Source organism: Syntrophotalea carbinolica DSM 2380, from assembly GCF_000012885.1.
GTDB classification, from domain to species: domain Bacteria; phylum Desulfobacterota; class Desulfuromonadia; order Desulfuromonadales; family Syntrophotaleaceae; genus Syntrophotalea; species Syntrophotalea carbinolica.
Genome location: NC_007498.2, coordinates 634,388 through 865,073, shown reverse-complemented (window position 1 = coordinate 865,073; position 230,686 = coordinate 634,388). Strand labels below are relative to the sequence as shown.

Below are 230,686 nucleotides of genomic sequence, written 5' to 3'. Positions count from 1 at the left end.
CGAATCTGGCCGGCCTCCGCCTCAGTCAACTCGTCAGTGCGGGTGTTAGGATCAACACCAGCTTTCTGCAAAATGTCCTGGGACGAGGAACGGCCGATGCCGTAAATATATGTAAGCGCAACCTCGATCCGCTTGTTTCTTGGTAAATCGATACCAGCGATTCGTGCCAATGTCGTATCCTCCTGATCCCTTTATCCCTGTTTCTGCTTATGCTTGGGGTTTTCGCAGATGATCCTGACAATTCCCTTGCGTCTGACTACTTTACACTTGGAACAAATCGGCTTGACCGAAGCTCGAACTTTCATTGATCATCCCTTTTATGTACGATGCTTGATATTCCGAAAAGGCCACAGTTTTATTTCAAGACCGACCCTTTCTCTTTTTCTTGATCCTTTAAACGGCGGTCAATATCTGCGGCCCCTCTTCGGTAATCGCAACTGTATGCTCGAAGTGAGCAGACGGTTTACCATCCAACGTCACCGCTGTCCAGCCATCTTCGAGAACCTTAACGCCACCTTTACCGGCGTTGACCATAGGTTCGATAGCCAGCACCATGCCGCTACGCAACAACGGCCCCTGACCTGGCGGGCCGAAATTCGGCACCTGCGGATCCTCGTGCAGACCCCGTCCGATGCCATGTCCTACAAATTCCTTCACCACACTAAAACCATGTTTTTCAACATAGCTTTGTACTGCGTGGGAGATATCGAACAGCCTGTTGCCGACCTTTGCCTGCGCAATTCCCATTTCGAGAGACCGCCGGGTAACATCCAGCAACTTCTGTTTTTCGGCGCCAATGGCACCCACAGGCAGGGTCACAGCCGAATCACCATGAAATCCCTTCCAGACAACTCCGAAATCGATACTGAGGATTTCCCCCTCAACCAACGGCCGGTCGCTGGCAAACCCATGCACGACCCGGTCTTCGGGAGATGCGCAAATACTGAACGGGAACCCGCCATACCCTTTAAAAGCAGGCTTAGCCCCCCTCTTCCTGCATTCGCGCTCCGCCAAACGATCAAGTTCGAGGGTTGTCACTCCCGGGGCTATTTTCTCCGAGAGAAGCGCCAGGATTTCGGCGACGATACGCCCCGCATCACGCATGCGGCGCAGTTCATCACCGGTTTTTATCAGAATCACAGCCCACAACCCAGGGCAGACAGAATCTGTTGCTGAACACCCGAAATGTCTTTCATACCATCGATGTCCCGCAGCAGACCGTCAGCCCGGTAATATGCAATCAGCGGAGCTGTTTGCTGAGCATATACATCGAGCCGCTTCCGGATTGTTTCTTCTTTATCATCGTCACGCTGAAACAGCTGACCACCGCACTTGTCGCACTTATCGGCAACAGCCGGAGCATCGAATTCGACATGATACATCTTCCCGCAATCACGGCAGGTACGACGACCCGCTACACGCCCGACGACAGCATCGTTATCGACCTCGAGAGAGATAACCGCATCAAGATCTTTTTTCAGGTCGCCCAGGGTCTGCTTGAGCGCATCGGCCTGCGGAAGCGTCCGGGGGAATCCGTCCAGGATAAACCCTTTGTCGCAATCGTCCTTGACCAACCGCTCACGGACAATACCAACCACAACTTCATCGGGAACCAGGGCACCGGCATCCATCTTGGCTTTGGCCTTGACACCCATGGGCGTACCTTCTTTAACTGCAGCCCGCAGCATATCACCAGTGGAAATCTGAGGAATACCCAGACGCTCTGAAAGCATTTTTGCCTGAGTCCCCTTACCCGACCCCGGGGGTCCTAACAAAATCATCTTCATCTTAAATTCACACTCCTAACCGTGACGCCCTCGAAGCGTCACGCCTTTCATGAACCCTTCATAGGAACGCGAAATAAGATGAGCTTCAACCTGAGAGGCTGTATCAAGCCCAACACCCACCACGATCAACAGTGATGTCCCGCCAAAAAAGAAGGGAACATTCAACCCAGAAACCAAAAGAGTCGGCAACACACATACCAGGGAAACATAAGCAGCCCCGGCAAATGTCAACCGCCCGAGTACCGAGTCAATATAATCGGATGTCGCCTTACCCGGACGTATTCCCGGAATATAACCACCCTGCTTTTTCACATTATCCGCAACATCAACAGGGTTGAAGGTAACAGCCGTGTAGAAGTAGCAGAAGAAGATGATAAATGCAACATAAAAGATGTAGTATACGAGATTTCCCGGTGCCATCCAACCGGCAGCCTTCTGCACCCATGGAATATCTATCAGATTAGCCACCGTCGCCGGGAACATGATGATGGAACTGGCGAAGATCGGAGGAATGACACCGCTCATGTTGATTTTAAGAGGCAGGTGACTGTTTTGTCCTCCATAATTACGCATACCGACCACACGCTTGGCATAGTGTATGGGCAGCCGGCGCTGCGCAAGCTCCATAAACACAATAGCCCAGACAGTAGCTATCACCACTACAAGCACAAACAGCAGTTTAGCAGGGCTGAGGGCACCCGTATTGGCCAATCGCAGGGTATTGAATACGGCGGATGGCATATCCGCAATGATACCGGCAAAGATGATCAGGGAGATACCGTTGCCAATACCACGCTCAGTAATTTGCTCACCGACCCACATAATAAAAGCGGTACCGGAAGTAAGGGTCAAAACCGTCAGCAGGATAAAACCGATGCCAGGCGAAGACACGACAGGCGCTTGACCGATGGTCATCGACTGGAGGCCGACAGCGATACCCGTTCCCTGTACGATGGAAAGAACAATCGTACCGTAACGGGTCCACTTGGTAATGGTTTTACGACCCTGCTCGCCTTCTTTCGAGAGACGTTCCACAGGTTCGAAAACCACACCGAGCAATTGTAATATAATGGACGCACTGATATAGGGCATAATGCCCAGGGCGAAGACGGTCATGCGCGCCAACGCCCCACCAGTAAAGGCACTCACCATACCAAGGAGAGTACCTTCGGTTTTCTGAAAAAATTCTGCAAGCACATCGGCATTAATCCCGGGGATCGGCACATGACAGCCGACACGGTAAACCGCGAGCATCCCTAGGGTAAACAAAATTCGATGACGAAGCTCCGGGATGCTGAAAATATTCTGGATGCGCTTGAACAATTTAGATTACCTCAGCTTTCCCACCAGCAGCTTCGATTTTTGCAATGGCAGACTGACTGAATTTATGAGCTTTTACAGTCAAAGCTTTATCGAGATCGCCATCCCCAAGGATTTTGATCCCATCGTAGATACGGCTAACAAGGCCATTCTGGCCAAGAGCCTCAATGTCCACGACACTGCCAGCTTCAAAAATATCCTGCAGGTCACGAAGGTTAACCAGAGCGTAAACCTTTTTATTCAACGATTTGAAACCACGTTTCGGCAGTCGACGCTGCAAAGGCATCTGTCCACCTTCAAAACCGGGCTTCACACCACCACCACTACGAGCATTCTGACCCTTATGGCCCTTACCGGCGGTTTTACCGTTACCAGAACCGGGTCCACGTCCGATGCGCTTCCGATTCTTTGTAGAGCCGATAGCCGGCCGCAGATTACTCAGATCCATATCTAAATCCCTCGCTCTCTCAGTCCTCGACCACAACCATGTGGGACACCTTGCGGATCATACCTCTGATCTCAGGCGTATCGGTGAGTACCACCGTCTTATGGAGCTTGGTGAGACCAAGACCTTTAAGAACTTTCGTAAAATATTCTTTGCGACCGATGCCGCTCTTCTTCAGGGTCACTTTGATTTGTCCGGCCATGAAACCCTCCTCGTCGGCTCGAATTTATTCTTCGGTATCGGCGCCACGCAAAGCCCGCAGTTCCTCAGCACTTTTGAGGCGAGACAATGCGTCTATGGTAGCACGTACGACATTGTGCGGATTATTGGAACCAATGCACTTTGACAGGATGTCGCCAACCCCGGAGACCTCCAGCACAGCACGAACGGCACCACCGGCAATAACACCGGTACCTGCAGATGCAGGCTTGAGCAGAACCCGGCCTGCACCGAATTTTCCGATAACGTCAAAAGGAATGGAGCGATCTTTCAAAGGCACACGGATCAGGTTTTTCTTGGCCTGCTCCACGCCCTTACGAATCGCTTCGGGAACCTCTTTGGCTTTACCATGTCCATAGCCGACGATTCCCTGACCATCCCCGACAACAACCAGCGCCGAAAAACTGAAACGCCGTCCACCTTTGACGACCTTGGCACATCTGTTGATGTGAACAACCCGGTCCGTCAATTCCAACTCATTGGGATCGATGCGAAGCAAAGATATCCTCCTTAACTAAAAAGACAGACCGGCTTCCCGGGCGGCCTCTGCCAGGGTCTTGACACGCCCGTGGTAGAGAAAACCGTTCCGGTCGAAGACCACGTTTTTGATATCCATCCCCAAAGCTTTCTGGGCAATGGCTTTGCCAACAGCCTTGGCGGCTTCGACATTTCCTGTATTTTCGAGACCTTCGACGACATCGGAATTGACCGTTGAGGCCGAAACCAGGGTCTTCCCGGTCACGTCTTCGATAATCTGCGCATAAATATGCTTGGCGCTGCGGAATACGCACAATCTGGGCATTTCCGGCGTGCCACGAAGCTTCCGGCGCACCCGAACCTGCCTTTTCAATCGCGCCTGGCGTCTTTTCAATGCGGCGTTCACTGTCTATCTCCTTGCCCTGTGTTCCGTTATTTTTTCCCTGCCTTACCAGCCTTACGCACGATACGTTCCTCGGCATACTTGACGCCCTTGCCCTTATAGGGCTCAGGTTTCCGGAAAGAACGAATTTTAGCTGCGGTCGCTCCAACCAGTTCTTTGTCGATGCCGCGAACAATGATCTTAGTCTGCTTTTCGACCTCGGCAGAGATCCCTTTAGGCAGTGCATATTCAATCGGATGCGAATACCCGAGAGACAGATTAAGTGCACTTCCCTTGACTTCGGCACGGTAGCCGACGCCGTTGATTTCAAGAACACGTTCAAAGCCGTTGGTCACACCTTCAACCATATTGGCGACAAGGGCTCGCACCAGGCCCCGATAGGCGCCCTCCTGCTTACCTTCCTTCTCGCACTGAACCAGAATCTGGTCACCGGCGGTTTCCAAACGTATCCCTGCAACAATATTCCTAGTCAGTTCCCCTTTGGGCCCTTTTACAGTGACCGTGTCTCCGGCCAGAGACACCGTAACGCCCTTGGGAATGTCGATGGGCTTTTTCCCAATTCTAGACATTTTCTGGCTCCTTAGCCGTGTGCTTTCTACCAGACAGAGCACAACACTTCGCCGCCCAACTGTGCTTCGCGAGCGGCAGCATCGTGCATAACACCCTTCGAGGTCGAAAGGATGGCATTACCAAGACCGTTTTTAACGACGGGGATTTCGTCCTTGCCGACATAAACCCGGCACCCCGGAGTCGAAACTCGGTCGATGGCATGAATAATGTGTTTGTTTTCGTTATCAAATTTCAAGTAGATACGCAGGATACCCTGCTTATCATCGCTGATCTGCTTGAAATTCTTGATATAGCCGAGCTCCTTGAGCACGTTGACAATAGCCAGCTTGACATTTGAAGCAGGCATATCGCATTTCTGATGCTTGGCAAGCCCCGCATTGCGGATGCGAGTAAGCATGTCGGCTATAGGATCTGTCATTGCCATGGATGCAACTCCTTACTGAATTACCAGCTTGATTTAATCACGCCGGGGAGCTTGCCTTCCAGCGCAAGTTTCCGCAAGCAAATCCGGCACATATCGAACTTCCGATAATAAGCCCGAGGACGCCCGCACAAAGGACAACGGTTATATTTCCGCACCTTGAACTTGTTCGACCGGGCAGCCTTGATCATCATCGATTTCTTCGCCACGTCGTCCTCCCCTAGTCTTGGGCTTTTTTCGGGAACGGCATGCCTATGGCTTCCATAAGTGCATACCCTTCCTCATCATTCTTGGCCGTGGTAACGATGGTTACGTTGAGCCCCTTCACCTTATCCACTTTTTCGAGATCGATCTCGGGGAAGATGAGCTGCTCACGAATACCAAGAGTATAGTTTCCGCGACCATCAAAGCCCTTTTTGGAAACGCCTTTAAAATCGCGAACACGCGGCAGAGCAACATTGATCAAGCGATCAAGAAACTCATAGGCTTTGTCACGACGCAGCGTAACCATGCAGCCGATAGGCATCCCCTCGCGCAGTTTGAATTGCGCGATGGACTTCTTGGCCTTGGTTACAACAGGCTTTTGCCCGCAGATACGGGTAAGCTCCTCTACTGCCGACTCCAGAACTTTGATATTCTGGATAGCCTCCCCCAAGCCCATATTCAATACAACCTTTTCAACTCGGGGGACTTCCATAACATTTTTCAATTGCAGCCGCTTTACTAAGGCGGGAGCAATTTCTGTCGAATATACTTCCTTCAATCTTGCACCCATGGAAATCCTCCGTTACTTATCCAAGGTCTCGTTGCACTTTTTGCAGAACCGAGTCTTGGTCCCGTCTTCGAGGACCCTCACGCCGGTCCGCGTGGGCTTGTTGCAGGCGCTGCAAACGAGTGCAACATTGGAGGCATCGAGCGGGGCTTCCTTTTCGACAATACCACCCTGGGTATTGACGCGATTGGGTCGCGTATGCCGCTTGACAACGTTGAGGTTTTCCACAACAACGCGTCCCTTACCGGGCAAAACACGCATAATTTTGCCGGTTTTGCCTTTTTCCTTGCCCGCTATGACCATCACCATGTCATCTTTTTTGACATGCATTTTTTTCGCTGCCATTTCTCTTACTCCCAGTTCCGGATTAAAGTACCTCGGGGGCCAGCGACACAATCTTCATATAGCGTTGCGCGCGCAACTCCCGAGCAACCGGACCAAAAATTCGGGTTCCGATAGGTTCCCCGGCCTGGTTGACAACCACTGCGGAATTCTTGTCGAAACGAATCGCCGACCCGTCAGGGCGAGGTACTTCTTTAGCGGTCCGAACGATGACAGCTCTCACCACGTCTCCCTTCTTAACACGGGAGTTGGGAAGGGCCTCCTTTACGGAGCAGATGATGATATCCCCAAGGCCGGCATATTTCCGCTTGGAGCCACCAAGAACCTTGATGCAGCAGAGTTTACGCGCACCAGAGTTGTCCGCTACATCAAGCATCGTCTGCATCTGTATCATGACTGTTATCTCCTACAGGATTACGTTCTTTTCCAGGATTTCGCGCACCCGCCAACGTTTATCCCGGGACAGAGGACGGGTTTCAACCACAGAAACCTTATCCCCGACATTGCAGCGATTTTCTTCATCATGGGCCTTAAACGTGACCCTTCTCTTGATGTATTTTTTATAGATGGGATGCTTGACCATCTGGTCAACCTTGACCACAACGGTCTTATCCATCTTGTCGCTGATTACAACCCCGACGCGGGTTTTCCGATTGCCACGTATTTTACTCATTGAAATCTATCTCCCCGTGCCGATTAGCTTCGCTTTTGACGCAGGACAGTATGAACTCTTGCAATGTCCCTGCGCGTCTGGGGAAGCCGGGCGCTGTTTTCCAATTGCCCGGTAGCCAATTGGAACTTCAGGTTAAACAGCTCCTGATTCAGTTCCTCCACCTTTTTTTCCAATTCTTCGACCGTAAGGTCACGAAGCTCACTAGCTTTCATTGGCCACATCCTCCCTGACAACAATCTTGGTCTTCATGGGGAGCTTATGAGCAGCCAGCCGCAATGCTTCGCAGGCCACTTCCTTATCCACACCCTGCATCTCATACAACATCATGCCGGGCTTGATGACGGCGACCCAGCTGTCAGGCGACCCCTTGCCCTTACCCATACGAGTTTCAGCGGGCTTTTTAGTCAGAGACTTATCGGGGAAGATACGAATCCAAATTTTACCACCACGCTTGACGTGTCTGGTCATGGCACGACGTGCCGATTCGATCTGACGGGAGGAAAGCCACCCGCACTCAACCGCTTTAAGCCCGTAATCCCCGAAATTGAGATCACTACCGCGATAGGCAACGCCCTTCATGCGGCCCTTAAACTGTTTCCTATGTTTAACCTTCTTGGGCATTAACATGGCAGAATACTCCTATTCGGTTCTCTTGGTTAATCCTGCGACAGGACTTCGCCCTTGAAGATGAGAACCTTGACGCCGATGATCCCGTAAGTGGTCTTGGCTTCGGCGAATCCATAATCAATATCAGCTCTGAGGGTGTGAAGAGGCACTCGCCCTTCACGATACCACTCAGTCCGGCTCATTTCGGCACCACCCAGACGTCCGCTACAGGTGATCTTGATCCCTTGAGCGCCGAATTTAAGAGCCATGCTTACGCTTTTTTTCATGGCCCGACGAAAAGCCACCCGCCGCTCCAACTGAGTCGCCACGTTTTCAGCAACCAGCTGCGCGTCAATTTCGGGCTTACGGACTTCCTGGATGTTTATAAAGACTTCTTTATCGGTGAGCCGGGCCAGATCTTTTTTAAGGGCTTCAACCTCAGCCCCTTTTTTACCGATGATAATGCCCGGGCGAGCGGCGTAAACGTTAATTTTGGCTTTACTCGCTGCACGCTCCAGCTCAATCTTGGCGACACCGGCGTGATAAAGACGTTTTTTAAGATAGTTACGAAGCTTTATATCCTCGTGCAGAAGCTGAGAGTATTCCCCCTCAGCGTACCACCGGGAGCTCCAGGTCTTAACGACTCCCAGTCGAAATCCTATCGGATGTACTTTCTGGCCCAAACCATCACCTCCTTAAACTTATTTTTCGTTCAGAACCACAGTAATGTGGCTGGTCGGTTTACGGATCCGGGTGGCCCGGCCCTGTGCCCGCGGCATAAAGCGCTTAAGCACCGGTCCCTGGTCGACGGAAATACTCTCGATAAAGAGCCGGTCGACGTCAGCTACCCCCTTTTGCTCGGCGTTGGCCACAGCCGAACCTACCAGCTGATAAACAATGCTGGCCGCTTTCTGGGGCGAAAACCTCAGAATATTCAGCGCCTCTTGAACTTTTTTTCCGCGCACCATATCGACCACAAGTCGGGTCTTACGAGGCGACAGACGCACATACCTAAGCTTGGCCTTAGCTTCCATGAATAGAAACTCCTCTTGCGAAATCGCTTGTCACTTACCTTTTGCCCTTTTTGTCCGCACCATGTCCATAATAGGTGCGCGTAGGAGCGAATTCGCCGAGCTTATGCCCTACCATGTTTTCGGTGACGAAAACAGGGATAAACTTTTTCCCGTTATGCACGGCGAAGGTATATCCAACAAACTCAGGAATAATAGTCGATCGCCGAGACCAGGTCTTGATTACCTTTTTGGAACCGGCTCCCCCTTCAAAATCTGCTTTACGAAGGAGGCTCTCTTCGACATACGGCCCTTTTTTGATCGATCTAGCCACAGTGGTCTCCTCTAAGTTTCAACAACATCACTTCTTACGGCGTACAATAAAGCGATCGGTACGCTTATTGACGCGGGTCTTATAGCCCTTGGTGGGTACGCCCCAAGGTGTAACCGGATGACGGCCACCGGAGCTCTTACCCTCGCCACCACCATGCGGATGGTCGACGGGGTTCATAGCAACACCGCGGGACTGAGGACGCTTGCCCAACCAACGATTACGACCGGCCTTACCGATCTTCACATTTTCGTGCTGAACATTGCCTACCTGACCCACTGTAGCGCAGCAATCCTGCAAAACCAAACGCACTTCCCCGGAAGGCAGTCGCAACTGCGCGTACTTCCCTTCCTTGGCAGCGATCATGGCGTAGGTACCGGCACTGCGAGCAAGCTGCCCGCCTTTGCCGATTTTGAGCTCGATATTATGAACCCAGGTGCCCAAGGGAATGGATCGGATCGAGAGGGCATTGCCAGGTTTGATATCGGCCTGCTCGCTGGCAATCACAACATCTCCGACTTTCAGGCCAAGAGGCGCAAGAATGTACCGTTTTTCACCATCGGCATAGCAAGCCAAGGCGATGCGTGCGGAACGGTTCGGATCATATTCGATGCTGGCGATTTTAGCAGGGATTTCTTTCTTTTCCCGTCGAAAATCGATCACACGATACTTGCGTTTATGCCCACCACCAGTGTGCCGCTTGGTGATGCGACCGGCGTTGTTCCGCCCACCGGACTTATTAAGCTTTTCAACGAGCGATTTTTCCGGTTTGGCCGCAGTGATGTCGGCGAAATCGGCCGAGGTCATGTGCCGGCGGCCGGCCGAGGTCGGCTTATACTTTTTGATTGCCATTATCGTAACTCCGTTTTACCTGATTGCACCCCATTAAACACCGAACAGATCGATCGAGCTACCTTCGGCCAGGGTTACGTAAGCTTTTTTCCAATTGGAACGCTTGCCGTACGTGCGACCCAGGCGCTTTACCTTACCGGCGACGAGCACAGTGTTGACATTCTTGACCTTGACTTCAAAAGCTTGCTCAACGGCCTTTTTGATCTCGACCTTATTGGCTTCCCTTTTGACCTCAAAGGCAACAACCTGAGCCTCGCCTTCCTGCTGAACGGTTTTTTCGGTAACCAAGGGCCGTTTAAGTATCTCGTGCAGCGGTTTCATTACCCTAACGCTCCTTCCAACTGTTCGACAGCCCCTTCGGTGACAACCAGATTCCGATGGTTCATCAGATCGTAAACGTTCACACCTTCGGCTTTAAGAACTTTGACATGAGGCAGGTTGCGTGCAGAAAGCTCAAGGTTCCGATTGTCTTCACCAACGACGACCAGCACGTTGCTCAGCTCGAATCGGTTGAGAACCTCCACCACAGCTTTGGTTCCGATTTTTTCGAGCTGGAAGTCATTCAGCACCGCCACCCGCTCTTCTTTAAAACGAGCGGACAGTGCGCTACGCAACGCAGCCTTCTTTACTTTCCGGTTCAGCTTGAAGCTGAAATCACGCGGACTCGGCCCAAAGGCAGCTCCGCCACCCACGAAATGAGGTGCACGTATGGTACCCTGACGGGCGTTACCAGTCCCTTTTTGACGATAGGGCTTTTTACCACCACCGGCAACCGCACTGCGGTTTTTTGCGGCCGAAGTTCCCTGCCGACGAGCGGCCAACTGATAACGGACCATATCATGAATCAGATACTCTTTGACTTCGGCATTGAACACCTCGTCAGAGAGTTCCCGTTCCGACACCTGATTCCGGTTTATGTCATAAACTGCGATTTTTGCCATGGTATTTCTCCAGAATCTTTAAATGCAGCCCAGCTATCAAACCTTGCGGCTTTTCCGGATGAGCAGCAGGCCGTTAACAGGCCCCGGTACGGCCCCCTTAATAAGAACAAGGCTCTTTTCGGGACGAACATCGACCACTTCCAGTCCCTGGGTGGTCACACGCTTGTTGCCCATCTGCCCCGCCATCTTCTTACCCTTGAAAACACGGGAAGGCCAAGCACTTGCGCCGATACCACCGGGGCGGCGGTGAAACATGGAACCATGACTGGCACGGCCCCCTGCAAAATTCCACCGCTTGATGACGCCCTGAAAACCTTTACCTTTGCTGGTGCCGGTTACATCGATAACGTCACCGGTAGCAAAGAATCCGTCACAGGTAATTTCGTCGCCCACTGCGTGGTCATCAATATTTTCGCACTCAACTTCCCGCAGGAATTCGAATGCACCCTTGCCGGACTTTTTGAAGTGGCCCATAGCCGGCTTGTTAACAGACTGAGTCTTTTTGGCCCCAAACCCGAGTTGAAGGGCATTGTAGCCGTCTTTTTCCTCGGTCTTTTTCTGCAGAACTACACAAGGCCCTGCCTCAACAACTGTCACAGGGATACACTTCCCGTCGACAGCAAAGACCTGGGTCATGCCCAGCTTCTTACCCAAAATTCCCTTCGTCATGGTACTTTCCCTTACTTATAAGAAAAGTCTTACAACTTGATTTCAACGTCAACGCCCGCAGACAAATCGAGCTTCATCAAAGCATCAACAGTCTGCTGCGTGGGCTCGACAATATCGAGAAGGCGCTTATGAGTACGCATCTCGAACTGCTCGCGGCTCTTTTTATCAACATGGGGGCCACGAAGGACACAATACTTGTTGATAATCGTGGGCAGAGGAATAGGTCCTGCAACACGAGCACCGGTACGCTTTGCGGTATCGACGATTTCGTTAACCGAAAGGTCGAGCAGTTTATGATCGTAAGCCTTTAAACGGATCCTGATTTTCTGGCTCTGCATGGCAATTCCCTTTATTCAATGATGTCGCTGACGACACCAGCGCCAACGGTGCGACCGCCTTCGCGAATAGCGAAACGCAGCTCTTTATCCATGGCGATCGGAGTAATCAGGTTTACAGTCATACTGGCATTGTCGCCAGGCATAACCATTTCAGTCCCCTCGGCAAGCTCACAGATACCGGTTACGTCCGTGGTACGGAAGTAGAACTGGGGACGGTAGCCGTTGAAGAACGGAGTATGACGGCCACCCTCTTCCTTGGTCAAAATATAAGCTTCAGCCTTGAACTTGGTATGCGGCGTAATGCTGCCGGGCTTGGCAAGAACCTGACCGCGCTCGATATCTTCGCGCTTGACGCCGCGCAGCAGCACACCGATATTGTCGCCGGCCTGACCCTGATCGAGCAGCTTGCGGAACATCTCGACGCCGGTAACGACCGTCTTGGTGGTCTCTTTCATGCCGACAATCTCGATCTCATCCTGCACACAGACGATACCACGCTCAACACGACCGGTGGCAACCGTGCCACGACCGGAGATGGAGAAAACATCCTCAACAGGCATCAGGAAAGGCTTATCGATATCGCGCTCAGGCTCAGGTATGTAACCGTCAACCTGATTCATGAGCTCAATGATCGGCTTGCAAGCGTCGCAATCATCTTTGCCGCAACCACACTCGAGAGCCTTAAGAGCGGAGCCGGCAACAATCGGAATATCGTCGCCGGGGAAGTCGTAGGAGCTAAGCAACTCGCGCACTTCCAGCTCAACCAGCTCCATCAGCTCTTCATCGTCGACCATATCAGCCTTGTTCAAAAACACGACCATGGCGGGAACGCCAACCTGACGAGCCAGCAGGATGTGCTCGCGAGTCTGAGGCATAGGGCCGTCAGCAGCGGACACAACCAGAATAGCGCCGTCCATCTGCGCAGCACCGGTGATCATGTTCTTGACGTAGTCGGCATGTCCCGGGCAATCGACGTGAGCATAATGACGGGTATCGGTCTGATACTCGACATGAGCGGTGGCAATGGTAATACCGCGCTCACGCTCCTCGGGAGCATTGTCGATCTGATCAAAAGCCTTGAACTCGGCCAGGCCGCGAGCAGCCATGGTCTGCGTAATAGCTGCCGTCAGGGTCGTCTTCCCATGGTCAACGTGACCGATGGTCCCGATATTTACATGGGGTTTAGTTCTTTCAAATTTTGCTTTAGACATGGAGCACCCTCCTGTTCTTTAACGGCAACTAGCCCTTTACCCGAGCGACGATCTCTTCGCTTATAGCCTTGGGCACCTGCTCGTAGTGGTCAAAAACCATCGTGTATGTGGCACGCCCCTGCGTCATGCTGCGCAGCTCGGTAGCGTACCCGAACATGCTGGCAAGAGGAACGTTACTGTTGATAACCTGTGCACCACCGCGAGCATCCATCCCCAGGACGCGCCCACGCCGACTGCTCAAATCACCCATAACATCACCCATATACTCCTCGGGCACAACGACCTCAACAGCCATCACAGGCTCAAGAAGTACAGGCGAAGCCTTTGCAGCACCGGCCTTGAATCCCATGGAGCCAGCAATCTTAAAGGCCATCTCGGAGGAGTCGACATCATGGTACGAACCATCGTAACAGGTAACCTTAACATCGACGATCGGGAAACCGGCAACCACGCCGTTTTCAGCAGCTTCTTCGGCACCCTTTCCGACGGCAGGAATGTATTCCCTGGGAATAACTCCACCCTTGATAGCATCGACAAATTCGTATCCAGCGCCAGGCTCCTGAGGCTCAAGCTTCAGCCAACAGTCACCGTACTGGCCACGACCACCTGACTGACGCACGAACTTACCCTGCACCTCAACCGCTTTGGTAATCGTTTCACGATAGGCAACCTGAGGCGCCCCTACATTTGCATCGACCTTGAACTCACGCTGCAGTCGATCGATAATAATCTCAAGATGTAGCTCGCCCATGCCGGAAAGGATCGTCTGCCCCGTTTCCTCATCGGTACGGACCCTCAGAGTGGGGTCTTCCTGCACCAGCTTACCAAGGGCCTGACCCATTTTGTCCATATCTCCTTTAGTTTTAGGCTCTATGGCAATATGGATGACCGGCTCAGGGAACTCCATGGACTCGAGCAAGCAAGGATTAGCAGGATCGCAAAGTGTATCACCAGTAGTGGTCAACTTCAAGCCTACCGCTGCGGCAATATCACCAGAATAAACCTGTTTGATCTCCTCGCGCTTATTCGCATGCATCTTCAAAAGACGCCCAAACCGCTCCTTCTTATCCCGAGTCGCGTTCAGCACCGTAGCACCAGACTCTGCAACACCGGAATAAACCCGGAAGAAAGTCAACTGCCCGACAAACGGGTCAGTCATAACCTTGAACGCCAGCGCCGCAAAAGGCCCATCATCGCCCGCCGGACGAGTGATCTCTTCCTCCGTATCAGGCACGACACCGGTAATCGCAGGAACGTCAACCGGCGAAGGCATATAGTCAATCACCGCGTCAAGCAGATTCTGCACACCCTTATTTTTAAAGGCGCTACCGCAAAGCACGGGAATAATCTTGATATCGATACAGGCCTTACGAATACCGTTCTTCAGCTCTTCGAGAGTGATCTCTTCGCCGCCGAGATACTTATCCATCAGGGCCTCGTCGTGAGTACAGACCTCCTCGACAAGCAGCTCGCGACCAGAATCTACTCGCTCCTGCAGGTCGGCAGGAATGTCGACAACCTCAAAACGGGCACCAAGGCTCTCGTCGTCCCAAACAATGGCCTTCATTTCAACCAGATCGACCACTCCAGAGAAATTATCCTCCTTGCCGATAGGCAGCTGAAGAGGAATAGCGTTAGCCCCGAGACGCTCACGGATCATATTGACGCCACGATCAAAGTCGGCACCAATCCGGTCCATCTTATTAATAAAAGCTATACGCGGAACACGATACTTGTCAGCCTGCCGCCAAACCGTCTCGGACTGAGGCTCGACACCGCCAACAGAGCAAAAGACCGCAACCGAACCGTCAAGGACTCGCAACGAACGCTCAACCTCCACGGTGAAGTCCACGTGGCCGGGAGTATCGATAATATTTACGCGATGATCCCTCCAGAAACAGGTCGTAGCAGCCGAAGTGATCGTAATCCCTCGCTCCTGCTCCTGCTCCATCCAGTCCATGGTTGCCGCACCATCATGCACTTCACCGATCTTATGCGAAACACCGGTATAATAAAGCACACGTTCAGTGGTGGTGGTTTTCCCGGCATCGATGTGCGCCATGATGCCGATATTTCTAGTCTTCTCTAAGGATACTTGGCGTGCCACAACTATCTATTCCTTCCTAATATTCCGTAAAGCCGTCTACCAACGATAGTGGGCGAACGCCTTGTTGGCCTCAGCCATGCGATGCGTATCTTCCCGCTTCTTAACTGCAGCCCCACGATTGGCAGCCGCATCCAACAACTCACCAGCCAGACGCTCGACCATGGTTTTCTCACCACGACCACGCGCATACAGAATCAGCCAGCGAATAGCCAGCGCATTACGCCGGTCGGCGCGAACTTCAACAGGCACCTGATAGGTCGAACCACCCACGCGGCGAGACTTGACTTCGAGCATAGGACGAATATTCTCAACCGCTTTCTTGAAAACATCCAGAGCTTCCTCACCGGAACGCTCGGCGATCAAGTCAAAGGCACCATAAACAATGCCCTCGGCGGTGCTCTTCTTACCCATAAGCATGATGGCGTTGATAAACTTGGCCACCGTACGGTCATTATACTTAGGGTCAGGCAAAATAACCCGCTTGGCAACTTCTCTTCTTCTCGGCATGTTTACCCCTCACGCACCTGGTTACTTGGGACGCTTCGCACCATACTTGGAACGACCCTGCTTACGGTCTTTAACGCCAGCAAGATCAAGCGCGCCGCGAACAATGTGATAACGAACACCCGGCAAGTCCTTCACACGGCCGCCACGGATAAGCACGACGGAGTGTTCCTGAAGGTTATGTCCAACACCGGGGATATAGGAGGTCACCACAATACCGTTAGTCAAACGAACACGAGCGACTTTCCGCAAGGCCGAGTTCGGCTTTTTGGGTGTCGTGGTATAAACACGCGTACAAACCCCGCGCTTTTGCGGATTACACTTGAGCGCCGGCGCAGTGGACTTGCGTACCTTCTTCTCGCGGCCCTTGCGAATCAGCTGGTTAATGGTCGGCATCTATATACTCCCGAATTATCAATTTCCTGAAAAGTTAAAAAAGAACTACACGATTTTATCGGGCGAAAAACCCGCTCAAACTATCAATATAGGGGGCGGTTGTCAAGCACTTTTTAGCCGCCCCCTATATTTTCTCTCTATCAATCTTTGCCTTCCGCCACCGACTCTTCGGAAGCCGCTTGGGCACTGTCTGCACCAGCGGTTTCATCTTCCAGATCTTCAGGCACAGGCTCTTCAATTTCCTCGGGTTCTTCAATCAGCAAGTGGGCACTGCGATACTTGGAAATACCCGTACCGGCAGGGATAAGACGCCCCATGATGACGTTTTCCTTCAACCCGCGAAGGTAGTCGATCTTGCCTTCGATAGCAGCCTGAGTCAAGACCTTGGTTGTCTCCTGGAACGACGCCGCGGAAATAAAGGACTCGGTCGACAGCGACGCCTTGGTTATACCCAGCATGAGGGGCTCCCCGACTGCAGGAGCACCGCCCTCACCGACAACCTTGCGGTTTTCGCACTCGAACTCCCAGCGCTCAACCTGATCATCGGCGAGGAACCGGGTGTTGCCGGGCTCCTTGATCCGCACTCGACGCAACATCTGGCGAACAATGACCTCGATGTGCTTGTCATTGATCTTTACGCCCTGCAGGCGATAAACCTCCTGCACTTCATCCACCAGGTACTTGGCAAGTTCCTTTTCACCGAGGACGCGCAGAATATCGTGGGGGTTGCTCGAGCCGTCCATAAGTGCCTCGCCGGCCTTGATGTGATCCCCTTCGTGCACGCTGATATGCTTCCCTTTGGGAATGAGATATTCCTTAGGAGAGCCGACTTCAGGGGTAACGTGTACCTTGCGCTTCCCTTTGGAGTCCTTGCCAAACGAGACCACACCATCGATTTCGGAGATGATGGCGTACTCTTTAGGCTTGCGTGCCTCAAACAATTCGGCTACGCGCGGAAGACCCCCGGTGATATCCTTGGTTTTGGTGGTTTCACGCGGGATTTTTGCGAGAATGGCACCACCGCTGACCGTTTCGTCCTCAGAGGCAACAATAATCGCTCCGACCGGCAGCATGTACCGGGCGGGAGCTCCGTTGGGCAACTTAGCGGTCTTACCTTCGGAGTCCTTGAGAGTAATCCGCGGCCGTTTGTCTGCCCCCTTCGATTCGATGACGACTTTACGAGACAGGCCGGTTACTTCATCGACCTGTTCCTCCATGGACACCCCTTCGAGAATATCGCCGAAACGCACCGTACCGGCAATTTCCGTCAGGATAGGCATGGTATACGGATCCCATTCAGCGAGCAGGCTACCGGCCTGAACCGGCGCATCGGGATTGATGCGCAGACGCGCACCGTAAACCACGCCGTAGCGTTCGCGTTCACGCCCGGTCTCATCCACCACCGCAATTTCGGCGTTGCGATTCATGACCACGTGAAATCCTTCGGCATCAAGAACCGAATTGAGATTCAGGTATTTTACGAAACCATCGAACCGTGCCTCCAAGGAGGTCTGCTCGGCACGCCGGGAGGCCGTACCACCGATATGGAAGGTACGCATGGTAAGCTGAGTACCAGGCTCGCCGATAGACTGAGCGGCGATAACCCCGACCGCCTCACCGAGATTGACCAGATGCCCTCTGGCCAGATCGCGCCCATAACAGGTGGCGCAAATACCGCGCTGGCTCTGGCAGGTCAAGACCGAACGGATCTTCACCTTTTCGATACCGGCATTTTCGATTTTTTCCACCAGAGTTTCGTCGATTTGCTGGTTTGCCTCGACCAGCACCTCGCCGGTAACGGGATCCAGCACATCCTCAAGAGCGGTACGGCCGAGGATGCGATCCCCCAGACGTTCGATAACTTCCCCGCCTTCAGTAAGAGCCGTCATCACGATGCCATCCAGTGAATCACAATCCTGTTCCGTGATGATGGCGTCCTGAGCGACATCGACCAAACGACGGGTAAGATACCCGGAGTTAGCCGTTTTGAGCGCGGTATCCGCCAGACCCTTACGGGCACCGTGAGTCGAAATGAAGTACTGCAACACGGTCAGACCTTCACGGAAGTTGGCGGTAATCGGCGTTTCGATGATCTCACCGGAAGGTTTCGCCATCAAACCACGCATACCCGCCAACTGACGGATCTGCTGGGCGCTACCACGGGCACCGGAATCGGCCATCATATGGATCGAGTTGAAGGACGGCACCTTGACGGCTTCCCCCTCCGGAGAGACGATTTCATCTTTCGAAAGGGTGTCCAACATGGTCTGGGCGATATCTTCGGTACACTTGGCCCAGATATCGATGACCTTGTTATAGCGTTCACCGTCGGTGATGAGACCTTCGGTATATTGTTTCTGAATTTCGGTAACCTCCTCGACGGCGGCCTTCATCAGGACATCTTTCGATTCCGGAATGACCATGTCATCGAGGCAGATTGAAATACCGGCCATGGTGGAGAAACGATACCCGGTATCCTTGAGCTTATCGGCCAGCAAAACCGTTTCTTTGTTTCCGGCAAGACGGAAACATACATCGATAAGGTTGGCCACGTGCTTTTTGGCCATAACCACATTGATGTAATCAAACGGAATGACTTCCGGTACAACATCCCGCAGCAAAACACGCCCGGTGGTCGTTTCAACAAGGGTCTCCGGCTCACCGAGAGCAGGCGACATCCGAACCTTGATCTTGGCCTGAAGGTCAATCTCCCCGGCATCGTAGGCCATGCGCAGCTCATCGCGCGAAGAGAGAATCTTACCCTCACCGCGCGCAAAGGCACGCTCCCTGGTCATATAGTAGAGACCCAGAATCATATCCTGCGATGGAACGATAATAGGCTTACCATGCGCCGGCGAAAGGATGTTGTTGGTCGACATCATCAACACCCGGGTCTCGATCTGACTCTCTATGGACAGCGGCAAATGCACAGCCATCTGGTCACCGTCGAAGTCGGCGTTGAAAGCCGTACAAACGAGGGGGTGCAACTGAATAGCCTTGCCTTCTATAAGCACCGGTTCAAAGGCCTGAATGCCGAGACGGTGCAGAGTCGGTGCCCGGTTCAGCATAACCGGATGTTCTTTTATGACTTCCTCGAGAACGTCCCAGACTTCGGATTTTTCCTTCTCCACCATCTTCTTGGCGCTCTTGATGGTGGTGCAGAATCCGCGCTCTTCAAGTTTGTTGTAGATAAACGGCTTGAACAGCTCCAGAGCCATTTTTTTGGGCAAACCGCATTGATGCAGTTTGAGCTCCGGGCCAACAACGATAACCGATCGCCCGGAATAGTCAACACGCTTTCCGAGCAGATTCTGCCGGAACCGTCCGCCTTTGCCCTTGAGCATATCGGATAAAGACTTCAAAGGCCGCTTGTTCGGACCCGTAATGGCACGCCCGCGACGACCGTTATCGAACAGCGCATCGACCGCTTCCTGCAGCATGCGTTTTTCGTTGCGAATAATGACCTCGGGGGCCCTTAATTCCATCAAACGCTTAAGGCGGTTATTACGGTTAATCACGCGGCGGTACAGATCGTTGAGATCCGATGTGGCAAAACGGCCACCATCCAGAGGTACCAGGGGGCGTAATTCGGGAGGCAGAACCGGGATGGTTTCAAGGATCAACCACTCCGGACGGTTCCCGCTGAACTTGAAAGCCTCGACAACTTTGAGCCTTTTAGCGACCTTTTTGCGCTTGGCCTCACTGGCTGCCTCACTCATTTCTTTACGCAAGACAGTGGACAACTCTTCGATGTCTATACTCAGAAGGAAGTCGCGAATAGCCTCGGCACCCATGGTAGCCACAAACTGACCGGCGTATTCTTCCATGGTTTCGGCATATTTGTCTTCGGTCAGCAATTGCCCACGAAACAGCGGTGTATCGCCGGCATCGAGAACCAGATAGGCTTCGAAATACAGAACCCGCTCGACTTCTTTCAAGGTCATGTCGAGAAGCGTCGCAATACGCGACGGCAACGATTTCAGAAACCAGATGTGGGCCACGGGGCAGGCCAAGTCGATATGGCCAAGACGCTCGCGCCTCACTTTGCTAGGAATGACTTCAACGCCGCATTTTTCGCAGACGATGCCACGATGCTTCATGCGCTTGTACTTACCGCAGTTGCATTCGTAGTCTTTAGTCGGCCCGAAAATCTTGGCGCAGAAAAGACCGTCACGTTCCGGTTTAAAGGTTCTGTAGTTGATCGTCTCGGGCTTTTTGACCTCACCAAAGGATCTTTCACGGATCTTTTCGGGAGAGACAAGTGAGAGACGAATGGCATTAAAGCTAAGAGGATCCTTCGGCCGCTCGAAAAGGCTGAAAATATCTTCCAAAACACACCCTCCTTAGGGATGGATGTTGGTAAATAGCGCGTTTCCCATATGGAAACAGACCCAGCCCCTTCCGGTTTCCCGGAAGGGGATCCAGTCTTTTATTCCTGCTCCTCAAGGAGTTCGACATCCAGACAAAGGGACTGCAGTTCCTTGATGAGGACATTGAACGACTCGGGCAATCCGGCCTCAAGAGTATGTTTACCCTTGACGATAGCCTCGTACATGCGCGTACGCCCGGTGACATCGTCGGACTTGACGGTCAAAAACTCCTGCAGCGCATGAGCGGCACCGTAAGCTTCCATGGCCCAGACTTCCATCTCACCAAGACGCTGTCCACCGAATTGCGCCTTGCCGCCTAGAGGCTGCTGGGTCACAAGACTGTAAGGGCCGATACTACGTGCATGAATTTTATCGTCGACCAAGTGATGCAATTTAAGCATATACATGATACCGACGGTGACCTTCTCCTTGAAAGCTTCGCCGGTTTTACCGTTGTACAAGGTCATCTGCCCGCTGGATGCGAAGCCGGCCCGCTCCATCTGGTTTTTCATCTGCTCTTCGGTGACCCCTTCGAAGACGGGCGAAGCCATGGGCACCCCGCGCGATAATTGACGCGCAAGCTGCATAACCTCGTCGTCCGGAAGGGCATCGACGAACTCGGCGACCCGATCATCCTCATAACACTCGCCGATCTTGGTACGCATCGCCTCGGGGGTGTAATAACGATCCAGATGCTCCTGAATCTGAACCCCGAGACCTCTAGCGGCAAGTCCCAGATGTGTTTCGAGGATCTGCCCGACGTTCATACGCGAAGGAACGCCGAGCGGATTGAGGACAATTTCAACCGGAGTGCCATCGGCCATATAAGGCATATCCTCTTCAGGCAACACTCTGGACAGGACACCCTTATTACCGTGACGGCCAGCCATCTTGTCACCAACCGACAATTTGCGCTTGATGGCGATATAGACCTTGACCATTTTGATGACACCAGGCGGCAGGTCGTCTCCGCGTTTTATCTTTTCGATCTTATCGGCAAACACGGCCTTGATCAGCTCTTCGCGCTGAGCAAGACTGGTCATGATGGCACTCAACTTTTCTTCGTTTTCGGAGGCATCCAGCAGGCTGATTTCACGCCAGCGCGCAAAGGGCACCTCGGCCAACACTTCACTGGTAATCTTCTCCCCCTGCCCGAGCAGTTCTTTGCCTGCGGCATCGAACAACGCGGAGGCTGAGGTCTGGCCTACCAGAAGCGACTCAAGTTTGCCATGGGTCGATTCGCGTATAATGCGAATCTCATCGTGTTGATCCTTGAGCAGTTTTTCAATTTCGGTCTTTTCGATATATTCGGTACGGCTGTCCTTGTCCGAACCCTTACGGGAAAAGACCCGAGCGCCGATAACCACACCTTCCACGCCGGGCGGAAGCCTCAAGGACGTGTCGCGAACATCGCCGGCTTTCTCCCCGAAAATTGCACGCAGCAGTTTTTCTTCGGGAGACAGTTGGGTTTCGCCTTTAGGCGTGATTTTACCAACCAGGATGTCACCGGGCTTGACTTCGGCACCGATACGAACAATACCGCTTTCGTCAAGGTCCTTAAGGGCGTCCTCGCCAAGATTGGGGATATCGTTGGTGATCTCTTCCTTACCCAGCTTGGTATCCCTCGCTACACATTCCAATTCCTCGATGTGGATGGAAGTATAGCGATCTTCCTTGACCAGCTTTTCAGAAATCAGGATCGAATCTTCGAAGTTGTAACCTTCCCAGGGCATAAACGCGACCAGCACGTTTTGCCCCAAAGCCAGTTCACCCCATTCCGTGGAGGGACCATCTGCGATGATACCGCCGCTGGCAACCCGGTCACCGACCTTGACGATCGGTTTCTGATTCAAGCAGGTGTTCTGATTCGACCGGGCGAATTTGATCAGATTGTAAATATCAACGCCGGTTCCGTCTTCATCCACTTCGCCTTCGTCAATCTTCACAACAATTCGCGATGCATCAACCGACTCAACGACACCGTTATGGCGCGCAACTACGGCGGCCCCGGAGTCGTGAGCGACAATACGTTCCATACCGGTACCGACCAGCGGTGCATCGGCGCGCAGCAAGGGAACCGCCTGGCGCTGCATGTTCGACCCCATCAACGCACGGTTGGCATCATCGTTTTCCAAAAACGGGATCAGCGAGGCGGCAACCGAAACGAGCTGCTTGGGCGAAACGTCCATAAGGCCGATTTCTTCGCGCTGAATAAGCACGAATTCGCCGTTCTGTCTCGCGTTGACCAATTCGTTGAGGAAGCGTCCGTCGTCATCCAAAGGCGCGTTGGCCTGAGCGATGGCGTGGCCGCCCTCTTCCAAAGCCGAAAAATACCGGATTTCGTTGGTAACCTTCCCCTGCTCAACGATCCTGTAGGGAGTCTCAACGAATCCATGCTCGTTGATCCGCGCATAGGTTGACAGGGACGCGATCAAACCGATATTGGGACCTTCAGGCGTCTCAATCGGACAGACACGTCCATAATGGGTCGGATGAACGTCGCGCACCTCAAAACCGGCACGCTCACGGGTAAGACCACCGGGTCCCAGAGCCGAAAGACGTCGTTTATGGGTAATTTCAGACAAAGGATTGGTCTGATCCATAAACTGGGACAACTGAGATGACCCGAAGAACTCCTTGACCACTGCCGAAACAGGCTTGGAATTGATCAGATCGTGAGGCATCAGGCTGTCGACTTCCTGCAGACTCATGCGCTCCTTAATCGCCCGCTCCATCCGCACCAGGCCGACACGGTATTGATTTTCCAGCAGTTCGCCCACTGCGCGCACGCGACGATTCCCAAGATGATCGATATCATCAATGGTACCGCGCCCATCGCGCAGACCGATGAGATAGCGAACGACTTCGAGGATATCATCCTTGGTGAGCGTGGTCTGATCTTCAGGCGATTGAAGCCCCAACTTGTAGTTCAGTTTGATACGTCCGACCACCGAAAGATCATATCTCTCAGGGTTGAAGAACAAGCTTTCAAAAAGCGCATTAGCGCTCTTTATGGTCGGCGGATCTCCTGGACGCAGACGCCTGTAGATCTCGATGCGGGCATCCTCGGGAGTAGCCATGCGATCCAGCAACAGCGTCTCCCGCAGGTAGGGCCCTACATGGAGATGATCGATAAACAGGATGTTGAACTCAACAATGCCTCGCGTGCGCAACTCTTCGAGCTTGCTCTCGCTGATTTCCTCATTGCATTCAACAATGACCTCGCCGGTGCTGACATCAACAATATCAGTGGAAGCAACCTTGCCGACGATTTCCTCTTCAGAAACCGGGATATACTCTACATTGCTGTCGGCAAGCTTGCGAATAGCCGCTTTGGTGAACTTGCGGTTGGCCTTGACGATAATTTCCCCATCATTGCCGAGCACATCGGTCGAGGCACGCTGACCCGCAAGAAGGTCGAGATTGACCTTTTTTTTGAAGGAGTCCCCGTCTACCGTAACGGTCTCCACCTGATAATAGTAATTCAACAACTCTTCGGCACTGTAACCGAGAGCTTTAAGCAGAACCGTTGCGGGAAGTTTCCGCCTGCGGTCAATCCGGACATAAAGGAGATCTTTATGATCAAAATCAAAATCGAGCCAGGAACCACGATACGGGATCACTCGAGCATTATAAAGAATCTTGCCGCTCGAATGAGTCTTGCCTTTATCATGATCAAAAAACACACCGGGAGAACGATGCAACTGGCTCACGATAACGCGTTCGGTACCATTGATGATAAAGGTACCGTTTTCGGTCATTAAAGGGATCTCGCCAAAATAGACTTCCTGCTCTTTTATGTCGCGTATCGCCTGGACTCCGGATTCCTTGTCGACATCCCAAGACACAAGACGCACGCATACCTTAACGGGAGCGGCAAAGGTCATCCCTCGCTGGTGGCACTCACCCACATCGTACTTAGGCGTACCCAGAGAGTACGAAACGTAGTCCAATGAGCAGGTTTCGCTAAAATCGCGAATGGGGAAAACCGAGCGAAAAACCGCTTCAAGCCCGATATTTTTCCGAGCAGAAGGAGGGAGCCCTGCTTGCAGGAAACGCTTGTAGGAATTCTTCTGGATATCGATCAAGTTAGGAATCTCGATGATTCCCTTAATCGTGCTAAAATGTTTCCTAAGAAGCTGGTTATTCGCAACCGAATAAGCCATGGTTTCTCCTTTAGCTAGGGGAAGCTAACGAAAGCAGAATAGCCAAGGCCGCATACTGCAGCCTTGGCTAAGGTGTTAAATATGCAAAGGGTACTACTTGAGTTCGACAGCTGCGCCAGCTTCCTCGAGCTGCTTCTTGAGCTCTTCAGCTTCGGCCTTGGGCATAGCCTCTTTGATGGTCTGAGGAGCCCCGTCGACCATGTCCTTGGCTTCTTTGAGGCCGAGACCGGTAGCGGCACGAACAACTTTGATAACGTTGATCTTCTTGTCGCCGGCGGACTTCAACACGACGTCAAACTCGTCTTTTTCTTCAGCAGCGGCAGCGCCAGCAGCGGCACCAGGAGCAGCAGCTACGGCTACGGGTGCGGCGGCGGATACGCCGAATTTTTCTTCCAGTTCCTTAACCAGCTCAGCCAGTTCCAGAACGCTCATGTTTTCGATAAAGGAAACAACTTGCTCTTTGGTGATATCAGCCATGGTTGGATAACCTCCGTATAGCTATCAAACATTATTTTTGGTTGTGAGAAATTAAGACACAAAAAATCAGCCTTCTTTTTGCTGCTGAATAGCGGCGAGTACCTGTACGAAGGTACGCGGAACCGCAGCAAGAACGCCGACAAAATTGCTGACCGGTGCATTAATAGAACCGAGCATTTTGCCAAGCAGCTCTTCCTTGCTCGGCAGCTCTGCAAGAGCCTTGACTTCATCAATCGACAACAGTTTGCCGTTGAGTTCGGCGGCCCTGAGTTCGAAAGCCTTGTTACTCTTGGCAAATTGGGTCAATACCTTGGCGGGACCGACAGGATCCTCTTCTGCCAGAGCAATAGCGTTAGGCCCCTGCAGATACTCCGAAAGACACTCTGCATCGGTACCTTTGGAAGCCAGACGCAGCAGAGTATTCTTGACGACACGGTATTCGACGCCGACCTTCTTCAGCTCTCCACGCAGCTGATTGACCTGCTCGACGGTGAGACCGCGGTAGTCGGCCAAAAACGCAGCCTGGCACGAAGCCAGCTTTTGTGCCATTTCAGATACGACTTGTGATTTCGCTTCTTTTTTCACTGTCTCTCCTCCTTTCTGTAGTATTTACTGAGTCCGTGAGGACCGTTTTCCAGTCAATGGCCACAGAGGGAGACAATCGTATCCACTCGCTCCGGCCTCGGCAGGCGGTCATACCATTAAACACCGTAGGTACCTGCTGTCTTTGACCTGGATATCAGACACAACACGCCGACCCGCCAGAAGGCAGGACGGCATGCTGCGAATAATCCCAAAAACTATTTTACGAGAGCCTGCACAGTGGGGAGATCAACATTGATCCCGGGACCCATGGTGCTGCTAAGACTCATCTTTTTAAAATAGGTTCCTTTAGCAGTTGCCGGCTTGGCCTTTACCAGCGCATCAAACAGGGCAACCAGATTTTCCTGAAGCTTTTCGGCATCGAAGGAGACCTTACCCACCGGAGCATGAACAATACCGGCCTTTTCGACACGATATTCAACCTTACCCGATTTGGCCTCACTCGTAGCCTTGCCGACTTCAAAGGTCACGGTTCCTACTTTGGGGTTCGGCATCAGCCCGCGGGGGCCGAGAAGACGACCGATCTTACCAACCGTACCCATCATATCGGGAGTCGCAATGGCAGTATCGAAGTCGAACCAGCCTTCCTGAATCTTGGCGACGAGATCATCTCCGCCAACATAGTCGGCTCCAGCTTCTTTTGCTTCAATAGCCTTCTCGCCTTTGGCAAACACCAGAACTTTGACGTCTTTACCCAGGCCGTTAGGCAACACCACGGCGCCACGCACCATCTGATCGGCCTTACGGGGATCAACCCCAAGACGAACAGAGATCTCGACGGTTTCGTCGAATTTAGCGTGTGCAACCTCCTTTACCAAGGCAAGCGCTTCGCCGATGGGATACACCTGCGAACGATCGACTTTTTCCTTGGCTTGCTTGTGCAGCTTTCCTATGGACATTGGCGTACTCCAGATCCTGCCAGAAATTATACGATTTCGAGGCCCATACTGCGAGCCGTACCCTCAATAGTACGAATCGCAGCCTCAATGTCAAACGCATTGAGATCAGGCATTTTCAGTTCGGCGATTTCGCGCACCTGCGCCTTGGTCACCTTACCGACCTTATCCTTGTTCGGCACCGAAGACCCTTTGGGAATCTTGGCGGCCTTCATCAACAAAACAGCAGCAGGCGGCGTTTTGGTAATAAAGCTAAAAGAACGGTCGGCAAATACGGTAATGACTACCGGAATAATCATACCGTCCTGAGCTTGCGTCTTAGCATTGAACGCCTTGCAAAACTCCATAATGTTGACCCCGTGCTGACCCAGCGCGGGACCGACCGGCGGCGAAGGGTTGGCTTTGCCGGCAGGAATCTGCAATTTTATTAATCCAACAACCTTTTTGGCCATGAGCTTCTCCTTGAACTTTAACCTTCATAAAGCCAGCGTCAGCTGGTTTTTTCGACTTGGATAAACTCGAGCTCGACAGGAGTAACCCGGCCGAAAATGCTGACCATGACCTTCAGCTTTCCCTTATCGGGTTTCACATCCTCAACAACGCCGGTGAAATTCAGAAAGGGACCGTCAACCACACGCACCGTCTCGCCAACCTCGAAAGCCACCTTGGGCTTGGGCCGCTCGACATCCTCTTCCATGCGCGCGGTGATCTTGGCCACCTCTTCGTCCGAGATCGGCGGCGGCGCCGACCCCCCACCAACAAACCCTGTCACCTTCGGGGTATTCTTGACCACGTGCCAGGTTTCGTTGTTAAGCTCCATCTGCACGAGGATATACCCCGGGAAAAACTTCCGCGTGGAAGTCTTACGCTCGCCATTCTTCATCTCGACAACTGTCTCGGAGGGAATCAGCACCTCCCCGAACAGCTCCTCGAAACCGAGCTGACGAATCCGCTCTTCCAAAGTCATCTTGACCTTGTTTTCGAACCCGGAATATGTATGCACCCCGTACCACTTTTTAGACATACCGTATTATCTTTTCACCTATCCCCTGAGAATCACACCGATGGCGGAAGACAACAACTTGTCGACCCCCCACAGGAAGGCCGTAACGCCAAGCACCAGCACGATAACCGCCAGAGTGGACCCATAGCCATCTCTTTTGGAGGGCCAGGTCACCTTTTTTAACTCGACCTTGACGTTGCCAAGGAACTCCATCGCCTTCTTGACCACGATAACTCCCAGAGCTTGCTATAAAATATGGCAGGCCAGGAGGGACTCGAACCCCCAACACCCGGTTTTGGAGACCGGTGCTCTAGCCATTAGAGCTACTGGCCTGCATGCAAAAGACCGCAGACAGCTGCGGCCTATCTACTTCGCCCAGCGAAACTACTTGGTTTCGCGATGAGGGGTATGCTTACGACAAAAACGGCAGTACTTGTTGAACTCAAGCCGCTCGGGCTTGGTTTTCTTGTTTTTAGTCGTCGTATAGTTCCGCTGCTTGCACTCGGTGCAGGCAAGGGTAATTATGTCAGCCATATCCGTTTCCTCTACCCCTGCCCGCCGCATGGCGGGCAGAGGAATTCAGCCTTAAAAAGGATTACTCGATAACTTCACTGACGACACCGGCGCCAACGGTACGACCACCTTCGCGAATAGCGAAACGCAGCTCTTTATCCATGGCGATCGGAGTAATCAGGTTTACAGTCATGCTGGCATTGTCGCCAGGCATAACCATTTCAGTCCCCTCGGCAAGCTCACAGATACCGGTAACGTCCGTGGTACGGAAGTAGAACTGGGGACGGTAACCATTGAAGAACGGGGTATGACGGCCGCCCTCTTCCTTGGTCAGAATATAGGCCTCGGCCTTGAACTTGGTATGCGGCGTAATGCTGCCGGGCTTGGCAAGAACCTGACCGCGCTCGATGTCTTCGCGCTTGACGCCGCGCAGCAGCACACCGATGTTGTCGCCGGCCTGGCCCTGATCGAGCAGCTTGCGGAACATCTCGACGCCGGTAACGACCGTCTTGGTGGTCTCTTTCATGCCGACAATCTCGATCTCATCCTGCACGCAGACGATACCGCTCTCTACACGACCGGTAGCAACAGTACCACGACCGGAGATGGAGAAGACATCCTCAACAGGCATCAGGAAAGGCTTGTCGATATCGCGCTCAGGCTCAGGAATGTAAGTATCGACCTGATTCATGAGCTCGATGATCGGCTTGCAGGCATCGCAATCGTCCTTACCGCAACCACACTCGAGAGCCTTGAGAGCGGAACCGGCAACAATCGGAATATCGTCGCCGGGGAAGTCGTAGGAACTAAGCAGCTCGCGCACTTCCAGCTCAACCAGTTCCATCAGCTCTTCATCGTCGACCATATCGGCCTTGTTCAAAAACACGACCATGGCGGGAACGCCAACCTGACGAGCCAGCAGGATGTGCTCGCGAGTCTGAGGCATGGGGCCGTCAGCAGCGGACACAACCAGAATGGCACCGTCCATCTGCGCAGCACCGGTGATCATGTTCTTGACGTAGTCGGCATGACCAGGGCAGTCAACGTGGGCATAATGACGGGTATCGGTCTGATACTCGACATGAGCGGTGGCAATAGTAATACCACGCTCACGCTCCTCAGGAGCGTTATCGATCTGATCAAAAGCCTTGAACTCGGCCAGGCCACGTGCAGCCATAGTCTGTGTAATAGCTGCAGTCAGGGTTGTTTTACCATGGTCAACATGACCGATGGTGCCGATATTTACATGGGGCTTAGTTCTTTCAAATTTTGCTTTCGACATGGAGTAACCTCCCTCTTTAAACTCTTAGCGATATAGTCTGTGTCTTTAGGACAGCCAGGATATGGCATAACCGAAACAAAGTATACTTCAAAAACAAGCAACGCGAAAGGCCCGCAAAATGGAGCCCACAACCGGATTTGAACCGGTGACCTCATCCTTACCAAGGATGCGCTCTACCAACTGAGCTATGTGGGCCAAGCAATTTGCAACCGCGCGGAACGACATGAATCTGGAGCGGGAAACGGGACTCGAACCCGCGACCCTCAGCTTGGAAGGCTGATGCTCTAGCCAACTGAGCTACTCCCGCCCTTCAAAGCCATTCCTCATTCGAAGCTATTTGTTGAACTAACTAAGACCAAGACTCCAGTACGACCGGCCCGTCAGGGCCTCCTGGCAACCTTGCCACAGTCTCATTCGGCAAGTATTCAAATGGTGGAGGGGGGAGGATTCGAACCTCCGAAGTCTACGACGTCAGATTTACAGTCTGATCCCTTTGGCCACTCGGGAACCCCTCCAGGGGACACGCTTAGATTGTGTTGTGTCTGCTGCCCGTCCTTTTGATGGAGCTGGCGACAGGAATTGAACCCGCAACCTGCTGATTACAAGTCAGCTGCTCTACCAATTGAGCTACGCCAGCCAGGCACAGATGCGCTTTATAACCCTATTGGATATAAATTGCAAGCAGTTTTTTCGCCCATGCTCGTTGCGGCGAACGGAGCAAAGGTATAGTCCATCCACCCCCTGCCTGTCAACTCTTTTCTCCAAAAAAAACGATCTTTTCAAAAAACAACAATCTGACTGCCCGGCAGTCACCCCACGGACAGCGACTTACAGCCTCAAACCGTCTGCTGACGAAGAACCTCAAACAGCGCTACACCACCGGCAACGGAAGCATTGAGAGAAGAGACTTGACCGCGCATAGGAATCGCCAGCAGCGCATCACAGTGCTTTCTGACATTATCCCGCAAGCCCTTTCCCTCACCGCCGACAACCAGCACCACGTTGCCGCGCAGGTCGGTATCGTAAAGACTTTGCGATCCAGCGTCACCGGCGAGGCCATACACCCAGAATCCGGCTTGCTTGAAAACTTCTAAAGAACGCGCGACATTCGTCACGCGGCATACCGGAAGATACGCCAAAGCACCGGCCGATGCCTTTTCGGCAGCGGCTGTAATGGGACAGCTCCGATCCTTGGGAAGAACGATCCCCTGGCAGCCTACAGCTTCCGCCGACCTTGCCAATGCTCCGAGGTTATGTGGATCGGTAATGCCGTCGAGCACCAGAATCACCCCTTTGCCGCCGGCATTTCGCCAGAGATCCAAAAGATCTTCAAGCGCTATCACCGATTGGGATTCCAGTCGCAACGCCACCCCTTGATGGCGCGCGCCCTCGGCAAGAGCATCCAACTCGCGGCGATCCAGGGAGCGAATGGCTACGCGACGAGCACGGGCAGCCTCGCATACAGCAGAAAGCCGCGACGATTCCGCGCCGTGCAGCACCAGCAACTCCAAAGGCTTGCGCTGTCGACTCTTAAGCGCTTCCAGAACAGGATTTACGCCGTAAATGAGACTACCCACAGATTCAGCCCTCTTCCAACGCGGCTGCCATCTCTTCCACGATACGCTGAGCAGCGCCCACCGGATCTTCGGATGCAGCGATGGGCCGACCGACCACCAGGAAATCGGATCCGGCAGCAATCGCCTCACCCGGGGTCATAATGCGCTGCTGATCGTTTGTTTCCGCGAAAGAGGGCCGCACCCCCGGTGTCACGATAGCAAAATCGCGCCCGCAGGCCCGGCGTATCAAGCCGACTTCCCGCGGCGAGGCTACGACGCCATCGAGCCCTGCCCCCTTCGCCAGACATGCCAGGCGAGGTACCATTTCTTCGACAGGCCTGTCGACACCGACCTCCCGCAACGTTTCTTCGCTGGAAGAAGTCAAGATCGTAACCCCCAGGAGCAACGGCGGCACATCCTCACCGGCGGCAAAGTATTCTCTCACCGCCTCGGCTGCCCCCGCCATCATCGCACGCCCACCCAAGGCATGCACATTGAACATGCGCACCCCGAGACGACACGCCTCAATGGCGGCCTTGGCAACGGTATTGGGAATATCATGGAATTTCAGATCGAGAAAAACCTCGCCGCCATGGTCCCGGATCATGCGAACCACATCGGGCCCGCATCGGGTAAAGAGCTGTTTGCCGACTTTAAATACTCCGACTTTGCCACGCAGGCGCCGCACCCATTCTTCCGCCGATGCCCCCGACTCGACATCAAGGGCAAAGATCAATTTTTTACGCGCTTCGACAAGCATGACATCATCCTTCGGAAAACTGTTTTTTAACCAAGAGCTTATTGACGCGCCTTGGCACTTCCTGAACTTTCTGGATCAGGCGGGCGGATTCGGCCTGCCCGAGATCACGCTGAGCAGCCATACATTCCATATAAATCAATTCACTAAGGGCCTCGGCCAACAACCGCTTTTTATCCTGCTCTTCAAGTCCCGACAGATTGGTCAGCACTTTGCGGCCGTCAACCGTACCGTCCTCGCGCAGACTGACGTCCTTGAAAACATAAGAAAAAGGCGAGGGCATCTGCCGCAAAAAAGTGGTTATTTCGTTGAGAAACTCGCTGTTCTTGGCCGAAACCCTGCGATACAGGGCCGTTAAGGCGCCGTTGAAAACCAGTAAAATTTCACCAAGGTCACCAGCGACGGCAGTCGCGGGAGCATCCTGTATGGATACAGCACCCTTATTAATCAACTCGTAAAGCGCACGCAGGCCTTCAAATTCCGACATTTTGCCGCGTCGCAGAAGCTCCCGGACATCCAAGCCTCCACCAACGATCAGCTTGAGCAGTCGCTCTTCCTCAGCCGTGAGATTCTCAACGGACTTGCCCGAGGCCTTCGGCAGCGCATCCATGGAACGAATAACCCGCATAAAAAGGGCACGTTCATCGACACGACGCAACCCCTCCATAATCATGTTCTGGGTGGTCATGGCCAGGCGCACCATCTTTTCTTTTTCGGGCTCTTTCTCAAGGAAGAAGAAACTTCCCTGAGAGGCGCCGAAAATATTGAACACGATATTTTCGACCTGGCTTCGGGTCGCCAGCCAGAGATCCTTGGGAGCGATGACTCCCTTTTCCACCAGCACGCGGCCGCTGCCACCGGAACCGGCTATCAACTGGCGATACTTGGGCAGCGCCCCCTGATCGAGCTTCCCCATCTCAAGCAACACCGTACAGATATCTTCTTCGGGAAAGGAGCTTGCCGCGGCGACGATCTCGCCACGCAAAAAGCTGACTTCTTTCTCGCCACCGGCCAAGCTGACAACCAGCGCCCCCGTCTTGCGAAACATATTCAAAAAGGAGAGCACATCGACCATGGCGATTTCGCCCAGGACGCCCGCCAGCTGAAAGCCACAGTCTACATTGGAGAAAAGCAGGTGAGCATTTGAATGACACACCAACTCCAGAGATGCGGCTCCAATTTCCCTTACCACAGATACCGGTAACTCCAAGCGTCCACTGCCGTCGATATTTATCTTACTCATACCTCGTCCTGTGTTTCACGTATCCAACCAAGAAGAAAGATCAGCCAAGCTACCCGGTGCCGGATTCGTTATCGGCCGCAGGCCTCAACGACCATATCCCGCACCAGAGCCGCAGCTTCCGCAAGAGGAAGCATACGCCGCTCGCCACCGGCACGCTCCTGCAATTCTACAGCATTTTCCTTGAGACCGCGCGCACCGACCGTCAGGCGCAGCGGAATACCGATCAGATCGGCATCTTTAAATTTACTGCCGGGCCGTTCATCGCGATCGTCCAGCAACACTTCGACACCAAGAGCCTGTAGCTCGGCATAGAGATTCTCAGCAGCAGCGAGAACCTCCTCCTGGCGAGGATTGACAACGGTTACCAAGACATGAAAAGGCGCGATGGGCATGGGAAAAACGATTCCGTTTTCATCATGGTTCTGCTCAATGGCAGCAGCAACCGTGCGCCCCACACCGATCCCGTAACACCCCATGAACAATTCGCGATCCTGCCCCTGATCGTCCAATACGGTAGCACCCAGGGCAGCCGAATATTTCGTGCCCAGCTTAAAGACATGGCCGACTTCGATGCCACGCCAGATCTCCAACACGCCGCCACACCGCGGGCAGATATCGCCAGCTTCGGCCGCGCGCAGGTCGGCAAACTGCTCCACGGTGAAATCCCGCTCAAGGTTGACCCCCACATAGTGAGTATCAGCGGCATTGGCTCCCGTCACAAAATCGGCCATGCCCTGAACCGCAAAGTCCGCCAAAACCCTCAGGGACAAATCCACCGGCCCAGCAAAACCGGGAGCTGCGCCGGTAACCTTGCCGACCACATCGTCCGGCGCCAGGGTAATCTCGTTGCAGCCCAGAAGACGGCATAATTTTATATCGTTAAGTTCGTGATTCCCACGCAACAATACAGCCAGTGTCTCTCCGGCATCGGTCTGCACTATCAGCGTCTTGACCAGACGCTCCTTGTCGACCTTCAAAAACGCAGCGACTTCTTCAATGCTTTTACACCCGGGCGTGTCCACCCTGGCCAACTCAGCTGCGGCTACAGGCGTATCGCTCGCCGTTAACGCAACTTCGGCCTTCTCGATATTCGCGGCATATTCACACTGCCCACAGGACACGATAGCGTCTTCACCGGAGGCCGCCAAGACCATGAACTCATGGGAAGAACTCCCACCGATGTTTCCCGTATCGGCTTCCACAGCCCGGAACTTTAATCCGCACCGCTCGAAAATACGCCGGTATGCCTGATACATTTTTTCGTAAGCTACGTCCGCGCCGGCCTCGTCAATATCGAAAGAATAGGCATCCTTCATAATGAATTCGCGGCCGCGCATCAAGCCGAAGCGAGGTCTTATTTCGTCCCGGAACTTGCCTTGAATCTGGTAGAGGTTAAGGGGCAATTGGCGATAGGAACGAACGGTGTTGCGAACCAGGTCGGTGATGACTTCCTCATGGGTGGGGCCCAGACAAAAAGAAGCATCTTTACGATCGGTGAAACGCAGCAATTCCTTGCCGTAGTGCTCCCAGCGCCCCGACTCTTCCCATAGTTCGGAAGGCACAACCATGGGCATGAGAAGCTCCATGGCACCGGCCCGATCCATTTCTTCACGCACAATCTGCTCGACTTTGCGAATGGAACGCAGCCCAAAAGGCAGATAATTGTAAATACCGGCGGCAAGCTTACGAATCATGCCGGCTCTGAGCATGAGTTTATGACTGATGACTTCCGCGTCGGAAGGCGTTTCCTTCAATGTAGGAAGAAGATAATCCGTGTAGCGCATACAACAAAACCTCAATATAGGCAAGATGACCGCCCCGACAGGGCAATCCATCTGCCGGCAGATAGAATAATCCGAAACCGGCGTGGACGGGCAACCCCGTCGCCGGAAAATCGTTACACAATCACTACCATGCTTTACCGTTTTCCCCGGAAAAACATCCAAAGCGCGGCCCCCCCTGTCGACAGGGCAGAAAGCCGGAAACAAGGTGCGTGGCGTCCGATGCAGCCGGACCGAACAGCAGCCCCTGGAGACTAGGGTTTCCGCACGAAAACTAGCCTATTTCTGCACATAATGCAAGGAAACTCCGACCTGCAAGTACGAACTCCGACAGGTTCGCCACGCCATGGACATTTACCGATGTTTGGTTTAAGGTGCAAAAGCTGCATTTTGCCAAACCGCGGCCTCAGCAAAGGAGCCTATGTATGCAGGAACGCATAACCGCCAACCACCTTCTTCGCCTGATTGCGGCAGGCACCCCGCTCATCTATCTGGCTACCGACAACGAATCTCGCACCGAAAGCATGATTACCCGCACCGCGGAACGCGGGCTCAAGAATTTTTCCATACCGCAATCCTGGTCATGCACCAGCGGCTTTCCCAGCGTTGAAGGAACCGAAGAAGCGTTGTCAGGCCTGCGCTGGGCGCTGGGGCAAGACTGCCGCGGCATTTTTATTTTTAAGGATCTCCATTGGTTCTGGCATGACAACCCCTTCCTACAAAGGACTCTGCTGGATTTTGCCGCGCAGCGTCACGCCCATCAGAAAACCCTTATTTTCCTCGGCCCATCGACGGCCCTGCCGGAAGTGCTCCAACGCTCCATGCAGGTTTTCGAACATCCTCTGCCCGACCGTTCGGAGCTCCGCTCCTATTTGGAAAATCGCAGACAACGCGACCCTCTGCTGCAACAGATGATGGTCAGCGACGACGCGCTCAATCAGCTCGTAACAGCCTCTCAGGGACTTGATTATTGCAATATAGAAAGTGCCCTGCGCCTGAGTCGGACCACAAAAAAAACGTCTTTAAACGAACTGATCGACACGCTGTTCCTTGACAAAAAACAACTGCTGCGCAAAAGCGGCATTATGGAGTTTATTGACACACCACCGGCTTCAGCCCAGGTCGGCGGCATGGAGAACCTTAAACACTGGCTATCCAAACGGGAAAAAGTTTTCGGCTGCGACGATCTTGCAGAAGGACGCAATCTTCCCAAAGGCATTTTGATCATGGGTATCAGCGGCTGCGGAAAAAGTCTTTTTGTGAAAGCCATAGCGGCACGCTGGCATCTGCCGATGGTACGACTGGATATGGCCACCATTTATGAAGGCACCTTCGGCTCTCCGGAAAGCAGCCTGCGCCAGGCTTGCCGGGTCGCCGAATCCCTGGCCCCCTGCGTCTTATGGATCGATGAAATCGAGGCGGGGATTTCCAACCAGGGATTCAAGTCAGAAGGTGGTTCGGCCTCCAGGGTTCTCGGTTACTTTTTAACCTGGATGCAGGAAAAGCAGCATCCGGTTTTTGTCGCAGCCACAGCCAACGCCATAGAAATGTTACCGGCAGAAATGCTGCGCAAGGGGCGCTTCGATGAAATCTTCTATGTCGCCCTGCCATCCGTTGAAGAAAGACAGGATATTTTCCGCATCCACCTGGAAAGGCGCAATCACGCCCTGGAAGGTATCTCCCTGAGCATGCTGGCCCATTCAGCCAAAGGCTTTTCCGGTGCCGAAATCGAGCAAGCCGTTGCCAGTGCCTCTTTCGAAGCCATGGCCCTTGAGCGCCCCATGCAGCAACAAGATATCATGGAAGCTATTGCGCGCACCGTGCCCCTGTCGATCACCATGGCCGAGCAGATCAAAAAGATAGAGGCCTGGGCCTTCAAGCGCGCGGTGCCGGCCAGCAAACCCCCTAAGTGAGATAGAGACCATCAACCATGCATATTGAACTGTCGCCCCGCGCCCTGCATGTCAAGCCGTTCCTCGCCATGGAAATCATGGAGCGCGCCAAGGAACTGGAAGCCGGTGGACGGGATATCATTTACCTGTGCCTCGGCGAACCGGACCTGCCCACTCCCGAACCGGTTCGGAACGCGGCCATTCAGGCTATCGAAGCAGGCAGCACCACCTATACCCATTCCCTGGGCCTGCCGGAAATTCGCCAGGCCATCGCCGACCATTACCGGCAACGCTACGGTGTTGCTGTCGAAGCTTCGCGCATCCTTGTTTCCGCCGGCACCAGCCCCCTCATGCTACTGCTGTTTTCCGCGCTGTTAAACAAGGGGGACGAGCTGATCCTGAGCGATCCGAGCTATGCCTGTTATCCCAACTTTATCCGTTTTGCCGGCGGTGAACCGGTCTTTTTACGGACCCGCGCCGAAGACGGTTTTCAGCCACGCCCCGAGCACATCCGTGAAAATCTCAGTCCGCGCACCCGTGGGATTCTCATCAACTCCCCCTCCAACCCCACCGGGTCCGTGCTGCCTTCAGCGTGGCTGGCCGAAATGGCGACCATGCCCGTACCCTTGATTTCCGATGAAATCTACCATGGCTTGACCTACGAAGGCGAAGAACGCAGCGTCCTGGAGTTTACCCAGAATGCCTTTGTACTTGGCGGGTTTTCCAAAGCCTATGCCATGACCGGTTGGCGGCTTGGTTATCTGATCGTCCCTGCAAGCTGCATCCGCACACTGCAATGCCTGCATCAAAATTTCATGATCTGTGCCGGAAATTTCGTACAGGTCGCCGGCATAACCGCGCTGCGCGATTGCCAGCAAGACGTGGCACGCATGCGCGCCATCTACGACCAACGCCGCCGCTACCTCATCGAAGAACTCCCCAAGCTCGGCCTCCCCTTGCACAGCTGTCCCACCGGAGCATTTTATGCCCTTGCCGATGCCCGGCACCTCGGCCAGGATTCCCGCAAATTGGCTTTGACCATCCTGGAGGAAACCGGCGTGGCCCTGACCCCGGGAGTCGATTTCGGCGCAGGTGGCGAAGGTTATCTGCGTTTTTCCTACGCCAATTCCCTGGACAATATCAAGTTGGCCCTGGCCCGTCTTCGCCAATTCATCGCCACACGTGCTGCCGATAAAGCCTAATCGCCTTACCCAAAAAAACGTCCCTTGCCATAAACACAAGGGACGCGAACATACATCGAGTTATTGAACACCCGTTCACCGACAAAGGTAACGGGCGTTCAATCCCACTTGATGGCGTCAACCGGACAAACTTCATCGCACGCACCGCAATCCGTGCAGGTCGGCTGATCGACGATATGCAATTCCCCTTTTTCACTGATAGCATCGACCGGACAAACATCGGCACAGGCCCCGCAATTGATACAGTCTTCGGTGATATAATGCGTTCCCATAGTACGACCTCCGTTGTTGGATGGTTTGACGCACACTCCTGCCAACCATACCGCACCGAGCTGATTTGTCCAGTGGCGCATATATAATCCGGCGTTTTGGTGGTGTCCCGCTAAAAAACGCCTGACTCCCGGCACCCTGCTCAACCTGACCTGGACCAGCCCGCCCCACGACCATGCCCGGTTCCGGAACCATGGCCCATCTCTTATCTTTTTCGCCTCCGCAGGAACACCGCACAGCAGTGCTATACTTGGTACAGATAGGAATCCATCTTCTTCGAACGAGGCCACGATGTTCAAAATCCTGAGCAACGAACAGATCGCCCCCAAACTATACCGTCTGGCCGTCCTGGCGCCGCGCATCGCAGGCCATCGCCGCCCCGGACAATTTGTCATTGTGCACGCTGACCGGCAGGCCGAACGGATTCCCCTGACCATTGCCGACGCCGATGAGCGGCAGGGAACCATCATTCTATACGTCCAGGCAGTGGGATACAGTACAGGGCGGTTGGTGAAAATGGCGGCGGGTTCCAGCCTGCGGGATGTGGCAGGACCTTTGGGCAGACCTACCGACATCCAAAAATGGGGACGCGCAACCTGTGTCGGCGGCGGCGTGGGAACGGCCGTTCTCTACCCGGTGGCCAAAGCACTGGCCGCTGCCGGCAATCAGGTCACCGCCTTGATCGGCGGACGTACGGCATCACTGATCATTCTCCGGGATGAACTGGCTGCCTTCTGCCACCCGATCCATATCACAACCGAAGATGGCAGCCTGGGGCAAAAGGGATTCGTAACGCAGGTATTGGAGAAACAGTTACGCGACAGTTCCTTACAACCCCAGGTCGTTTTCGCTGCCGGACCTGTACCCATGATGCGCGCCGTAGCCGAGATGACCCGGCCCTACGGTGTCCGCACTATCGTCAGCCTTAACCCTATTATGATCGATGGAACGGGGATGTGCGGCGGGTGCCGCGTCATGGTCGATGGGGAGATGAAATTTGCCTGTGTGGATGGCCCCGAATTCGACGGCCACAAAGTAGACTTCGATCTGCTGACCGATCGTTTAACAACTTACAGGGAAGAAGAATGTCGCATGCTCAAACAACTGGATGACCGTCGAGATCGCCCGACTTGAGATTGCCGTTTTGCGCGACAACCCGGTGCTTGACTCAAGCGCCGCGAGCAACTTCCGGAAAAACCGACACCAGGTTCTCCGACAGATATTCAATGAAATTTTCAGCCGGCATCGGCCGACCGAAATAATACCCCTGCATAACCTGGCATCTGCGGGCACGCAGAAATTCAAGCTGGGCCTCGGTTTCCACACCCTCCGCCACGATATCCAGACCAAGCCCATGGGCCATGGCAATAACCGTTTCGACGATGGCCGCATCACCAGGGTCGCGAGTGATGTCCAGCACGAATTCCTGCGCGATTTTTATCCGGTCGATGGGGAAAGTCTTGAGATAACTCAGGGAAGAATAGCCGGTACCGAAATCGTCGATGGCAATCCCCACACCGAGATCTCGTAAGGCGCGAAGCGTTTCGACCGCGACATCCGCATCCGCCATAAGCAAACTTTCGGTCAGCTCCAGCTCCAGATATCGAGGATCCAGTTCCGTATCTTTCAGAACCTGGGCCACCTGATCAAAAAAATCAGGCTGCTGAAATTGACGCGCCGAGAGATTAACCGCAATACGCATGGGCGGATAACCTGCAAGCTGCCATGCTTTGTTCTGCGCACAGGCGGTCTGCAACACCCAATGCCCGATAGGCAGGATCAGACCGCTTTCCTCGGCCAAAGGAATAAACTGGCCCGGAGAGATCATACCTTTTTCGGCATGCCGCCACCTCAACAAGGCCTCGGAACCCAAAACTTTTCCCGTGGCCTGATCGACTTGCGGTTGATAAGCGAGAAAAAACTCTTCCCGTGCAAGCGCTAGTCTCAAGTTGTGTTCAAGCCCGCTGCGTTCCAATACCCGACGATTCATCTCCTCGGTAAAGGTGCAATAGGTATTGCGCCCCAACTCTTTGGACGCATACATGGCCATATCCGCATTTTTTAGCAGCTTGTCGCCATCGGCCCCGTGCTGGGGATAGACGGCGCCGCCGATGCTGGCTGTCACGAAAAAAGACTGATCATCGACCTCACACGGCTCGGCAATTGACTGGAGGATCTGCCTGGCTACGGTATCAGCCGTTTCCGCATCCGACAAGCCGGGCAGCAGGACAACAAATTTATCCCCCTCCCAGCGAACCACCGTGGCCCCATTTTGAGCAACAGCAACCAGCCGCTGCCCGATTACTTTGAGCAATTTATCGCCATAGGTGTGGCCGTGGGTATCATTGATGGAATTGAGATTGTCGACCCCGATAAACAGCAGTGCCGCCATTTTTCCCGCCCGGTCTGCAGTGGTCAGCACACGACGGAAACGATCCTCAAACAGAGCCCTGTTGGGCAGGCCTGTCAAACTGTCATAATAGGCCAACTGTTTGATTTCCCGTTCCACCTGGCGTTGACTGGAGATGTCGCGCAAAATGGCCAACACGAAGCGCTCGTGACCATATTTCCCAACCGACAGGCTCAACTCAATGGGAAACTCCTTACCGGAACGATGCACCGCCAACAGCTCGAGACTCCGCCCCACCGCCTCTGAAGGCTCGCCGGTACTGAAAAAGCTGGCAACATCATGTCGGTGCTGATCGCGATACCCTTCCGGCATAAGAATATCAAGATTGCAACCAAGCATCTCCGCGCTGCTCCAGCCGAACAGTTCTTCCGCGGCAGGATTGAAAAGAGTGACAAGGCCGCGCTCATTGATAACGACCACGGCATCATGCGTGGCACGGATCACGGTTTTGAACTGAGCTTCCTTCTCATGCAGATATTTCTGGGTTCCACGCCGGGTACCGCTCAATCGCCACAGGAACCAGCCCGCCAGCAGCTGCAGACCAGCCATCCCGCTTAACACCGTAATCAGCAGACGATGACGCATCCAGAAAGACGGGGGCCGCCCGACGATGGTGCTGCCAGGCGGCAGATCGACGGACGCCAGCCCAAATCGCTGCATCTGTCGATAATCGAACATATAAGACGTGGAAACCACTTCATACAGGGATTCATTATCGGCATTAGTTTCATTAAAAACCTGCTCACGGGCCAGATAACCGGCCTGCCCCCCCTGTTCCCGGCCTCGGTTAACCGCGCCGCCAAGCGCTCCGGAGGTCAGATAAATGTCTTTCATGGCCAAAATCTTGAATCTGCCGACATCATTCAGACGCTGCAGGGTGTCATGCAGGGCGACCCGGTTCCCCTGTGCGTCGTACACGCCCTCGAGAGAACTTACCACCAGCAATTTCGGCTGCATGTTGCCCAGAAAGGCTTCAATGGCCTCCACAGACGCGCTGTTATAAAAAACGACTTCGATGTCCGGTGAAACTTTTGCGGCCTCTTTTTCTACACGGCCTTTTATACCTTGGGCTGCAGCCGAATCATCGCCAATGAAAAACAAGGTTCTCAGGGTCGGTTCCAGATGCATCGCAAGAGCGATGCTGCCCGCAACATCTTTCAGCTCGAAAACCCCTTGAAAGGCCTGCTGGTCGAGGCGTTTGTCCAGAGCCAGATCGTCGAGACCGCTATATACGACCGGAGTGGAGGGAAACAACCTGCGGCGATAACGCTCAAGAAAAGCTACGGCTTCATCATCCGTCGCATAGATCAGGTCAGGGATGAAACGCGTATATTTGGTCTTCAGGTAGGTATAGAAAGACTCCTGCAGGTCCGCTTGATCTCCCCCGGGGCTGGCATCGAGATATTCAACGCGCAAAGCCACCTGCCCTACGACATCGCTGCCTTTGAGAGCCTCGAGAAATCCTTGCTGCTGATCATCGGTCCAGGCAAACCCCGCATGATAGGAATGGAGGATCAAAACCTTTGCATCCCGCGCCCAAGCTGCATACGGCATCAATAAACATATTGTAAAAACGACAACCAGGGCATTGCGCCAATTCATGCGATTACTCCCACAACCTTCTTCACCAGAGAAACCGGCCTTAAGGATCAAGTCCGACAAGGCGCCAGTATAATACATCGCCTTTAAAAAAAACAGCTGACCTATAGAGAAACTGAGCAAAATCCGCACCAGTTTATTCTGCAGCGGAATTCAAAGACGCTTTTCCCGGCTGCACCTGCCGGCTTTAAAGCCTCGCTGCCCACCCCGGCTCCTCCCCGTCCCTTTCCGCGCGGCTCGGACTGAATGAAAAAAACCGCATCGAACGCGATACGGCAGATTCCTGATATGAGTATTTTTGCGGCAACATTCCGGTTATATCTTCAACATCCTAACCGCCACGCATTCCAGTGGCACAAGCACCGCTACCCTACCGATCATGTGCTGCTGCGTTGAAAAGACAACCGGTAACCGACATGATGCAGCAGCATGCCGGCCAGAAATCCGTACGCCATATTGGTCCAGACAGCCACCAGCAGCGTCACAACCATGGGGGCCAAATGCCAATTCCAGGTCATATCCTTGGCGAATTTTGTCAACTCGATGCCCACCAGCAACATCATGGCGCCGACAATGGCCAGAGGAAAGGCCGCAAATAACCCGACAATGCTCCCGCCCAGGAACAGACCGAGTCCGATTTCCAACATCCCTTCGATAATATTAGCCCCGCCGGTGCGCGCCCCGAAATAGTATTGCCCGGCCAGACCGCCGGATCCATGGCACATCGGCATGCCGCCAAAAAATGGAACCACCAGATTCATAAGCCCCATATTGAAGGCCAGCTTCCTTTCACTGACCGGCTTGTCCGGCCAATACTGGCGAATCAATACCGCTGTGGCAATAACGGCATTGGTCGCCGTCAGAGGTATTTGGGAAAATCCGGCCTGCAGCATGGCCTGCCACACTTCGGACAGAGCGAAGGAATGCACTCCCGGCAAGGCAAACATGCTCCCCGACAGAACGTCCGGGGTACCGTTGAAATACATGACAGCCCCCCCCAGAAGTATCAATACAACAGCAGCGGGGGCATACCGATTTTGCCGCAATGTCAACACGATCACCAACGACACCAGCGCCAGAAGCCAGCCGGTGGCCATCATTTCCAAAGCTTTCAAAGCCAGCATGATACCGAGTGCGGCCTGAATGCCACGGATCACCGATTTGGGGGTTATGCGGGCGACAATACCCATCACCCCGGCAGCCGACATGAACAACCAGACCAGTCCCATGGCAAAAGCCGAAGCGAAAACCATCGAAGGCGACCACTGCTCGGCGATGGCCACCACCGCAAGCACCTTCATCGGTTCGATGGGCATGGGCAGTCGATAAAACAATCCGGTCGTCACATTGGCCAGCCCCATCATCACCAACATACCGGTGGGATCGACACCGCACACCACGATATAGCCGATGGCGAGGGGAAACAGGGTGCCGAAATCCCCCATGGCTCCGCCCAACTCACGCATATTGAATTCGAAGGAATGGATCCTCATCGTCGGTACATTCTTTCTCCGCGTTGCCTTCAATCAGAGTAACAACCTAACTACTTTGGCAAACAAAAGCCCTCCCCGTCAATCAAATCGACGGGGAGGGCCAGAGCATCTATCACCTCAAACCGAGATGATCGGTACTTATTTGTAGATGTAGAACAACTGCTTGCCATGCTTCTTGTAGTCGTTGATCATCTGCTGACCTTCGGGGCTGGTCAGCCAGGCGATGAAGGACATGGCCAATTCATATTTGACGTGAGGGTGTTTTTCGGGATTGACCGCAATCACACCGTAGGGGTTGAACAGGGACTCGTCGCCTTCGAACAGAATCGGCAGGTCAAACCCTTTTTCAGCCGTGTAGGCGATGTAGGTACCGCGGTCGGTCAGGGTGTAGGCCAGTTTTTCTTTGGCCATGTTGAGGACCGCACCCATGCCCTGGCCTACAGAGTCGTACCAGCCCTTCGAACCGGCCGGTTCCTGATAGCTGATCTCGCGGCTCTTGCCTTTCTTGGTGAGGGTCTTGGTCTGGGTTTCAAGTTTGACACCGCTCTTGCCCCACAGTGCCTGTTCCTTGGAGTGGGTACCGCTGTCGTCGCCACGGGAAATAAAGCTGGCCTTGGCGGCGGCAATTTTGGCCATCGCCTCGGCGGCGGTCTTGGCTGACTTGATGCCGGCCGGGTCTTTCGCCGGGCCGACCAGAACGAAATCGTTGTACATCAGATCGCGACGGTTGACACCGTAGCCGTCAGCAACAAACTTGTCTTCCTTGGAGCGGGCATGGACCATGGTGACATCCACGTCGCCGGCCTCAGCTACCTTGAGGGCCGCGCCGGTACCCATGGGAAGAACATGGACCTTGCAGTCGTACTTCGCCTCAAACTTGGGCAGCAGATAGTCGAGCAAACCCGAATTGGCGGTCGAGGTAGTGGTCGACAGCTTCAGAATCTCGGTCGCCATGGCGCCGGTACAGAGAACCGCCACCAGCAATAAACTTGTACTCAGAATACGAAAAATTGATTTCACGTTGTTCCTCCTCACCTTGAACATGGTTGTGTACTCCTGAAATTACAAAATGTTTCCCAACGCGCCCTCCTCCAAAAGGGCTGAACCAACGATGTAACATTACCGTGATAACGATTGAGAGTCAACGGGGTTTTTGAGTAAACTACTTCAATCGTTACACAAATCCCCCCACGGGGAGTATACTCCATTGGTCAAGTTCGAAGAGAGATCCACCATTGGCAGGTGACAAAACGGCAAAGGAAAAGGTGGGCAAAAGGGTCAGCCGCAATCAGCGGCTTTCACCGGGGAACAACATACGACCGGCGAGATTCAGCTCGTAACCGGGCATGCTGGCGGCGAGATCGTGAAACGCCGGCTCGTGCAACATGGCGAGAAATTGCTGGATCGATTTGTCGAAAAAGCAGTCCTTGGGAATCAACAGGTCGAAACGTTCCCAGCGCAAGGGCAGAAAATCGAGGCCCAGCATGGCGGCTGCGGGCCGGATACCGGGGCCGATATCGGCGCGCCCGGACAGGATCTCAAGCCCGATATCGAGATGACGGGACACCTCGTTGCCATACCCTTTAAGGCGGGCGGGCTTGATATCGGCCTCTTGCAGCTGCTGATCGAAAATAATCCGGGTACTGGCGCCGAGGGGACGATTGACCACCGTCAAATCCTTCTCGGCGATATCCCGGCAACTGCGGATACCGTGGGGATTGCCCTTGGCGACAATCAGCCCCTGTTCGCGGCGACAGAAATTAACCACCGCCGGGAGCGCCTCAAGCTCACTGGCCGCAAAGGAAAAATTGTAATCCTTTTCGTTTTCATCGGCCAGGTGGCTGGTCGCCATGTGACACATACCACGGCGCAACGCCTTGAGACCGCCGAGGCTGCCCACCGCCCCAAACAGAACGACATACCCGGCATTGAGCTTCATGAACAGCGACAACGCCCTGTCGAGCAGCATATCGTCGCTGCCGGCGATCATCAACAGCCCACTTTTGTGCGGCAACTCGGCCGCACCGGTAGGATAATTGATGGTCATGCTCTCGACCCACTGTTCCACCAAGTGGGACGGAAACAACCACTTGCCTGTAATTTTGGTTGCCGGCAGGCCTTTTTCGGTGATCAACGTATAGACCATCTTTTCGTTGACACTGAGGCGTTGCGCGACTTCTTTAGTGGACAGCAGTTTTTCCATGAATGGCGACTCCCGAGCAGTTTTCCGTCACAAGCATCCCGCCGGGGCGATGCGGGCTGGCCCAAGGTACCACAATTCGCCCCGCGACAAAAGCCTGCTTTCGAACCAACGACTCAGATACGCCCCAGCGTCAGGGACGCATCGCCAAGCTGAAGGTTGGCCTCCTGCAACATGTCCTCCCCTGCAACGACCGACACCGCGCTGTCCTGCCAGCCGTCCACCAGATAACGTCCGGCTGCGGCAGAAAGCGCTTCGGCATCAACAGCAAGGATCCGCTGACGAAAAACCTGACGCGCTTCGGGCGTCAATCCCTGCAGCACATAATGGAATTCCCGAAGCCCCTTGCCGCCCGGCGACAGGGGCCGGTCGAGCTGACTGAAGACCCCCAGGATCGCTTCTTTAATGTCGACTGCGGCAAAACCGCCGTCAGCAGCCCAGCGGGTTGCGTCCCTGAAAACATCCAGAGTGCGCAACAGGTGGGGATCGCGATAGGACAGCATGGCAAACAAGCCACCCTGAGCATCGTAATTGGCCATGCCACCGTAAGCACCGCCTTTTTCACGGATTTCCCGGTGCAGATAACCGCCGCGCAGCAACTTGGCCAAAACCATCAGGACGGCACCATCGGGATGCTCCAGCGGAACCGCACGGAAAACCCGCGCCACATAAGCCACAGGCACCGCCGCCACCCAACCGGAGGCCTTGTCATCAAAGGGTGAGGGTCGCTTCGGCGGCGGCACAGACGCGCCGGCAGCCGGTATTTCGGCAAAGAAGCCATCGAGAACCGGCTGCATACTCCGGAAGACCGGCTCTTCGGCGGTAATGGCACAACGCAACCGGTCGCGGCGGAAAATCGCTGCGGCCAGGCGTTGCAGACGCTGGGCAAATTCCGAGAGTTGTTCCGGTTGTCTGGCTGCCAGCTCTTTCACGGCATGAATCAGGTGCAAACCGCTCCACACCTCCCGAACCCGCCCTGCAGCCGTCAAGGAACCGGAAGCAGCCCTCGAGGCATAACTGTGGCCGGAACCGGGAACGGAATTTTCCAGCGAAGTTTTCAACTGCTGCAATACGGTGTGCAGGCGCTGAAGATCGGAAAAATCCGGTGCCGTACAAAAGTCTTTGAGAATATCGAACATGGGCTGTTGATTTCGCAACAGTGCCTTGCCGCGCAACTCCACGCCCAACTGGAAGGTATCCAGGCTGGCCGGCCCATCGAGGAGCGAAGCACTGGCCTGCACGCCACCGGTAGCCGCCGACACGCGTTCCGCCATCTCCAGATAGTTCTTGCCGGCAGCGCCGACTTTGGTCAACAGCGTGCAGAACAGGGGCACATCCTGAAACAACTCTTCCGGCAAATCATCGATCTGCAGATGAGCGGTAAAATATCCGATACCGTTGGTCGGCTGCTCGAACCAGCGGACCGGAACCCCTTGACACTCAAACGGATCGCTGTCTACCAACGGCTGACTGGCCGGAATATCGGAAAGCTCCAGAGTAGGCAGACAGGATAGATCCTCGGCCGCCTCCTGGGTCTGTTGCAACGCCACGCCTTGCGCTAGCAGATGTTCCCGATCCTCAGCGGAAAGTTGTTTTTCGATGTTTTCCAGTCGGGCCTTTAGCTGTTTTTCCTCACGGGATTTCTGCTCGACATCGGGTTTGAGCAGCAACGTCACCCTGTGGGGATTCTCCAGCAACTGGCGGCGAATCAGGTTTTCGAAAAACGGGCCGTTGGCCAATTCCTGCCGCAAGCGCACCAGGTCCTGTTCCAGACACAGCGGCGACACCGGATCGTCCGCATGCAGCCACGATCCGAACATCCGCATCAACAGCAACAAGCCATACGGATACTGATCCCCGTTGACCTCGCGGCAGGAGAATTCAAGCTGGTGGATGGCCGCTTCGATCTGCTCCGACGAGAATCCCGTATCGACAATCTCCTGCAAAGTGTTCAGGATCAGCGTTTCGACCGCTTCGACAGTTTCGGGATCGGTGCCCTGCAAACCGACGGCCAGGTAGGTTTCACGATAATCATCGTGGTATCCGGTGCCGGGTGCCAGATTCTGCCCCAACTTCGAATCGAGCAATGCCTTGTACAGCGGAGCCGCCGGATTACCCAGCAGCAGTTCGGACAACAACATCATGCCAAGCCGCTCGAACTGATCGGAAACCGGACAGGTCAGCCACCCCAACTGCACGATGGAGCGATGCTCCAAAGATTCCCCGGCATCGACCGGAAAGGTTTCCTCGACCCTGCGGGGCTCGGTGTAGCGGGCTTCGTCAGGGATGCCGCTGTCAACCTGCAACGCATCAAAATGACACAAAGCCTGCTCATCTATGGCTTGCAGATGCTCCGCCAGGGGCATATTCCCGTAGGTGAAGAACCAGGCGTTGGCCGGGTGATAATAGGTGCCATGAAACGCCTTCAATTGTTCATAGCTCAAATCGAGGATATCGGCCGGTTCTCCGCCGGAATTAAAGCCGTAAGTGACCGTCGGGTACAAAGCGCGGGTAAGTCGTCGGTGCAACAAGGATGATGGGTCGGCCATCGCGCCCTTCATCTCGTTGTAAACCACCCCCTTGAATTGCAACGGGGAAGAGCTATCGCCGGCTTCGGCGAATTCCAGACGATGCCCCTCCTGCCGAAAATCCTGTTCGCGCAGCAAAGGGAAAAACGCCGCATCGAGATAGATCCCCATCAAGTTGTAAAAATCGGTCTTGTTCTGCGAGGCAAACGGATAACAGGTCCAGTCGCTGGCGGTCAGAGCGTTCATGAAGGTGCTGAGACTGCGCTTCAGCATGGTAAAGAAAGGATCACGCACCGGGAACCTTTGCGAACCGCACAATACCGTATGTTCGAGAATATGCGCGACACCGGTGGAATCCTGCGGAGTGGTGCGGAATCCGACCGAAAACAGGTTATTGTCATCCTCCCGGTCAAGGTGAACCATGCGCGCGCCGGTGCGCTCATGCCGCAACTGCACCAGAGTGGCGTTGAGTTCCGGCAAAGTTGAAACCGAAGTGATGACAAATCCGTGCTGCCGGTCGCCGGCGCGATATTCGCGTTGTTTCATGAAGGTTTCTCCTGGACAAAACCCGGAAGGACAGCGATGCATGGGCTCGATTTTAGTCAAGCAAGACCATCGCCGAATTTCCCGACCTGTCGCGTAAGGCCATACAAAAGGCTTTTATGGTTGGATATCGGTCCGGTGATTAAACCGCAGGACGCTTAAAATCGATGGTTATGGCGGTGCAGTCATCCTGTGGCGGATCAGGGGCACCGAATGACACCAGTGACTGAAACAATGCTTCGAGAAATTCGCCATGACCACGGTGGTCATGGCGCAGCAATCGTTTCAACCCGGGCAGACCGAAAGCCTGCCCCTTGGGATTAAAGGCTTCAACCAGTCCGTCAGTGTACAGCAGAAATCGATCGCCATGCTGAAACTGAAAACGGGCCATGGCAATTTCAGGCTGATCGAAATACCCCAACGGCTGCCCTGTCGCCTCCAGAGACACAATCTTATGGCCGCGGCGCACCAGCGGATTGCCCTGCCCGTTGTTGATGTAGCGCATCTCCAAAGTGTCGGGGTCGATGACTCCGTAAAACAGGGTCGTGGAAAAAAAATGATCCAGCCGGCGGGAGCGACGAGCAAAGGAAAACAGAAATTCGTTGACCCGCGATGCCATCTCCCGGGGATTGCAATTTTCGGCGGTGCCGCGATGTATAAACCCGTAAAGCAGGGCCATGACCACCGAGGCCTGCAGACCATGACCGGTAACATCCCCAAGAAACACCACCAGACAACCGTCCGGCAAAGCGATGAAATCAAAATAATCGCCGCCCAGGCCCCGCGCCATGCGATTCTTGGTACCGATACAGCACCAGTTGCAATGCGGCGAGCCCTTGGGAAAGAGCAACTGCTGCACTTCACTGGCCAGATCGATATCAGCCTTGGTATGAAAACTGGAAGTCATAGGTTACGCCTTGCAGACCGGGAATCTATATAAAAACCATAAAAACGGCCGAACCGTTATTTACTTGTTCCTGAAGTCGAATGAAAAACAACAACGCATTGGCCCAGCCTCATATCCTGCCGCTACCATATTCTACCGCAATCTGCGGCAACCGTCAGTCGGCTGCGGCGGTACCGAAATCCTTGAGACTGGCATCGAGCAGATGTCGCGGCTGGACATTACCCAGCGCACCGATAAGGCTGCTGCGCAGATGGGGGATATCTTCGGCTAATTGACTGACCAGCCGTTTCATGCGCTGCCGGTTCTGATCGGAGCGGGTTTCCTCGGGACACCCGCAGGGGATGGCCGGTAGTCCGTTGGCTTCGGCAAAAGCCGCAACATCGCTTTCTTCCACATAAACCATGGGCCGAATCACGGTATGCTGGCCGTTGTCGGCCAACAGCTTGGGACTCATGGCGGCCAGAGTCCCCACGTAGAACTGATTGAGCAACAGCGTTTCCACAAAATCATCCAGATGGTGTCCCAGGGCCAGCTTATTGCACCCCAGTTCAGTGGCGACGGAGTACAGCACCCCCCGGCGAAGACGGGCGCAAAAGGCACAAAAAGAAGATCCGGGACGCAGTTTTTCTTTGATAATGGTCGCACAATCGGTACGTTCCATGCGGTTGGCAAAGCCGTACTCTCTAAGATGCGCCTCCATAATATCGGTGCGGTAACCGGGAAAGCCGGGATCGACATTGACCGCGATCAACTCGTAACGAATCGGCGCCCGCCGCCGTAAACTGTCGAGAATATGCAGCAAAGTCCAGGAATCCTTACCTCCCGAAACCGCCACGGCGATACGGTCCCCCTCTTCGATAAGATTGAAATCACCGATGGCTTTTCCCGTCAGTTTTTTAATTTTGCGAAACAGGCGATCTTCGACAATAGGCAAGGCAGCTTTCCTCCGGACATGATTGATAGGCTTTTTTACGGTATTTCGGCGCGTAATGCAAGCCGCACACCGATCGTTCTGATATCTGACGGGGGGATCGGCATGCTCAGGCACTTCTTCATGCGACATATCTGAAAGCGGGGGCCGGCCTATGCCAGCGTTTCAAACCCTGTCATGAACGCTGCCTTTTCCGGCTGCGGACACGGTACAGTCGCTCGGTAAAGCCGCCTTCCCGTTCAAAGGCCGCGGCCTGTGCGGCCACCTGCCGATCGAGCAGGGAGCAGGCCACGGCGATGAGAGTCAGAGCGGCATTGGCGGAGATCTCTTGATAGGTGGACTTAGTGGACGGCATGGACTCTGTGGACAGATTTTTTTGTCCTCCCCCTCCATGATGTCCATTCCTGAGCTCGCCAACCCAGGTCGCCACTTCCTCGGCGGAGGCGCACCTCCGCGTGATCAGGGACTTACGACGCGGATCCTCCCTCTCCCAGAGGGTGAGTCCCCGCTGCCGCAAAAAATCTTCGTAGTCGAGCCGCAACTCTTCGAGACTGGCCCGCGCTACCTGGGTCAGTTTCAATTCGAATTTTTTGGAGGTGGCCGAAGCTTGGCTCCCTTCGGCGATATTCTGTACGCCGCTGCGCGCCGCCTGGACCATCTGGTCATGAGTGCGGCTGCGCTTGTCGATATAGCGGTTACAAAACCGCACCGTCACATCATAGATCAGCTGCGCGATCTGAAAGCTTTTCAGGTTGCGATACCCGCCATGTCTGGGGATCAATCCCTCACCATCGGCCATAAAAACGCTCCCTTAGTTAACGCTTTTCACGGTGTCCATGCCGTCCACATCGTCCATACAGTCCATCTTCGCCCGCACCTGCCTCAGCGAGCGGCAATAGACACATCACGACAACCGGTGATTGGCATGATCCGGACGCAGGCCCAGCAGGCGCCGGATATCCTCCAGCACCAGGTACAAGGCCGGGATCAGCAGCAGCGTGATGCCGGTAGCGAACATGATGCCGAAACCGAGGCTGATGGCCATGGGGATGAGGAACTTGGCCTGCATGCTGGTTTCCAGAATCATCGGCATGAGACCGAAAAAGGTGGTCAGCGAGGTCAGCAGAATCGGCCGAAAACGTCGCCGACCGGCCTCGAGAAGAGCCGCCTGAAGGGTATCGCCTTTACGCCTGCGCACATTCACGTAGTCGATGAGCAGCAAGGAATCGTTGACCACCACCCCGGACAGAGCAACGATGCCGAAGACACTCATGATGCTCAGGTTGTAGCCCATCAACACATGGCCGAATACGGCGCCGACAATCCCGAAGGGGATGGCGACCATGATCAATAGCGGCTGGCTGTAAGAGCGAAACGGGATGGCCAGCAGGGCAAAGATGCCGAACAGCGCCAGTACATAGCCGCGCCCCATGCTGCCTTTGACCTCGTTAAGTTCGCGCGCCTCGCCCTCCATATCGTAACTCAGACCGGGGTATTGGGCCATGAGGGCCGGCAATGCGGTTTGCTGCAGGTGCCGACGGATTTCCTCGGCGTTGCCCCGTTGGCTGTCCACATTCGCCGAGACATTGATCACCCGCTTGCGATCTGTGCGATTGATACTGCTGAAACCATGCCCGCCGGCGACCTCGGCAGCGCGCATCAAAGGCACCTCACCGCCATCGGCGGTGCGCACCCGCAGATTCTCCAGATCCGCCAGGTGCTGCCGGTCGGCTTCCGGATAGCGCACCATGACCCGCACCTCATTGCGCCCGCGCTGCAGGCGCAAGGCCTCCGCACCGTAAAAAGCAGCCCGCAACTGATTGCCGAGATCGGTCTCGGTGATGCCCAGGGTACGCGCCTCCGGCTTGAGCCGTATTTTCAACTCGCGCTTGCCGCGTACGTAATTGCTGACGATATCCTCGACCCCCGGGTACTCGGCCAGCAACACCTTGACCTGTTCGGAAACCTGCTGCAACACGTCGAAACTTTCATGGGCCAGCTGAATGTCGATATTGGCGCCGAGCTGCACCAGGTCGGTGGTGAAAACCAGCGATTCCGCACCGGGCACTTCACCGACCCGTTCACGCCACGCGGTGGCCACCTGCGCCGCACCGATATCGCGCTGTTCGCTCGGCGTCAGAAACACGGCGATGGTCGACAAGTGCGATCCGCCGGTGGTCGATTCGCCTTCCGGCCCGCCGGTGTTGAGACTGCTGCCGACCAGGGAATACATGTTTCGCAGGATGGTCTCTCCCTCGGGCAGTTGCCGATCGAAAACCGCGATAGCCTCGCGCCCGTGGGCCAGGATCGTCTGCGCCACCTCCCGGGTGCGGGAGACCGGCGTGCCGGGAGCCATCTCCAGATTGACCAGGATGATGTCCCCTTCCACCTTCGGCATGAAGCGGAACTTGATGATGCCGCCGCCAACCAGCCCCAGGCATAGCATCAACACCGCCAGCGCACTGGCGACCGTGGCATAGCGATAATGCAGGGCCAGGCGCAATGTCCGACCGTAGGGACCATCGATAAACCGCTGCAGTCGATGTCCGAATTTTTTACGTACCCCCTCGATGGCGGTCAATATCCGCCCCTGCACGGCACGCGGCTGGCCGATGGCCAGGTGCGCCGGCAGCACGAACAGCGATTCCACCAGCGACACCAGGAACAGCAGAATGACCACCGAAGGGATGGCCCGGATAAATTTACCCATGGTGCCGGAAATGAACAGCAGAGGAGAAAAAGCCGCTACCGACGTCAATATGGCGAAAATGATCGGGACCGATACTTCCATCGCGCCGTCCATGGCGGCCTTCAGGTAGGGTTTGCCGCGCTGGCGATGCTCGAAGACATTTTCGCCGACGACTATGGCATCGTCCACCAGAATGCCCAGGGCCATAATAAAGGCGAACATGGAAATCATGTTGATTGAAGCCCCGACCGCCGGCATAAAAAAGAGCGATCCCAGAAACGAGATGGGCACCCCGAGCATCACCCACAGCGCCAGACGGACCTCCAGAAACAGACCGAGGACGATCAGCACCAGCAGTAGTCCGAAACAGGCGTTTTTCTTCAACAGATTCATGCGGCTCTGGAAGATTTCCGAATCATCGTTCCAGATCGCCAGACGCACCGCGGCCGGCAGCTCCTGCTGTTTGCGCTGCACGTAATGACGGACAGTTTCCGAAATATCCGTCGGTTTCTGATCTCCGACCCGAAACACCTGCACCATGGCTGCAGGCCATCCGTCAAACAGCAACTCCTCGTCCGTTTCACGAAAAGTATCGCGCACCGTGGCGATATCTCCCAGGCGGACTTCGGTGCCGTCTGCCGCCGTCAGGATGGTGATCGGCTCGTACTCCGGGCCGGTGTAGCGACGCTCCTTGGTGCGCACCAGGATCTCACCGCCGCGGGTTTTTATGGTACCGCCGGGAATATCGCGAGAGGCTTGACGGATGCGCTGCGCCACCTGGTCCAGGGTCAGGTTGTAGCGTCGGAGATTGGCCTCGGGGATCTCCACCGAAATTTCGTAGGGGCGCACGCCGGCAAGATCGACCTGGGTGATATCGGGCAACAACAGCAGGTCGTTCTGCACCTGCTCGGCCAGTTCGCGCAGGCTGCGTTCCGGCAGCTCCCCGTAGACCATCACCGACACCACCTGGCGGCGGTTCAGCAGCTTGGTAACGATGGGTTTTTCGGCTTGCTCCGGAAAAGAGATAATGCGATCGACCTCGGTCTTGATATCCTGCAATACGACATCGGCATCGCTGCCGGTGCGCAACTCCGCGGTCACCGTGCCAAACCCTTCCAGGGCCTGCGAACGTAGCCGCCGGATTCCGTCCACACCGGTGAGATTATCCTCGATTTTGAGCAGGATGCCGTCCTCGATTTCTTCGGGACCGGCGCCCGGGTAGGAAACCGAAACCTGCACCTTGTCCAGAGCCACCTCGGGAAACACTTCCTGCTGTACCGTCAGCCCGATGATCAGTCCGCCGACCACAAACACCAGCATCAGCAGATTGGCGGCCACATGGTTTTCCGTCATCCAGCGAATAGCCTGTTTCATGGCTCTACCCTGGATGGCGCGATGCGCAATTTGAGCCCTTCGGCGATACCGCTGAGTAACGTCAGAACCACCCTGTCGCCATCTTCAAGGCCCTCGGCAACCAACACCCGCTGTCGCTCGCGGCGCACCACTTCGACCTTACGCAAATGCAACAGATCATCGTCGCCGGCCAGCCACACCGTATCGCCTTCATGCAGCGCCTCGCGGGGCACCGCCACCACCCCCTCGAGCGAACGCCCTTCGAGACGCAGATCCACAAACAGGCCGGGGCTCAAAGGCGGCCTGTCATCCGCCCTTTGACGTTGCAGAGAATAGGGGTCGTCCACCGCCACCACCAGACGGGCCATGCGCCCCCGTGCATCGACCTCGCCGAGGGAACGCACCACCCGGCCCTGCCAGTTAAAGTGGCGGCCTCCTGCGGATAGGCCGACATGGGCCCTGGAGCCGGGCAATCCACCGGAACGCGGCACCTGCAACCAGCCCAACTCCTCCAGAGGCAGGGGAACCACAATCTCCGTCTGATCCGTGCCGAATACCTGCCCCACCGTCACACCGGCGCTCAGATACTGGCCGATATCGACCTGCTCGTTACGCACCAGGCAGTTAAACGGGGCGCGCACCACGGTGCGGGCCAGGTCGAGCCGGGCCTTGCGCACCCCGGCTGCGGATGCAGCCAGCGCGGCACGGGCATTCTTCATCTGCGGCTCATAGACCACCAGGGGGTTGGGTGGCTGATCCCGCTCCGACACCAGACGCTGCCATTCCTGACGGGCAATGCGGGCCTGGCTGGTAACGGTGGCCAAATCCAGTTCGGCGCGGGAATGATTCGCCTGGGCCTGTTCCAGGGCCAACTGATAGTCGATGGCCTCGATTCGAAACAGTTCCTCGCCTTCGGCAAAAAATCCGCCGGCAATAAAACGCGGATCCATCCAGACCACCTTGCCACCGACCTGAGGAGTGATACGAGCCTCGCGACGGGGTTGTACGGTACCGGTTGCCGCCACCTGAATCGTGACATTCTGCGACCTCACAACCATCACATCGACCAGTGTGCCCCGGTCTTGTCTGGGCTCACGCGGCGGCGCCTTGCGCAGATGTATCAACAGGGCCATGACGAGCGCGCCGGCCAGCAAAATGACAACAGGCGCAGCGATACGTATCCAGGATTTACTTGTCATGATCACTATCCTCAGTCGGGAAAATTACCGAATCGTTACGGGATTGCCGGCACTGTTGCAGCATCCAGTGACCGCCAAGGGCACGTGCAAGCGAAATGCGATCGGCGACCTGTTGACGGCGGGCCGAAAGCAGGCCGCTTTCCGTTTCCAGATGAAGAACCTGGGCCGTAAGCACCTGCAGATACTCAGAAACCCCCAACGTATAGCGGTCTGTCGCCAGACGCAGAGCGGCCGAGGTCGATGCTCTGCGTGCCTGCAGTTGGGCAACCTGTTCCCGGCTTGCGCGTTCTGCGGCCAGCGCATCCTCGACCTCGCGAAAGGCCTCGAGCACACGTGTCTGATAGCTGGCCAGCAATTCCTTGAACAGCGCCTGCCTGCGGTCGACTTCCGCACGACGACGACCGCCGTCCAGGATAGGTTGGGTGAGATTGACCAGCAGATTCCAGAAAATATTCGGCGAAGCGAATACCTGTCGCGGCGTATCGGCACCGCCACCGTAGCCACCCGCCAGGTTGAAAGCGGGAAAACGTTCGGCAATAGCCTCCGCTACCCGATTGTCGGCAGACTTGACCCGCAACAAGGCGGCTTTGACATCGGGTCTGCGGTTCAACAACTGCGAAGGCACCCCCAGGGGATAATTCTTTGCCGGAGCGGGCAAAACAGCCAGTTGCCCGGCAAGGCCACCTTGGGGGTAGCGCCCCAACAACACGGCCAAGCCATGTTCGGCAGCGGCCAGTCGGGCCTCCACCTGGGGCAGGCGCGCACGGGCTGCGGCCAGATTCTGGCGTGCCTGATAGACCTCCAGGGCCGGCGCGATACCGGCGCGATAACGCCGCTCCACGCGTTCAAGGATATCGAGGTAGGAAACAATGGTGTTTTCGAGCAAAGCGTGCTGGGCGCGCTGCTCGACTGCCGTGTAATAAAGATCCGCCAACCGCGCCGACAAAGACAGACAAATCGCTTCCACATCGGCTGCGGCCGCCGCTTGTTCGCGCCTGGCCGCTTCGGATCGGGATGCCAGCTTACGCCACACGTCGAGTTCAAAACCCGCCACCACCGACAAACTGTAATGATCTGCCGTAACGGGCCCCAAAAAGGTCATCTGTCGCTGACGCCCCGCCTGCCCATCCAAACCTAAACTCGGCCGGCGGGCCGACTCGACCGACCGCACCGCCGCCTCGGCCTGCTGCCAACGGGCAAGAACCTGATCCAGCTCAAGATTGGCGCCGAAAGCCTGCAGCATCAGGCGATCAAGGGCGGGATCCTCGAAAATATGCCACCAGGGTTGCGCAACCGGTTCGCCAGGTGCGGCCGTTGATTCGAGATAACGATCCGGAACCGGCACCGGAAGTTCCACAGGAACGGGACGATGTACGGAACACCCGACCAACACCAACAGAAAGGCAATACCCCAAAAACTTCTCATGGCGCCTCGATCCCGTGAACGATAAAATCGACCAGCCAATCACTCGGCGGCAATGCAGGGTTTTCAAGTTCCATGGCCTCGGCCACCGCGGGTAACTGTCCGGCCAGACACAGATAGCGCGCCAGGGATCCGAGAGCAAAATTCAATCGCCAGAACAGCTGATCACGCTCCAAACGCGGCAGCGCTTCGCACAGCATATCGAGCAACAACCGAAACAACGGAGCTACCAGACGGTAAAACATCTGCCTCAGGCCCTCATCCGGCTCGATCAGGGCCCTGCCAATCAGAGCCACGAAATTGCGACTGCCCTGATCCTGTTCTGAAAACCGCACGGTCGGCTCCACGAAAGCGCGCACCACCTGTTCCACACCGTAACCGGCACGGTTGCGCAATTCGTGCAGAGCCTTTATGCGTTCGGCATTCAGGGGCTCCATGCGACGTTTGAACACCGCCTCGATGAGACCATCTTTGGATCCGAAATGGTAATGCACCGCTGCCAGATTCACCCCGGCAGCAGAGGTTATGCGGCGCAACGAGGTGCCGCGAAAACCGTGTGGCGCAAAAAGCGCTTCGGCGCAGTCCAGAATTTTCTTTTTAGTATCGGCATGATCCATAGGGCAACACTCCGCGTTAATACGATCTCCTCATCACTCAGATCAAATTAAACAAACGTTTAAATGAGGGTCAAGTCTTTTTTGCACAAGGATACTTTTACGATGCAGAGACATCGCACACCGAAAAAAAAAAGCCGCTCGGACCGAAAGGTCCGAACGGCAATAAATCTCAACCATGAACAGGAGGCATTAAAGCAGTCAGGGCAAGAACACCCACCCGGAAGGGTGCCCTTGCCCCGGCCCGGCGAAAGAGCCCCCTTTCGCCTAATTAAAAATTCCAGAATTCGTCGATTTCCTCGTCGCTGAAATCCCAGATGGCATTATGCGGCGGAACCTCCTCAAGAGAGAAGAATTCAGGCAACCGGTCATCCGCATTGCTCATGCCGGCGGCCAGGTTGAACTCATGCTCAAGTTTGAGAATCTTCTTACCGAGTTCAGCCACGCCATCGTTGTCAAGCTCGATACCGTAACGGGCAGAGACCATATCGTTGAGAGCCTCGGCACATTCGGGAATGTCGAGCATGGGGAACGCTACGAATACGCACATGCCGGTGCTGTCGATATAAGCCGTGCCGATCTGCAGGTTACGCGACAATTCGACCTGACCTTCTTTGCTCAAAGGATCGACGAACCCGCCGCACTTGAGGATATTGGTAGCGATTGAATAACCGGAGGTATGGTCCGCGCCCATCGTCGAGGTCGCATAGGTAATGCCGATCCCTTTAACCGAGCGGGGGTCATAAGCGGGGATACCCTGGTTTTTGACCACCGGCACCCGGGTCAGGCCGTAAGCATTGCCGACCGATCCCGTACCGTTGCCGATGATATGGCCCAGAGCGGTGCCTTTACCGACTTCTTCGCGCAGCAGTCGGATGGCGCCCTTGCCGTCGCCCCAGGGAATGATGCCGGCTTCCATCACCACGCCCATGCAGACCACGCCTTCGATGGAATCGACGCCGATATCATCCATGATATTGTCGCAGGTCGCGATATCGTCCAGGTCTTCGATGAGACAGTCGGCACCCAGTCCCCAGATGGTTTCATATTCGAAGCCGGAGGTCAGATAGTTGCCATCTTTGTCGTTGTAGACCTGGGAGCACTGAATCAGGCAGCCGGCATGGCAACCGTGCTTGGGATGGCCGTTGCGCTCCACGATGGTGTCGTGCATGGTTTCACCGGAGATCTTGTCGTGGTGTTCCCACTGACCATAACGGAAGTTCTTGGTCGGCAGACCACCGGCTTCGTGCAGGATATTGACCAGGATGTTGGTACCGTAGGTGGGCAGGCCCTGCCCCGAAACGGGGTGATCCAACAGCGCTTTGGCAAACACCCGGGCGGCCTTCTTGAACTTGTCGGGGTCGGCTATCGCCACTTTGCCGGCGCCGGTGCCGTCAACCGTGATGCATTTGATCTTTTTGGAGCCCATGACCGCGCCCATGCCGCCGCGGCCGTGGGAACGGATCTTGTGATCCGGGTCCTTGACGGAAATGTTGGCCATGGCCATGCGTTTTTCGCCGGGGATGCCGATGGTCATGACGCCGACTTTGGGGCCGAAACGTTTTTCCATCTCGCCGATGACGGCAAAGTTCTGCATGCCGACGACTTCCGACTCTTCATTGATGGTCACGCCGTCCTTGTCCACATGCAAACGGTACCACTTATCCTCGGCGGGAATCCCTTCGATGATCATGGCCTGAATGCCGAGCTTGGCGAACTGCTGGGCGGTCGTCCCACCGGCATTGGACTCTTTGATGCCGTAGGTCAGAGGGCTTTTACCGCCGCAGGACATGCGACCGGAGTTTGCGGCCGGGGTGCCCGACAGCATTCCGGGGGCAAAAATGAGTTTATTATTGGGACCGAGCGGGTGACAGGTGGGGTTTACCTCGGCCGCCACAATCGTGGTGGTCAGGGCACGGCCACCGAGGGTTTTCCATTCGGCGGGTACCTCTTCGGTCTTGACGGTCAGATCAGACATGTTGACACGTACAATGTGCATAGCTTGTTTTCCTCCCAATGCGAAATTAATGGAACGGAACTCCGGGATTATCTCCTTTCCAAACGCGGGAGGCATCGCCGTTTCCAGCGAAACCCTTTGGCCAGACGCCCTGAAGACCATCCCCTTAGGCGGACCTGGCTCGGAGACTGCCGCGCATTGAAGCGGCCATAGCTGCACGGGTCAGCTAAAAACCGTTGCGGGCGCGAAAGAACCGCTTGATTGGGTTATAGCACAAGCCGAATTCGGCAGACAGGTCATGATTCGGGGTATTTAAGGGTATTATCGCATACCCGATCGAACATTTTACTGCCTAAAACAGTGTTCGATGCTGTATACATCATCGCGAAGATGTTCGCTATCAAACCTGTACATGGCAAACCATTGAGGAACGGGCGAGGATTGTGCAGGATGGTCAGGCGTCTTGATCCACGGTGAGAGAACGACGCCCGATCAGGTAGGAATGCAGATTGACATTTTTGCCCCGCAAGCCCAATTTACGGCGGATATTTTTGCGGTGGGTCTGTACGGTTTCGAAAGCCAGGTTCATGGCTTCGCAGATATCCTTGGTGGAACACCCGGCCTGAATAAACTGGCAGATGCGCATTTCCGTCTTACTCAATTTCAGCAGATTGGCATCGATTTCCGACGCCGAACCGCTGGTCAGGCCGATAAGCTGTTCCCGCACGAGATCCAGATAGCTGGCGCGGATATTCTCGGAAGATTCGCCTTCAATGCGATCGATGGCCGGCAGCAGATGGGAACGAATCCTGCGCGCGAGGGTATTTTCGAACTCCTTGCGGTCACCGTCGACGCTTTTCATAACGTTGCGCAAGGTCACATTCATCTCTTCCACCTGCTGTTTTTCCATACGCAGGCGTTCTTCCAGGGCCTTTTGCCGGGAAATATCCCGCACAATGATGGACCAGAAGTGACGGCCGTCAATGGCGACAGAGGTCACCATGAAACTGGTCGGCAGCATGCTGCCGTCGGTCCGTCGCACCTGGATTTCCGCGCTCATGCTGGTTTCGCCACCTAGAGCCGCGACGCAGGAGGTAAGTGTCCAGCGGCCATGATTATCGGTCAGATCGCGCAAATCCTTGCCGATCAGTTCATCCGCACTGCAGCCATGAATCTGCCCGGCTCGCTGATTGGCCTTTACAATACGATAGTCATCGCTTAGCAGCAAAATACCGTTACCGACCGACTGAAATATGAGCCGCAGCATCTTTTCCGAGTTCGTCAGAGCTCGGGTACGTTCGGCGACCAATCTTTCAAGATGCTGGCGACTATCCACCAGCCAGGTTATATCGTTGAGAATCAGGATATATCCGGACGGCACATCGGCATGGGGGGCAAAGGGCACCAAGCGAAGATTAAACCATTGCCCGGCCCAGGACAGATAGATTTCATGGTGGGAATCGGGCGTATAAGCGGCAAGGACCTCATCCAGTCCGCTGCCGGACAGGGCCAGCAATTGCCAAAACGGGACACTGCGCCAGGCACACTCGCTGAAAAACTGCTCGGCGGCCGGGTTGAGATGCGTCACCATGCCGCGGGAATCCGACACCATGACCAGATTGGTGGTCGCGGAGAATATGCACTGCAGTTGTTCACGCTCCAGTTCCTGAAAGCGGTCCGCAGCGTCGGCAAAACCGTTATTCATCCCCAGTTCGGCAGCTTCAGGCCGACCCACGGCACCGACAACGGCCAAACTGTCCACGAGCTGCTGCAACCCCTCGAGGTCCTGACATGTCGATGGAAGCAGCCGTGCCACAACCCCCAAGGCATCGCGCAGACTGTCGATACACAATTGCGCATCATCGCCGATGGCCTGCCGTGCCCCCGACGATATCCCCAGGCGCCCCAACCGCAGCCTGATCCGGTCCAGGATCTCAGTCACCTCTTGTTCACGTCCCTCAATCCGTTCCATGGCCTTCATACTCCTCTCACCAACTTTCAGACCAGCATAGTGGTTCATCTGCCATCAAAAGTAAAGAGGCCCGGGAACAACCGCCGCAGGTTGATAAAAGGCTACTCTGCGGATTTTACCCTTGACCCCCACCCCATAACCATAAATAATACTTTGTAAATGTTTGTCATTAGATAGGCGTCACATTCAGGCGAATTATCCCATGGCGCCCTATCGTATCAACCAAAATCTTTTCCAGGCGGCGGAACATCTCTGTTAAAAAATCCTCGCGTCGGACGATAGCCATGCGCAGCCCATGCTCAAGCGGCAATCCCCCCATAAAAACCCGCAGCGACCTGTTCTGCATTATGCTGCGCGATGGTCACATTGTCGGCAGCAGCTTCGCCTGGCAGGCGCTGCTGGGCTACCCGCCGGAAAGTTTCCGTGCTCTTAAGCTGCAAAATCTGCTGACACCGGGCCAGGACCATTGCTGGTCGCGCATCCTTGCCAAATTACAAACACACAACGCGACATCGCTCCTGCTGCGCTGTGAGGCCGCCAACGGACGCATTCTCTACCTGCTGGGGCATTTCACTCCGGCGACCCCCGCATTACAGGGTGCCATCCGCGCCACGTTTCAGGATATCAGCATCTCCTACCAGGCCAAACTCCTTACGCGTCAGAGTTTTCGCATGGTGCGGCAGATGGCGACACAGACCAACGGCGCAATGGTCATGTTTTGCGACTCCGGCCGGGTCTGTCATTGGAGTCCCGAGGCCGAAGCCCTGTTCGGCTATCGAAGCAAGGACATCCTGCGCCGGGACATACGGTCGGCCATCCCCCTCTGCCACGACCTGGCTGCTCCGCAGACTACCGAGATATCCGGACACCCGCCGCCCTGTCCCGACCTCGCCCTTGATCCTCGGGAGGTCACCTGCCGTTGCAAGGACGGCACGCAGGTCACTGTCGACCTCAGCCTCGCCTCCTTCGCCACACACAAACGCCGCTACACCATCGGCCTATGTTACGATCGCCAGCGACATACCGCGCAGGATCGCCACATCCAGCAGCTGGCCTATTACGATCCTCTAACCGAACTGCCCAACCGGGTTTTGCTGCAGGAGCGGCTGGATCAATCCCTTGCCGAAGCGCTGCGCTCTCATCACCCCCTGGCGGTATTATTCGTTGATTTGGACCGTTTCAAGCAGGTCAACGACTCTTTGGGACATGCCATCGGCGACCAACTGCTCAAAATGGTCGGCCAGCGTCTGCAACAGTGTCTGCGCAGCAACGACACCGTTGCCCGCCTTGGCGGCGACGAATTCATCATCGTGCTGTCCGGATTCCGTCACCCGTCCAGTCTGCCGAAAATTCTGGATAAAATTTTCGATGCGTTGTCGAAGCCTTATCGCATCGAAATGCACCGCATCGTTGTTACAGCCAGTATCGGGGTTGCGGTTTGTCCGGACGACGGCACCGCTGCCGATCTGCTGATGCGCAATGCGGACATCGCCATGTATGTCGCAAAGGAAGAACGAGGCAACAGCTACCAGCTCTTTTGCCAGGAGATGAATCAGGCGCTGAAGGATCAGTTGGCGCTGGAAACCAACCTGCGACAGGCCGTGGACAACGGGGAATTCTTCCTGCTGTTTCAACCGCGCTTTCACCTCGCTTCCGAGAAAGTCGTCAGCATCGAGTGCTTTCTGCGTTGGAAGCGGTCCGACGGCAACATCCTGTCTCCCAAGGCTTTTTTACCCCGACTTGAAGAAATGGGGCTGATGGCGTCCCTCGGCAACCGCATTCTGCGCAAGGCTTGCGCCTTCGGCGCCAGCTTGCAACAAGCCGGCATGCCCCATATCCCGGTGGCGATCAATCTGTCCTGCAGTCAATTCAGGCAAAGGAACCTGCATGAAAGCATCGCTACCATTCTGCAGGAAACGGGACTGCCGGCAAACTGCCTGGAACTTGAAATCAACGAATGCACACTGCAGAAAAACGAAGAGCGGGCCGAAGAAATACTGCGCAGCATCAAGCGACTCGGGGTAAGCTGGTCGCTGGATAATTTCGGTCTGGGGTATACCTCCCTGCAAAGGCTGAAAACCCTGCCCTTCGACAATCTTAAAATCGACCGGCATTTCATCAGAAATCTCCCCGAAACCCAAACCGACGCCGCTATGGTCGGAGCGATCCTCGCCATGGCCCGCAATCTGGGGCTGGTGACCATCGCCGAGGGGATTGAGACCTTTGCCCAGCATCACCTCCTGCTGGCCATGGGCTGTCACTACGGCCAGGGATTTTTATTCCGGGAACCCTGCCGGCCCGGGGAACTTCAAACCTTCCTCCAAGCAGAAATCAGCCCACTCCAGCCTGCCTTCCCCACCATTGCGCCCCCCTTCACCGACTCCGATTGCAAAGCGCCCGAAAACACCCGTGCGACATCCGCCGGTCCCGTCCATTAAAATAAAAATAGAGATTTGCATTTGCCTTATCGCTGCAAAGCCACTAAATTAGTAAAGAAGCATTCAATCCGCTTATGCAGTAAGGAGCTTTGCGTGAAAAACAAAAAGACAGCAGACCTCAGTCTTACAGGTTCACTCTGGTTTAAAAAATCGGGGCAGGATTTTCTCGGCAGCAGCCGCATTCAGCTGTTGGAAAAGGTCGGCGAATTGGGATCCATCACCAAAGCCGGCAAAGCCGTCGGTATCAGCTACAAGACCGCCTGGGAGCAAGTTGAAATGCTCAACAATCTTTCGGATCAGCCGCTGGTTATCAAACAGACCGGCGGACGGGGCGGTGGCGGCACCCGATTGACCGAAGCCGGTAAAGAAGTTATCCACCGCTATCGTCTGATCCAGAAAGAACACGAACGTTTTTTGCGCTCGATCGGCGAACATCTGGAAGACGGCGAAGGATTTTATCAATTCCTGAGGAAAGTCAACATGAAAGTCAGCGCCAGAAACATATGGTCCGGGGAAATCACACAGTTGGAAAAAGGGGCGATCAACACCCTGGTCACCCTCAAACTCAAAGGCGGCGATTGCATCTCATCGTTGATCACCAACGAAAGTGTCGAATCCCTCGATCTGGCTCTTGGGGAGAAGGTTGTGGCCATGGCCAAAGCGCCTGCCGTCATGATCGTCAAGGAACTCGGCGCCGCCCAGCTCAGTGCCTGCAATATCCTGCGCGGCACCATCCAGCGCATTGTCGAAGCCCAGGTCGATTGCGAGGTGACCCTGGAACTGCCCGGCGGCAATACGGTAAGCGCCACCCTCACCAAAGCCAGCGGCCAGTCCCTCGAATTGCGCGAGGGCGAGGAAGCCTGGGCGGTCGTTCAGGAATCGAGCGTGATTTTGGGCAGGGTCTGACCCCGGATTTTCCACATCAGGCAGAAAGTACCCTTGCATGAATGAGATTCGCGTTCACAGTTACGACGAACTTCAAAAAGAGCTGTTTGCCGATTCATGGAACGAGGAAATCGGCCGCTTTCGTTCTCGATTCGCCTTCCGCGGCTTATCGGATGCCAGTTACTCTCTGAAAACAACCCTGATGCGCCTGGGCGGTAATTACGCCGACCTGGAGCGCCATTTGATGCGCAATTTCAAAAAATACGCCCATCGCTCGGCCGTGGAGTCCGACGCTTTCTGGAACTGGATGGCCGTGGCCCAGCACTATGGCCTGCCGACGCGCATGCTCGACTGGACCTATTCGCCGCTGGTGGCCATGCACTTTGCAACGGCCAACATCTGCAAGTTCAACCTCGATGGCGCGATCTGGGCAGTCAATTACGTCAAGACCCATAAACTGTTGCCTCGCCCCCTGTGCAACAAGCTGGAGGAGGAAGGGGCCAACGTCTTTACCGTTGAAATGCTCAACGAAGCGATCCCCAGTTTGCAGCACCTGCAGGATCTCTCGCGGGATAATGCCGCGCTGTTTCTGGAGCCGCCATCCATGGAGGATCGCATCGTCAATCAATTTGCCTTTTTTTCGGTGATGTCCGATCCGCAGCGGACGCTATGCGATTTTCTGCACGAACATCCTGCCATCTGGCGCAAGATCATCATCCCCGCCGAGCTTAAGTGGGAAATCCGGGACAAACTCGATCAGTCCAACATCACCGAACGCGTTCTGTTCCCGGGTCTGGACGGTCTGGGCTTATGGCTCAAGCGGCATTACAGCCCGCGCTGCATCGAGGAATGCGAACTGGTGCAAGGCATCGGAGGCCAGTTGCCCAGGCGTTCCCCATGAGCGATCCGGCCATTCACCTGCCCATGCCCGCCTGGCTGTCCGAAGTACTGCCTCCCCCCGAACAGCTGTTCGAAACTCCGGAAAGCCGCATGCGCCTGGCCATCGAACTGGCCGAGCACAATATCCGGCACGGCAGCGGCGGCCCCTTTGGCGCCGCGGTCTTTGACCTGGACAGCGGGCGGCTGATCGCCCCCGGCGTCAACCTGGTCACTTCGACCTGTTGCTCCGTGGCCCATGCCGAGTTGGTGGCCCTGATGCTGGCCCAAAAATACGTGGGAAGCTTTTCTCTGGCGGATGCCGGCCGCAATGCGGAGCTGACCAGCTCCACCGAACCCTGCGCCATGTGCCTCGGCGCCCTGCCCTGGGCGGGTTTGAAGCAACTGGCCTGCGGTGCGCGCGAAACCGATGCCCGCGCGGTAGGCTTCGACGAAGGCGACAAGCCGCCACAATGGCCCGGGCTGCTCGAAAAGCGCGGCATCCGTGTGTTGCGCGACATCTGCCGCCCCCAGGCGGTGGCCGTCCTGCAACAGTACCGCCGAATGGGGGGAGAGATCTATAACGGCAGGGCGCACAAGTAAGCAGCAATAAGCAACGACTCCGTATGGGGAAACCAGACCCACTATTGAAAAAGCCCCGCCGGTCCGGCGGGGCTTTTTAGCTATCCATATGTGCATCCACCGCAACTTAATACTGGTGTCGCACGATCTTGCCCTCAATGAGATACAGAGTATCCTCGGCAATATTGGTGGTCTGGTCGGCGATGCGCTCCAGATAACGGGAGATGACCAGAAAACAGATCAACGACTGGATACGCTCGGGATGCAGTTCGATCTGATCGATGACCAGTCGATACGTCTCATGGTGCATGCTATCGACTTCGTCGTCGAGACTGATGACCTCCCTGGCAAGCTGCGGATCGAGGTTGACCAGGGAATCCAGGCTCATTTTGACCATGTCGTGCACTTTACTTGACATGCCCGTGAAATCAAAGGGGATGGGCGTCTTTTCCATCTTCAGCAGATCGAGCACTCGCTCGGCGATATTCACCGCCAGGTCCGCGATACGCTCCAGGTCGTTGTTGATCTTGAGAATGGAGACAATAAACCGCAGATCGTTGGCGACCGGCTGATGCAGCGCCAGCACCTTCAGACATTCCTCCTCGATATCGACCTCGGTCTGGTCGACCAGCTCATCCGCGTCGATCACCTGCCGGGCAAGAGCAGCGTCCATACGGTTAAGGGCCACAACCGAACGGTCGAAACTCTCTTCGACCATGGCACTGAGAGTCAGCACCCGTTTTTTAAGACTATCGATTTCCCGTGCAATATGCATTCTTACCTCTTTGATGTTTTAGGCCTCAGCCGAAGCGCCCCGTAATGTAGTCCTCGGTCTGCTTGTTCCGCGGTTTGACAAACAGATCTTCAGTGACACCGTATTCGACCAACACCCCTTCGAACAGAAAAGCCGTGTAATCGGAAACCCTTGCGGCCTGCTGCATATTGTGGGTGACGATAATGATGGTGTACTTCTCGCGCAACTCGCTGATCAACTCCTCGACCCGCGCCGTGGACTTGGGATCAAGGGCCGAGCAGGGTTCGTCCATCAGCACCACCTCGGGGTTGACGGCAATGGCACGCGCAATACACAGGCGCTGCATCTGTCCGCCGGACATCCCCAGGGCCGATTCATGCAGCCGGTCCTTGACTTCATCCCATAGCGCCGCACTGCGCAGACTCTGCTCCACCGCCTGATCCAACACCGCCTTGTCCCGAACGCCGGCAATGCGCAACCCGTAAATGACATTTTCGTAAATGGACTTGGGAAACGGGTTGGATTTCTGAAAAACCATGCCGACCCTGCGCCGAAGCTCGATGACATCCATGGCCGGGGTGTTGACCTCGGTACCATCCAACAAGATGCTGCCCTCCACACGCGCCCCGTCCACCAGATCGTTCATCCGGTTAAGGCAGCGCAGCAGGGTTGACTTGCCGCACCCCGAAGGTCCGATCAATGCCGTAACCTTGTTGCGCGGAAAGTCCTGACTGATATTGTGCAACGCCTTGGAAGCCCCATAATAAAAGGCCAGATTTTTGACCTGGACTATCGGATCCGTCACCGCGACGGAAAGTGTTTCGCTCATAACCTCACCTTACTTAAAATGTCCCATACGTATAGCGCTTCTTCATTTTATTGCGCAGATAGATAGCCACACTGCTCATGACCAGAACGATAAGCACCAACAGCAACGTGGTCACAAACACCATCGGCTTGGCGGCCTCGACATTGGGCGACTGAAAGCCGATATCGTAGATATGAAACCCGAGGTGCATGAATTTGCGATCCAGGTGCACAAAGGGAAACGTACCGTCCACCGGCAGCGCCGGTGCGATCTTGACGACGCCGGTAATCATCAGCGGCGCGACTTCGCCGGCGGCGCGCGCCATGGCCAGGATCAGCCCGGTCATGATCCCCGGAGAGGCCATGGGCAGTAATATTCTCGTCAGGGTCTGGAATTTGGTCGCCCCCAAAGCCAACGATCCCTCGCGCACACCGGCAGGAATTGCGCCGAGAGCTTCTTCCGTGGCCACGATGACCACCGGCACGGTCAGTAACGAAAGGGTCAGACTGGCCCACAAAATGCCGCCGGTGCCGAAGGTCGGGGTCGGCAACTGCTCCGGAAAAAACATCCTGTCGATACTGCCGCCGATGCCATAGACGAAAAAAGCCAGCCCGAAAATCCCGTACACGATGGAGGGGATACCGGCCAGATTGTTCACGGCAATACGCACCAAGCGTACAATCAGACCCTCCCTGGCATACTCACGCAGATAAACGGCTGCCAGCACTCCGAGAGGAAAGGAAAACAGACTCATGATAAAAATCAGCATGACCGTGCCGAAAATGGCCGGGAAAAGCCCACCTTCGGTATTCGACTCACGGGGCGAGTCGCAAAACAGTTCTACCAATTTTATCAGGTAATAATGCACCTTATTGAAAACGGACATGCTGTTGGGCTGATAAAAACGCACCAGATCCATCAGCGGCATGCTCCGTTCGCTGCCCGAAGCATCGGCAAAAGTGGCGCGGTAGGCATGCACCTTGGCCGCCATTTCCGACTGTCGCAAAAGCAGCCGGTGAAACTCCTGCTGCTCGCCGTCCTGCTGCTGCCGGAGCGCGACAATGTCGGCATCGGTTGCTTTACGCCCCTTGTAAAGCAGACTTTTCTCTTTACGCTGGAGACGCTCCATGCGGTAACTGACAGCCGCAACCTTTTCATCCAGTGCTTCGAGATGCTCCTTTTGCTGCAGGACATATTCATGGGCCTGCCGCAATTGCCGCATCGGTTCCTCGCCAGTGGTAACCGCCAGGGCCTCGGGACTCAAACCGACGATGCAGCCGTAAAAATTGCCGTACTCCATACGCTCCAGCACAACCGCATCGTCGAGATACTCGATGCTTGAAATATCGGATTCGTCGACCCAGCGAAAATCGAGGCCGTAGAGTTCGCGATTGCCGACCTTGAACTGCAAACGCTCGCCCTGTCCTTCATAAACCGGTTCGCGGCGCATGATTTCGCCCATGACGGAACCACCGTCGTGCAGTGTCGCTGTCGCCACCCGCGATGGCCAGAAAACCCCGAGACCGTTAACCAGCACCACTACGATCAGCACAGCCGCCATCAGCAGGGTGACGGATAATGCCGCACCGGTCAGCCAGATAAACGGCTCGCCTTTTTTCCAAAAACTTTTCATATGCAATCCTGTCAAAACCGGCCGTATTTTTTACGCAAATGCTGACGCACCAGCTCGGCAACGGTATTCAGAATAAAAGTCATGACAAACAGAATAACGGCGGAAAGGAACAACACCCGATAAAGGGTCCCGCCGACTGGCGCTTCGGGTATTTCGACCGCGATATTCGATGACAACGGCCGCATGCCGTTAAAAATACTCCAGTCCATGATGGCCGTGTTGCCGGTGGCCATCAGTACGATCATGGTTTCACCGATGGCACGGCCAAAACCGATCATGGTGCCGGCGAAAATACCGGGACTGCCCGACGGCAGAATCACCCGCCAGACCGTCTGCCAACGGCTGGCACCAAGGGCCAGGGACGCTGCCTTGAGGCTCCCCGGTACATTGGAAAGGGCGTCCTCGGCCATGGTGAAGATAATCGGAATCACAGCAAAACCGAGGGCGAAAGCGATAATGATGTTGTTCCGGGTATCGTAACGAATGCCGGTTTCGCTAAACAGCCAGAGCTTGAAATTACCGCCAAAAAGTGCCGTCTCCGCCACCGGCCCCAGCTTGACAGCACAAAACACTGCGGCGATAAGCACCGGTGCCAGAAGCAGAAACTCCAGACCGCGATCCAGATTTTTGAAGCGCGGACTTTTACAGACGAACTGCCACAGGATCATGGCCCCGAGCAGGAACAACGGCACAAAAGCCAGACTTAAAAACAGGGATGGAATCGATTTTTCCAGCAGGGGCGCGAGCCACAAAGCCGCCAGAAAACCGATGATGACCGACGGTATGGCCGCCATCACCTCGACCGCCGGCTTGATCATGCCACGCAACCGGGGATGCCCGAACTGGCTGGTGTAAATGGCCCCCAGGATCGCCAACGGCACAGCAAACAACATGGCATAGAGAGTGCCCTTTATGGTACCGAAAATCAGAGGCGTAAGACTCATTTTCGGTTCGAAATCGTCCGTGGCCGCCGACGACTGCCACACGTACCCCGGCTCGTCGTACCCCTCGTACCACACCTTGCCGAACAGGGTCTTCCATCCGACTTCCGGATGCGGATTATGCACCCTCCACAAATACGCCATGCCATCGGCATCGACTGCAAACAGACCGCGTCCGTCGGGGGACAGGGTACTGTTCAGCATCGGAGCCCGGGTCTGAAGACTGAGCAAGTGACGCTCACTGGTCATATGATCCAGATGCAGCACACCGGCCGCATCGACGCTTATCAGGGATTTATCCCGCAACGAGGGATAGATGGTCTTTACCGCCGCATTGTGGGAGGTCAGCGTGTGTATGCGCTGTAGATGCTTGCCCTGCGCCTGTTCCGATACGCGCACCGGGAACCAGGTGGAAAGCCCTCCTTTGGCATCGCCGACAGCCAGCGACACATCTCCGAAAACCAGGGCCAGCGCGGTAATGGCTCTGCGATCCGGAAAAGCGGGCAATCGATCGAGAAGCTCCGCCTCGCCCGGCTCGGAGAGATCCCAACGCAACAACGTGCCCTGGTCGGTACCTGCGTACAGTGCCCCGCCCGCGTGATCCATGGCAAGAGCGGCGACAGCCTCATCGGGCTGGCCGGTCAGGGTAAATGCGTGATCCGCCGTCTCCAGGTTGCCGAACAGGTCTTCGCTCTCGACATGCTGTCGCACCAGCAGGCTGCCGTCCGCCAGCAGCGCCACCTGCGTCTGACGGCCGTCTTCGGAAACCCGTGTCAGGGCCTGCTTGACAGCACCTTCGCGGGGTGCGGGAAAGGCTGCCAACCGCACCACCTGCTGATCCTGCAGACGCCGGCCCTGTTCATCGAAGCTTGTCGTAAAACGGACGTGCTCGAGGGTTTGCGATCCGTCATCCCACAGAACGCCGAAAGACAGCCCGGCAAAGCGCTCGACGGACTTTACCGTGGCGCCGGCCGCGGGAGGTTCCAGTCGTATCTCCCGCGCAACCCGTCCCGTGGGCGGCGCATAAAAGCGCACCACCCCTTGTGCGTCGAACACAAAGGGATACTCCAGATAATCATCCAGACCTGCTGCGACAAGTGACGTCGCCGGTGCGGATGAGGTCAACGGAAACTGGGTGACCTCATCCGTCCGTGCCCCCTGAAAAAGCGGAAAGGTAACACGGGCGATGAGGAAAAGAATCAGCAGCACGCTGAAAATGATCGCCATGCCGCCTACGGTGATGACATGGCGGGCAATGCGGTCCCTGCGCTTGACCCGTTTGAGGATTTTATGATTCATCGACACCTTACCAATGCAATCTGTTCAAAATGCAACTGTGCCTGCCGGCTCCAGGAACCGGCAGGCTTGCGTAATTTAATATGCCGTGGCCATTGCGGCCATATACGGCGGCATTTTTACTTCAAAGCTTCCAGCTGTTTGGCCACAACCTGCGCCGGGAGAGGCAGATAACCGTCTTTGACCACGATTTCCTGACCTTCCTTGGACAGCACGTATCTCAGGAATTGTTCGATGTTTTTGGCCAACGGCTTGTTGGGGGCTTTGGCCACGTAAAGGTAGAGCATGCGGCCCAGGGGATACTTGCCGGCCAGCACGTTTTCGTAGGTAGGCCCGTAGGCGGTGCCGCCTGCCTGCTTGGCCAGAGCGATCGCCTTGACACCGGAGGTTTTGTAGCCGATACCGGAGTAGCCGATACCGCCGCGATCTTCCGTAACGGACAGTACCACAGAAGCCGAACCGGGCTGTTCCTTAACGATATCCTTGTAATCGCCTTTGAACAGCGCATGTTTCTTGAAGTAACCGTAGGTACCCGAGGCGCTGTTACGGCCATAGACACTGATGGGCTGCTGTGCCCAGGAACCGGTGAGGCCGACCTGCCCCCAGGTCACGATATCCTGCGCATGACCGCCCTTGCGGGTTTTGGAGAAGATGGCATCGACCTGGGGCAGGGACAGACTGTCCACAGGATTATCCTTGTTCACATAAACCGCCAGGGAATCGAGGGCCACGCCGATCATGGTCGGCTTGAAACCGTGCTTTTTCTCGAAAGCTTCGATTTCCACACGCTTCATCTTGCGGGACATGGGGCCGATCTGGGAAGTCCCTTCAACCAACGCCGGAGGTGCGGTACTGGAACCTTTACCCTCGACCTGAATGTTGACATTAGGATACTGCTTGCGGAAGCCTTCAGACCACAAGGCCATGAGATTATTGAGCGTATCGGAACCGATCGAGTTCAGGTTTCCCGACACCCCCTGAACCTTGGTATAGCTTTTCAGCTTGGGATCAACCTTGATATTGGCGGCATGCCCGGTGGATGCCACCAAAGGCATTGCGACAACCGCCGCCAGCGCCAGGCCGACGGCTTTTTTCCAACCCTTCACTACCTTGATGCTCATTCTGCTCTCCTTTTTTGAGAAAATGCGGTTGCTCATCATTTGACAAGGGAAATAATCAATAACCTTTGAAACGTGAGCCATTCTGGTCATGAAGTGTTAGGTTCATATTAGATTGACATGAATAGTTTGCAAGCCCGGACGCCCTGCCGACAAACCTGAAAAGCCTTGAAGTTCTGTTATTCCAAGACGTTAACCATGAGGCAGAATAATCCGGAAGACACTGCCCTTACCCGCTTCGCTGTCAACCGTTACGCGCCCGCCATGGGCCTGAACGATATGCTTGACAATCGACAGTCCCAGACCGGTGCCGCCCGCACGACGACTGCGGGCCTTGTCGACACGATAAAATCGCTCAAACAAACGGGGCAGATGCTCGTTGTCGATACCGCATCCCTGGTCTCGGACTTCAATAACGGTTTGCCGGGCGTCACGCCGCGCCTCGATCCACACGGTTCCGCCGGCATCGCTGTATTTGATGGCGTTATCGACAAGATTAACGACAGCCTGCTCCAGCAAGTGCGGATTGATCTCCGCACTGATCTCGGCAGCGCACGACAGCACAAGCTCGATGGATTTATCCCTGGCCTTCATGTCGCAGGCATGTACAGCCGCCTGCAACACCGGCACGACAGGCGCCATGGACAGCTCGAGAGCCTGGTCGTTCTGACCTTGTTCGATGCGGGACAGGTCAAGCAGATCGTCAATAATGGCATTGAGCCGTTCGGCCTGTTTGGCAATGATCCTCAAAAATCTCACGGCATCTTCGGGGCGCTCCATGGCACCGTCGAGCAGGGTTTCAACCGACCCCTTGATGCCGGTGATCGGGGTCTTCAATTCATGCGAAACGTTGGCGACGAAATCCCGGCGGATATTTTCCAGCCGATGCAACCGCGTTACATCGTTGAGCACGATCAGCACCCCGATCCCCCGGCCTTCCTCTTCCTGGAGCACGGTTCCGTGGGCCTGCAAAAAGCGATCGCCGTCGGTGCCGGGCAGCACCACTTCCCCTTCCACGGGAACTCTGCTGGACAAGGCACGCTCCACAAATCGCTGCAGGCCGGCCTTGCGCAACACCTCCTGGATGCCACGTCCTTCCACGGCCTCCGGAGACACCTGAAACAGATCGGCCGCGGCGCGATTGAGGTGAATGATACGCTCGTCGTTGTCGAGGGCCAGAACCCCCTCCACCATGCTGGTCAATACCGCCTGCTGTTCGTTGCGCTGACGGATAATGGTCCGGATGCGGTCGTCTAGTTGCCCGGCCATGACATTCATAGCTCCGGCCAGAGCGCAGATTTCCCGCGACCCGGACGCCGAAAGCTGATGATCGAAACGCCCCTGGGCAAACTGTTCGGCACCCCGTTTCATCAATTCCAGCGGACGACTCAAGCGCCGGGAAAGATACAAACCGACCAGGCCGGCTGCCAAAGCGACGAGCAGTCCGCTGATAACCACGTCACGGTAGACAGCCTCCAGCTCCCAGCGGATATCATTCACCGCGCGCGCCGTGCGAACCACACCGATGACCTGGTCCTGGCTACGAACCGGCAGGGCCACGTACATCATATGTTTCTGCAAAGTGCGACTGTAATGTACCGCCTGCGCCACCTCCCCCCGCAAGGCCTGGGACACTTCCTGCCGCCCGGCATGATTTTCCATGCGCCGTGGATCCTCCCGGGTATCGCCGACCACCACTCCCGAGGGTAGAATCACCGTGAAGCGGGTTGCGGTAAGCTCTCCCAGCTCCTTGCAGAGCGCATCCAGGGCAGCGTGATCATCGGAAGACAGCATGCTGCCGACCCGATTCTCGAACAAATGACCCCTTGCCTCGAGATCCGCTTTGACCTGGCCCAGATAAAACACCCGCAACTGGTGCGAAAAAAGCCAGGTCGCGGCCACCATGGCAAGCAGGATAATAAGCACATAGGATGGATAGATCTGCCAAAAAAGCGGTTTTTTACGCATACTCAGCCCTTGAAGCGGTAGCCGACGCCCCGCACTGTCTCGATGTATTTACCGTACGCCCCCAACTTCTTGCGCAAACCCACAATCTGCACATCGACCGCCCGGTCGGTGACCGAATAATCATCGCCGCGCACCGCATTGACAATCTGGTAGCGGGTGAAGACCCACCCCGGCCGGCTGGCCAGAAAATGCAGAACCCGAAACTCGGTAAACGTCAGATCGACCGGCACACCTTTTACGGTCACCTGGTTGCGCCCCGGGTGGATCACCAAATCGTCGATGTGCACCACCACCTGATCGGCACCCGTCTCGTCGGCGCTTTCCCTGCGCCGCAGAACCGAGCGTATACGTGCAATGAGGATCTTGGGGCTGAAAGGCTTGGTGACATAGTCGTCGGCACCCAGTTCCAGACCAGCCACCACGTCCGCTTCCTCCCCCTTGGCGGTCACCATCACCACCGCTATATGCCGCGTATCGGCATTTTCCTTAAGCGCCCGGCAGACCTGCAAACCGTCCATACCGGGCAACATCAGATCCAGAACCACCAGATCGGGGGGATCTTCAGCCAACGTTTCGAGCCCTTCTTCGCCGGTCCCGGCGAGGGATACGCGAAATCCTTCCCGAACCAGGTTATAGTGCAGCAAAGCAAGGATATCCTCTTCGTCCTCTACCACCAGAATATGTTTTTTTGCCATAGGGCAATCCAACTCCTCTCCTTGAATGAGTCTGTCGCCTCAGCATGTATCGCACAAATGTTAGGCTCGTATTAGAATACCGCCAAGCGACCTTCTCGCCAAGAGAAGGTAATGAAGATAGTTGAACCTGGCAGTTTATTCTCCGGACGCGACTCCATTCAAAACCCCGGTTCGTCAAGTTATGGCTACAGGCCATCCGACGGCCACCGCAGCAGCCAAAGCAGCGTCGGTCAAGGCACTACGCACCATGCCTGGCGTACAATCAAAAAATGGCCGTCCGTAAAACGGACGGCCAACGGCGGGAAAACCGCCCGGTCCGAGAAGAAGAGAAGAGGACCGGGCTGGGGGCGGGATTTTTACTTAAGGCGATTAGAATTTGAAACGCAGGCGCGCATCGGTACGGAAGACATCGTCACTGTCGCCATCGGTTCCCAGGGCATCCCAGGCATCGCCACCGACCAGGTAACCGGCATTGATTTCGGCTTTGAGACCTTTCATGATGGTGTAGCTGACACCTGCCACAAACTCGTGCCCGATTTCATCATCGCCGAGCAACTCGTCTTCGGCGGTGTTATGCCAGAAATACTTGGCCCACACCTTGGTCTTTTTGTTCAGCTTGTGGGTCAAACCGGCATACAGCAGTTTATATCCCTGGTCGAAGATATAGGGTGCCTGGCTGAAGGAGTTGTCGTCGCAGTAGTTGTCGAAAATAACCACCGAACCGAGCATCGAGGTGGAGATGTCGATGACATCGAAGTTTTCCAGATCGTCATCATTCGGATCGTCATCGCCGGATGCGTACAGGCCGCCGAGGATGAAGGTATTGGCACCCACCGTATAATCGAGCTGCCCGTGGAACAAAAAGGCACTGCGGTCATAATCGCCTTCATCGGCGGACAGTTCCCCGACCAGGTAAATACCGGTGGCGGTACCGGAAAGCGCGCCCCATTTACCCTTGCCGGAAAGTCCCAGCCAGATTTCGGTATCCTGAGCGTTGGTCACAACATCGTCGACTTCGCTATCGACTTCTCCCGAATCCATGAAAACGACGAAGGTATTGAGGGAGTTACCGTTTTCGAACCGATAGGTCAGATCGGCGGCATAAGCGTCATCATAATCGCTCTTGTCGTCACCACCGGCGACCTTGTTGCTGGCCACATCGTCACGGAACCAGCCAAGAGAGTACGTCCAGGAACCGCTTTTGCGCTTCCATTTGACACCGGCGGCATTGTCGGACCAGAGCAGTGCATTGTAGCCGACCGGCTGCAGACCGACGGTCAGGCGGGAAGCCGGATCGAAAGGCACCTCGATGTCGGTATAAGCCCAGCGCAGTTCGAAAACGTTATCGTCGCCGCCGAAATCAGCGCCTTCACCGCCGAACTTGGAGGAACCGAACTCAAAAGCTACCACGCCCTTGACTTTGTTTTCGTCATCGGAAGCCTGCAACCACATGCGATACTTGAGCTCGCCGAAAAAATCGCTGTCATTTTCGCCTTTTTTGGTTGCTCCCGAGTTTTTGAGATTGGAATAACTGCTGGCCCCGCCGATGCTGACGTATTTGGCGCTGTCCTTGACGGTCCTCTTGGAAAGATCCGCCTGGGTGCTGTACGAAAAGCGATTGTTCAGATCCCCATGCCACTCCACATTGATAGCCATGGCCGGGGTTGCCAACGCTGCCCCCAACACGGCCGCTAACAGAACTTGCCACTTCTTCACGGTTGGTACTCCTTTCAGTCATGTAAACAAAAAAATAGATAAAGATGCCTTGCGGCACGACCTGCTCATCGAGCGAGTGGACTATGCAATCCGAATGTTAACCTGCAGTTAAAGTGCAGCTATATTTGCGTTACGGGGATGAGATACGGCATTCGGAGTGCCGACAGGTATCGGGAATGGAAAAAGGGGGTTGCAATTTGCGGCGAGGCGTGATAGTTATTTGCGTCCAGTCAGAACGGGATGTAGCGCAGTCTGGTAGCGCACCTGCTTCGGGAGCAGGGGGCCGCTGGTTCAAATCCAGTCATCCCGACCAAAGATTACCGTTTCCCCGAAAACGGTTAGCCCCACCCCTTCACAGGGAGTGGGGCTTTTTATTTTTATGGGACCGTTTCCTTCCCGCCAGCCGCTGCGCTCCGGCAAGGTTCTTGCCTTTTATCCGGCAGCATGATACAAAGCGGGTTCGTCTTATTGGTAAATTTCGCTCTTCAGCTGCGCAAAGAATAAGTCGTCGCGGGCAGCGAAATCCGGGGGGCCGCCGACTTTTTCCGTCTCCCGACTTTCTATCTTACGTCGAAGCGGCCATGGCCGCTTTTTTGGTATATGGAGTCTGTCATGACAAGTTTCTACATAATGTTACTTGCCGCCTACCTGATCGGAGCCATCCCCACCGGCGTAGTTCTTACGCGACTGGTCGGCGCCAGCGATATCCGCAATTCAGGCAGCGGCAACATCGGTGCCACCAACGTCTACCGGGTGGCCGGCAAAAAGCTCGGCGTTCTGACCTTGATCGGCGATGCGCTGAAAGGTGCCGTCCCGGTATTGATCGCCATCAAGCTGACTGATCTGGGAGATGCACAGGTGGGGGCCGTGGCCGCCGCAGCCTTTATCGGACACTGCTATCCGGTGTACCTGAAATTCAAGGGCGGTAAAGGCGTAGCCACCGCGCTGGGCATCTTCCTGGTCCTCTCGCCCCTGGCCGTGCTGGGAGCCTTCGCCGTCTTCGCCCTGTTGGTATGGAAATGGCGTTACGTATCCCTCGGCTCCATCTGCGCCGCCGCAGCTATTCCAATTCTGGTATACTTCACAGAGGGCAATCCAGCGCTGGTTGCGACCACCATGTTTATCAGCCTGATTGTCATATGCCGCCATCACCAGAACATCCAACGCCTGCTTAACGGCAGCGAAAACCGTTTTAAGGCCTGACGCTCGATGCCGCCGCTGCTCTTTTCCGCGAGCAGCAGCCGCTTCGGAATGGCCTCATGGAGTCATGAGAATACGTCCCCTACTTTTAAGTAGTGCCGCTGTAGTACTGACGGCAACGCTTGTCTTCGGCTTGCCCTTCGGCTTGTTTGTTCTGCGCCCCATCCTGCCACAAGCTCCGACCATCATTACCGTTGAGCCGGGCCAGTCGTTCAGCCGGATCGCCAGCAATCTGGAACGGCAGGGCATCGTCAGCAGTGCGTTCAACCTCAAGATACTGGCAACTCTGCGCGGCGCCGCCCGCCAGGTACAGGCCGGTGACTTCAATTTTGCCGCCGCGACCCGGCCTGGGCAGGTACTCGATCGGCTTATTGCGGGCGACACCCTGCGACTGCGCGTCACCTTGCCGGAGGGTTTGACCACGGTACAGATCGCCGAGCGTTTGGAGCAAGCCGGCTACACCGATCATAAGGAATTCCTGCGACTGGCCACGGATCCTGCGTTTGCGCACAAACTCGGCATCGATGCACCCACCCTGGAAGGCTACCTGTTCCCCGAAACCTACCGTTTCGGGGCCAACCTGCCCAGTCGGCATCTGCTGCGTTTCATGGTGGATCAATTTAAAAAGCACCTGCCTCAACAAGTAGTTGAGTCAGCCGAAGCTCTCGGCCTCGACCGCCATCAGCTGGTAACAATGGCATCCATCATTCAAAAAGAAACCGCCAGAAAATCGGAAATGCCGGTTATCTCGGCCGTTTTCCACAACCGCCTGAAACGCAACATGCCCCTGCAGGCCGATCCCACCGTTATTTACGGTATTGAAAATTTCAACGGCAACCTGACCCGCCGCGACCTGCGCACCCACACGCCATACAACACCTATACCCAGCGCGGTTTGCCCATCGGCCCCATTGCCAACCCCGGCGCCCGGGCCCTGCGCGCAGCGGCCAATCCGGCCAACGTGGCCTATCTCTATTTTGTTTCCAAGGGCAATGGCAGCCACCAGTTTTCGCGTACCTTGCGAGAGCACAATGCCGCTGTCAGACGCTTTCAACTGCGCCACGTAGCCAAAGTCGAAAGCAGCGAAGTCGAGGGTTCAGACGAAACGCCTGAATCCCAGGCCATCGAGGCGAATTGATCCCGATCCGGACCTAGCGGTCTCCACCCCCGTTCGGATCGTTTCGCGCACCCGAACCTGCACACCACCACCTCCGGAGATAAGCAGACAGCTCCCTGGCAAGGGGGGTCGACACAACCAGATCGCAAAAAAGGGGAGCGGCAAAGCCGCTCCCCTTTTTCGTATCAATGCTTTGGCGAATAACGCCTTATTTGCCCAACAGCCCCTTCACCGCCTGCAACACATCGGAAGGCAGCACCACCATCTTGGCGTTGCCCGATGCGGAGAGATCCCGCACCGCCTTGACATACTGCTCACCAAGCAGATAGGTGGCGGGTAATTGCTTATCGCCGATCGCGGCGGTCACCCGGGCAATGGCCTCGCGGGTAGCGTCGGCCAGAATCATCTTCGCCTCGGCATCCCGCCGGGACGCTTCCAGGTTACCTTCCGACTCGCGGATGGCAGCTTCCTTGGCGCCTTCGGCATTCAGCACTGCAGCGGCCTTCTTGCCTTCCGCCTCGGTGATCGCGGCACGGCGGGTACGCTCGGCCGCGGCCTGCTGCTCCATGGCCATCTGCATGGTCTGGGAGGGTTTGATATCCTGGATTTCCACCGTTTTGACCACGATACCCCATGCCGCCACATCATCGGAAATCGCTTCTTTCAGTCGCGTCTTGATCATATCCCGCGAACTCAAGGCATCGTCCAGGTTCATTTCACCAACAATGCTGCGCAAAGAGGTCTGCACCAGGTTGGTAATGGCGATACTGTAGTTATCGATACCATACACCGCCTTGGGAGGATCAATAATGCTGATGAAGGCGATAGCATTGGTCATGATAACGGCGTTATCCTTGGTAATAACTTCCTGGCTGGGAATATCCAGAGAGATATCTTTGGTCAGAACCCGATAGGCAATGGTATCCAGATAGGGAATAACGAAATTAAGACCGGGGTTGAGCGTCTTATGATACTTCCCCAAACGCTGCACCACAAACTTGTACCCCTGGGGAACGATGCGCACCCCCAAAAAAATGGTCAAGAAGACCAGCATCATCAGCACTGCGGCCAGAAAAAAGCCCATGTTCCTACCTCCCTGAGTAAATTGACTACAACAATAAAACTGCCCATATAAAACGGATAATGGTCGTTTTTTTTCGCCGATCAGGTGCCGGCGTCGGTTACTTCCTTGCCACGCGCAACACATGGCCCTCGATATCGAGTACTCGTGCTTCGTCACCGGCCTTGAGTGCCTCATCGCAAATGCAGGGCCACTCTTCATCTCCCAGCAAGGGTACGACAAAACGAATGCGCCCCTTGACATGGGGCGGTTGCACAGCCTGAATCACGATGCCGGTTTCGCCGATAATGGCATCCTTGGACATGCCGGCCTTGGTACGATCGGTCATATACGGCTTGAACCTGCGAAACCACAAAACGGTCCACAAGGTCGAAAAACCGCCCCAAAGAAGCAACTGCCCGGCCAACGGCAGCGTCGGGAAAGGCAACATCAGTAACCCCACGCAACAGGCTCCGAGCCCGAACCAGATAATGGTAAAGGAGGGGATTACCAACTCCAAAGCCACCAACACCAGACCGAACACCACCCAGTACCACCACAAAATTTCCGTCATCCCCCCCCCGATCAAACAGACAAGACCTTGAGCCTATGGATTTCCTCACAAACCGCTAGAGCTTATTGATAAACACTTCCCGCGGCCGGCTGGTACCGTCCGAAGGTCCGACAATACCCTCCTGTTCCATCTTTTCGATCATGCGCGCGGCCCGGTTGTAACCGACACGCAATCGTCGCTGAAGCATGGAAATGGAGGCCTGTTGCGTATCGGCCACCATGGCCAGAGCCTCGTCCCACTTCTCATCGACCTCTTCGTCCTCACTGCCGCCGCCATCGGTTCCGGCCGGGGTCTCGAGGATCGAGGAGTCGTATTCCGGCTGGCCATGCTCGGAGAGGAAATCGACCACATGCTTGACCTCTTTTTCGGACACGAAAGCACCGTGGACACGTTGCAATGCGCCCGTACCCGGCGGCAGGAACAGCATATCCCCCATGCCGAGGAGGTTTTCGGCGCCCATCTGATCAAGAATGGTACGGGAATCGATTCGTGAAAACACCTTGAAGGAAATCCGGGTCGGCAGGTTGGCCTTGATCAACCCGGTAATAACATCGACACTCGGGCGCTGGGTCGCCAGGATCAGATGGATACCGGCAGCACGGGCCATCTGTGCCAGACGTGCAATGGACTCCTCGATTTCTCGACCCGCCACCATCATCAAATCGGCCAGTTCGTCGACAATCACCACGATACGCGGCAAATGGCCGTGGTCGAGTACTTCGCCATCGGCCACAACTTCCGTATCGTCTACAACCTCGACGTCCTGCAAATCGCTTTCGGCCGGAGCCGCAGGAGCCTGCTTGGCTTCTTTTTCCAGACGCTTGTTGTAACCGTCAACATCGCGCACCCCTTTATCGGCCATCAGGCGGTAACGCCGCTCCATTTCACGCACCGCCCAGGCAAATGCCATAGCAGCCTTTTTGGGATTGGTCACCACCGGCAACAGCAGATGCGGAATCCCCTCGTAGATGGAGAGCTCCAGCATTTTAGGATCGATAAGAATAATGCGCACGTCTTCCGGCGCGGCGCAGTACAACAGCGACAGAATCATGGTATTGACGGACACCGATTTACCGCTGCCGGTGGCGCCCGCTACCAGCAGATGCGGCATCTTGGCCAGATCGGACACCACGGTATTACCGAAGATATCCTTGCCCAGCGCCATGGGCAACCGGCCGCCGAATTTCTGAAACTGCTCAGCGGTGAAGATTTCCTTGAGATACACCGTTTCACGCTGTTTGTTGGGAATTTCGATACCGACCACCGGACGGCCGGGAATCGGCGCCACGATGCGAATGGCGATGGCCGACAGGGCCATGGCCAGATCATCGGCCAGGCCGGCTATTTTGTTGACCTTGACACCAGGTGCCGGCGCAAACTCGTACATGGTCACGACGGGGCCGGGTTTGACCTCGGTGACCTCCCCGTCCACGCCGAAATCCTTGAGCTTTTTCTCTAAGATACGCGCGTTCATGGCCAGCGCTTCGCGATCGACAGGCAGCGGCCCCTCTTCTTCATGATCCAGCAGACTCAATGGGGGGCGCTGGTAACTGCCACTGCACTCGATAAAATCGAAAGCCTCCTGCACCGGTTTGTTCAAACGCTTTTGTTTGGGTTTAGAGGGTACAGGGGACGCTTTCTGGGTGGGGGCAATAACCGGTCCCTCGGCGATCTTGGCTCGTTTTTTCCGGGCGGCCTCCTTGCGTGCGATGCGCTGCTGCTGACGGCCCTCCAGGAAAGTCCCCCACTTAGCGAGCAACTGATCGAACACCAGCACCAGCGAAAAACGCACGGCCAGCATCAGGGACACGAGCAACATCACCACCAGCAGAATCGCCGATCCGGCCGTATTCAGCCCGGAGGCCAGCAGATTGGCCAGCAGTCGGCCGGCGAGGCCGCCGGCCTCGCCGATCGGTTCGCCGAACCATGATGCAGCACGGAATTCCAGGGCAATCAGGCCATCCAGCGACAGCAGCATGCAGAAAAAAGCCGCGGCCCTTAACGGCCTAAATTGGATTTGCCTGCAGGCGAAATAATGCCAGGCCAGGCCGAAGGCACCCACCGGCAACAGCAAAGCCGCCAGGCCAAATCCCTGAAACAGCAGATCCGCCAGATAGGCACCGACCACTCCCGCGAGGTTGTGGGGCGGGGAGGAATGGGAAGCATTGTTGATGGAGGGATCATTGCCGTTGAACGAGACCAGTGCAAGCACCAGAAGCACACCGGCTGCCAGCCAGAACACCCCCAGAAACTCGTACTTGAATCGCTCTTTGAATGTTGCAGCCGATGTGGCCGTCTGCTCCTTGCTCATAATACGCCTCTGGCCCGGGACAGAAGGAATGGGAAAAGAACCGGTCCGATCCGCCCCGATGTTTTCAACGAAGCGGCGGAATCACTATGAGGATATAGCAAAAAACATGCCTCCCATCAGCCAACAGTAGACAGCGAAGGCGTACAGGCGACGACGACGCACAACCCCCATCAGCAGATGAATGGAAGCCAGTCCGCTGAGAAAGGCCATCACGGCGCCGGCCGCATAAACCGGGATCTCCGCAGAGACTCCGGCAGGCCATTCAAGCAGCGAAACCAATGTGGCCCCGAATACCGCAGGAAGAGCCATCAAGAAGGAAAATCGCGCGGCGGTTTCCCCGGAAACCCCCTTGAACAACAGCACGGAGATGGTCGATCCCGACCGCGAAATACCCGGCATGATGGCACCGGCTTGGGCCACACCGGCGATCAACGCATCCCAATGCTGCAAATGCCCCTGGCTGCGGCCGTTTTTGCGAAGCCGCTCGGAAAAAAACAGCAGCCCTCCGGTCACCACCAGCATCAGCGAGATCAGGGGCAGGTTGTGAAACGCGCCCACAAAAAAATCCTTGAAACTCAAACCGATAATGGCCGTGGGCACCGTAGCGATAATCAGCAACCGTAACAGACGCCGGTATTGATGCGCCTCCTCGTGCGGCCTGAAATAAGCCAAGGCCAGGTGGCGGCAGTCGTAACGAAAATACACCAGCACCGCCGCCATGGTTCCGGCATGCAGCAGCACATCGAACAAAACGCCGGGCTGACTGAATCCGGGCAGAAAATGCTGGGCAATGGCCAGGTGGCCACTGGACGAAACGGGTAGAAACTCGGTAAGCCCCTGTAACAGGCCTAACAGAATAGCATGCAAAAAACTCATTGGCACTCTCTATTTTTAAAAGGGTAGCGACGCTATACGGCACTACTGTTCAAGGATAATCGGCAGAATAAGGGGACGACGTTCAACGCTGCGGTTGAAAAAGCGCCGCAGACACTTGCGCACCTCCACCTCCAGGGTTTCCCGTTCCCCGGAGGTTTCCGGCGCAATCTCCTCCAGGGTTTCCCAAAGCTGACTCCGGGCGGCTTCCAGAAGGTCGGTTTCTTCTTCGGCGACAAACCCCCGGGTCAGCAGCTCCGGTCCATACAGAATGCTGCCGTCCGAGGTACTGACGGTCAACATCACCACCACCAGGCCATGGTTGGCGACATGGCGCCGATCGCGCAACTCCATGTGCCCCACATCACCGACGCCACGTCCATCGACCAGCACGCGTCCCGTCTCCAGTCGCGGCTCGCGCACCAGCCCATCGGCGGAAACACAAAGCGGATAACCGTCTTCCAGCACCTCGATGCACTCCCCGGCCACCCCCATGCCGCGCGCCAGCTCGGCATGTTTGACCAAATGCCGGTATTCACCGTGAATAGGCACGAAATAATCGGGCCGCACCAGCGACAGAACCATTTTCAGTTCCCCCTGACTGGCGTGTCCCGACACGTGCACTTCGCTGGTGGTTTCATAGAACACTTCAGAGCCGCGGCGGTACAGATGATTGATCAGCCGGTTGATGGCCTTTTCGTTGCCGGGAATAAACTTGGAAGAAAGGATGACCGTGTCCCCCTTTTCCAGGGGCAGCTGCTTGAACTCATCTCTGGACATGCGCACCAGACAACTCTGCGGCTCACCCTGACTACCGGTCGTCAACATGGCGACGCGGTGACGCGGCAGATCCCGGGCCTGCCTGACATCGATCAACACATCGTCGGGAATCTTCAGATACCCCAACTCCCGGGCAATGCGGGTATTGGCTTCCATGCTGCGGCCGGTGATGACGACTTTGCGTCCACACGCGACGGCCGCCTGTACCACCTGCTGAATCCGATGGATGTTGGACGAAAAGGTGGCCACCACCACCAGGCCCCTGGCTTGCGGCATAATCTCGCCAAACGCCGTCGCCACTTCCCGCTCCGAGAGGGTAAATCCTTTTTTTTCCACATTGGTGGAATCGGACAGCAGCAGCAGTACCCCTTCTTCGCCGTAGGCAGCCAGCCGTACCAGATCGGTCGGCTGATTGTCGACAGGGGTCTGATCCAACTTGAAATCACCGGTGTGAACAATCCAGCCCATATGGGTACGAATAGCCAGACCGAGGCCATCGACGATGGAGTGGGTGACGCGAAACAGCTCGACATGAAAGGCGCCCAGCTCAAGGGCCTGCCGGGGTGCCACCTCGACAAGCTCGGCCAGCCCGAGAAGATCATGTTCCGCCAGCCTGTGGCGCAACAGACCAAGCGTCAAAGGCGAACCGTACACCGTCGGGAAGCCGAGCTTACGGAGCAAAAACGGCACCGCACCGATGTGATCTTCATGGCCGTGCGTGAGCACCAGGCCGCGAATGCGGTGGGTGTGATCCTCCAGGCAGCTGATATCCGGGATCACCAGATCGATACCGGGCATGTGCGGTTCGGGAAACATCAGGCCGCAGTCGATAATCAGCAACTCGTCCCGGTATTCCACCACCATCATGTTGAGACCGATTTCTCCCAGGCCTCCCAGCGGCAGAATCCGCACCGCCTCGGGCGGCAAAGGTTGCCATGTCGCGGCAAACGCCTCGGTCATGATTGCAGGGCCTTTTCCACCAGCGCCTCAATAGGGCCGCGAACTTCCTGCATCAGCTCGTTACGTTCCTTGACCGCCCGGTCTGCGGTCGATACAGGCGGCATGATGGTTACGGTTACGCGGCCGCCGCGAATCCAGCGACTGTGCTTCGGCATGACATCGCGACTGCCGGTGATGGCAATGGGAACGATAGGCACCTGCGCCTGAATGGCCAGGGTAAAGCTGCCGGCCTTGAATTCCTTTAAGTGCCCATCCGGCGAGCGCGTACCCTCGGGGAAAATCACTACCGAGGTTCCGTCGGAAATGCGCTCGATGGCGTGGCGCATACTCTCCACACTCTTTTTGCGATTGGAGCGGTCAACCGGAATATAGCCGGCGCGCCGCATGGTCAACCCGAACAGCGGAATGTGAAACAACTCTTCCTTGGCCAACCAGCGAAACTGCCTCGACAACGCCGCAAACAGAGCCAGAATGTCGAAGTTGCTCTGGTGATTGGGCATAAACACCACGGCGCCCTCCGCTGGCAGATTCTCCCGGCCTTCCACCACCAACCGCACACCGGCCAACCGCAGGCTTACCTTGGCCCAAAAGGTGGCATAGCTATGCAGGAAGTTCTTGTGAACGTAGGAAAACGGCAACCCTGTCAAGATAACGAGCAGAGTCCAGGGCACAAAGGTAACGGCATAAAACAAGGTACGCAGCATAAAATAAACTCCCTATATTTTATATATATCGCGCCAGTTTACGAAACCTGCCCGAGGAGAGTCAAACCTTTTCAGCCGTGTACGCGACCGGCAGGGATGGAATCATAGGCCATGGACGTTTTTACGGCGTCGCACCATGGATAAAACGGGGCAAAGAGTCCTTTACACCCCCACGTATTTCCGTTAGACTCGCGTGAACAGAACACAAAGATAAACAAATACTCATGGAGGCTATAGCTCATGTCGGTTAACAAAGTCATTCTGGTCGGCAATCTCGGCAAAGATCCCGAACTGCGCTACACGGCGTCCGGCACTGCCGTTGCCAACTTTTCGCTGGCGACAACAGAGCGTTACAAGGATCGCGACGGCAACAGCCAGGAAAAAACCGAGTGGCACAATATCGTTGCGTGGCGGCAACTGGCCGAAATCTGCGGCAAATATCTGAGCAAAGGCCGGCAGGTTTATATCGAGGGCAAAATCCAGACCCGCTCCTACGAGGATCGCGACGGCAACCGGCGCTACATCACCGAAATCGTCGCCGACCAGATGCAGATGCTCGGTCGTCCCGGCGACGACAACAGCGGTGGAGGTGGCGGCTATCAACGTCGCGAACCGCATCCGGAACGCCAGGAACGCCCGGCAAGCAACAACCAACCCCAGCAAAATCAGTACGAAGAGCCCCCGTTCAATCCGGACGACGATATTCCGTTTTAGGATAGGTGCCTACAAAAAATGTAAACAAAGGCTGCAAGACATTGATCTTGCAGCCTTTTTCTTTTGTCAAAATGGAAACCTAAGCTTCCCCAAATGACAGACATGGCAAAAGCAGAACTTTCTGGCACACTACGACCAGTAGGCTCTTATGAAAAAATCACGATTCACGGAAACGCAGATCGTTGCCATTCTCAAGGAGGCTGACACCGGTTACTCTTCTATCTTTTCACTCGCTCACTTACTTTCCTGTGAAAGTTTAAAAGGATGAGCCCTGATTAGACAACTTACTAGACAATGATAAAATTTGGCAGAAAGTTCAGATCATTGTTATTGATAAAGAAAAGATTTGTGAAACGCTCTGCAGTGTTTCTGATAGAGGGGAAAAATGAAAATCACCTTTCACGGCGCCGTTCAGACGGTCACCGGCTCCCAGCATTTACTGGAAGTCAATGGCAAAAAAATCTTGCTCGACTGCGGCTTGTTTCAGGGCAAGAGAAAGGAATCGTTCGAACGAAATCGCAGCGAATTTTGCCAAGGCAAAGAGATCGATTGCCTGGTTCTCTCCCACGCACACATCGATCATTCCGGACGCATCCCCTGTTTCGTTAAGAACGGCTTTGCTGGCGAAATCTTCTGCACCGCGGCAACACGAGACCTATGCGAAGTCATGCTTATGGACAGTGCATTTATCCAGGAGAAAGATGTAGAGTTTGTCAACCGCCGGCGCAAAAAAAAGGGCCAGCGTCTTTTCGAACCTCTCTACACCAGAGCAGACGTAACTAAGGCCATGAAACAGTTTGTAGGTATCGGCTACGAGCGGCGGCACCGTCTCTTTCCCGGTGTCTATGTCACTTTTGTTGATGCCGGACATATGCTGGGCAGCGCTCACGTAATCCTCGACATCGACGATCAAGAAACCGGCCGAAACCGACGGCTCGTGTTCAGCGGCGATATAGGAAGACCGGGGATCCCCATCATCCGCGATCCCGTGCCGATCGGCGACGGTGCCGATATTCTCATCATGGAGAGCACCTACGGCAACCGACTGCATCCTCCTTATCTTGAGTCTGAAGAGGAGCTGGAACGCATCGTCAATGAGACCGTCACTCGTGGTGGCTCGCTTTTGATCCCGGCCTTTGCCGTCGGTCGGACTCAACAACTCGTCTACGCTTTGCACAAACTCCACAACGCTGGGCGGATTCCCGACCTGCCGATCTTCGTCGACAGCCCATTAGCAACCCGGGTCACCGACATCTTCCGCCTTCATCTGGAGGATTTCGATGCCGAGATCCGGGAATTTCTGCTAACGGACGAAGATAAAAACCCCTTTGGTTTCGGGCGTCTCCAATACACCAAAACGGTGGAGGAGTCCAAAGCTCTCAACAGCCTCAAAATCCCAGCGATAATTATTAGCGCCAGTGGCATGCTGGAGGGGGGGCGCATCCTCCATCATCTTCGAAACCGTATCGGGAACTCCCGAAACACCATCCTCCTGACCGGTTGGCAGGCACCGAATACTCTAGGCCGATATATTGTAGAAAAGAAGCCGTCCGTTGGTATTTACGGTGAGGAATACCAGGTGAAAGCCAACGTGGAAATTTTTACCGGCTTCTCTGGCCACGCTGACCGGGACGGGCTCCTGGAATTTGTGCGGGTTATGGAAAAGAAGCCGGAGCACACGTTCATAGTTCATGGCGAAGAGGACGCTTCCAGTAGTCTGCGGCAGGCCCTCCAAACAGAGCTGGCCCTCGACAACGTGGTAATTCCGGAGCCCCTGCAATCATTCAACGTATGAACTGAAGCGGCAACCTAAAACAATTGATACAGATCTTGAGACACTTCCGGAGCTTTCGGTGTTCAGATACTACAACGGAAATACCAGGTTATTGCCTGTCAGCAAGGAGAAAATAGACAGATGCCGAACCATAGCAAACAACGGCCTTTCCCAAATGCCGCCGAAGATGCTGAAGCGGCCAAACTCTGCGTGCCTTCGCCGCAAACAGAATCGCCGTCCTACCTGCTGGCCTATCACGACGATGATTTCCTGCTGCGCGATGAGTTGCGCCCGGTTCGCCTTCAGCTTGAACTTTTAAAGCCAGAACTGATTCAACAGGATGTTGGCATCGACAGTACTGTGGTGGTGTTTGGCAGCGCCAGAACCATGGATCCGGAAAAAGCTGAAGAACGCCTGAAAAGGGTGCGCAAGGCATTAGCGGCTGCACCGGATGAAGAGGAGCTGTTAACCGAACTTGCTGCAGCTGAACGGGCCTGCGAGAATGCTCGATACTATGAGGAGGCTCGTCGCTTTACCGCACTTCTGTCCAAGGAGTGCCAAAGTCAAATCGGCTGCGAGCTGATCGTCATTACGGGCGGTGGCGCGGGAATCATGGAAGCGGCCAATCGCGGTGCCTACGATGTCGGTGCCGAGAATATCGGCCTCAACATCGTTCTGCCGATGGAGCAGGAACCCAATCCCTATATCACCCCTGAGCTCTGCTTTCAGTTCCACTATTTTGCCATTCGCAAAATGCATTTCCTCATGCGGGCAAAGGCCCTTGTCGCATTTCCCGGAGGTTACGGCACGCTCGATGAGTTATTTGAAACACTGACCCTGATTCAGACAAAAAAAATCAAACCGGTTCCCGTCTTGCTTTTTGGCAGGTCCTATTGGGAGCGTGTGATCAATTTTAATGCCCTTGCTGAAGAAGGCATGATCTCTGCCGAGGATCTGCAACTGTTTTCTTTTGTTGACAGCGCCGAACAGGCTTGCCGTCATATCTTCGATTTTTACAGCCCCCCCCAATCCTGAATTTGGTCGTTACTTCATACTTCAAGCCTTTATTCCCTCAGCCCAACTTGGTAATTTGCCAAATCATTGCCTCAATAAAGCGCAAACCTGAATTCACGCAGGGGGGCGGGCAACCTTTAGGTAGAAGTAACGCCGGAATGGAAAGTGAAAGGATATCGTGTGCCGAAACCGCCTGATAATTTTCCATTAGCAGCGGGCCGCTCGCGCCACTTCTATCACAGGTACTTTGGCCAGAGCGGCAAGCTCTTCCCGTAAGGCCTCTGCAAGTATGTCTATGCCTGGCGCTTTTCCCAGCCCCATGTCCTCAGTCGGCATTGCCAGCAACACCATGTCCGGAACAGTCTGCTTCAATACATGCTGCAACGTCATGGGCGTCAGGGCCTCATGAATATCAACTTTCTCGATGATGCCTTCGTCCACAGCATAGAGCTGTTGACGCGGATCGGCGATCAAAATCTCGATGCCCGGATTTTTTTTCAATTGCTGAATAACTTTTGCACCGGTACGGCCGGCACCGATGACCAGAATTCGCATCGTCGTTTCTCCTTCTAGATCCAGTTCAACAATGCCAAGGCATAGAAAAACAAGGTGAGTACCATGGAGCTGACCAGAGTGAGAATAAGGCCATATCGCATCATCTCGATGCGACTGATAATGCCGGTAGCAGCGATTAATGCCATGCGTCCCGATGCCGATGGGAGTGAATAGCCGAAGGTTGTGGCCATAGTGATGGGGAGGACTAATTGTACTGCATTCAAGGAGGGATTATTTAGCGCCAGGGTTATGAGGATAGGGACGAGCACGGCTGTGATGGTGGTATTATTTAGAAGATTAGTCAGCAGCGCCGAAACAAAAACCATCAATAACAGGCTTACCAACATGGGGGAATTTGAAAATACCGGGCTGAATAGAGAGGCAAACCAGTCAGTGACACCGTTGCGAACCAGGGTCTCCCCTAAGGAAAGACCGGCACCGATGATAAGAAAGATTCCCCAACTCACCCCCTTAAGGTCTTCCCAATTGATAATCTCGCGAATCGCCAGATAGGAGACAGCAATTACCGCGACCATGGCAGCGGAAAGCAAGGTTGATGGAAGACCTAATACCGCTTCGATAGAAGGCCCGCCGATCCATAGTATTGCCGCCGCAGCAAGCAAAAGAAGAATTTCCCGCTCTGTGCGACTCATCGGGCCCATGGCCAGCACCTGCTGACGAGCCGGCTCCACATCAAGACGCTGGACCGGAACCTTGACCAGTTTGAGCAGTATCCACCAGGTAAGTGGAAAGATCACCAGAAAAGCCGGCAGGCCATACTTCATCCAGTGGAGAAAGGTCCAACGACCAATCTGTGCCAGGAAACTGGAAGCCACTGCGTTTGGAGCAGCCCCTGTGATCGTTGCCATGCCGCCAAGGCTGGCACTGTAAGCCAGGCCCAACACCAGCAACACCAATAAACCACGGGCATCGTCCGGATCTTCGACCTGACTGGAGATAGTCATGGCCACCGGGATGAGCATTGCAGTCGTGGCGGTGTTCACTATCCACATGGAAAACAGGGCCGCCAGAGTCATGAGGCCCAGCAGCATCATCTTCACTCCACCGCCCGAACGGACAATTACCAGTAGGGCTAGCCGGCGAGTCAGGCCGTGTTTGCGCAAGGCTTCAGCCATGAAGAGGCTGCCAAGGATGAGAAACACCACGGGCCGGGAAAAGGTTTCAAAAACTTGGGGAGTGGTCGCTACCCCCAAGGCCACCTGGGCCAGGGGCACCATTAGCGCGGCGATGGGCAGAGATACCGGTTCGAGGGCGAGGATCGCAGCGGTAAAGGCAAAGGCTGCCAAGGCACGGTGTCCCTGCACTGAAAGGGTCGGCGGAACGGGGAGCAACAGCACTCCGAAGGTGATGAGCAGCACCAGCCCGAAACGACCGATCAGTGCCGTCACCTGGCCCAGGCCTGTCTTTGCGCGGGGGGTCAGTACCCGGACCGGGGCGAGTGCAGTATCCGCATTCTCTTTGTCAGGCTGGGGCGCGAAAGGCAGGCGACGCACTAGTGGTTCGAGGAGGGTCATCCCGCCCACCAGCATCCGGCCGGTGAAACGACGCAACGTTGAGGGAATACTTTGGCCTCGTTTAGCGCGTACCGCCGCTACTTGTTCACGACACCGGGCGCAGATGGCCAAATGGTCATCGGCCTCCTTCTGTTCGTCGGGTGCCAGCCGACCCTCGACATAATCGACTGCAGAGACGTGTTTCTCGATCACTCGACCGTCCTCTCCTCTGAGATGATGGTAACAGCCATCTCGATCAGTAGGGAATTGGGAAGAGAGACCAGGCCGGACTCGGTTTCCAGTACCGATTTACTTGGACCGATACTTTTCAGACGGCCCAGAAAGTCACCGACTTCAAGTTTCAGGCCGATGGTGAACTCCTCCCGGACGTACAAACCGGCCATTATGTTGCGCGCCAAATCACGGCTCCCCAAGCCAAAAGCCACAGTTAAGGCCAGGGCAGCCGAGGCAAGCAGGACGGTAGCCGTGACTATAAGCAGTGTCGTATCCAACCCAAGCTGCCCCAGGGCCAAAACTACGGCAAAAGTCAGAATAAGGTAACGACCCGCCAAGCCGAAGGCCAGTCCGCCCCTGATGCCGGATTGTCCCGCCAAGGAGTCCATGGCCTTGCCTGCCAACCGTGACGCCATCGCTCCTAACAGAAGAATCAGGCCGGCTGCTAGCAATCGGGGCAGGTAAGCGATGAGGCTCTCCAAGGCGCTCGTCAGGCCGCGTATGTTCAAGGTTTCGGCCGCCGTCAGAAGAAACACCAGCAGAACCAGCCAAAAAATCAGTCGGGCGACCAGAAGGGAGGCAGAGGGATCCATCCCCAGACTGCGCAGCACCGTAGCCGCCCCCGATCTCTCCCCAAGACGGTCAAAGCGCAGACGGCGCAGAACTCCGGTCAAAATGGCTTGTGCCAGGCGAGCCACCACCCAGCCTATGATGAGCAGGAGCAATACCGCCCCCAAGGCCGGAAGCCAGTTTATCAGATCGGCAAGCATTCGACTCAGGGTTTTTTCCCAGAATTCCGGCTGCCATGGCATGAGTTTCCTCCTTTAGGCACACTGCGCAACGGCCTCGATCGTTTTATGAAAAGGGCCACTTGGTAATGCGCTCGTTGTGGCAATCTCTGCGGAACAGAATTTTGGGTGATGTTTTTACAAGCGATTTCGCTTTAAAATTATGATCTTAATTTTACCATGCTGCCCCGATGCTTCCATTGCTATGGCTTAATATATCTTTTTGACTGTAGTGGAGACTGAGTTAGGCTTTAGGCAGGTCTTCCTGACATAAGTTACGCTCGATTTGGTGCCAACTCTTCGTGATAGGCTCAAAATTCCCGATGCCGTTCAATCAGATTCTTTCAAGAATGGAAGGAACTGCCTACGAAGGTTTAAAGTTGACCATCAAGGACGTTTTTTAAATCTACTGCCGTGTCTTTCCCTGCTTCATCTAACATAAGCCTACCGGCTTGTTTCTGGGTCCTTTAATGTTTCTTGTTTTTTACTGCATTCATCGAATTTGGGACATGGGCGATTATGACAAATGATCAAGTTGTAATTATTGTGGTGCTGGCGGCAACGATGGCCATATTCCTTTGGGGGCGATGGCGGCATGACATGGTAGGCGTGGCAGCGCTGCTGGCTTGCGTATTCACTGGGCTTGTGCCCGAAAACATGGCTTTTTCGGGCCTAGGGCATCCTGCGGTAATCACGGTCGCTTGCGTTTTGGTGCTCGGTTACGGTCTTCAGATCACCGGAGCTGTCGATATGCTAGCGCAGCGACTACTGCCAAAATCGACCGGTCCGACAGTAAGCATTCTGGTGTTGGTTGGCCTGGCCGCTTTATTGTCTTGTTTCATGAACAATGTCGGCGCCCTGGCGTTGCTGATGCCCATTGCCATTCAGATGGCGAACAAACAGAGCCTGAAGCCAGGGCAGATCCTTATGCCGTTGGCTTTTGGTTCCATTCTGGGCGGCATGACAACTCTAATCGGGACCCCTCCCAACCTGGTTGTCTCCGGGTTTCGTGCAACGACAGACATGGGACCCTTCGCCATATTCGATTTTACTCCAGTCGGTGTTGCCGTCGCGGTTTTAGGCGTTGTCTTTGTGGCCTTGGTGGGCTGGCGGATGGTGCCAGCGCGCGAACAAGTCGATACCACCGGCTTCGAATCGGGCAATTACCTGAGCGAGGTCAGAATCCTCGCAGACAGTAAATCTGTTGGCAAGACTCTGGGCGAAGTGGACCTAATGCTCGAAGAATCGGATGCCCAGATCATCGGAATGATACGCGGCGATGTTCGTATTTCTGCCCCGGATTCCAGGCGGGTGTTGCGGGAAAACGATATTCTTGTCATCGAGGTCGATCCGGAAACCCTGGCCTCAACGCTTTCAGCCATGGGCTTCAAGCTTGAAGAGGACGTTTCAGAAACCGACGAGGAACCCGAAGAGAAAAGAAATGGCAAAACGGAAAAACCGGGCAAACAAGAGTATTTGGAAAGCAAGCAACCGCAAGAGAAGAAAAAAACAAAACCCAAACGGGAAGAGATGGTTGTTCAGGAACTCGTCGTGATGCTGAACTCGCCGCTGGTTAACCGTTCCGCTACCGACATAAGGTTGCGCACCCGATACCACATCAACCTGTTGGCCATATCGCGCCAGGGGCGACGTTCAATCAAGCGATTGCGGTCCACAGTCATCAAACCTGGCGACGTCCTGTTGATGGATGGCGCTCCTGAGGCGCTGACAGGCTTCGCCACACAATTCGGCTGCCTGCCACTGGCCAAGCGCGACATCCGGGTGCCGAAAACAGGAAAGGCCCTTACCGCAGCACTTGTTATGGTCCTTTCCTTAGCTTGTGCTGCCTTCGGTTTGATGCCTACAGCAATTTCGTTCGCAGCCGGCGCACTGGTTTATATCGTCATCGGGCTAGTACCGGCGCGTTCGATTTATACGGCCATCGATTGGCCAGTTATCGTGCTGTTAGCTGCGATGCTGCCGGTTGCCGAGGCCATGGAAACCACCGGTACGGCCGATTTGATTGCACGTGTTTTGCTGGAGGATGTGGCCCGAGGAGATGCTGTCTTTGGGCTGGTAATGCTGTTGGTGGTGACCATGTTCATGTCTGACCTTATGAACAACGCTGCTACAGCGGCGGTTATGTGCCCGATCGCCATCAGCACCTCCAATCAACTCGGAGTCAATGCGGACACCTTTCTAATGGCTATCGCGGTAGGGGCATCCTGTGCCTTTCTGACTCCCATTGGCCATCAAAATAATACGCTGATACTGGGGCCCGGTGGTTTCAAGTTTGGTGATTATTGGCGGATGGGCTTGGTTTTGGAGATCATTGTAGTAGCGGTCAGCGTACCTATGCTGCTTTTAGTATGGCCGCTCTGAGTTTCCCATTATTCATCGAAAGGCATTTCCTGACTGGACACCCAGAGCATAATTAATTTTGCCCTAAAGGAGACTCGCCATGCAGCCCTCACCGGAAACCGCCCATCCCCTCGAACTTCTGCATCCCCGATCGCTCAAATTTCTGGCCGACTATCTGCAAACTCTGGTTCATGGGCGCCTGTGGCTCCAGGTGCTGATCGGAATGGTGCTGGGCATTGGTACGGGAATCCTTATCGGCCCATCAATCGGGTGGGTGAGACCGACGACTTCGGCCGTGGTTGGTGATTGGCTGGCTTTTCCTGGCAAGCTATTTTTGGCCCTGTTTTTCGCTTAAAGTTAACAAATATAACTAAAGGACAGTCCTAAATGGTTGTAAGTGGCAGCAACTCTAGAAAAAATTCTTAGTTTACATTTTATAGCCATATATAACCCTTCTGACCGACACCTTTTCAGGTTTTGTCGAACAACAAGCCCCAACCCCTTTATCTCCAGGTGGTTGGGGCTTTCTACAAGCAGCTCATACTCTCAGAGACCCCAGGTGCCCGGTTTTTCCGGCCCTGGGGTCTTTTGCTTTGGCGCTGCCCTTGCCCCCTTTATTCAAAACCTTGCGGGTTAAGGCTGGCCCGGCGTTATCGATAAACCGGAATTTGATTGCCCGAATTTACGGGAAAGCGATTTCTTCAGTCGTATTGGGTCTTTGCCTTGGATGTCCTTCCCAGCCAGCTTGCTGAAAAAAAGCGACGGAACCGTTGTTTCCACACCTGGGAAAAACAGATCCGCCGCTTTTGCATATCATCGTCAGAAAGAATAACTCAGTTCGGCACGAAGGAACAAGGCCGTATGGTCCTGTTGTTCGTCCGTATAGTAATTCCCGGGATCCAGAAGTTCAAACCAAAGATGTCCTGAAAGTTTGTCTTTTGCAGTAAACAGTTTTTCCTTGAGGGTAAAGCGGTTTTTCCAGGTAAAAAGCAAACCGCGATCATTCCCGCCACCCGCACCGTTGTCCTCAGGTGCCCACATGTATCCGAGCAGGAGTTCCATTTTCAGTTTTTCAATGGGTGAAATTGAAAAATCGATATAGGGCATATTCACGTTGGACCAGCGACCTGCACCGTCGGTATCAAAGGCATATACATATAATTCGCTGTATTGCGGATAACGCGCCCAGAGAGGATTCCAGCCCTCATCCTCGGACGTTTCGGGATCATCGCCGGAAAGATAGTACCAGCCCAGCCCCATACGTGCTTTCTGCGCGGCAAGGGATTCTATGGACAAGACAGCCTTGGCGTCGACCATAAACGCTGAGATGTCATTGCCTACCTGATAGGCTGCCTCAAGATTGCCTTTGAGATGATTGCTGAAGACCGGCATCAGGCGGGCACCAACGGTATGGCGGTCATTGTTGTTAAGAAAAGCGACATCCTGTTCATGGGTCTTAACGAGATAATACGCCTCAAACGGAAGCTTTTCGATGGATTTGTTCTTAACATAAACACCGCCGCCCGACTCCGTACCGTCATAATCATTTCCACCTGCGAAACCGACAATGTCGCGGTCTTCGGAGTGCATGACGATCGGATCCTTCGCGTGGGTGTTTATATAAAGAAAATCGACCGTTGTGTCTGCAAAACCGGAATAAGTCAATTTCACGGCATCGAAATAAAGCGTTCTGGAACCATCTTTCGGCGTTCCTTCAAGGATCAGTTTCCCTGTTCCGTAGAACAGATCCTGACGCCCGACGCGAAGAGTCCAATCATTCCATTTCCAGTCGAAAAACAGGTGGTCGAATAAAATCTCGTCTACGGAGTTCCAGACATGGTTATCCGCCTCCGGATAAGTACGGAATTCATTGACGAGGCGGGCTCTTAACATGAATTTTTCGTTCAGATGGTATTCCCCCCAAAGACGGGTCCGATAACGCTGAAAATGATTCACGCCACCTCGCGCTTCACCGCCGTTGGAGTAGGGAATATTGTCAAGATAGACTTCACGTAGCCGGATATCGCCCCCGAACAGAAATTCCGGATGAGCAGACGCGGTATTCGCCTTCAAACCGCCCACCGTACCTGGCGGGCTTCCCTCCGATGTTGCTTTCCCGTTTTGATCCGCGCCGACCGTCAAAGGCATCATGGCCACCAGAAGCGCCAGAAAGGCGATACTCAAGTTAACTCTCATGACAACACTCCTCCATTTTACATTTTTCCGGCGTTTCTCACGCCAAGCATAAAAATTGACAACAAGGGTAAATCACCTAAAAGATGTATGTAAAACCAACTCTTTCAGGACCACCGATAAATAGAATTTTCCGCTTCTGCCGCCCCCCCCCTTGAGGGCTTGATTATGCCGGAAAACTCTAAAAATTGCCGGTTCTATTTTAGGGAGGGTTACAAAACGATGCATCCTGAATGTTCTGAGCCCCGAACCTGACACCCAAAATAAATCAGTTCAACCTGTTTCACCTGCGAAGAAGAGTTCAGGCTGGCCGATGGTCTGATTATCGTGTTTCCTTGAATACCGGCAAACGACAGCCTGAAGCACCGGGAATTCTGGTTGCACTTCGCATCCTATGCTATAGTATTCCCATTTTATATTCCCTCATTATTTTTCTCATTCTTGAAATAATTTTGGCAATTACCTGTTTCCGAGCCAAGCTCACAGCCAAACCGGTGGAACACATAATTTTTGAACGCAGGAAAAGAATCTCTGTCAATTGCCCGTAAGAAAGCTCACAGGGCGGGCAGATCTCTTATCATTTTGTTGCACAGAGGAGCAGCGAGATTACCATGAAGAAAATCCTCATCATTGATCAACAGGATTTTTCCCGGATTGAATTAAAGAACTTCCTGGATTCTGAATATCTTGTCATAGAATCAAAAAATGAAAAAGAAGCGCTTGAACAAATCGACCACCATCATCCGGACCTGGTTATCCTGGATATGGATATCATAGGCGAAAACAGTCCCAATTTATGTTTAAAACTCAAAAGATCCAAAGGATTAAAAAACGTCCCATTGATACTGTTATTTTCGAGTGAACATAAGGAGGCTATTGTTAATGGTCTGCATTCCGGCGCAGACGACTACCTGACCAAGCCATTCAATCGAAATGATCTTTTATCAAGAATCGAAATCCATCTCCGCACTCAAAATTATTATTCGGATCTCCGGAAAAACGATTTACTCATGTTGCTGGAGTTAACGGAGACCATTTCCGTTACCAGAAACCCCAGAAGGATTCTCTCCATCATCGTTGAAAGACTGATCAAAACAATCGACGTCTCACGATGTTCTATTATCGGGATCAATGACTTCGGTGAATTGCTGGTATTGGCCAGCAGCGATCTGCCGGAAAATCAGGAAATCAAGCTCGATTTGAAGAAATATCCGGAAATCGAAAAAGCGCTGGAAACCCAGCGCCCCGTCGTTTTGCAAGATATCACCAATAGCGCCCTTATGAAACCGGTCAAAAAACACATCGAGGCTTTGTCGGACAATGCGGTTTTCGTCGTGCCGATTATCAAGAAGCAAAACGTGATCGGGACCTTTTTCCTGCGAACCGCATGCCTGCAAAAAGGGGGCATCACCGACAGAATTTTCAAGTTGTGTCAGGTCATCGCCAGCATATCGGGAAACGCCCTTGAGAATGCGATTATTTTTGAGTCCATGGAGACGAACAAGAAGCTGCTCGAGGATTTATCCGTACGGGACAGTCTGACGAAACTGTATAATCATCAGCATTATCATTCACGGCTGGAGGACGAGTTTTCCAGGGCGCAGCGCTACAATCTGGATTTGTCCTGTATCTTTTTGGATATCGACAATTTCAAAAATATCAATGACCGCTATGGGCACCTCGCCGGCGACATGGTGCTACGGCAAATTGCCCGACTCATCAGCCAGGTTATCCGTAAAAGTGACATCTCCGCACGTTATGGCGGTGAAGAGTTCGCCATATGCCTCCCCAACACCGGCGGTGTTGCCGCAAACGAACTGGCGGAAAGACTCCTGGTGATGATCCGGGAGCTTTCCATTCAACAACTCAAAGGGGAACATGTCACGGTCAGCATAGGTACCTCGACCTATAGCAACCATAACGTGGCGTCCTATAGCGAATTGCTCCACCTCGCCGACGACGCCATGTACGAGGCCAAGAAATCAGGAAAAAATCGGTTCTGTTGTTCCACCGCTATGTTTTAAAGCGTCTCGCGGCATGAAAATTCTGCCCTTATCGGCCGGACATAACCATTTAGCGGATGGGCTGTCGGATGCAGGGGCGCCATGCCCCACCGTTGCGCAGCTATTTTCCGATAAATTCACCTCTTCAGCTTCACAGTCTTTCCTACCCTGCTATCGTTTAAGGCAAAGTCCCGGTTGCCTGCTTTCTAAAAGCATATGGATTTCACAGTCCCCATTATCGCCCGGGATATTTCGAATCCGGGCGATCGCCGAGGAAGGAGCCTGCGTCCATGAAACCTGATTTCGCATTAAAAAAAACGAAACTTGAACAAAAGATTGCCGGCTTTGCAGGATACGATTCCCACCGCTGCGCGCAGGCCGACTGGCAGTTGCGCAAACACCTCGCCGACGCATTGGAAAAGGTGAGCGACCGCCTGGCCGATATCATGGTCAATCGGCCGGAGCACGATCCGTTGGCTGAAAACTTCGGCTATTCGCTGAAAACTCTGGCCTATGTCAAAACAGAATTGTCCCCGACGGACATTGAGGAGAAAAAAACGAAAGGCCTTTCCCGGCAGGACGAGGAAAGGATACTGGATGCCGACCTGATTTTACTCGACAAGGTCGCGGGTCTGCACACCCCGTTGGATTCACTGGAAGGAACCGACTCGCCGGAACGCGCGAAGGAGGCCCTCAATCTTTTCGATGAAGGCCTGGCGGAAGTGGATGACCTGTTCCAACTGCGCTGCCGCTTATACCGGGATAAGACCCGTTCCTGAAAATTCAGGCGCCCCATGGGCCGCAATCGGCGTTCCTTTTTTCATGGGCAAGGAAGACAGGGAACCGTGCACCCCATCCTGCTTTCTGACTTCGTTCCCTTTGGAACCGCCCTGTTACATCTCTTCCATAGACTTCAACTGCGTCTGCAACCTATGCTATGCGATATATCCGAAGGATACAGATATGATCAGTCGTCTCGCAGTATTTATCAGCGAAAAAAAACAGGACATTAGGCGTATCGCCCTCTGGACAGCCGGATTCATCGCCCTGTGGGCGGTGGTGGCGGGCCTGATCCTGCCGCCGATCATTCGCCACGTGGCCGAGAATCAGCTTTCTGAAAAACTCGGCAGTGCCTGCTCGCTGGGAAAAGTGCGTTTCAACCCCTTTACCCTGCGTTTGACGGCGGACAAGCTGCGGGTACCGCTCCCTGACGGGGAAGAATGTTTCAGCCTGGAACGTTTCGAAATACGCGTCAGCCCAGCCGGCATCTATAGATTTGCCCCCGTTCTGAGCGACCTGAAGTTAACCGATCCGCACCTGGAGATGAGATTGCGCCCGGATGGCAGTCTCTCCCTGGCCGACCTGGGCCAGGCCTTGCAGAAAGCATCGCCTGACGAAACGTCACAACCACAGACATCCGATACAACTCAAAAAGAGTGGAATCTGTTCGGCGTCATGCTCACCGATCTGGAGATTACCGGCGGTCTGATCCATTTTCGCGACGACATCCGCGTAACGGAACATACGGTGGCCGATCTGGGATTTTACGTACCCTTCACCTCCACCCTCAAACGCCATCGCGAGCGTGCCATCACCCCTTACCTGGAAGCGGTCATCAACGGACGGCCGCTGCGAGTGGATGGACGCCTGGCACCCTTTGCCGAACAACTGCATACCGAATTCGACATCCGCCTCGACAACCTGGATCTGGTCCGTTTCCAACCCTATGTGCAACCCTTCACCAGTGCCATCCTCAATGACGGCCAATTCAGCACGGACCTTATCTTCAGCATGCGCCAACAGCCTGAAACCGGCATCCGGCTGGGCCTGAGCGGTCAGCTGACACTGGCCGGCCTCGAGGTGCTGGCGCCAGACGGCGAAGAGGCGCTGCGCCTGCCCCGCCTGAACGTCGAACTGGATGGGGCGCTCAATACTTCCGAGGGAATGACCTTGAAGAAGGTGGATGTGCAGGGCCTGCAAGCCCACCTGACACTGCTGAAGGACGGCCGGCTCGACTGGCAGACCTGGCTGAAAAAAAACGCGGCCCAAGAGGTCCCGCCGCAGGACACCCCACAGCAACCCCACCTGCCGCTGCACCTGAAACGCTTTGAGCTTCGCGACGCCCGCCTGCTTTGGCAGGACCAAAAAGTCAAGGGCGGGTTCAAAGCCGAAGCGGAACACATCGCCGTAACACTCACCGACCTGGATCTGCCCGGCAGCGATCCCGCCGAGCTTCAGGCCGATCTGACCCTCAACCGAACGGCCCACCTGTCGCTGCAGGGCACGCTCCTGCCGGATCCTCTGCAGGGGGATCTGCTGTTGCAGCTCGACGGTCTGTCGACACCCGATTTTCAACCGTACATTGCGGCAAGCGGTATCCCGGTCACCCTTCAAAAGGGCATATTCTCTGCTGGCGGCCGCCTGGAAATAACCGCGAACCAGGAGGGCCCGGCTCTGTTATTCAAAGAGGGGGAGGCGCATTTGCAGGAGATATCTGTAAAGCGCAACGACACCGGCAAGGACTTCTTCCGGATGGGAGCCCTGGCTCTTACGGGGGTAACCGTGGATATGCCGCAGCATCGCCTGGTAGCGAAACAACTGCTGCTTGAAAAACCTGAGCTGGGTCTTCGCCGGGACCGTCAGGGGACCATCGACCTTTTGCAGTTGCGACCGCCCGCAGCGCCCCGAAATACCGGAACGGCGACGCCAGAGCCGGGCAAGCCCTGGCAGACGCAGCTGGCGGAACTGAAACTTGTGGACGGACAGATCAGCATCGGCCTTGAGGGACCGCGACAAACCTCGACGGCGGTTTTTCATAAACTCACCGGCAGCATAACCGGCTACGACTCGGCCACCAATCCTCCCCTGGACATCGCCCTCAGCGGGCGGGAAAAACAGGGGGGAACGTTACGCATCGACGGCAAGGGGACCCTTGCCCCCCTCGCCATGAACCTGCGCGTTCGCACCGCCAAACTCAATCTCAAACCGTTCTCGCCCCTGCTGGGGCAGGTCAACCCGGCCCTGCGGCTTGGCGCCGGCACCCTGACCCTGAGCTTGCGGACCGACCTGAAAGATACCGGTAAAAATCGACTGCGGATCCGGGGGCAGGCTGCTATGGAGTCCTTGTCGGTGCTCGACGGCAAACAGGAGTTCGCCGCCCTGCGCTCCCTGCGGATTCAGGATCTCGACATCCAACCCGGGCGGCAACGCTATACCACCGGCCCGATAACATTGGTCCGCCCGCATATCAATCTGATTGTGGGCGACGATGGCGTGAACAACCTGGCACGCCTGTTTGGCCAGACAGCCGACAACGCCGCCGGAACGACAACTTCCTCCCCGCCATCCCAAACTAAAAAAGAAGCGCAGACAGATGTGACCCTGGGGATCGGCGGATTGCAGATCAGCGATGCCAACCTGGTGATGCGGGACGAACGCTACCAGCCCGCCGTCATCAACCGGCTCGACAAGTTGGCGGTGACCGTCGAAGCAGTGGAAAACACCCCGGACAGCCTCGCCAAAATCAGCTTTGCCGGCGAACTGGACGACGCGCCGATCCAGGGAGAAGGATCTATAAACCCCCTTCGCGCAGACGCCGCCACCGAGCTCCAGGCACAACTTAAAACCCTTGATTTGACGGCGCTCTCTCCCATGTCGGAACGTTTCATCGCCTATCCGCTGCAAAAGGGGATGTTCACCCTCGACAGCAAGATTTCCATCGCACAGGGCAAGCTCGATTCCACCCACAGCATCCAGCTCGACGGACTGGAACTGGGCGACAAGGTTGAGGCTCCCGACGCCCCCAATCTGCCGGTCAAACTGGGAGTCAGCCTGCTTCAGGATCCTGCCGGCAACATCCATCTTACCCTGCCGGTGCGCGGCGACCTCGACGATCCGAGTTTCAGCGTCGGCGGCCTGGTGTTCAAGGTTATCGCCAACCTGCTTTTAAAAGCGGTGACCTCGCCGTTCGTATTCCTCGGCAATCTTATGGGAGCCGGCGAAGAGGGACTGGAATTTGTCGCTTTCGATCCGGGAGAAGGAAGGCTGCTCGCCAAAGACGCCAAAGCGGTACCGGCCGTCGCCGAGATGTTGCTGTCGCGGCCAAAAATCGATCTGCTACTCATCCCCCAGGCCGATGAGGAAGATCGTGCATTGCTGGCAGAGGCCTATGTGCGGCGGCGCATGCAGGAAATCAAGCACGCCGACCTGCCCAAGCAGGAACGTGACCGGATCAAACCGCAGGAACTGCCGGTCGGTCCCGAAGTGGATGCCGACGAATACGAGGACCTGCTGTTTGACGTGTATGCCGAACAGCCTTTTGACAAACCGAAAAATCTGATTGGTATGATTCGTAAATTGCCCCCGCAGGAAATGATGGAGGCCATCCGCGACCATTATCCCAGGGACGACAACACCCTTGAACAGCTGGCGCTGGAAAGGGCCCGCCACCTGCGCGCAGCATTCGTCGCCCTGCACCCGGAGCTGGAAAGCCGCATCAGCATTGAACCGCCCAAGGTTCCGGGGGAAGGGCATCGCGTCACCTTCGGCATCAAATAGCCGACGTTCAATCGGATGCGGTCGATCCCGGCACCGTTATATCCAGGTGCTTTGCAACCGCCCTGAAATAAACGTCGAGATCGCCATCGACAAAAAACCGGTGAGGTGCGGGAGGCAGCATCACCGCCCCCCGATTCACGACGACTGTTGTTGCTTGGGTATGATACGGGAGTAACGAGGCCGGAGTAACTTTAAGGGAGGAGCCCAGTACCAGCAACAGATCGCACTGGGCGATTAGCTGCTCGGCGGCTTCAAAAGCGTGTACCATCTCACCGAAAAAGACAATATCGGGCTTAAGCACACTGTTGCAGGCACTGCAATAAGCCAGAGGAGGCTTGGAACTGGTGGACATGGCCCGTTCCCACCAGGTATAGGAAAGCGCCTCATAGCTTTTGCCACAAAAGAGGCATTGCGCGGAACGGTACGAACCGTGAAGGTCGATGACCTTGCGGCTGCCGGCCAACTGGTGAAGCATGTCGATATTCTGAGTGATGAGCCCCGCCAACCCCCCGGCTTTTTCCAGGCCGGCCAGGAACCGGTGGGTAAAGGTCGGCCGGATAGCCTTGACCGTACTCACAAAATCCCGTGTGAATTCGTAGAAATACCGAGGCTCCCGATGAAACCAGTCGATATCGAAAACCTTCTCGGGATCGTATCGTCGGGTCACATAGAGCCCCTGCGGCCCTCGAAAGTCCGGGATGCCCGCCGCCGTGGAGATCCCCGCACCGGACAGGGTCACCACGCAGCGGGAACGTCGAATCATGTCGGCGCAACGAGCCGGTTCGAGTATGTGGGGTTCAGGTACGGACATGGCATCGGTTACGGCCACCGCTCCGGAGTTCATACCTCGGGGGGTACCGCATCGGGAATGGGGTTTACGCACAGACTGAAGTAGCGTAACCAGCCGACCTGTTATTTGCAAGTCAAAATCTCAGGTTTACCCCGGTTGTATGGCGGATCCATTCAAACACCCGCATCCTGTCAACCGTTGGGGAACTCCTTCTGCATCCTGCACACGGAGTCAGACTCATCGAAAACGGTACGATACCAGCTCCAATAGTAGGGCCGCTTGCCACCGTAAACATCCTGAGCAGGAAGCTTTCGAATATCCACCTCTCGCGAACCTTTTGTCCTGATTCCATTTTCAGTCATGCAGACACCTCCTTTATCCGGAAGGCAGATCGTGCCCGACCGGAAACTCCGGCCGGACAGTAGATAAACAGTATATCAGTTCGCTGGATTTTTATATCCCCGGCCAGCAACTATCACCGGCATCTAGCCTTATCGACAGGGCTTCCCCGCTCCTGCGGGGTGAGCTTGACTTTAATTCCAACAAGGATATGGTTTTTTATAAGAACGAGGTACCGGCCGTTAAAACAGCCTGTCCTGATGCCGACTTATTCATCCGCTTGACGAAGGATTCCGGGTATGCATGCTACTGCAGACAACAACCCCTTCGCCGTGGTTACCGGCCTTGAATACATGCAAGGCATTCAAGCGGCCCGAATACTTGCGAAGCGTCATCACCTACCGGTTATCGCGGTATCCACCAACAAAAATCATCCTTATAACTTAACCAACTGCTGTCACCAGGTCGTCTGTACCGACAACAACCTGATTGAAGATCTGATCGTTATAGGTCGGCAGCTGGCAGAAAAAGCCGTGTTGTTCCCCGGTACCGATGCGGACGTATTGCTCATCTCGCAAAATCGCCGCCAATTATCCCAGTGGTTCCACATGTGTTTACCGCCAGCGGAAGTGGTCGAAATGCTGATGGACAAATTGCAGTTTTACGCTTTTGCCCGGGAAGCAGGATTTCGCGTACCCGACACATGGTTCATTCATAACCGTCAAGAGCTGGATAGCGCCGCCCGAAAGGTTGTCTTCCCCTGCGTTCTCAAACCCCATTACAGGACCGCCAAATGGAACGAACTCTCGCCTTTTAAAGCGTTCAGAATCGTCACGGCGGAACAGCTGACAGCTACCTACGAGCAATACAAAGCCGCCACGGAATGCTTCATCCTGCAAAATTGGATCGAAGGTCCCGACGCCAACCTGTATTCATGCAATGCCTATTTCGATGCCAATACAAAACCTCTGGCATCCTTCGTGGCGAGAAAAATCCGGCAATGGCCGCCGGTCATGGGGCAGAGTTCGCTGGGCGAGGAATGCCGCGACGATGTTGTCCTTGCCGAGACGCTAAGGCTTTTCCAGACGGTCGGATTTCACGGACTGGCCTATCTGGAGATCAAGCGCGACCAGCGGACAGGAGAGTATTTCATCGTTGAACCGAACATCGGCCGTCCCACCGGCAGATCGGCCATTGCCGAGGCCGGTGGGGTCGAGTTGCTCTACACCATGTACTGCGACGCCCTCGGCCGGCCCCTGCCGTCCAACCGGGTTCAGCATTACGGTGGCGTCAAATGGATCAACCTCAGACAGGATCTCAGGTCGGCATTCTATTACTGGCGCAAAGGAGAATTGACTTTCAACCAATGGCGTAAATCGGTACGCGGACCCAAGACTTTCGCCATTTTTTCCTGGACCGATCCGTATCCCTTCCTGGGGGATCTGTGGCGCGCAGCGCGCCTGTTTTTCAACAAGGAAGAACGCGGCAAACGAAATCCGGATCGAACCATCGGGGAGGAAAAATGAAGATCCTGCTGGCCAGCAAAATCGATACCGGAGCCCTGGAGATTTTGAGTCAGCGCCATGATGTGGTGTCGGGCGTCGGTGAAACGGAAGCAGCCCTGAAAAATCTGATACGCGATCGCGAAGCCTTGATTTTCCGAAGCGGCGTGAACATCACCGCCGGGATCATGGCCTGCGCTCCCGACCTGCAACTACTTATCCGGGCCGGATCCGGCCTCGACAACGTCGATCTGGATTATCTGCGCAACCACGATCTGAAACTGGTGCGAATCCCGCAGCCGGGAGCCCGGGCGGTGGCAGAACTGGCCTTCGGCATGATGCTGGCGCTATCCCGTCAGATTCTCGTTGCAGATCAGTTGCTTCGCAAAGGAACGTGGGCCAAACACCAATTGAGGGGACACCTGCTGGTCAACAAGCAGCTGGGTATCGTCGGCCTGGGCAACATCGGCACCCTGCTCGGACAGATGGGCCTGGCCTGGGGAATGCAGGTGCTGGGTTGCGTGGAACACCCCTCTCCAGAACGCGCCGCTCAATTTGAAGCCAAGGGCCTCCACCTGACCGACCTCAACACCGTCCTGTCGACGGCCGATTATCTCTGCGTATGCGTACCCCTCAAAACCACCACCAGCGGCCTTATCGGCCACGACGAACTGGCCATGGTAAAACCCGGAAGTTTTGTTCTGAATATGGCCAGAGGCGGCATCATCGACGAGGCCGCCCTGAGCGAAGCACTTCGCCAGGGCCGGTTGGCCGGTGCCGCCCTCGACGTGCACCAAACCGAAGGGGAAAACCAGATTTCGCCCCTGGCCGATCTACCGAATGTTGTTCTGACGCCCCATATCGGCGCCATGACCATCGATTCCCAGCGTGAAATCGGCCGCAGAATCATCGACATCATGGACGATTTCGACCCGGCAGAACAAACACCCGGAGGCAGCGCACCGGGAACCGGTCACCCCCTGTGAACCGTCCCCCAAGGAGGGTTGTCATGCAGAAAAAAACGTCCCAGTTCAAATCTCTGTTGCATTCGCCGGATGTTCAATTCCTCATGGAAGCCCATAACGGCTTAAGCGCCAAGATCGTCGAAGAGGCTGGTTTCAAAGGCATCTGGGGCAGCGGACTGGCCATATCGGCTGCCCTAGGGGTGCGGGACAACAACGAAGCCAGCTGGACCCAGGTACTGGACGTTGTCGAGTTCATGAGCGATGCATCCAGCATCCCGATCATGCTGGATGCCGACACCGGCTATGGCAATTTCAACAATGTGCGCAGGTTGGTGCGTAAACTGGAACAGCGAGGGGTCGGCGCCGTCTGCATCGAGGACAAGCTGTTTCCGAAAAACAACTCGTTGCTGGACGACGCCCGTCAGCCATTGGAAGCTATCGATGTTTTCGCCGGAAAAATCAAGGCAGCCAAAGACACCCAGCAGGATGAGGATTTTTGCGTCATCGCAAGAATCGAAGCCTTCATTGCCAAATGGGGGCTGGGCGAAGCGCTCAAACGCGCCGAAGCCTACCATAAAGCGGGGGCGGATGCCTTGTTGATCCACAGCAAACTGTCGACGGCGGAAGAGATCCTGGCCTTCATGAACGAATGGCAGGATACCTGTCCCATCGTTGTGGTCCCGACCAAGTATTACACGACACCGACCTCGGTATTTCAAGAGGCCGGTATCAGTCTGGTGATCTGGGCCAACCAGCTGCTGCGCTCGAGCGTAGCCGCCATGCAGAAAACCGCGGCCATAATTCATGAACAACAGTCGCTGCTCGGGGTCGAAAAAGAGATCACCCCGGTAAAGGAAGTCTTCCGTTTACAAAACACCGACGAACTGAAAAAGGCCGAGGAACGTTATCTGCCACCGACCCGCACCCCCGATCCCTCCGGCGGATAAAAAGCGCTACCCCGGCACCAACCGGTTGGCCATCGGCCACCGAAACCCTCTAGCAAAGCGACGACTGTCATGACCTTCTTCTCGCTTAACCGCTGCATATCCTATAAATTATTGCTCTGTCTGTATCTACCGGCGGGCGTACTACTGCTGACTGTTCTGCTGGCAAGCGTACATATGGATATTCCTCTGGCCATGTTTACCAGGGATCCGGCCGACATTACCCATACATCGCCGTTTTTAGGGGTCGTGTCGAACATCTGCATCCTGCTGTGGTGTGCATCGGCCGCCATTTGCTTCTTTTCCTTTTTTGTCTTGCGGAAAACCGGGGCAAACAGCGCCGCCATCTTTTTCCTGTTCTCCGGCCTGCTCACCAGCATGCTCATGTTGGACGATCTATTCCTGCTGCATGAAAGGATTTTCCCGGAATATCTGCACTGGCGACAGCGCTATATCTACCTGAGTTACGTGTCCATCGTCCTTGTGTACCTGACAGCATTCCGGCACATCATCTTCAAAAACAATTTCCTGCTGCTGGCGTTGGCCCTCGGGTTTTTCTTTCTGTCGGTCGCGGTGGACTGTATGGCCACGAAAATGGAGACTCTCGTACTCGACTATCACCTGTTTGAGGATGGCTTTAAACTTTTCGGACTTGCCAGCTGGCTGGGCTATTTCGGCGAGAAATCTCTATACATGATGTTTCGGCCCGATGGCTGAGGCAGCAAAAAAACCACAAGGCATTCGTTGTTTTTGTACCTTGTGCACCGCATTCGAAAAAACGTGGCCTTACCTGTCTCGCTCGAAGCCGGAAGGATTGAGGATACCGCCCCTATGAGTGTTATCGCCACCCAAAATACACGGGATGTATCAGAAACCTCTCTGCCGATTCTGACAGAAGAGGAACTCGCCGCCTGGCTGATGCAAAGAGGAACAAAAGTCATCCGCCACCATGGGCGTTATTGGATGGCGACGCACCCCGGATTTTATTCCGCAACCCACCCCATGGCCAGAATGAAGCTGGCGGAAGCCAGCCGTCCAAGCCCTCTTTGCTGGGGATTTCGCACCTCTTTGGGCGAAACCGACGCCCACGGGGCCAATGGCAGCATGCCGCTGCATTTGTTGGCGGATATCAAGAACTATACATTGCAAACCCGAAGCGCACGCTGTCGCAACAAACTGCGTAATCTCCGCAAGCAGGTTAGCATTGTCGAATTGCACAAGCCGGACCTGCTGCTGGAGCAGGGCTACGACATACTTTCCTCGGCCCACGCCCGCAACGGTTATGGCAGGATTCCCGGCCGATCCGCCTACCGCAAAGAGATCGAACGCTATTATGATGCCGGGCGTGGCTTGGTGATTGGAGGGTTGATAGAGGGAAAACTCGGGGGATATATAACAAGTTACGCGGTCGGCGCAACCGCCTACGTGGACGACCTGTTTCTGCACTCCGCCTATCTGCGCACCAACATCAGCCTCGGCCTGTTTTTCGAATGGGTGCAGATCTGCCGCCGGGCCGGATCGATTCGCGAAATCGTTCACGGCCTGCACGCCAGGGAGGCGCCGGGATTATGCCGCTACAAGGAAGAGTTGGGGCTGTCGGTCGTACACGTACCGGCACGCATATGGTTCGCCCCGTTGACCGGCAGAATCGTTAAAAAGCTGCGCCCTCACGCCTACTATCGCCTGACCGGACACGATTAGCAAAGACATCGCCAGAAGCTTACCCCTCCGGCACGGTCCGGGCCATATGCAAAAGCCCTTTTTCTGCCTTGAGGTCGGTAAACTGGAAATCGGGCCACTCTTGCCGCCAGCGCCGGGCGACCGCCGACTCGCCGGAGCGGGCATAGTCATCCATGAAAACCGTCCCGTCCCGGTTTAACCTGGGCAGCAATATCGGTCCCGCCGGATAACGTGCAAGGTCACCCGTTGTGTCCGGCGGCCCATCGACGACCAACATATCGATGCCGATGTCCTGCGGCAAAACTCCACTTGCGTACCAGAGCCAGGAATCGCCGCTGAGGTCATACGCCTGCAACGGCGCATCAAGAACCGTTGCCCACCCTTCCAGACCCTGAGCGATGATTTCCCGGCGGGTCTTTTCGGCAAAAACGGGGTCATGATCCATACTGTAGACGTGCCCCTCGCCGTTCAGCTGCATGCACCTGGCCAAAACCACCGTACTGACCCCGCTGCCGCATTCCACAACAACCCGCGGGCTGCAGCGGCGCGCATGACGGGCAAGGTGCCACAAAAAATCGGGGGAACCTGCCCAACCGCGCATCAGGGGAAGGCTATTATGCATGTCCAGTTCCCGATAGAGCCCTATCAGGCACTCCAGTTGTTCATAGAGACCCCGGTTTTGGGATGCGACTTCAGCCGACAGGCTTTTCTTCAGGCGTTTAATCTGGCCGTGCATCTTGTGCAGGCGCACATAGATGAAGATCCCGCCAAGGATACACACCAAATATAGCAAGACGATGCCGATATGGTTCATGTCCTACCCATACGTTGTAAAAAGAGTAAAAAAATACAGGTTCGCGTGCACGACCTTTGACTGTGATATTCTTTTCCCAAACTCTCTTACGCCGGAGCGTTGCCCTTATGTCCCGTATCCTGCTAGCCATAATGGGATTTGCCGCCCTGTTTGCCGGTTGCCTGCTGGCCCGTGCTCTTTATCTCATACCGGACCTTCCCCTGTGGTACTGCCTGCTGCCGCTGATTCTAACCATTTTGGCATTCGGCGCCATGGTCAATCTTGTCCACCTCCGATGGGCTATGATTCAACTCACGACAGCTTTTTTCGCCACACTGGCTTTGACCTTCGTTGTTCCGCGAATAGGCACGCTTCCGGCCAAAACCGGCAACGACGGTCTGGTTACCGTGCCCCTGCATATCCCGCCCGCTTGGTCCGGAACCATAAAACCCGAATCGCCAATATTGCAGACCGTCCCGGGGTTCGAAATATCGGTTTTTGCCTCCGGCCTGACGGGTCCACGAATGTTGGCTTTCAGTCCGGCTGGCGATCTTTACGTATCGCTGCCCAGAGCCGGCCGGATCATGGTCCTGCCCGATGAAAACCATGACGGCGTCGCAGACCGTCATATGACTTTTGCCGACGATCTCGACCTGCCTCACGGTTTGGCTTTTGCCGGGCAGGATCTGATCGCCGCCGAAAATGGACGGTTGATACGCCTGCCGGATGGCAACACGGATCTCCGTGCCGACCGTATCGAAGTGCTTTCCAACGATCTTCCCGTCGGCGGCGGTCACTGGACCCGTAGCGTGGCCATCGGACCGACGGGCGACTATTTCGTGGCGGCCGGCTCCAGCTGCAACGCCTGCATGGAAAAAGATCCGCGCCGCGCAGCCATCCTGCGCATCCCGGCCGGTGGCGGACAGGCGAAAATTCATGCCCGGGGGCTTCGCAACAGTGTCGGTCTGGCCTTCCATCCCGCAACCGGCGAGCTGTGGGCCAGCAACAACGGACGTGACCGACTCGGGGACGATCTGCCTCCTGAGGAAATCAATCGTATCGTCCCGGGCGGTGATTACGGTTGGCCGTTCTGCTATGGCCGGCGGATCCCCGATCCCGATTACGGCAGCGTCTCCCGTTGCCGTCAGACCCTGCCGCCGGAGGTCGAAATGCAGGCCCACTCCGCACCCCTGGGCATCACTTTCGGCCACAAGCTGGCGTTTCCCAAAGCCTATCGCGACATGCTCTATGTAGCTTTCCACGGTTCCTGGAACCGCAGCATCCCCACCGGCTACAAATTGGTCGGCATCCCCGTCGAGAACGGCCGCCCCACGGGACCGCCGCAGGATATTGTCCGTGGCTGGCTGCAGGGCCGCAGGGCCTGGGGACGCCCTGTAAGCCCGGCCGTCGGTCCCGACGGCGCCTTGTACCTGTCCGACGATCGCGCCGGCCTCATCTATCGAATTACCGCCATGGAAGAGGCTACCAAGATCACCGAAAAAAGCAACTAAACGCGCTAGGGTTGCAGCTGTTTCGCACAACCGTCAGCAAAGCGCGGCTGTCCGTACCAAGCAAAAATACCAAGCAAAACTCATTTTTTTTTGCGCCCCCGGGGATGGGTACGGTCATAAACTTCCATCAGCCGATCGAGGCTGACCTGGGTATATTTCTGCGTGGTGGACAAGGAGGCATGGCCAAGCAATTCCTGGATGGCACGCAGATCCGCACCGCCGTCCAACAGGTGGGTGGCAAAGGTATGACGCAAGGCATGGGGGGAGGCATCCTTGAGGATACCGGCACACAACAGCCATTTTTTAAGGTTGCGTTCGATGCTCCTGGATGAAAGCCGCCCACCCCGGTAATTGAGAAACAGCGGTTGTTCCCGATCCGGAACGCCACGCTCGGCCAGATAACGTCCCAGGGCCTGTCGGGCCGGACGGCCCATGGGTACGATGCGCTCCTTATCCCCTTTCCCCCTGACCCGTACCAGGCCGTCGCGAAGATCGACATGGCCGACGTCGAGGCCCTCCAGCTCCCCCACGCGCAGACCGCTGGAATAGAATAACTCCAGGATCGCGCGGTCGCGCACCGTCAGCGGCTCGTCACCATCGGCGGCCTTGATCAGGGCAAACACCTCGTCCACGGTCAGAACCTTGGGCAGATACTGCTCCCGTTTGGGAGTCGCCACAGTCTCAGCAGGACTGACGGCCAGCTCGCCCTGGCGGACGAGATAGCGGAAAAAACTACGAACGGCCGAAAGCTTGCGACCGATGGTGGTCTTGCGATTGCGTTTGTGCAAGCGGGCGAGATAACGCCGCAAAACAAGGGCATCGACCTGCTCTATGGCAGAAGCCGTATTTGACGAACCTTCCTCCCCGGCCTCCTGTTTGAGAAATCGGGAAAACTCCGTCAGATCCTGCCGGTAAGCCCGCAAGGTATGGGGCGACAGGTTGCGTTCCACTTCAAGGTGCCGGCAGAATCGAGCGATCAGACGATCCATGTCAAAGCCTTTCAAGGCAGCATCAAATGGTTGTCGAACTGTATTATGAGCGCGTTGACGCCTACCTATGGGCGTGCCATAATGAGCCACAAAACAGGAGGAACCTTGCAGACTTTCTTCAAGATATTGACATGTTTTTTCGGGGCCGTAGGCGGCTTGACGACACTGAGTTACGCCTTGTACTGGTATGAAACCGCCAACCGGCGTCCCGAGCTGGTCAATCAGCGTTTCCGGCCCGGCAGGCTGGTCCTGGCAGGCGGCTTGATCCTGGGCGAAACGCTTTTCCTGATGCTGACCATCCTACTGCACCCCTTTGGATGGTTCAACCGCAAAGCACCGCCCGTCAACAGCGATCGCACCCCGATCATCCTGTTGCACGGCCTGTTTCACAGCCGCGCCTGCTGGTGGTGGTTAAGACTGCACCTGCGGCGCCAGGGCTGGAAAACGGTCTACGCTGTCGCACTGCCTCCCTGGAAGAACGTGGAAGTCCTCACCGAACGGGTGGCTCATATCGTAGATACCCTGCGTCACCGCCATGGCGTGCGCCAGGTTCACCTGATAGGTCATTCCATGGGCGCTCTGATTGCCCGCAACTATCTGCAGATTCGCGGCGGCGCGGGCAAAATTGACCGTTGCGTGCTACTCGGCGCACCCCACCGGGGATCGAAACTGGCCCCTTTTGCCCTGTCGCCGCTGGGCATGCTGCTGTTACCGGGCTCCGAGTTCCTGAAACGTCTGGCGGCAGCCGCCTGGCCCGCAGATACCGGAGTCGTCAATATCTATTCCCGCCACGACAACATGATTCTGCCGTTTGACAATGCCGTGCTGCCGGAAGTTGCCAACCGGGAAATGATCGGCATGGGTCACACCTCCCTGCTGTTTCGGCCATCGGCCATCCGCTGTATCATCGACCATCTCAAAAAGGAGCAGCCATGATTACCCTGGAAGTCAACAGCCGGCAGCGTGAGGAATTCATCGATATCAGCGCCCAGGTCCGGCAGGCAATTCGCAACGCGGGTGTCAACCGGGGCATCGCCTGCCTGCATGTGCCGCATACCACCGCCGCCGTTACCATCAACGAAAACGCCGATCCCGATGTGCTGCACGACCTGCTTCTCGGTCTGGAACGACTCGCGCCGCGCGATGCCGGCTATCGCCATGCGGAAGGCAACAGCGACGCCCACATCAAAAGCTCCCTGCTGGGCGTGGATCAGACCCTGTTGGTCGAAAACGGCGAACCGGTGCTGGGCACCTGGCAGGGGATTTATTTCTGCGAATTCGACGGTCCGCGACGCCGCAGGCTGCATATCCGGATACTCGAGAAATGACCTTGCCTGTGGCGCTGGCAGCGGCCGGCGATTATCAGCGAGATACCGTGGAGCAGGCCCTCGCACGTGTGATGGCGGAACTGGGGGGGATGAACGCCTTCGTGCGGCCTGGTCAAAAGGTACTGATCAAGCCGAACATGCTGGCCGGCAAGTCGCACGACAAAGCGGTAACCACCCATCCGGAGGTGGTGCGCGCAGTGATCCGCATGGTTCAGGAGGCGGGCGGCAGTGTTTCCGTAGGCGACTCGCCAGGAGTCGGCACCCCCGCCGAGGTCGCCCGCCGTTGCGGCATCATGCAAGTCATCGAAGAGACCGGGGCGCGTTTTGCGCCTTTTGTCGAATCGGTTCGTGTGGGACCGGTGGGGCGGACCTTCCGGCAACTGGAGCTGGCACGCGATATTCTGGATGCCGACGTCATAATCAACATCCCCAAGCTCAAAACCCACGGCATGATGGGATTGACCTGCGGCGTCAAAAATCTTTTCGGAGCGGTAGTCGGCATGCGAAAACCGGCGCTGCACCTGCAAGCCGGGGCCGACAAAGGTCTGTTTGCCCTGATGCTGCTGGAACTGGCGGAACATATTCGACCGACCCTGACCATCGTTGATGCCATCGTCGGCATGGAAGGCAACGGCCCCGGCAGCGGGGATCCGATCACTATGGGGGCCCTGCTGGCCGGCACCAACGCCTTGGCTGTCGACAGCGTCGCCATCAATCTGGTCGGCATGACGGCAGCGGACGTCTGGACCCAGCGTCTGGCGCAACAGACCCAGCGATACGGCAGCCGCCTGGAGGACATCGCGTTGCGCGGCGACGCCCTCCAGGATCTGGCGCTGCCCCGCATTTGCGCGGCCCACAGCGCCGACATGGTCTGGGGGATCCCGACCTGGCTGCAAGCTCCCCTCCAGCGCGCCTTGAGCTCACGTCCTTATGCAGATCCGCAGTTATGTCGCCACTGTGGCCTGTGCGTAAAGCACTGTCCCCCGCAGGCCATGGTTTTGAAACATGGTCGCCTGCATATCGACTACCGACGTTGCATTCATTGTTTTTGCTGTCAGGAATTGTGCCCTTACGGTGCCCTGCTGACCCGCCAGGGTTGGCTGTTGCGCCTGACCCGCCGACTGGGCGAGCGCAAACGGCGCCATTTGTCCGAACAATCTCCAAATGATTCCGGCAAAGACCGAGGAGACTGACATGAACCTTCGCACCTTGCTTTTGCAGCGCCTGCTTCCCGCGGTGATTCTTCTGCCTTTGCTCTGGGGCTGCGCCGCGCTGCGCGCGGAACCGCCGGAAGTCGCACTGGCCGGACTGCAGGTGGAAAACCTGACCCTGAGTCACGCCATACTCTCTGCGGACCTGAGTCTGTTCAACCCCAACAACTTCGGCATCAACGTACGTGAAGTGCGCTACGCCCTGTCCATCGGCGACATCCGCGTGGCCCAGGGCACATCTCTGGAAAGCGTCCGACTCGCAGCCCACCAATACGGCCACCTGCCCCTGCGACTCTCCACCGCCTATTTCAACCTGTTGCGCCTGGGGCCCCTGCTCGAGCAACACAAGCCTCTGCCTTACAAAATCACCGGGACAGTCATCCTCGGCAAATCCCTGATCGGCAGCCACGGCTTCCCCTTTGACAAAGAAGGTATTCTCGATCTCTCCGAACTCACCGGCGAGTCCGAGTCCGACTCCGGCGGCACCAACCCATAAACGAACAGCGGCGCCCCCTGGTTCGGGCGCCGCTGCCAGCACATAGCCGATCGTATGTTTAAAAAGGCCGCACGGCTGGGGCGATACCGGCAGACCCTTGCCTCGCTCCTGTCGAGCCAACCAGCCAATGCAAAACGCTGCTTACGGCAAATCCGGATGGGTGGTTCACTCATGCCGTTGAGATCTTAACGCCTAAAATGCAGTTCGTTCTGCAGCTCGAGGATTTTTTTACGCAAGGCCAGCACCTCACCATGGGAGGCCATCCCCTTGAGGTAATAGCGCAATTCCTGATACTCGCCGTGAAGCTCCTCCAGACGCTTCATCAACTCCTTGTTCATCGTCTTCAACTCTTCATTTTCCCGCTTCAGACTGCGAATTTCCTCGAGATGCTTGCTGTGCATGTCGACACTTACAACCTTGGATGCCATGGTCCACCGTCCCTTTCTGATCCCTATCGAATCCTTGTGACCTGGCTGGTTATAATTTTACCTTTAAAACGGCCGAAGGTAAATGGGCATTCGCCAAACATTTGGCAGCAAAGGAGGCGGAGGCGTGGCGGTCAACCGAGGAAGGCGTGTTAAAGCAGTTTATTGCGTACTTCATCGAGAGTAACACCCTCGATAAGGAGACGTTTATGACGCGATTTATCACCGGACACGAGGGTCACCCGACTTTTGGCCACCCCCAGCAATTTGGCGAGAAATTCCCGGCACAATTTATTGGCGGCACCTTCAACCGGCGGTGAGGTGAGGCGGATTTTGAGACTTTCCCCCTGCAAACCGGCCAATTCATTCCGACTGGCCCGCGGTTGCACATGGACACTGAGCACAACGCCCTTATCGGTTTGCGACAGACATTCCGCCATCAATCCGCATCCTCCCGGGCAGGAGGGGCAATCTGCGCAGACGCGTCATCCTCGAGGATCTCCATCAGCACGGGCTGGAAGCGCCCTGCATCCTGAATGGACAGGGTGTTCATATCCAACAGCCGCATATGACTTTCAACCACGGCCCGCAGTCCCGATTCGAAGGAAACTTTCTGGCGACGCAATTCCTGGATTTCAGACAGCAGATCCATATGCCGGTTGCGCGCCTCCTGCACGATCTTTTCACCCTTCAGTTCCGCTTCGGCGACAATAATTTCCGCCTCCTTGGATGCATTGGCCTTCAATTCATCGGTCATACGCTGAGCGGTCAGCAGGGTTTCCTTGAGCGTCACCTCGCGCTGCTTCATTTCGTCGAGGCTGTCACGGGTACGCGACAGCTCTTCCTTGAGCTTCTGAACTTCCAGGTGAAAGCGTTCCAGTTCGTCGGCCACCTGTTCGAGGAAGCTGTCGACTCCGGACTTATCGTAACCCAAAGGGCGTGTTTTAAAACGGTGCTGCTGAATATCGATGGGGGTGATGGACATGAAAAAGATCCCGATGCAGTTTTTGTTGTCTGAGCAATAACTTCGCTCAGGCTGAAAAATCGATGGCTTGGATTGCGGCACCTGAACGCAAATGTCCAGGCAAATCCGCAGACAAACGCGGCAGGAAGACAAACCCCTCGCCGAACCGAGCCGGATCAGCGGAGCAGCAAAGTCCGCAGGAAATTACTCACAAAAAACAGGCCGAAAATCAATACCATCGGGGTGAAATCCAGACCTCCGAACTGCAGGGGCACGATACGGCGCATGCGTTGCAATACCGGTTCGGTGGCACTGTAAAGAAACCGCACGATGGGATTATAGGGATCTGGGTTGACCCAGGAGAGAATCGCCCGCGCCACCACAATATAGGCATAAATCTCGAAGATGGAAGCAAACATTTTTATCAACGTATACTGAAGCCCTTGAACAATACCCACGGTTCAACCTCGCTTGACGTAAATTTTATCGGTTTTTTAGATAATTAACCCCATTTTATACCCAATCCGCGACCGAGGTGTCAACGGTTTCGACACAACAGTCCCCTCAACAGTCGTCAACCTTTGACAAACACCCAAAAAACCGCTACATTTTGCCTTCACTTGGGGATACCTTCACGGCAACATAACGACCATGCACGAATCCGTTGTTCATGTCCGTTCGGCACATCGCATCAGAGGATTCGACGCTGCCGGTTACGCTCAAGGCTCCCCGATACGTGCCGCCCTGGGGCACAAAGCCACCGCCCGGGCCAGAACAGCAGACCCAAAGCGACAATTCAGCAGACAGGATTCACTGCACTGGAAACCAGATAAGGAACTGCCATGATCCGGACCACTAATCTCAATATCCGTTCCCTGACCCCCATTATCGCACCCGCCGATCTGAAGCAGGTTTTTCCCCTCAGCGAGGAGATGGCCGAGTTCGTTTTGAACTGCCGGCAGACCATTCGCGACATCCTCAATCAAAAGGATCGTCGCATCATGGTGGTCGTCGGACCATGTTCCATCCACGATACCAAGGCCGCCCTGGAATACGCCGAGCGGCTGGCCGCGCTGAATGAGGAGTTAAAGGACCAACTGTTCCTGGTGATGCGCGTCTATTTCGAGAAACCACGCACCACCATCGGCTGGAAAGGTCTTATCAACGACCCGGACCTCAACGGTACCCACAAGATTTCCAAGGGGCTCGGCGTTGCCCGCGGCCTGCTGTCCGCCATCACCGAAATGGGGCTGCCCATCGCCACTGAAATGCTCGATCCCATTACGATTCAGTATCTGTCCGACATGATCAGCTGGGGGGCTATCGGCGCGCGAACCTCGGAATCCCAGCCTCATCGGGAGATGGCCAGCGGCCTGTCGTTCCCGGTCGGTTTCAAAAACGGTACCGACGGCAGTCTGCAAATCGCCATCGATGCCATGGGTGCAGCCTGCCATTCCCACAGTTTCCTCGGCCTCAGCCGCGACGGCCGTCCTTCGATTGTGGAGACAACCGGCAATCCCGACACCCATATCGTTCTGCGCGGTGGCGGCGGTAAGCCCAATTACGCTCCGGAAGACATCGCCCAGGCAGAAACCCTGCTGCAAAAAGCCGGTCTGCCCCAGGCCATCATGGTGGACTGCAGCCATGCCAACTCCTTCAAGGACCACGAGCGCCAGGAAGAGGTTCTGATCAGTGCCATCGAACAGGTGGTGGCGGGCAACCGCTCCATCGGCTCATTAATGGTCGAAAGCAACCTGCAAGCCGGCAACCAGAGCCTGAACGCCGATATCAAACAGCTGAAATACGGGGTCTCCATTACGGACAAATGCGTCGACTGGGCCAATACCGAACGTATGCTGCGCTACGCCCATCAACAATTGAAGAAATGCGGTGGCCGGGCCATTTCCTGACCCCATGAAAGAATCCAAAGAGTCGGCAGCCCCGAGGGCCTGCTGACTTCGCCATAAAAAGCCCTCTCCGGCATTAAACCGGGGAGGGCTTTTTGCGTTTTGCCGCGTCAAATTACGGCTATCCGACAGCCTCTGGGGCGTGCCGCGCATCAATTCAGGGGCACCGCATGTTTAATCGCGATGCACCAGTGCATCCACCTGCAATTTGACGTCGTCGATATTGACCCGCGCAACCTTGCCATGTTCACGCTCGCTGCGCACCAGACCCTCATCCACCCATGTAAGCAGGAGGGCTTTGCTGATACCGAACATGCCGGCTGCATCCTCCGGCGTAAACCAGGTTTTGACCAGGGACATGAGCTGCTCTCCTTTCCGCTGACGGCAGACAACATCCCTCCGGGAAGATCCCGAAGCCCCGCGCACGCCGCAGCCTTACTTTAACTTTAAAAGAAGTAAGGCAACATGCAACCGGTCGGCATATCGACAGAGAAGAGCTTTCTACAGAGAGTTGAGCAATCGATAGATTTTTTGCTCAGCTTCCCAAACAGCACCGACACGATCCTCCTCGCCAAGTTCATCGAACAACAAGCGGGCGCGATCCAGCAGATTGTGCGCCTTGAGAAGAATCGGCGTCAATTGGGCTTCCAACCGCATCTGGGGAATTTCACCGACCCCCTCTTCATGGTGGGCAAGTTCTTCGACAGCCTGCACTAAAAGGCGCTCGGCTTTGGGATCGCCGGCACCGGACTGTAAATTACGTATTTCGTCCACCAGGACGCGGTAACGATCTGAGATGTTCATGAAAACTCCTTGAAATGGTTGACACTGCAATGCAGTGCCTATTGTAACCACATCCGCCCCGATGGGACAACATCTACCGACAGTCAAGGCTATCAAAATCCTGCCGGCAGGCAGGCGTCGCTGAAGAATGGCGCTTCCGCAAATCAAGTTAAACATTGACGTCCACCATGCCCTGCTGCTAACGTATTCCGTAAACATAAGAATAAAGGCAGTTGTTTCTCATCCGCTCCTGGCGGATGAAAAATAGATAGGCCCTGGGGGAGTTTGCAAAACTGAGAGTCCTGCGCATGCGGGACAACCCTTTGAACCTGATCCGGGTCATTCCGGCGTAGGGAAGCGGCGCAAATGCAGAACCTGACGTGTTCTGCCGAGGTCGCATATTGCGGCCTTTTCTTTTTTGGGTAAGGGAATGCACATCTGGATTAACGAACAACCCCATAACATATCCGAGGACGCCCGCCTGTTTGAAATGCGGGATCGCTTTAAGCCGCAGGCCGATGTCGTCATTCTCAACGGCTTTCCGGTAACCTCCGACCGTCCGCTGAGCAACGGCGACCGTATCGTATTGATCCGTCGCGGGGAAATCCCGACATCCGAGGAACTGGAGGCCCTGCTGGTCGCACGCCACACCCCCGGCGTGCATGCCCGCCTCAAGCAGGCTACCGTCGGCATTGCAGGCGTCGGGGGACTCGGATCGCCCATTGCCATCGCCCTGACACGCAGTGGCGTGGGGCGACTGCTGTTGGTTGACTACGATGTGGTGGAGCCTTCCAACCTCAATCGCCAGATGTATTTCGTCGACCAGATCGGCCAACCCAAGGTCGAAGCCCTGGCCGCGACGCTGGCCCGCATCAATCCTGGGGTAAAAGTGAGCACCCGTATGGTGCGCCTTACCCGCGACAATGTAGCCGAAATTTTCGACGGCGTCGATGTCATGGTGGAAGCCTTTGACGACCCGCAAGCCAAAGCCATGCTGACGGAAACCTTTTTATCCCGCTTCCCGGACACACCGCTGGTGGCGGCCTCCGGGGTGGCGGGCGCAGGGCCGGCCAACGCCATCGTCACCCGAAGGGCCATCGGCAACCTGTACCTGGTCGGCGATGGCGAAACCGCGGCGGCGCCGGGTACCGGTCTGATGGCACCCCGCGTCGGAGTGGCGGCGCATCATCAGGCCAATGCCGTACTGCAACTATTACTTGGCGAATCGCCCGCTTGACAACAGGACCAAAACGCATGCTTACCTTGACTGTTAATGGCAAAACACGCACCTACCATAATCTGGCAAGCTTGTCGGACCTGCTGCAACAGCTCCAATTCGATCCGGAGCGAGTGGCCATCGAATATAACGGCACCATCGTCACCCGGGACCGTTTCGCCACCACCGCGCTGCATACCGGCGACCGGGTGGAAATCGTTCAATTCGTCGGCGGGGGCTGAACCCTGTCGCTTTGACCAAAGGTTATATCATGGATGAACTCGTCATTGCCGGTCGGTCTTTTTCCTCCCGCCTGATGGTCGGGACCGGAAAATTCGCCTCTAACTCTCTGATGGCAGACGCTTTGGCCGCTTCGGGATCGCAGATCGTCACCGTCGCTTTGCGTCGAGTCGACATCGACCGACCCGAAGACGATCTGCTGGCCCATATCGATCGGGACAAGTATCTGCTGCTGCCCAATACAAGCGGTGCCCGCGACGCCGAGGAGGCTGTGCGCCTGGCGCGTCTGGCGCGCGCCGCCGGCTGCGAGCCCTGGGTCAAGCTGGAGGTCACTCCCGACCCCTATTATCTGTTGCCCGATCCCATCGAAACCCTCAAGGCCGCCGAAATTCTGGTCAAGGAAGGCTTTGTGGTTTTGCCCTACATCAATGCCGACCCGGTACTGGCCAAGCATCTGCAGGAAGCCGGCACCGCCACGGTGATGCCGCTGGGAGCGCCCATCGGCACCAACAAGGGGGTGCGCACCCGCGATAACATCGCCATTATCATCGAGCAGGCTATCGTACCTGTGGTGGTCGATGCGGGTCTTGGCGCACCGTCGCATGTGGCCGAGGCCATGGAAATGGGTGCCGATGCGGTGCTGGTCAATACCGCCCTGGCCGTAACCCCGGATCCCGCGGGTATGGCACACGCCTTTCGCCTCGGGGTGGAGGCCGGGCGCCGCGCGTTTCTGGCGGGTCTGCCGGCCCAGCAACAGAAGGCCGAGGCGTCCAGCCCCCTGACCGGATTTCTGAGGGACGAACAGTGAATTTTCTCGACGAATTCAACAGCTACGATCGCAGCGAGCTTGCGGAACGGATCATGTCATGCCAGGCCGCCGATGTGGAACGGGCGCTGACGGCGGAACATCTGCGAAGTGCCGATTTCATGGCGCTGCTGTCGCCGATGGCGCACGGTTACCTGGAGTCGATGGCACAAAAAGCCCACCGTCTGACCCAGCAGCGTTTCGGCAAGATCATCCAGCTCTATGCGCCGCTGTACATCTCCAACGAATGCAGCAACGGTTGTCTGTACTGCGGCTTCAACGCCGCCAACAAGGTCGCGCGGCGCACCTTGAGCCTGGACGAAGTCGAAGCCGAGGCCCGCATCCTGCGCCAGCGCGGTTTCCGCCATGTGCAGTTACTGACCGGCGAGGCACCGCAGGCGGTCGATGTCGATTTTCTGGAAAATGTTGTCAAACGCGTACGACCGTTTTTTTCTTCCATCAGCATCGAAGTCTTCCCCATGGACGAGGCCGGTTATCGCCAACTGGTGGCGGCCGGCGTCGACAACCTGACCGTCTATCAGGAGACGTACGACCGTGACCTGTACGACAAACTGCATCCCTTCGGTCGCAAGAAAGATTTCAATTGGCGACTGACCACTCCCGATCGTGGCGGCGCGGCGGGACTGCGCTCGATTGGCATCGGTAGCCTGCTGGGGCTGAGTGACTGGCGCATCGAGGGCTACCTGGTCGGCATGCATGCCCGCCACCTGGTACGCACCTGGTGGCGCAGCCGGGTGAATGTATCCTTCCCGCGCATGCGACCTGCCGACGGCGGTTTTCAGCCACCGAAACCGGTATCCGACAGTGCCCTGGTGCAACTGATCTGCGCGCTGCGGCTGTTGATACCCGACGCCGGACTGGTACTGTCGACGCGCGAAAGCGCCAGTTTGCGCGATCATCTGCTGCCTTTGGGTATCACCCAGCTGAGTGCCGGGTCCAGCACCGCGCCAGGCGGATACGGACATCAGCAGGATGGCAGCGAACAGTTTGCTATCGACGATGATCGTAACGCCGAACAGATTTGCGCCATGCTGCGCGCCCAGGGATACGAGCCGGTATGGAAGGACTGGGACGGCGCCTTTGTGAAATAGGGAATAAACGGGGCAGACCATGAATACCGACGACTTTCGCCTCTACCTGATTACTGACCGCAACAACCTGCCTGCCGGGCGCGACTTGTTGACAGCCGTGGAACAGGCCCTGGACGGGGGGGTGCGTGCCGTGCAGTTGCGCGAGAAAGACCTGCCTGCCGACGAACTCTATCGCTGTGCCATGGAGCTGAAATCCCTCATGGATCGATACGGTGCCCGGTTACTGATCAACGATCGCATCGATGTAGCCCTCGCAGCCGGAGCCGACGGGGTGCACCTGGGCGAACACTCCCTGCCTACCCATGCAGCACGCAAGATACTCGGTAAGCAGGCCATCATCGGCCGCTCCACTCATCATGCCGGGGACATTGAACGGGAATACCGCCAGGGCGCCGACTTCGTGACTTTCAGCCCGGTTTATTTCACCCCCTCCAAAGCGCCCTATGGCGCGCCTCAGGGCCTTGAGGCCTTGCGCCGGGCCTGTGCTTCGGCCTCGTTGCCGGTATTGGCGCTCGGCGGTATCCGCCGTGACCGCATTCCCGAAGTCCGCGCCGCCGGGGCCGCGGGAGTCGCCCTTATTTCCGCGATTCTGGCCGCCTCCGATCCCGAGGCTGCAACGCGGGCGTTGCTGGCGGAAATACAATGAAGCTTCTTCACTGACGAACTCCCACCAGCTACCAGCTACCAGCTACCAGCTACCAGCTACCAGCTACCAGTCACCAGCTACCAGTCACCAGCTACCAGTCACCAGCTACCAGTCACCAGCTACCAGTCACCAGCTACCAGTCACCAGCTACCAGTCACCAGTCACCAGTCACCAGTCACCAGTCACCAGTCACCAGTCACCAGTCACCAGTCACCAGTCACCAGTCACCAGTCACCAGTCACCAGTCACCAGTCACCAGTCACCAGTCACCAGTCACCAGTCACCAGTCACCAGTCACCAGTCACCAGTCACCAGTCACCAGCTACCAGTCACCAGTCACTGCTTTTCCCCGACAAAAATCCCGCCCCGAACACCGCCACCGGATGACTTCATGAAGAATCCGGTTAAACTTTCCCTATAATACCCGGCTCTCCCTTTTCCAAACCGCAAGAGGTCGCATGGCTATCACCTTGACCCTATGCATACTGCTGGCGGCTGTGCTGCTGTTCGCCACCGAATGGCTGCCCATGGATGTGGTCGCCATGTTGATCCTTCTGGCGCTGGCCATCACCGGGCTGGTTTCCGTCCCTGAAGCATTGAGCGGATTTTCAAACCCGGCAGTGATTACGGTGGCCGCCATGTTTGTCATCAGTGCCGGCATTACCCACACCGGGGCACTGGGCAAAGCCGGCGAACACCTTATTCGCCTGGCGGGGGGAAGCGAAATGCGCCTTACCGTCATCATCATGGCCAGCGTGGCCGTGTTTTCCGCCTTTATCAACAATATCGGCGCGACGGCCGTGCTGATGCCGGTGATTGTCGATATCTGCCGGCGAATGCACGTCAGCCCCTCGAAAATGCTCATCCCCCTGGCTTACGGTTCTTTGCTCGGCGGTGTCTGTACGTTGGTCGGAACGCCGCCGAATATCCTGATGAATGCCCTGCTTTACGAGTATACCGGTGAACGATTCGGGCTCTTTTCCTTCAGTCCCCTCGGGATCGTGCTGGTGATCGTCGGCATCAGCTATATGGCGCTTGTCGGCCGGCGCATGCTGCCCACGCGCAAATCGGAAAAACTGACCGAAGCTTACCAGGTCAAGGAGTACATTACCCAGGTCAAGATCCTGAAAGACTCTCCCGTGGCCGGGCAAACGATCGCCGGAAGTGCTCTGGAAAGGGATTTTCAGCTGCGGGTAAGGGCCATACTGCGCGGCCGGGAAAAGTTTCCCCAGCCCCGTCGCAACCGCAAACTGCGTGTTGACGACATCCTGTTTCTGGAAGGCAACCCCCATGGCATCCTCAAGGTCATGGCCGCCAAAGGATTGCAACTGATCCCCGAACGTGCCGAACAGTCACCGCGTCGCGGCAAGGAACTTCTTGTCGTGGAAGCCTCTCTGACCCCCAACAGCGACATGGTCGGCAAAACCCTGCGCCAGGTGCGCTTCAGGGAAACTCACGGCCTCAATGTACTGGCTTTATGGCGGCAAGGCGCCCCGGTGGTAAAAAAAGTCGATCATGTCGTACTGCGATTCGGCGACGTACTGCTCTTGCAGGGCGACGATGCCGGAATCAAGCACCTTGGAAGACAGCACGGATTTCTATTGCTCGGCGGCGTGGAACCGGTCCCCTATCGCCCCCGCCAGGCCCCCATGGCCCTGATGGTATTGGCCGGCGTCATACTGCTCACCTCTACGGAGGTCCTCCCCATCGCCCTGGCGGCGCCACTCGGTGCATTGGGCATGGTCCTGAGCCGCTGCCTCACGGCACAGGAAGCCTACGAAAGCATCGACTGGCGCATCATCCTGTTGATCGCAGGAACCCTGCCCCTCGGACTGGCCCTCGAGAACAGCGGAGCTGCCAGTCTGCTGGCCGAGCGCCTGCTGCACATGCTCGGCAACTGGGGCCCGTATGTTGTTATGGCGGCCTTCTTTTTACTGACCTCGGTATTGACCGAAATCATGAGCCACGCCGCCACGGCGGTTCTCATCGCGCCCATCGCTTTGCACGCAGCCATGACCCTGCAAGTCTCTCCCCGCCCCTTTTTCATGGCGGTAGCAGTCGCAGCCTCCTCCTGCTTCATGACCCCGATCAGTCACCAGTCAAACGCCCTGGTCATGGGGCCGGGCGGATATCGCTTTTCGGATTTCATGCGCACCGGCGTACTTTTGAACCTGTTGGTATGGGTCTGCGCCTGCCTGCTGATTCCCTGGCTGTTCCCTTTCTGAAACCGTCGGGCACAATCACAGGCGTCGTTGACCCGGGCAGGGCTTCACCATCCGAACCGCCGTAGCCATGAGCAGCGGTCGATGCCGTAAGCCAACCCCAGTCCACCCAGGAAGCCACCGATATGCGCGCCATGGGCGACGCCCGCACCACCGCCTCCATTCAGCATAAACGGCAACAGGTTATCCAGAATCAGATAAAATCCGAGCACCAAACGAGCCGGCAGCATGACCGTGGTCATCAAGAACGGAAACAAAAAAATGAAGGTTTTGACACGGTTGCGGGGGAACCATAAAAAGTAACACCCCAACACCCCGGAAATAGCCCCCGAAGCCCCGACCAGGGGAATCTGCGAACCCGGCACAAAAACCGCGAAGAAAAGAGTCGCGGCGACACCGCTGACCAGGTAGATCAGCAGGTACCCCAGACTGCCGAGGCGAACCTCGACATTGTTGCCAAAGATATACAGAAACAGCATATTGCCCGCGAGGTGCATCCAGCCGCCATGCAGGAACATACACGAAAAAAGGCTGACTACAGAGGGCGCGGCGGGACGAAAACCGTAGCGAAAAACGAACAGGTCGTAGGCGCTGACCTGCTGCAGAACGTCCTGCGGCGACACCAGCCCCCGCACACCGTATGAGCGCAGATAATCGAGCAATAGCGGATCGCTCAGATCGACCCGGGCAAACATCAAGGGCATCGTCACGCCAACGAAAACGGCGATATTAAGACCGATGAGCAACCAGTTGATATAGGCTGTCGAGCGCGGATTCGGAGTGTCGCCATAGGGCAGAAACATAGGAACTCCTCAGACCGGGAGGCTGTCGGACTATCCGTGATCCGGCTGCACGGCATCATGAGAAGCCACGAATCCGCCCCCGACTCAAAAAAGAAATAATTTAACGAAAAGCATGCCATCGGTTATCATACAGCATTATCCTAACATAAACATCAGGCCATCCCCCATGGTTGTATTCGCCATGGTAAAGGGTATCCTTAAACAGGCTATGGAGGCTTAACACCTTGTCAGTCCTTTATACATTGGACCTGGTCGGCACCGGGGCATTTGCGGCATCGGGCGCCGTGGCGGGAATTCGTCGAAAAATGGATTTGTTCGGGGTCATGGTCCTGGGCCTGGTAACCGCCATCGGCGGAGGCACCCTGCGTGATCTGCTGCTCGGCGACAACCCGCCCTTCTGTTTCAAAAATGAGGTCTATCTGTATCTGGCCCTTGGGGTATCGTTGCTGACGTTCGCCCTATATCGCCATATGACCGCCATGCATCAACCGCTGCTTTATTTCGATGCCATCGGGCTCGGGACCTTTGTCGTGATCGGCACGGAAAAAGCCCTGCATTTCGATCTGGGTTTGCTCGGTGCGGTAATCATGGGGGTTATCACGGCAACCGCCGGCGGTGTGATCCGCGACGTGCTGGCCAACCAGATCCCCCTCATATTGCGCAAGGAAATCTATGCCTCCGCCTGTCTGGCCGGCGGCACGCTGCTGGTGCTGCTGATTCAAAACGGCCTGCCCCGCCCGATGGCACTGCTGATCGCCGCCGCAACGGTGATTGCCTTGCGTTTGCTCGCCATTCGTTTTAACTGGGCCTTGCCACGCGCCCTGGATTGAGTTTTGTCAAAAGGAGGAATGTCATGTACACGGTACGCTTGCTCGATGATACTATTTTTCAGGTCGGGAAAATTCTGTGCGTAGCGCGCAACTATCGCTCCCACGCCACAGAACTGGGCAATGAGCCGCCCTCTGAACCGGTTTTTTTCCTCAAACCCGCCAGCAGCATTATCGGCCCCAGGGAAAAGGCGATTATCCCCCCCTACAGCCAGCTTTGTCATCATGAAGTGGAACTTGCCGTGCTTATCGGCAAATGGGGGAAAAACATCCCGAAACAAGAGGCCATGAACCATGTCGCCGGTTACGGTGTCGGCATCGATCTGACCCTGCGCGATGTCCAGCAACGGCTCAAGGAACAGGGCCTGCCATGGGACCAGGCCAAAGGTTTCGACACTTCCTGCCCGCTTTCCGATTTCGTGCCGGCAAGCCGGGTTTCCGATCCCCACAACCTGCACCTGACTTTATCTGTCAACGGCGACCTGCGCCAGGATGGCAACACGTCAGAGATGATCCACACGATCCCGGATCTTATCAGTACCGCCTCGAGTATCTTTACACTGGAAAAAGGGGATATTCTGTTGACCGGTACGCCATCCGGCGTCGGACCTGTCGTCCCGGGGGATCAGGTCAGTGCGGAAATCGAAGGAGTGAACTGGCTGAACATCGGTATACAATAGACAGTCACACCGTCACGGCTGCAATGGTGCGGAGATTCCGTGGCGACGTGCTTCATTGGCCAGATGATGTGCAAGACGGGTGGGTTCGGGCAAACGGTAACGCCCCAGACAACGTAAAACCAGGTCAACGGAAGTATCGACATCCAGCAGATGACCGGGAGATATATACAGGGGCTTGATGCCATTTCGGGTCGTCAGCACCGCACCCACCGTTTCGTTTTCCAGCCGTAGCGCAACCCGGTCCCCCCGGCGACTTCCGGGGGGACCGTGCTCGCCACATAAACGGCTTTTGGCACACCCGACGGTGGCCAGGTCAAGCCATAGTCCCAAATGACTCGCCAACCCCAAATGTCGAGGATGGGCGATGCCCTGGCCATCCACCATCACAACATCGGGTGTTAGGGCCAGCTTTTTAAAAGCCTGCAACACCACCGGCAACTCCCGGAATGAGAGTAAACCGGGGATATAGGGGAAGGTTACCGTGCCGCGGGCGGTGACCTTTTCCACCACTGCCAGGTCGGGCATTTGCAGAACCACCACGGCCGCGTAAAAATCGCGGCCGCCGCGCCGGTAGGAAACATCCACACCGGCAACATGGCGGACCTCGCGGGGCAACCGATTATCGAGACATACCCGTTTGGCCAGCATCTTCTGCAAGGCAATAGCCGACTTGGGCGTCAAATCCCAGGGGTGCAGTTCCGGAAAATCCATAAGGTGCAAACCTCCGGATGGATAACGTTGCCTGCATCGCCGGCATGGCGAATCCATTCGCCATTGCGTTTTCACAAAACACGGCGTTGCGCCTTTATTATGACAGTTTACAACGCAGCAGTTTGCGACCCGCCTCAAACAGGATCTCCACCTTATTCGGCGGAATCACTTCCACAACCACCCCTACTCCGAAAACCGGGTGATCGACGGCGTCGCCGGTTTTAAACGCCTTGTCCATGCCATAAGGTACGGTCTGCCCGGCCTGCAGCTGTGCGGCAGCTTCCTGCCACTGCTGCTCATCCTGCTGAATCGCCTTGGGTTTGCGGGTGGCACCGGGCTGACGAGCCTTAGTCGTCTCCTTGGGAGCACTTTTGACCTTGGGAGCCCGGTAGTTATGATCGCCGTCACAGGTGTTGCAACGCACCCGAACCGGTGCAGTGCCTACCATGGCGATAATCGTATGGTTTGTCACGGCTCGACAACGGGTGCAACGAGCCTCGATAAAATCTCCTGCCGCTAACTGCTTGCTCATACATCTCCTCAAAACAACGAAAAAGCCACAGGGACGCGTCCCTGTGGCACAGCGTATTGCGTTACTCCGAATCTATCATCCAGAGCAAGAACCTGTCAAGAAATGGGACCTTTCGGCATCGGCTGAAAACCCCGTGTTCCATTCCAGGCTAAAACATAAAAAGCGGCCCCCGAAGATCCTCCGGGGGCCGCCTGGTGTAACTGGCGCTTAGGATCCCGACAGGTTATCCACGCTCCTCGAGCAAGGCAGCATGGGCCGCAGCCAGCCGGGCGATGGGCACCCGATAAGGCGAACAGGATACATAATTCAACCCTGCATTGTGACAGAAGATCACGCTGGAAGGATCGCCGCCGTGCTCACCGCAGATCCCGAGCTTGATATCGGGGCGGCTCTTGCGCCCTTTTTCACAACCGATCCGCACCAATTGGCCAACCCCATCCTGATCGAGGGTGACGAAGGGATCGTTGGGCAGGATTTCCCGCTGTACATACGAGGGCAGGAACTTGCCGGCATCGTCGCGGGACAGGCCGAAGGTGGTCTGGGTCAGGTCATTGGTACCAAAGGAGAAGAACTCGGCTTCGCAGGCGATTTCATCGGCGGTAAGAGCTGCGCGCGGCAACTCGATCATGGTGCCGATAAGATATTTAACTTCGGCGGCGTAGCGCGAAATCACTTCGTCGGCAGTGCGGATGGCCCGAGCACGCAGCAGCTTGAGCTCGGCGACGTGGCCAACCAGCGGGATCATGATTTCCGGAACGATTTCGTAACCTTCCTCGGCAATCAGTTCGCAAGCCGCTTCCATGATGGCCTGAACCTGCATGTCGTAAATTTCAGGGTAGGTTACCCCCAGGCGGCAGCCGCGATGACCCAGCATCGGGTTGAATTCGTGCAGATACTCGACCTTGTGCTTGAGAGTCTTGGCCGGCACCTTCATGACATCGGCCAGTTCCTCCAGCTCCTTGTCGGTATGCGGCAGAAATTCATGCAAGGGCGGATCAAGCAGACGAATCGTGACCGGCAGGCCCTTCATTTCACGGAACAAGCCGAGGAAGTCCCCTTTTTGCATGGGCAGGATCTTGGCCAGAGCCTGCTTGCGGCCTTCCACATCCTCGGAAAGAATCATCTCCCGGACCGCCATGATGCGGTCGCCCTCGAAGAACATATGCTCGGTGCGGCACAGGCCGATACCTTCGGCACCGAAATCACGAGCGACGGCAGCATCGTTAGGCGTATCGGCGTTGGTGCGTACACGCAAACGACGGTATTGATCGACCCACTCCATGAGTTTACCGAAATCACCGGTCAAGGAAGGCTGGACCGTATCGACGGAACCCTTCATGACTTCGCCGGTGGAACCGTCGAGGGTGATGACATCGCCTTTTTTGAACACATCGCCACTGGCGGTGGTGAACTGCTGGGCTTTATAGTCGACCTTGATGGAACCGCAACCGGCCACGCAGCATTTACCCATACCACGTGCAACGACGGCAGCGTGGGAAGTCATGCCGCCGCGGGCGGTCAGGATACCTTGCGCAGCGTTCATGCCGTGAATATCCTCGGGGCTGGTTTCGATACGCACCAGGATAACCTTGAGCCCAAGCTTGGCGGCATTTTCGGCGTCTTCAGCTGAGAACACGATCTCGCCGCTGGCGGCGCCGGGCGAAGCCGGCAGGCCGGTGGCGATGATTTCCTTGCAGGCATTGGGATCGAGGGAGGGGTGCAACAGCTGATCGAGCTGCTCGGGGGCCACACGCAACACCGCCTCTTTTTTGTCGATCAGACCTTCTTTCTCCATATCCACGGCGATCTTCACCGCAGCCGAGGCCGTGCGCTTGCCGCCACGGGTCTGCAACATATAGAGCTTGTGGTTTTCGATGGTGAATTCGATATCCTGCATATCGCGATAATGCTTTTCGAGCAGATCGCGAATATCCAGCAGCTGCTGGTAACATTCGGGCATCACTTCCTCAAGAGACGGCAACTGGCCGTCGCTGCTACCCTTGTCGATAGGCTGCGGCGTCCGAATACCGGCCACCACGTCTTCGCCCTGGGCATTGAGGAGAAATTCACCGAAAAAGTAATTCTCCCCGGTGGAGGGATTACGGGTGAAGGCAACACCGGTGGCGCAATCGTTACCCATGTTGCCGAACACCATCGCCTGAACGTTAACGGCAGTACCCCAGTCGGCCGGGATGCTGTTGAGCTTGCGATAGGTTACGGCACGCGGGTTCATCCAGGAACCGAATACGGCGTTGATGGCACCCCACAGTTGTTCCTCGGGGTCATCGGGAAAGTCATGGCCCAGAGTGTCCTTGACTTTGGTTTTGAACAGAGTCACCAACTGTTTCAGGTCGTCGGCAGTCAACTCGGTGTCGAGATCGACGCCGCGGGTTTCTTTCATATTTTCCAGGATATGCTCGAGAACCTCGCCATCCATACCGAGTACAACATTGGCATACATCTGAATGAAGCGCCGGTAGGAGTCGTAGGCAAAACGGGCATCGTTGCTCTGGTCGATCAAACCCTGCACAGTGGTATCGTTAAGACCAAGGTTGAGGACAGTATCCATCATACCCGGCATGGACACCCGGCTTCCCGAACGTACGGAAAGCAACAGGGGATTGGCCGGATCGCCGAAACGCTTGTCCATGGCCATTTCCAGGCTGCGAAGATTTTCGGCCACTTCCTCGCGCACGCCGTCGGGATAACGACGGTCATTGCGATAAAATTCGGTGCAGAGTTCGGTGGTAAGAGTGAAGCCGGCAGGTACCGGCAGGCCGATAGCCGTCATCTCGGCGAGATTGGCACCCTTTCCGCCGAGCAGGTTACGCAACTGGCCTCCGCCCTCGGTTTTATCGGCACCGAAGAAATATACGTACTTTACAGCCATTAAAGAGTCCCTCCTGAAAGATTTAGTATGCGGCGGCGCGATGCAAGCAGGCATAGGCCGCCGTATCCTCTATTGCTCAGGCAGCGATTTTCGAGAAGTCAGCGATTCCCTGAAAAAGTCGCGCCACTGCTGTCAGTAAAGCAAGTCGATTGGTTTTCACGGCCTCGTCCGGAGACATGACCATAACCCCTTCAAACAAAGCATCTACGGGAGAACGCAAGCCCCCCACCGTACGCAGGGCATCCAAATAGGCACCTTCTGCGACAAATTGCTCAAACCGCCCCGTTACATTCTGCAAGGCGTCGAAAAGTCCCGCCTCGCAATCCGCTTCGAACAAAGCGGAATCCACGGAGGTGTCGACACCACCCTTGACGATGTTGACCACCCGCTTGAAGGTAACGGCCAGAGCTTCAAACTCTCCTTCTTCACGGAAGGATGCCAATCCCTTGACACGCTGCAGCGCATCGACCGGATCCTCGAACGCGGCACTGAGAACGGCATCGACCACATCGTTCGGCAACCCCTGCGCGGTCAACATGTTGAAAAACCGCAAGCGGAGGAACTCCAGCACATCGGCGGCAACTTCGGTTGCCGGCCGCGTCAGTTTGTCTGCCAACAGCCCAAGGCTGCGTTCGACCAGAGCGGGCAGAGACAGCCGATAGCCGCGGTCCAGGATAATATTCAGGATACCGATAGCGCTGCGCCGCAGAGCGAAGGGGTCTGCCGTACCGGTAGGGATCAACCCGACACCGAAACATCCGCAGATCGAGTCGATCTTATCGGCGATGGAAACAAACGCCCCGACGTCGTCGCCGGGCAGTTCGCCACCGGCCTGCACGGGCAGGTAGTGTTCGAAAATAGCGCGTGCGACACGAGGATCTTCACCATCGAGCAGCGCATACTCACGCCCCATAACACCCTGGAGCTCGGTGAATTCAAATACCATGCCAGTCTCAAGGTCGCACTTGGCAAGCGACGCCGCCCGTTCGGTCAGTTCGACGACCTCCGGCACCTGCTGCTGTGCCAGTTCCACAGCCAGGGTCTTGAAGCGCATGACTTTTTCGTAGCTGGTGCCAAGCTTGGCCTGGTAAACCACATTCTTGAGTGCGTCGAGCCGGCTTTCGAGCTTGACCTTGCGGTCCTCATTCCAGAAGAACATGGCGTCGGACAGGCGCGCGCGCAGCACCCTCTCGTTGCCCTGCTGGACTACCGTCAGGTCTTCGGCGCGGGTATTGGAGATGGTGATAAAACGGGGCAGCAATTTACCGCTATCGTCGACCACGGTAAAGTAGCGTTGATGTTCCCGCATCACGGTGATGAGCAACTCGGGCGGCAATTGCAGATAGCTGTCCTCAAAGCCCCCCATCACGGCCGCCGGGTATTCGACAAGAAAAGCCACTTCATCGAGCAGGTCGTCGTCGGGATTCAGCTTCCCTCCGCAGCGACCGACCACCTCGGCCAGCTGGTCCGATATGATCTGCCGGCGCTTGACGGGATCGACAATGACAAAATGCTTTTCGGCTTCTACCAGATACTGCTCGAGGCTGCTGACCTCAAAAGCATCGGGAGCCATGAAACGGTGGCCGTAAGAAAGGTTGCCGCTGGTCAGATTACCATAGGAAAAGGGCACGACCTGGCCGTCGAAAAGGGCCACGATCCAGTGCATGGGACGGGCAAAGCGGATATCGAGGTCTTTCCAGCGCATCGATTTCTTGAACGGAATGGCAGCGATGATACGCGGTAACATTTCGGGCAACAATTCACCCGTCGGGCGTCCCTCAACCACCTTGGAGACAAACAGGTATTCGCCTTTATCCGTCTCACGGCGCTCAAGATCGGAGACTTCCACGCCGTTACTGCGGGCAAAACCGAGAGCCGCCTTGGTCGGATTGCCGTCGGCATCGAAAGCCACCGAAACGGACGGACCGGAGGCCGTGACTTCCTGACGTGCCTGTCCGCTTGCGACCCCCGTTACCGCCAATACCAGACGACGCGGGGTCGCAAAGGTTCGTACCGTTTCGAAACCGATACGCCCGGTTTCCAGTTCTTTGCGAATCAGTCGTTCGAGATCAGCCATGGCCGTCGGCAAAAAACCGGCGGGTATTTCCTCGGTACCAATTTCCAGGAACAGTTCAGCAGACATGCGCGCTCCATCATTTCAAAAAAATCAAGCCACGGAAAACAAACGTTTCCGTGGCGGGGTTACCTTTTGTCAGGAATTTACCGGCCCTTGATCAAGGGGAAGCCTAGTTTCTCCCGCTGAGCGACATAGCCTTCGGCACACAACCTGGCCAGGTTACGGACACGGCCGATATAGTGAGCCCTTTCCGTCACGGATATGGCCCCTCGCGCATCGAGCAGATTGAAGGCATGCGAAGCTTTGAGCACGTAATCGTAGGCGGGCAGCACCAACTGGCTCTTGGCCAGACGGGAGCACTCCTTCTCATACATGTCGAACAGATTGAACAGCATGCCGGCGTCGGCTTCTTCGAAGTTGTAGGTCGAATACTCCACCTCGGACTGGTGATGCACATCGCCGTATTTGATGCCGTCGATCCATTCCAGATCGTAGACATTGTCCACGCCCTGCAGGTACATGGCGATCCGTTCACAACCATAAGTAATTTCAGCCGAGACCGGTTTCAGGTCGATACCACCGACCTGCTGAAAATAAGTAAACTGCGTTATTTCCATACCATCCAGCCACACTTCCCAGCCGAGTCCCCAGGCACCCAGAGTCGGCGATTCCCAGTCATCCTCGACAAAACGGATATCGTGTCGGGACGGACTGATCCCGAAACTTTTAAGGGAATCGAGATACAGTTCCTGGATATTCGTAGGCGATGGTTTCATCACAACCTGGAACTGATAGTAGTGCTGCAGGCGGTTGGGGTTCTCACCGTAACGTCCATCCGTCGGACGCCGGGAAGGCTCCACATAGGCCACATTCCAGGGCTCAGGGCCGAGCACGCGCAGAAAAGTCGCGGGGTTGAAGGTTCCCGCACCTTTTTCCATATCGTACGGTTGCTGGATAATACAACCTTGCTTTGCCCAGTAATTCTGCAAAGCAAGGATCAATTCTTGAAAATTCACAATGCCTCCAGGCCCGGTAAGCGTCCGCACCGTTTCGGGGGACGCTCTTTCCGGCTTCGGGATACGCTACCATTTGAGCAGCCAACCTTAGCCTGTTTGCGTTAAATCTGTCAACCCGTTTGACGCCAAAACCGGGCAAACGTCGGCGGCTATTATCTATCATGAAAAACGTTACAGCAGCCTCTGCCGTGTGTTCCCGCAGATCGTCAACCCCATCAAGAACGGAACCGGGCGCAGACAAGCAGGGGGCAAACCGGACCACACGTCTAACGTATGGCAGCGACGCGGGCGCTGCCTTCAGTCAGTTGACTGAGAAAGGACAAGGATTTGACGGGCCGGGTCAACTGCTGCCGAAGCATAGAGGAAACCACCTGCCCCCCCTGCTGCAACGTCTGCGACCCGAAGCGAAAACCTTCAAACAGTGCCAACGGGGCCTTGAGGGCGCGGGCCAGACTCCCCAAAGACAGAAGCGAGAGATACTGCACATCGACTCCGGTAACGCAATCCAGGCAAAGACTGCCCCCCAGCGAGGCGGCGAAGGCAACGGTTTCGGACGTAAACGAAGCGCCGCATTTGCAACAATGCACAAGATGGGGAGCATATCCGGAAAGACATAGCAGGCGCAGTTCCAACAGCAGGCGGGCCTCCTCGGAGCCGCCATGGTGGTTGACATGGGTGAGAAAGGCTGTCAACAAATCGTACACCGGCGGCTGAGCCCCGGTTTCACCCACCAGGTTCTCGACCAACTCGCACCCATAGGCTGCCAGGGCCATCGCCAGCAGATTGTGCCGCAAACCGCTGCGCAAATCGATGAGTTCGGCATCCTGAAGCGTGACCAGGTCGCGGCCCGACCGCGACTGCCAGCGCATATGCACCGTGGAAAACGGCTCCAAAGCCGCGCCGAAACGCTTGCGGCTTTTACGCGCCTGACGCGCAATGCCCTTGATCAAACCCTTTTCCAGACTGAACAAGGTCACAATACGATCCGCTTCACCATAATCGAAGTGATGCAGAACCACGGCATCCGAAGAACAGTTTTCCATAAGCCAGCGTACCTCCTGACTACCCACCGGCAAATTTTGCGCGAGAACACACCCGGCTCCATCGGAGCAGCCTGCCTGCGCAAGGCGTCACGATATCGTCAATGCAGATAGGCCAAAAACAGGGTGGCCGTACCGAAATAGATGAGAATCCCCGTAATATCGTTCGCCGTCTGAACAAAAGGACTCGATGCGATAGCGGGGTCGATCCCCATCCGCTTGAAAAAGCTCGGCGCCAGCACCCCCATGGTTGCAGCCACGGTCATGGCCGAGACCATGGCCAAACCGACCACCAGCCCCAGGTAAATATTGTGATGCCATAAATATGCCACCAGTCCCACGGTCATGCCGCACACGGTCCCCATGATCATACCGACCCGCAACTCCTTGAAGAAGACCTTGCGCAAGGTGGAGAAATCGATATTACCGGTAGCGAAACCGCGCACCACGATGGTCGCCGACTGACCGCCGACATTACCGCCCATACCTGTAATGACCGGGATAAAGGTTATCAGGGCGATAACGGCTTCCAGGGTCATCCTGAAACGCCACATGAGATAACCGGTAATGATGCCACCGAACAGGTTGGTAATCAGCCAGGGCAGACGCAGCCGGGCGACTTTGAAGGATTTGTGCCCATAGAGCAATTCCTCTTCGCTGGCACCGGCCATCTTGTAGATATCTTCGGTGGCCTCCTCGCGCAACACGTCAATGACATCGTCGACGGTGATAAGTCCGACCAGCTTGTTCCACTCGTCCACGACCGGCAACGCCAGAATGTTATAGCGTTCGACCAGTTGCGCGACCTCTTCCTGGTCCTTGTTGGTACGCACACTGATCACGTCGGTGACCATGATCTCCTTGAGACGCCTGGACGGCGGAACCATCAGCAACTGCCGCAGGGACAACACCCCGACCAGATGATTATGGCGATCCACGACATACACGTAAAACACCATCTCCACATCGCTGGCCTGCTGCAAAGCGTCAATGGCCTGCTGTACCGTCGTCTCTTCGGGCAGACAGAAAAACTCCGTCGACATAATGCCGCCGGCGGTATCTTCGTCGTATTTCAGCAGCTGTTCGATTTCCTCGGAATGCTCATCCTTCATGGTGCTGAGGATTTCTTCGGCAATCTCCTCAGGCATGTTGCGGATGATTTCGACGGCATCGTCGTAGGGCATCTCCTGGAGGACCTCGCTAATGGCCTCCTGGCCGATTTTTTCCAGCAGTTGCGCGCCACTGACATAATCGAGTTCCGACAGCACGCTGGCAGCGGTTTCGGTATCCTCGATGAGGTTAAACAGGGTTTGCTGTTCTTTAGGCGTCAGATGGGGAAAAAGATGGGCGATATCGGCGGGGTGTGTTTTACCGATAACCTTGGAAAGGTTGGAGTAGGCTCCGCGGCGGATCAATTTTTTAACGGTATCCAGAAGAAGTTGCTGTTTCTGATCCATGGCGTCCCTCCGCGTAAAATCGTTTATACAAAACGATAGAACATAACACCATGGTTCGCACCATGTCAACGACCCACCAAAGAGTCGGCTCCCCCCTTACTGAAAAGGACCGGAAGCGGACACAGCCGTGTCGTCGCCCTCGTCGTTCCGCCCAGGCTCAAACACGAATTTCCAATCCCGATAACTGCCGGCCTTGCCGAAGGTTTCGTATTCAGGGGGAAACCCCTGGCGCCGGAAAGGCCGAGCGTTATCCGCACTGAAAACCCCATGTATGCGCCCGGCGCCGTCCCTGACAAGCTCGAAAGGAGCGCCTGTCATGGGATCAGAATACAGCCGCCGTAAATGACGACGCACATGCAACGCGCGACGATCCATGAGCAATTCGTCCAGCTGTTTGGGATAGACGCCCCAGGCATTGTGAAAACTGACAATGGCCCGGCGATACTGATCTCCGCGAAAAAACAGCTCTTCTTCGCGATCCCGTTGAACGATATTCTTCCATGAGTTACCGGCGATCCCCAGCGTCAGCCCCAGAATCACCATGGCCGCCAGCACCATCAGCAGAGTACTGCCACGTTCACTGCAAACCGCACGATGCGTCATACCAGGCTCTCCCCGAAAAATCGCCTCCGGTGTCGAATTTGGCGGTCCTTGCATAACCCGGGAGGCGTACATCGGTGATGGCTGGACATCCGCACCATCACCGATGTTGACATGCCGACTACCTGCGCCGCCAGGTTCCGTCACCGGCCTCCACATACCAGCCGGCCGCCGCCTGGCTCCGCCAGGAATCGGCAAATATGTCCTGCACTTGAGCAGGCGTTGCGGTACGTTCGGGATTCTTGGCGATTTCACTGGCAATCTCGCGATACAAACGCAGACGATCCTGGTTCTCGGCGTTCACCAGGCGTTGAGCCTGTCCGCGCCCCCGCAGGTCAAGCCCCTCAAGCGTCCTGACCTTGAGCAGACCATCCTGCCCGATGCCGATCTGTCCGGCATCGAGATAGGGGCGCAAATCGCCTGTACGCTGTTTCATGGCCGCCTTGATGGCGCGGATCTGCGGGGTGCTTATATTGATGTCCGCCCCATTGACGCCCCGTGCAGCCCAGGCCGTAGACGGGCCCACAAGCATCTTCAAAAAACCGGTCGGACCGGGCTCGACCGACGGTGCCGACTCCGTTGGCGAGGATGGCGTCTGGCCGTTGCCCTCACCCCAGACTTCGTTGACGATGCGATCGGCTGCACTGCGCACCTCTTCGGCGGGAAAATAGATATTGATGGTTACGCAAGCCGCCACCAGACAAACAACCGCCAAAGAACATACCAAAGATCGTTTTTTCATGATTTCACCCCCAAATTGCAAGCGCTGTTTATATGTAATTTTTTTCATACAATCTCACTATATCGTCGGCGGCGGGCAAAATCAATCCGCCCCCCTTGCGGTCCGATCGATGCGCTTGAGACGCCGCAGCATTTCTCTGAATGAAATGGGGCGTTCCGGCGCAACGATGTCGATTTTGGGCGGCAGCAATCCGCCATCGACCAGGTAGCGCCGGCTGTCCGGACGGGCGGTACCGCGCAGGGTAAAAACATCTTCCCTCAAGTGACAGTCCAAGCCGATGCGGCGATAGCGGTAAAAATCGATGAACCGGTAGACACCTCGTGAAAGGGCCGCGGAAAGGCCGCCCTGGCTGAGAATGGACAGGTTATTCAACGCCTTGACACTGATATTGCGGCGTCCCTCGAGACGGGTTTGCAGCTGTGCGGAAAAATGTGACGGCGTCGCACCATACAACTGCAATCCGCGCACCTTGCCGTCAACCACGCCATGCATGGCGCCGAAAGCAAAGGTCTGGGTCAACAGATACAGATCGATGCCGGTCAGGTCGAGATCCGCCTGGAATTGGGGGAGACCCAGCGAAATCGGATCCAGTTGCAGATTGCGCAGCCGCAAAGCGCCACCGAATGCTTCGACAAGCACCTCGCCGTCGGAACGCAAGACACCGTCGACATAACGAATATGCCCCAAATCGGCGTTGATGGCACCTTGCATGGGCACCATACCCAGCTCGGAGGTGAGAAGATGCAGATCGATCCCGGCCAGCCGGATGCGCGTCTCCAGTTGCAGGCCACTGGCAGCATAGCCCGCCTGCAGCTGTTCGATGGTCACCTGACCGCCCCCCACCGACAGGCGCAGGCTATTCTCCAGGGAACAACGGTTGGGACCGACAGCCAGTTGCAGGGGACCTGCAGCCAGGCGCACCGGCCCGCAGACAAAATGCTCAAAAGACAGCTGTCCCCGCCGTATCCCTCCCTCCTGTCCGGCATCGGCAGGTAGCACCAGGTCCAGAGGAATGGTGCCATGCCCACCCCGCAGCGTCAGTCGGATCCGTGGCCAGGCCGCCGCCAGTTCCTGCAACCCCATCTCGCCCTGCAGATGCCACCGGTCGGCCGCACCACTTAAAGTGAGCCTGGCCTCCAGCCTTCCGGCCAGGCCGAGATCCCCCAGCGCAGGGCGCAATTCACGTACCAGAGCGCGACCGCGACCGTCCCAGGCCTTGGCCAGATCGGCGATCTTCAAGCTGCCGCTGAGGGAAGTGGCATCCGGCAGGCACTCCCCTTGAGCACGCACCAGGGCCAGCCCCCCGGCATCGATTTTCAGGTCAAGCAATTCCAAACGGGAACGGTGCGGGTGCCAATTGGCAAACACCGCAAAATCGACCGGCAAGGTGTCCAGTTGGCCGTACCAACTCCCCCACAAAGCTTCGCTGGCGGACATCCGACCGTCCACACGCAGTTCCAGAGGAGCCGTCACCGCTGCCCGGCACATGCGCCCCTGCAGATGCAGCCGGCCTCCGGCCAGGCCCGCCAGACCATCGGCACTCATGAGTTCCAGGGAGCTTAGATCGAGGGTTGAAAAACGCACTTCCCAGCCCCCGCCCTGCGCCTGACTGGCATCGAAGCGCGCCTGCAAAAGGCCTTGTCCCAACCGGTCATGGCTGACCCGACCGCGCAGGTTGCCTCTGGACAACAAAACACGCGGCCCCGCAGTCGCAATATGCCCTGTGACAACCAGATCCCGCAGCGTGCCGTGCCGTGCCGCGACCCTCTCGGCACGCCCGGTCGCATCGGCCTGCCAGCCCTGCTTGCCGCGTACCAGCACCGCTTCGGCGGACAGGCCTTGCGCGACCTGCAGCCACTGCGGTCGGCTTTTCACCGGCAACAGTCTTTGCAGACGCGACCAGGGGGTTGTGAGCAACTTCGCCCGCAGTCTTTGCATATCCCCGGCGAGGGTTGCCAAAGACTTGCCGGCCAGACGCGCTCCGGCCTCAACCTGCCAGCGTCCCTGGCGGTTGTTCAGGCCACCGGAGAGCGTCAGCGCCGAGATATCGAGCGGCGCCCCGGTCGGCGCGCCGCGGCCGGGTTTGCCCTGCAGAACAAAAGATAACCATGCGCCCTGCTCCGGCAAACCGCCTTCGACCGCCAGATCAGCCGCACCTGCCACCGGCAGAGCGATGCGCCCCAGCACCAGCTTCTGCAGTGCCGTCGGATCCGGCACGGTCAAGGTCAGAGAGCCCTGCGGTCTCGAAGCACCGACTTGAAATCCCAGCGTACCCGTCGCGCCACCGTCCAGAGCAAACCGGCCCTCGCCGAGCCAGCGGCCGTTTTGCCGACGTGCCGTCAGCGCCAGCGACGCCAGCGGCAACCGAATATCGGAGGATTTCAGCAGACCTTGCCCCATGGACAGTTCGGCATCCACCATGCCTGCTTGCCAATCCACCGCGAAGCGCAGATCGTTCACGGAAAAATCCCACCCTGGCGGCATCGGAGCCGCGATGGGAAAAGCCGCCAGCCACTGCTCCACATCGGAGCGTTCCACATCGCCTAAAGTAAAAGCCAGGCGCAAATGGCCACCTTGATCCGCGGGTAAGGACAACATAAGCGGTTCGCGCAGCAGCGAGCGATCATGCCATTGCAACGAAGCCAACTGCAGTTGCAGCCCCTGACGCCAGCGTCCCGTCCCGTTGGCCGCAATAGCGATAGGTGCCTGTCTAGAAACCTGAGCGGCAAATGTGAATTCGAAGGCGTTACCGCCCTGCACAGTGACATTGATATGGTGCAAGGTTATGGGATGGATGGGATGGGCATAAGCGAAACGCCCGCCCCGCAACAGCAGGCGGCCGATGGTAAAAGGCGGTTCTGCAGGTAGCGCAAATCCGCCCCCGGAAGCTGGGAAGGGGGTTATTTCGACATGGGGATCCGTCAACTCGACTGCGCTTAGACGGCGCCGCAAAAGATCGCGTAGCGACGGGATAATCCGCATGCGCGCCAGAGAGATGCGGTAAAGATCGGGACGTTCGACCGTCAGATCGGTGAGCGTCAGTCCGCCATCCTCCCAAACCAGGTGTTCGACGCCCACCTCGGCCTGCAATCGGCCGGCAGCCATACGCACCAGACGCGGACGCACCACGCCATCGAGCACCCGGTCGGAAAACAGCAGGCCGGTACCCGACACCAGACCGCAGAGGACGCCCAGAAGAACGAGCCCCGCCAAAAGACTTTTACGATGCGTCAACTTCATGCGGCGCCCTCGATGGCGGCAACAGGGTTAAAATATAGCGATCAGTGCGCCTCGCGCCAGTTACGCCCGACGCCCATATCGACCAACAGCGGCACATCGAGCTCAAAGGCGTGTTCCATCTGCTCCCGCACCAGGTTTTCCACGGCGGCCTGTTCTGCGGCAGGCATATCGAACACCAGTTCGTCATGCACCTGAAGCACCATCTTGGTCTCCAGTTTTTCGGCCTTCAGGCGTTCGTGAATGCGCAGCATGGCCACCTTGATGATGTCGGCCGCCGAGCCCTGAATCGGATAGTTGATGGCATTGCGTTCGGCATAACCGCGGACCGCGCCGTTTTTACTGGCGATCTCCGGTACGGCGCAACGCCTTCCGAGAAGGGTCGTGACATATTGCTTTTCCCGCGCTTCGGCCTTTTTGGCCTCCATGAATTCCAGCACCTTGGGGTAACGGGCAAAATAATTGTCGATATAGGTCTGGGCTTCCTTGCGCGCGATGCCGAGGGATTTGGCCAGGCCGAAGGCGCTCATGCCGTAAAGCACACCGAAATTGATGGTTTTGGCCTGGCGGCGCATTTCCGGCGTGACAAGCTCCAGAAACACACCGAAGATCTCGCTTGCGGTGCGCGCATGAATGTCTTCGCCATGCGCGAAACTCTCCTTGAGAGCCGGCTCGTCAGCCATGTGTGCCAGAATCCGTAATTCCACCTGGGAATAGTCCGCCGCCAGCAGCAGATTTCCCTCGGCCGGCACAAAGGCTTCGCGAATACGGCGCCCCTCCTCTGTACGGATGGGTATATTCTGCAGATTCGGATCGCTCGAAGAAAGGCGTCCGGTTGCCGTTACCGCCTGATTGAAAGAGGTATGGATCCGCCCGGTATCGGGATGAATCAGCTTGGGTAGCGCATCGCAATAAGTGCTTTTGAGCTTGGCCACCGAGCGATAATCGAGCACCCTGGCGGCGATCGGATGTTCTTCAGCAAGGTTGGTCAGGACTTCGACATCGGTAGACCAGCCGGTCTTGGTCTTTTTACCGCGCGGCAACTTCAGGTGCTCGAACAACACCTCGCCGAGCTGCTTGGGGGACGCCACGTTGAACGACCGACCGGAAAGTTCGTGAATTTCCCCCTCCAGCGTCGCCAGTCGCGTCTTCATATCCGCCGACAATCCCTTGAGAAAGTCGGCATCGATGCGCACGCCTTGCCACTCCATATCGCTCAGTACCGTCACCAGCGGCAGTTCCACTGTTCGAAACAATTCGCCCTGACCCGTTTCCGCCAGCTGCGGTTCCAGCTTATCGGCCAGCCGCAGGGTGATGTCGGCATCTTCGGTGGCATAAACCGTGGCCTTTTCGATCTCGACTTCTTCGAAGCCGATCTGTTTTTTGCCCTTGCCCGTCACCTCGGTGTAACCGATGGTGCGATAGCCGAGCAGCTCCGAAGCCAGGGTGTCGAGACCGTGGGATTTGGCCGCCGGGTTGGCCAGATAGGAAGCCAGCATGGTATCGCAGCTCAACCCCGCCACTTCCAGCCCGGCACGGCGCAACACCAGCAGGTCGTACTTGGCGTTCTGCGCGATTTTGGCCAACTGCGTATCCGCCATCAGCGGTCGCAATTTATCGATCACCAACGCCCGATCCAGTTGCTCCGGTACCCCCAGATAGCGGTGCCCCACCGGCAGATACCAGCCTTCACCGGGCTTGATCGCAAAGGATATCCCGACCAGGTCGGCACGCGTGGCGACAAGACTGGTGGTCTCCGTGTCGAACGCGAAGCGGCCGGCCTTTTTCAAGGCATGAATCAGATCATCGAGCTGGTCTTCCGTAACCACCGTCTGGTAATGCTCGCCGCTGGCCCTCTCGTCGCTGGAGAATTCCTGCAGCAACTTGTGAAACTCCAGTTCCTTGAACAGATGGGTAAGAGCCTCGTGGTTCGGTTCGCTAAGGTCAAAGTTGTCGTAATCGACGTCAAGCGAAAGATCGTCCACCAGGCTAACCAGCTTTTTGGACAAACGGGCCTGTTCACCGAACTGGCGCAGGTTTTCCTGGCGCTTTTTACCCGACACCTGATCGATATTGGCCAGCAGATTTTCCAGCGTGCCGAATTGCGCGATCAGGGTACGCGCGGTTTTTTCACCGATTCCCGGCACTCCCGGCACATTGTCCGAACTGTCGCCGGCCAGGGCCTGCACCTCCACCACCTTATCGGGAGTACCGCCAAAACGCTCGGCCACTTCAGCCAGACCGACGACCTGATCTTTCATGGTATCGAGCAGCCGCACCCGCTCGCTGACAACCTGCATCAAATCCTTGTCGCCGGTTACCACGGTAACCGCCATGCCCCGCTCGGCGAAGCGCCGTGCCAGGGTGGCGATGATATCGTCCGCCTCGTAACCTTCAAGTTCCAGAGCCGGCATGTTAAAAGCCTTCACCAGTTCCTTGATAACCGGGATCTGCGGGCGCAGATCTTCAGGCATGGCAGAACGGTTGGCCTTGTATTCGGGATAAATTTCCTTACGAAAGGTCGGCCCCTTGGCATCGAAAATCACCGCCAGGTGATCGGGCTGCTCGTCGCGCACCACCTTGAGCAACATGTTGGTAAACCCGTACACGGCATTGGTCGCAAGCCCTTTGGAATTGGACAGCTGGCGGATGGCGTAATATGCCCGATAGATGTAGGAAGAACCATCGATAAGATAAATGCGCTGGGCCTGGTCGGTCATAAGATCTAATCCTTCAAAACGAATGGCATGAATTTCAATACGATACAGTGTCCAACATTATCCCACGCGCACTCAAAAAGCAATCACGGCATAGGCAGATACGACAGCAGAAAAAATCCGATTCTTTGCCTCTAGCCTTTTGCCCAAGCCCAAATATTCTCTCATCAATTACAGCTGCTTATTTTAAAACCTTTCAAAAAGATCTTACCTGCGGCATTCCCGACAAAACAGACCTGTCACCAGCGTCGGAGATGCCAGGCTCTGCGACGGTTGACAACCGCTGATTAAATGATTAGGTTGCCTTGTATATCCCGCACCCACAAGGAGACCTCACCATGACTGACGACCGGGACAAAACAAACGAAGACCCTGAGAAAATCATAGAGGCCGATTTCAACCCGGAGGATCCGGACGACGCCGACATCGCGGAAGACGCCAAAGAAGGGCTGGTGGTGGCTACGGATGTGCTGCCAAGCACCCTGCCGATCATTCCCTTGCGCCCCCGTCCGGCTTTTCCCGGCATCCTGACCCCGATGGTCTTTACCGGGGAAAAGCATGTCGCCCTGGCCAAGCGTGCCGTGGATACACCCTCCAAAATGATGGGACTGGTACTGGCCAAAGAGGTCGATGAGCCTGACAGTCTGGAGAACCTGCACCGCTTCGGTGTGGTTGGCCGCGTCATGAAAGTGCTGCACACCGATGATGACAGCATCCACCTGCTGGTCAATTGTCTGGAACGTTTCTCCATTCGCGAACTGACCGAGTCCGAGGAGGGCCTGTTCGCCCGGGTCGACTACCATTACGCCACCGAGCTTTCCGTCAATCCGGAACTGAAGGCCTACTCCATGGCCATCATCACCACCCTGAAAGAACTGGTTCAGATCAATCCGCTATACAGCGAAGAGATCAAAATGTTCCTCAATCGCCAGAGCATGGACGATCCCGGGCGCCTGACCGATTTCGCCGCCAACCTGACCTCGGGCGACGGACAGTTGCTGCAGGAGATCCTCGAAACCATCGATGTGCGCAATCGCATCGACAAAGTGTTGGTGCTGCTGAAAAAGGAACTGGAAGTATCGCGACTTCAGACCAAAATCTCCAAGCAGATCGAGCAGAAGGTCAGTGCCCAGCAACGGGAATTTTTCCTGCGCGAACAGCTCAAGGCCATCAAAAAGGAACTCGGCCTGGAAAAAGAGGGCAAGGTCAGCGAAATCGAAAAGTACCAGAAGCGCCTCAAAAACCTGACCCTCAGCGAAGAAGCCCAAAAAACCATCGACGAGGAGATCGAAAAACTCCGTCTCATCGAGCCTTCCTCGCCGGAATACAACGTATCGCGCAACTACCTCGACTGGCTGACCATCCTGCCCTGGGGTAAGTTCAGTAAAGATAACTACAATATCGAACGCGCCCGGCGGGTTCTCGACCGCGACCATTACGGTCTCAAGGATGTCAAGGATCGGATTCTCGAGTTCATCGCCGTCGGCATGCTCAAAGGCGATATTTCCGGTTCGATTCTGTGCCTGGTCGGCCCTCCGGGGGTCGGCAAGACATCCATCGGCAAAAGCATCGCCGCGGCCCTGAACCGTACCTTCTACCGTTTCTCCCTCGGCGGCATGCGTGACGAGGCCGAGATCAAGGGGCATCGCCGCACCTACATCGGCGCCATGCCGGGCCGTTTCATTCAGGCCATGAAGAGCGCCGGCACCGCCAACCCGGTGCTGATGCTCGACGAGATCGACAAGGTCGGTGCCTCCTTCCAGGGCGATCCGGCCTCGGCTCTGCTCGAGGTGCTCGACCCGGAACAGAACAGCAGCTTCCGCGACCATTATCTGGACGTGCCCTTCGATCTGTCCAACGTGCTGTTCGTGGCCACGGCCAACCAGCTCGACACCATTCCGGCGCCGTTGTTGGACCGTATGGAAATCATCCGCCTGGCCGGCTACATCCTTGAGGAAAAGCTGGAAATCGCCCGGCGCTACCTGATCCCCAAGGCGCTTGAAAACCATGGCCTGAAAAAAGGCCAGGTGACCATCCGCAAGGATGCCCTGCGCGCCATTATCGACGGTTACGCCCGCGAAGCCGGGGTGCGCAACCTGGAAAACCGCATCAAAAAGATCATGCGCCATGCCGCCATGGAATTTTCCCAGGGCCGCACCGACAAGATCACCGTCTCCAAGAAGGATGTGGCGGCTATTCTGGGCAAACCTATTTTTACCGAAGAAGAGGTTTTCGAGGATGTACCGGGCGTGGTCACGGGCCTGGCCTGGACCAGTATGGGCGGTGCCACGCTGCAGATCGAAGCGACCGCCATGCCCAGCAGAAACAAGGGCTTCAAACAGACCGGTCAGCTCGGCAAAGTCATGGTCGAAAGTTCCGACATCGCCTATTCTTATGTGATGGCCCATCTCGAGGAGTACGGCGCCGATCCCGAATTTTTCGACAAGCATTTCGTGCATTTGCACGTACCGGCCGGCGCCACCCCCAAGGACGGCCCGTCTGCCGGCGTCACCATGGCCACCGCCCTGCTGTCGATGATCACCGGCAAACCGGTGATTAAAAAGCTCGGCATGACCGGCGAGCTGACCCTGACCGGCAAGGTATTGCCCATCGGCGGCGTAAAGGAAAAAATCATTGCCGTTAAACGTATCGGGCTGACCACCGTGATCCTTCCGGAAGCCAACCGCAAGGATTTCGAGGAACTCCCCGACCATCTGCGGGAAAACCTGAGCGTACATTTCGCCGGGGACTACCGGGATGTTTACCAAGTCGCCTTCGGATAAGATGCAAGATCTCCGGAGAAACGTTAGCCACTTTCCATCAGTAGTAAGGAGTCGTACCGGACATGACCGTCGACCAAATCAAACAGGCCGTTAACGGCCTGAGCCCGGAAGAAAAAAAGACCTTTATCCTCGAGACCCTGCCGGGACTGGCCAAAGACGCCATGCAGGACAGCAGCTTTTTGCTGCAACTGTTTCCCGTTTTCATGAACATCCTGAAGGACAGCGGCATCGAACTGTCCCAGCTGCTGCAACTCGCCGGTGCCATGGGGGCTCAGCAGACCAACAGGTGATTTTCACCGTTGACGATGAAGCGACAACCTGTTAGTTTTGGCTGGCTATGCATACCTTAACCGTACAGCAAAATCTGACGAACCGCCTTTGGTGGCGCTGGACCGATTCTTCTTTCGGTTCGCGCGCCTGCCTTCGGTAACGAGCGTCGCGGACCAGCCGGTCCGCGGGGAATAAACAAGCAAAAGCCGCGGCCATACGACCGCGGCTTTTTTTATTGACCAGAACCAGCAGGGCTTCACAGCGAAAACCGGAAGCCGGCACCAGTCGTGCCCCGCCCCAATTTCGCCAAAGCACCTGCCTTCTTCCCAACCAATGAGGTACCCCCCATGCGCGTTCTTTCCGGCATTCAGCCTTCCGGCTCTTTGCACCTGGGCAACTATTTCGGCATGATGAAAAAGATGGTCGACTACCAGGAGCATCATGAACTGTTCTGCTTCATCGCCAACTATCACGCCATGACCAGTGTCACCGACGGTAAGGCGCTGGCCAAAGGCACTTTGGAAGCCGCCGCCAATTTCCTGGCCCTGGGGCTCGATCCCGAGAAGAGCGTCTTCTGGGTGCAATCCGACGTCCCGGAAGTACAGGAATTGACCTGGGCGCTGTCCAACTTCACCCCCATGGGACTGCTGGAACGCTGTCACAGCTACAAAGACAAGGTCGCCAAGGGCATCGCCCCCAATCACGGGCTATTTGCCTACCCGGTGCTGATGGCGGCCGATATCCTGCTGTTCGGCGGGGAACTGGTGCCGGTCGGCAAGGATCAGAAACAACATCTGGAAGTTGCCCGCGACATCGCCATCAAGTTCAACAATCAATACGGTGACGTGATGGTCATCCCCGAGCCGGACATCGACGACGAACTCGCCACCATCCCCGGTCTCGACGGACAGAAGATGAGCAAAAGCTACAAAAACACCATCGACCTGTTCCTCGACGACAAAGCCCTGCGCAAGCAGGTGATGCGCATCGTCACCGATCCCACCCCCGTCGAGGACCCCAAAAATCCGGACACATGCAACGTTTTCCAGATCTATCGGCTGTTTCTGGACAAACAGCAGGAACAAGCCCTGCGCCAGCGCTACCTGGCCGGCGGGCTGGGCTATGGCGAGGTCAAGCAGGAATTGTTCGAAACGGTACGCGACTTCTTCGCACCCTATACACGCCGCCGCGAGGAACTGCTCGCCGACAAGGAGCAGCTGCGCAAGATTCTCGCCGAGGGTGCGCAGAAAGCCCGCTATGCCGCTTCCAAAATCTTGCGCAAGGTGCGCAAAAAGACCGGGTTGGTATATTAACACTACGTTCAGAGAGCCGGGAAGAAGGCTGTTTTCCGGCTCTCTGCCTTAGAATCACAACACCGCGGGGTTGCGCCCACCGTCTCCGTTGCTCCGGCATCGTCACAAGGGGAGAAAACCCTCCCTACACAAAAACAGGCGGTAATCTAATGACCAATCACGAATCACCAATCACCCGCTTTTCGATTTTCGCGTCCCGCGAAGTTTTACCTTTCTGCTATAGTTAATTGTACGATAGAGATGTACGGGGAATCGAAACGCCTGGCGATAAGGAGGCACCATGACCGTCTATCGCAAATGGTACTGCACCTGCACCGGCCAACCGATCGAGCTGACCTGCGAAGAAATACTTGACGATGAGCCGGTGGAACCGGCATGTGAATTCTGCGGAGCGACGCCGTCTTCGGATCCGAAAAAAACCATCATCTATCGTGACGAGGAAGACTGGGACGACTGACGTCTCAGGAGTCTTTCGCCAACGCCCGGGTAAAAAGCACAAACGCCATAGCCGGCCGCTTGCTGGCTTCGGTCATGGCGAACTGCATGCCGTCGTAATGCCAGCCTTTCGCGGTCCACGCATTGAGGATTTCCTCAAGGGTTTCATCCGTTACCACACTGGTTTCCACCACCTTGTACTCCACCATTGTCTTTTTCCTTCCAACGGTAAAATCGTTTAACCGCAGAGGTTCGTTGCAACCGGTCCCTGCGGGATTGTGCCATGATCAAAAACGAGCATGTCCCGGTGTCCGCGGAAACGGAATCACATCGCGAATATTTTCCATACCGGTGACATACATCAACAGACGCTCGAAACCAAGTCCGAAACCGGCATGGGGGCAACTGCCCCAGCGGCGGGTGTCGAGATACCAGTCGAGATGCTGCGCCTCGATGCCGACGGAGTTCATTTTGCCCATCAACACGTCGAGACGCTCTTCGCGCTGGCTGCCGCCGATAATCTCTCCGACCCGCGGCACCAGCAGATCCATGGCCGCCACGGTACGACCGTCATCGTTCAGACGCATGTAAAACGCCTTGATATCGGCCGGATAGTCGGTCACGAACAAAGGTCCTCCGACCACCTGCTCGGTCAGGTAGCGTTCGTGCTCGGACTGCAGATCCGCGCCCCAGGCCACCGGATACTCGAAATCGACGGGCGCCTGCTGCAGGCGCCTGATCGCCTCGCTGTAGGTCATGACGGAAAAATCGGCGCGGGCCAGTGTTTCGAGTTTGTCGATCAGACCGGGCTCGATCCGTTGATTGAAAAAGGCCAGATCTTCGCCGCATTCGTCCAGGGCAAAGCGCACCAGATAACGCAGAAACTCCTCAGCCAGGGCGCAATCGTCGGCCAGATCCGCAAAAGCGATCTCCGGTTCGATCATCCAGAATTCGGCGGCATGGCGACTGGTATGGGAATTCTCGGCACGAAAAGTAGGCCCAAACGTGTAGATATCGGAAAAGGCCGTCGCGAACAATTCCCCCTGCAGCTGACCGCTGACGGTTAAACCGGTCTTTTCGCCGAAAAAGTCCTGCCGCCAATCGATTTTCCCCTCCGTCAGGGGCGGCCGATCCGCCGGCAGGGTACTGACGCGAAACATTTCCCCCGCCCCCTCGCAGTCGTTGGCGGTAATGATGGGGGTATGCACATAGAGGAAACCGCGTTCACGGAAAAAGCGGTGGATGGCGAACGACAAGGCGCTGCGCATGCGGAAAACCGCACCAAAGGTGTTGGCGCGCGGACGCAGATGCGCGATGGAACGCAGGAACTCGAAACTATGGCGCTTTTTCTGAAGGGGATAGTCACTGTCGGTATCCCCGAGGATTTTCACCTGTCGGGCGTGCAGTTCCCACTCCTGCCCGGCGGCGGGCGAAGCTATCAGTTCGCCCTCCACCTGCATGGCGGCTCCGGTTCCGCAACGTGATACCGTTGCGAAACCGTCCACCTCGGGGGTCAGCACCACCTGCAAATTGGCCATACACGAACCGTCGTTCAGAGCGATGAAGGTGACCTCCTTACCGCGTCGTACGCTACGCACCCAGCCACATACACACAACGCTGACATCGGCTGCGATGAGGGCAGTATCTCTTTAATACGAATCCTGCGCGAACGCAGGCCATGATTTGTCGCCATCTTGAATTTCTCCTGAATTTACGGGTCGGATAGGCACAGGTAGGCCTTATCCGGCATCACAACGATCGTGGACTCATCGCTAAACATCCAGCAATGCTGATACGCGCCTCAAAACATAACAAAAACGAGGCTTCCGATCCTACATTTTTTTCTGCAAACAACTCCGCAAAAAAGGCCATCTCGCTTGAGATGGCCTTTGAGGTTCAGAGACGCGCCCCCGCATCTGGTTTCCAAGGATACGGAATCGAAGATGCGACACACGCCGTGGAAAGGAACTATGCGGCACCTCCAGGCAAAGCCGGGGTTTCGGTAGGCCTTGCCATATCCAGATGGCCACCGGCCCCTTCCTCTTTAAGCTTGAACTGTTCCAGCATGCGATTCAGCTCAACCACCTGGCTGGAAAGTTCCTCCGTCGATGCCGCCGTTTCTTCGGCATATGCCGTGTTCTGCTGCGTTACCTGCTCGATCTGCCCCAACCCGTTATTGATCTCCTGCAGACCACGCGACTGTTCTTGGGACGATGCTGAAATTTCAGCCACCAGATCGGACACCTTGGTCGTAGCGGCGACAATTTCGGCAAGAGCATCGGCGGTTTTACGCGCGATTTCGGCACCATTATGGGTTTTAACAACCGAATTTTCGATTAAATCCGATGTTTCGTGGGCCGCTCTGGCGCTACGCGCCGCCAGGCTTCGCACCTCCTCGGCGACAACCGCAAAGCCCTTACCGTGCTGTCCGGCCCGGGCCGCTTCAACAGCGGCATTCAAGGCAAGAAGGTTGGTCTGAAAAGCGATATCGTCGATGACCTTGATGATTTTGGAAATGCCCTTGCCGGAATGCTCGATTTCGGCCATGGCATGCACCATATCCGCCATCAGGGCATCTCCCTGCACCGCTCCCTGTTTGCTTCTCAGGGACAGTTTTTTGGCTTGCTCGGCATTGTCGGCATTGTTGGTTGTCTGGGTGGTGAGCTGGGTCATGGAGGCCGCAATCTCTTCCATGGAGGCGGCCGATTCCGTAGCGCCTTGCGAAAGAGACGCACTGGCCTCGGAAATCTGGGTTGTCCCCACCATGACCTGCTCCCCGGTCATCTGTACCTGAGCCAGCAAAGCATTGAGGTTGCCGGTCATCCGCTGCAGCGCTTTGCCAAGCTGATCTTTCTCCGACGCCAGCGGCACGTCGATATTCAGGTTGCCCTGGGAAATCGTCTCGGCCATTTCCGCCTTTTGTTGCAGGGATACGGCCATATCGTTCAGGGCCGCTGCGAGTACCCCGACTTCATCCCGCTGCTTGAGCACCAGGCGCTGCGAAAGGTCACCCCGGGCGATTTCCCGTGCCATGTCCGCACCCTTGCGGATCGGCCCGGCGAGACCGCGGGCAATCCCCCAGAGCAACAACAAGGCCACCACAATGCATATCGACCCCATGCCGATCTCATGCCACATGACAGAGGTTACGTTCGCCAGCGCCACGTCGCGAGGGACCATGACATGCACCCACCAGGGTGTCCCAGTCTTGCCCAGGTTCAGGGGTATAAACACCTCCAGGCCCCGCTTACTCCAATCGAGAACCGTCTCTCCCTTAATCAACCGGTCGTAATAGGAGGCCCCCATGGCATCCCTCTCGGCCCAGGCTTTGCCCCCGGCTTCGGGATGGCCGGTCATGCCCGCCACCGTGCCTCCATGGGTGATAATGGCGATCTTGCCGGCACCATTGAAAATCGCGTTGTCATCCGCCAGCTGCTGTAGGAATCCAAGGGTGAAATCGACGGTTGTCACCCCGTAAAATTGACCGTCCACCATAATGGGAGAAGCCACCGTCGACATAAGAACTTCGGTGCCGGCGACAGGATAAGAATACGGCTCGGTGAGGATTTCATGGTGCAATTTCCTGGGCAAAAAATACCAAGTCCCCGCCTCTTCATTATCGTAGTCCACCAGAATGTCATAAGTGACGCCGTTGGTACCGTCCTGATACCAATAGGAGATCATACGCCCCGACGCATCATAGATCCCATTGCCGGCGAACTCTGCATCCCTGCCGTCAAAGGCATTCGGCTCCCATGCCATCCCGCCGGCAAAAAACTGCGGGTTTTGCAGGAAGGCTTGCCGCAACAGAGCCTGCACTTCGACGCGTTCCAGTTGAATTGGTGCCGTTTTGCTCTTTGTCGCGCCCAAAATGGCGGCCATGTCGTGGGTCAGCGCATGGGCCTCTTCAAACCTGGAAAGAATATCGCCCGCATATTTTTCAGCGGCGGCCTGAGCGTGGCCTTCCGCGACACGCATGGCCTGCTGGCGAACCGTCATGGCGGAATTCAGAATAATGATTCCAGCGGTAAGAACCAGGCAAAACCCGGCAAACAGGGTGATTTTCAGTTGAATGGATCGAATCTTCACGAAAAACCTCCTCCATGGATAAAAATGCGTTCAAACAGTACGCAACCAATGAACGGCAAACAACGACCCATTAACCTACACAAATAATAAGATTTAAACCATCCCCCAAATGGGGGAATTTTAACCTGAAAATCCCTTCAACGGATACGGACGCAAAACACGCCGTCATGTTCCGCAAGCACACCTGCGGATCCGAACCGAAACCGAGATCGGCGAAACCTTGCCAGGCCCGTCCCAAGCTTGCAATTGCCTGCCATTTCGGCTAATCTTTGACCTTCTTGCCCTATTCATTCATCAGAAAGGAACGTGCATGCCCCGCGGAAAAGGACCCTGTCGCCACGGCTGGGGACAACCCCAAGGCGGTTTCGGCAATCTGCCCCGCTTCATTGAACCGGTGCTGCTTTATCTGCTGAAAAAATCCGGTCAGGCCCATGGCTACCAATTGGCCGGGGAACTGCCGGAACACGCCATCGGCGAGACCGTCATCGATCGCGGCGCCCTGTACCGCGCACTGCGGCAACTTGAAGCCGCGGCGTATGTCACCAGCGACTGGGATGTTTCCGGAGCCGGACCGGCCCGCCGTCTCTATCGCCTGACACCCGCCGGTGCCGAATACCTTCACCATTGGACAAAGCTCATCGAGCGCATGGCGGTATCCATGACCGACTTTATCGCCAAGGTGGGCGAACTGGAAAAACAGGCGCCGGAAGACAAGGAGTGACAACAGGGCCTGCGGCGAGATGAAAAAACAGCAAAAAAAGGGGGAGCGATAACGCTCCCCCTTTTTAAGTTTTGCTTGAACTCCCGGAATCCGGGATTCTGCCAACCTTGGACCGGATCCCTAATTATGCTCCCGGGTCTTATGGAAAACCACCTGAGGCCATTGTTCCATGGTATGCCCAAGGCGCCATTCGCTCGAAGCCAGGTAGGTCAGATTGCCCTCGGCATCGTAGGCCAGGTTAACCTGGCATTTTTTCTCGAATTCTTCCAGCACCTTGCGATCGTCGCACTCCACCCAGCGTGCGGTGGCATATTCCACACCCTCGTAGATGGCATCGACGCTGTATTCGTTCTTCAACCGCGACATGATGACATCAAACTGCAAGACCCCCACCGCCCCGAGAATGTAGTCGGTGTTGAACAGCGGCCTGAACAGCTGGACGGCCCCCTCCTCGGCCAACTGGATCAAGCCTTTTTCCAGCTGCTTGCTCTTGAGGGGATTTTTCAGGCGCACACGGCGAAAGTGCTCCGGTGCGAAGCTTGGGATGCCGGTAAATTTGAGGGGTTCCTTGTCGGTAAAGGTATCGCCGATCTTGATGGTGCCGTGGTTGTGGATACCGATAATGTCGCCGGGAAAAGCCTCCTCGACATTGGCACGGTCCTGCGCCATAAAAATCGTGGCGTTGGCGATATTGACATCCTTGCCGATGCGATGATGGCGAACTTTCATGCCACGGTGGAAGGTCCCCGAACAGATGCGGAAAAATGCGATGCGGTCCCGGTGCGCCGGATCCATATTCGCCTGGATCTTGAAGACAAATCCGGAGAAGTCTTCTTCGTAGGGGGAGATTTCGCGGGTGGTGGTCGGTGCCGGGCGCGGCACGGGGGCCTGCTCGACAAACGCATCGAGCATTTCCTGCACGCCGAAGTTGTTGATGGCACTGCCGAAAAAGACCGGCGTCTGGTTCCCCTTGAGGTACTCTTCGGGCTCGAAGGGATTCGCGGCGCCCTCGAGCAATTCGATATCCTCGCGCAATTGATCGGCCTGACTGCCGAGCAATTCATCCAGCCGCGGATCGTCGAGATCCTCGATCACCAGCATATCCTGCGGACGGGTCTCCTGACCGGCCATGAACAGGCACAGTTGCTTGCGATAAAGGTTGTAGGTACCCTTGAACCGTTTGCCCATGCCGATAGGCCATGACAGGGGCGCGCATTCGATCTGCAGGGTCTCTTCTATATCCGCCAGCAGGTCGAGGGGCTCAAGACCTTCGCGGTCAAGTTTGTTGATGAAAGTCATGATGGGCGTATTGCGCATGCGACATACTTCCATCAACTTCCGGGTCTGGGTTTCGACCCCTTTGGCGCTGTCAATCACCATCAGAGCACTGTCCACCGCCGTCAACACCCGGTAGGTGTCTTCGGAGAAGTCCTGATGCCCCGGCGTATCGAGCAGGTTGATCTCGTAGTCGCGATAGTTGAACTTCATGACCGACGACGTGACCGAGATGCCGCGCTCCTGCTCCATGGCCATCCAGTCGCTGGTGGCATGACGCGCCGCTTTACGGGCCTTGACCGCACCCGCCATCTGGATCGCGCCGCCAAACAACAGCAATTTTTCGGTCAGGGTGGTTTTTCCTGCGTCCGGATGGCTGATGATACCGAACGTGCGGCGGCGATCGACTTCCTTACGGTGGTTCTTACTCACTGTGCAACCTCGTACTTTGGATGAAAAAAAACCGGGCCGAGCAGGCCCGATGGAAGTGCGATCATAGCGTAAAACAAGGGGAAAGGTCAATGCCGGCAAACCATCGACGTCAACCCTTCCCCACTCCGCATGCCATGTATGCGGCATCGATGGTATCGAAGTGATCAGCGTCGGCAGACAGACCGGTTATTTTCCCGAGCTGAACACTTTTTTAAGCAGATCGGTAGTCCGCGCGGCAGGATTCCGGCGGATTTTGCGTTCTTCTTCCCCAACCACATAAAACAAACCGTCAAGGGCGCCGTCGGTGACATAACTGTCCAGGTCAAACCCCATACTCTCGCCGAAGGGCAGGGTTTTCAGCTTCCCGTTCAGGTCCTGGAAATAACGGGTCGCTCCGACTTCGGCCAGGGAGTCATGAACGATGGGCGTGAAAATTTCCTGCAATTTGCCGCTGGTCTTACTTTTGAAATAGTCGGTGGCCGCCGTTTCACCGCCGCCGAGGATCTGCCGTGCGTCGTCGATGCTCATTTCGCGAATCGCCTGCCAGAAAAGTTCTTTGGCATGCGGAGCGGCAGCTTCGGCAGCACGATTCATACTCTGGGAAAAGGCATCGACCTGTGAGCCATAGCCGGCCAGGCGCAACAGTTTTTCCGCTTTTTCCACGCCCCCGGGCAAAGGGATCCGGATCTGCAGGTTATCCAGGTAACCACCGACCCTGCCGACCTCTGCCACGGCATTTCCGGTGCCGACCGACAACGCCTCTTTAAGACCTGCGGTTATATCGCTGTCGCTGAGATCCCCGCTTTGCGTAAAGACGTCCTTGACTCCCTTGAAAAAATCTTCGAAACCGGCTTGGGCAACGCCCAAAAACATGAACGCAACCATGCCCATGCCACACATTCCGAATGCCAGCATTTTTTTGACGCGCAACATAAAGGTGCCTCCTTTTTTCAGTATTCGATAGGGTGCCCGTAACGAAGTGTTTGTTTCGGTTAAGATTACTCTTCCGCCGGGCAATCCGCAAGGAGGATGTACCATGAGAAAAGGGGACGGCCCGCCTGCGTGTCCCGAACCGACACAGGCATGCCATCCCCTTGAAGACGATCGCGCGACACTGAAGTCGCGTTAAAAATCAGGATATGACCCGATCCCGGCCTTCCTTTTTGGCCTGATACAGATACGCATCGGCGCGGCTGAGCATGTCGAGAAGGTTTCGGCCCGGCTCGGAGCAGACCCCGATACTGACCGTAATATGCACCGTCTCGTTATCGGGAGCCAGCGAAACCGGCAATTCGGCTATGGCGCAGCGGATACGCTCGAACAACCGCACCACGTCCTCTTTGCTGCCCGGAACCAGAGCACAAAACTCTTCCCCCCCGATGCGCGCCAGGACACTCGATTCCGGCAGTTTATCCTGCAGCAGATTGGCGACCCGCTTCAAAGTCATATCCCCGGCATGATGACCGAAAGTATCGTTCACTTTCTTGAAATGATCGATATCGAGCATGGCGCAACAGAGGTTTTTATCCGAACCGCCCAGCTGGTTGTAGATACGTTCGCCATGATCGAACAGAAACCGCCGGTTGGATACGCCGGTGAGAAAATCGGTGATAGCCGCCTTGCGAATCGCCTCGATATTTTCCAGATTTTCGATGCTCTGAGAAACGCGACAGTAAAACTCCTCGGTCAGGAAATTCTGCTTGATGATAAAATCGTTGGCGCCGCACTTGAGAAAACGGGCCGCCATGACATTGTCGCCCAAAGCGGAAATCCCGATAATGGCCAACTCTTCACGAGAATGGGTTTTGCGAAGATTCTGGGTCAGTTCGAACCCGTCCATTTGCGGCATGTGGAAATCGCTGACAACCAGTTTGACATCCGGATGCCTGGCCATCAACTCCAGAGCTTCGTTGCCATCCCCCGCTTCCAGCACCTGGTAGCGGTGCACCCGCAGCAGGTCGGCCATAACCTCGCGCTGCATGGCGGAATCGTCCACGACCATGACCGTAATTTTACGGTTGCGCTCCAGTCGATGGAGCAGCGAAACGAGGTAATCGAGACTCTGGGCGCCTTCCTTATACACGTAATCCACGACCTTCTTTTCCCAGATGCGATCGCGGATCTGCTTATTGACGACGCTGGTAAAAACGATCACCGGAATATTGCGCTCACCCAGTTTGGTGACAATCTCTCCGGCCGGTGCGTCCGGAAGGTTGAAATTCACGATACCGGCGGCAAAGCCGTCAGGATTTTGTTCAATAAATTGACAAGCTTCCTGCATCGTTTGGGCCCAGCAAACCTGCGCACCCGTTTCCGCCTCCAGCTTTTTTTTCAGCATACGTCCAAAAAAGCCGGAATCCTCAGCAACCAAAATTTTTTTCACCACTCCCCCTGCTTCACCCGAAAGGCCGTGAACCTGCCACCAACGTCAAAAAAATCAACCGAAAGCAATCACAGTTCATTAAAAGCAAGAAAAGTGCCCAGATCCGCAACAGCCGGTAAACGGAATAGCATACGCCATGCAACGACAAAGGGGCCAGGCGTCAAGCCTGGCCCCTTTGTCTATCAATACAGAAATTTTATCGACTTCAGTGCAGTTTAAGCGTATTGCAAACCAGTTCCGGCTTTTCCGCCGTGCGGCCGCAGGTAACACAGGTGTAGCCTGCTTTTTCCCTGATACTGTCGCACATGTGCGCATCATCCCCTGACCTACCGCAATAACTGTCCATACTGTCCACAGCTTTGGGGACACACAGATGCCCACGGTCATCGGTCACCACACCGCATTTTTCGCATTCATATATTTTTTTCATGGTATATCCTTTCCAGACACAAATGCTTACCTTTATGCTCATAATTAGATATTAGCACATCTGGAAGTTCGATGAGGTAATTTCTCACAGGATCGTATACTGTTTAATTCGTCGCGCAAGGGCTTGAATGTACCATCGGCGTCAAAACGCAACGCCGACAACAACGAAGCCCTCCGGCATTTGAATAACAGGAGACCATACGACATGAAACCATCAGATCAGGAGATTCTTCGCATCGCCTTTTTACACCTTGCTCCTGTTGCCGGCGATGTCGGCGGCAATCGAAACCTGCTGATAAAAGGCATGGAGGCGGCCGCAAAACTCGGGGCGCAATGGGTGCTTACCCCGGAACTCTGCATTTGCGGCTACTCCTTTGCCGACGCTATCGGCACAGGGTGGATCGAACCGCAGCCGGACCCATGGATGGCTCAACTCTGTCAAAAGGCGGCGGCGTTGCACATGACGCTTTTCCTGGGGCAGCCGGAACGGGAGCCCCAATCGGGAGTCCTTTTCAATTCGGTATTCGCCGTCAGCGAAGGCAGGGTCGTTGGCCGGCACCGCAAAATCAATGCGCTGCGCAAGGGAGCTGAAGCCTGGTCAACTCCCGGAACCCGAGCCACGCCTTTTCCGGTGCCGCCCGTCGGCAAAGTGGGTCTCATGATCTGCGGCGATGCCTTTTCCCCGGACATCGCCTTGGGGCTCAAAGATCAGGGCGCCCGTATGCTTATATCCAGTGCCGCCTGGGCGCCCGGCTTTCATGGTCCCGCCGGGGAGTGGGAACGCTGTACGCGGGATACCGGTCTGCCGCTGTTGGTATGCAATCGCTCGGGGGCCGATCGCAATCTGGACTTCCGCAAAGCCCAAAGCATCGTGGCGAAGGATGGCCGGCGCATATGGAGCTTCAGTGCACCGAGCTCCACGGTGATCGTCATGGACTGGAACCTGGCTACTGCAAACCTGGCATCGAGGACGTGCCAAAGGGTCGCCTTGTAATATCAGCCAAATACTTCGGCAATCCAGTCGACCTGCGCCTGCATTCCGGCATCCGAGATTTCCTTGCGAAAAGCTCCACCGGCAGCGACAAAGGCGGCAAGCTTACATAGAGCCGACTTATAATCATCCAGCATTTCGACAGGCCCCGACAATTGGGTCAGCAGTTCTTTGATCGAAAGTATTTCCTCGCGCAGAGATTCGCTGAAGGTATCGTTGTATTCGTGAGGGAATTCTGCATAAAATTCATGCAGATGAGAACGCAACAGCTCAAAAATACCTTCGCTGAAGGGGGTCCGCCATGACAGGCCGTATTCCATGGCACGCACAACATGCCGTTCGTTGATTTTTTCCGGGGCGACATATGCCGATGCCACCAGATACAGTACATAAAGGGGCGCCATGCCCAGTTTTGTGACCTTTTCCTCGGTAAGATTTTCCACGTTGCACCCTTCCTTTGGCAAACTGACAGGGTATGAACCCCCTGTAATCCAACTATGCAGCAATCCTTTAGGGATAGAAGAGCAAGGAACGGGCCAGAAAAAAGGGCCGCGCATCCCATCGACCGCGGCCCCTTGAAAAGGTGTTCTTATACGCAATGAAAAAAAGGGGGGGCTAACCGCCGCGCTTGCGGCCCCGCCAATCGTTGATACTCCACTGAAGCTGGCTCCACATACCCCGCAGCAGGGAAATATCGTCTTTGTCCATGACCGTCTGATTGATCATACGACGCAGGCGGTTCATAACGGATGCCGGCCGACTGGGATTGAGAAAAGCGATGCGGGTCAACACCTGTTCCATCTGGGCGAAAAGTCCTTCCAGCTCGGCATGCGTCGGACGTTCGCCTGCCGCCGGTTCCGAATTCTCCAGCGGGCCTGTTTGGCAGGTGAATGCATAGAGGAACAACAGCACCGCCTGAGCCAGGTTCAAAGAGCCCACGTCTTCGCTGGTGGCGATGGTGGCGCTGTGACTGCACAAAGCTTGCTATATTGCAGAAAGCGGTAAGCCCTGTGGATATTGAAATAAAAAGGCTATACCCTTTCTTGGACAACCTCCCGGCAAGTTGGTTAATCCAAGAGACAAAGGGGTATAGCCATGAAGAAGATTCAAACAAAAAAGCTTAAATCCGTCAACAGTAACACCCTTTTGGCTACGGTCGACATTGGAAAGAACGTTCTTTCCGGATACGCCCGCTGTCCTGATCGAAGCGAAGTGAAACCGTTTGATTTTTCCAACAATCTTAAAGGTTTTTCCCGCTTCTGGAACATCCTGATTCGAACGCAGAGGGCTTACGGTCTGGAGCAAATTATTCTCGGCTTCGAATCCACCGGAGCATATGCCGAACCACTGATGCATTTTCTCAAAAACAAGCCGGTGCACCTGGTGCAGGTCAATCCGATGCATACCAAGAGGGTGAAGGAACTTTGCGGCAATTCGCCGAACAAGACGGACCAGAAGGATCCGAAGGTGATCGCCGACATTATTGAGCTGGGCCATGGACTGACCGTGATAATTCCACAGGGAGCGGCAGCGGAACTACGACGGCTCACCCAGGCTCGGGAGAGAGCGGTCAAGCGGCGTACCGCACTGTTCAATCAGCTTCACGACCTGGTGTTTATCAGTTTCCCCGAATTCCTCCAGGTCATGAAGGACATCAAGAGCAAAAGCGCCCAATACCTTCTGCGGCATCACCCGGGACCTGAAGACGTTATGGCCCTGGGCCTAGAGTCCTTGGCCCAAGTTCTGAAACGTATCAGCTGCGGCAAGCTGAAACTGGCGAAAGCCCAGGCGCTTTTCGAGGCCGCCAGAAGTTCTGTCGGCATTCGCGAGGGACGCCTCGGCCTTGGTCTGGAGATTCAGGCAATGCTCGAAGCGATCGAGGTCTGTGAGCGCTTCGTGAAGCAACTGGAAGCCGAGATGGCTCGGCATCTTGAAGAGATTCCTTATAGCCGCCTGCTTCTGTCCATGAAAGGCATCGGCCCGATCACCGTGGCAGGACTGATTGGCGAAGTTGCTGACTTTACGCATTTCGAAACTCAGAAAGAGTTACTCAAGTATGCCGGATTGGACCTTTTCGAAATCAGCTCCGGCAAGCACCGAGGACAGCGGCGCATCTCTAAGCGAGGCCGGCCGCTACTGCGTAAACTGCTCTTTTTCGCGGCCCTCAACACAGTTCGCAAGGGCGGCATCATGCATGAGCCTTACCAGGGGCATCTTCAAAAGGGCATGCCCCGTATCAAGGCCCTGATTGCCATCGCCCGCAAGCTGCTTGGTATCATGCTGGCCCTGGTGCGTACTCAGAGGGAATATAGCCATCAGCAGACGCAACTAGCGCAGGCGGCATAAAAACTCCAGCGTGTAAGCGGGGTGACTACCATTTCGTGTTATTAAGGCGACTTCGTCGACCTTCACGCAAAGCAATCTAGCACCCCGCTTGCACCTTAGCCCAGATAAAGCAAGGTTTGGGCTCTGTCGAGACCCTCGAATCACCAGTGTCGGGCAAGGTGCGATAAAAACTTGACTGGAATAAACCAGACACTTCATCGCTGGTCAAACCCGCATCTTCACGTCCGAAGACCAGGCCGACACCCTCAACAGCAGGCAACCCGGCTGCCAGCCTGGCAGCATCGGCCACATCAAGCAGCTCTCCACGTAGTTTTCCAGCGCGGCGGGTAGCGGCCACCGACATGGGCAAATCCGCCAGTGCCGAAGCCAGGTCGGGAAACACGCGTGCCTTACCGAGCAGCGGTGCGGCACGCACGGCGAACTTGCGCGCTTCGGGATGCAAATAGGTACAGGGATTGACCAGGCGCAGTTCGCTGACACCGAAATTGCCCATGGCCCGAGCCACCATACCGATATTTCCGGGACTCTGCGGCTCAACAAGGATGACACGGATCCGTTTTGACATGGCTGAATTCATAAGCGGCAGGATACCCTAACACCCGGCTTACGAGAAAGTCTTTTTCGGCAAGTGCGGAAACCGTTGCCGCCAGGCTCTGCAAGAGGCTGAATATACAGATCTTATCGAACCAACAAGCAGGAGAGAATAAGCTTGTATGCGGCGAACTTTGCTATATGATGGAAAAGCGGTCAGCACTCCTGCCCTTCGCGCGTAAAAAGCATAAAAGCCCGCCGTTATCGGGTTCACAGGATGATCGCTCCGAACATTTTGCACTCTATCGTTACCCCCATGGAGGCCCCATGACACCGACAATAACTGTTCTGGAAGGCGATCAGACCGGCCAGGAACTGCTTGAAGAAGCTTTACGCATTCTGGATCCAGCGGTCACCGGAGTGACCGTTACGTTCAAGCACTTCGATCTCAGTCTGGACAACCGTCGCGCAACAAAAAACAAAGTCGTATACGAAGCTGCCGAGTCCATGAAATCCACCGGGCTGGGGCTTAAAGCCGCCACCATTACGCCCGCCATCAAAGGCGATGTCGGCAGCCCGAATGCCATTCTTCGCGATCAGGTCGATGGCACGGTCATCGTCCGCACCGGTCGGCGCATTCCCGGAATCCGCCCCTCCGGCGGTGCTTACGCGCCGATTTCGGTGGTCCGCATGGCCGTCGGAGGCTCTTACGGCGCCCAGGAATCCCGCCAAGGAACCGGTTTGGATGAAGTCGCTTCCCGCACCGAATCGATCACCCGTCGCAACTGCCATGCCGTCGCCGAATTTGCCTTCCGCCATGCTCAGAAACTTGGCGTCAAGGTTTTCGGCGGGCCTAAATTCACGGTCAGTCCGGTTTACGAGGGCATGCTCAAAGAGGAGATGGATGCTGCCGCCGAACGTTTTCCCGACGTGGTCTACGAGCCGCAGCTTATCGACGCCACCTATGCCTTGCTGTTGACCAACGGTGGCGACGGCATGGTGATACCGTCCCTGAACCGGGACGGCGACTGCCTGAGCGATTTCGTACTGCAGATGTTCGGTTCCATCGCCGGCGCCGAGTCCCTGCTGCTATCGTTCGATGAGTCCTGGACCCCCGCGGTAGTGATGGCGGAAGCCCCTCACGGTACGGCCCCATCACTGCAGGGGAAAAATATCGCCAACCCGATGGCCATGATTCTGGCCGGCGGGGCGCTGTTGCGATACATCAACCATCCTGACGCTCGCCGCGCTGCCAGAGCCATTTCCGAGAGCGTTTTTGAAGCCGTGCAGCAGGGCTTCAGTACTCCCGACCTGGGAGGAAGTTGTACGACCACCGAATTCACCGACGAGGTCATTCGGCGAGTCGCGTCCAAACTGGAAGTGTGGCAAACTCTGGGTAGTTAAAACAAGGCGCCGGAAAAGCTCCGACGTTGTCGTATCCGCACCTTTCACCAAGTCATCTTAACTGTCCATGGCCTAAATGGCGCGCAAAATACGCGCCATTTTGGCTGCATGATCGTTGCAATTTTCCAAAGCGGATGCTGGTAAATGCAAACGGCCCGTCTGCCGTCAGAGCCGAAAACAATCCTCGCGCCAGCAACAATCCTCATGCGGGCAGTTTTCCCGCTGTGCTGAACCGAAACAGGGCGTATGGTTTTCGGCCTGCTGGATTTGAATGATGATATCCGCCCGGCGCATTTTACCGACACCACTGAGACCCAGGGCTTTGGCCCGCGCGCGCACTTCATTGATATGCATGTCACACCTCACCGAATATGTTTGAAAATCAGCTACACACAACGACCTCAATTGAACCACGATCGCCGGGCTTGTCAAACGCCTTCACCGGCACAGGCTTTTCCCCTGTCGAACCTGTGAATCCCCGCCTCGACGTTCCCGATGCCACATATCGTTGAAATGCGCCGACCGACATGGTAATAAGGATCGCACCTGTGGCCCTTTTTCTGCAATTCGGCACATTGCTTTATCTCCAAACCCGGTCCAAGCCATGGCAACCCACATGTCCAGACATCGCCTCGCGCGGGAACAACGCACCCTGGCATACATGCTGCGCATCTATTGCCGGTCCCACCACGGCACCGAACAACAACTATGCCCTGCTTGTCGGGAAGTGCTGGAGTACGCCAGCGGCAGATTGCAACAATGCCCTTTCGGCGCGAACAAACCGTCGTGCAGCGCCTGTCCGAACAACTGCCATGCACCGTCACAGCGGGACTCTCTCCGCATGGTCATGCGATTTGCCGGGCCACGTATGTTATGGCATCATCCCGTGCTGGCCTTACGGCATCTTTGGGACAGCAAAGTCCTCCCGCTCTTGCGCCGGCCCTAAACCAACTACACCCATGATTTCTTGTCCCCTTAACTCCCGAGGTATTACACCATGAGCGTCTCAAACCCCTTGATTCAGATGGAAACGAATTTCGGCGAAATCATCCTGGAGCTGGATGTGGCCAAAGCCCCGGTCAGCGTCGAAAACTTCCTCAGCTACGCCCGGTCCGGTCATTACGACGGAACCATTTTCCACCGGGTCATCAAAGGTTTCATGATTCAGGGTGGCGGACTGACCCCCGAGATGGAGGAAAAACCGACGGGACCGCCGATTGCGAATGAAGCGCGCAACAAACTGAAAAACACCACGGGCAGCATCGCCATGGCCCGCACCGAAGAAATTGACAGTGCCCGCGCCCAGTTTTTCATCAATACCGAGAACAACCGCGACCTGAACCATGGCGGACTCAACCCGCAGGTCTATGGCTACGCCGTGTTCGGGCAGGTCGTGGATGGCATGGATGTGGTTTATGAAATCGAAAGGGTCGCTACCGGTGCCTCAGCGGGGTTTGAAAACGTCCCCCTGGAACCGGTCGTGATCAGCAAGGTCACCGTCATCGATTGACGCCTGCAGGCCATGGCCGGCTCCCGGGCCGGCCCCAGCTTTATGCAAGCCCGCCAAGCTTCCGAATAAACAGCAGTTGAAGGAAAAACGGCACACTATAGGTCGCGGCAAAAGTCGCTTCAACCGGGCCGAAAAATTGACAGCTGAAAGCAAGTATCAGGATATAGTTCGGAAACAGCAGACATACCAACGAGGTGGAACGAAGCCCGAGCGGCAGACGGCGACCATACCAAACCGCCAGCACCATCAGACAAGCGACCATGACACCGCCGGCAGCCATGGCCTCCAACGCCCGTTGGGGGTTTTCCAGGAAAAACCCCGAGTAGCGCGAGAAAACACCCAGATTGGTTATCCCCACCGCCAGCAAAGACAAGGGATAACTGTTACCCAACAGCCATTGCGTTGTTCGCGGCATCCATTTGGCACACCCTCTGCCCAGAATCGCCGGCACGAAAATCATCAGCGCCAACATTCGCACCATAGGCGCGATGCCGACATCCATGCTCTTGCCGGCCAGAATCCCCACCAGGGGAGGCAGGGAAAAAGGCAGCAGCAGCGAAGACAGAATCACCACGGCTGCTGTCAAGACGATATCTGCACCGAACAGATTGGCGAAAAACGGGGCCAACACGGCGGTCGAAGCGCCGGCCACAAGCATCCCCGCCAGTTCATAGGTGGGCCAGACCAGATGAAACAGCAAATACACCAGCAGCGGCAGCAAAACGGCCTTGACCGCCAGCAGACCCGCCGTAGCCAGCGGCGCTTTCAGGGCGTGCGTCAACAACCCCCGCATATCGATGGCGAGAAACGATAGCAGCAGCAAAACCATGACAAAGGTGACCGGCGCATGACGCAGCGGTTGCGCCAGTTGCGGAAGAAATATCCCCAGCGCCATGGTGCCGTAACTGGTCAATAATAAAATCGCATCTTTTTTACGAAACATACTCAACCCACTCATGCATACAAGAGAACAACATGACCGCAACAGTATCCGGTCGAAGAAAAAAGACACCCTAACGCCACATCCGATCCAAAGCAAGGGAACTGCACAATTTTTCCCGCGGTCTGCACCAGGAAAAACCTACTCCCACTTTTTCAGCTTAACCGCATCTTTGGCGGCGTGATGATCGCCCTTGGGTTGCGTATCGCCCTGATACGCGACTGACGATTGCATCACTGCCGACTCCGTTGCATATAAAAAAGGACCGGCTGTCTCCAACCGGTCCTTTTTATGTTTCTATCCAAACGCTTGTTGCGCCTGCCTTACCTTTCCGTAGTCCGCCCTTTTGCAGAGGAACTCCGAGCATTGGCTGCACCGGCAGGCTGGCGACGCCTTTGACCGCCGCCACGGCCGGCCGCAGGTTTCGACGAACGGGTGGTGCGCGGTGAACGCCTGGAAGCATTCCCCCGGCCAGCTCTGTCGGTTCGCGGGGGAGCGGGGGTGTTGTAATCAAAGCCTTCGATGGTGCGTCGCTCCAGAGAAGCATCGAGCACCTTTTCGATAGCCCTGACCATGGCGTTATCCTCTCCGGTGACCAAGGTGAACGCTTCCCCCTTGCGCGAAGCCCTGCCGGTACGACCGATGCGATGCACATAGGCCTCGGCCGTATCCGGTATGTCGTAGTTGATCACATGGGAAACCTGGGACACATCGATACCGCGGGCCGCAATATCCGTCGCCACCAATATTTCGTACTTGCCATCCCTGAATCCCGTCAAGGCTTCCTGACGGCGGGCCTGGGACAGATTCCCCTGCAACGACGTGGCCTGGTAACCGGCCTTCCCGAGTTGCAGTCCCAGCCGTTTGGCCCGATGCTTGGTACGGGTAAAAACCAGCACCGAGCGGCTATCGACCGCCGAAAGCAACTCCAGCAACATGGCCGTCTTTTGATGTTGAGCTACCGGATACAGCGCATGGCTTACGGTTTCAGCCGGCGTCGTGTTCCCGACCTGAACCGTCATCGGGCTGGTCAGAACTTCGCCGGATAAACGGCGGATTGCAGCGGGCATGGTGGCGGAAAACAGCAGCGTCTGACGCTGCGCGGGTACATGTCGCAGAATCTGCCGCACCGCCGGGAAGAATCCCATATCAAACATTTGATCGGCTTCGTCCAGTACCAGAACCTCGATGTTTGAGAGATCGATGGTTTTCTGGCCGATATGGTCGATCAAACGGCCCGGGCAGGCCACGACAATATCAACGCCCCGCTTCAGGCCGGCAATTTGCGGCCGGATATTCACGCCGCCATAAACCGTCATGCTGCGTAATCCGGTATGCCGTCCCAGTTCGCCGATAGCCTGGTGAATCTGTTCGGCCAGTTCGCGCGTCGGCGCCACCACCAAGGCCCGCAAGCGCCCCCTGGGGCCGTCGATCAGACGTTGCAGAATCGGCAAAGCAAAAGCTGCCGTCTTGCCGGTGCCGGTCTGGGCCAGGCCCATGACGTCGCGCCCGTCAATAACCGAGGGGATGGCCTGTGCCTGTATCGGTGTAGGTGTAACATAACCCGCGGCGACAATACCTTTGGCGACCTGCGGGTGAAAATTGAAACTGTTGAATTCCATAGTGTCCTTTTAATACCGTATAAAATAAAAAGCCCCGGATGCATTCCGGGGCCTACGATGGGTTTCGTTGTGTTGCATGGAAAGCGACTTTGAGTCGCTCAATATAACAGCCTGCAGACCTTGCAGTCAATGATATTTTCAGAATGGACCGCATCGGGAACCGCTCGGCACCGCCCCGGGACAAAAAAGGGATGATTCCCGCCGATGCCGTATGCTATGCTCCACAGGATGTTATCGACAAGGTTATCGGGTACTGCCGCCTTGTACGTGGAAATACCGGTTTCATAATATTTCCGTCTTTCAGAGGTCATGCATGAACAAAAGGAATGCCTTTTCCGTGCGTTGGTATCACAGTCTGCTGTTTCGAACGCCCCTTCTGTTCCTTTTGCTCCTTGCGGTACTGGTGCTCAGCCTTACCATCATCATGGACACCGTTGGCCGCCCTCGCCTGGAAGAACAATCCTTTCGCATGGCGAACCAGGTGGGCAATACCATGGTGGCGCAACTGGGCGAGCGACTGGCCGTCGCCGAAACCCTGGCCCGCGCGCTGGCAACCACCGGTGCAACCCTGCCCCTCAAAACGGAAGACCACCTGCAAATCATCCCTCGCCTGATCGATGAACTCGGACCGTCTTCCTACATTATCGGCGGTGGGGTATGGTACGACCCCTTTGCTTTCGATCCCCATCGCGAGCGGGCCAGTTTTTTCTGGGGTCGCAATGCCTCGGGAGTTCTCGAATTCGTAGCGGACTACAACGATCCGAAAGGCCCCGGATACCACCACGAGGAATGGTATGTACCCGGACGTTTCTTGAAACCCGGATCGATATTCTGGTCCAAGTCCTATGTGGACCCGCACACCTTCGTCCCCATGGTTACCTGCACCGCCCCCATCTACAGGCACGACCGGTTCGTCGGCGTGGTCACCGTCGACCTCAAACTCGCCGGTCTGGAAGCTTTTTTCGATGCTCAGGCAAAAAAAATGGGGGGATACGCCTTTGCTGTGGACCGCAACGGAAAATTTCTGTCGTTTCCGGATGTCGCCCTCACCCGCATCAGCAACCAGAACAGATTCGGCCGCAAAGATATCGAGTATATTCTGGCCCGCGACCTGGCCGACAAACGGCCTCTCTTTGCGCCCCTGGCCGACGCCCTGGACAGCATCAGCAACGATCTTCTGCAAAAAGCCAAACAGTCCGCTCGCTATGACCGGCAGGTCGCCGAAGTCATCGCCCGGGACACGTCCGAGATATCTGCCGCGGAGGCGGACCTCATTGCGGCGGTACTGCAGAACACAACCCTCCATAGCAACGAGGGGCAGATACTGCTCAAGCATTTCACAACGCCCGGGGACCTGCTGCTCCAGGAACCCTGCAGCGTTGCCATTTTCCATGTCCCCAACACCTACTGGAACATCGTCACCGTGACACCGGTCAGCCATGCCATGTCCGCCGCCACGGCTATTTATCATGCCGTGCTGGCAGCCCTGATTGTCTGTGTCTCGGCAGCGGTTATCGGTGCTTTTCTGACACTGAACAACATGATGATGCGCCCTTTGGCCCGCATCACCCATCAATTGAAAAATGCCGTCGATATCAATGCCGAGGAAATGCTCTGCCTGGATGACAGCTTTCGCAACGAATTCGGCACCTTCGCTTACTGGTTCAATGTTCGAACCCGCAAACTGGCCGATGCCCTGGAGCAGCTGCGCATCATTCGTGGGGAATTGGAACAACGGGTGGCTGAACGCACGGAAACATTGGCGCACACCAACACCAAGCTGGAACTGGAAGTACAGCAACGCCGACGGGCCCAGCAATTCCTGCGAAGACTGGCCATGCTTGATCCCTTGACCGACATGGCCAATCGCCGCAGCTTCGATGCCTCGCTGCCGTCTTTCTGGCAGCGTGCCAAACAGAAAAAAAAGCCATTGGCAATGCTCCTGGTCGACATGGACAAGTTCAAACAGTTCAACAACGCTTACGGCTACCAGGCCGGCGATCAGTGCCTCAAAAAAATCGCCAATACGATGGCGGAGTGTACCCAGGGCGACGAGGTGCGTATCGCCCGTTTCGGCGGCGAACAGTTTGCCGTCATATTGCCCGACAGCGACGCCGAAGTGGCGCAGGCCGTTGCGGAAAAGATCCGCAGGCAGGTCGAAGCGCTGCAGATCCCTCACAGCGGCGAAGGTATCAGCGGTGTCGTTACCGTCAGTGTCGGCGTAGCCAGCTTGCTTCCCACCAAAGACACCCACTACGAGCACCTGATTGCCAAAACCAACCAGGCTCTGTATCAAGCCAAAAGCAATGGTCGCAACCAGGTAGCCGTCGACAGCCACATGCCCGGTTGAAAACTCAGGCCCGGCCATGACCCCGGGCTTCTGCCGGGCTGGCGTGCGCCGCTGGTATAATGCGTTTCAGACTGTCCCATTTTTAAATCCCTGCCTCGGAATAGTGCAAACCTCAAGACAAAAGATCCTGCCCGACCAGCCCTTATGCCGGCCCTCAAAAAAACTATCCGGACTCTACGCCTCTTCATAAGCCATTGTATTCATAAGCCTTTGCCATAATCACCGCCTTTCTGCCGCAGCTCTCCCCGATGTTTGGCAACAAACTGGCCCCAGTTTTGCGATAGTGACGATCAACCGTAACAATGTCTCGAACACCCAAACCAATCACCGAGTAACATCATGGCTCATACCGGATGGCAAATATCTACCCTGCAGGATCCCGAGATCATTCAACTGCAGATATACGGCCCTTTCTCTGAACAGAATACGATAAGCGCACTGTTGGAAACGCTGTCTTTCGCGCAGGCTCACAATATCGACAAAGTCCTCATCGATAAGCGAAAAACAACGGCGCTTCCGATGCACGATTCAGAAGACCCATTGGGCACCCTGGCCTATCAGTTTTTTTCCGGACACTCGAAAAGGACGGCCCTGTTGTTTTCCGAGCAACACCGAAGTAGTGCCTCCGTTATGTCCATGATGCAAAGCCAGACGATACAAACCGGCCGGCTGCACTGTTTTTTTGACCGGGATCACGCCCTCCATTGGCTGGCGGAATAACAATCACGCCGTCTTCTCTCCGTGCTCAGCCCTCCTTCCAGTGGCACCACCTGTGACCCACAGGCATTGCCTATCCCCGGTCACCCGGGCAGGCCGCGTTACAGCGCACCATTGGCCGCAGCGGGCATGCCCTACGTATCTGAAAGTGTGCGGTTTGCCCCAACAATGCTGACATGTAGGGGCGTTTGCCACACCTGTGGCGTGCAGGCAAAGCGCTACGTATCCGCCCGCAATACAAATCTTTAACCGGAACGGCCCATCACCTCCCGGCAATTCCCGCCATAATTCGTCTTTAAGAAAATTCCCATCAAACCTCTTCCACTTGGCACAATGGTTGCGAAAACATAGAGACAGCAGTCGACATCCGATATTTGCCCGATAGGCATTCGCACCAAGGCTGGCATGAAGCCCAACGTAAATCCGTGCCGCCGGCACCCCGGTTATCAAATAAACTCTTTTTCATTGCAGGCAACGATCTGCTTTGCAGCGGGCGAAATATCATTTCCTGCCCCACACCATGCAAAAGGTTCCGACATTGTCCACACTGAGCCAGGCCAAACATTTATGCCCTCTGGTCAAGGAAGAGCACACGGAGTGCTATTTCATGAAAATGACCAGCAGCGACATTCAAAAAACCGTGCTCTATTGCATCGATAATTTCGAATCCTGTGAAATTTTCAAACGCTTCGCCGCCATCCGGCAGGAAGCTTGACCCAAACATGCTAAAACAAAACCCCGCATTCGAAAATGCGGGGTTTTATTGCAAGGTCTTCGTCTTTGCATAAGCGATTGCTGCAAAACGGTATTGCCACCACACTCCTGCCGGTGCGACGACCCTGTTTCAAACATAAGAAAAGCCTCAACGACCGAACAAGCTGCCGGAGTCTTTGACCTGTACCTCAACGATAAAGCGCCCTGCGGCCAATTCAAACACCACACCGGCACGTTCAAAACGTCCTGTGGCCTCGCAACTGTATCCCTTCCCGCGCACCACCGACGGTATCGCCAAAGCGATATCCCGGGTATTTTCCGGCATCAGATATTTTATTCCGCCGGCGACCATATTCGCCAGTTCACCCACAGCATCTTTAACATCATCGTCCACCGCGGACAATTCCATTCCCAGAAAGGCATTGGTGATAGCAATTGCGGCCTGGTCGGGCAAATGAATCAACAACGTTCCCTGGAGATCGCCGGCCAGCCCTATCATTCCCGATAGCATGGAGCCTTGCATGGGCTCCGGATCGACTCCGTCGAGGCTTTTAATATCGAGGAACACCATACTCGAAAAGATCTCAGCAACAACCTGCTCAATAATTTTCTTAAATTCCATCTTTGACAATACTCCTCGGATGGGTCATCGAATTTTTTTTTGACAACATTGCAGGTCGATCCGGCATCCAGACAAAACCTTTACAGGCCGAAACCCGGCAGACTGCTGTCTCATACCAAAACAGGCCATTAAAGCTTCTTTGCGCCCCAAAAACCTTGGGCCATGCCTTCCTATGCTATTCGGCTAAAAAAAATACAACCTGCGGCTTGTAGATTTAGGTTATTTCCCGCGGCAAGTCAACAGAGGATTTAGATGCGCCACGCCAGCGTTTTGCAGCTCACTTTGCGAAAAATCGATTCAGGGAAAGCTTATGAGCGGCAAATCAATCGTTGCTTTTCCTGCCATATTCCGTTAATTTTGTAGCGTTTTTTCATTCACACGAACTCAATACATAGAGTCTTTCCAAGGAAAGGGCAGTCATCATGCTAGGTTATTGTGGACGCGACTGCGAGGACTGCGAATCGTTTCATGCCGCCGCAAGCGAAAGCGACCGCTGTACCGGTTGCCGATCGGAGGGCAGCACCGCCAATATTCTTGCTGGGGATTGCGAGATTCGCTTGTGCGCTCAGCGCAACCGACAACCTATCTGTGCCATCTGCTCCGACTTTCCCTGCAACAAGCTGGATAAAATCTTCATGCAAAACCCTGCAGCCAAGGAGCGCCTGTACAAACTGCTGGCCGAATAAGCCTTCAAATCCCGGAAGGATGAGCATATGGAAAGCCTGGATCAGCGCCTGGCAAGACTGGAAGCCCGTCTTGAAAAGCTTGAGCAGCACCTCAATTTGAAGCCAACGCCGCCCGAGCCCCCCCAGGAAACGTTTTCCTTCCATCCCCCGACCAGCGGAAAAGCCGGCCAATCTGCTCCACCCTCCGGTCCTGCCACACCCCCGACGGCCCCTCCCGCCCCTGCACAAAAACCCGCACCATCACCTCAGAGTGGCATCATCACCCGACTCCTCGGACTGGGAGGCTCCCTGGCCCTGGTGCTGGCAGCGGCTTATCTGATCAAACTGGCCTACGACAGCGGCTGGCTGTCGCTCTCTCCGCAGATGCGGATCGGGCTTGCCATGCTGGGCGGACTGGCCCTTATTACGACGGGACTCTATCTGCGTAAGAAAGATCGCAGCTATGCATCGCTGCTGCCTGCCGCAGGTATCGTCATCCTGTTTCTCGCGATCTATGCGGCCCACCTTTACTACGATCTTATCGGCAGCGGCGTTGCCGGTCTCGGAGTGGTCCTAACCTGTCTTTTTTCCCTCTGGCTGTGCCACCTGTTCGATAGCAACCTGTATGCGTTGTTTGCCATCGGCGGCTCGTATGCGGCGCCCTTTTTGATCCGCAACACAACGCATCAGATTTGGCCTTTGATGCTCTATTTTTCCGCCTGGAGCGTCGTTTTCTGTATCTTCTCGCTGTTTACCGGCCGCCGTCGCCACTACCTGCTGGCCCTCTATCTCGCCATCGCGGGCTTCGATATTATCTGGCGCCGAACCGCCGGCGACCCATGGCAGGCAGCGCTTTTCTACCAGACAGCCCAGCTGGCCATCTTCGGGATTTGCGCTGCCCTGTTCACCCTTCGGCACAAACGGCCGTTGACCCGACGCAGCGCCGCACTGCACCTGCCGGCCCTGTTGATCTTCTACATCCTGCAGTACACCCTGCTGCACCGCCACTTGCCGCAACTTGCACCCTGGATAGCCCTTGCCAGCGTCATAGTGGTCGGAATCTGCTACCTGGTGCCGCGCCTGCTGCTCAAACGGGAATTACCAGGCGGACGCCTGATTCTGTTCTGCTACGGCAGTCTGGCCCTGGTTCATGCCGGCTATCTGGAATTGATGCCGCAAAACTGGCGTCCGTGGCTGGCGCTGCTGGCACTGCCTGCACTTGCCGTATGGTTCGTCACAAGCAAGCGCAACCTCTTTACCGATTGGGCCTTGCTTGCCGCCATAGGGCTCATGTGGCTGGTCAATTTTTCCCGCACCATCGGCAACGACCTGCCGGCACATGTCAGCGGCCTGCAAATCCTGCCTTTGCTGCATGCCGCGGAACTGTATGCCGGATACGCGCTGCTGCGCAAACAACACCGCATGGAGCGCGTTTTGGGTGGCGTACTGGTTTATCTTGGCCACTTCGCCGCCATGGCCGCGGCCTGGCAGATTCTGCAAAGCAGTCTTGGCGTCTCTCTGGCCTGGGGGCTGCTGGCCCTGGTCTGCCTGGGCCTGGCGTTACCCTTGCGCGACCGGATTCTGGGGCATTCCTCTTTGCTGCTGTTTGCGTTTTCCGCTCTCAAAGTTTTGTTCAACGATCTTGCCGGTGCCGCTCCGCCGGTACGCATCGGATGCCTACTGGTGGTAGGTGTCACCCTTTATGCGGGGGGATGGCTGTATCGCTACATTGAACAACTCTCCCCCCCGAAAACCTGAGAGCGGCATATCCCTGCCTGTCCGGGTTTTTTCGTCCAAACCTCCGCACCGGCCTGCCGCCCTGCCAGCCCTTCAGAGCCCCGGCCCGGCGCTACACGGCCGGGCCAGACGCCCCCCGGCACCATCCGCCGTGCCGGTTTCTCCTTGACAGGCCTTTCATAATCGCGCAAGCTTTCACTCCGATGGCGAGTGACCTTTGAGAAACATTCACCGTCACCGATATATTTCAAAAATCGGAGAAAGCTTATGCACACTGCACCTTTGGAAACACCCGCTCTAGACGAAGAACAACAACGCTGCCTGGACAGCTACAACGAATCCGATCTGCATCTGATGGCGCTTGCCGACGCCGCCAAAGGCAAAGGCTTGAACCGGATCGAGGAAATCGTGCGTTTCGCCCGCGCCGCCGGTTATTCCCGACTGGGGATCGCCCATTGTGTCGCCGTCAAGGATGCCGGGATGCGCCTCGAGGAAATGCTGGTACAGGCAGGTTTCGAGATTACACGGATCGACTGCAAAGTCTGCAAATTGCCGGCGGCGGCGGTCACTGCCAACGGCCGCGGAATCGCCTGCAATCCCATCGGCCAGGCACAGCGACTGGCAGAAGCGGACACCCAACTGAATATTTCCATGGGATTGTGCCTGGGACACGACCTGCTGTTCCACAAACATTCGCAAGCGCCCGTCACCAACCTGATCGTCAAGGATCGAACCAACGGACACCACCCCCTGCTGGCCTTGATCCCCTGAAAAACTCCGAATCGGAAAACTGCCCGATTCGGAGCCTCACGTTACAAATTTGCTGTACACGCCGGTGATAAGTTGTTGTAGGGTCCAGGGTACCGCCCGAAATAACCGGCGATGCCTTACCTCTTCGGGTGGACAATTTTTTCACCGGATACAGGAGTTACCATGCCATACATCAAAATCATCCTCTGCGCACTGCTGATGACCGGGGTCTTCGCCTTTACCGCCACGGCCGGTGAAACCTCCGGGCACAAAATATTCGGCTGTTTTGATCTGGAGTGGGAAATGACCCAGGGACAGCAGGTCAATGTTCGTTTTACCATCAACGACGAAATCCTCACCCAGTTCACCCTCGGTCGGAACGAACCCTTCCATCAGTTCTACCTGTCCTCGGAAACCAATACCGCCGAGGGACGCATGCGCATCCGATACAAACCGGCTAAAGGCAAGGCCTATCTGAAAATGGACAGTTTCAACTACCGCTGTTCCGCTCCCATGGATCGCAGTTTTTCCGGAATCCTGGCCGAATTCGACCTGCCCGCCGAGAACGTCCCCAAAAACAAATAAGAAACGGGCCTGCACCAACAGGCCCGTTTCTTATAGTACTCCATGGGGGAAAGCCTTACTTGCCCAGCAAATCCTTAAAGGATTTTTTGGCGTCTTCGATCCCCTGCGTCGTCTGTTTCTTTGCCGCATCCAACTCCCCGGCGACATCGGGGACATCGACACTCAGATCCGACAGGCTGCTTTTCAGGGCAGCCGTCATATCCGTGGAGGTCATCTGACCGTAGAGCGCGGCAAAGATTTCCTTGGCGGCCTGCGCCGGCGTCACCCCGCCCTGCTGTTGACCGATATTCTGCAGGCGAATCTCCGGTAAGGTGGCACTGATTTCTTTGCCCTTCAGCCCCTGGATGGCCAGATTCACCTTCCCCTCCCGCAGGATAAACTCTTTGACCACAAGTTTTTTACCGCTTTGCGACGAAGACTGCCCCTGCGATTCGGTGCCGCTGCCGACAGACCGCTGCACATTGCGCAATAAGGATTTGAAATTATCCCCCTTGCGACTCTTTTCAAAAATAATATGCGGAGCAACCACTTCAATCCGATCCACGATCACCGTATCCCGGGTCAGGGATTTTTCATTCAGATCAACCTTGATGGCTTTGACCGATACGGCATAAGGCGAATCAAAACCCTTCGGGTTCCCCAAAAAGAAATCCTTCAGGCTGGCACGACCGGTCAACAATGCGATATCGACATCCCCTACGCGCAAATCCGTACCCGTAATTTCGGGGCCCTTGCTATTGACCGCCTGCTTGATAATCGGGCCGATATTGGACACCCCGACAACGACAAGCACCACCAGCGCTGCCAACCCTACGCCTACTGCCACATACCACTTTTTCACGTAAGTTCTCCTTTGATAGATATTCTTGCAAAGAATTTATGAGAGATTATATAAGCAAGTTTCTTTTCAGGTCAAAAGCTTCTTATCCCGTACAACCGATAACCCGATAATAATCTGTCCGGAAAAAGGAGCCGTTCAGGGCCTTCCGTCAAAAGCTAAGTTTTGCAAAGAGCTTATTCATTTCAGGATGTTTTGACTCGGGCCCGGTGGTGGGATATTATCGGAAAGTAAAAAAACCGTTCCTGCGACAGCCGCCAGCCAATACCGTTCACAGCCTGACGGACATGAACAAAGACGCTCTTAACCAACCGAAGCCATACAAGGATCCTTTCAAACGTCTGGAACGATCCGATGCACTGCCGCATTTTCGGACTGCCGGATCGCCCGGAGACAGCGGTTACGGGGGAAACTAGCGATGAAAGTCAGCAATGTTGTTCAGATGCGCGCCATGGATCGCGCCGCCATCGACCGGTACCGGATTCCCGAAGAAATTTTGATGGAAAACGCCGGTCAGGCAGCCTTTTCCGTCCTGGGAAGAATGGGGCCCCTGGCAAATCGCACCTTCGTCATCCTCTGCGGTCTCGGCAACAACGGCGGAGACGGCTTTGTCGTGGCCCGTAAAATCCACTCGGCCGGCGGGGTGGCCAAAGTTCGGATACTCGGCGATCCGGCCCGTTTTAGCGGCGCCGCACACCTTAACCTGGAAATCCTTCGCCAGCTGCCGATGGACATCCGGCAACTCGATAATTCAGAGGGGATCTGCACGGAACTCGCCCACTGCTCCACCGTCATCGACGCCATCTTCGGCACCGGTCTTAGCCGCGGAGTCAGCGGCCTGCATCGCGAAGTAATCGAGGCTGTCAACCAGTGCGGTAAACCCGTTCTGAGTCTCGATATCCCTTCCGGCGTGCAGGGCGACACGGGGCAGATACTCGGCTGCGCCATTCGTGCAGAGCATACGGTGACTTTCGGACTGCCCAAAATCGGCAATCTGCTCTACCCGGGCTTTGCCCTGGGGGGCCAGTTGCACGTCAGCCACATCAGTTTTCCGCCGGAACTGTATCGCAGTGATGATTTGAAAATCGCCATCAATACGCCATCCCCCTTGCCGCCCCGCGACCAGACCGGGCATAAGGGCAGCTTCGGCCAGGCGCTGTTCGTTGCCGGAGCCGCCGGTTATCTTGGCGCACCCTGCTTTGCGGCCCTCGCCTACCTCAAGGCCGGTGGCGGTTACAGCCGCCTTGCGGCGCCGGCGGCCATCACCCCTTTCATCGCCATGAAGGGAAGCGAACTGGTATTTTTGCCGCAGCAGGCTACGGATTCGGGCAGCATCGCGCTGTGCAACCGCGATGCGCTGTTGCAACAGGCCAATGCCCTCGACATGACCATACTCGGTCCCGGTTTATCCCTCGATCCGCAAACTCAGCAACTGGTACGGGAGCTGACAGCAGGCATCGACCGCCCCCTGCTGCTCGACGGCGACGGCATTACCGCGATCTGTGCGAATCTGGATCTGGTACGCCAACGACAGGCTCCCACCGTACTGACCCCCCACCCGGGAGAGATGTCCCGACTGACGGGGAAAAGTGTCGCCGAGCTGGAACAAAACCGTATCGAAGCCGTCCAGCAGGCCGCTATCGATCTCAATGCCACCATCGTCTTGAAAGGTGCGCACTCCCTGATCGGCTGCCCGGACGGACGCGTCTTCATCAACCTCAGCGGCAACAGCGGCATGGCTTCGGCCGGTTCCGGGGATGTGCTCACCGGCACCATCGCCGCCATGCACGGACTCGGCCTGAATACCGAGGAAGCGGTCTGCAAAGGCGTCTTCCTGCACGGCGCCGCAGGTGATCTTGCGGCAACCGCACAGGGCGAAGACGGCATGACCGCCCAGGATATTCTTGAGCATCTCCCGCTTGCCCTTAAACATGAACGCCAGGAATGGCCGGCGGAATTTTTGCGGCGTTACGCCGGACCTTGTCCGGCATAAGGTGGCGTTGCAAATGGCCCCCGCTATACTGTGAAATGAGTTTTGCCATGGACACGACTTTGATTATAGGCATTATCCTGCTAGGCGCTTTGGTCGGCGGAGAACTCGCGCATGTCGTCAAACTGCCTAAAATCACCGGATACATTATTGCGGGCATCGCCCTTAACCCGCGCCTTGTGCCGATCATTCCCCGGGATTTTACCGATCACACCGAATTCATTACGAACCTGGCTTTGGCATTCATCACTTTTTCCGTCGGCGGTTCCTTACTTTTTCCGCATCTGAAACGTCTGGGTCGCAGCATCGTCTGGATTGCCGTAGGGGAAGCGCAAACCGCCATGCTGGCCGTCGGCATCGGCATCTTTACCGCCGGATATCTGATGGGTTGGCCGAACCCGCTGCTTATGGCGATGCTTCTGGCCCCCCTGGCTACGCCCACCGATCCGTCGGCAACGCTGGCGGTGGCCCACGAATACCAGGCCCGCGGAGACGTCACCACCACCATCATGGGCGTAGCGGCCCTGGACGACGTGCTGGCGATCCTCAACTTTTCCCTGGCGACAGGCCTTGCCGGACTTTTGTCCGCCGCGCCGGGCACCAATCTCGGCACGTTGCTCTGGCATCCGTCCAGCATGATTCTCACCGGTGTCGGCATCGGCATTGCCGGAGGGTGGGCATTCAACATCCTGACGGAACTTTTCCGCCGGGAGACGGAAGGGGCCTTGATCGTTCTGATCTTTGCGGCGCTGACGCTGGTTTTTGGTACCGTCCGACTCTTCGGCGGCGATGAGTTGCTCGGCACATTGTGCATGGGTGCCATGGTTGCCAACTTCAACCCGCGGCGACAATTGATTTTCAAAATGCTCGAGCGCTATACGGAAGAATTGATCTTTGCCCTGTTTTTCACCCTCAGTGGCATGCTGCTCGATCTCGGGATGCTTGGCACCAGCATAGGCCTGATTTGCGGTTTCGTGGTGTTGCGCGGTCTCGGCAAGTGGCTGGGCAGCCGAACCGGCGCGCTCCTTTCCCGCGCTCCCAAACCGGTTAAACGCCATCTTTTCTGGGCTCTTTTACCCCAGGGCGGCATCGTCATAGGCCTGGCTCTGTTGCTAAAAAACAACCCCGACTTTGCCGGGGTTGCCGATATCGTTATGAGCGTGACCCTTGGAGCCACGGTTATCCATGAAATCATCGGTCCCCTGCTGGCCAGACGGGCGCTACAAAAGGCGGGGGAAATCAAACTCTAGTGCTGCAGCAGGAGGCTTGCCATGAAAAATCTGAAGCTTTACACGTTTATTGTTCTGGCCGTACTGGCCCTGCTCATTATCCTGCAGAACACCGTCGAAGTTCAGGTCAGGATCCTGTATCTGACCATGAATGCACCGCTGGCGGCACTGCTGCTTATGACTCTGCTGGTAGGGTTGGTTCTCGGCATGCTGATCGCCTATCTTGTCGACCGCCGGGCCAGAAAACGCCATTCATGACCGCTACCTCGACAGTTCAGTAAGTCGCAAGGATATGTTCAGCCACCTGGCCGGCCTCTTTGTCCGACAACACCTCCGGCCCGAAGGTCGTCATCCCCGGCCCCGGATTGCGCAAGATGGCTACAATATCCTGCACCGATGTGATGCCGTTTTTCTCCAGAGTCTGGCGATCAAGGGTTTTCTCCGGTGTAATAATGTTGCTGCCGCCAGGGTGGCACACGGCACAGTGTTGCTGAAACAAAACGGCACCGTTGTCCGTGGCGGCTGCCATACTCTTATGATCCATCATGCCCATGTCGTGCCCCATACCATCCGTGCCGGAATCCATCGCATGTTCCATCGGCATGGGCTTGGTGTCCGCCAACGGAGGGGCGTTCGTTTCCTGCGGTTTTTCGCGGTCGCAACCGCCCGCCACCATCAAACCTGCCGCCAGGCATGCCATCACCGTCAAGCCAAGTTTTTTCCGCATGTTGTCCTCCCGGTATTCTTTTTCGCAAATAAGGCCGTCCGATACAGCGAAGTATAGCGCGTCACCATGTTTTCGCATCAAACCGATCGTTGCCGACAAGCGCCTACCATTGCATTTCTCCGAATTGTTGCTAATCATTTAATGACACGTGCAAAACAGCGGGGTGACACCATGTTGATTCTGGCACTGAACTGCGGCAGTTCGTCGGTCAAATACAATCTTTTCGACTGGGCTGGCAAACAGACCCTCGCCAAAGGGGTGGTCGAGAGGGTCATGATCGGCGAATCGTTCATCACCCAGAGTGTACCCGGACGGGAAGATTATCGTCTGGAAAAAGATTGTCCCGACCACACCACCGCCATCCAACTCATCATCCGAACCCTGACCGAAGCCCCCAGCGCGGTTCTGGACAACATCGATGCCATTTCGGCCGTCGGCCACCGCGTGGTGCACGGGGGAGAAAAGTTCACCCGTTCGGTACGTATCGACGAGGAAGTCCTGGCGGCGATTCGCTCGGTGCAGCACCTGGCGCCCCTGCATAACCCACCGAACATTGCCGGCATCGAGGCGGTGCAGAACATTTTGCCCCAGGTAGTCAACATCGCCATTTTCGATACGGCTTTCCACCAGACCATGCCCAGGCACGCTTATATCTATGCCCTGCCGTACGCATGGTACGAACAGTACGGGGTGCGCCGTTACGGATTTCACGGCACCTCCCACCTCTATGTGTCGAAGCGGGCCGCGGCCCTGCTCGGCAAACATGCCCGCGACTGCAACCTGATCACCATGCATATCGGCAACGGCGTCTCCCACTGCGCCATCCGCAACGGTATTTCCATCGATACCAGCATGGGCCTTACGCCGCTGGAAGGCGCCGTGATGGGCACGCGCTGCGGCGACATCGATCCGGCCATCCCGCACTTCATGATGAAAATGGCAGATCTTTCGCCGGATGAGATGGACAGGCTTCTCAACAAAAAAAGCGGCGTACTTGGCATCACAGGCCGCTATACCGACCGGCGCGATATTATCCAGGCAGCAGAATCCGGCGATGAACGCTGCCAACTGAGCCTGGAAATCGAATGTTATCGGCTGCGGAAATACATTGGGGCCTACCTGGCAGCGGTCGGTCCGCTGGATGCCATCGTCTTTACCGCCGGGGTCGGTGAGCATTCGTGGCTCATCCGGCAAATGGCCCTGCAGCACCTTGAGCACCTGGGCATCCATTTCGACAAGCAACGCAACCGCGATCTGGCAAGCGGCCTGGAAGCGGCCATTTCCAGTCCGGACTCCCCGATCAAGGTGTTTGTCATTCCCACCAATGAAGAATTGGTGTTCATCGAAGATGTCGCCGCCATTCTAGACGGAAGCTATGCCGACCACATGGACTTTGCCTACTCTTTCGCCCACCCCGACTACAAGCCGCGTTGATCAACAAGCTCGCAGCCTTCACCTTGGGTAGCAACACGACAGAGCCATCAGATATCCCCCGATTCATAGCCGCTGAAAGGAATCCAGGGACTTTTTTCCAAGCCGACCATGGTCGAGTAGGAGTGCAGCATGCCGTAATTAGCCGACCTGACGGCATACCATTCGATATCCCGGCGGCGCGCCAGTTCCTGTTTGATGGCATCGACCACCACCACACTGTTTCTATCCTCGGCATGAATGCGCTCGATGATATGCTGCTGATCGTCTTCGGTCAGGTAGGAATACAAAGGTGCCAGCCCGTGGCGATCGACCATCTCCACGAGATCCTCGGGATAGATGTCCCGCCGTGCCATAACTTCCAGACTGATGCGACTGAGCTGCCCGAACAGCCCACCGGGCTTTTCCCTGCTCGATCCGGGGTAGGTGGTGACAACCGGCACTTCGATGCGAAAAATAACCGTCGGTTCGCGACTCAGAGCATGCACCCGCAGTTCATAAGCACAACGGTAGCGCACTAGGCACTTCTCCTGCGAAACGGGAGTCGTTTTTTCGATAAAGTAAGGAAAGTCATACGCCACACATACCGAGCGGGCATCGAGTTCATGCAGATAGTCAAGGGCCTGGTCCTGCAGGGCGCCGGCACCGACGACCCCCTGGTGCCGGTGCAGAACCTGAATGAACCGATCGATCCAGCGCGCCTCGAAGGCCTGGACGATCCGGGCATTGACGGTTATATGGGCCACGGTCGCCTGTCCCTGGAGATCCCGCCCGGACAATACCCTGATGGGAAATTGCAGATTGGACATGCCGACATCTTCCATCACACGCTGCTGAGTCATCTTCAGCCTCCTGAAAATGAGTTTCACACTCTCTCCCCGGTGCATTTGTGTTGTATCCGATATATTGAAGGGGCACGTGTCCCCGGGGAGGTGGGAAACCTCGATCTATGGGTTATAATGGTGTCGTGTTGCCGTTGTCGCCGCCAGCCCTTCTCACACCAAAGGATAACACCATGGAACTACCTGTCTATATCACCGAAGAAGAAGTACGAAAAGTCTGCAAAGCGCTGGATATCAGGGACTGGACGCAGCTGGACAAGCCGGTCGTAACGGAAGACGAAGCCGGCATGATTCTGGCCAACACCGATACCGCAGGCATGACGATTCCCCTGGAGGACTTTCGCACCGGACTGGAGGTTGAACTGGAGCACGGCACCATGTACCCGGCAGCCAATGTGACCAACAATCATCCCCTGCTTACCGCACGCATCGTTGTCGCTCACCTGATCGAAACCCTTGACTATTATAAACGTCTGGAAGTGGCGGAACTGGAAGGGGACCTGCACAAGGCGCTGACATCAGGCAAACACCAGAAGGCCGCCGATTATTACCGACGTCTGGTAGCCGCACGCCAGTCTCTGATCGCAGCGGAAAAAACAACCCTGGACTGACGGACCGACCATGACCTTCAAACAACGCGCCAGCGGTATCCTGCTGCATCCCACATCCCTTCCGGGACCTCACGGTATCGGCGATCTGGGCAACGAGGCCTGGCGATTCGTCGACTTTCTTGCCGGTGCAGGACAAAACATCTGGCAGATTCTACCTTTAGGGCCGGCCGGCTACGGGCATTCGCCCTACAGTGCCTTGTCGGCTTTTGCCGGCAATCCCCTGCTTATATCTCTGGAACGGCTGATCGAGGAAGGAGATCTCGAGCCCGAAGATCTGACGGGCGTCGGTCTGGATGAGGGAACGGTGCATTTTGGCTTCGTCGCTCCCTTTAAAAAGCGATTGCTGCACAAAGGCGCCAAACGTTTTCGCGAAGGGGCGACGGAACGGCGCAAAACCGACTTTGATGATTTTTGCCGTGTGCAGGCGGCATGGCTGGAAGATTTTGTCCTGTTTTGCGCCTTGCGCAGCAAATTCAATGACATGCCATGGCAACAATGGCCGCCTCCCTTGCGTTCGAGGCAGCCGGATGCGCTGCAGCAGGTCCGGCAGGAACTGGCCGATGCCCTGCATGTCCACCGCTACGAACAGTTCGTGTTTTTCGAGCAGTGGCTGGCCCTACGTAACTATGCCAACCGGCGCGGCGTGCGGATCCTGGGCGATCTGCCAATTTTTGTAGCCCTCGATTCCGCCGACGTCTGGGCCCACCCCGGGCTTTTTCATCTTGATGCCCAGTTGCAGCCGACGGTGATTGCCGGGGTACCGCCCGACTATTTCAGCGCCACCGGCCAACGCTGGGGCAACCCCCTGTATCGCTGGGAGACCCATCAGAACGATGATTTCACCTGGTGGCAGAGCCGTCTGAACTGGAACTTGCAACAGTGCGATCTGCTTCGCATCGATCATTTCCGCGGCTTTGTCTCCTGCTGGGCCATCCCGGCCGGCGACAAAACCGCCGTCAACGGGCAATGGTGGGAGACTCCCGGCGAGGCCCTTTTCAGCGCGCTGCGTCACAGCCATCCCCACCTGCCTCTGGTAGCCGAGGATCTGGGCGTCATCACCCCCGAAGTCGAACATCTGCGCGACCGACTCGACCTGCCCGGCATGAAAATTCTGCAGTTCGCCTTCGACTCCGGCCCCGACAACCCGTACCTGCCCCACAACCTGCCGAAGCATTGCGTGATCTATACCGGCACCCACGACAACGATACCAGCCTCGGCTGGTGGCAGACGGCAAACACGGAGATCCGTAACGAAACCGCCGCCTATCTCGGCCACCCCATTACCGACATGCCATGGGATCTGATCCACCTGGCCTGGGCCAGCGTTGCGCAGCTTGCCATCTGTCCGTTGCAGGATGTGCTGTCCCTGGGGGGCGAGGCACGCATGAACTATCCCGGCCGCGCCGATGCCAACTGGAGCTGGCGTTACCTGCCGGGGGCGCTCACCTCGGAATTACAGCAACGCCTGGCCGACCTGACCCGCCGCTTCGGTCGAGCCCCCAAAAGATCAGGGTAAAAACCGGGCACCGAGTTCGACGGAGACAATCACGAGGTTTTCCTCTCCTGAAAAGCCGCATGAATCCGTTCCGCCAAAGCGGCCGGCAGGCCGGGCATGGCCCGTAATTCATCGAGACTGGCGGCTTGAACGGCCTTAAGGCTGCCGAAATGCTTCAGCAATGCCTTCCTGCGTTTTTCACCGACCCCCGGAATCTCCTCGAGCACCGAGCCGAGGGTGCTGCGACGGCGTAATTTGCGATGGTGGGTAATGGCAAACCGGTGGGCCTCATCACGCAAACGTTCGAGCATGAACAATGCCGGCGAGCCCTGACGCAAATTAACGGAATTTTTGCGACCGGGCAAAAAGAACCGCTCCTCGCTGCGCTCCACCGCCTTGCCGCGCACATTAGCCATCACCCGGCTTTTGGCGATGCCTGCCACATCGATGCGCCCGGTAAGATTCAGCTCGTCCAGCACGGTACAAACGATGTTCAGCTGCCCCTTGCCGCCATCCATGAGAATGAAATCCGGCAACGATTCTTCGCGCAGACCGCGCTCCAGGCGACGCCGCAACACTTCGTAAAGAGATGCGTAATCGTCGCTGCCCTCGACACTGCGGATGCGAAAATGCCGATAAGCGCCTTTGTCCGGCTCGCCATCGCTAAGCACTGCCATACTGCCGACACTGAAGCGCCCCTGTACGTTGGAGATATCGAAGCATTCGATACGATGGGGGAACCGCGTCAGATGCAGGCGCCTGGCAATTTCCTCCAGCACACCCTGACGCGCCTCGCGCCTGGAGCCCCTTTCCCTGAAGCTTTCCTCGGCATTGCGCGCGGCCAGGGCCACCAGTTTGCGACGGGTGCCACGCAAAGGCGCCAGCACTTGTACTTTTTTACCCCGTTGCTCGCTCAGCCATTCGGCCAGCACTTCGCTCCCTTCCGGCAGAAAAGGCAACAACACCCGGTCCGGGATGCAGACATCGCGGCCGTAAAATCGCTGCAGAAACGTCGACAGCAATTCTTCCTCGTCCAGACGCCATTCGAGATTGTAGCTGCGACGATCGATCACCTTGCCCTCGCGCACGAACAGGATGGCAAGCTCCACCTCTCCCCCTTCGCGATGCAGACCGACAACGTCCTGGTCCCCGCCGCCCGCTTCGACCACCTTCTGCCGCTCGACCGTCTGCTCGATCGCCCGCAACTGGTCGCGCAACCGGGCCGCTTCCTCAAACGCCATGCGCTCGGCCGCGGCGGCCATCTGATGTTGAAGGGACTCCACCACTTCCGATTCCCGCCCCGCCAACAGAGCCAGTGCGCCATCGACCAGGCGCTGGTAATCCTCCGCGCTGATCTTGCCGTGGCAGGGTGCGCTGCACTGCCCGATCTGATAATAGAGACAGGGACGGGAGCGGCTGCGACAGGATTCCCAGGGATGCCTGCGCAACGGAAATATCCGATAAATCTCCTGCAATGTGGCGCGCACCGCCGTCGACGACGCGTAAGGTCCGAAATAGAGAGCACCGTCGCGCCGCACCCGCCGCACCAGCTGCAACATGGGAAATTCCTGCCGCGGGTCGAGACGCAGCGAGAGATACGTCTTATCGTCCCGCAGGTTGATGTTATAGCGGGGCCGGTACTTTTTTATGAGAGTATTTTCGAGGATCAGTGCCTCTTTTTCCGTATCCGTCACGATGGTTTCGATGTCATGTACCCGTTTGAGCAAAAAACGGATCTGCGGACGATTGTCCCCATGTTCGGAAAAATAACTGCGCAAACGACTGCGAAGGTTCTTGGCCTTACCGACATAAAAGACCGTCCCCGCTTCGCCTTTCATCAGATAAACACCGCTGGCGGTGGGATATTTGGCGGCTTCAAAGGTAAACATCGCTGTTCCGTCATCTTAAGAGGTTGAAACTGCAGGCAAACCATACCGTACCGACAATCGCCGGCCCGGCGCCACCTGTAACAAAGGAGAGTAGCAAGCCCGTCCGCCGACGGTCAACCTTTGCCGGGGACATCCGTGGAGCGAACCGTACCGAAACAATTTTCAACCGTACATCAGGTCGTTACAGATTCCTTGAAACAAAAACGTATACCATATTGTAAGCCATTTTAAGACACTGGGGACTTGACTTCGCGCCTCATTCTAAATAATAATTCCGCGATTCGACAAACACGGTTCTACACATAAGACGGAGACCATCATTCGTGCCGGCCCCCGTCGCCGGCAAAACCTATATTTTTCTGGGAGGAAACAAAACAATGGCAGATCAGCTCTCGATCGTCGACAAAACCGCGAATCCCGCACCTCTGGGCCTTATGGGCTTCGGCATGACCACCGTGCTGCTCAACCTGCACAACGCCAACATCATCGGCCTCAGCGCCATGATCCTGACCATGGGCATCTTCTATGGCGGCGCCGCTCAGGTAATCGCCGGCATCATGGAGTGGAAAAAAGGCAACACTTTCGCAACCACCGCATTCACTTCCTACGGCATGTTCTGGTTGACCCTGGTAGGTCTCTGGATTCTGCCCGACATGGGCTTCGGCAAAGCCGTGGCTGTTGACGATGCCGGCCTTACCGCCTATCTGTTCATGTGGGGTTTGTTCACCCTGGTTCTGTTCATCGGCACCTTCAAACTGACCCGCGCCCTGCAGGTGGTCTTCGGCACGCTGACCATCCTGTTCTTCCTGCTCGCTTACGAGCACACCCTCACCGGCGAACTGCGTCACACCATCGGCCACATTGCCGGCTACGAAGGTATCTTCTGCGGCCTCAGCGCCATCTACACCGGCCTGGCTCAGGTCATCAACGAAGTGTACGGCAAAAAACTGTTGCCTCTGTAAGCAGCAGGCTACAAACAGTGTGCAAAAAGGCCGCTCCCCCGGGAGCGGCCTTTTTTATATTGCCTGTAAAAACGATAGTTCCGGGGTAGAGAATATCCCCCCGAAAACCCATGCGCCCATCGGTCAGGGCTGGGTATGGGGCGCCTTTTTGTAGCCGTACACGAATAAGCCCGTCTTTTCGTCCAGCTCGTCGTTGCTATCCATACCGTAATCGTCGACCAGCTTGGCTTTGGCCTCCTGCGCCTCCTGCGGGGTGTACGCTTCGCGACAGAACCAACGATCCTGACCGAACTTGACCAGGTGATCGTCGGCAAGGCGATCACTGGGATCAACAGCTATACCGATATACCAATTTTCCCAGTCCTCACCCTGGCTGATAACGTATTCGCGAAATTCCCGGACTACGCGAAACACGGAAACAGGCATAACATCCTCCTCTTGTCATGGTTGCATGTAAAACCCGATCGACCGCAAAGCAAACGAATAACAAGCATGCGTCTCATGCCTTTACCCTGCAGCCTCTACGGCGAATTTCGACTATTTCGAAAGGCCATCAAGCCCTGGAGATAAAACGGCACTCGCGGGTATCGACCTTGATGCGTTCGCCGGATTCCAGATACGGGGGCACCTGCAGACGCAGACCGGTCTCCAGAACCGCTTCTTTGGTCTGGGCGGTGGCCGTGGCGTTTTTCAGGGCCGGCGCGGTTTCGACCACGGTCAATTCCACCGTCTGGGGCAGATCGATACTGACCACCTGTCCCTGGAACACGCCCATCTGCAGCTCCATGCCGTCGACCAGGTAACCGCGGATATCTTCGTACATATCCCCGCCGAGCTCATACTGATCGTAACTTTCAAGGTCCATAAATACGCCCTGCTCGTCGATGGCATACAAAAACTGGCCCTTGCGCCGCTCAAAATCGGCATCTTCGATGCGCTCGCCCCCCTTGAAGGCCTTCTCGAGCACCTGACCGGTCAGCAGATTCCGGTACTTGGTTTTGATCAAGGTACTGCCGCCCCGGGCCGAGGGAGTCTGGGTGTTCACATCGAGCACCAGACAGGGGGCATTGTCGATCTGGATCACCAGATTACGTTTTAAATCCGCGGTTGTAGCCATAAATTGTTCTCCTGGGATGTAGTAAAATTCGCGCTGCAAGACTAGCACAAACCGGGCCACCAAGACAATTCCTCCGACCCCGTATGAAACGGTTTGACGCAAAGTCCTTGATCCCCCACAAGAGCTCACGGTATAAAAGGTGCTCGCCGAATCACAACCGCAGCGAAAGATTTTTTTATGTCTCAGTCCGACCCCACATACCAGCTCATCGCCCGCAGCGTCGCCGCCGACCACCAGGGGCTTGCGGAACTCCGCCCGCTGCTGGCGCGCAAGTTTGATCTCGATGGTTATATCCTGCGGCAACGCCTTATCGGACGCGGATGCAACTGCATTGCCGAAGGCAAACGGGAGCGATTGACGAACATCGCAGACTTGTTGGCGGAGCAGAATATCCGTAGCTGGATTATCGAAGCCAAAACACCGCGCTTTGCACCGCAGAGATTGCGGAGCGTACGCCTGGGCGACGAACAACTTGCCCTGGTAACCGGCGAAGGGACGGTAAACCTCACCGCCGAGCATCGGGTGCTGGCGGTGCTCGCCGACCTTTCCGGTCAGGCTGCCGCCAAAAACCTTAAATTTCACATGGCCCAACGCGTCTATAACGGTGTGCGCGAAACCCGCCCGTTAGGCGATGCGGAACTGGCCAAGGCGACTTTGCGCGGCAAACCGGTACTCGATGTGTACCGTTTCAATGACCAGGGCGAAGTCGACGCTGCGGTCCGCATCCTACCGGGGCGGTTCGACCCGCGTGGACTGGGCGACCTTGCCACCCTCAGCTCTGTCGGCAACCTGAAGGTCCTTTTGCAGCAGATTCGCCGGCAGGTCGCTTCTTGCCGACTGCAACTCGATTTTGGTCTTGCCAACCTGCCCGGGTGTCGCCTCAAAACCGACGAAGACGGCCCGAACTGGCAACGCGACAACCTGGCCGCCCTGACCCGTTTTGGCTGGCTGATGACCGAACTGGACGAATCCGGTTCTGTCTCCCCAGCCTCTGCAATGTCCGCCGGTACGGTAGCCCATCCTTTGCTGGAGATGCTGCGAAAAGAGCTTGGGGAGGAAGCACCTGCTGCTACCGCCCCCTCGCAACCCGCCCCCAGCGTCAGCCTGCCGCCGCCTCCGCCACAAACGGGAGCGCAACGCACGGCCAGCCCGCAACTGACCCTGGGCATTGCCGTGGCGGTGGGCTTCGGCCTGTTGACCGCTACCGGCACTAACGCGGTGGTTTCCACCTTACGCGCCGGCATAAGAACCGCTATTCTGCCGGCACTGCTGACCGGCCTCTGCTTCTGGGGCGCCCTCCACTTCTGGCGTCTGAAGCGACATGTGGAAAACACCCCGACAAGCAAGGCCCGTTCTCTGTCCATGGGACTGGTGGAATTGCAAGGCCGGGCCACCAGAAAATTCGCACTGGTATCGCCGTTAAGTCAGTTGCCCTGCATTTTTTACCGGCTCCGCAAATACCGACGCGACAGCAAGAACAACTGGCGGCTTACGAGTACCACGGACAGTGGCCACGTGCCTTTTTATCTGGAGGACGACACCGGCAGAGTCACCATCGATCCGTGCGGCGCATCCGTCACCGCCCGTCACCGCCAGGAATCCTACGGCGGCCGTTCCAACACCATGTTCGGCAGCGTTGGCGGCAGCAGCAGTGAAAAATGGATCGAAGAGATGGTCACCGAAGGTACGCAGCTGTATATTCTCGGCCAGGCCCGTGAAAACAAACGCAGGGACGCCTCTCTGCGAGCGCGGGTCACCCGTGCGCTGCAGGAACTCAAACGCAATCCGGACGCGTTGCAGCAGTACGACCGCGATGGCGACGGCCGCATTTGCGAAACGGAATGGGAACATGCACGCAACAACATCGAACAGCAGGTACTGCAGGACAGCCTCGCCGGCGATCACACCCGGGTAACACAAAGCGATCGGGTGATTGTCGGCCGGCCCCGTCAAAGATCGATTCCTTTCGTCATCGCCGAGGCCGAATCGGAACGACACCTGGTTCGCAATTATATCTTGCTGACCCTGCCTTTGTTTGCCGGATCGCTTGGCGGTCTGGTCTGGACCTTAATGACGCTGATAAATTTTTTGCAGCCGCAGTGATATGATCTGCTGGCAAGGAGGACACAATGCTTTTTCTTGTTTTTCTGGGAGTTCTGGCGCTGGTGCTGCTGATTGTGGCCGGATACATCATCACCATCTACAACGCCCTGGTAAGCCTTAGAAACAATATCGACCGCGCCTGGAGCAACATCGACATATTGCTCAAGCAACGTTTCGACGAACTGCCGAAGCTCATCAAGGTCTGTGAAGGATACATGCAGCACGAGCAAAAGACCCTTGAGGCGGTCATCAAAGCCCGGTCCATGGTGCAGAATGCCCGAGGCACCAAGGAAAAGCTTGACGCGCAGAACATGCTGAGCGACACCCTGCGCTCGCTGTTCATGGTGGTGGAACGCTATCCGGACCTCAAAGCCGACACGATGTTCCGCAACCTCGGCAACCGTATTACGGAAATCGAAGACCAGATCGCCGATCGCCGCGAATTTTTCAACGACTCGGTGAATCTGTACAACATCCGCATCGAACAATTTCCCGATGTCCTTATCGCAAGCACATTCAGCTTCCGCCGACGTTCTCTGTGGAAGATCAACCCCGCACACCGCCAGGATGTGGAAGTATCCTTCCAGCATATGTAATTTTCTCCTGCAGATACTTTCCGAAACCCGGCACCCCTTGCCGGGTTTTTTTATGCCTGATCATCTCTGGACGAACCCTTTAAAAGTGATAGCATAAAAAAATATACATAAAATCAACGGTCCTGGATATCCACCCATGCCGGCGTATATCACTGGCACACCACCCAAGGCGTCAAACTTTTGAATGTTAAAATAGCAATATTATAACTCTTGAAGAATATCACCTGAAGTGCTATCATCGCCAAAACATTACTAATACGGTACGCATTTATTCCACCCATGAAATTTACCACGGAGGTACCCCATGAAACTCGCACGATTTCTTGCAGCTGCGCTCGTCCTGACGTGCAGTGCCATCCCCGTCATGTCTCACGCCGAAATCAAAACCGGCGTCCTTACCCTGTCTCCCATGATCGGCGGCATCACCATGGAAGGTGACCAGCCCGTCGACAGCGAAGGACTCGCCTACAGCCTCGGCCTCGGCTACAACTTCACCCAACAATTGGGATTGGAAGCGGTTGTGGGTGGCGCCAATCTGGAAGAAGAAGGCAGCGGCGACGATGTCGATTTCTGGAATTATCGCCTCGACGGTCTGTATCGTTTCATGCCCGAGAACAAACTGGTTCCTTATCTGGCCGCCGGTGTCGGGGGATACAGTCTCGATGGAGACGATGAGTTTATGACCAACTACGGAGCCGGACTGCTCTATTTCTTGGGCGAAAACGTCGCTCTGCGCGCCGATGTGCGCCACATGATCGGCTTCAACGAAAGCAACCTGGAAAACAATATTATCTATACGGCCGGCTTCCAGTTTCAATTTGCCGGAACCGAACAGCCCGTTAAAAAAGAGCCCGTGGACAGCGACGGCGATGGCGTCACCGATGACCTCGACCAGTGCCCCGATACTCCCAAAGGCGCTCCCGTCGATGCCAAGGGCTGCCCCCTGGATACCGACGGCGACGGTGTTTTCGACTATCTCGACCAGTGCCCCGATACTCCCAAAGGCGCTCCCGTCGATGCCAAGGGCTGCCCCCTGGATACTGACGGCGACGGTGTCTTCGACTACCTCGACCAGTGCCCCGATACTCCCAAAGGCGCTCCCGTCGATGCCAAGGGCTGCCCCCTGGATACCGACGGTGACGGCGTCTTCGACTACCTCGACCAGTGCCCCGACACCCCCAAAGGCATGAATGTCGATGAAAAAGGTTGCGATCTCAAACTCACGCTGCGGATCAATTTCGACTTTGATCAGGCTGTTATCAAACCCGAATTCAAAGGGGAACTCGACAAGGCCGCAGCTTTTGTCCGGGCCAACGCCAACGTCCCATTCATCCTGCTGGCCGGACATACCGACAGCAAGGGCCGCGACACCTACAACCAGCGGCTCTCCGAAAAACGGGCCGAGGCGGTTCGCCAGGCTCTCATCGACAATTACGGCCTGGATGCCGCCAAGCTTAAGTCGCGAGGTTACGGCGAGGCCCAACCTGTCGCCACCAACGATACCGAAGAAGGGCGCTACCTGAACCGCCGGGTAGAACTCATCTGCTGCGTCGTACTGCCTGAATAAGCAGATCCGCGATTCAAAAAAACAGGGCCGATGCTGTCGGCCCTGTTTTTTTATTTTGTTTTATTGACCTTGCCGGCCGATATATGGCACAAAGGAGAAGATCTTATACGGATCACATAAAGTTTTCCGAAAATAGCAAACTCGGGGTAACTCGGGGACGCAAAGCCATGGACCCGTTGCAGGCGGGCCGCCAGGCTACCGAAGAAATCGATGCCTTTCAGACACGACACCGCCTTGCGGCCGGTTTCATGTCTCCATCCGCCTTCGGTTTGCAAGGTGGATTTTTTTATTTCAATCGACATATGCATTCTGAGGATTCGAGCCCCAAAGATATTGCTACACCATCGCATTTATCCTGGAGGAGAAAACAGTGGAAGCCATGCCTAACAGCCAAAGCACAGCCAAACAGATGTCGCAAGCTTCGATCAACAGTGGCCTTGAAACCGCCGTCGAGTCAGAAGATACCATGAAGGATAAATTCCTCACTTTCTGGATTGCCGATGAGGAATACGGTATGGGTATCGAGCATGTCATCGAAATCATAGGCGTGCAGAAGATTACCAAAGTACCCGACATGCCACACTTCATCAAAGGCGTGATCAATCTGCGCGGTCGGGTTATTCCGGTCGTCGACGTACGCATCCGCTTCGGACTATCCGAACGTGAATACGACGAACGTACCTGCATCGTCGTCATTCAAGTCAACGATCAGACCACCGGCATGATTGTCGACCGTGTCAACGAAGTATCCAACATTCCGCAGGACAAGATCGAAAAATCCCATTCCGGGGATATGGCCGCCACCGACAGTTATATTCTGGGTATCGGCAAAACCGGCGATTCGGTGAAAATCCTCCTGGATATGGACAAATTCATGCGCCATTAATAACAATCGTCGAAAAATGGGGAGGGCTGACACTCCGGCCCGCCCCTTGTACAAAAACGCCGTCCACCTCTGCCAGGCAGAAGGGACGGCGTTTTTTATGGTGCAACCTGTTCTATGCCGAACATCGACAAACGTCAGGCAGGCGGCAGCGCCAGCTTTTGCTGAGCCTCGATTGAAATGTCCTTTTGTCCGGCCGCAGAACGCCGGGAGGCTTGCGCGCTCGCCAGGGTAAAACGTGCCAGCACATGCTGCAAACGCTCGGCCTGTCCGGTAAGCTCCTGGGCGGCAGCCGCACTCTCCTCGGCATTGGCCGTATTCTGCTGGGTCACGCCGTCAATCTGCCCCAAGCCCATGTTGACCTGGTTAAAACCCTGAGCCTGCTCGTTGGACGCCATGGAAATCTCGGCGACCAGATCCGATACCTTGGTGGCACCATCGACAATGGTCTGCAAAGACGCGGAGGTCTTATCGGCCAGCTCTGTGCCATTTCGCGTCTTGGCCACCGAATTTTCAATAAGTTCTGCCGTCTCCTTGGCTGCCTTGGCACTGCGCGCCGCCAGAGTCCGAACCTCCTCGGCTACGACAGCGAAGCCTTTGCCGTGCTGGCCGGCGCGCGCCGCTTCGACGGCCGCATTGAGGGCCAGCAGGTTGGTCTGAAAGGCTATTTCGTCGATCACCTTGATAATTTTCGAAATATCTTCGCTCGATGCGTTAATATCCCAGATGGCTGCAAGCATCTTTTCCATCAGTTCGGCGCCCTGCGTGGCACCGCCATGTGCCTCTTTGGAAAGTTCATTGGCTTGCTCGGCATTTTCGGCATTGAGGCGGGTCTGAGAGGCCATCTCGGTCATGGAAGCGGTGATTTCCTCCATGGAAGCGGCGGCTTCGGTAGCACTCTGCGACAGGGATTGGCTCGAGTCCGATACCTGAGCTGCGCAACTGGCGATATATTCCCCGGCAACGTTGACCTCCCCGAGCACCTCATTAAGATTGGCGGTCATACCCTGCAAGGCCTTGCCGAGCTGATCCTTGTCCGAAGCCAACGAAACTTCCACCGCCAGATTCCCCTGCGCGATCTGATCGGCAAGTCGTGCCTTTTCCTGCAGACTGTCGGCCATGGTATCGAGAGCCTGCCCCAACTGCCCGATTTCATCCTGTCGGGCAAGATGCAGCCGCTCCGACAGATCTCCCAGACTGATGGTTTCGGCGAAATGAGCCCCCAGACGCACGGCGTTAACAATCGGCCGCACGATTAAAAAGACCACCCCGATCAGTACCCCCAGCAGAATGAGAGCGACAAGAATACTCTGATTGCGAATACCGTCGATGGCGGAAAAAACATCATGGTTTTCTGCGCAAGCCGCCACAATCCAGCCGGTTGAAGGAACCTGGTCGTAAGCAAGCAGCTTGTCGATACCTTCCCACTGGTAGAAGGTGAAGCCTCTCTTTTTGCCTAATACCTCCTGTCCCCAATCGTAACCGGCAACATTGACGTTGAGAATATTGCTACCGTTGGGATGGGCAATGAAACGCCCCTGGCCATCAAGCACGTAAACATAACCGCGCTGCCCGATTTTGACCGGCTTGATGTATTGATCGGTAAACTGTAAAAGATCCAGCACACCGATAATCACCCCCGCAACCCGGGTGCCGTCATGCACCGGTACTGCGATAACAAAAATCGGGTTGTTGGTCACCTTGCTGCGCAATACCTCGGAAACAATTGTCTTGCCCGCAAGACTTTGCTTAAAATAGTCTCGCTGGCTGATATCGAGTTTGCCGACAGCGGCCGGATCGGAGGATGCCACCACCCGGCCATCTATACCGGCCACATGAAATCCTTCGTAACCACCGTACTCCTTGAGCATTGTCTCGAGATCTTTACCCGCGTCCAGGGTTGCCAATTGCTGATCCTCACCCTCGGCCTGCAATGCTCTGCGCATAACATCGCGTTGAGAACAGATCTCGATATCATGAATCAAGCCGTCGATCCAGCCTTCAAACTGGCCGGCCAAGCCCCGTGTCAACTCGGTTAACTGGCCGTTAATCGTCGTCTCCAGGGCCGCTTTTGACGATCGGTAATTCAAGAACCCGGACAATGCCAGCCCGACCACAACGACAATAATGGTCGGCAATAAAATTTTCCCTCGCAAATTTAATGTCATACTTTCCTCCAAAGCCAAAACGTATTAGTTTCATCAACAACGATTATGCTAAACGGATATGGTTCTTCTGAAATCGAACACAGCTTTGCTCGTTACAAAGGCAAGGCACCAGCGTTTTTCGGTATACGGTAAAATTAAACAAATAGAATATGTATACAATAATTAGTAAAGAATTATTTGTCGGGGAATATACTGATCACGATAAGGAATGTAAATAAAAAAATCTTTTTATTGCTCGGATAGTTAAGGCTTTTACTAGTCATAACTTGACAAGTCTCTACGGTTTATTTGTTCGCCTTCATTCTATATAGACACTTGCGATACCCCTGTTAACGAAACGGTACGCATGATATATTTGGGTGCCATTATGAAAAACACTTGATCCTGAGGGATTTAGCCGGAGGTATGCGGAAAGGAAACGCTTCGCAACATCTCTGCACACCAACACCGTGTTCGCCAAAGGATGAGAAGATGAAGAGACTGCTCCGCGCCGTCAGATTGGGGATAAATAAACTTGCCGGATCGTTTTCCTGGACGCCGCCGCCCTGGGCCGCAGCGTTGCAACGCACACGCAAGCAAAGCCCTAAACGATTCTGGAGCGGCCTGGGATTGCTGGCGTTGCTGGCTTTCGCCGTCGTGGCTGGCTACGGCTACTATCGGCACCTGCCCAGGCCTCTGCTGTTGACGGCCGACATCGAGGCTCCGGGCATCACCCCCAACGACGAAACCCTGCAGCCTGATGCCCTGCGCGTCAGCTTTCGTTACAATACCCAGCGGCTGCAGCCGGAACAACAGATACCCGAGATCATGCCATCGGTGGCGCGCCTCGACCTGGTGGATCAACGCATCGAAACCGGCATCCGCCTGAAGCCTGCCATAAGTGGTACGTGGAGTTGGGAGGGGGACCGCACCCTGATATTTGTCCCCGACCGGGAATGGCAGGCCGGTACCCGCTACCGTTTGCGCTTCGACAAACAGCTGTTTTCCCCGGAATCCCGTTTCAGCAGCCTGGACTATACCTTTGACACTCCGGCTTTTGATGTCGACCTCGACAATCTGGAGTTTTACCAGGATCCGCGAAATCGTAAAATCCGCCAGGCCGTTGCGACCCTGCGTTTTTCCCATCCGGTCGATGCCCAAAGCCTGGAAAAACACCTGGCCCTGAGCATGCATCCCTCCGACAAGGACAGCAAGGCCAGCCCTCAAAAAGTCGGGTTCACTCTCAGCTACGACAAGAACCAGCGCGAAGCCTATGTCCACAGTATGCCGCTGCAACTGCCGGAGCATAGCAACTACCTGCGGCTGTCTCTACAGGCCGGTATCGCCCCGGCCATCGGCGGGGAGCCATCCACGCGGCAACTCGCCAAGGAGTTACTGATACCCGACCGACTGAGTTTTCTGAAAGTGGAAGAGGCCGAGGCAATTATCGTCCGTACCTCGACCAATGAACCGCAGCAGGTTCTCAGACTCCGCTTCACCGACGATATCACCGAGGCCGAGCTTAAGGACAAGCTGCAGGCCTGGCTGCTGCCGCCGCGCAACCCGCAGCGAAACAGTTCCCGCTGGCGCAGCCCCCGGGAGGTCACTTCCGCGATTCTGGCCCAGGCCACCCCTGTGCCCCTGGTGCCCCTCGAGACGGAGCACGGCTTTTCCAGGGAATTTCACCTGCCCCTGGATGCACCGCCGGGAGGTACTCTTTATCTTCGCCTCAAACCGGGGCTGACCTCTTTGGGCGGCTTCGTGCATGCCTCGTTCTACGACACCCTGTTGAGGGCGCCGACATACCCGAAGGAGCTCCAGATCGCCGCCGACGGAGCGCTGCTCTCCCTGGCCGGATCCCACCGATTGGGGCTCATGACCCGCGGCCTGGACGCCTTCCAGGTCCGCATCGGCAAACTGCTGCCGGGCCAGTTGCAGCATCTGATCAGTCAGACGTACGGCGATTTAAGCGACCCGGACTTTGCCAGCTACCGGTTTGACGAAGACAATATCGTCGAATATGCGCAGCAGATCATCGATCTGAAACAGCTCCCGCCCCAACAGGCCAACTACGCCTCCGTCGACCTCAGCGCCTACCTGCCATCCGACAGGGATCGCTGCGGACTGTTCTTTGTGGAACTCTGCGGCTGGGACAAAACCCGTAAGCGCAAAATGAGCTGGGTCAGCGACAAACGCCTGATCCTGGTGACCGACTTCGGCCTGCTGGTCAAGGACAATGCCGACCGGAGTCACGACGTCTTCGTCCGATCTTTCGGCAACGGGCAACCGGTGGCCGGCGCCAGGGTCACTCTGCAGGGGCGCAACGGCCTGCCGCTACTGACCCGCACCACCGACGCCGAGGGACATGTAAAGTTTCCGAGCACCAAGGGGTTCAGGAACGAGCAGCAGCCGACCGCCTATGTGGTCACAACTGCCGACGACATGGCCTTTATCCCCTTTGAACGCCGGACCCGGCAACTGAATTTCTCCCGTTTCGAAGTCGGCGGCGTTCGCGACCGGCAACGCAACGGGCAGAGCCTGGGGGCTTTCCTGTTCAGTGACCGCGGCCTGTACCGTCCGGGAGAGCAGGTCGCCATCGGCTGTATCGTCAAAGCGCAGCCGCTGAACAATATTGAAGGGATCCCCCTGGAAATCGCCATCCGCAACCCACGCGGCACCGAGGTTGCCAGCAAGCGCCTCAAGCTGCCGGCCAAGGGCTTCTTCGACTATCCCTATGCCACGCAAGCTGCCTCGGAAACCGGCACCTATCAAGTGGCCCTCTATCTGGTGCGCGACAACAACCACCGGGGCCGCATGATCGGCCTGGACCAATTCCGCGTCGAGGAATTCCAACCCGACACCCTGAAAATCCGGAGTACGCTGCTCGGCATCGAGGAGCGTGGATGGAGTACCGCAACCCGGCTCACGGCCCGCGTGGGCCTGCGCAACCTGTTCGGCACGCCGGCCCAGGGGCGCAAAGTAACGGCTTTCATGAACGTGCGCAGTGCGCGTTTCAGCTTCAAGGAATATCCCGAGTTCAGCTTTGCCGATCCCTGGTACGATCCGGACAAGCAACCGCTTCAGATCAGCGAAGAACTGAACGTTCAAACCACCGATGAACAAGGCCAAGCCGAATTCACCTTGCCGCTGGAGCGTTTCAACGCCGGAACCTACCTGCTGACCCTGACCACCGAAGGATTCGAACCCGGTGGCGGGCGTAGCGTCACGGCGCGCAACAGCGTGCTGCTATCCCCTCTCAAGACCCTCATCGGCACCAAAAGCGACGGCAAGCTGGACTACATCCACAAGGATGCCGAACGCGTTATCGACCTCCTTGCCATCGGCACCGATCTACAACCCCGCGCCGTGGAAGGACTGCGGGCGCGACTCGCGGAAATCCGCAGCATCTCGACCCTGGTGCAACAGCCCGACGGCACCTACGCCTACCAGTCGATGGAAAAGGAGCAGGAGCTGCACATACAGGACTTTGCCATAGACGCCAGCGGTAGCCGTTACCGACTGCCCACCGACCGCCCCGGCACCTACGTGTGGGAGATTCTCGATGCGCAGGGCCTGAAACTGGCACGGGTGCGCTTTACCGTAGTCGGTCACGGCAACCTGCTGGGACAACGGGAAAAGAACGCCGAACTCGATCTCAAACTCGACCGCAACGACTATAAGGCCGGCGACACCATCGAAATGAACATCACCGCCCCTTATACCGGCAGCGGTCTGATCACCATCGAAAGCCACCGGGTGCACACCTGGAAATGGTTCAGCGCCGACACAACCAGCAGCATGCAGACCATCACCATCCCCAAAGACCTGGAGGGCAACGCCTATGTCAACGTCGCCTTCGTGCGCGCCGCCGACTCCCGGGAGATTTTCACCAGTCCCTTGAGCTACGCCGTGGCGCCTTTCACCATCGATCGCGGCAAGCGCACCCTTGATGTGCAGCTGGATGTGGCGTCCAAAGCGCGGCCCGGGGATCGCATGGAAATCAACTACAGCACATCCCGCCCTTCGCGTATCGCCGTGTTTGCGGTCAACGAGGGCATTCTGCAGGTGGCAAAATATAAAACGCCGCAACCCCTCGATCACTTTCTGCGCAAACGTGCCCTGCAGGTCGATACCCTGCAGATGCTCGATCTACTGCTGCCGGAATTCGATCTGATCCGCCGGCTTTCCGCCAGCGGCGGCGGCATGGCCGACGAAAGCATGCGCAAAGCGCTGGCCGCCAACCTCAACCCCTTCGCTCGAGCCCTGGACAAACCGGCGGTTTTCTGGTCAGGCATTCTCGATGCCGATAGCCAGAAACGCAGCGTAAGCTTCACGGTGCCCGATACCTTTGCCGGCACCCTGCGTATCATGGCCGTGGCGGTGGCCGAAGAGGCCATCGGCGTGGCGGAAGAATCCAGCCTGGTACGAGGCCCCTTCGTCATCACGCCCAGTCTGCCGACCCAGGCGGCTCCCGGAGACAGTTTCCGCACCTCGGCCAGCATCAGCAACATCCTCGAAGGCTCGGGCAAGAACGCCCCGGTCAGCGTACGCCTGGAAGCTTCCGAACAACTGGACATCATCGGCGATAAAGAACAACGGCTGACCATCAGCGAAGGCAGCGAAAAGACTCTTCACTTCCAGCTGCGCGCCAAGGACAAACTAGGCGCGGCCCAAGTGCGCTTCATCGTCACCTCGGGCAAGGAGCAGGCCACGCGCCGCGCAACCCTCAGCATCCGTCCGGCACTGCCCTACACCACCACCCTGAGCAGCGGCTACAGCAAAAATGGCAAGGCCCAGCTGAAGGTGCCGCGCAGCTTATACGCCGATCTGGCCGAACAGCGGGTAGCGGCATCAAGCAGCCCACTGGTTCTCATCGACGGCCTGTCGTCCTACCTGGAACACTTTCCCCACGGCTGCACCGAACAGGTTGTCAGCCAGGTTTTCCCGCTGGTCGGACTGATGAGCCATCCGGCCTTTGCGCCACACAGCAAAGACAACCGACAGCGCTTCGCCACGCTCATCGCCAGGCTGCGCGAGCGGCAACTGGCCAACGGCGGTTTCTGTTTCTGGCCCGGCGGCAGCGAGGTGGCGGAATTCCCCAGCGTCTACGTCATGCATTTTCTCCTCGAGGTCCGCGCTCTCGGCTACGCCGTACCCGAGGACCTCATGACCCGCGGCCGCGACTACCTGCGCGACTATGTCGGCAACCAGCCGGCCGATCTGGAACAGGCACGGGTGCGTGCCTACGCCATCTATCTGCTGACCCGCATGGGCGAGGTGACCACCAACCACCTGATCAACCTGCAGACCTGGCTGGACAAACACCAGCCGAAAATCTGGCGGCAGGATCTGGCGGCAGCTTATATGGCATCCGCCTACGGGCTGCTTCACATGCAGGATGATGCCAGGGCGCTGATCAGCCACTACCCCCTCGGCGCCAAGGACAGCGGTAAAGACGGTATCTTCCATTCGGCATTGACCCGCGACGCCCAGTTCGTTTACCTGCTGGCGAAGCATTTCCCGAACCGGGCGGCAAAGCTCGACGGCGAGGCATTGCTGCGATTTGTCGAACCGGTATTCCGCGGCCGCTACAACACCATTTCCGCCGCCTATACCATCCTGGCGCTGGGCGCTTACGGCCAACTGCAAACCTCGCCGCTGCGGGAGGAGGCCATCCGCATTACCGCCGTAGATCGCAATAAAGGCGAACATCCGTTGGCGATCGAGCAGCAACCCTTACCCCAAGCGGCCTTCGGCACGGATACCGCCAAGCTGCTGGTAGCCGCCGACAAGGCGCTGTTCCACCTGCTGTCCCAGGCCGGGTTCGACCGCGAGATGCCGACGACCCCGGTGCGCGACAAGCTGGAAATCACCCGCGAGTACCTGAATGGCAACGGCAAGCCGGTTACCGAGCTGCAACAGGGCCAGGAAGTCACCGTGCGCCTGCGGGTGCGGGCGCTGAACGAACCGGTTTCCAACGTGGCGGTCATTGACCTGCTGCCGGGCGGCTTCGAGGTGCTGCGCGATTCGGTGCCGCGCACCGCCGTCGGCTGGCGGGCCGACTATGTCGATGTACGCGAAGACCGGGTGGTCTTTTACGGCCGCTTCGATACCACGGCACGGGAACTCAGCTACCGGGCCAAGGTCACCAGCGCCGGCCAGTTCGTCATCCCGCCGCCCTTTGCCGAAGCCATGTACGATCGGGCGGTACGCGCCTCCGGTGTGTCAGGGACATTCAACGTCACGCCGTCGGACTCCGGCGGTTCTTGATGTGTCAAAGCCGGGCTCTCGTAACGGCGCAATGGGAAGCAAAACCTGAAATTCAACGGCTTACCTCACGCCCGTTCGCTGCGCTCACTCAAGACGCAAAGGCGCAAAGGATTTTCTCTTTACTACCAAAGGATTTATGATTCTGAAGTGCTTTACTTGGCGACTTTGCGGCTTTGCGTGAGACAGATTTTTTTGGTTTTTGACGATGAATAAAACATTGCGCGCAGCCGTGATTCTGCTGCTGGTGACCACGGCTGCGATTCTAGCCATTCCCCGACCAAACCTGCTGAGCTACCAGAGCAGTTCGCGGGCCTTCTTCGATCGTCAGGGAAAGCTGTTGCGCCTGACCCTGGCCGACGATGACCGCTACCGTTTGCAGGTGCCGCTGCAGGAAATCGCCCCGGCCCTGCGCGAAGCCACCCTGCTCTACGAAGACCATGATTTCTACCGGCATCCCGGTGTCGATCCGTTGGCCCTGCTGCGCGCCTTCTGGACCAGTTACGTCGTGCGCGAGCGCCCGGTGGGCGCCTCAACCATCACCATGCAGGTTGCCCGCCTGCGCTGGCATCTGCAAACCCGCAACCTGAGCGGCAAGCTGGTGCAGATCCTGCGCGCGCTGCAGTTATCCCGGCATTACAGCAAAGACGAGATTTTCGAGGCGTATCTGAATCTCGCCCCCTATGGCCGCAACATCGAGGGCATCGAAGCGGCCAGCCTGATCTATTTCAATAAGACGGCCAAGGATTTAAGCCTGCCCGAGGCGCTGAGCCTGTGCGTGGTCCCGCAGAATCCGGTCAGGCGGAACCCCACCACCGAGCAGGGCTTTCAAGCACTGAAAGTCGCCCGGGATCCGTTGTTTCGACGCTGGTTGGCGAAACACCCCAACGCAGCGACGCAGCAGTCTTTTTTCGACATGCCCCTGCAGATACGCCCGCCTGAACAGCTGCCGTTTCGCGCCCCGCACCTGACCACCGAGCTGGAGCGGCACCTGCCACTCATGCAAGGCGGCCACATCGACACCACCATCGATGGCGATGTGCAGCGCATGGCCGAGCAACATCTGGCCCGTTATGTGGCGCGACGCAAGGATGTCGGCATCAACAACGGCGCTGTGGCTATCCTTAATTACCAGACCATGGAGCTGACAGCGCTGGTCGGTTCCGCTGATTTCTTCGATGCCGCGATCCAGGGCCAGGTCAACGGTTGCAGCGCGCAGCGCTCCCCCGGTTCGACCCTCAAACCTTTCGTTTATGCTCTGGCTATGGATCAGGGGCTGATCCACCCGATGAGCATGCTCAAGGATGCGCCGCACCGCTACGGCGGTTTCGCCCCGGAAAACTACGATCAGGCCTTCCTCGGTCCGATGCTGGCAAGAGACGCCCTCATCGCCAGCCGCAACGTGCCGGCCGCCGCCCTGCAGGCCAAGGTGCATCCGCCAGGGCTCTACGAACTGCTGCAAAACGCGGGAGTGCAAAATCTAAAACCGGCGAGCTACTACGGCCTGGCTCTGGCGCTGGGCGGCGTGGAGCTGACCATGCTTGACCTGCTCAAGCTCTACGCCATGCTGCCCAACGGCGGCAGGCTGCAGCCACTGCGCATGCTGAACACCGCCTCCAAATCGGAAAATCCGTCATCGCCTTTGAGTTCGGAGGCCTGTTTCCTGATCCTCGACATCCTGAGCGACAACCCGCCAGCGCTGCGCGCCCCCCTGCCCGGCCAACATTCCACCGGCATGGAGGTCGCCTGGAAAACCGGAACCTCCCATGCCTTTCGCGATGCCTGGGCAGTGGGCATCTCCGGGCCCTATGTGGTAGCGGTGTGGATCGGCAATTTCGACGGCTCCGGAAACCGCGCCTTCGTCGGCCGCCAGGCCGCCGGTCCCTTGCTGTTCGAGATTTTCCAGAGTCTGAGCGGCGCACAGCCGTGGCAGGCCACCGGCAATCTCAAGCCCGGTCTGCTTAATGTAAAACAGGTGGATATGTGTGCCGACACCGGCGACCTGCCCGGCCGCTACTGCCCCCGCACAACCCCCTCCTGGTTCATTCCCGGCGTCTCACCGATCAAAGTCTCGGCCATTCACCGCGCCGTGCCGGTGGACAGCCAGACCGGTCTGCGCGCCTGCCGGCAGCAGCCGGGCCGCACCGAAATGCGTATCTTTGAGTTCTGGCCCTCCGACCTGCAACGGATCTTTCGTGAGGCCGGTATCGCCCTTAAAACCCCGCCACCATTTGAAGCGGACTGCGATCTCGACACGCAAAGCCTGTCCGGAGCCGCACCGAAGATCCAGTCACCGGTGGCCGGTCTCGCCTACCGCCTGCAAAGCGAAACTCTTAACACGGCAAAGATCCCATTCAGCGCCGTCGCCGACGCCGATGTGCGGCAACTGTTCTGGTTTGTCGATGACACTTTTGTCGGCACATCCAAAGCCGGGGAAAACTTTTTCTGGTCACCGGTCAGTGGAAATTTTGTGGTGCGGGTGGTGGATGATCACGGCCGCGCAGATCACAGGAACCTGCGGGTGGGGATGGTGCGGGATCAAGAGAAGTAAAAAATACGGCAGTTAGCAAACTTCACGAAGACAAAGTACCCTATAGCACATCGAGCGGGCTGGTCACAGCATCAATATTTTTGGCCATGACATGGGTGTAAATCTCGGTGGTTTTGACGTCGGCATGCCCCATCAGTTCCTGCACCACGCGGATATTCACACCGTTTTCCAGCAAGTGGGTCGCGAACGAATGGCGAAAGGTATGACAGCCGACTCTTTTATGGATTCCGGCACGGTTTACCGCAACCTTTACCGCCTTTTGCAAGCCGGACTCAAGGACATGATGGCGGCGAATCTTGCCGGAACGTGGATCTGTGCTCAGGCGTTTGCTTGGGAAAACATACTGCCAGGCGAATTCTTTTTCCGCATTTGGGTATTTTATGTCAAGTGCATTGGGCAGATAGACGCTTCCGTATCCTTTGGCCAGATCCTGTTCGTGGAGTTGCCCAATTCTGTCGACATGCGTCTGTAAGCCATTCTTTATCGAAGCTGGAAAGGTCGTGGTTCGATCTTTCCCGCCTTTACCATCCCTCACGTAGATCAAATCCCTTTCGAAATCAAGATCCTGCACGCGTAATCGGATACATTCCATCCATCGCAGACCGCCACCGTACAGAAGCTGAGCCATTAACAGATGCGTCCCTGTCATCCGGGCCAGCACCTGTTGAACTTCGCTTTGGCTTAGCACAACCTGTGGACGTCGGTTTTTTCTGGCTTTTATATGCTCGATGAGCTCATCCACCGGTTGGTCAAGAACTTGTCTGTATAAAAACACGATAGCGTTCAGTGCTTGACGTTGAGTGTTTGCCGAGACTTTGCAATCCGTTGCCAGGTGGCTCAAAAAAGCCTCGATCTCTTTTTTGCCCATATCGCAGGGGTGGTATTTCGCCCCAAAGAACCGGATATAGCGCACAATCCAGTCGCAATAGGTTTGCTCGGTTCGGTAGGCATAATGATGGTAACGCAAGACCTCGCGAACTTGATCCATGAGTTTTAGCTCAGGATTTGGTCTGAATTTTGACTTGTTTTTCATAAGAAAAATTTATAATATCAGCACATGGAAAAATCAAGGGGATATTTTCCACTTTTCACCTCTCAATATCAGGATAGATGGAAAACTTTCCACGCTATAAGGGTGATAGGTGGAAAATTTTCCATCTATCACCAATGTTAGGTGCCAACAAGCATGATTGAACTAAAGCACCAAAAAAAAGTTGTCGCCCTTATTTTGGGCGTAATAGTTGTCCTCAACTCAAAGGAGCCAAGCATTTCTGCTCTGGTCTTCACGGTCCTTTCAATAGTTTCTTTTTGCATCTCAACGTGCGCGTCATTAATCAAAAGAACCCCGTACGAAAAAAGCATAAATAGTCCGAGATATTGCACAAAAGATAAGTTTGAAATAGGTGGAACAATGGCAGGCTATGTTCTAGGGGCATGTGCACTACTGACATTTGCATTTAATAAAGAAACAACTTTGGCTTGGATTTTTGGAATTGGTCTATTGGTCTTAGTTGTCATTATTGCCACAATCCTCAACATGAAGATCCAGAGAAACAACACCTAACAAGCCACTCCACCGGATGGGTGAAACAGTGGCGGTTCACATTTAAGTTTATGCTTCGCCAGGGGCACAGCGCCACCGGTGAGCTAAGTCGTTCGCTCAATGACATGATTACACAAGACAAACTCAACGAGTACATCTGGGCCGGTGGTGATATCGACGGGTACGCCCGATCCGGCCGCTCCAGCGATATAACGGATGCTGATTGGTTGTTCTTGGACAAAATGGTCTCGGCTATCACAATGATTCGGCAAGGATTAGTGTCGGATTCATTCGAACGAGAGCATGAGCAAGTCGTTGGGAAGGAATTTGACAGCAGGGCGACCTACGATGCCCTCTGCGAGTTTGAAAGAACGAGCGAACAAAGTGGTGTCGAAGGGCCTCGCTAAACGCGTCACCCCTTACCGCTGGCATTCACTCTATAAACCGAAGCTTTTTAGGAGATTTTTCGTAAAGAAATAGCGCTTGCGCGAACAAATCGCTGCACTCGGACGGGTGAGACAGGGGCGGTTCTCGTTTAGGTTTTTAGCAGGCCGGCCCGGCTCGTCGCCGCCGGTGACCTCAATCGTTATATTGAAGGCGACCATGATTAGCCCCACCAAAGAAGACCATGACAAGTTTTACTCTGGGAAAGCCGATGATCGTATTCAATTCGTCATCAACGATGGCGTTCGAATTATTAGAGGACCAAATGCTGGTAAGGTGGGTGCCGTGATTTCCCTGCAGGCTGTTAACCCTGAAACTACTTACCTCGTCGAGTTGGGTGATGGCTCGGGTGATATTGATGTCCCACAATCTAACCTGGAACTCATCGCTCCCCCTGAGTAAAGGCAATATAACAAAGAGCTCCAGCGGATTTGCAAAACGCTGCGCGTTTCGCAAACGCGCTGAGCACAGTCGTTATACCAAATAATCAAAATTCATGACCTATCAACTAATATTATTCGTTTTCATTTCATGTGTTGCTGGAATAAAAAGACCAATATATGGTGGTCTTGCTGAGAGGTGGTCCCCGATTTTCGGACAGTGTGTTAAGGTGGGTTACCGCACACTGACGAAGGAGGAACACCCATGAGCAATACCCGACGTAGACGTTTCTCAGCCGAATTCAAAGCCAAAGTGGCCCTTGAGGCAATTCGTGGCGACCAGACTATCAGCGAATTGGCCAGCCGTTATGAGCTGCATCCCAACATGATCACCAACTGGAAACGACAGGCCATCGATAACATGGCAGCAGGCTTTTCCGGAGCCCCCGAGCGCAAAGGCAAAGCAGACGAGGCCCAGATCAAGGACCTGCATGCCAAAATCGGAGAACTGACCGTCGAGCGCGATTTTTTGGCCAAAGCCTTCGAGCGTTGTCGCTGAGTCCCGCCCGAAGGAAACAACTGGTTGAGCCAGACCATGGCCAACTCAGCATTGCTCAGCAGTTCCGGTTACTGTGCATCCAGCGATCGGCCTATTATTACCGGCCTGTTGGCGAGAGTGCGCAGAACCTGGAACTGATGCGCCTGATCGACGAGCAGCACCTTGAAACGCCCTGCTACGGTGCTCGGCAGATGACGCGACACCTTCGCCGGGAAGGACATGCCGTCAACCGCAAGCGGATCGGCCGTTTGATGCAGATGATGGGGCTATCGGCCATCTACCAGAAGCCGAACACCTCGAAACCGCATCCGCAGCACAAGATCTATCCCTATCTGCTGCGCGGTTTGAAAATTGACCGGCCCAATCAGGTCTGGTGCGCCGATATCAGCTATATTCCGATGCGGCGCGGCTTTCTCTACTTGGTAGCGATCATGGACTGGACCAGTCGCAAGGTCTTGTCCTGGCGATTGTCCAGCACCATGGATGCCGACTTCTGCGTGGCGGCTCTTGAAGAAGCGCTGCACCGATACGGCACACCCGAGATCTTCAACACTGATCAGGGGAGCCAGTTCACCAGCGACGCCTTCACTACGGTGCTCAAAGATGCTGGGATTCGCATCTCCATGGATGGCAAAGGGCGCTGGATGGACAATGTCATGATCGAACGGCTCTGGCGCTCCCTGAAATACGAGTGCATTTACCTGCATGCTTTCGAGACCGGCAACGAGGTCCGGCAAGGTCTCAAACGCTGGATCGACCATTACAACACGAAGCGGCCTCACTCCAGTCTGGACGACAAAACACCAGATGAGGCATATTGGCAGAAACCCCGGCCGGGCTACGCTGGGCCGGCACTTTCTCTGGCGGCATAAACATGAAGGCGATCCACCTTAACTTCGCCGCCAACCTGTCCTAAGGATGGGGGCCACTTCTCTGGTTTAATTTCTGCGCCAGCATTAAGTATAATTTATGGTGTGTTTGATTTGCCAACAGTACTGGTGCTTGCGGGCTTTGGGTGTGGTTTTGGGCTAATATGTGGACGCATATCTTGGTGGTTAATAAAGGGCTCTGATGATAATCAACAAAATAATAAACCTTATGTAATGCCAATCACTCAAACAGGTACTTCCCAACGAGGTGGAATAATATATACAGATGAAGAAGCAAAGAATGCAAAAGAGAATGAACGATCTATAAAATGACCTGTATAACACTTATCAGGCCCCCGTTCGTCAAGGACGTAATAGTCCCGCGAACGAAAAAGATTGAATCTCTTTGCTCTTTGAAAAGCGACTGATCTTCCAAACCTGCCGATTCCGGCTTTGGTTTCCACCTGGTTGCAGACGAACTCTGCACCAAACACTTATCGAGGCTCTTTTGTGCGAGGCCCTGTCGAGCTCTCGCCGCCTGGAAACGCGTGCGTACCCTTATACCGGCCCAGTCAAAAAGTCGGGGTCCATCCTGGAGCTGATGGCCGCAGTTAGGTTTGGGCTCGGGGAAGGGGCAGAATCCGGCGCTGGTCCTTCGGACCATCGCGCAAGCTGAACGTAGGAGCGAGGCGGACCTCCAATCAATCGCCGCTGGATGGCGGTAGCTGGCTGATCAAACGGCCTTAGTGCGGGCTCTTAGTCCAGAAGTCTTCGCTTCGTTTCGGCCGTCCAGAGATCTGCACATCAGGATGCCTTCCAGTTAGACGGTCAGGCTGATCCGCCTCCTCCCTTCAAGTGCCTTGCCGCAGAAACTGCTGCGGGTCGAAAGGCACCTGATTCTTGAGCATGTAATACACGGCCCGACCAAGGCGATGGGACAGAATGGCAAAGGCTTTGCCCTTGCCGTGCTTGCTGGCCAGTTTCTGCACCACAGCTTGAGCGGGCTTGTTGCCTTTAAGCATCAGCACCACCGCTTCCGCAAAAGCCCAGCGCAGATGGGCATTGCCAATCTTTTTGCCGCTGTGGCCGTAGGTTTTGCCGTTCGATTCCTTGGACGGCTTCACCAGCCTGCAGTAGGAGGCGAAATCCTGCACCCTGGGAAAGCGCGCAATATCTTCGATTTCGTAGAGCATCACCAGACCCAGGATGCGACCGACACCCGGAATTGACTGCAGCAGCGCCAAATTGACCGGGTCGTGCAGCGTGGCCATGCGCACCAGTTCTCGCTCCAGGCCATCGAGCAGATGCTCGTAATGTTCAATAGTTGCAAGATCGACCTCGACCATACGACGCACCGCCGGGTCGGCAAAGCGGGCAGGCAGGTCGCCCCTCTCGCTCGGCTTGGCAATGCGTCCCAGAGGTTCGGGCAGGTTGTACTGCGTGGCCGTATTCTGAATATGGGAAAGTAGTTCCGCCTTCTTGCGCGCCAGGTGGTTTCGACGGCGCAGCAGATCGCGGGTGGAGCGCATGCCCTTGGGATAGACATAGGCCTGGGGCAAGGTTCCGCCGCGCAGCAGTACCGCAATCTTGTGCGAGTCGATGCGGTCGTTCTTGGCCTTGCCGCCATGAATGGCTCGCATATACAGGGCGTGGCCGAGGACGAAAGCAATCCCTTCTTCGGCGCAGAGATCGGCCAGCCAGTACCAGCAAAACATGCACTCGGCCGCCACCGCGAGATCCTTGCGATATGGTTTGATCAGGCGCAGAAAAGATTTAGGACGGGTCGGGATGTTCTGGTGAGCAACAATCTCACCGGCCGCATCGAGGATGCACACATACATGGCCCCGGCATGCAGATCGACGCCACAATAATGCTGATGCTGTTTGGTGTAAAATCTCATGGTGCAGGCTCCTTTCTTTGAGGGTTGGTGTCTGCTCAAAGGATACCGGATGGTCCGGTATCTGAAGGGGGCCTGCACTTAGTATCAAGGCGCTCAAGAGGGACCGCAAGAGGCTACGGCTTTGTGCGTAACACAGAAGTAAATCAAACTTATAAATGCTAAGTCAGTTTCAGGGTATAAGCCTTGCGGCCCCTTAGCTAAACGTTATCTCAGAGTGTCTTGGTTCAGCGTGAATTGGAGAATCGCTCCGTTTGAGTTAGACTATGCGAACGGAGAAATTAACCATGCGAAAACAACGTAAAAATTACACCGGCAATGAGAAGGTTGCTATTCTCAAGCGGCATCTTGTCGATCAGATACCGGTCTCGGATCTGTGTGACGAATATCAGCTTCAACCCACGGTTTTCTACCGTTGGCAGAAGGAATTTTTTGAGAACGGCGCTGCCGCATTCGAAAAGAGCAACTCTCGCAAAAAGACATCTGATGAAAAACGGATCGCTCAACTCGAAGCCAAATTGCAGACCAAAAACGAAGTCCTCTCTGAGTTGATGGAGGAGCACGTTCAGTTAAAAAAAGATCTTGGGGAACTCTAAAAGCGTCCTGGGTGCCCCATGATATTCGCGATGCCGTTATCGATTTTGTCAAACACTGGGCAAAACGCACCGGCATCGCAGTGACGCACATAATCGACTGGCTGGGCCTGGCTGTCAGTAAGTTTTACAACTGGCAGCAGCGCTACGGCAAAGCCAACGAGCACAACGCCTTGATCCCCCGCGATTTCTGGCTGGAAGAAAAGGAGAAGCAGGCGATCATCAAGTTCTATCAGCAGAAGCCCCAGGAGGGCTACCGCCGCTTGACGTTCATGATGCTCGATCAGGATGTTGTTGCCGTCAGCCCCAGCAGCGTCTATCGTGTTCTGAATGCTGCAGGACTGCTCAGGCGCTGGAACGGCAAACAGTCGAAAAAAGGAACCGGCTTCGTTCAGCCGCTCAAGCCGCACGAACACTGGCATATTGATGTTTCGTACATCAATATTTGCGGCACCTTTTACTATCTATGCTGCCTACTGGACGGTTGTAGCCGCTACATCGTCCACTGGGAGCTACGCGAGGCGATGACCGAAGCAAATGTGGAAATCATCCTCCAACGAGCCCGGGAAAAGCATCCCGCCGCCACCCCGAGGATCATTTCCGACAACGGCCCTCAGTTTATCGCCAAGGACTTCAAAGAGTTTATCCGGGTGGCAGGCATGACCCACGTACGGACATCGCCTTACTATCCGCAAAGCAATGGCAAACTGGAGCGTTTCCACGGCACCATCAAGCAGGAATGTATCCGCCCAAAAGTCCCACTGTCGCTTGAAGAGGCCAGAGCACAAGTGGCAGACTATATTCGCTACTACAATGACGAGCGACTGCACAGCGCGCTGGGCTACGTGGCCCCCAAAGTTAAACTGGAAGGCCGCGAAGAACAGATATTCAAAGAACGTGACAGCAAACTCGAAGCAGCGCGAGAGGCAAGAAAACAAAAAAGGCGGCAGGAAAAAATCCGGCCTGCCCAACACCATAGGGTCCCGGAAAGGGAGACTTTTAACCCACTAACTCAACAGGGCTGATATTCCAATTCCGACTGAGGCAAAACAAGAGCTAATGGCAGGACATCTATGCTTGACTTAGACGGCAAGACAATTTTGGTTTCTCTTAGAAAGATTAATGATGAAGGGCAACAGTCATTTGATACATTTTTTGGCAAGGTCTTGTGCTTCAATGACAACACCGTCTTGGTCTCTCGGCCCTGTGGGGCAGAGCAGTCTTTGCCTTATGATGAGGACTTTTACGAGGAGGCTGAGCCAGGGCTTTATGAGCTTGATGACGGGACAACTTACGAAGATCCGGACTTCATTGCTCAATGGACTGTATTCCAGTCAGAGAAGGCGCGAGTTCAATATCACCATTTGAACGATTCGGAGTAGAGATAACCAGTCGCTGCACTCGGACGGGTGAGACAGGGGCGATTCCCGTTTAGGTTTCTACGAGGTCGGCCATCCCGTCGCCGCCGGTGACCTTAACGTTAGGTTTTGAACGTGACCTCTACAAAACTGACTGAGCAACAGCTAAGTGCGTTAAGGCCGCTCGAACGCGAACTGCGAGCAGCGGTTCGTTCTGCATCGCCTGAGCGCGCAATAGAGATTGCCACGAGAATCCAGGGTCTGTTTTCTAATGACAGGCGTCACCACCGGCTTCTGCGCGCAAAATTGTGGGCATTTGAAGCGTGTTTGGATGCGAATAGAATTACCTACGCTCAAAATGGATTTGTCGGGGTACGCAAACTTGCTGGAAAAACAACTAGGCTATATTTGGAGGCGTCTAGCCTTCTCGCTGTTTGTTACCTGAGAGAGAAGAAGACCGGCGAGGCGAAACGGCTAATCAGAGAAGTCATTTCAAACATAAACAATATCCAGTCGGATAGGACTCGGCACCAGTTTCAGAAGCGGTTGGTAGAACGAATCGAAGAAGAATGCATCCTAACTGAGTTGATCGGTAGGGACGAAGGCGTATTGGATCCTGAGGAGATTCAAGCGAAGGCTGTCTTTCTATTGCAGCGAAATAGCGACGCAGAGATTTTTAAGCTAATCGGCAATAGCGTTCCGGTGGCCGGGATTGAACTCCTTAAAGACGTTCGCAATTACTCAATCAATCAGTTGCCACCGCCCGACAGGAAGCTGCTCCCTTCCCCGGAGAAGGCGGAAGCCCCTCAGAAAATCGGAAAGATTACTTTTGCTTTGCTTCGAAGGATAGCGTGGAAGACTTTCTGTGATCCAGAAAGCTCAATATACAAACTCTGGTCAAAGCGAGTGCCGAAGATCTTTAATGAGGGATATTTTTCGGCAGCAATCGTCACGACGATGGGTGATTTTCGAATGGGGCTGCCAATGCTAGCGAGTGGCATAGTTGCTTTGATTATGAAGTATTCGGCAGAAGAGTTTTGCGAGATGTCAAAACCAAAAGGGCTAATGGTCGCAAGAGATGATAATAAAACCTAACCAGGCTCTTGCAGCGGATCGCAAAAGGCCGCGCCCGCTGAAGAGCGACGTTAGAAACTAAAGAGAAAAATGAAATACTCTGTGTCAATCATTGTAACGACGATCATATTTTTTAGTTGGGCAGTGACCTGGAGAATCTTCAAAGAAGACATAAAAAGAAAAATTTCCCCAAGAGATCAAAAGCTGATTTTGCTGCTTTTCTTTTTTATTATAGGCGCATTGCTCTACACGTATTTTGCTACTAATGGGACTTTCATCTGGAGATAAGAAGAGGTTTTCTAACCAATTGATTAACCGGACTGGTGACCCAGGGGCGATTCTCGAAAAGGTCTCTACTAAATTGGATCGGCACGTCGCAGCCGGTTATCACTACCGTTGAGGCTGTAGGAAAACCCAAAAACGTGTTAGAATGCGAAAAAATTCATGAAATACTAAAGGGGTTTTTCTCATGCCTCGTTTCAAACCCTACGACTACAAGCAAACCGTTATGTTGCCGGTGGATTTCGAACAGCAGATCCTGCCCGGCACCTTCGAGTATTCCCTGCACTACCTGGTCGACAACGAACTCGACCTGAGTATTTTCAACAGTAAATTCAACAACGACGAAGCCGGCCGTCCCGCCTACGATCCGGCCATTCTGCTGAAGATCGTGCTGCTGGCCTATTCGCGCGGGGTTACCAGCAGTCGCAAAATCGAAGCGCTGTGCCGTGAAAATGTGATCTTTATGGCCCTGTCCGCCGACAGCCGTCCGCATTTCACCACCATTGCCGACTTCATCTCCGGATCTGCCGAACAGATTGCCGACCTGTTTCATCAGGTGCTGATGGTCTGCGATGCCCTGGGGCTGATTGGTCATGAGATGTTCGCCGTCGACGGTTGCAAGATGCCATCGAACGCCTCCAAGGAGTGGAGCGGTACCCACGACGATTTGAAAAAGAAAGCCAAGAAGATCGACCGGGCCGTACGCTTTCTGCTCAACAAGCACCGCGAAGAAGATAAACAGGGGCCGCCCGATCCGACCATGCGACAGCGGGAGGAAAAGCAGAAAGAGACTCTGACCAAGGCCAGTCGTAAGATCAAGAAGTTCCTGACCGAAAACAAAAAACGCCAGGGTCGTCGCGGCAAGGAAGTGAAAAGCAACATCACCGATAACGACAGCGCCAAGATGAAGACCAGCCACGGCGTGCTTCAGGGCTACACTGGCGTCGCCGCGGTCGATGCCGAGCATCAGGTGGTGGTGCATGCCGAAGCCTTCGGTACGGGACAGGAGCATGGGTTGCTCGAACCGATGCTTGAGGGCATCCGCAAGGCCTTCAACGGTAACTATCATAACTGTGGTGACGAGATTCTTAGCGAAGCCAAAATCCTGGCCGATAGTGGTTTTCATAGCGGACAGACTCTGGAGCATCTGGAAGAAGAAGGCATAGACGGCTATATCGCCGATCCTGGTTTTCGCTCCCGCGATCCCCGTTTCAAGACCGCGTCACGTCACAAGCCCGAAGACACCAGAGCATCCAAGATCCACTCCAAGAAACGCTTCAGCGTCAGCGACTTTCAGGTCGATATTGCCAACAAGACCTGCGTCTGTCCGGCCGGTAACCCTCTGTGGCTCAAGTGCGCCAAAGCCAAGATCGGCGAGCGTTTATTCATGCAATTCATGGGCTATCAGGCTGATTGTGATCGCTGTGCAAAGCGGAGCCAATGCTTGCGAGACATCCGCCAAAAAGGAGCCCGCCAGGTCAACGTGCTGCTGGAGACGCTATCGAGTCCCAAGGTCGGGATTATCGAGCGGATGAAACAGAAGATCGATTCCGTGTTCGGTCGCCACATTTACGGGCAACGCCTGGGTATCGTCGAACCTGTCTTTGGCAATCTGCGCGAAACGCTTGGGCTGCGACGGTTTTCCCTGCGTGGTCGCACCAAAGTCGATGGGCAATGGAAATTGATGACGATGCTCCACAATATCGGCAAGATTCATCGGTATGGATGGACTTTGTAGGGTAAAAGCGGGAAATCCGGGTCTAGATGGAGTAAAAGCTTCTTCTTTGTACGGTTTGTGGAGTCGTTTTAGAGAGAATAAGGCGAAGGAAACCGAAGAGAACTTAAAATAGGAATCGGGACCGAGAAGAATCGATTGACGGAAAGCAGGTTCAGTCAAAAAGGTTTTTCTACAGGCTCGTTAGGCTAAATATGACACCAGATGAGACATTGCCACGTTTTAGGGGTATTCGTAGGTTTCGCAACCCCGTAGAGTTCAGGTATCGGACTTACGAACGGCCAGAAAAGATAGATGCGATTTGCGAAAAATGTGGCAGCCCTTATGTATTCAAAGCAACGCCCACACCAACAGAACAATTCGACCCTGAAACAGGTGGCTATGAAGTTCTCAAAGGAAAAGTATGCGGCAATTTTGAGGGTAAAGGCGCCTGTCAAAAATGCGGGAGAGTTTCAAGGTCGATCAATTGGCCTGATGATGCATTACTTAAACTCGAAATACCTGGCGGGCTGTTTTGGGTTTGGAACTATGAATTGCTTCCCGTTATGCGCGCCCGCATTGCCGGCGACAATTTGGAATTACGGAATTTAATCGGAAATGATTGGAAGATTGCGAGAATTGTTGGGAGAATTCCAAAATTTGCAACAATAAAGAAAAACCGACCTAGGATACTTAAAGAAATTGACCATTGGCTCAGTCAGAAAAAATAACCAAATTGGCCTAACCAAGGGCTCCAGCGGATTTGCTACACGCTACGCGTTCCGCAAACGCGCTGAGCCCAGTCGTTGTGCTCCAAGATTATTCCGTAGTTGCCTCTTATCACTCAACAAGGACTAATAATGAGAAATAAACTTTATTTTATAGTTATAATTTGTATTGTTCTGGGCATCTTTTTTTCTTTTACAGGCATTTATTTCAGTGAACTAATGGCCAGCGCTGTCCCGCACCCAGCACAACAAGAGAAGTTGAAATGGTTTTATTATAACAGTATTTATACCCCCTTATCGATCCCAGCAATAACGATTCCACCATATTTTCTTTTACTCATCAATAAGCTGGTTCCATCTGGGGCTCGAAGTATATTTTTTTCATTTTTAAAGCCTCTAATTTATATACAAATTGCACTTCTTTTTCGGAGAATAATTATTTGCTTCCGAGCAAAAAATGTCCAACCTCCTTTGTCGCTTAATAAATCAGTGATCGCAGTTCTGATGGTGTCTATATCGTTATGGGTAGTGGGAATTTTGGCAACAATCGTACCGAGATTTTTTTATCCCTTTGTTGACACCTCTGAATTTGCTAAAGCTGTTGTCTTTGGTTCCGCATATATTGGTGCCTTTATTGTCCCTTATTTCTTTGTCATTCCTAGCAATCTTCTTGGACCATCTTTTCTTTTCTTAGAAATTTTCTCTCTAAAAAAAGAAGGCATAATGCCACAAAATGTCTCGTTATTAATCAAATAATAATTGTGAATTTAACAAAAAAACAAATACAAGCACAACCAGGGGCTCCAGCGGATTTGCAAAACGCTGCGCGTTCCGCAAACGCGCTGAGCCCAGACGTTATGTGACAGAAATCAATGAAGTTCAAATATCAACTTCCACCAGAATTAGTTACTAAATGTTCCGAGTTTTCGGAATTTGCTAACGGTGGTGCGCAGGTAACGATCTTATTGAAAAATGGCAAATTGTTTAAAGAAGCTTTAGTCTCGAATTCAATGTATTTGGTTGCAATGAGGGGACACCCTTACTTGCCGTTCTCCATCGGTGATATTGCTGACATATGCCAAACTGAAGAAGATAAAAATCCATCCCAAAGGGGCAACTGGGATTTTTGGGACGATTGGCAAGACGCCACATAACACTTATCAGGCCCCCGTTCGTCAAGGACAAACTAATCCCGCGAACGAAAAAGATTGAATCTTTTTGATCTTTGAAAAGCGACTGATCCTTGAAACCTGCCGATTCCGACTTGGGTTTCCACCTGGTTGCAGACGAACTCTGCACCAAACACTTATCGAGGCTCTTTTGTGCGAGGCTCTGTCGAGCTCTCGCCGCCTGGAAACGCGTGCGTGCCCTTGTGCCGGTCCAATCAAAAAGTCGAGGTCCATCCAGTAGCCGATGGTCGCAGTTAGGTGCGGACTCGGGGAAGGGGCAGAATCCGGCGCGGGTCTTTTGGACCATCGCGCAAGCTGTATGTGGGAGCGAGGCGAACCTCCAATCAAAAAACCGGATAGCGGTAGTCGGCGGATCAAACGGCCTTGGTAGCGGGCTGCTGTTACCCAGAAGTCTTCGCTTCGTTTCGGCCGTCCAGAGATCTGCACATCAAGATGCCTTCCAGTTAGACGGTCAGGCTGATCCGCCTCCTCCCTTCAAGTGCCTTGACGCAGAAACCGCTGCGGGTCGAAAGGCACCTGATTCTTGAGCATGTAATATACGGCCCGGCCAAGGCGATGGGACAGAATGGCAAAGGCTTTACCCTTGCCGTGCTTGCTGGCCAGTTTCTGCACCACGGCCTGAGCGGGCTTGTTGCCTTTAAGCATTAGCACCACCGCCTCACCAAAAGCCCAGCGCAGATGGGCATTACCGATTTTCTTGCCGCTGTGGCCGTAGGCTTTGCCGTTCGACTCCTTGGCCGGTTTCACCAGGCGGCAGTAGGAAGCAAAATCCTGCACCCGGGGAAAGCGGGTGATATCTTCGATTTCGTAGAGCATCACCAGCCCCAGTATGCGACCGACACCGGGAATTGACTTAAGCAGGGCGAGGTTGACTGGATTGTGCTGGTTGGCGATGCGCTCCAACTCCCGCTCCAAGCTATCGAGCAGATGTTCGTAATGTTCGATGGTTGCCAGATCGATCTCGACCATACGGCGTACCGCCGGTTCGGCAAAGCGGGCAGGCACATTGCCCCGTTCGCTCGGCTTGGCAATGCGCCCCAGCGGTTCGGGAAGATTGTACTGCGTGGCCGTATTATGAATGTGCGCTACCAGCTCCGCTTTCTTGCGCGCCAGGTGGTTGCGACGCCGTAGCAGATCGCGGGTGGCCCGCATTTGCTTTGGATAGACATAACCCTGCGGCAAAGTGCCGCCGCGCAGGAGCACAGCAATCTTGTACGAGTCGATGCGGTCGTTTTTGGCTTTGCCACCATGGATGGCCCGCATATAGAGAGCATGGCCCAGGACAAAGTTGATTCCCTCATCGGCACAGAGATCGGCCAGCCAGTACCAAGTGAACATGCACTCGGCGGCCACCACCAGATACTTGCGGTAGGGTTTGATCAGACGCAGAAAGCTCTTTGGCCGGGTCGGAATGTTTTGGTGAACGACGATCTCCCCGGCCGCATCAAGGATACACACATACATGGCCCCGGCATGCAGGTCGACGCCGCAATAATACTGGTGTTGTTTGGTGTAAAATCTCATGGTGCAGGCTCCTTTCTTTGAGGGTTGGTGTCTGCTCAAAGGATACCGGATGGTCCGGTATCTGAAGGGGGCCTGCACTTAGTATCAAAAAGGTCAACCGGACTGGTGATAGAGGGGCGGTCACCGTAGGGGTTTCTACTAAATGTAACCAGCACGACGCAGCCGGTTACCACTACGTTATAAAACTTCTGCGTCTCCGTTTACCCATCCCTCTTGGTAGTCGCATGTTCCCTTTTCCGCCAGGGTGGCGCTAGCCTCAACATCCGACCAGTTCATATTGTTTTTGGCCCAATCCTCTATTTCGTAGGTATCGCTTTCAAAAAGAGGCTCGGTGTCTTCACGCAGGCTGCGGTCTACATCGCCGCCGAACTGAGAGGCGTAATATTCTGCCCTGTCAATAGCGATCACGTTGACCGGCACCGACCACTTTTCACCGTTTGGCATTGTCGTTACATAGTGCTTTGCAAGTATGCTCATTGTCGCTTCTCCAGTAGCTTGGTTTTATAACAAGCCGCTCGACCGAAAGTGCTACGCACATCGGTCAGCTATATCGTTAGGGCACCGCGCAGAGACGACCCATGTTTATGGTTTTGTTCATCTCTTTAGTCGTTCTTGGCTTGTATGCCGTCATTGGAAATTTTGTTGTTTACACTATTCTGGTATGGCGTGGCGTCTCAGTGGATTTCCTTTGGGCCGGTACCCCCGGGTATTTGGCCAAGGTGTGTTCCAAAAATATTGGTTTGGTGGGCGCCAAGCTTACTTGGGTAGCTCGCAGTACCGATATAGCGTTCATTGTGGTTTTCCTCGGCGGTTCGTTTCTAGGAGTTTGTCTATCGATAGCTGCTAACTCTTAACGCGCTGATAGCAACGTTGATACTCTCTGCCAGAGTCAAAGGGGAATCCCTAACAAGCCACTCCACCGGATGGCCGATGTAGGGGCGGTTTTCGTTTAAGTTTTTGCTTCGCCGGTGACACAGCGCCACCGGTGAGCTCAGTCGTTATCTTATCGCGCGAAATATGATTGGAAGGTTCAGAGAGGGGGAATACCTTGGCAAAGTTTGAAGAGTCACGGTGGGCCGACTCAAACTTCTCACAAGATTACAGGGATAATTCTGATCGATATTTGCCATTTCGTGACCAATTTATCCAAGTTGCAAAATTAGGTTATAAAAATTTTATTTCAAAAAAGAACGCGGCAAGTATTCTCGATCTTGGTTGTGGTGACGGACTATTTATATATGAATTGGCAAAGGCCTCACCGTTTTTAAACGCAACCCTAGTTGATGCGTCATCAGAAATGTTGTCGGTGGCAAAGGCGCGTCTGTCAAATAAAGAAAATATCGATTTTATTAAGGCAAGTTTTCAACAAATTTCCGACAGTGATCCGCTGAACAAAAAATTCGATTTCATATATTCTTCGTTGGCAATTCACCACCTTTCATTTAGCGAAAAAAAGAGGCTCTATTCCTATATATTTGATCATTTGTCTCCAGGAGGATATTTTTTTAATTATGACGTTGTTTTGTCACCAACGACAATGCTTGAAGAATGGCATCTGTCTTTGTGGCGAGAGTGGATCAAAAGTCATTCCACAATAGAAGTTCCAAACAAGTTCCTAAATATTCCAAGCAAGTATAAAAGTAACCCCGACAACGTCCCAGACACCCTTGAATCCCAGATTAAGGTACTCAGGAATCTCGGATTTCAAAATGTTGATTGTGTTTTTAAATATGGAATATTTTCTTTGTTTGTTGGAAGCCGGTCAAAAGAGAAAGATAACAATTCCATTCACTCGGACACGGATTCCGCTGCGCTTCATCCGTGCCGGTGATGGCAACGTTCGAAGGCAAACAATGTCAGACGAGATTTGGAAGATACTATCGTTCCTCTCTGAAAGCTTTTGTGAAAGAAGAGCACTCCAGTGTCTCTTTCGTTTTCTTCCAGCCTATTTCTCGCCGAATGGCTTGACTGATGGGTGGGAAGATTGCCGGAGAGCGCTTGCCAGCACAAGAGCACTTTGCCGGGACGAATTGACCCCAGACGAGGCAGAGGGAATTGATAAGGCAATGAACCTTATTGATCGCATGCTTGAAGGTCGGTGAATGACTGCCTGGCAAGCACCTCAACCAACATGAGGTGGTCAAAATCTTCGAACCATCCACTGCACGCGGACGGGTGAAACATGGGCGGTTTTCGTTTAGACTTCTGCAAGGTCGGCCCGGCTCACCGCCGCCGGTGACCTCAAACGTTGAGGCTGTAGGAAAACCCAAAAATGTGTTAGAATGCGAAAAATTTCATGAAATGCTAAAGGGGTTTTTCTCATGCCTCGTTTCAAACCCTACGACTACAAGCAAACCGTTATGTTGCCGGTGGATTTCGAACAGCAGATCCTGCCCGGCACCTTCGAGTATTCCCTGCACTACCTGGTCGACAACGAACTCGACCTGAGTATTTTCAACAGTAAATTCAACAACGACGAAGCCGGCCGTCCCGCCTACGATCCGGCCATTCTGCTGAAGATTGTGCTGCTGGCCTATTCGCGCGGAGTTACTAGCAGTCGCAAAATCGAAGCGCTGTGCCGTGAAAACGTGATCTTTATGGCCCTGTCCGCCGACAGCCGTCCGCATTTCACCACCATTGCCGACTTCATCTCCGGATCTGCCGAACAGATTGCCGACCTGTTTCATCAGGTGCTGATGGTTTGCGATGCCCTGGGGCTGATTGGTCATGAGATGTTCGCCGTCGACGGTTGCAAGATGCCATCGAACGCCTCCAAGGAGTGGAGCGGCACCCACGACGATTTGAAAAAGAAAGCCAAGAAGATCGACCGGGCCGTACGCTTTCTGCTCAACAAGCACCGCGAAGAAGATAAACAGGGGCCGCCCGATCCGACCATGCGACAGCGGGAGGAAAAACAGAAAGAGACTCTGACCAAGGCCAGTCGTAAGATCAAGAAGTTCCTGACCGAAAACAAAAAACGCCAGGGTCGTCGCGGCAAGGAAGTGAAAAGCAACATCACCGATAACGACAGCGCCAAGATGAAGACCAGCCACGGCGTGCTTCAGGGCTACACTGGCGTCGCCGCGGTCGATGCCGAGCATCAGGTGGTGGTGCATGCCGAAGCCTTCGGTACGGGACAGGAGCATGGGTTGCTCGAACCGATGCTTGAGGGCATCCGCAAGGCCTTCAACGGTAACTATCATAACTGTGGTGACGAGATTCTTAGCGAGGCCAAAATCCTGGCCGATAGTGGTTTTCATGGCGGACAGACTCTGGAGCATCTGGAAGCAGAAGGCATAGACGGCTATATCGCCGATCCTGGTTTTCGCTCCCGCGATCCCCGTTTCAAGACCGCGTCACGTCACAAGCCCCAAGACTCCGGTGCGTCAAAGAGCCACCCAAAAAAACGCTTCAGCGTCAGTGACTTTCAGGTCGATCTTGCCAACAAGACCTGCGTCTGTCCGGCCGGTAACCCTCTGTGGCTCAAGTGCGCCAAAGCCAAGATCGGCGAGCGTTTATTCATGCAATTCATGGGCTATCAGGCTGATTGTGATCGCTGTGCAAAGCGGAGCCAATGTTTGCGAGACATCCGCCAAAAAGGAGCCCGCCAGGTCAACGTGCTGCTGGAGACGCTATCGAGTCCCAAGATCGGCATCATCGAGCGGATGAAACAGAAGATCGATTCCGTGTTCGGTCGCTACATTTACGGGCAACGCCTGGGTATCGTCGAACCTGTCTTTGGCAATCTGCGCGAAACGCTTGGGCTGCGACGGTTTTCCCTGCGTGGTCGCACCAAAGTCGATGGGCAATGGAAATTGATGACGATGCTCCACAATATCGGCAAGATTCATCGGTATGGATGGACTTTGTAGGGTAAAAGCGGGAAATCCGGGTCTAGATGGAGTAAAAGCTTCTTCTTTGTACGGTTTGTGGAGTCGTTTTAGAGAGAATAAGGCGAAGGAAACCGAAGAGAACTTAAAATAGGAATCGAGGCCAAGAAGAATCGATTGACGGAAAACAGGTTCAGTCAAAATGGTTTTTCTACAGGCTCGTTATGATGGAGTCCGCCTAGATAATGCTTTTGACATCCCGGTAAAAATTCTCATGCGAACCGAGAGCCATTAGCTCCAGAGTGACCGTTCCATCTTCATAGCTATAACCAAGAAGGGTGAGCTGTTTATTCATTTTAAATTTGTAGACTCGGAGAAATGACAGATCCCCCTTTTTCTGCTCACCCAAAAGGGGATCATCAACAAGCTCCTTAACGGCCTTATCCAAATCCTTCTTTTGGTTCTGGTGGAGTTTTTTGACTGCTTTTTTGAAGGTTGGTGTTTGAAGAATCTGGGTAATTTTAGCCAAAGTCGTATTCCTCGAGCTTACCGGCTTCTTTTTCGGCTTTTGCAATAATGGCCTGCCTGACGAACTCATATGGCAGGTCTGGGTTATCTTCCATCATTTCACCGATTTTAGCCCAGTGCTCAATTTGCTTTGGCGTTGTACGGTTTAATGCTTTTGCCATAATAGCGGCTTTTTCAACTAAATCTTGGTCAAGTCGTACACTGGCTGTAGACATATGAACCTCCTTTCCACGATCAACTTGCAGCAATTGTAGCAGATTGCATCAAGCAGCGCAAGTTGATCATAACAATAGAATGTCTTTAGATAAATCGGCTCTTCCCCCGATCGAGTGGGTAACAGCTATCGCATGATGCCTTCAGGGTATAGCTTCAAGCCCCCGAGATGGAAATAAATGGCATTGCGGAACCGCTCCTTATTGCGGAATCCGCGACTTCTGACCTTGATAGTTTTGATCCGGCTGTTGATGCTCTCGGCCGGGCCGTTGGTGACCTTCAGAAGGATGGCATTGAGAATGCCCCAAAGGTGCTCTTTGATCGTTTTCGCAACCTTTTTCATGGGCTGCAAGCGGCAACGAACAGCCCAGGCCAGCCACTTCTTCCAGGCCTTGACGACCCAGGGTCTGCGAACGTAATGCCACAATCCCATGGCGGCCTCTTTTAGCGCCCAGGCGCGGGCGGTTTTCAGGCTGCTCTCTCGCAGATCGCGAAACCAGCGCCATTGCTTGTCGCTCATGTTGACGGGGTTGGTCAACCACACATGCTTGGTGCCGCTCAGATCCTTGCAATCCTGTTTGAGTAGCACCTTATGTTCTTCACGGCGCACCTTGTCGACGGCCTCGCCGAGATATTTGGCCACATGAAACTTGTCGAAGGCGATTTTCCGGGACGCGTCGGGAATCTTCGCCAGAGTAGCGTTGATGTAGGCAGACCACATATCCATGGAAACCGACTCAATGCCTGCTTTCTGTTCCTCGGAAAGGGAGTCGTAGTAGTCCGTCAGATCCTTCTTATTTCGCCCCAGGGCGACATGGATCACGTGTCCTTGCTCCTGGTCCGAGACGACCGTGACATAATCGTGCCGCTTGCGGAAGGAGGTCTCGTCGATACCAAGATGCTTGGGAGCCTCGTTTTCGCGTCGCGCAAGGCCCCGCGCGACGGCCCGCGCCATGATGCCGTCAATGGCGTTCCAGCTGAGATTCATCTGTCGGGAGACGGCCGAGATAGTGGCCTCCTTGAGCCAGTCGATGACCAAGGCTTCAAACAGGGCCGTGAACCCGGAGCCAGGTTCCGCCCAAGGCACTTCAACGGTCACGACGCCGTGCTCAGGGCACTGAACGCGGGGGACATCGGCCACAAGCATGGTCTTATACTGGCAGGTATCTAGGTGCCGCCATTTCCGCTGTCGCGTGTCGTAGCCGGGGGCCGTTGCCCCACACTTTGGACAGGTCATGGGGATAGTTTGATCCCGTTCAACAAAAACACTGACCTCGCCGACAGCAAGCGCGAGTTTCACTTCGGCGACCTTCCAGGGCGACCGAATACCAAGGATTTGAGCGTACAAAGCTGTATCATTCCTGTGAGAAACCCTAACTTACCCACTCGATTTAGGGAAGAGCCTCATTCAAAAGGTCGGAACAATAATCATGAAAAAACTATTGTATTTAGTGTTTATCGGAATATGTGTGGCTTGTTTTTATCCTGCAAAGCCAAACTCAACTCTCCATAAGCTGCAAACTCGCATTAAATCAGTTGGTAAAAGTGAGGCCGATTATCGTGAAGAGCTTAGCTACAAAAGGGCGGAGTTGGCTGCCTACGAAAAGGCAATCACAGATATCACCGCCAACATTGAAAGCGTTGTTGCCAATGGCCCTATCTGCCCTATAACCGGTGAAAGAGCCATCACAACTGTGACTGATGACCCAAGAGACGATTTGCGGGCCAGATGCGAGTTGTTAAGGGAAGAGATCCGTGCATTGGAAGACAATATTATGGAGTAAGGACTTTTAAGGGTGCATAACAAAAGGGTCAACCAGAGTGAGATCCTATAGATGCTCTTCAGGCTTTTTTCATTCATCCCCCTAAGCATCGAAAAAGTCGGCGGCAGATAGACGTCGGAGCCTCCCGTGGTTACGAGCTGTAGCCGACGCCCCCTTTACTCCGCGAATTTTACAGTCTCAGCAAGATAGCCCCACGTTGCTAGCCCTGCTCGCGTTCAAGAATCTGATACAACACGTAATACTTATTGATATTACTCACATAGCGCACAGTCTCCTGCCCTATGGACCGCAGGGCCGCCAGCTCCACGTTTCGAAACCACTGATTTTCGTCCAGCCCCACCTTTTTTGTCCGCGCCCGGAGCCTGCGTATTTTGGCGGGGCCGGCGTTATAGGCAGCCAAGGCCAGCCGGGTCCTGTCCCGCGGCCGAATATCCTCTGCACCGAAGTAATGATCCCGAAGAAAAGCGAGATACTTCACCCCGGCATGAATATTATTCTCAACATCCTCCACATGATCGATATTGATATGGGGATCCCTGGCCGTAGAAGGGCGAATCTGCATGATGCCCACAGCGCCGGCGTGACTTTTGCGCGATGGATCCAGCCCGGACTCCTGAAACGCAAGGGCCAGTATCAGCAGCCAATCGAACTGGTAGCGGTCGGCATACTTGCGGATAATCGGCTCGTATCGGCGCACCTTTTTCCAATGTTCCAGATCGGTCGGATCTTTTAACCTTTTGGCGTTTTCATAGTATCGCTTGAAATAGATATTTCCCAGCAATGTGCCCTTTTTATGGGTCCGCAAGAACCGGTTCAGGCTTTTTTTGAGTTTCGGATTGCCCTTGCGCACCATCCAGGCGATGTCCCCTCCCTCTCTGAGCTTTATATCGTCGTAAACAGCAAGGGAAGGCAGCACCTCTTTCCACGCCGCCGCTATATGGCTGTCGGCAACCGTCAATGGCAGCGATCCGGCGTTGACCATTTCGAGAATATCCTCGGTTTCCAGGTCCTCGCTCAAGGTGACGATGTTCACCGGATCCAGGCCCTGGCGGCTGAATTCCTGATTGAGGCGTTTCAAACTTTGGAAATAGCTGCTGCTTTGACGCACCGCAACTTTTCTGCCGCTTAAATCGGCGACCGTTTCAAGTGGGGTATCCTTTTTACGGCCCACCACAACTTCGGCCACCCCGCGCAGGTACGGATCGGTAAAATTGACCTGCTTATTTCGCTGCGGTGTAATGGTCAGGCCCGCAGCCGCTATATCCCCATAGCCCTGGATCAGCTTCGGGATCAGTTCGTCCCTGTCCACCGGAATGAACTCAAACACGATCTGCAGGTTTTTATCGGAAATGTTGGTGTTGAGAAATTTTTCATATCCTTTGAGTAACTCATACTCAAAACCTACCGGCTGGCCATTGGCGACATAAAAATTGGTCCGATTCAGTGTTGTCAGGACACGAATGTATCTCTTTTCAATAAGCCCCGGCAGGTCAACCCTATAACTCGTGGATAAATGCTCGCCCAGTGAGATCCCATGCTGTTTCCCCTTTTGAGAAACCGCGTTTAAATCCTTTTTCCGGAGAGGGGAATCCTGTAAAGAATACACTCCGAAAAAGCTCAAAATAACAGCCAGTCCAAGACATAAAAGCCATACGACTTGTTTCTTCTTCATACCTGCATCCTCCGCTTTCATTTCATCCCATATACATAAGCTCTCGTCGTAAAACCGACAAGTATGCGTCAGGGGAACTCCAAAAACGCTTAAAACTCTCTATGATTAAACTATCAATATGTGGTATACGTCATGACAAACGAGCGTCTTTAAAGGAGTTACCATGAACGATTGTACAGCCAATCCTTCCCTGCAGCGGTTATTCTTTCTCGACAATCTTCGTTATT

209 protein-coding genes, 6 tRNA genes and 3 riboswitches (2 of these 218 cut by a window edge) are annotated in these 230,686 nt (G+C 55.5%); of the genes, 82 read left to right on the top strand and 133 right to left on the bottom strand.

The window, feature by feature from the left end; genetic code table 11:
* The 49 genes from rpsM to PCAR_RS04165 all read right to left on the bottom strand — a co-directional run.
* On the bottom strand, nt 1-170 hold the 5' portion of the coding sequence (gene rpsM / locus PCAR_RS04395; protein WP_011340427.1) for a 30S ribosomal protein S13. The gene continues 199 nt to the left of window position 1, outside the view; 170 of the gene's 369 nt are visible here — the first part of the coding sequence; its start codon is at nt 168-170; its stop codon lies beyond the left edge, outside the window.
* A 21-nt stretch (nt 171-191) separates the two neighbouring features.
* Nucleotides 192-305, bottom strand: a complete 114-nt coding sequence (gene rpmJ / locus PCAR_RS18270; RefSeq protein ID WP_011340426.1) for a 50S ribosomal protein L36 — start codon at nt 303-305, stop codon at nt 192-194.
* Nucleotides 306-393: 88 nt separating this feature from the next.
* On the bottom strand, nt 394-1,140 hold the full coding sequence (map, locus tag PCAR_RS04390) for a type I methionyl aminopeptidase (protein WP_011340425.1): 747 nt from the start codon (nt 1,138-1,140) through the stop codon (nt 394-396).
* The gene (locus PCAR_RS04385; RefSeq protein ID WP_011340424.1) at nt 1,137-1,787 is read right to left on the bottom strand and encodes an adenylate kinase; all 651 of its coding nucleotides are present in this window, start codon (nt 1,785-1,787) and stop codon (nt 1,137-1,139) included. The genes map and PCAR_RS04385 overlap by 4 nt, the downstream gene beginning before the upstream one ends.
* Before the next feature lie 15 nt (nt 1,788-1,802).
* A complete protein-coding gene (secY, locus tag PCAR_RS04380) occupies nt 1,803-3,110 on the bottom strand; it encodes a preprotein translocase subunit SecY (RefSeq protein ID WP_011340423.1) in 1,308 nt (435 codons plus the stop codon).
* A gap of 1 nt (nt 3,111) precedes the next feature.
* Nucleotides 3,112-3,555 carry a 50S ribosomal protein L15 gene (gene rplO, locus PCAR_RS04375; protein WP_011340422.1) on the bottom strand — a complete coding sequence of 148 codons (444 nt, stop codon included), beginning with the start codon at nt 3,553-3,555 and terminating at the stop codon, nt 3,112-3,114.
* 19 nt (nt 3,556-3,574) lie between these two features.
* Complete coding sequence (rpmD, locus tag PCAR_RS04370) at nt 3,575-3,754, bottom strand: 50S ribosomal protein L30 (protein ID WP_011340421.1); 180 nt, start codon at nt 3,752-3,754, stop codon at nt 3,575-3,577.
* Between the two features lie 24 nt (nt 3,755-3,778).
* Entirely contained in the window at nt 3,779-4,270 is a 492-nt protein-coding gene (gene rpsE, locus PCAR_RS04365; protein ID WP_011340420.1) for a 30S ribosomal protein S5, read from the bottom strand.
* A 15-nt stretch (nt 4,271-4,285) separates the two neighbouring features.
* Nucleotides 4,286-4,654 (bottom strand): 50S ribosomal protein L18, encoded by a 369-nt coding sequence (gene rplR / locus PCAR_RS04360; protein WP_011340419.1) that lies wholly within the window; start codon nt 4,652-4,654, stop codon nt 4,286-4,288.
* Nucleotides 4,655-4,680: 26 nt separating this feature from the next.
* Nucleotides 4,681-5,220 carry a 50S ribosomal protein L6 gene (rplF, locus tag PCAR_RS04355; RefSeq protein WP_011340418.1) on the bottom strand — a complete coding sequence of 180 codons (540 nt, stop codon included), beginning with the start codon at nt 5,218-5,220 and terminating at the stop codon, nt 4,681-4,683.
* 26 nt (nt 5,221-5,246) lie between these two features.
* The gene (rpsH, locus tag PCAR_RS04350) at nt 5,247-5,645 is read right to left on the bottom strand and encodes a 30S ribosomal protein S8 (RefSeq protein ID WP_011340417.1); all 399 of its coding nucleotides are present in this window, start codon (nt 5,643-5,645) and stop codon (nt 5,247-5,249) included.
* A gap of 20 nt (nt 5,646-5,665) precedes the next feature.
* Nucleotides 5,666-5,851 carry a type Z 30S ribosomal protein S14 gene (locus PCAR_RS18265; protein ID WP_011340416.1) on the bottom strand — a complete coding sequence of 62 codons (186 nt, stop codon included), beginning with the start codon at nt 5,849-5,851 and terminating at the stop codon, nt 5,666-5,668.
* 11 nt (nt 5,852-5,862) lie between these two features.
* On the bottom strand, nt 5,863-6,417 hold the full coding sequence (gene rplE / locus PCAR_RS04345) for a 50S ribosomal protein L5 (protein ID WP_011340415.1): 555 nt from the start codon (nt 6,415-6,417) through the stop codon (nt 5,863-5,865).
* Between the two features lie 12 nt (nt 6,418-6,429).
* Nucleotides 6,430-6,759 carry a 50S ribosomal protein L24 gene (gene rplX, locus PCAR_RS04340; protein WP_011340414.1) on the bottom strand — a complete coding sequence of 110 codons (330 nt, stop codon included), beginning with the start codon at nt 6,757-6,759 and terminating at the stop codon, nt 6,430-6,432.
* Between the two features lie 22 nt (nt 6,760-6,781).
* Nucleotides 6,782-7,150: a 50S ribosomal protein L14 gene (rplN, locus tag PCAR_RS04335; RefSeq protein ID WP_011340413.1), complete on the bottom strand. Its 369-nt coding sequence runs from the start codon at nt 7,148-7,150 to the stop codon at nt 6,782-6,784.
* A gap of 12 nt (nt 7,151-7,162) precedes the next feature.
* Entirely contained in the window at nt 7,163-7,429 is a 267-nt protein-coding gene (gene rpsQ / locus PCAR_RS04330; protein WP_011340412.1) for a 30S ribosomal protein S17, read from the bottom strand.
* Nucleotides 7,430-7,452: 23 nt separating this feature from the next.
* Nucleotides 7,453-7,641: a 50S ribosomal protein L29 gene (rpmC, locus tag PCAR_RS04325; RefSeq protein WP_011340411.1), complete on the bottom strand. Its 189-nt coding sequence runs from the start codon at nt 7,639-7,641 to the stop codon at nt 7,453-7,455.
* Complete coding sequence (gene rplP / locus PCAR_RS04320) at nt 7,631-8,056, bottom strand: 50S ribosomal protein L16 (protein ID WP_011340410.1); 426 nt, start codon at nt 8,054-8,056, stop codon at nt 7,631-7,633. The genes rpmC and rplP overlap by 11 nt, the downstream gene beginning before the upstream one ends.
* Nucleotides 8,057-8,085: 29 nt before the next feature.
* The gene (rpsC, locus tag PCAR_RS04315) at nt 8,086-8,718 is read right to left on the bottom strand and encodes a 30S ribosomal protein S3 (RefSeq protein WP_011340409.1); all 633 of its coding nucleotides are present in this window, start codon (nt 8,716-8,718) and stop codon (nt 8,086-8,088) included.
* An 18-nt stretch (nt 8,719-8,736) separates the two neighbouring features.
* Complete coding sequence (gene rplV / locus PCAR_RS04310; protein ID WP_011340408.1) at nt 8,737-9,069, bottom strand: 50S ribosomal protein L22; 333 nt, start codon at nt 9,067-9,069, stop codon at nt 8,737-8,739.
* Between the two features lie 34 nt (nt 9,070-9,103).
* Nucleotides 9,104-9,379, bottom strand: coding sequence for a 30S ribosomal protein S19 (gene rpsS, locus PCAR_RS04305; protein ID WP_011340407.1), 276 nt, complete (start codon nt 9,377-9,379; stop codon nt 9,104-9,106).
* Between the two features lie 27 nt (nt 9,380-9,406).
* The gene (rplB, locus tag PCAR_RS04300) at nt 9,407-10,228 is read right to left on the bottom strand and encodes a 50S ribosomal protein L2 (RefSeq protein WP_011340406.1); all 822 of its coding nucleotides are present in this window, start codon (nt 10,226-10,228) and stop codon (nt 9,407-9,409) included.
* 33 nt (nt 10,229-10,261) lie between these two features.
* Nucleotides 10,262-10,549 carry a 50S ribosomal protein L23 gene (gene rplW / locus PCAR_RS04295; RefSeq protein WP_011340405.1) on the bottom strand — a complete coding sequence of 96 codons (288 nt, stop codon included), beginning with the start codon at nt 10,547-10,549 and terminating at the stop codon, nt 10,262-10,264.
* Nucleotides 10,549-11,169, bottom strand: coding sequence for a 50S ribosomal protein L4 (gene rplD / locus PCAR_RS04290; protein WP_011340404.1), 621 nt, complete (start codon nt 11,167-11,169; stop codon nt 10,549-10,551). The genes rplW and rplD overlap by 1 nt, the downstream gene beginning before the upstream one ends.
* A 36-nt stretch (nt 11,170-11,205) precedes the next feature.
* Complete coding sequence (rplC, locus tag PCAR_RS04285; RefSeq protein ID WP_011340403.1) at nt 11,206-11,838, bottom strand: 50S ribosomal protein L3; 633 nt, start codon at nt 11,836-11,838, stop codon at nt 11,206-11,208.
* A 29-nt stretch (nt 11,839-11,867) separates the two neighbouring features.
* Nucleotides 11,868-12,176, bottom strand: coding sequence for a 30S ribosomal protein S10 (rpsJ, locus tag PCAR_RS04280; RefSeq protein ID WP_011340402.1), 309 nt, complete (start codon nt 12,174-12,176; stop codon nt 11,868-11,870).
* A gap of 11 nt (nt 12,177-12,187) precedes the next feature.
* Nucleotides 12,188-13,387 carry an elongation factor Tu gene (gene tuf, locus PCAR_RS04275; RefSeq protein ID WP_011340401.1) on the bottom strand — a complete coding sequence of 400 codons (1,200 nt, stop codon included), beginning with the start codon at nt 13,385-13,387 and terminating at the stop codon, nt 12,188-12,190.
* 28 nt (nt 13,388-13,415) lie between these two features.
* Entirely contained in the window at nt 13,416-15,494 is a 2,079-nt protein-coding gene (gene fusA, locus PCAR_RS04270; protein WP_011340400.1) for an elongation factor G, read from the bottom strand.
* Between the two features lie 36 nt (nt 15,495-15,530).
* Entirely contained in the window at nt 15,531-16,001 is a 471-nt protein-coding gene (rpsG, locus tag PCAR_RS04265) for a 30S ribosomal protein S7 (RefSeq protein WP_011340399.1), read from the bottom strand.
* A 21-nt stretch (nt 16,002-16,022) separates the two neighbouring features.
* On the bottom strand, nt 16,023-16,394 hold the full coding sequence (gene rpsL, locus PCAR_RS04260; protein WP_011340398.1) for a 30S ribosomal protein S12: 372 nt from the start codon (nt 16,392-16,394) through the stop codon (nt 16,023-16,025).
* A 140-nt stretch (nt 16,395-16,534) separates the two neighbouring features.
* On the bottom strand, nt 16,535-20,725 hold the full coding sequence (gene rpoC, locus PCAR_RS04255) for a DNA-directed RNA polymerase subunit beta' (RefSeq protein ID WP_011340397.1): 4,191 nt from the start codon (nt 20,723-20,725) through the stop codon (nt 16,535-16,537).
* A 98-nt stretch (nt 20,726-20,823) separates the two neighbouring features.
* Nucleotides 20,824-24,930, bottom strand: coding sequence for a DNA-directed RNA polymerase subunit beta (gene rpoB, locus PCAR_RS04250; protein ID WP_011340396.1), 4,107 nt, complete (start codon nt 24,928-24,930; stop codon nt 20,824-20,826).
* Between the two features lie 93 nt (nt 24,931-25,023).
* Nucleotides 25,024-25,407 (bottom strand): 50S ribosomal protein L7/L12, encoded by a 384-nt coding sequence (gene rplL / locus PCAR_RS04245; RefSeq protein WP_011340395.1) that lies wholly within the window; start codon nt 25,405-25,407, stop codon nt 25,024-25,026.
* Between the two features lie 66 nt (nt 25,408-25,473).
* Nucleotides 25,474-25,992 (bottom strand): 50S ribosomal protein L10, encoded by a 519-nt coding sequence (rplJ, locus tag PCAR_RS04240; protein WP_011340394.1) that lies wholly within the window; start codon nt 25,990-25,992, stop codon nt 25,474-25,476.
* Nucleotides 25,993-26,207: 215 nt separating this feature from the next.
* A complete protein-coding gene (gene rplA, locus PCAR_RS04235) occupies nt 26,208-26,909 on the bottom strand; it encodes a 50S ribosomal protein L1 (protein WP_011340393.1) in 702 nt (233 codons plus the stop codon).
* 26 nt (nt 26,910-26,935) lie between these two features.
* Nucleotides 26,936-27,358, bottom strand: coding sequence for a 50S ribosomal protein L11 (gene rplK, locus PCAR_RS04230; RefSeq protein WP_011340392.1), 423 nt, complete (start codon nt 27,356-27,358; stop codon nt 26,936-26,938).
* A 38-nt stretch (nt 27,359-27,396) separates the two neighbouring features.
* Complete coding sequence (gene nusG, locus PCAR_RS04225; RefSeq protein WP_011340391.1) at nt 27,397-27,930, bottom strand: transcription termination/antitermination protein NusG; 534 nt, start codon at nt 27,928-27,930, stop codon at nt 27,397-27,399.
* 18 nt (nt 27,931-27,948) lie between these two features.
* Nucleotides 27,949-28,137 carry a preprotein translocase subunit SecE gene (gene secE, locus PCAR_RS04220; RefSeq protein ID WP_011340390.1) on the bottom strand — a complete coding sequence of 63 codons (189 nt, stop codon included), beginning with the start codon at nt 28,135-28,137 and terminating at the stop codon, nt 27,949-27,951.
* A gap of 28 nt (nt 28,138-28,165) precedes the next feature.
* Nucleotides 28,166-28,242 (bottom strand) — tRNA-Trp (locus tag PCAR_RS04215).
* 51 nt (nt 28,243-28,293) lie between these two features.
* On the bottom strand, nt 28,294-28,443 hold the full coding sequence (rpmG, locus tag PCAR_RS04210; protein ID WP_011340389.1) for a 50S ribosomal protein L33: 150 nt from the start codon (nt 28,441-28,443) through the stop codon (nt 28,294-28,296).
* Between the two features lie 61 nt (nt 28,444-28,504).
* On the bottom strand, nt 28,505-29,704 hold the full coding sequence (tuf, locus tag PCAR_RS04205; RefSeq protein ID WP_011340388.1) for an elongation factor Tu: 1,200 nt from the start codon (nt 29,702-29,704) through the stop codon (nt 28,505-28,507).
* A gap of 119 nt (nt 29,705-29,823) precedes the next feature.
* Nucleotides 29,824-29,899: transfer RNA gene (locus PCAR_RS04200), tRNA-Thr, on the bottom strand.
* Between the two features lie 35 nt (nt 29,900-29,934).
* Nucleotides 29,935-30,011: transfer RNA gene (locus tag PCAR_RS04195), tRNA-Gly, on the bottom strand.
* 123 nt (nt 30,012-30,134) lie between these two features.
* Nucleotides 30,135-30,219: transfer RNA gene (locus PCAR_RS04190), tRNA-Tyr, on the bottom strand.
* A gap of 46 nt (nt 30,220-30,265) precedes the next feature.
* Nucleotides 30,266-30,341: transfer RNA gene (locus PCAR_RS04185), tRNA-Thr, on the bottom strand.
* Between the two features lie 199 nt (nt 30,342-30,540).
* Nucleotides 30,541-31,281 (bottom strand): 23S rRNA (guanosine(2251)-2'-O)-methyltransferase RlmB, encoded by a 741-nt coding sequence (rlmB, locus tag PCAR_RS04180; RefSeq protein WP_011340387.1) that lies wholly within the window; start codon nt 31,279-31,281, stop codon nt 30,541-30,543.
* Between the two features lie 4 nt (nt 31,282-31,285).
* Complete coding sequence (pyrF, locus tag PCAR_RS04175) at nt 31,286-32,020, bottom strand: orotidine-5'-phosphate decarboxylase (RefSeq protein ID WP_011340386.1); 735 nt, start codon at nt 32,018-32,020, stop codon at nt 31,286-31,288.
* Between the two features lie 4 nt (nt 32,021-32,024).
* On the bottom strand, nt 32,025-33,260 hold the full coding sequence (locus PCAR_RS04170) for a DUF4388 domain-containing protein (protein WP_011340385.1): 1,236 nt from the start codon (nt 33,258-33,260) through the stop codon (nt 32,025-32,027).
* Between the two features lie 68 nt (nt 33,261-33,328).
* Nucleotides 33,329-35,044: a proline--tRNA ligase gene (locus PCAR_RS04165; RefSeq protein WP_011340384.1), complete on the bottom strand. Its 1,716-nt coding sequence runs from the start codon at nt 35,042-35,044 to the stop codon at nt 33,329-33,331.
* 422 nt (nt 35,045-35,466) lie between these two features.
* Here PCAR_RS04165 and PCAR_RS04160 point away from each other — a divergent pair, with 422 nt between their 5' ends.
* Nucleotides 35,467-36,954, top strand: a complete 1,488-nt coding sequence (locus PCAR_RS04160; RefSeq protein ID WP_011340383.1) for an AAA family ATPase — start codon at nt 35,467-35,469, stop codon at nt 36,952-36,954.
* A 17-nt stretch (nt 36,955-36,971) separates the two neighbouring features.
* On the top strand, nt 36,972-38,135 hold the full coding sequence (locus PCAR_RS04155) for a pyridoxal phosphate-dependent aminotransferase (RefSeq protein ID WP_011340382.1): 1,164 nt from the start codon (nt 36,972-36,974) through the stop codon (nt 38,133-38,135).
* A gap of 98 nt (nt 38,136-38,233) precedes the next feature.
* Here the strand turns inward: PCAR_RS04155 and PCAR_RS04150 are convergent, their stop codons facing one another.
* Entirely contained in the window at nt 38,234-38,407 is a 174-nt protein-coding gene (locus tag PCAR_RS04150; RefSeq protein ID WP_011340381.1) for a 4Fe-4S binding protein, read from the bottom strand.
* A 289-nt stretch (nt 38,408-38,696) separates the two neighbouring features.
* Between PCAR_RS04150 and PCAR_RS04145 the strand changes: the two genes are divergently transcribed.
* Nucleotides 38,697-39,539 (top strand): sulfide/dihydroorotate dehydrogenase-like FAD/NAD-binding protein, encoded by an 843-nt coding sequence (locus PCAR_RS04145; protein WP_011340380.1) that lies wholly within the window; start codon nt 38,697-38,699, stop codon nt 39,537-39,539.
* Nucleotides 39,540-39,573: 34 nt separating this feature from the next.
* Here the strand turns inward: PCAR_RS04145 and PCAR_RS17670 are convergent, their stop codons facing one another.
* From PCAR_RS17670 to PCAR_RS17665, 14 genes are all read right to left on the bottom strand, one after another.
* Entirely contained in the window at nt 39,574-42,417 is a 2,844-nt protein-coding gene (locus PCAR_RS17670) for an EAL domain-containing protein (protein ID WP_011340379.1), read from the bottom strand.
* 374 nt (nt 42,418-42,791) lie between these two features.
* The gene (locus PCAR_RS04135) at nt 42,792-43,907 is read right to left on the bottom strand and encodes a putative sulfate/molybdate transporter (protein WP_011340378.1); all 1,116 of its coding nucleotides are present in this window, start codon (nt 43,905-43,907) and stop codon (nt 42,792-42,794) included.
* A 138-nt stretch (nt 43,908-44,045) separates the two neighbouring features.
* Nucleotides 44,046-44,951 (bottom strand): substrate-binding domain-containing protein, encoded by a 906-nt coding sequence (locus PCAR_RS04130; protein ID WP_011340377.1) that lies wholly within the window; start codon nt 44,949-44,951, stop codon nt 44,046-44,048.
* A gap of 244 nt (nt 44,952-45,195) precedes the next feature.
* Nucleotides 45,196-46,110, bottom strand: coding sequence for a helix-turn-helix transcriptional regulator (locus PCAR_RS04125; RefSeq protein ID WP_011340376.1), 915 nt, complete (start codon nt 46,108-46,110; stop codon nt 45,196-45,198).
* A 113-nt stretch (nt 46,111-46,223) separates the two neighbouring features.
* Entirely contained in the window at nt 46,224-49,181 is a 2,958-nt protein-coding gene (locus tag PCAR_RS04120; RefSeq protein ID WP_011340375.1) for an insulinase family protein, read from the bottom strand.
* Between the two features lie 139 nt (nt 49,182-49,320).
* A complete protein-coding gene (locus PCAR_RS04115; protein ID WP_011340374.1) occupies nt 49,321-50,085 on the bottom strand; it encodes a PP2C family protein-serine/threonine phosphatase in 765 nt (254 codons plus the stop codon).
* A gap of 154 nt (nt 50,086-50,239) precedes the next feature.
* Nucleotides 50,240-51,019: a tRNA 2-thiocytidine(32) synthetase TtcA gene (ttcA, locus tag PCAR_RS04110; protein WP_011340373.1), complete on the bottom strand. Its 780-nt coding sequence runs from the start codon at nt 51,017-51,019 to the stop codon at nt 50,240-50,242.
* A gap of 172 nt (nt 51,020-51,191) precedes the next feature.
* On the bottom strand, nt 51,192-51,815 hold the full coding sequence (locus tag PCAR_RS04105) for a four helix bundle suffix domain-containing protein (protein ID WP_011340372.1): 624 nt from the start codon (nt 51,813-51,815) through the stop codon (nt 51,192-51,194).
* 105 nt (nt 51,816-51,920) lie between these two features.
* Nucleotides 51,921-55,079 carry an efflux RND transporter permease subunit gene (locus PCAR_RS04100; protein ID WP_011340371.1) on the bottom strand — a complete coding sequence of 1,053 codons (3,159 nt, stop codon included), beginning with the start codon at nt 55,077-55,079 and terminating at the stop codon, nt 51,921-51,923.
* A complete protein-coding gene (locus PCAR_RS04095; RefSeq protein WP_011340370.1) occupies nt 55,076-56,257 on the bottom strand; it encodes an efflux RND transporter periplasmic adaptor subunit in 1,182 nt (393 codons plus the stop codon). The genes PCAR_RS04100 and PCAR_RS04095 overlap by 4 nt, the downstream gene beginning before the upstream one ends.
* Nucleotides 56,247-57,683 (bottom strand): efflux transporter outer membrane subunit, encoded by a 1,437-nt coding sequence (locus PCAR_RS04090; RefSeq protein WP_011340369.1) that lies wholly within the window; start codon nt 57,681-57,683, stop codon nt 56,247-56,249. Before PCAR_RS04090 ends, PCAR_RS04095 begins: the two co-directional genes overlap by 11 nt.
* The gene (locus PCAR_RS04085; protein WP_011340368.1) at nt 57,680-58,297 is read right to left on the bottom strand and encodes a TetR/AcrR family transcriptional regulator; all 618 of its coding nucleotides are present in this window, start codon (nt 58,295-58,297) and stop codon (nt 57,680-57,682) included. Before PCAR_RS04085 ends, PCAR_RS04090 begins: the two co-directional genes overlap by 4 nt.
* Nucleotides 58,298-58,565: 268 nt before the next feature.
* On the bottom strand, nt 58,566-60,293 hold the full coding sequence (locus PCAR_RS04080) for an aldehyde ferredoxin oxidoreductase family protein (protein ID WP_011340367.1): 1,728 nt from the start codon (nt 60,291-60,293) through the stop codon (nt 58,566-58,568).
* Nucleotides 60,294-60,328: 35 nt separating this feature from the next.
* Nucleotides 60,329-60,450: riboswitch (molybdenum cofactor riboswitch) on the bottom strand.
* 255 nt (nt 60,451-60,705) lie between these two features.
* Nucleotides 60,706-62,223 carry a PAS domain S-box protein gene (locus tag PCAR_RS17665; protein WP_158447398.1) on the bottom strand — a complete coding sequence of 506 codons (1,518 nt, stop codon included), beginning with the start codon at nt 62,221-62,223 and terminating at the stop codon, nt 60,706-60,708.
* A gap of 284 nt (nt 62,224-62,507) precedes the next feature.
* Between PCAR_RS17665 and PCAR_RS17660 the strand changes: the two genes are divergently transcribed.
* The 4 genes from PCAR_RS17660 (at nt 62,508) to PCAR_RS04055 (ending at nt 67,025) form a co-directional block, all read left to right on the top strand.
* Entirely contained in the window at nt 62,508-64,661 is a 2,154-nt protein-coding gene (locus PCAR_RS17660) for a putative bifunctional diguanylate cyclase/phosphodiesterase (protein WP_011340365.1), read from the top strand.
* Nucleotides 64,662-64,754: 93 nt separating this feature from the next.
* A complete protein-coding gene (locus PCAR_RS04065; protein WP_011340364.1) occupies nt 64,755-65,567 on the top strand; it encodes a TOBE domain-containing protein in 813 nt (270 codons plus the stop codon).
* Between the two features lie 37 nt (nt 65,568-65,604).
* The gene (locus PCAR_RS04060; RefSeq protein ID WP_011340363.1) at nt 65,605-66,447 is read left to right on the top strand and encodes an FRG domain-containing protein; all 843 of its coding nucleotides are present in this window, start codon (nt 65,605-65,607) and stop codon (nt 66,445-66,447) included.
* Nucleotides 66,444-67,025, top strand: a complete 582-nt coding sequence (locus PCAR_RS04055; protein WP_011340362.1) for a nucleoside deaminase — start codon at nt 66,444-66,446, stop codon at nt 67,023-67,025. Before PCAR_RS04060 ends, PCAR_RS04055 begins: the two co-directional genes overlap by 4 nt.
* Nucleotides 67,026-67,131: 106 nt before the next feature.
* Here PCAR_RS04055 and phoU read toward each other — a convergent pair whose 3' ends face one another.
* The 8 genes from phoU to PCAR_RS04015 all read right to left on the bottom strand — a co-directional run bounded on the left by phoU (nt 67,132) and on the right by PCAR_RS04015 (nt 77,933).
* Nucleotides 67,132-67,779: a phosphate signaling complex protein PhoU gene (gene phoU, locus PCAR_RS04050; RefSeq protein WP_011340361.1), complete on the bottom strand. Its 648-nt coding sequence runs from the start codon at nt 67,777-67,779 to the stop codon at nt 67,132-67,134.
* 25 nt (nt 67,780-67,804) lie between these two features.
* Complete coding sequence (gene pstB, locus PCAR_RS04045; protein WP_011340360.1) at nt 67,805-68,587, bottom strand: phosphate ABC transporter ATP-binding protein PstB; 783 nt, start codon at nt 68,585-68,587, stop codon at nt 67,805-67,807.
* Between the two features lie 13 nt (nt 68,588-68,600).
* The gene (gene pstA / locus PCAR_RS04040) at nt 68,601-70,199 is read right to left on the bottom strand and encodes a phosphate ABC transporter permease PstA (RefSeq protein ID WP_011340359.1); all 1,599 of its coding nucleotides are present in this window, start codon (nt 70,197-70,199) and stop codon (nt 68,601-68,603) included.
* Between the two features lie 11 nt (nt 70,200-70,210).
* Nucleotides 70,211-72,439 carry an ABC transporter permease subunit gene (locus tag PCAR_RS04035; protein WP_011340358.1) on the bottom strand — a complete coding sequence of 743 codons (2,229 nt, stop codon included), beginning with the start codon at nt 72,437-72,439 and terminating at the stop codon, nt 70,211-70,213.
* Between the two features lie 116 nt (nt 72,440-72,555).
* Complete coding sequence (locus tag PCAR_RS04030; protein ID WP_011340357.1) at nt 72,556-73,557, bottom strand: PstS family phosphate ABC transporter substrate-binding protein; 1,002 nt, start codon at nt 73,555-73,557, stop codon at nt 72,556-72,558.
* A 189-nt stretch (nt 73,558-73,746) separates the two neighbouring features.
* Entirely contained in the window at nt 73,747-75,522 is a 1,776-nt protein-coding gene (locus PCAR_RS04025) for an ATP-binding protein (protein WP_011340356.1), read from the bottom strand.
* Nucleotides 75,523-75,524: 2 nt separating this feature from the next.
* A complete protein-coding gene (locus tag PCAR_RS04020) occupies nt 75,525-76,217 on the bottom strand; it encodes a response regulator transcription factor (RefSeq protein WP_011340355.1) in 693 nt (230 codons plus the stop codon).
* Between the two features lie 369 nt (nt 76,218-76,586).
* Nucleotides 76,587-77,933 carry a hypothetical protein gene (locus PCAR_RS04015; RefSeq protein WP_011340354.1) on the bottom strand — a complete coding sequence of 449 codons (1,347 nt, stop codon included), beginning with the start codon at nt 77,931-77,933 and terminating at the stop codon, nt 76,587-76,589.
* A gap of 236 nt (nt 77,934-78,169) precedes the next feature.
* Between PCAR_RS04015 and PCAR_RS04010 the strand changes: the two genes are divergently transcribed.
* The 3 genes from PCAR_RS04010 to mltG all read left to right on the top strand — a co-directional run bounded on the left by PCAR_RS04010 (nt 78,170) and on the right by mltG (nt 80,271).
* A tRNA-Pro gene (locus PCAR_RS04010) sits at nt 78,170-78,246 on the top strand.
* A 299-nt stretch (nt 78,247-78,545) separates the two neighbouring features.
* Entirely contained in the window at nt 78,546-79,136 is a 591-nt protein-coding gene (plsY, locus tag PCAR_RS04005; protein ID WP_011340353.1) for a glycerol-3-phosphate 1-O-acyltransferase PlsY, read from the top strand.
* A 64-nt stretch (nt 79,137-79,200) separates the two neighbouring features.
* Nucleotides 79,201-80,271, top strand: a complete 1,071-nt coding sequence (mltG, locus tag PCAR_RS04000; protein ID WP_011340352.1) for an endolytic transglycosylase MltG — start codon at nt 79,201-79,203, stop codon at nt 80,269-80,271.
* A 187-nt stretch (nt 80,272-80,458) separates the two neighbouring features.
* Here mltG and PCAR_RS03995 read toward each other — a convergent pair whose 3' ends face one another.
* From PCAR_RS03995 to PCAR_RS03970, 6 genes are all read right to left on the bottom strand, one after another.
* Nucleotides 80,459-81,334: an SPFH domain-containing protein gene (locus PCAR_RS03995; protein WP_011340351.1), complete on the bottom strand. Its 876-nt coding sequence runs from the start codon at nt 81,332-81,334 to the stop codon at nt 80,459-80,461.
* 97 nt (nt 81,335-81,431) lie between these two features.
* On the bottom strand, nt 81,432-81,884 hold the full coding sequence (locus PCAR_RS03990; RefSeq protein WP_011340350.1) for an NfeD family protein: 453 nt from the start codon (nt 81,882-81,884) through the stop codon (nt 81,432-81,434).
* Between the two features lie 55 nt (nt 81,885-81,939).
* Nucleotides 81,940-84,195 (bottom strand): DNA translocase FtsK, encoded by a 2,256-nt coding sequence (locus PCAR_RS03985; protein WP_011340349.1) that lies wholly within the window; start codon nt 84,193-84,195, stop codon nt 81,940-81,942.
* Nucleotides 84,196-84,279: 84 nt separating this feature from the next.
* A complete protein-coding gene (locus tag PCAR_RS03980; RefSeq protein WP_011340348.1) occupies nt 84,280-85,071 on the bottom strand; it encodes an undecaprenyl-diphosphate phosphatase in 792 nt (263 codons plus the stop codon).
* Nucleotides 85,072-85,113: 42 nt separating this feature from the next.
* On the bottom strand, nt 85,114-86,808 hold the full coding sequence (locus PCAR_RS03975; protein WP_011340347.1) for a ribonuclease J: 1,695 nt from the start codon (nt 86,806-86,808) through the stop codon (nt 85,114-85,116).
* Nucleotides 86,805-87,512 (bottom strand): lysophospholipid acyltransferase family protein, encoded by a 708-nt coding sequence (locus tag PCAR_RS03970; RefSeq protein WP_011340346.1) that lies wholly within the window; start codon nt 87,510-87,512, stop codon nt 86,805-86,807. The genes PCAR_RS03975 and PCAR_RS03970 overlap by 4 nt, the downstream gene beginning before the upstream one ends.
* 240 nt (nt 87,513-87,752) lie before the next feature.
* On the opposite strand from PCAR_RS03970, the gene PCAR_RS03965 reads away from it, so the two are divergent.
* The 3 genes from PCAR_RS03965 to PCAR_RS03955 all read left to right on the top strand — a co-directional run bounded on the left by PCAR_RS03965 (nt 87,753) and on the right by PCAR_RS03955 (nt 91,035).
* Complete coding sequence (locus PCAR_RS03965; protein WP_011340345.1) at nt 87,753-88,226, top strand: single-stranded DNA-binding protein; 474 nt, start codon at nt 87,753-87,755, stop codon at nt 88,224-88,226.
* Between the two features lie 385 nt (nt 88,227-88,611).
* Complete coding sequence (locus PCAR_RS03960) at nt 88,612-90,021, top strand: MBL fold metallo-hydrolase RNA specificity domain-containing protein (protein ID WP_011340344.1); 1,410 nt, start codon at nt 88,612-88,614, stop codon at nt 90,019-90,021.
* Between the two features lie 120 nt (nt 90,022-90,141).
* On the top strand, nt 90,142-91,035 hold the full coding sequence (locus PCAR_RS03955; RefSeq protein WP_011340343.1) for a TIGR00730 family Rossman fold protein: 894 nt from the start codon (nt 90,142-90,144) through the stop codon (nt 91,033-91,035).
* A gap of 186 nt (nt 91,036-91,221) precedes the next feature.
* Here the strand turns inward: PCAR_RS03955 and PCAR_RS03950 are convergent, their stop codons facing one another.
* From PCAR_RS03950 to PCAR_RS03940, 3 genes are read right to left on the bottom strand one after another with little or no spacing between them, the layout of a single operon-like run.
* Nucleotides 91,222-91,569 carry a nucleoside-diphosphate sugar epimerase/dehydratase gene (locus PCAR_RS03950; RefSeq protein ID WP_011340342.1) on the bottom strand — a complete coding sequence of 116 codons (348 nt, stop codon included), beginning with the start codon at nt 91,567-91,569 and terminating at the stop codon, nt 91,222-91,224.
* A 14-nt stretch (nt 91,570-91,583) separates the two neighbouring features.
* Entirely contained in the window at nt 91,584-93,296 is a 1,713-nt protein-coding gene (locus PCAR_RS03945) for a DASS family sodium-coupled anion symporter (RefSeq protein ID WP_011340341.1), read from the bottom strand.
* The gene (locus tag PCAR_RS03940; protein ID WP_011340340.1) at nt 93,293-94,129 is read right to left on the bottom strand and encodes a mechanosensitive ion channel family protein; all 837 of its coding nucleotides are present in this window, start codon (nt 94,127-94,129) and stop codon (nt 93,293-93,295) included. The genes PCAR_RS03945 and PCAR_RS03940 overlap by 4 nt, the downstream gene beginning before the upstream one ends.
* Before the next feature lie 495 nt (nt 94,130-94,624).
* On the opposite strand from PCAR_RS03940, the gene PCAR_RS03935 reads away from it, so the two are divergent.
* Nucleotides 94,625-96,487 (top strand): SLC13 family permease, encoded by a 1,863-nt coding sequence (locus PCAR_RS03935; RefSeq protein ID WP_011340339.1) that lies wholly within the window; start codon nt 94,625-94,627, stop codon nt 96,485-96,487.
* A gap of 79 nt (nt 96,488-96,566) precedes the next feature.
* On the top strand, nt 96,567-96,821 hold the full coding sequence (locus PCAR_RS03930; RefSeq protein ID WP_011340338.1) for a hypothetical protein: 255 nt from the start codon (nt 96,567-96,569) through the stop codon (nt 96,819-96,821).
* Nucleotides 96,822-97,285: 464 nt separating this feature from the next.
* On the opposite strand, the gene PCAR_RS03925 is transcribed toward PCAR_RS03930, so the two are convergent.
* A complete protein-coding gene (locus PCAR_RS03925) occupies nt 97,286-98,662 on the bottom strand; it encodes an alginate export family protein (RefSeq protein ID WP_011340337.1) in 1,377 nt (458 codons plus the stop codon).
* Nucleotides 98,663-99,270: 608 nt separating this feature from the next.
* On the opposite strand from PCAR_RS03925, the gene PCAR_RS03920 reads away from it, so the two are divergent.
* The 3 genes from PCAR_RS03920 (at nt 99,271) to PCAR_RS03910 (ending at nt 105,219) form a co-directional block, all read left to right on the top strand.
* Nucleotides 99,271-100,683 carry a GGDEF domain-containing response regulator gene (locus PCAR_RS03920; RefSeq protein WP_011340335.1) on the top strand — a complete coding sequence of 471 codons (1,413 nt, stop codon included), beginning with the start codon at nt 99,271-99,273 and terminating at the stop codon, nt 100,681-100,683.
* 269 nt (nt 100,684-100,952) lie between these two features.
* Nucleotides 100,953-101,441 (top strand): hypothetical protein, encoded by a 489-nt coding sequence (locus PCAR_RS03915; RefSeq protein WP_011340334.1) that lies wholly within the window; start codon nt 100,953-100,955, stop codon nt 101,439-101,441.
* A gap of 184 nt (nt 101,442-101,625) precedes the next feature.
* Entirely contained in the window at nt 101,626-105,219 is a 3,594-nt protein-coding gene (locus PCAR_RS03910; RefSeq protein WP_011340333.1) for a DUF748 domain-containing protein, read from the top strand.
* A gap of 7 nt (nt 105,220-105,226) precedes the next feature.
* Here the strand turns inward: PCAR_RS03910 and PCAR_RS03905 are convergent, their stop codons facing one another.
* The gene (locus PCAR_RS03905; RefSeq protein ID WP_011340332.1) at nt 105,227-106,063 is read right to left on the bottom strand and encodes an SIR2 family NAD-dependent protein deacylase; all 837 of its coding nucleotides are present in this window, start codon (nt 106,061-106,063) and stop codon (nt 105,227-105,229) included.
* A gap of 137 nt (nt 106,064-106,200) precedes the next feature.
* Complete coding sequence (locus PCAR_RS18755; RefSeq protein WP_158447397.1) at nt 106,201-106,371, bottom strand: hypothetical protein; 171 nt, start codon at nt 106,369-106,371, stop codon at nt 106,201-106,203.
* A 276-nt stretch (nt 106,372-106,647) separates the two neighbouring features.
* Here PCAR_RS18755 and PCAR_RS03900 point away from each other — a divergent pair, with 276 nt between their 5' ends.
* The 5 genes from PCAR_RS03900 to PCAR_RS03880 all read left to right on the top strand — a co-directional run bounded on the left by PCAR_RS03900 (nt 106,648) and on the right by PCAR_RS03880 (nt 111,460).
* Nucleotides 106,648-107,874, top strand: a complete 1,227-nt coding sequence (locus PCAR_RS03900; protein ID WP_011340330.1) for a carboxylate--amine ligase — start codon at nt 106,648-106,650, stop codon at nt 107,872-107,874.
* On the top strand, nt 107,871-108,836 hold the full coding sequence (locus tag PCAR_RS03895) for a 3-phosphoglycerate dehydrogenase (protein WP_011340329.1): 966 nt from the start codon (nt 107,871-107,873) through the stop codon (nt 108,834-108,836). The genes PCAR_RS03900 and PCAR_RS03895 overlap by 4 nt, the downstream gene beginning before the upstream one ends.
* Nucleotides 108,837-108,859: 23 nt before the next feature.
* The gene (gene aepX / locus PCAR_RS03890) at nt 108,860-109,762 is read left to right on the top strand and encodes a phosphoenolpyruvate mutase (RefSeq protein ID WP_011340328.1); all 903 of its coding nucleotides are present in this window, start codon (nt 108,860-108,862) and stop codon (nt 109,760-109,762) included.
* A gap of 69 nt (nt 109,763-109,831) precedes the next feature.
* Nucleotides 109,832-110,476 (top strand): hypothetical protein, encoded by a 645-nt coding sequence (locus PCAR_RS03885; RefSeq protein ID WP_011340327.1) that lies wholly within the window; start codon nt 109,832-109,834, stop codon nt 110,474-110,476.
* Between the two features lie 114 nt (nt 110,477-110,590).
* Nucleotides 110,591-111,460, top strand: a complete 870-nt coding sequence (locus tag PCAR_RS03880) for a hypothetical protein (protein WP_011340326.1) — start codon at nt 110,591-110,593, stop codon at nt 111,458-111,460.
* A 19-nt stretch (nt 111,461-111,479) separates the two neighbouring features.
* Here PCAR_RS03880 and PCAR_RS03875 read toward each other — a convergent pair whose 3' ends face one another.
* Nucleotides 111,480-112,253: a class I SAM-dependent methyltransferase gene (locus tag PCAR_RS03875; protein WP_011340325.1), complete on the bottom strand. Its 774-nt coding sequence runs from the start codon at nt 112,251-112,253 to the stop codon at nt 111,480-111,482.
* A gap of 107 nt (nt 112,254-112,360) precedes the next feature.
* Between PCAR_RS03875 and PCAR_RS03870 the strand changes: the two genes are divergently transcribed.
* Complete coding sequence (locus tag PCAR_RS03870; RefSeq protein ID WP_011340324.1) at nt 112,361-113,743, top strand: PQQ-dependent sugar dehydrogenase; 1,383 nt, start codon at nt 112,361-112,363, stop codon at nt 113,741-113,743.
* An 80-nt stretch (nt 113,744-113,823) separates the two neighbouring features.
* On the opposite strand, the gene xerC is transcribed toward PCAR_RS03870, so the two are convergent.
* Nucleotides 113,824-114,732, bottom strand: a complete 909-nt coding sequence (gene xerC, locus PCAR_RS03865) for a tyrosine recombinase XerC (RefSeq protein WP_011340323.1) — start codon at nt 114,730-114,732, stop codon at nt 113,824-113,826.
* A gap of 105 nt (nt 114,733-114,837) precedes the next feature.
* On the opposite strand from xerC, the gene PCAR_RS03860 reads away from it, so the two are divergent.
* Genes PCAR_RS03860 through PCAR_RS03845 form a run of 4 tightly spaced genes read left to right on the top strand, consistent with a single transcriptional unit; the run spans nt 114,838 to nt 117,767 of the window.
* A complete protein-coding gene (locus tag PCAR_RS03860; protein WP_011340322.1) occupies nt 114,838-115,668 on the top strand; it encodes an esterase/lipase family protein in 831 nt (276 codons plus the stop codon).
* Nucleotides 115,665-116,060, top strand: a complete 396-nt coding sequence (locus PCAR_RS03855) for a secondary thiamine-phosphate synthase enzyme YjbQ (protein WP_011340321.1) — start codon at nt 115,665-115,667, stop codon at nt 116,058-116,060. The genes PCAR_RS03860 and PCAR_RS03855 overlap by 4 nt, the downstream gene beginning before the upstream one ends.
* Nucleotides 116,057-117,253 (top strand): DUF362 domain-containing protein, encoded by a 1,197-nt coding sequence (locus PCAR_RS03850; protein WP_011340320.1) that lies wholly within the window; start codon nt 116,057-116,059, stop codon nt 117,251-117,253. Before PCAR_RS03855 ends, PCAR_RS03850 begins: the two co-directional genes overlap by 4 nt.
* 1 nt (nt 117,254) lies before the next feature.
* Nucleotides 117,255-117,767, top strand: a complete 513-nt coding sequence (locus PCAR_RS03845) for an LEA type 2 family protein (RefSeq protein ID WP_011340319.1) — start codon at nt 117,255-117,257, stop codon at nt 117,765-117,767.
* A gap of 185 nt (nt 117,768-117,952) precedes the next feature.
* On the opposite strand, the gene PCAR_RS03840 is transcribed toward PCAR_RS03845, so the two are convergent.
* The 4 genes from PCAR_RS03840 to PCAR_RS03825 form a co-directional block, all read right to left on the bottom strand.
* On the bottom strand, nt 117,953-118,195 hold the full coding sequence (locus PCAR_RS03840; protein WP_011340318.1) for a hypothetical protein: 243 nt from the start codon (nt 118,193-118,195) through the stop codon (nt 117,953-117,955).
* A 149-nt stretch (nt 118,196-118,344) separates the two neighbouring features.
* On the bottom strand, nt 118,345-118,632 hold the full coding sequence (locus PCAR_RS03835) for a DUF167 domain-containing protein (protein WP_011340317.1): 288 nt from the start codon (nt 118,630-118,632) through the stop codon (nt 118,345-118,347).
* Nucleotides 118,632-119,177, bottom strand: coding sequence for a DivIVA domain-containing protein (locus tag PCAR_RS03830; protein WP_011340316.1), 546 nt, complete (start codon nt 119,175-119,177; stop codon nt 118,632-118,634). The genes PCAR_RS03835 and PCAR_RS03830 overlap by 1 nt, the downstream gene beginning before the upstream one ends.
* A gap of 155 nt (nt 119,178-119,332) precedes the next feature.
* Nucleotides 119,333-119,614 carry a YggT family protein gene (locus PCAR_RS03825; protein ID WP_011340315.1) on the bottom strand — a complete coding sequence of 94 codons (282 nt, stop codon included), beginning with the start codon at nt 119,612-119,614 and terminating at the stop codon, nt 119,333-119,335.
* 384 nt (nt 119,615-119,998) lie between these two features.
* On the opposite strand from PCAR_RS03825, the gene PCAR_RS03820 reads away from it, so the two are divergent.
* Nucleotides 119,999-121,066 (top strand): 3-deoxy-7-phosphoheptulonate synthase, encoded by a 1,068-nt coding sequence (locus PCAR_RS03820; RefSeq protein ID WP_011340314.1) that lies wholly within the window; start codon nt 119,999-120,001, stop codon nt 121,064-121,066.
* 171 nt (nt 121,067-121,237) lie between these two features.
* Here the strand turns inward: PCAR_RS03820 and PCAR_RS03815 are convergent, their stop codons facing one another.
* Together PCAR_RS03815 and PCAR_RS03810 are read right to left on the bottom strand one after the other, a co-directional pair.
* Nucleotides 121,238-121,423 (bottom strand): hypothetical protein, encoded by a 186-nt coding sequence (locus PCAR_RS03815; protein ID WP_011340313.1) that lies wholly within the window; start codon nt 121,421-121,423, stop codon nt 121,238-121,240.
* Nucleotides 121,424-121,564: 141 nt separating this feature from the next.
* Complete coding sequence (locus PCAR_RS03810; RefSeq protein ID WP_011340312.1) at nt 121,565-121,867, bottom strand: hypothetical protein; 303 nt, start codon at nt 121,865-121,867, stop codon at nt 121,565-121,567.
* A 246-nt stretch (nt 121,868-122,113) separates the two neighbouring features.
* Nucleotides 122,114-122,219, top strand: a riboswitch (TPP riboswitch).
* A 57-nt stretch (nt 122,220-122,276) separates the two neighbouring features.
* Between PCAR_RS03810 and thiF the strand changes: the two genes are divergently transcribed.
* The 6 genes from thiF (at nt 122,277) to PCAR_RS03780 (ending at nt 128,090) form a co-directional block, all read left to right on the top strand.
* A complete protein-coding gene (gene thiF, locus PCAR_RS03805; RefSeq protein ID WP_011340311.1) occupies nt 122,277-123,083 on the top strand; it encodes a sulfur carrier protein ThiS adenylyltransferase ThiF in 807 nt (268 codons plus the stop codon).
* A gap of 17 nt (nt 123,084-123,100) precedes the next feature.
* Complete coding sequence (thiS, locus tag PCAR_RS03800; protein ID WP_011340310.1) at nt 123,101-123,304, top strand: sulfur carrier protein ThiS; 204 nt, start codon at nt 123,101-123,103, stop codon at nt 123,302-123,304.
* A 29-nt stretch (nt 123,305-123,333) separates the two neighbouring features.
* On the top strand, nt 123,334-124,110 hold the full coding sequence (locus PCAR_RS03795) for a thiazole synthase (RefSeq protein ID WP_011340309.1): 777 nt from the start codon (nt 123,334-123,336) through the stop codon (nt 124,108-124,110).
* On the top strand, nt 124,107-125,219 hold the full coding sequence (thiH, locus tag PCAR_RS03790; RefSeq protein ID WP_011340308.1) for a 2-iminoacetate synthase ThiH: 1,113 nt from the start codon (nt 124,107-124,109) through the stop codon (nt 125,217-125,219). Before PCAR_RS03795 ends, thiH begins: the two co-directional genes overlap by 4 nt.
* A gap of 19 nt (nt 125,220-125,238) precedes the next feature.
* Nucleotides 125,239-125,865 carry a thiamine phosphate synthase gene (gene thiE, locus PCAR_RS03785; protein WP_011340307.1) on the top strand — a complete coding sequence of 209 codons (627 nt, stop codon included), beginning with the start codon at nt 125,239-125,241 and terminating at the stop codon, nt 125,863-125,865.
* 458 nt (nt 125,866-126,323) lie between these two features.
* Nucleotides 126,324-128,090 (top strand): SLC13 family permease, encoded by a 1,767-nt coding sequence (locus tag PCAR_RS03780; protein WP_011340306.1) that lies wholly within the window; start codon nt 126,324-126,326, stop codon nt 128,088-128,090.
* A 44-nt stretch (nt 128,091-128,134) separates the two neighbouring features.
* Here the strand turns inward: PCAR_RS03780 and PCAR_RS17655 are convergent, their stop codons facing one another.
* The gene (locus PCAR_RS17655) at nt 128,135-128,890 is read right to left on the bottom strand and encodes a rhomboid family intramembrane serine protease (RefSeq protein ID WP_011340305.1); all 756 of its coding nucleotides are present in this window, start codon (nt 128,888-128,890) and stop codon (nt 128,135-128,137) included.
* Between the two features lie 224 nt (nt 128,891-129,114).
* On the opposite strand from PCAR_RS17655, the gene PCAR_RS03770 reads away from it, so the two are divergent.
* Both PCAR_RS03770 and PCAR_RS03765 read left to right on the top strand, forming a co-directional pair.
* The gene (locus PCAR_RS03770) at nt 129,115-129,720 is read left to right on the top strand and encodes a trimeric intracellular cation channel family protein (protein ID WP_011340304.1); all 606 of its coding nucleotides are present in this window, start codon (nt 129,115-129,117) and stop codon (nt 129,718-129,720) included.
* Nucleotides 129,721-129,743: 23 nt separating this feature from the next.
* Nucleotides 129,744-130,397 (top strand): fumarylacetoacetate hydrolase family protein, encoded by a 654-nt coding sequence (locus PCAR_RS03765; RefSeq protein ID WP_011340303.1) that lies wholly within the window; start codon nt 129,744-129,746, stop codon nt 130,395-130,397.
* A 12-nt stretch (nt 130,398-130,409) separates the two neighbouring features.
* Here PCAR_RS03765 and nfi read toward each other — a convergent pair whose 3' ends face one another.
* From nfi to polA, 11 genes are all read right to left on the bottom strand, one after another.
* Nucleotides 130,410-131,108, bottom strand: coding sequence for a deoxyribonuclease V (gene nfi / locus PCAR_RS03760; RefSeq protein WP_011340302.1), 699 nt, complete (start codon nt 131,106-131,108; stop codon nt 130,410-130,412).
* A gap of 97 nt (nt 131,109-131,205) precedes the next feature.
* Nucleotides 131,206-131,640, bottom strand: a complete 435-nt coding sequence (locus tag PCAR_RS03755) for a hypothetical protein (RefSeq protein WP_011340301.1) — start codon at nt 131,638-131,640, stop codon at nt 131,206-131,208.
* 223 nt (nt 131,641-131,863) lie between these two features.
* A complete protein-coding gene (ppdK, locus tag PCAR_RS03750) occupies nt 131,864-134,530 on the bottom strand; it encodes a pyruvate, phosphate dikinase (protein ID WP_011340300.1) in 2,667 nt (888 codons plus the stop codon).
* A 76-nt stretch (nt 134,531-134,606) separates the two neighbouring features.
* Entirely contained in the window at nt 134,607-136,673 is a 2,067-nt protein-coding gene (gene glyS / locus PCAR_RS03745) for a glycine--tRNA ligase subunit beta (RefSeq protein ID WP_011340299.1), read from the bottom strand.
* A 77-nt stretch (nt 136,674-136,750) separates the two neighbouring features.
* Nucleotides 136,751-137,623, bottom strand: coding sequence for a glycine--tRNA ligase subunit alpha (glyQ, locus tag PCAR_RS03740; protein ID WP_011340298.1), 873 nt, complete (start codon nt 137,621-137,623; stop codon nt 136,751-136,753).
* 266 nt (nt 137,624-137,889) lie between these two features.
* A complete protein-coding gene (gene recO, locus PCAR_RS17650) occupies nt 137,890-138,666 on the bottom strand; it encodes a DNA repair protein RecO (protein ID WP_011340297.1) in 777 nt (258 codons plus the stop codon).
* Nucleotides 138,667-138,764: 98 nt separating this feature from the next.
* Nucleotides 138,765-140,120, bottom strand: a complete 1,356-nt coding sequence (mgtE, locus tag PCAR_RS03730) for a magnesium transporter (protein WP_011340296.1) — start codon at nt 140,118-140,120, stop codon at nt 138,765-138,767.
* 96 nt (nt 140,121-140,216) lie between these two features.
* Nucleotides 140,217-140,723 (bottom strand): type II secretion system protein, encoded by a 507-nt coding sequence (locus PCAR_RS03725; protein ID WP_011340295.1) that lies wholly within the window; start codon nt 140,721-140,723, stop codon nt 140,217-140,219.
* Nucleotides 140,724-140,841: 118 nt separating this feature from the next.
* Complete coding sequence (locus tag PCAR_RS03720) at nt 140,842-141,462, bottom strand: DUF1318 domain-containing protein (protein ID WP_011340294.1); 621 nt, start codon at nt 141,460-141,462, stop codon at nt 140,842-140,844.
* An 81-nt stretch (nt 141,463-141,543) separates the two neighbouring features.
* Nucleotides 141,544-144,702, bottom strand: coding sequence for a hypothetical protein (locus tag PCAR_RS03715; RefSeq protein ID WP_011340293.1), 3,159 nt, complete (start codon nt 144,700-144,702; stop codon nt 141,544-141,546).
* Between the two features lie 41 nt (nt 144,703-144,743).
* On the bottom strand, nt 144,744-147,419 hold the full coding sequence (polA, locus tag PCAR_RS03710) for a DNA polymerase I (protein WP_011340292.1): 2,676 nt from the start codon (nt 147,417-147,419) through the stop codon (nt 144,744-144,746).
* A 335-nt stretch (nt 147,420-147,754) separates the two neighbouring features.
* On the opposite strand from polA, the gene lon reads away from it, so the two are divergent.
* From lon to PCAR_RS18750, 4 genes are all read left to right on the top strand, one after another.
* On the top strand, nt 147,755-150,199 hold the full coding sequence (gene lon, locus PCAR_RS03705) for an endopeptidase La (RefSeq protein ID WP_011340291.1): 2,445 nt from the start codon (nt 147,755-147,757) through the stop codon (nt 150,197-150,199).
* A gap of 62 nt (nt 150,200-150,261) precedes the next feature.
* On the top strand, nt 150,262-150,489 hold the full coding sequence (locus PCAR_RS03700) for a hypothetical protein (RefSeq protein WP_011340290.1): 228 nt from the start codon (nt 150,262-150,264) through the stop codon (nt 150,487-150,489).
* Nucleotides 150,490-150,816: 327 nt separating this feature from the next.
* On the top strand, nt 150,817-151,782 hold the full coding sequence (gene trpS / locus PCAR_RS03690) for a tryptophan--tRNA ligase (RefSeq protein WP_011340289.1): 966 nt from the start codon (nt 150,817-150,819) through the stop codon (nt 151,780-151,782).
* Nucleotides 151,783-152,062: 280 nt separating this feature from the next.
* On the top strand, nt 152,063-152,239 hold the full coding sequence (locus PCAR_RS18750) for a hypothetical protein (protein WP_011340288.1): 177 nt from the start codon (nt 152,063-152,065) through the stop codon (nt 152,237-152,239).
* A gap of 4 nt (nt 152,240-152,243) precedes the next feature.
* Here the strand turns inward: PCAR_RS18750 and PCAR_RS03685 are convergent, their stop codons facing one another.
* The 3 genes from PCAR_RS03685 to PCAR_RS18990 form a co-directional block, all read right to left on the bottom strand.
* Nucleotides 152,244-152,426: a hypothetical protein gene (locus tag PCAR_RS03685; protein WP_011340287.1), complete on the bottom strand. Its 183-nt coding sequence runs from the start codon at nt 152,424-152,426 to the stop codon at nt 152,244-152,246.
* 78 nt (nt 152,427-152,504) lie between these two features.
* Nucleotides 152,505-153,911: an asparagine--tRNA ligase gene (gene asnS, locus PCAR_RS03680; RefSeq protein WP_011340286.1), complete on the bottom strand. Its 1,407-nt coding sequence runs from the start codon at nt 153,909-153,911 to the stop codon at nt 152,505-152,507.
* 275 nt (nt 153,912-154,186) lie between these two features.
* Nucleotides 154,187-156,307 carry a methyl-accepting chemotaxis protein gene (locus PCAR_RS18990; protein ID WP_011340285.1) on the bottom strand — a complete coding sequence of 707 codons (2,121 nt, stop codon included), beginning with the start codon at nt 156,305-156,307 and terminating at the stop codon, nt 154,187-154,189.
* A gap of 310 nt (nt 156,308-156,617) precedes the next feature.
* Between PCAR_RS18990 and PCAR_RS03670 the strand changes: the two genes are divergently transcribed.
* On the top strand, nt 156,618-157,028 hold the full coding sequence (locus PCAR_RS03670; protein ID WP_011340284.1) for a PadR family transcriptional regulator: 411 nt from the start codon (nt 156,618-156,620) through the stop codon (nt 157,026-157,028).
* 120 nt (nt 157,029-157,148) lie between these two features.
* Here PCAR_RS03670 and PCAR_RS03665 read toward each other — a convergent pair whose 3' ends face one another.
* The 4 genes from PCAR_RS03665 to PCAR_RS03650 all read right to left on the bottom strand — a co-directional run bounded on the left by PCAR_RS03665 (nt 157,149) and on the right by PCAR_RS03650 (nt 161,548).
* Nucleotides 157,149-158,735, bottom strand: a complete 1,587-nt coding sequence (locus PCAR_RS03665) for a peptide chain release factor 3 (RefSeq protein WP_011340283.1) — start codon at nt 158,733-158,735, stop codon at nt 157,149-157,151.
* 186 nt (nt 158,736-158,921) lie between these two features.
* Nucleotides 158,922-159,668, bottom strand: a complete 747-nt coding sequence (locus PCAR_RS03660; protein ID WP_011340282.1) for a DUF4197 domain-containing protein — start codon at nt 159,666-159,668, stop codon at nt 158,922-158,924.
* A 199-nt stretch (nt 159,669-159,867) separates the two neighbouring features.
* Complete coding sequence (locus PCAR_RS03655) at nt 159,868-161,118, bottom strand: diguanylate cyclase (RefSeq protein WP_041531244.1); 1,251 nt, start codon at nt 161,116-161,118, stop codon at nt 159,868-159,870.
* A 205-nt stretch (nt 161,119-161,323) separates the two neighbouring features.
* Nucleotides 161,324-161,548 carry a hypothetical protein gene (locus PCAR_RS03650; RefSeq protein ID WP_041531243.1) on the bottom strand — a complete coding sequence of 75 codons (225 nt, stop codon included), beginning with the start codon at nt 161,546-161,548 and terminating at the stop codon, nt 161,324-161,326.
* A gap of 204 nt (nt 161,549-161,752) precedes the next feature.
* Here PCAR_RS03650 and PCAR_RS03645 point away from each other — a divergent pair, with 204 nt between their 5' ends.
* Nucleotides 161,753-162,541 carry a carbon-nitrogen hydrolase family protein gene (locus PCAR_RS03645; protein ID WP_011340279.1) on the top strand — a complete coding sequence of 263 codons (789 nt, stop codon included), beginning with the start codon at nt 161,753-161,755 and terminating at the stop codon, nt 162,539-162,541.
* Between the two features lie 2 nt (nt 162,542-162,543).
* On the opposite strand, the gene PCAR_RS03640 is transcribed toward PCAR_RS03645, so the two are convergent.
* Both PCAR_RS03640 and PCAR_RS03635 read right to left on the bottom strand, forming a co-directional pair.
* The gene (locus PCAR_RS03640) at nt 162,544-162,981 is read right to left on the bottom strand and encodes a hypothetical protein (protein WP_041531242.1); all 438 of its coding nucleotides are present in this window, start codon (nt 162,979-162,981) and stop codon (nt 162,544-162,546) included.
* 172 nt (nt 162,982-163,153) lie between these two features.
* On the bottom strand, nt 163,154-163,516 hold the full coding sequence (locus tag PCAR_RS03635) for a hypothetical protein (protein WP_052643318.1): 363 nt from the start codon (nt 163,514-163,516) through the stop codon (nt 163,154-163,156).
* 117 nt (nt 163,517-163,633) lie between these two features.
* Here PCAR_RS03635 and PCAR_RS03630 point away from each other — a divergent pair, with 117 nt between their 5' ends.
* A complete protein-coding gene (locus tag PCAR_RS03630) occupies nt 163,634-164,884 on the top strand; it encodes an IS110 family transposase (RefSeq protein WP_011339727.1) in 1,251 nt (416 codons plus the stop codon).
* A 76-nt stretch (nt 164,885-164,960) separates the two neighbouring features.
* Here the strand turns inward: PCAR_RS03630 and PCAR_RS03625 are convergent, their stop codons facing one another.
* Complete coding sequence (locus PCAR_RS03625) at nt 164,961-165,449, bottom strand: RNA methyltransferase (RefSeq protein ID WP_052643316.1); 489 nt, start codon at nt 165,447-165,449, stop codon at nt 164,961-164,963.
* Nucleotides 165,450-165,742: 293 nt separating this feature from the next.
* Here PCAR_RS03625 and PCAR_RS03620 point away from each other — a divergent pair, with 293 nt between their 5' ends.
* Complete coding sequence (locus tag PCAR_RS03620) at nt 165,743-166,819, top strand: isocitrate/isopropylmalate family dehydrogenase (RefSeq protein WP_011340277.1); 1,077 nt, start codon at nt 165,743-165,745, stop codon at nt 166,817-166,819.
* Between the two features lie 165 nt (nt 166,820-166,984).
* On the opposite strand, the gene PCAR_RS03615 is transcribed toward PCAR_RS03620, so the two are convergent.
* Nucleotides 166,985-167,173: a Rho termination factor N-terminal domain-containing protein gene (locus tag PCAR_RS03615; RefSeq protein ID WP_011340276.1), complete on the bottom strand. Its 189-nt coding sequence runs from the start codon at nt 167,171-167,173 to the stop codon at nt 166,985-166,987.
* Nucleotides 167,174-167,435: 262 nt separating this feature from the next.
* On the opposite strand from PCAR_RS03615, the gene PCAR_RS18260 reads away from it, so the two are divergent.
* Together PCAR_RS18260 and PCAR_RS03610 are read left to right on the top strand one after the other, a co-directional pair.
* A complete protein-coding gene (locus PCAR_RS18260; RefSeq protein WP_200858985.1) occupies nt 167,436-167,765 on the top strand; it encodes a nitrous oxide-stimulated promoter family protein in 330 nt (109 codons plus the stop codon).
* Between the two features lie 51 nt (nt 167,766-167,816).
* A complete protein-coding gene (locus PCAR_RS03610) occupies nt 167,817-168,329 on the top strand; it encodes a peptidylprolyl isomerase (RefSeq protein ID WP_011340274.1) in 513 nt (170 codons plus the stop codon).
* Between the two features lie 40 nt (nt 168,330-168,369).
* Here the strand turns inward: PCAR_RS03610 and PCAR_RS17645 are convergent, their stop codons facing one another.
* Nucleotides 168,370-169,272 (bottom strand): membrane protein, encoded by a 903-nt coding sequence (locus PCAR_RS17645; protein WP_011340273.1) that lies wholly within the window; start codon nt 169,270-169,272, stop codon nt 168,370-168,372.
* Nucleotides 169,273-169,592: 320 nt separating this feature from the next.
* Nucleotides 169,593-170,891: a DEAD/DEAH box helicase gene (locus PCAR_RS03600; protein ID WP_011340272.1), complete on the bottom strand. Its 1,299-nt coding sequence runs from the start codon at nt 170,889-170,891 to the stop codon at nt 169,593-169,595.
* 313 nt (nt 170,892-171,204) lie between these two features.
* Between PCAR_RS03600 and PCAR_RS03590 the strand changes: the two genes are divergently transcribed.
* Both PCAR_RS03590 and PCAR_RS03585 read left to right on the top strand, forming a co-directional pair.
* On the top strand, nt 171,205-173,241 hold the full coding sequence (locus PCAR_RS03590; RefSeq protein ID WP_011340271.1) for a sensor domain-containing diguanylate cyclase: 2,037 nt from the start codon (nt 171,205-171,207) through the stop codon (nt 173,239-173,241).
* Nucleotides 173,242-173,580: 339 nt separating this feature from the next.
* Nucleotides 173,581-173,961, top strand: coding sequence for a hypothetical protein (locus PCAR_RS03585; protein ID WP_041531240.1), 381 nt, complete (start codon nt 173,581-173,583; stop codon nt 173,959-173,961).
* Between the two features lie 859 nt (nt 173,962-174,820).
* Here the strand turns inward: PCAR_RS03585 and PCAR_RS03575 are convergent.
* The gene (locus tag PCAR_RS03575) at nt 174,821-175,294 is read right to left on the bottom strand and encodes a chemotaxis protein CheX (protein WP_011340265.1); all 474 of its coding nucleotides are present in this window, start codon (nt 175,292-175,294) and stop codon (nt 174,821-174,823) included.
* A gap of 422 nt (nt 175,295-175,716) precedes the next feature.
* Between PCAR_RS03575 and PCAR_RS03570 the strand changes: the two genes are divergently transcribed.
* The 4 genes from PCAR_RS03570 to PCAR_RS03555 all read left to right on the top strand — a co-directional run bounded on the left by PCAR_RS03570 (nt 175,717) and on the right by PCAR_RS03555 (nt 179,031).
* On the top strand, nt 175,717-175,980 hold the full coding sequence (locus tag PCAR_RS03570; RefSeq protein WP_011340264.1) for a DUF3795 domain-containing protein: 264 nt from the start codon (nt 175,717-175,719) through the stop codon (nt 175,978-175,980).
* Nucleotides 175,981-176,007: 27 nt separating this feature from the next.
* The gene (locus PCAR_RS03565) at nt 176,008-177,717 is read left to right on the top strand and encodes a DUF2339 domain-containing protein (protein ID WP_011340263.1); all 1,710 of its coding nucleotides are present in this window, start codon (nt 176,008-176,010) and stop codon (nt 177,715-177,717) included.
* Nucleotides 177,718-177,963: 246 nt separating this feature from the next.
* Nucleotides 177,964-178,467: a DUF1847 domain-containing protein gene (locus PCAR_RS03560; protein WP_011340262.1), complete on the top strand. Its 504-nt coding sequence runs from the start codon at nt 177,964-177,966 to the stop codon at nt 178,465-178,467.
* Nucleotides 178,468-178,629: 162 nt separating this feature from the next.
* The gene (locus tag PCAR_RS03555; protein WP_011340261.1) at nt 178,630-179,031 is read left to right on the top strand and encodes a hypothetical protein; all 402 of its coding nucleotides are present in this window, start codon (nt 178,630-178,632) and stop codon (nt 179,029-179,031) included.
* Nucleotides 179,032-179,086: 55 nt separating this feature from the next.
* Here the strand turns inward: PCAR_RS03555 and PCAR_RS03550 are convergent, their stop codons facing one another.
* Nucleotides 179,087-179,872: an AsmA family protein gene (locus tag PCAR_RS03550; RefSeq protein ID WP_011340260.1), complete on the bottom strand. Its 786-nt coding sequence runs from the start codon at nt 179,870-179,872 to the stop codon at nt 179,087-179,089.
* A 415-nt stretch (nt 179,873-180,287) separates the two neighbouring features.
* Between PCAR_RS03550 and PCAR_RS03540 the strand changes: the two genes are divergently transcribed.
* Genes PCAR_RS03540 through PCAR_RS03530 form a run of 3 tightly spaced genes read left to right on the top strand, consistent with a single transcriptional unit; the run spans nt 180,288 to nt 183,346 of the window.
* Nucleotides 180,288-181,862 carry a bifunctional ADP-dependent NAD(P)H-hydrate dehydratase/NAD(P)H-hydrate epimerase gene (locus PCAR_RS03540; protein WP_011340259.1) on the top strand — a complete coding sequence of 525 codons (1,575 nt, stop codon included), beginning with the start codon at nt 180,288-180,290 and terminating at the stop codon, nt 181,860-181,862.
* Nucleotides 181,863-181,909: 47 nt separating this feature from the next.
* Complete coding sequence (locus tag PCAR_RS03535) at nt 181,910-183,109, top strand: cation:proton antiporter (protein WP_011340258.1); 1,200 nt, start codon at nt 181,910-181,912, stop codon at nt 183,107-183,109.
* A 21-nt stretch (nt 183,110-183,130) separates the two neighbouring features.
* Entirely contained in the window at nt 183,131-183,346 is a 216-nt protein-coding gene (locus tag PCAR_RS03530; protein ID WP_011340257.1) for a lipopolysaccharide assembly protein LapA domain-containing protein, read from the top strand.
* A gap of 16 nt (nt 183,347-183,362) precedes the next feature.
* On the opposite strand, the gene PCAR_RS17640 is transcribed toward PCAR_RS03530, so the two are convergent.
* Nucleotides 183,363-183,815 carry a c-type cytochrome gene (locus PCAR_RS17640; RefSeq protein ID WP_011340256.1) on the bottom strand — a complete coding sequence of 151 codons (453 nt, stop codon included), beginning with the start codon at nt 183,813-183,815 and terminating at the stop codon, nt 183,363-183,365.
* A 171-nt stretch (nt 183,816-183,986) separates the two neighbouring features.
* Here PCAR_RS17640 and PCAR_RS03520 point away from each other — a divergent pair, with 171 nt between their 5' ends.
* Complete coding sequence (locus tag PCAR_RS03520) at nt 183,987-185,249, top strand: acetate kinase (RefSeq protein ID WP_011340255.1); 1,263 nt, start codon at nt 183,987-183,989, stop codon at nt 185,247-185,249.
* A gap of 47 nt (nt 185,250-185,296) precedes the next feature.
* Here the strand turns inward: PCAR_RS03520 and PCAR_RS03515 are convergent, their stop codons facing one another.
* Nucleotides 185,297-186,088 (bottom strand): GTP cyclohydrolase, FolE2/MptA family, encoded by a 792-nt coding sequence (locus tag PCAR_RS03515; protein ID WP_011340254.1) that lies wholly within the window; start codon nt 186,086-186,088, stop codon nt 185,297-185,299.
* A 173-nt stretch (nt 186,089-186,261) separates the two neighbouring features.
* On the opposite strand from PCAR_RS03515, the gene PCAR_RS03510 reads away from it, so the two are divergent.
* Nucleotides 186,262-186,699 (top strand): DUF5661 family protein, encoded by a 438-nt coding sequence (locus PCAR_RS03510; protein ID WP_041531237.1) that lies wholly within the window; start codon nt 186,262-186,264, stop codon nt 186,697-186,699.
* Between the two features lie 10 nt (nt 186,700-186,709).
* Complete coding sequence (malQ, locus tag PCAR_RS03505) at nt 186,710-188,215, top strand: 4-alpha-glucanotransferase (protein WP_011340252.1); 1,506 nt, start codon at nt 186,710-186,712, stop codon at nt 188,213-188,215.
* Between the two features lie 29 nt (nt 188,216-188,244).
* Here malQ and uvrC read toward each other — a convergent pair whose 3' ends face one another.
* A complete protein-coding gene (gene uvrC / locus PCAR_RS03500; protein ID WP_011340251.1) occupies nt 188,245-190,083 on the bottom strand; it encodes an excinuclease ABC subunit UvrC in 1,839 nt (612 codons plus the stop codon).
* 377 nt (nt 190,084-190,460) lie between these two features.
* On the opposite strand from uvrC, the gene PCAR_RS03495 reads away from it, so the two are divergent.
* Nucleotides 190,461-191,045: an acetate uptake transporter gene (locus tag PCAR_RS03495; RefSeq protein WP_011340250.1), complete on the top strand. Its 585-nt coding sequence runs from the start codon at nt 190,461-190,463 to the stop codon at nt 191,043-191,045.
* A gap of 123 nt (nt 191,046-191,168) precedes the next feature.
* Here the strand turns inward: PCAR_RS03495 and PCAR_RS03490 are convergent, their stop codons facing one another.
* Entirely contained in the window at nt 191,169-191,471 is a 303-nt protein-coding gene (locus PCAR_RS03490) for a hypothetical protein (RefSeq protein WP_011340249.1), read from the bottom strand.
* Between the two features lie 127 nt (nt 191,472-191,598).
* Complete coding sequence (locus PCAR_RS03485; RefSeq protein WP_011340248.1) at nt 191,599-192,162, bottom strand: elongation factor P; 564 nt, start codon at nt 192,160-192,162, stop codon at nt 191,599-191,601.
* Between the two features lie 177 nt (nt 192,163-192,339).
* Between PCAR_RS03485 and PCAR_RS03480 the strand changes: the two genes are divergently transcribed.
* The 4 genes from PCAR_RS03480 to PCAR_RS03460 all read left to right on the top strand — a co-directional run bounded on the left by PCAR_RS03480 (nt 192,340) and on the right by PCAR_RS03460 (nt 197,314).
* On the top strand, nt 192,340-194,265 hold the full coding sequence (locus tag PCAR_RS03480) for a GIDE domain-containing protein (RefSeq protein ID WP_011340247.1): 1,926 nt from the start codon (nt 192,340-192,342) through the stop codon (nt 194,263-194,265).
* Between the two features lie 26 nt (nt 194,266-194,291).
* On the top strand, nt 194,292-194,861 hold the full coding sequence (locus PCAR_RS03475) for a LemA family protein (protein WP_011340246.1): 570 nt from the start codon (nt 194,292-194,294) through the stop codon (nt 194,859-194,861).
* A 304-nt stretch (nt 194,862-195,165) separates the two neighbouring features.
* A complete protein-coding gene (locus PCAR_RS03470; protein WP_011340245.1) occupies nt 195,166-196,428 on the top strand; it encodes an OmpA family protein in 1,263 nt (420 codons plus the stop codon).
* A 124-nt stretch (nt 196,429-196,552) separates the two neighbouring features.
* A riboswitch (cyclic di-GMP riboswitch) is annotated at nt 196,553-196,631 on the top strand.
* A 176-nt stretch (nt 196,632-196,807) separates the two neighbouring features.
* Nucleotides 196,808-197,314, top strand: coding sequence for a chemotaxis protein CheW (locus PCAR_RS03460; RefSeq protein ID WP_245523311.1), 507 nt, complete (start codon nt 196,808-196,810; stop codon nt 197,312-197,314).
* Between the two features lie 134 nt (nt 197,315-197,448).
* On the opposite strand, the gene PCAR_RS18985 is transcribed toward PCAR_RS03460, so the two are convergent.
* Nucleotides 197,449-199,479 carry a methyl-accepting chemotaxis protein gene (locus PCAR_RS18985; protein WP_011340243.1) on the bottom strand — a complete coding sequence of 677 codons (2,031 nt, stop codon included), beginning with the start codon at nt 199,477-199,479 and terminating at the stop codon, nt 197,449-197,451.
* Between the two features lie 471 nt (nt 199,480-199,950).
* Between PCAR_RS18985 and PCAR_RS03450 the strand changes: the two genes are divergently transcribed.
* Together PCAR_RS03450 and pbpC are read left to right on the top strand one after the other, a co-directional pair.
* The gene (locus PCAR_RS03450; protein ID WP_011340242.1) at nt 199,951-205,728 is read left to right on the top strand and encodes an alpha-2-macroglobulin family protein; all 5,778 of its coding nucleotides are present in this window, start codon (nt 199,951-199,953) and stop codon (nt 205,726-205,728) included.
* Between the two features lie 205 nt (nt 205,729-205,933).
* Nucleotides 205,934-208,276 (top strand): penicillin-binding protein 1C, encoded by a 2,343-nt coding sequence (gene pbpC / locus PCAR_RS03445; protein WP_011340241.1) that lies wholly within the window; start codon nt 205,934-205,936, stop codon nt 208,274-208,276.
* 40 nt (nt 208,277-208,316) lie between these two features.
* Here the strand turns inward: pbpC and PCAR_RS03440 are convergent, their stop codons facing one another.
* A complete protein-coding gene (locus tag PCAR_RS03440; RefSeq protein WP_011340240.1) occupies nt 208,317-209,309 on the bottom strand; it encodes an integron integrase in 993 nt (330 codons plus the stop codon).
* Between the two features lie 446 nt (nt 209,310-209,755).
* Between PCAR_RS03440 and PCAR_RS03430 the strand changes: the two genes are divergently transcribed.
* From PCAR_RS03430 to PCAR_RS18565, 4 genes are all read left to right on the top strand, one after another.
* A complete protein-coding gene (locus tag PCAR_RS03430; protein WP_148204292.1) occupies nt 209,756-210,226 on the top strand; it encodes a hypothetical protein in 471 nt (156 codons plus the stop codon).
* A 76-nt stretch (nt 210,227-210,302) separates the two neighbouring features.
* Nucleotides 210,303-210,665 (top strand): hypothetical protein, encoded by a 363-nt coding sequence (locus PCAR_RS03425; RefSeq protein WP_041531234.1) that lies wholly within the window; start codon nt 210,303-210,305, stop codon nt 210,663-210,665.
* 243 nt (nt 210,666-210,908) lie between these two features.
* Nucleotides 210,909-212,074, top strand: a protein-coding gene (locus PCAR_RS03415) for an IS3 family transposase (protein WP_245523310.1) whose coding sequence is annotated in 2 segments (ribosomal slippage) — nt 210,909-211,176 and nt 211,176-212,074 — 1,167 coding nt in all. Because the reading frame shifts where the segments join, the coding sequence is not laid out codon by codon here.
* Between the two features lie 111 nt (nt 212,075-212,185).
* The gene (locus tag PCAR_RS18565) at nt 212,186-212,404 is read left to right on the top strand and encodes a hypothetical protein (protein WP_148204291.1); all 219 of its coding nucleotides are present in this window, start codon (nt 212,186-212,188) and stop codon (nt 212,402-212,404) included.
* A 518-nt stretch (nt 212,405-212,922) separates the two neighbouring features.
* On the opposite strand, the gene PCAR_RS03405 is transcribed toward PCAR_RS18565, so the two are convergent.
* The gene (locus PCAR_RS03405) at nt 212,923-213,972 is read right to left on the bottom strand and encodes an IS110 family transposase (protein WP_011340234.1); all 1,050 of its coding nucleotides are present in this window, start codon (nt 213,970-213,972) and stop codon (nt 212,923-212,925) included.
* Between the two features lie 284 nt (nt 213,973-214,256).
* Here PCAR_RS03405 and PCAR_RS03400 point away from each other — a divergent pair, with 284 nt between their 5' ends.
* The 8 genes from PCAR_RS03400 to PCAR_RS03360 all read left to right on the top strand — a co-directional run bounded on the left by PCAR_RS03400 (nt 214,257) and on the right by PCAR_RS03360 (nt 220,872).
* Complete coding sequence (locus PCAR_RS03400; protein WP_011340233.1) at nt 214,257-214,565, top strand: transposase; 309 nt, start codon at nt 214,257-214,259, stop codon at nt 214,563-214,565.
* Nucleotides 214,566-214,576: 11 nt separating this feature from the next.
* Nucleotides 214,577-215,587, top strand: a complete 1,011-nt coding sequence (locus PCAR_RS03395; RefSeq protein WP_011340232.1) for an IS3 family transposase — start codon at nt 214,577-214,579, stop codon at nt 215,585-215,587.
* A gap of 48 nt (nt 215,588-215,635) precedes the next feature.
* Nucleotides 215,636-215,944, top strand: a complete 309-nt coding sequence (locus tag PCAR_RS03390) for a hypothetical protein (protein WP_041531232.1) — start codon at nt 215,636-215,638, stop codon at nt 215,942-215,944.
* Nucleotides 215,945-216,055: 111 nt separating this feature from the next.
* Nucleotides 216,056-217,015: a hypothetical protein gene (locus tag PCAR_RS03385; RefSeq protein ID WP_041531231.1), complete on the top strand. Its 960-nt coding sequence runs from the start codon at nt 216,056-216,058 to the stop codon at nt 217,013-217,015.
* 448 nt (nt 217,016-217,463) lie between these two features.
* Entirely contained in the window at nt 217,464-219,014 is a 1,551-nt protein-coding gene (locus PCAR_RS03375; RefSeq protein WP_011340227.1) for an IS1182 family transposase, read from the top strand.
* 191 nt (nt 219,015-219,205) lie between these two features.
* On the top strand, nt 219,206-219,721 hold the full coding sequence (locus tag PCAR_RS18560) for a hypothetical protein (protein WP_011340226.1): 516 nt from the start codon (nt 219,206-219,208) through the stop codon (nt 219,719-219,721).
* Between the two features lie 129 nt (nt 219,722-219,850).
* A complete protein-coding gene (locus PCAR_RS03365) occupies nt 219,851-220,474 on the top strand; it encodes a hypothetical protein (RefSeq protein WP_011340225.1) in 624 nt (207 codons plus the stop codon).
* Nucleotides 220,475-220,590: 116 nt separating this feature from the next.
* Nucleotides 220,591-220,872 (top strand): hypothetical protein, encoded by a 282-nt coding sequence (locus tag PCAR_RS03360; RefSeq protein WP_011340224.1) that lies wholly within the window; start codon nt 220,591-220,593, stop codon nt 220,870-220,872.
* 510 nt (nt 220,873-221,382) lie between these two features.
* On the opposite strand, the gene PCAR_RS03355 is transcribed toward PCAR_RS03360, so the two are convergent.
* Together PCAR_RS03355 and PCAR_RS03350 are read right to left on the bottom strand one after the other, a co-directional pair.
* Nucleotides 221,383-222,432, bottom strand: coding sequence for an IS110 family transposase (locus PCAR_RS03355; RefSeq protein ID WP_011340223.1), 1,050 nt, complete (start codon nt 222,430-222,432; stop codon nt 221,383-221,385).
* Nucleotides 222,433-222,609: 177 nt separating this feature from the next.
* On the bottom strand, nt 222,610-222,909 hold the full coding sequence (locus PCAR_RS03350; protein WP_011340222.1) for a hypothetical protein: 300 nt from the start codon (nt 222,907-222,909) through the stop codon (nt 222,610-222,612).
* A gap of 571 nt (nt 222,910-223,480) precedes the next feature.
* On the opposite strand from PCAR_RS03350, the gene PCAR_RS03340 reads away from it, so the two are divergent.
* A complete protein-coding gene (locus PCAR_RS03340; RefSeq protein WP_148204290.1) occupies nt 223,481-224,263 on the top strand; it encodes a class I SAM-dependent methyltransferase in 783 nt (260 codons plus the stop codon).
* 490 nt (nt 224,264-224,753) lie between these two features.
* Nucleotides 224,754-226,304, top strand: a complete 1,551-nt coding sequence (locus tag PCAR_RS03335) for a transposase (RefSeq protein WP_011340219.1) — start codon at nt 224,754-224,756, stop codon at nt 226,302-226,304.
* Nucleotides 226,305-226,500: 196 nt separating this feature from the next.
* On the opposite strand, the gene PCAR_RS03330 is transcribed toward PCAR_RS03335, so the two are convergent.
* The 3 genes from PCAR_RS03330 to PCAR_RS03320 form a co-directional block, all read right to left on the bottom strand.
* Nucleotides 226,501-226,791: a type II toxin-antitoxin system RelE/ParE family toxin gene (locus tag PCAR_RS03330; RefSeq protein WP_011340218.1), complete on the bottom strand. Its 291-nt coding sequence runs from the start codon at nt 226,789-226,791 to the stop codon at nt 226,501-226,503.
* Nucleotides 226,784-227,005: a TA system antitoxin ParD family protein gene (locus PCAR_RS03325; RefSeq protein ID WP_011340217.1), complete on the bottom strand. Its 222-nt coding sequence runs from the start codon at nt 227,003-227,005 to the stop codon at nt 226,784-226,786. The genes PCAR_RS03330 and PCAR_RS03325 overlap by 8 nt, the downstream gene beginning before the upstream one ends.
* Before the next feature lie 125 nt (nt 227,006-227,130).
* A complete protein-coding gene (locus PCAR_RS03320) occupies nt 227,131-228,351 on the bottom strand; it encodes an ISL3 family transposase (protein ID WP_011340216.1) in 1,221 nt (406 codons plus the stop codon).
* An 82-nt stretch (nt 228,352-228,433) separates the two neighbouring features.
* Between PCAR_RS03320 and PCAR_RS03315 the strand changes: the two genes are divergently transcribed.
* The gene (locus PCAR_RS03315; protein ID WP_011340215.1) at nt 228,434-228,787 is read left to right on the top strand and encodes a hypothetical protein; all 354 of its coding nucleotides are present in this window, start codon (nt 228,434-228,436) and stop codon (nt 228,785-228,787) included.
* Nucleotides 228,788-228,986: 199 nt separating this feature from the next.
* Here PCAR_RS03315 and PCAR_RS03310 read toward each other — a convergent pair whose 3' ends face one another.
* Nucleotides 228,987-230,459, bottom strand: coding sequence for a lytic transglycosylase F (locus PCAR_RS03310; protein WP_148204289.1), 1,473 nt, complete (start codon nt 230,457-230,459; stop codon nt 228,987-228,989).
* A 163-nt stretch (nt 230,460-230,622) separates the two neighbouring features.
* Here PCAR_RS03310 and PCAR_RS03305 point away from each other — a divergent pair, with 163 nt between their 5' ends.
* Nucleotides 230,623-230,686, top strand: the beginning of a protein-coding gene (locus PCAR_RS03305; RefSeq protein WP_011340213.1) for an acyltransferase family protein. 1,130 nt of this gene lie beyond the right edge of the window; the window shows 64 of its 1,194 coding nt (coding positions 1-64); its start codon is at nt 230,623-230,625; its stop codon lies beyond the right edge, outside the window.

Coding starts and splice junctions, on each gene's coding strand:
- PCAR_RS04385 (WP_011340424.1), bottom strand. CDS start 1,787: ATGAAGATGATTTTGTTAGGACCCCCGGGGTCGGGTAAGGGGACTCAG.
- PCAR_RS18985 (WP_011340243.1), bottom strand. CDS start 199,479: ATGACATTAAATTTGCGAGGGAAAATTTTATTGCCGACCATTATTGTC.
- mltG (WP_011340352.1), top strand. CDS start 79,201: ATGAGAATACGTCCCCTACTTTTAAGTAGTGCCGCTGTAGTACTGACG.
- rplL (WP_011340395.1), bottom strand. CDS start 25,407: ATGGCTGATATCACCAAAGAGCAAGTTGTTTCCTTTATCGAAAACATG.
- PCAR_RS03530 (WP_011340257.1), top strand. CDS start 183,131: ATGAAAAATCTGAAGCTTTACACGTTTATTGTTCTGGCCGTACTGGCC.
- PCAR_RS03720 (WP_011340294.1), bottom strand. CDS start 141,462: ATGAAAAAACGATCTTTGGTATGTTCTTTGGCGGTTGTTTGTCTGGTG.
- PCAR_RS03375 (WP_011340227.1), top strand. CDS start 217,464: ATGCCTCGTTTCAAACCCTACGACTACAAGCAAACCGTTATGTTGCCG.
- PCAR_RS03565 (WP_011340263.1), top strand. CDS start 176,008: ATGGAAAGCCTGGATCAGCGCCTGGCAAGACTGGAAGCCCGTCTTGAA.
- lon (WP_011340291.1), top strand. CDS start 147,755: ATGACTGACGACCGGGACAAAACAAACGAAGACCCTGAGAAAATCATA.
- PCAR_RS17670 (WP_011340379.1), bottom strand. CDS start 42,417: ATGAATTGGCGCAATGCCCTGGTTGTCGTTTTTACAATATGTTTATTG.
- rplE (WP_011340415.1), bottom strand. CDS start 6,417: ATGGGTGCAAGATTGAAGGAAGTATATTCGACAGAAATTGCTCCCGCC.
- PCAR_RS03460 (WP_245523311.1), top strand. CDS start 196,808: ATGCCTAACAGCCAAAGCACAGCCAAACAGATGTCGCAAGCTTCGATC.
- PCAR_RS03795 (WP_011340309.1), top strand. CDS start 123,334: ATGGATGAACTCGTCATTGCCGGTCGGTCTTTTTCCTCCCGCCTGATG.
- PCAR_RS03940 (WP_011340340.1), bottom strand. CDS start 94,129: ATGCCATGGCAGCCGGAATTCTGGGAAAAAACCCTGAGTCGAATGCTT.
- PCAR_RS03905 (WP_011340332.1), bottom strand. CDS start 106,063: ATGAACTCCGGAGCGGTGGCCGTAACCGATGCCATGTCCGTACCTGAA.
- PCAR_RS03400 (WP_011340233.1), top strand. CDS start 214,257: ATGCGAAAACAACGTAAAAATTACACCGGCAATGAGAAGGTTGCTATT.
- PCAR_RS03685 (WP_011340287.1), bottom strand. CDS start 152,426: ATGGTGGAGTACAAGGTGGTGGAAACCAGTGTGGTAACGGATGAAACC.
- PCAR_RS03335 (WP_011340219.1), top strand. CDS start 224,754: ATGCCTCGTTTCAAACCCTACGACTACAAGCAAACCGTTATGTTGCCG.
- PCAR_RS03980 (WP_011340348.1), bottom strand. CDS start 85,071: ATGAGTTTTTTGCATGCTATTCTGTTAGGCCTGTTACAGGGGCTTACC.
- rpmD (WP_011340421.1), bottom strand. CDS start 3,754: ATGGCCGGACAAATCAAAGTGACCCTGAAGAAGAGCGGCATCGGTCGC.
- PCAR_RS03830 (WP_011340316.1), bottom strand. CDS start 119,177: ATGTCCATCACCCCCATCGATATTCAGCAGCACCGTTTTAAAACACGC.
- rpmG (WP_011340389.1), bottom strand. CDS start 28,443: ATGGCTGACATAATTACCCTTGCCTGCACCGAGTGCAAGCAGCGGAAC.
- rplO (WP_011340422.1), bottom strand. CDS start 3,555: ATGGATCTGAGTAATCTGCGGCCGGCTATCGGCTCTACAAAGAATCGG.
- rpmJ (WP_011340426.1), bottom strand. CDS start 305: ATGAAAGTTCGAGCTTCGGTCAAGCCGATTTGTTCCAAGTGTAAAGTA.
- PCAR_RS03855 (WP_011340321.1), top strand. CDS start 115,665: ATGATTACCCTGGAAGTCAACAGCCGGCAGCGTGAGGAATTCATCGAT.
- PCAR_RS04160 (WP_011340383.1), top strand. CDS start 35,467: ATGCAGGAACGCATAACCGCCAACCACCTTCTTCGCCTGATTGCGGCA.
- PCAR_RS03575 (WP_011340265.1), bottom strand. CDS start 175,294: ATGGAATTTAAGAAAATTATTGAGCAGGTTGTTGCTGAGATCTTTTCG.
- PCAR_RS17645 (WP_011340273.1), bottom strand. CDS start 169,272: ATGTTTCGTAAAAAAGATGCGATTTTATTATTGACCAGTTACGGCACC.
- PCAR_RS03630 (WP_011339727.1), top strand. CDS start 163,634: ATGAAGAAGATTCAAACAAAAAAGCTTAAATCCGTCAACAGTAACACC.
- PCAR_RS03910 (WP_011340333.1), top strand. CDS start 101,626: ATGATCAGTCGTCTCGCAGTATTTATCAGCGAAAAAAAACAGGACATT.
- PCAR_RS03480 (WP_011340247.1), top strand. CDS start 192,340: ATGTCTCAGTCCGACCCCACATACCAGCTCATCGCCCGCAGCGTCGCC.
- PCAR_RS03810 (WP_011340312.1), bottom strand. CDS start 121,867: ATGAACATCTCAGATCGTTACCGCGTCCTGGTGGACGAAATACGTAAT.
- PCAR_RS03535 (WP_011340258.1), top strand. CDS start 181,910: ATGGACACGACTTTGATTATAGGCATTATCCTGCTAGGCGCTTTGGTC.
- PCAR_RS04030 (WP_011340357.1), bottom strand. CDS start 73,557: ATGAGCATCAAGGTAGTGAAGGGTTGGAAAAAAGCCGTCGGCCTGGCG.
- PCAR_RS03835 (WP_011340317.1), bottom strand. CDS start 118,632: ATGGCGGAATGTCTGTCGCAAACCGATAAGGGCGTTGTGCTCAGTGTC.
- pstB (WP_011340360.1), bottom strand. CDS start 68,587: ATGAGCGAAACACTTTCCGTCGCGGTGACGGATCCGATAGTCCAGGTC.
- rplK (WP_011340392.1), bottom strand. CDS start 27,358: ATGGCCAAAAAGGTTGTTGGATTAATAAAATTGCAGATTCCTGCCGGC.
- PCAR_RS03670 (WP_011340284.1), top strand. CDS start 156,618: ATGCCCCGCGGAAAAGGACCCTGTCGCCACGGCTGGGGACAACCCCAA.
- PCAR_RS03570 (WP_011340264.1), top strand. CDS start 175,717: ATGCTAGGTTATTGTGGACGCGACTGCGAGGACTGCGAATCGTTTCAT.
- PCAR_RS04035 (WP_011340358.1), bottom strand. CDS start 72,439: ATGAATCATAAAATCCTCAAACGGGTCAAGCGCAGGGACCGCATTGCC.
- PCAR_RS03875 (WP_011340325.1), bottom strand. CDS start 112,253: ATGAACCATATCGGCATCGTCTTGCTATATTTGGTGTGTATCCTTGGC.
- PCAR_RS03510 (WP_041531237.1), top strand. CDS start 186,262: ATGGAACTACCTGTCTATATCACCGAAGAAGAAGTACGAAAAGTCTGC.
- PCAR_RS18755 (WP_158447397.1), bottom strand. CDS start 106,371: ATGACTGAAAATGGAATCAGGACAAAAGGTTCGCGAGAGGTGGATATT.
- PCAR_RS04080 (WP_011340367.1), bottom strand. CDS start 60,293: ATGCACATTGTACGTGTCAACATGTCTGATCTGACCGTCAAGACCGAA.
- PCAR_RS04095 (WP_011340370.1), bottom strand. CDS start 56,257: ATGACAAGTAAATCCTGGATACGTATCGCTGCGCCTGTTGTCATTTTG.
- PCAR_RS03765 (WP_011340303.1), top strand. CDS start 129,744: ATGTACACGGTACGCTTGCTCGATGATACTATTTTTCAGGTCGGGAAA.
- PCAR_RS04135 (WP_011340378.1), bottom strand. CDS start 43,907: ATGAGGATCCATTCCTTCGAATTCAATATGCGTGAGTTGGGCGGAGCC.
- PCAR_RS03925 (WP_011340337.1), bottom strand. CDS start 98,662: ATGAGAGTTAACTTGAGTATCGCCTTTCTGGCGCTTCTGGTGGCCATG.
- PCAR_RS04105 (WP_011340372.1), bottom strand. CDS start 51,815: ATGGCCGATGGTGAGGGATTGATCCCCAGACATGGCGGGTATCGCAAC.
- PCAR_RS04120 (WP_011340375.1), bottom strand. CDS start 49,181: ATGAAACAACGCGAATATCGCGCCGGCGACCGGCAGCACGGATTTGTC.
- PCAR_RS03315 (WP_011340215.1), top strand. CDS start 228,434: ATGAAAAAACTATTGTATTTAGTGTTTATCGGAATATGTGTGGCTTGT.
- pbpC (WP_011340241.1), top strand. CDS start 205,934: ATGAATAAAACATTGCGCGCAGCCGTGATTCTGCTGCTGGTGACCACG.
- rplA (WP_011340393.1), bottom strand. CDS start 26,909: ATGTCCATAGGAAAGCTGCACAAGCAAGCCAAGGAAAAAGTCGATCGT.
- PCAR_RS03955 (WP_011340343.1), top strand. CDS start 90,142: ATGCCGAACCATAGCAAACAACGGCCTTTCCCAAATGCCGCCGAAGAT.
- PCAR_RS03585 (WP_041531240.1), top strand. CDS start 173,581: ATGGCTCATACCGGATGGCAAATATCTACCCTGCAGGATCCCGAGATC.
- PCAR_RS03515 (WP_011340254.1), bottom strand. CDS start 186,088: ATGACTCAGCAGCGTGTGATGGAAGATGTCGGCATGTCCAATCTGCAA.
- PCAR_RS04055 (WP_011340362.1), top strand. CDS start 66,444: ATGAGCGATCCGGCCATTCACCTGCCCATGCCCGCCTGGCTGTCCGAA.
- PCAR_RS17640 (WP_011340256.1), bottom strand. CDS start 183,815: ATGCGGAAAAAACTTGGCTTGACGGTGATGGCATGCCTGGCGGCAGGT.
- PCAR_RS03350 (WP_011340222.1), bottom strand. CDS start 222,909: ATGAGCATACTTGCAAAGCACTATGTAACGACAATGCCAAACGGTGAA.
- PCAR_RS03450 (WP_011340242.1), top strand. CDS start 199,951: ATGAAGAGACTGCTCCGCGCCGTCAGATTGGGGATAAATAAACTTGCC.
- rplP (WP_011340410.1), bottom strand. CDS start 8,056: ATGTTAATGCCCAAGAAGGTTAAACATAGGAAACAGTTTAAGGGCCGC.
- asnS (WP_011340286.1), bottom strand. CDS start 153,911: ATGGCGACAAATCATGGCCTGCGTTCGCGCAGGATTCGTATTAAAGAG.
- rpsQ (WP_011340412.1), bottom strand. CDS start 7,429: ATGAGTAAAATACGTGGCAATCGGAAAACCCGCGTCGGGGTTGTAATC.
- PCAR_RS03920 (WP_011340335.1), top strand. CDS start 99,271: ATGAAGAAAATCCTCATCATTGATCAACAGGATTTTTCCCGGATTGAA.
- PCAR_RS03715 (WP_011340293.1), bottom strand. CDS start 144,702: ATGAAGTTGACGCATCGTAAAAGTCTTTTGGCGGGGCTCGTTCTTCTG.
- PCAR_RS03620 (WP_011340277.1), top strand. CDS start 165,743: ATGACACCGACAATAACTGTTCTGGAAGGCGATCAGACCGGCCAGGAA.
- PCAR_RS18560 (WP_011340226.1), top strand. CDS start 219,206: ATGACACCAGATGAGACATTGCCACGTTTTAGGGGTATTCGTAGGTTT.
- PCAR_RS04100 (WP_011340371.1), bottom strand. CDS start 55,079: ATGAAACAGGCTATTCGCTGGATGACGGAAAACCATGTGGCCGCCAAT.
- rpsH (WP_011340417.1), bottom strand. CDS start 5,645: ATGGCAATGACAGATCCTATAGCCGACATGCTTACTCGCATCCGCAAT.
- PCAR_RS03990 (WP_011340350.1), bottom strand. CDS start 81,884: ATGACGGAAATTTTGTGGTGGTACTGGGTGGTGTTCGGTCTGGTGTTG.
- PCAR_RS04090 (WP_011340369.1), bottom strand. CDS start 57,683: ATGAGAAGTTTTTGGGGTATTGCCTTTCTGTTGGTGTTGGTCGGGTGT.
- PCAR_RS03355 (WP_011340223.1), bottom strand. CDS start 222,432: ATGAGATTTTACACCAAACAACACCAGTATTATTGCGGCGTCGACCTG.
- nfi (WP_011340302.1), bottom strand. CDS start 131,108: ATGGATTTTCCGGAACTGCACCCCTGGGATTTGACGCCCAAGTCGGCT.
- aepX (WP_011340328.1), top strand. CDS start 108,860: ATGCAGAAAAAAACGTCCCAGTTCAAATCTCTGTTGCATTCGCCGGAT.
- PCAR_RS03965 (WP_011340345.1), top strand. CDS start 87,753: ATGTCGGTTAACAAAGTCATTCTGGTCGGCAATCTCGGCAAAGATCCC.
- PCAR_RS18750 (WP_011340288.1), top strand. CDS start 152,063: ATGACCGTCTATCGCAAATGGTACTGCACCTGCACCGGCCAACCGATC.
- trpS (WP_011340289.1), top strand. CDS start 150,817: ATGCGCGTTCTTTCCGGCATTCAGCCTTCCGGCTCTTTGCACCTGGGC.
- PCAR_RS04170 (WP_011340385.1), bottom strand. CDS start 33,260: ATGAGTAAGATAAATATCGACGGCAGTGGACGCTTGGAGTTACCGGTA.
- rplN (WP_011340413.1), bottom strand. CDS start 7,150: ATGATACAGATGCAGACGATGCTTGATGTAGCGGACAACTCTGGTGCG.
- PCAR_RS04060 (WP_011340363.1), top strand. CDS start 65,605: ATGAATGAGATTCGCGTTCACAGTTACGACGAACTTCAAAAAGAGCTG.
- PCAR_RS04165 (WP_011340384.1), bottom strand. CDS start 35,044: ATGCGCTACACGGATTATCTTCTTCCTACATTGAAGGAAACGCCTTCC.
- PCAR_RS04145 (WP_011340380.1), top strand. CDS start 38,697: ATGTTCAAAATCCTGAGCAACGAACAGATCGCCCCCAAACTATACCGT.
- PCAR_RS03325 (WP_011340217.1), bottom strand. CDS start 227,005: ATGTCTACAGCCAGTGTACGACTTGACCAAGATTTAGTTGAAAAAGCC.
- rpsJ (WP_011340402.1), bottom strand. CDS start 12,176: ATGCAGAGCCAGAAAATCAGGATCCGTTTAAAGGCTTACGATCATAAA.
- polA (WP_011340292.1), bottom strand. CDS start 147,419: ATGACCGACCAGGCCCAGCGCATTTATCTTATCGATGGTTCTTCCTAC.
- tuf (WP_011340401.1), bottom strand. CDS start 13,387: ATGTCTAAAGCAAAATTTGAAAGAACTAAACCCCATGTAAATATCGGG.
- PCAR_RS03930 (WP_011340338.1), top strand. CDS start 96,567: ATGCAGCCCTCACCGGAAACCGCCCATCCCCTCGAACTTCTGCATCCC.
- PCAR_RS03960 (WP_011340344.1), top strand. CDS start 88,612: ATGAAAATCACCTTTCACGGCGCCGTTCAGACGGTCACCGGCTCCCAG.
- phoU (WP_011340361.1), bottom strand. CDS start 67,779: ATGCATATTGCACGGGAAATCGATAGTCTTAAAAAACGGGTGCTGACT.
- pstA (WP_011340359.1), bottom strand. CDS start 70,199: ATGAAAAGTTTTTGGAAAAAAGGCGAGCCGTTTATCTGGCTGACCGGT.
- PCAR_RS03970 (WP_011340346.1), bottom strand. CDS start 87,512: ATGCTGCGTACCTTGTTTTATGCCGTTACCTTTGTGCCCTGGACTCTG.
- PCAR_RS03600 (WP_011340272.1), bottom strand. CDS start 170,891: ATGGAATTCAACAGTTTCAATTTTCACCCGCAGGTCGCCAAAGGTATT.
- PCAR_RS03995 (WP_011340351.1), bottom strand. CDS start 81,334: ATGGGCTTTTTTCTGGCCGCAGTGCTGATGATGCTGGTCTTCTTGACC.
- recO (WP_011340297.1), bottom strand. CDS start 138,666: ATGGAAAACTGTTCTTCGGATGCCGTGGTTCTGCATCACTTCGATTAT.
- PCAR_RS03950 (WP_011340342.1), bottom strand. CDS start 91,569: ATGCGAATTCTGGTCATCGGTGCCGGCCGTACCGGTGCAAAAGTTATT.
- PCAR_RS04085 (WP_011340368.1), bottom strand. CDS start 58,297: ATGGATCATGCCGATACTAAAAAGAAAATTCTGGACTGCGCCGAAGCG.
- thiE (WP_011340307.1), top strand. CDS start 125,239: ATGAATACCGACGACTTTCGCCTCTACCTGATTACTGACCGCAACAAC.
- PCAR_RS03520 (WP_011340255.1), top strand. CDS start 183,987: ATGTTGATTCTGGCACTGAACTGCGGCAGTTCGTCGGTCAAATACAAT.
- rpoB (WP_011340396.1), bottom strand. CDS start 24,930: ATGGCTTATTCGGTTGCGAATAACCAGCTTCTTAGGAAACATTTTAGC.
- PCAR_RS03365 (WP_011340225.1), top strand. CDS start 219,851: ATGAGAAATAAACTTTATTTTATAGTTATAATTTGTATTGTTCTGGGC.
- rplB (WP_011340406.1), bottom strand. CDS start 10,228: ATGGCAATCAAAAAGTATAAGCCGACCTCGGCCGGCCGCCGGCACATG.
- PCAR_RS18260 (WP_200858985.1), top strand. CDS start 167,436: ATGTCCAGACATCGCCTCGCGCGGGAACAACGCACCCTGGCATACATG.
- PCAR_RS03900 (WP_011340330.1), top strand. CDS start 106,648: ATGCATGCTACTGCAGACAACAACCCCTTCGCCGTGGTTACCGGCCTT.
- PCAR_RS03820 (WP_011340314.1), top strand. CDS start 119,999: ATGATCCGGACCACTAATCTCAATATCCGTTCCCTGACCCCCATTATC.
- rplV (WP_011340408.1), bottom strand. CDS start 9,069: ATGGAAGCTAAGGCCAAGCTTAGGTATGTGCGTCTGTCGCCTCGTAAG.
- PCAR_RS03610 (WP_011340274.1), top strand. CDS start 167,817: ATGAGCGTCTCAAACCCCTTGATTCAGATGGAAACGAATTTCGGCGAA.
- malQ (WP_011340252.1), top strand. CDS start 186,710: ATGACCTTCAAACAACGCGCCAGCGGTATCCTGCTGCATCCCACATCC.
- PCAR_RS17655 (WP_011340305.1), bottom strand. CDS start 128,890: ATGTTTCTGCCCTATGGCGACACTCCGAATCCGCGCTCGACAGCCTAT.
- PCAR_RS03625 (WP_052643316.1), bottom strand. CDS start 165,449: ATGTCAAAACGGATCCGTGTCATCCTTGTTGAGCCGCAGAGTCCCGGA.
- PCAR_RS04115 (WP_011340374.1), bottom strand. CDS start 50,085: ATGACTTCCAGTTTTCATACCAAGGCTGATATCGATCTGGCCAGTGAA.
- PCAR_RS03975 (WP_011340347.1), bottom strand. CDS start 86,808: ATGACCGAGGCGTTTGCCGCGACATGGCAACCTTTGCCGCCCGAGGCG.
- PCAR_RS03615 (WP_011340276.1), bottom strand. CDS start 167,173: ATGCATATCAATGAAGTGCGCGCGCGGGCCAAAGCCCTGGGTCTCAGT.
- rplF (WP_011340418.1), bottom strand. CDS start 5,220: ATGTCTAGAATTGGGAAAAAGCCCATCGACATTCCCAAGGGCGTTACG.
- rpsL (WP_011340398.1), bottom strand. CDS start 16,394: ATGCCGACCATTAACCAGCTGATTCGCAAGGGCCGCGAGAAGAAGGTA.
- nusG (WP_011340391.1), bottom strand. CDS start 27,930: ATGTCTAAAAAGTGGTACGGGGTGCATACATATTCCGGGTTCGAAAAC.
- PCAR_RS03495 (WP_011340250.1), top strand. CDS start 190,461: ATGGCAGATCAGCTCTCGATCGTCGACAAAACCGCGAATCCCGCACCT.
- PCAR_RS03645 (WP_011340279.1), top strand. CDS start 161,753: ATGAAACCATCAGATCAGGAGATTCTTCGCATCGCCTTTTTACACCTT.
- rpsG (WP_011340399.1), bottom strand. CDS start 16,001: ATGCCGAGAAGAAGAGAAGTTGCCAAGCGGGTTATTTTGCCTGACCCT.
- PCAR_RS04150 (WP_011340381.1), bottom strand. CDS start 38,407: ATGGGAACGCATTATATCACCGAAGACTGTATCAATTGCGGGGCCTGT.
- PCAR_RS03840 (WP_011340318.1), bottom strand. CDS start 118,195: ATGGCATCCAAGGTTGTAAGTGTCGACATGCACAGCAAGCATCTCGAG.
- tuf (WP_011340388.1), bottom strand. CDS start 29,704: ATGTCGAAAGCAAAATTTGAAAGAACTAAGCCCCATGTAAATATCGGC.
- PCAR_RS03755 (WP_011340301.1), bottom strand. CDS start 131,640: ATGAGCAAGCAGTTAGCGGCAGGAGATTTTATCGAGGCTCGTTGCACC.
- PCAR_RS03815 (WP_011340313.1), bottom strand. CDS start 121,423: ATGTCCCTGGTCAAAACCTGGTTTACGCCGGAGGATGCAGCCGGCATG.
- rplX (WP_011340414.1), bottom strand. CDS start 6,759: ATGGCAGCGAAAAAAATGCATGTCAAAAAAGATGACATGGTGATGGTC.
- PCAR_RS03660 (WP_011340282.1), bottom strand. CDS start 159,668: ATGTTGCGCGTCAAAAAAATGCTGGCATTCGGAATGTGTGGCATGGGC.
- PCAR_RS03485 (WP_011340248.1), bottom strand. CDS start 192,162: ATGGCTACAACCGCGGATTTAAAACGTAATCTGGTGATCCAGATCGAC.
- PCAR_RS03405 (WP_011340234.1), bottom strand. CDS start 213,972: ATGAGATTTTACACCAAACAGCATCAGCATTATTGTGGCGTCGATCTG.
- PCAR_RS03440 (WP_011340240.1), bottom strand. CDS start 209,309: ATGAAAAACAAGTCAAAATTCAGACCAAATCCTGAGCTAAAACTCATG.
- PCAR_RS03915 (WP_011340334.1), top strand. CDS start 100,953: ATGAAACCTGATTTCGCATTAAAAAAAACGAAACTTGAACAAAAGATT.
- pyrF (WP_011340386.1), bottom strand. CDS start 32,020: ATGCTTGTCGAAGCGCGTAAAAAATTGATCTTTGCCCTTGATGTCGAG.
- rpmC (WP_011340411.1), bottom strand. CDS start 7,641: ATGAAAGCTAGTGAGCTTCGTGACCTTACGGTCGAAGAATTGGAAAAA.
- PCAR_RS03555 (WP_011340261.1), top strand. CDS start 178,630: ATGCCATACATCAAAATCATCCTCTGCGCACTGCTGATGACCGGGGTC.
- PCAR_RS03880 (WP_011340326.1), top strand. CDS start 110,591: ATGAGTGTTATCGCCACCCAAAATACACGGGATGTATCAGAAACCTCT.
- PCAR_RS04130 (WP_011340377.1), bottom strand. CDS start 44,951: ATGTTCAAGGTGAGGAGGAACAACGTGAAATCAATTTTTCGTATTCTG.
- PCAR_RS03650 (WP_041531243.1), bottom strand. CDS start 161,548: ATGAAAAAAATATATGAATGCGAAAAATGCGGTGTGGTGACCGATGAC.
- mgtE (WP_011340296.1), bottom strand. CDS start 140,120: ATGGATCAGAAACAGCAACTTCTTCTGGATACCGTTAAAAAATTGATC.
- PCAR_RS04025 (WP_011340356.1), bottom strand. CDS start 75,522: ATGCGTAAAAAACCGCTTTTTTGGCAGATCTATCCATCCTATGTGCTT.
- PCAR_RS03560 (WP_011340262.1), top strand. CDS start 177,964: ATGCACACTGCACCTTTGGAAACACCCGCTCTAGACGAAGAACAACAA.
- PCAR_RS03470 (WP_011340245.1), top strand. CDS start 195,166: ATGAAACTCGCACGATTTCTTGCAGCTGCGCTCGTCCTGACGTGCAGT.
- PCAR_RS17660 (WP_011340365.1), top strand. CDS start 62,508: ATGCGCAGCCCATGCTCAAGCGGCAATCCCCCCATAAAAACCCGCAGC.
- PCAR_RS03590 (WP_011340271.1), top strand. CDS start 171,205: ATGAACAAAAGGAATGCCTTTTCCGTGCGTTGGTATCACAGTCTGCTG.
- ppdK (WP_011340300.1), bottom strand. CDS start 134,530: ATGGCTGTAAAGTACGTATATTTCTTCGGTGCCGATAAAACCGAGGGC.
- PCAR_RS03390 (WP_041531232.1), top strand. CDS start 215,636: ATGCTTGACTTAGACGGCAAGACAATTTTGGTTTCTCTTAGAAAGATT.
- PCAR_RS03850 (WP_011340320.1), top strand. CDS start 116,057: ATGACCTTGCCTGTGGCGCTGGCAGCGGCCGGCGATTATCAGCGAGAT.
- PCAR_RS03725 (WP_011340295.1), bottom strand. CDS start 140,723: ATGACGCATCGTGCGGTTTGCAGTGAACGTGGCAGTACTCTGCTGATG.
- thiS (WP_011340310.1), top strand. CDS start 123,101: ATGCTTACCTTGACTGTTAATGGCAAAACACGCACCTACCATAATCTG.
- glyS (WP_011340299.1), bottom strand. CDS start 136,673: ATGTCTGCTGAACTGTTCCTGGAAATTGGTACCGAGGAAATACCCGCC.
- rplD (WP_011340404.1), bottom strand. CDS start 11,169: ATGGCAAAAATCGCAGTTTATGACATAAACCGGAATCAGGTGTCGGAA.
- PCAR_RS03475 (WP_011340246.1), top strand. CDS start 194,292: ATGCTTTTTCTTGTTTTTCTGGGAGTTCTGGCGCTGGTGCTGCTGATT.
- PCAR_RS03845 (WP_011340319.1), top strand. CDS start 117,255: ATGAACCTTCGCACCTTGCTTTTGCAGCGCCTGCTTCCCGCGGTGATT.
- PCAR_RS03985 (WP_011340349.1), bottom strand. CDS start 84,195: ATGAGCAAGGAGCAGACGGCCACATCGGCTGCAACATTCAAAGAGCGA.
- PCAR_RS03870 (WP_011340324.1), top strand. CDS start 112,361: ATGTCCCGTATCCTGCTAGCCATAATGGGATTTGCCGCCCTGTTTGCC.
- PCAR_RS17665 (WP_158447398.1), bottom strand. CDS start 62,223: ATGGAACGGATTGAGGGACGTGAACAAGAGGTGACTGAGATCCTGGAC.
- rplW (WP_011340405.1), bottom strand. CDS start 10,549: ATGAAACCGCTGCACGAGATACTTAAACGGCCCTTGGTTACCGAAAAA.
- uvrC (WP_011340251.1), bottom strand. CDS start 190,083: ATGTTTACCTTTGAAGCCGCCAAATATCCCACCGCCAGCGGTGTTTAT.
- PCAR_RS03540 (WP_011340259.1), top strand. CDS start 180,288: ATGAAAGTCAGCAATGTTGTTCAGATGCGCGCCATGGATCGCGCCGCC.
- plsY (WP_011340353.1), top strand. CDS start 78,546: ATGACAAGTTTCTACATAATGTTACTTGCCGCCTACCTGATCGGAGCC.
- PCAR_RS03895 (WP_011340329.1), top strand. CDS start 107,871: ATGAAGATCCTGCTGGCCAGCAAAATCGATACCGGAGCCCTGGAGATT.
- PCAR_RS03700 (WP_011340290.1), top strand. CDS start 150,262: ATGACCGTCGACCAAATCAAACAGGCCGTTAACGGCCTGAGCCCGGAA.
- rplC (WP_011340403.1), bottom strand. CDS start 11,838: ATGACGAAGGGAATTTTGGGTAAGAAGCTGGGCATGACCCAGGTCTTT.
- PCAR_RS04155 (WP_011340382.1), top strand. CDS start 36,972: ATGCATATTGAACTGTCGCCCCGCGCCCTGCATGTCAAGCCGTTCCTC.
- PCAR_RS03490 (WP_011340249.1), bottom strand. CDS start 191,471: ATGCCTGTTTCCGTGTTTCGCGTAGTCCGGGAATTTCGCGAATACGTT.
- PCAR_RS03310 (WP_148204289.1), bottom strand. CDS start 230,459: ATGAAGAAGAAACAAGTCGTATGGCTTTTATGTCTTGGACTGGCTGTT.
- PCAR_RS03935 (WP_011340339.1), top strand. CDS start 94,625: ATGACAAATGATCAAGTTGTAATTATTGTGGTGCTGGCGGCAACGATG.
- PCAR_RS03780 (WP_011340306.1), top strand. CDS start 126,324: ATGGCTATCACCTTGACCCTATGCATACTGCTGGCGGCTGTGCTGCTG.
- PCAR_RS04125 (WP_011340376.1), bottom strand. CDS start 46,110: ATGGAAAAACTGCTGTCCACTAAAGAAGTCGCGCAACGCCTCAGTGTC.
- PCAR_RS03360 (WP_011340224.1), top strand. CDS start 220,591: ATGAAGTTCAAATATCAACTTCCACCAGAATTAGTTACTAAATGTTCC.
- thiF (WP_011340311.1), top strand. CDS start 122,277: ATGCACATCTGGATTAACGAACAACCCCATAACATATCCGAGGACGCC.
- PCAR_RS03885 (WP_011340327.1), top strand. CDS start 109,832: ATGACCTTCTTCTCGCTTAACCGCTGCATATCCTATAAATTATTGCTC.
- xerC (WP_011340323.1), bottom strand. CDS start 114,732: ATGGATCGTCTGATCGCTCGATTCTGCCGGCACCTTGAAGTGGAACGC.
- PCAR_RS04020 (WP_011340355.1), bottom strand. CDS start 76,217: ATGGCAAAAAAACATATTCTGGTGGTAGAGGACGAAGAGGATATCCTT.